This window comes from Pseudomonas sp. PvP100, assembly GCF_017833055.1.
Taxonomy (GTDB): Bacteria; Pseudomonadota; Gammaproteobacteria; order Pseudomonadales; family Pseudomonadaceae; genus Aquipseudomonas; species Aquipseudomonas syringae.
The window spans coordinates 3,738,841-3,922,500 of sequence record NZ_JAFIBO010000001.1 but is presented as its reverse complement, the minus strand read 5'-3'; the positions used below and the strand labels follow the sequence as shown (position 1 = coordinate 3,922,500).

Here is a 183,660-nt window from a genome sequence, read left to right as displayed (position 1 = left end):
AATGTTGATTTCTAGTCTTTGATTAGATCGTTCTTTAAAAATTTGGGTATGTGATAGAAAGAAATATAGACCGGGCACCTCTTTCACTGGTGTGTGTCCGGGCTAAGGTAAAGTTTGTGAAATGCAAACTTTCGGCGAATGTCGTCTTCACAGTATAACCAGATTGCTTGGGGTTATATGGTCAAGTGAAGAAGCGCATACGGTGGATGCCTTGGCAGTCAGAGGCGATGAAAGACGTGGTAGCCTGCGAAAAGCTTCGGGGAGTCGGCAAACAGACTGTGATCCGGAGATGTCTGAATGGGGGAACCCAGCCATCATAAGATGGTTATCTTGTACTGAATACATAGGTGCAAGAGGCGAACCAGGGGAACTGAAACATCTAAGTACCCTGAGGAAAAGAAATCAACCGAGATTCCCTTAGTAGTGGCGAGCGAACGGGGACCAGCCCTTAAGTTGTATTGAGATTAGCGGAACGTTCTGGAAAGGACGGCCATAGTGGGTGATAGCCCCGTACGCGAAAATCCCTTTGCAATGAAATCGAGTAGGACGGGGCACGAGAAACCTTGTCTGAATATGGGGGGACCATCCTCCAAGGCTAAATACTACTGACTGACCGATAGTGAACCAGTACCGTGAGGGAAAGGCGAAAAGAACCGCGGAGAGCGGAGTGAAATAGATCCTGAAACCGTATGCGTACAAGCAGTGGGAGCCCACTTGTTGGGTGACTGCGTACCTTTTGTATAATGGGTCAGCGACTTATTTTCAGTGGCGAGCTTAACCGAATAGGGGAGGCGTAGCGAAAGCGAGTCTTAATAGGGCGTCTAGTCGCTGGGAATAGACCCGAAACCGGGCGATCTATCCATGGGCAGGTTGAAGGTTGGGTAACACTAACTGGAGGACCGAACCGACTACCGTTGAAAAGTTAGCGGATGACCTGTGGATCGGAGTGAAAGGCTAATCAAGCTCGGAGATAGCTGGTTCTCCTCGAAAGCTATTTAGGTAGCGCCTCATGTATCACTGTAGGGGGTAGAGCACTGTTTCGGCTAGGGGGTCATCCCGACTTACCAAACCGATGCAAACTCCGAATACCTACAAGTGCCGAGCATGGGAGACACACGGCGGGTGCTAACGTCCGTCGTGAAAAGGGAAACAACCCAGACCGTCAGCTAAGGTCCCAAAGTCATGGTTAAGTGGGAAACGATGTGGGAAGGCTTAGACAGCTAGGAGGTTGGCTTAGAAGCAGCCACCCTTTAAAGAAAGCGTAATAGCTCACTAGTCGAGTCGGCCTGCGCGGAAGATGTAACGGGGCTCAAACCATGCACCGAAGCTACGGGTATCATCTTTTGATGATGCGGTAGAGGAGCGTTCTGTAAGCCTGTGAAGGTGAGTTGAGAAGCTTGCTGGAGGTATCAGAAGTGCGAATGCTGACATGAGTAACGACAATGGGTGTGAAAAACACCCACGCCGAAAGACCAAGGTTTCCTGCGCAACGTTAATCGACGCAGGGTTAGTCGGTCCCTAAGGCGAGGCTGAAAAGCGTAGTCGATGGAAAACAGGTTAATATTCCTGTACTTCTGGTTATTGCGATGGAGGGACGGAGAAGGCTAGGCCAGCCTGGCGTTGGTTGTCCAGGTTTAAGGTGGTAGGCTGAGATCTTAGGTAAATCCGGGATCTTAAGGCCGAGAGCTGATGACGAGTGTTCTTTTAGAACACGAAGTGGTTGATGCCATGCTTCCAAGAAAAGCTTCTAAGCTTCAGGTAACCAGGAACCGTACCCCAAACCGACACAGGTGGTTGGGTAGAGAATACCAAGGCGCTTGAGAGAACTCGGGTGAAGGAACTAGGCAAAATGGCACCGTAACTTCGGGAGAAGGTGCGCCGGTGGAGGTGAAGCATTTACTGCGTAAGCCCCTGCCGGTCGAAGATACCAGGCCGCTGCGACTGTTTATTAAAAACACAGCACTCTGCAAACACGAAAGTGGACGTATAGGGTGTGACGCCTGCCCGGTGCCGGAAGGTTAATTGATGGGGTTAGCGCAAGCGAAGCTCTTGATCGAAGCCCCGGTAAACGGCGGCCGTAACTATAACGGTCCTAAGGTAGCGAAATTCCTTGTCGGGTAAGTTCCGACCTGCACGAATGGCGTAACGATGGCGGCGCTGTCTCCACCCGAGACTCAGTGAAATTGAAATCGCTGTGAAGATGCAGTGTATCCGCGGCTAGACGGAAAGACCCCGTGAACCTTTACTATAGCTTTGCACTGGACTTTGAATTTGCTTGTGTAGGATAGGTGGGAGGCTTTGAAGCGTGGACGCCAGTCTGCGTGGAGCCAACCTTGAAATACCACCCTGGCAACTTTGAGGTTCTAACTCAGGTCCGTTATCCGGATCGAGGACAGTGTATGGTGGGTAGTTTGACTGGGGCGGTCTCCTCCTAAAGAGTAACGGAGGAGTACGAAGGTGCGCTCAGACCGGTCGGAAATCGGTCGTAGAGTATAAAGGCAAAAGCGCGCTTGACTGCGAGACAGACACGTCGAGCAGGTACGAAAGTAGGTCTTAGTGATCCGGTGGTTCTGTATGGAAGGGCCATCGCTCAACGGATAAAAGGTACTCCGGGGATAACAGGCTGATACCGCCCAAGAGTTCATATCGACGGCGGTGTTTGGCACCTCGATGTCGGCTCATCACATCCTGGGGCTGAAGCCGGTCCCAAGGGTATGGCTGTTCGCCATTTAAAGTGGTACGCGAGCTGGGTTTAGAACGTCGTGAGACAGTTCGGTCCCTATCTGCCGTGGACGTTTGAGATTTGAGAGGGGCTGCTCCTAGTACGAGAGGACCGGAGTGGACGAACCTCTGGTGTTCCGGTTGTCACGCCAGTGGCATTGCCGGGTAGCTATGTTCGGAAAAGATAACCGCTGAAAGCATCTAAGCGGGAAACTTGCCTCAAGATGAGATCTCACTGGAACCTTGAGTTCCCTAAAGGGCCGTCGAAGACTACGACGTTGATAGGTTGGGTGTGTAAGCGCTGTGAGGCGTTGAGCTAACCAATACTAATTGCCCGTGAGGCTTGACCATATAACACCCAAGCAATTTGCGTCGAACGACCAGATTGCGGTGACTGTGAAGATGACACGAACCGAAAGTTTGCGTCACGAACGACACCTGAACCAGCTTGCTATCACATACCCGATTTGCTGAAGCGCGCCGCAGGGCACGATTCGGTACCCGAATTTCTTGACGACCATAGAACATTGGAACCACCTGATCCCATCCCGAACTCAGTAGTGAAACGATGTATCGCCGATGGTAGTGTGGGGTTTCCCCATGTGAGAGTAGGTCATCGTCAAGATTAAATTCCAGAAACCCTCATCGCTTACGCGTTGAGGGTTTTTGTTTGTCTGGTGCCTGCAAAAAACCAGCGTGAAAACACGTTTTCGTTTCTATGCATCATGCTTCTGCGTGGCTATGATGCGTGCCTTATTGCCAGGCGATTCCAAATGCTGACCTTGTTAAAGCTTCTTGCCGATGGTGCGTTTCATTCTGGGCAGGTATTGGGCGATGCTCTCGGCATAAGTCGCAGTGCTGTCTGGAAGCAGCTTCAGCAGCTTGAGGCGGACCTGGGCATAGATGTCCACAAGGTGCGTGGTCGTGGTTACAGACTCGCAGCGCCTATTTCTCTTCTAAGTCCTGCCGGTATCGAGCAGTCAGGCTTTCCTGCCAACTGGTCTGTACGCACTTACGATTCCATCGACTCGACCAACGCTGAGGCCGCACGTCTGATCACTCAAGGCGTTGCCATGCCTGTACTGGTGGTGGCCGAGCAGCAGACCTCCGGAAGAGGGCGGCGTGGTCGAAAGTGGGTAAGTCCATTTGCTGAAAACCTGTATTACAGCCTGGTCCTGCGCATCGATGGCGGGATGCGTCAGCTGGAAGGCCTCAGCTTGCTGGTGGGGCTCGCGGTAATGAATGTGCTGCGTGATATGGGCGTGCAGGGCGCAGGCCTTAAATGGCCAAACGACGTGCTCGTTGGCAGGCAGAAGATCGCCGGCATTTTGCTCGAACTGATTGGCGATCCGGCGGACGTGTGTCATGTGATCATCGGGATAGGGGTGAACGTAAACATGCGCTCCACCAGCGAGGTCGATCAGCTGTGGACGTCGGTCAGACTCGAAACAGGCGGCCTTGTTGATCGCAATCAGGTCGCTGCTCGTATAAGCACACAGCTTGAGGCTCTCATGACGGTTCATCGCAAGGAAGGCTTTGCGGCATTTCAGAAGGAGTGGGAGCGCGGGCATTTGTGGCAGGGGGCTGCAGTCAAGTTGCTCTCGGGAGTAGGTGTCGTGGAGGGAGTGGTGTTAGGGGTCGACTCGCTTGGAGCGCTGCGGTTGGAAGTCAATGGTGTGGAAAAAAGCTTTAGTGGTGGAGAGCTGAGCCTGAGGTTGCGAGATGATTCTTGAGCTCGATTGTGGCAACAGCTTCATTAAGTGGCGTATTACCGCTAAAAGCGATGCAGCAGTGGTCAGCGTTGGTGTCGTTGACTCTGACGCAGCCTTGTTGGAGCACCTGCGTAATTTACCGGACACAACGTTCAGCGACTGCCGTCTGGTAAGTGTCCGAAGTGCCGAAGAAACGGCGCGTCTGGTTTCCGTGCTGGCTGACGCGTTCTCCGTTGCCCCGGTCTGCGCAGTGCCTGCCCGTGAGCTGGGAGGAGTGATTAACGGCTATGACGATTTCGAGCGTCTCGGCCTGGATCGCTGGCTGGCTTTCGTGGGTGCGTACCACCTTGTCAAGCGTGCATGCCTGGTGATTGATCTGGGCACCGCAGTGACATCTGATTTCGTCGACGCCGACGGCGCGCATCTTGGTGGTTTCATCTGTCCAGGGATGCCCTTGATGCGCAATCAGTTGCGCACCCATACCCGTCGCATCAGATATGACGATACAGAGGCGGAAAGGGCTTTGGTTCGTCTCGTTCCCGGGCGTGCAACCGCAGAAGCCGTAGAGCGTGGTTGCTCGCTGATGCTTCGGGGGTTCGCAGTGACTCAGGTCGAGATAGCTCGTGGGTATTGGGGTGAGGACTTTGCTATTTTTGTGACTGGCGGGGACGCTGCCTTGGTTGCGGATGTGCTGCCGGGAGCTCGTATCGTTCCTGATCTGGTCTTCGTGGGGCTGGCTCTCGCCTGCCCTTTGCGCTGAGGTCTCTATGCGTTGGTTATTTCTTCTGCTGTTGATGCTTAATGCCTTTTATTACATCTGGCATCAGCAGGAGGCTCCGCTCAGGGCCAAAGAGGTCATGCCCTTGTCGTTGCACCGTGCTTCTCAGCAGGATATTCGTCTGCTCAGCGAATCGGATGCCGGGCGGGTGTCCCACGATCGTGACGCCCAATGTCTGTACGTCGGTGGCTTTGCCAGGCAAGAGGATGCGCGCTTGGTAGAGCAGCGATTGAACAGTCTGGATATCCAGTCTCAATTTCAGCCCTTGCAAACGAGCGGGGCGACCGCCTACTGGCTGAAAATCGCCCCGGAAAGTCGACGCCTTGTCGAAGCTGGCTTGATCAGTCAGCTGGGTCAGGATTTCCCGCAATTAAAAAATCAAATAATGTCGTGCGAGGGCATTGCAACTGCTGATTAGTTTACATAGAATGGCGCCCGCTTCGCAGTGAGGTGAAAGTCTCACGAACGGAGTGATAGTAGTCAACGCATGTAACCTCAGGTTTTTACTGAGAAAAAGGTTGACAGAAGGGTAGCATGAGTTGAGAATGCTGCCTCGCTTAGGAGGGGTTCCCGAGCGGCCAAAGGGATCAGACTGTAAATCTGACGTCTACGACTTCGAAGGTTCGAATCCTTCCCCCTCCACCAGATTTAGCACGAGCTGCAAGTTGTGCGGGTATAGTTTAGTGGTAGAACCTCAGCCTTCCAAGCTGATGATGCGGGTTCGATTCCCGCTACCCGCTCCAGGCTTGTGGTTCATGCACCGTGTTTTGCTCTTGTAGCTCAGTTGGTAGAGCACACCCTTGGTAAGGGTGAGGTCAGCGGTTCAAATCCGCTCAAGAGCTCCATTGATAAAGGCAGATATGAAAATATCTGCCTTTGTTTTAGGCGGTTCTGCACTGTGTGCGCCGTCTAAATCTTGTTCGGAGTAAGCTGCCTGTTAGGTGCTCTTCGAATAAGGTGTTGAAAAACTCTCGTCAGGTCCGTATAATGGTCGGCCTGATTTTGCTTTTAGGTCAGTAGCTCAATTGGCAGAGCGACGGTCTCCAAAACCGTAGGTTGGGGGTTCGATTCCCTCCTGACCTGCCAGATTCCCTAGATGTAATCTGGCTTTCTTTTCACAGGATCTCCGTAGATGAATCCCAAGGCTGAAGCATCAGACTCTCGCTTTGATATGCTGAAGTGGCTCCTGGTAGTCGTTTTGGTTGTCGTGGGTGTTGTCGGTAATCAGTATTATTCTGCTGAGCCGATCCTGTATCGCGTTCTCGCTCTCCTTGTGATTGCTGCAGCTGCTGCGTTTGTAGCGCTGCAGACAGGCAAAGGTAAGGCCTTCTTCGTTTTGGCGAAAGAAGCGCGTGCCGAGATCCGTAAAGTCGTATGGCCTACTCGCCAAGAAACCACTCAAACCACACTGATCGTTGTGGCTGTTGTGCTGGTTATGGCGTTGCTGTTGTGGGGGCTTGATTCCCTGCTCGGCTGGCTTGTTTCCTTGATAGTTGGCTAAGGGTGTCCCGTGGCTAAGCGTTGGTACGTAGTGCATGCTTACTCGGGTTACGAGAAGCATGTCATGCGCTCGTTGGTCGAGCGTGTGAAGCTGGCAGGCATGGAAGATGGCTTCGGCGAAATTCTGGTTCCCACTGAAGAAGTGGTTGAAATGCGTAATGGCCAGAAGCGCAAAAGCGAGCGCAAGTTCTTCCCTGGTTATGTGCTTGTTCAGATGGACATGAATGAGGGTACTTGGCACTTGGTCAAGGACACCCCGCGTGTCATGGGCTTCATCGGCGGTACCGCTGATAAGCCAGCTCCCATCACTGATAAAGAGGCAGAAGCGATTCTGCGTCGCGTCGCTGACGGTAGCGACAAGCCGAAGCCGAAAACGCTGTTCGAACCAGGTGAGGTTGTTCGCGTCACCGACGGTCCGTTCGCCGATTTCAATGGCACGGTCGAAGAAGTTAACTACGAAAAGAGCCGGATTCAAGTGGCGGTGCTCATTTTCGGACGCTCTACTCCGGTAGAGCTGGAGTTCAGTCAGGTCGAAAAGGCATAACTGAGCTGGAATCCCATACCCCGCAGCCCAAGGCTGTGGGGTTTTTTCGTCACTGGGATATACGCGTAAGTAACCGGGGAGCCTTTGTTGGCGCTTGAACCCGTAATTGGAGTGCCTCATGGCCAAGAAGATAACCGCATACATCAAGCTGCAAGTGAAAGCCGCTCAGGCTAACCCAAGCCCGCCAGTTGGTCCTGCTCTGGGTCAGCACGGTGTGAACATCATGGAATTCTGCAAAGCGTTCAACGCCCGTACTCAGGGTATTGAGCCAGGCTTGCCGACTCCAGTGATCATCACTGTATACAGCGACCGTAGCTTCACTTTCGAAACAAAAAGTACCCCTGCATCGGTTCTGCTGAAGAAAGCTGCAGGCTTGACCAGCGGCTCGGCTCGCCCGAACACCGTTAAAGTTGGCACCGTGACTCGTGCTCAGCTGGAAGATATCGCTAAAGCAAAAAATGCGGATCTGACTGCAGCTGACATGGAAGCGGCCGTGCGTACCATCGCCGGTTCCGCTCGTAGCATGGGCCTTAACGTGGAGGGTGTGTAATGGCTAAGCTGACCAAGCGTCAAAAGGCAATCGCCGAGAAAATCGAAGCTGGCAAGTCTTACAATTTTGTAGACGCCGCTGCTTTGCTCACCGAGCTGTCGACTGTCAAGTTCAGCGAGTCGATCGACGTCGCTGTCAACCTGGGTGTTGATCCTCGTAAATCCGACCAGGTCGTACGTAGCGCTACCGTACTGCCGCACGGCACCGGTAAAACTGTACGCGTTGCAGTGTTCACCCAGGGCCCTGCTGCTGAAGCTGCTCTGGCTGCCGGCGCTGACCGTGTTGGTATGGACGATCTGGCCGCTGAAATGAAAGCTGGCGATCTGAACTACGACGTCGTTATCGCTTCCCCTGACGCAATGCGCGTTGTGGGTCAGCTGGGTCAGGTTCTCGGTCCTCGCGGTCTGATGCCTAACCCGAAAGTCGGCACCGTTACTCCTGACGTCGCTACCGCCGTCAAGAACGCCAAGGCTGGTCAGGTTCGTTATCGCACCGACAAAAACGGCATCATCCACACTTCCGTTGGCAAGGTCGGTTTCGACGCTGTCAAGCTGAAGGAAAACGTTGAAGCCCTGATCGCTGATCTGAAGCGTATCAAGCCTGCTTCTTCGAAAGGTATTTACGTCAAGCGCATCACCCTGAGCACCACTATGGGCCCAGGCCTGGTCATCGACCAGGGTTCGTTGGAAGCGTAAGACAAATGGTACGGTGATCGATTGCCGTACCGTTTGAAAGATTGGGGTCCCTGCCTGGCGGGGGCTATCCAAGACCGTAGGCGACGCAAGTCTTAAACCACAAGCCTACGCAGATGGTGCTCCCGGTTCCTTACCGAATCAGACACCAAAACGACATCTGGCTTCGGTCGGATGAAACGGTAACAAGCAGGAGTTAAACCCGTGGCAATTAAACTCGAAGACAAGAAGGCCATCGTCGCTGAAGTCAACGAGGCTGCCAAAGCTGGTCTGTCCGCTGTCGTGGCTGATGCCCGTGGCGTGACGGTTGGCGCAATGACCGGACTCCGTAAAGAGGCTCGTGAAGCTGGCGTTTACGTACGTGTTGTACGTAACACCCTGCTCAAGCGCGCTGTTGCTGACACTGAATTCAGTGTCCTCAACGACGTGTTCACTGGCCCGACCTTGATCGCGTTCTCCAACGAACATCCTGGCGCTGCTGCCCGTTTGTTCAAGGAATTCGCTAAAGGTCAGGACAAGTTCGAGATCAAGGCAGCTGCGTTCGAGGGCAAGTTCCTCGCAGCTAATCAGATCGATGTACTGGCAAGCCTGCCGACCCGTAACGAAGCAATTTCTCAGCTGATGAGCGTGATTCAAGGCGCTACCAGCAAGTTGGCTCGTACTCTGGCGGCTGTTCGCGACCAAAAAGAAGCAGCTGCAGCCTAAGGCTGAGTCAGATCTTTTCGCGTATTTTTGTTTATTTTGATGGTCGCGTAGGCCGTCCCCCAATTCAGGAAATTGAGTCATGTCCATCTCTCAAGACGATATCCTTAACGCCGTAGCTGAAATGTCCGTTCTGCAAGTTGTAGAGCTGATCAAGGCTTTCGAAGAGAAGTTCGGCGTTACTGCTGCTGCCGGCTCTGCTGGCCCAGCTGCTGCAGCTGCTGTTGTTGAAGAACAAACTGAATTCAACGTCATGCTGCTGGAAGCTGGCGAGAAGAAAGTAAACGTGATCAAGGCAGTTCGTGAACTGACCGGTCTGGGCCTGAAAGAAGCCAAGGCTGTAGTTGACGGCGCTCCTGCCCAGGTTCTGGAAGCAGTGTCGAAAGACGCAGCTGACAAAGCAAAAGCTACCCTGGAAGAAGCAGGCGCTAAAGTCGAGCTGAAATAAGCATCGATTTTGAGTGTCCAGCCCACGCGTTTAGCGAAAGGCTGATGGCTGGTGGCTTTTGCCACCGGCCTTTTTCCGTTATAGACGATTGGCGCTGTCAACGTCTGTAACGTGTGGCATCCACCGATGGCGGTGGCGCAAACCAAGGGGTTTGCAAGATTTTCTGGCTGCTTCCGTCGGGAGGGAGCCAAACAAGCAGGTGACCAAGCTGGGGAACGCTGATGGCTTACTCATATACTGAGAAAAAACGTATCCGCAAGGACTTTAGCAAGTTGCCGGACGTAATGGATGTGCCGTATCTCTTGGCCATCCAGCTGGATTCGTATCGCGAATTCCTGCAGGCGGGAGCGACCAAAGATCAGTTCCGCGACGTCGGTCTGCATGCAGCCTTCAAATCCGTTTTCCCGATCATCAGCTACTCCGGCAATGCTGCGCTGGAGTATGTAGGTTATCGCTTGGGCGAACCGGCATTTGATGTCAAGGAATGCGTGCTGCGCGGTGTGACTTACGCAGTACCTCTGCGAGTCAAGGTCCGTCTGATCATTTTCGACAAAGAATCGTCGAACAAAGCGATCAAGGACATCAAAGAGCAAGAAGTCTACATGGGTGAAATCCCCCTGATGACTGAGAACGGTACCTTTGTAATCAATGGCACCGAGCGCGTTATCGTGTCTCAGCTTCACCGTTCGCCTGGCGTATTCTTCGACCACGACCGTGGCAAGACGCACAGCTCCGGCAAGCTGCTGTACTCCGCTCGTATCATTCCTTACCGCGGTTCGTGGCTGGACTTCGAGTTCGATCCGAAAGACTGCGTATTCGTCCGTATCGACCGTCGTCGCAAGCTGCCTGCGTCCGTACTTCTGCGCGCTCTGGGTTACACCACCGAGCAAGTGCTTGATGCTTTCTACACCACCAACGTATTCCATGTGCGCGGTGAAAACCTGAGCCTGGAGCTGGTGCCTCAGCGCCTGCGTGGTGAAATTGCCGTTCTGGATATCCTGGACGACAAGGGCAAGGTCATTGTCGAGCAGGGTCGTCGTATCACTGCCCGTCACATCAACCAGCTGGAAAAGGCCGGGATCAAAGAGCTGGAAGTGCCTCTGGACTACGTCCTGGGTCGTACTACAGCCAAGGTCATCGTGCATCCGGCAACCGGTGAGATCATTGCCGAGTGCAACACCGAGCTGAACACCGAAATCCTGGCCAAGATCGCCAAGGCTCAGGTTGTTCGTATCGAAACGTTGTACACCAACGACATCGATTGCGGTCCGTTCGTCTCCGACACACTGAAGATCGACTCCACCAGCAACCAACTGGAAGCGCTGGTCGAGATCTATCGCATGATGCGTCCTGGCGAGCCGCCAACCAAGGATGCCGCTGAAACACTGTTCAACAACCTGTTCTTCAGCCCTGAGCGCTACGACCTGTCTGCTGTAGGCCGTATGAAGTTCAACCGTCGTATCGGTCGTACCGAAATCGAAGGCTCGGGCGTGCTGTGCAAGGAAGACATCGTAGCGGTCCTCAAGACCCTCGTTGATATCCGTAACGGCAAAGGCATCGTCGATGACATCGACCACCTCGGTAACCGTCGCGTTCGTTGCGTTGGCGAGATGGCCGAGAACCAGTTCCGTGTTGGTCTGGTCCGTGTCGAGCGCGCTGTTAAAGAACGTCTGTCCATGGCAGAAAGCGAAGGCCTGATGCCTCAGGACCTGATCAACGCCAAACCTGTTGCGGCGGCGGTCAAAGAGTTCTTCGGTTCCAGCCAGCTTTCCCAGTTCATGGACCAGAACAACCCGCTGTCCGAGATCACGCACAAGCGTCGTGTTTCCGCACTCGGCCCTGGCGGTCTGACGCGTGAGCGCGCTGGCTTTGAAGTTCGAGACGTTCACCCGACTCACTACGGCCGTGTGTGCCCGATCGAGACGCCTGAAGGTCCGAACATCGGTCTGATCAACTCCTTGGCAGCCTATGCGCGCACCAACCAGTACGGCTTCCTCGAGAGCCCGTACCGTGTGGTCAAGGAAGGTCTGGTCACCGAAGAGATCGTCTTCCTTTCGGCGATCGAAGAAGCGGACCACGTCATTGCCCAGGCTTCGGCCGCAATGAACGACAAGCAAGAGCTGATCGACGAGCTGGTTGCTGTGCGTCACTTGAACGAATTCACCGTCAAGGCGCCAGCCGATGTCACCCTGATGGACGTTTCGCCCAAGCAGGTTGTCTCGGTAGCCGCATCGCTGATTCCGTTCCTCGAGCACGATGACGCCAACCGTGCGTTGATGGGTTCGAACATGCAGCGTCAGGCTGTTCCTACTCTGCGTGCCGACAAGCCGCTGGTAGGTACTGGCATGGAGCGCAACGTTGCTCGCGACTCCGGCGTTTGCGTCGTGGCTCGTCGTGGTGGTGTGATCGACTCGGTTGACGCCAGCCGTATCGTTGTTCGCGTTGCCGATGATGAAGTTGAAACAGGTGAGGCGGGTGTAGACATCTACAACCTGACCAAATACACCCGTTCGAACCAGAACACCTGCATCAACCAGCGTCCGCTGGTCAGCAAGGGTGACCGTGTTCAGCGTAGCGACATCATGGCCGACGGCCCGTCCACCGATATGGGTGAACTGGCGCTGGGTCAGAACATGCGCATCGCGTTCATGGCCTGGAACGGTTTCAACTTCGAAGACTCCATCTGTCTTTCTGAGCGTGTCGTTCAGGAAGACCGCTTCACCACGATCCACATTCAGGAACTGACCTGTGTGGCGCGTGACACCAAGCTTGGGCCAGAGGAAATCACAGCTGACATCCCTAACGTGGGTGAAGCTGCTCTGAACAAGCTGGACGAAGCGGGTATCGTTTATGTAGGTGCCGAAGTCGGCGCCGGCGACATCCTGGTCGGTAAGGTCACTCCGAAAGGCGAGACCCAGCTGACTCCGGAAGAAAAACTGTTGCGCGCGATCTTCGGTGAGAAGGCCAGCGACGTTAAAGACACCTCCCTGCGTGTACCAACCGGTACCAAAGGTACTGTCATTGACGTTCAGGTCTTCACCCGTGACGGTGTCGAGCGTGATGCGCGTGCCCTGTCCATCGAGAAATCGCAACTCGACGAGATCCGCAAGGATCTGAACGAAGAGTTCCGTATTGTCGAAGGCGCTACTTTCGAACGTCTGCGCTCTGCGCTGGTGGGTCGTGTAGCTGAAGGCGGCGCTGGCCTCAAAAAGGGCCAGGAAATCACCAACGAAGTGCTTGATGGTCTTGAGCATGGTCAGTGGTTCAAGCTGCGCATGGCTGAAGATGCTCTCAACGAGCAGCTCGAAAAGGCTCAGGCCTACATCGTCGATCGTCGCCGTCTTCTGGATGACAAGTTCGAAGACAAGAAACGCAAACTGCAGCAGGGCGATGACCTGGCTCCAGGCGTTCTGAAAATCGTCAAGGTCTACCTGGCAATCCGTCGCCGCATCCAGCCGGGCGACAAGATGGCCGGTCGTCACGGTAACAAGGGTGTGGTCTCTGTGATCATGCCGGTTGAAGACATGCCGCACGATGCCAATGGCACGCCGGTCGATATCGTCCTCAACCCGCTGGGCGTACCTTCGCGTATGAACGTTGGTCAGATTCTCGAAACCCACCTGGGCCTCGCGGCCAAAGGTCTGGGCGAGAAGATCAACCGCATGCTCGAAGAGCAGCGTAAAGTTGCTGAGCTGCGCAAGTTCCTCAACGAGATCTATAACGAAATCGGCGGTCGTCAGGAGTCTCTGGAAGACCTCACCGACAACGAGATTCTGGACCTCGCGAAGAACCTGCGTAACGGCGTACCGATGGCTACCCCGGTTTTCGACGGTGCCAAGGAAAGCGAAATCAAGGCAATGCTCAAGCTGGCAGATATGCCGGAAAGCGGCCAGATGCAGCTGTTCGACGGTCGTACCGGCAACAAGTTTGAACGTGCTGTAACGGTTGGCTACATGTACATGCTGAAGCTGAACCACTTGGTGGACGACAAGATGCACGCGCGTTCCACTGGTTCGTACAGCCTGGTTACCCAGCAGCCGCTGGGTGGTAAGGCACAGTTCGGTGGTCAGCGTTTCGGGGAGATGGAAGTGTGGGCGCTGGAAGCATACGGCGCGGCGTACACTCTGCAGGAAATGCTCACAGTGAAGTCGGACGATGTGAACGGTCGTACCAAGATGTACAAAAACATCGTGGACGGCGATCACCGTATGGAGCCGGGCATGCCCGAGTCTTTCAACGTGTTGATCAAAGAAATCCGTTCGCTCGGTATCGATATCGATCTGGAAACCGAATAACACGTGACGCGAATCGGGGGTAGGGCGGTACTGCCTGCTCCCTGCTCCGCCAGGAGGAAAAGCCTTGAAAGACCTACTGAATTTGCTGAAAAACCAGGGTCAAGTCGAAGAGTTCGACGCAATCCGTATCGGACTTGCATCGCCTGAGATGATCCGCTCTTGGTCGTTCGGTGAAGTTAAAAAGCCGGAAACCATCAACTACCGTACGTTCAAGCCTGAGCGTGACGGTCTGTTCTGCGCCAAGATCTTTGGCCCGGTAAAAGATTACGAGTGCCTGTGCGGTAAGTACAAGCGCCTGAAGCACCGTGGTGTCATCTGCGAAAAGTGCGGTGTTGAAGTAGCACTGGCCAAGGTTCGTCGCGAGCGCATGGCTCACATCGAGCTGGCTTCGCCGGTTGCCCACATCTGGTTCCTGAAATCGCTGCCGTCCCGTATCGGTTTGCTGATGGACATGACCCTGCGTGATATCGAACGTGTTCTCTACTTTGAGAGCTACGTCGTTATCGATCCAGGCATGACCACCCTTGAAAAAGGTCAGCTGCTGAACGACGAGCAGTACTTCGAAGCCCTCGAAGAGTTCGGTGACGACTTCGATGCCCGCATGGGTGCCGAGGCTGTCCGCGAGCTGCTGCACGCTATTGATCTGGAACACGAAATTGGCCGACTGCGCGAAGAAATTCCGCAAACCAATTCCGAGACCAAAATCAAGAAGCTGTCCAAGCGTCTGAAATTGATGGAAGCCTTCCAGGGTTCCGGCAACCTTCCTGAGTGGATGGTGCTGACCGTTCTGCCGGTCCTGCCGCCAGATCTGCGTCCTCTGGTTCCGCTTGACGGTGGCCGTTTCGCGACGTCCGACCTTAACGATCTGTATCGTCGAGTGATCAACCGTAACAACCGTCTGAAGCGTCTGCTGGATCTGTCCGCTCCCGATATCATCGTGCGCAACGAAAAGCGCATGCTGCAGGAAGCGGTCGATGCACTGCTCGACAACGGCCGTCGCGGTCGCGCGATCACTGGTTCGAACAAGCGTCCTCTGAAATCCCTGGCTGACATGATCAAGGGTAAGCAGGGTCGTTTCCGTCAGAACTTGCTCGGTAAGCGTGTTGACTACTCGGGTCGTTCGGTAATTACCGTAGGTCCGACCCTGCGTCTGCACCAGTGCGGTCTGCCGAAGAAGATGGCTCTCGAGCTGTTCAAACCGTTCATTTTTGGCAAGCTGGAAATGCGTGGCCTGGCTACGACCATCAAAGCTGCCAAGAAGATGGTCGAGCGCGAGCTGCCAGAGGTCTGGGACGTTCTTGCTGAAGTGATTCGCGAACACCCGGTGCTTCTGAACCGTGCGCCTACGCTTCACCGTCTGGGCATCCAGGCGTTTGAACCGGTACTGATCGAAGGTAAAGCTATTCAGCTGCACCCGCTGGTCTGTGCTGCGTACAACGCCGACTTCGACGGTGACCAGATGGCCGTTCACGTGCCTCTGACGCTGGAAGCTCAGCTCGAAGCGCGCGCGCTGATGATGTCGACCAACAACATTCTGTCGCCAGCCAACGGTGAGCCAATCATCGTTCCTTCGCAGGACGTTGTACTGGGTCTGTACTACATGACTCGCGAAGCGATCAACGCCAAGGGCGAAGGTCGTGTATTTGCGGATCTGCAGGAAGTCGACCGCGTATTCCGCGCCGGCGAAGCGGCCCTGCACGCCAAGGTCAAGGTTCGTATCCACGAAACGGTCAACGACCGTGATGGTGGCAGCGTCAAGAACACCCGTATCGTCGACACCACTGTCGGCCGTGCGCTGCTGTTCCAGGTGGTTCCGGCCGGCCTGTCATACGACGTCGTCAACCAGCCGATGAAGAAGAAGGCGATCTCCAAGCTAATCAACCAGTGCTATCGCGTGGTTGGCCTGAAAGAGACCGTTATTTTCGCTGACCAGTTGATGTACACCGGTTTTGCCTACTCGACCATTTCGGGTGTTTCCATCGGCGTTAACGACTTCGTTATCCCTGATGAAAAAGCTCGCATCATCGACGCGGCCACCGAAGAAGTTAAAGAGATCGAAAGTCAGTACGCCTCCGGCCTGGTAACCCAGGGCGAGAAGTACAACAAGGTAATCGACCTTTGGTCCAAGGCGAACGACGAAGTCTCGAAAGCGATGATGTCGAACCTGTCCAAAGAACGCGTTATCGACCGTCACGGCGTCGAAGTTGATCAGGAATCCTTCAACTCGATGTACATGATGGCTGACTCCGGGGCGCGTGGTTCTGCTGCCCAGATTCGTCAGCTGGCCGGTATGCGTGGTCTGATGGCCAAGCCTGACGGCTCCATCATCGAAACGCCGATCACTGCGAACTTCCGTGAAGGTTTGAGCGTACTTCAGTACTTCATCTCTACTCACGGTGCTCGTAAGGGTCTTGCGGATACCGCGTTGAAAACCGCTAACTCCGGTTATCTGACTCGTCGTCTGGTAGACGTCGCGCAGGATCTGGTGGTTACCGAGGTTGATTGCGGTACCGAGCACGGTCTGCTGATGACTCCGCACATTGAAGGCGGTGACGTTGTAGAGCCGCTGGGTGAGCGCGTACTGGGTCGAGTCATTGCCCGTGACGTGTTCAAGCCGGGTACAGAAGAGGTCATCGTGCCTGCTGGCACGCTGGTAGACGAGAAGTGGGTCGAGTTCATCGAGCTGAACAGCATCGACGAAGTCATCGTGCGTTCGCCAATCAGCTGTGAAACCCGCTACGGCATCTGCGCCAAGTGCTACGGTCGCGACCTGGCACGCGGTCACCAGGTCAACATCGGTGAAGCTGTCGGCGTAATCGCTGCACAGTCGATCGGTGAGCCGGGTACCCAGCTGACAATGCGTACGTTCCACATCGGTGGCGCGGCAAGCCGGACCTCGGCAGCCGACAGCGTTCAGGTGAAGAATGGCGGTACTGTCCGTCTGCACAACCTGAAGCACGTCGAGCGTGTTGACGGTCACCTGGTTGCGGTATCCCGCTCCGGTGAGCTGGCAATCGCAGATGACTTCGGTCGCGAGCGTGAGCGTTACAAGCTGCCATACGGTGCAGTGATTTCGGTGAAGGAAGGCGACAAGGTCGACGCTGGCTCTATCGTGGCCAAGTGGGATCCGCACACTCACCCAATCGTCACCGAGATGAAAGGTACTGTTACCTACGTAGGCATGGAAGAAGGCATCACGATCAAGCGTCAGACAGACGAATTGACCGGTATGACCAACATTGAAGTGCTCGACGCCAAAGACCGCCCGGCTGCCGGCAAGGACATTCGTCCTGCTGTGAAGATGGTCGGTCTGGATGGCAAGGATCTGCTGCTGCCAGGTACTGACGTACCGGCTCAGTACTTCCTGCCGGCCAACGCACTTGTTGGTGTTGCTGACGGTGCGCAGATCGCGATCGGTGATGTTATCGCTCGTATTCCGCAGGAAACTTCGAAGACTCGTGACATCACCGGTGGTCTGCCGCGTGTTGCCGACCTGTTCGAAGCGCGTCGTCCGAAAGAGGCGTCGATCCTTGCAGAAGTCAGCGGTACCATCGCATTCGGTAAAGAGACCAAAGGCAAGCGCCGTCTGGTCATTACCCCGAACGACGGTAGCGATCCGTACGAGGAGCTGATTCCGAAGTGGCGTCACCTGAACGTCTTCGAAGGCGAGCAAGTGAACCGCGGCGAAGTTATCTCCGACGGCCCGAGCGATCCACACGACATCCTGCGTCTGCTGGGTGTGAGTGCGCTGGCCAAGTACATCGTCAACGAGATTCAGGACGTATACCGTCTGCAAGGCGTGAAGATCAACGACAAGCACATCGAGACGATTCTGCGTCAGATGCTGCGTAAGGTTGAGATTGCCGAGTCTGGCGATTCCAGTTTCATCAAGGGCGACCAGATGGAATTGACTCACGTACTGGTAGAAAACGAGCGTTTGAGCACGGAAGACAAGTTTGTTTCCAAGTTCACTCGCGTGTTGCTGGGTATCACCAAGGCATCGCTGTCCACCGAGTCGTTCATCTCCGCGGCCTCCTTCCAGGAGACAACCCGCGTACTGACCGAAGCGGCTGTGACCGGCAAGCGCGATTACCTGCGCGGCCTGAAGGAAAACGTGGTCGTGGGTCGTCTGATCCCGGCCGGTACCGGTCTGGCTTATCACAGCGAGCGCAAGCGTCGTCGTGAAATGGACAAACCGACCCGTGTCAGCGCGAGCGAAGTAGAAGCGGCTCTGACGGAAGCGTTGAACTCCAGCGGTAATTGAGACCAGAGCCTCGGCATTTTTCATCTGGCAGGCAGCACGTTATCGTGTTGTTTGCCCGGTGAGGACGTCGGGGCTTTGTCTTGACTGGGGGCGGGATCCTCTTTAGACTCTTGTACCCCTAAATTTGGCGGGGCCTGTGCCCTGTCATTTGCTTTTCTTGTAAGACAATAGCGTCGCAAGACAACAGTGGAGCTAGTAGATGGCAACTATCAACCAGCTGGTACGTCAGCCGCGTAAGCGTATCGTCGAGAAATCCGACGTACCTGCGCTGCAGAACTGCCCGCAACGTCGCGGTGTGTGCACTCGTGTGTATACCACCACGCCGAAAAAACCTAACTCGGCATTGCGTAAAGTCTGCCGTGTGCGCCTGACCAACGGTTTCGAGGTTTCCTCGTACATCGGTGGTGAAGGTCACAACCTGCAAGAACACAGCGTGGTACTGATCCGTGGCGGTCGTGTAAAAGACTTGCCAGGTGTTCGTTATCACACCGTTCGTGGTTCTTTGGATACTTCCGGCGTTAAAGGTCGTAACCAGGGTCGCTCGAAATACGGTACCAAGAAGCCTAAGTAGTTTTTGGCTTCTGTTTGAAATTGCAGATTTCTATTTTTCTGAGTCGATAAGAGTAAGGTCGGGCGCATCCCTTGCAGGATGGTGGTCCCGAGCTAACCTGAAGACCGTTTGAGGGCTTATCCATGCCAAGAAGACGCGTAGCAGCCAAGCGCGAAGTGCTTGACGATCCAAAATACGGCAGCCAGATTCTGGCCAAGTTCATGAACCACGTAATGGAAAGCGGCAAGAAAGCCGTTGCCGAGCGTATCGTTTATGGCGCGCTGGAAAAGGTTAAAGAACGTAAGAACAGCGACCCCCTGGAAATCTTCGAGAAAGCTCTCGACGCCATCGCTCCGCTGGTCGAAGTAAAGTCGCGCCGTGTAGGCGGTGCTACTTACCAGGTTCCTGTCGAAGTTCGTCCGTCCCGTCGTAATGCTCTGGCAATGCGTTGGCTGGTAGACTTCGCGCGCAAGCGCGGTGAGAAGTCAATGGCACTGCGTTTGGCTGGCGAACTGCTGGACGCCGCCGAAGGTAAAGGTGCTGCGGTCAAGAAGCGTGAAGACGTGCACCGTATGGCTGAGGCCAACAAGGCTTTCTCGCACTACCGCTTCTAATTTCAGCGTCACTAATTTTGCGAGGGCTTTATGGCTCGTACTACTCCGATTGGCCGCTACCGTAACATTGGTATCGTCGCTCACGTGGATGCTGGTAAAACCACCACCACCGAGCGCGTCCTTTTTTACACCGGCAAAAGCCACAAAATGGGCGAGGTGCATGACGGCGCCGCGACCACGGACTGGATGGTTCAGGAGCAGGAGCGTGGTATTACCATTACTTCTGCTGCTATTACTGCCTTCTGGCAGGGTTCCGAGAAGCAACACAAAGATCAATACCGTTTCAACGTTATTGACACCCCGGGCCACGTTGACTTCACCATTGAAGTTGAGCGTTCCCTGCGTGTACTCGACGGCGCGGTCGTTGTGTTCTGCGGTACTTCTGGCGTAGAGCCGCAGTCCGAAACCGTATGGCGTCAAGCCAACAAGTACGGTGTTCCGCGTATCGTTTACGTGAACAAGATGGACCGTGCTGGTGCGAACTTTCTGCGCGTAATCGCTCAGATCAAGCAGCGTCTGGGTCACACCCCGGTGCCGATCCAGCTGGCCATTGGTGCCGAAGACAACTTCCAGGGTCAGATCGATCTGATGTCCATGGAAGCTGTTTACTGGAACGATGCCGACAAGGGTATGGTTCCACGTCGTGAGCCTATCCCTGCTGAACTGCAGGAACTGGCTGACGAGTGGCGCAGCAACATGGTCGAGGCTGCGGCCGAAGCCAGCGAAGAGCTGATGAACAAGTACCTTGAGGGTGAAGAACTCACCAACGAGGAAATCAAGGCCGCTCTGCGTCAGCGTACTATCGCTGGTGAGATCGTTCTTGCTGTTTGCGGTTCTTCCTTCAAGAACAAGGGTGTTCCCCTGGTTCTCGACGCCGTGATCGACTACCTGCCGGCTCCAATCGATATTCCAGCTATCAAGGGTTCCGATCCTGATAACGAAGAAATCCTGATGGAGCGTCATGCAGACGACAACGAGCCGTTCTCGGCTCTGGCGTTCAAGATCGCTACCGACCCATTCGTGGGTACCTTGACTTTCGTCCGCGTTTACTCGGGCGTGTTGGCATCCGGCGACGGCGTGATCAACTCGGTCAAGGGCAAGAAAGAGCGTGTGGGTCGTATGGTGCAGATGCACGCAAACGCCCGCGAAGAGATCAAGGAAGTGCGCGCTGGTGACATCGCGGCCTTGATCGGCATGAAGGACGTCACCACTGGTGAGACCTTGTGCAACGCTGACAAGCCAATCATCCTGGTTCGTATGGACTTCCCGGAGCCGGTTATTTCGGTTGCCGTTGAGCCTAAAACCAAGGATGACCAGGAAAAAATGGGTATCGCACTGGGCAAACTTGCTCAGGAAGACCCGTCTTTCCGCGTCAAGACTGATGAAGAGACTGGTCAAACGATCATCTCTGGCATGGGCGAGCTGCACCTGGACATCCTGGTTGATCGGATGCGCCGTGAGTTCAACGTCGAAGCCAACATCGGCAAGCCTCAGGTTTCCTATCGTGAGCGCATCACGAAGAACTGTGAAATCGAAGGCAAGTTCGTTCGTCAATCCGGCGGTCGTGGCCAGTTCGGCCACTGCTGGATCCGTTTTGCACCTGCTGACGAAGGTCAGGAAGGTCTGCAATTCGTAAACGAAGTGGTAGGTGGTGTTGTTCCCAAGGAATACATCCCGGCTATCCAGAAGGGTATCGAAGAGCAGATGAAGAACGGCGTTGTTGCCGGTTATCCGCTGATCGGCCTGAAGGCTACCGTGTTTGATGGTTCCTACCATGACGTCGACTCGAACGAGATGGCGTTTAAGGTGGCTGCTTCCATGGCGACCAAGCAACTGGCCCAGAAGGGCGGTGGTGAGCTGCTTGAGCCGATCATGGCGGTAGAGGTTGTTACGCCTGAAGACTATATGGGTGACGTGATGGGCGACCTTAACCGCCGTCGCGGCATGATTCTGGGTATGGAAGATACGGTTTCCGGCAAAGTAATTCGTGCCGAGGTTCCGTTGGGTGAGATGTTCGGTTATGCGACCGACGTTCGCTCCATGTCTCAGGGTCGCGCAAGCTACTCTATGGAATTCAAAAAATACAATACAGCTCCGTCGCACATCGTCGAAACTGTAACCAAAAAACAAGGCTGATTCAGCGCCTTTAGGCTAGGAGTTATTTGTCGTGGCTAAAGAAAAATTTGATCGTTCCCTCCCGCACGTCAACGTTGGCACCATTGGTCACGTTGACCACGGTAAAACCACGCTGACCGCTGCTCTGACTCGCGTCTGCTCCGAAGTTTTCGGTTCGGCTGCTGTTGAATTCGACAAGATCGACAGCGCACCGGAAGAAAAAGCTCGTGGTATTACCATCAATACCGCGCACGTCGAATACAAATCGTTGATCCGTCACTACGCTCACGTTGACTGCCCAGGTCACGCTGACTACGTGAAGAACATGATCACTGGTGCTGCCCAGATGGACGGCGCGATTCTGGTTTGTTCGGCCGCTGATGGTCCGATGCCACAAACCCGTGAGCACATCCTGCTGTCCCGTCAGGTTGGCGTTCCGTACATCGTGGTCTTCCTGAACAAGGCTGACCTGGTAGACGACGCTGAGCTGCTGGAACTGGTTGAGATGGAAGTGCGCGATCTGCTGAGCACTTACGACTTCCCAGGCGACGACACTCCGATCATCATCGGTTCTGCTCGTATGGCTCTGGAAGGTAAAGACGACAACGAAATGGGCACCACTGCCGTTCGTAAACTGGTTGAAACACTGGACTCGTACATTCCAGAACCAGTTCGTGTTACCGACAAGCCGTTCCTGATGCCAATCGAAGACGTGTTCTCGATCTCCGGTCGCGGTACTGTTGTGACTGGTCGTATTGAGCGCGGTATCGTCAAGGTTCAGGATCCACTGGAAATCGTTGGTCTGCGTGACACTACCGTCACCACCTGCACCGGTGTTGAAATGTTCCGCAAACTGCTCGACGAAGGTCGTGCTGGCGAGAACTGCGGCGTGCTGCTGCGCGGCACCAAGCGTGACGACGTTGAGCGTGGCCAGGTTCTGGTCAAGCCAGGCAGCGTCAAGCCGCACACTCAGTTCGAAGCTGAAATCTACGTTCTGAGCAAGGAAGAAGGCGGTCGTCACACTCCGTTCTTCAAAGGCTACCGTCCACAGTTCTACTTCCGTACTACCGACGTAACTGGTAGCTGCGAACTGCCGGAAGGCGTAGAAATGGTCATGCCAGGTGATAACGTTAAAGTTTCCGTTACCCTGATCAAGCCAATCGCAATGGAAGATGGTCTGCGTTTCGCAATCCGTGAAGGCGGTCGTACCGTCGGCGCTGGCGTCGTAGCCAAAATCATCGCTTAAGCGTTGAGTCCCAAAAAGAGCCCCCGCACTGCGGGGGCTTTTTTATTGGGTTGACACCTTGTTAGGTCGTCTATAGAATTGCGCCTCCTTTTAACGGGCGTATTGCGCTCGGTGGGAACAGCAATCTGGAGTCTGAATCCAATGCAAAACCAGCAAATCCGTATCAGGTTGAAGGCTTTTGACCATCGCCTGATCGACCAATCAACCCAGGAAATCGTGGAAACCGCGAAACGTACTGGTGCACAGGTGCGTGGTCCGATTCCACTGCCGACTCGTAAAGAGCGGTTCACCGTTCTGGTTTCTCCGCACGTCAACAAAGACGCGCGCGACCAGTATGAGATCCGTACTCACAAGCGTGTTCTGGACATTGTCCAGCCAACGGAAAAAACCGTTGATGCGCTTATGAAGCTTGATCTTGCGGCCGGTGTGGAAGTTCAGATCAGCCTCGGCTAAGACTTGGGTCTTAGTCGTGTAACGCTCTGAAATGGGCGGCCATAGCGGGTGAAAGCCCCGTACACTCATGAGGTTTACAACATGACTATTGGTGTAGTCGGTCGTAAATGCGGTATGACCCGTATTTTCACCGAAGAAGGTGTCTCCATTCCGGTCACGGTCATTGAGATCGAGCCGAATCGCGTCACTCAGTTCAAAACCGAAGAAACCGATGGCTATCGTGCAGTGCAAGTCACTGTCGGCGAGCGTCGCGCTTCGCGTGTTACAGCCGCTCAGGCTGGCCACTTCGCTAAGGCGAACGTTGCCGCCGGTCGTACCGTCATGGAATTCCGTCTTGAAGAAGGCGACTACCAGGCTGGCGATCAGATCAACGCTGAAATCTTCGCCGCTGGTCAACTGGTTGATGTAACCGGTCAGTCCAAAGGTAAGGGCTTCCAGGGTACGATCAAGCGTTGGAATTTCCGTGGTCAAGACAATACCCACGGTAACTCCGTCTCCCACCGCGTCCCAGGCTCTATCGGCCAGTGCCAGACTCCTGGTCGTGTATTCAAGGGCAAAAAAATGTCCGGTCATATGGGCGCTGAGCGCGTGACCGTGCAGTCCCTGGAAGTAGTGCGCGTGGACGCTGAACGCAATCTGTTGTTGGTCAAGGGTGCTGTTCCTGGCGCTACTGGCGGCAACCTGGTTGTACGTCCGGCAGCCAAGGCTCGCGGTTAAGGGGAAGCTGACATGCAATTAAATGTAAATGACGCTCAGGCAATCGAAGTTTCCGAACTGACATTTGGCGGCGAATTCAACGAGACGCTGGTTCACCAGGCAGTCGTGGCCTACATGGCTGGCGGTCGTCAGGGTAGCAAGCAGCAAAAGACCCGTTCCGACGTTCGTGGTGGCGGTAAGCGCCCTTGGCGTCAGAAAGGTACTGGCCGTGCTCGTGCCGGTACTATCCGTAGCCCAATCTGGCGTGGCGGCGGTACCACTTTCGCAGCTCGTCCTCAGGATCACACTCAGAAGCTCAACAAGAAGATGTATCGCGCTGCTTTGCGCTCCATCCTTGCTGAACTGGTTCGTACTGATCGTTTGGTCGTGGTTCAGGACTTCGCTGTTGAAGCACCGAAAACCAAAGATTTGCTGAACAAGCTGACTGGCATGGGCCTGACTGACGTCCTGATCGTGTCTGACGCTGTTGACCAGAATCTGTACCTGGCTGCTCGTAACCTGCCGCACGTTGATGTACGTGACGTTCAAGGTTCCGATCCAGTTAGTCTGATCGCATACGACAAAGTGTTGATCACTGTGTCGGCCGTGAAGAAATTCGAGGAGCTGCTGGGATGAACCAGGAACGCGTATTTAAAGTTCTGCTTGGCCCGCACGTTTCCGAGAAGGCTACGGTTCTTGCAGACAAAAAAGGTCAGTTCGTTTTCAAGGTTGCTACTGACGCAACCAAGCTGGAAATCAAGAAGGCCGTCGAAAGCCTGTTCAGCGTGAAAGTAGAGCGTGTTACTACCCTGAATGTTCTGGGTAAGAGCAAGCGCACTGCTCGCGGTCTGGGCAAGCGTAATGACTGGAAGAAGGCAGTTATCTCCCTTCAGCCAGGCCAAGATCTCGATTTCAGCAGCAGTGCTGAGTAAGGAAGGGGTGCATCATGGCAATCGTTAAATGCAAACCGACTTCCCCTGGCCGCCGTTTTGTGGTCAAGGTGGTCAACCAGGAGCTGCATAAAGGCGCTCCTCACGCACCGCTGCTCGAGAAAAAATCGAAGTCTGGTGGTCGTAACAACAATGGTCGTATTACTACCCGTCATATCGGTGGTGGCCATAAACAGCATTATCGTCTGGTCGACTTCCGTCGTAACGACAAGGATGGCATCGCTGCCACCGTCGAGCGTATCGAATACGATCCAAACCGTACTGCTCACATTGCTCTGCTGCTTTACGCAGACGGCGAGCGCCGCTACATCATCGCCCCTAAAGGCGTGAGTGCTGGCGACCAGCTGATTGCAGGTGCTCTGGCACCAATCAAGCCGGGCAACGCTCTTCAACTGCGCAACATTCCAGTTGGTAGCACCGTACACGGCATCGAACTGAAGCCAGGTAAAGGCGCACAGATCGCTCGCTCCGCTGGTGCCTCGGCACAGCTGATCGCTCGTGAAGGTGTGTACGTGACCCTGCGTCTTCGCTCCGGTGAAATGCGTAAAGTACTGTCTGAGTGCCGTGCAACGCTGGGCGAAGTCTCGAACTCCGAGCACAGCCTTCGTTCGCTGGGTAAAGCGGGTGCCAAACGCTGGCGTGGCGTTCGCCCAACCGTTCGTGGTGTTGCCATGAACCCGGTTGACCACCCACATGGTGGTGGTGAAGGTCGTACCTCTGGTGGTCGTCATCCGGTATCGCCGTGGGGCTTCCCGACTAAGGGCGCGAAGACTCGTGGTAATAAGCGTACCGACAAAATGATCGTCCGTCGTCGCAAGTAAATAGAGGGATACGACAGTGCCACGTTCTCTGAAAAAAGGTCCTTTTATTGATCTTCACCTACTGAAGAAGATCGAAGTGGCGGCGGAAAAGAACGATCGCAAACCAGTTAAGACCTGGTCGCGTCGTTCGATGATCCTGCCACAAATGGTCGGTTTGACCATTGCAGTGCATAACGGTCGCCAGCATGTTCCAGTTCTCGTGAACGAAGACATGGTCGGCCATAAACTAGGCGAGTTTGCCGGTACCCGCACATATCGTGGGCACGTGGCAGACAAGAAAGCCAAGCGTTAAGGGGTAAGGAACGATGGAAGTAGCCGCTAAGTTGTCGGGCGCTCGAATCTCCGCCCAGAAAGCCCGCTTGGTCGCCGACCAGATCCGCGGGAAGAAGGTGGGCGAAGCGCTCAACCTGTTGGCTTTCAGCAGTAAGAAAGCCGCCGAGATCCTGAAGAAAGTGCTGGAGTCGGCTGTAGCCAACGCCGAGCATAACGAAGGCGCAGACGTTGATGACCTCAAGGTCTCCACCGTTTTCGTCAACGAAGGGCGTTCGCTGAAGCGCATCATGCCACGTGCTAAAGGCCGTGCTGATCGCATCGTCAAGCGGTCTTGCCATATCACTGTCAAGGTTGCTGACAAGTAACGGAGTCGAAGAGATGGGTCAGAAAGTACATCCCATTGGCATTCGCCTGGGAATCGTCAAGGAGCACACCTCCGTCTGGTACGCAGACGGTCGGACTTATGCGGACTATTTGTTCGCTGATCTGAAAGTGCGTGAGTACCTCCAAGACAAATTAAAAAGCGCGTCCGTCAGCCGTATCGATATCCATCGTCCGGCTCAGACAGCACGTATCACCATCCACACCGCTCGTCCAGGTATCGTTATCGGGAAGAAAGGTGAAGATGTTGAGAAACTGCGTCAGGACCTGACCAAGCAAATGGGTGTGCCTGTGCACATCAATATCGAAGAGATCCGTAAGCCGGAGCTCGACGGTATGCTGGTTGCGCAGAGCGTAGCTCAGCAGCTGGAGCGTCGCGTAATGTTCCGTCGCGCTATGAAGCGCGCTGTTCAGAACGCCATGCGCATTGGTGCCAAAGGCATCAAAATCCAAGTGAGCGGTCGTCTCGGCGGTGCTGAAATCGCACGTACTGAATGGTATCGCGAAGGTCGTGTGCCATTGCACACCCTGCGTGCCGACATCGACTATGCCAACTACGAAGCTCACACCACTTACGGTGTGATCGGTGTAAAGGTTTGGATCTTCAAAGGCGAAGTAATTGGTGGTCGCCAAGAAGAACTGAAACCACAAGCACCAGCGCCTCGTAAAAAAGCTGCTAAGTAAGGGGTACGCCAAATGTTGCAACCAAAGCGTACGAAGTTCCGCAAGCAGATGACCGGCCACAACCGTGGTCTGGCACTGCGCGGTAGCAAAGTCAGCTTCGGCGAGTTCGCGCTGAAGTCTGTTGCTCGTGGTCGTCTCACCGCTCGTCAGATCGAGTCAGCGCGTCGTGCTCTGACCCGTCACGTTAAACGTGGCGGCAAGATCTGGATCCGTGTGTTCCCGGACAAGCCTGTAACCAAAAAACCACTCGAAGTTCGGATGGGTAAAGGTAAGGGTAACGTGGAGTACTGGGTTGCCCAGATTCAGCCAGGCAAAGTCCTGTATGAAATCGAGGGTGTTACTGAAGAGCTGGCGCGTGAGGCTTTCGCCCTGGCTGCTGCAAAGCTGCCGCTCGCCACCTCCTTTGTTAAGCGGACGGTGATGTGATGAAAGCGAATGAACTTCGTGAAAAATCAGCACAGCAGCTGAACGAGCAACTGCTCGGCCTGCTGCGCGACCAGTTCAATCTGCGTATGCAGAAAGCAACTGGCCAGTTGGGGCAGTCTCATCTGCTCTCGCAAGTTAAGCGTGACATCGCTCGCGTGAAAACTGTGCTCAACCAGCAGGCAGGTAAGTAATCATGGCTGAAGCCGAAAAAACTGTCCGTACGCTGACTGGCCGTGTTGTCAGCGACAAGATGGACAAGACCATCACCGTTCTGATCGAGCGTCGCGTAAAGCACCCGATCTACGGTAAATACGTTAAGCGTTCGACTAAGCTGCACGCACACGACGAAACCAATCAATGCCATATCGGCGACAAGGTCACTATTCGTGAAACTCGTCCGGTAGCCAAGACCAAGTCTTGGGCGTTGGTTGATATCCTCGAACGCGCTGTGGAAGTCTAAGGGCTAGGGGTCGGAGAAATTATATGATTCAGACTCAATCCATGCTCGATGTGGCCGATAACAGCGGCGCACGCCGCGTTATGTGCATCAAGGTGCTGGGTGGCTCCCATCGTCGTTACGCTGGTATCGGTGACATCATCAAAGTAACCGTCAAGGAAGCAATTCCTCGCGGCAAGGTGAAGAAAGGCCAGGTGATGACTGCAGTTGTAGTCCGCACTCGCCACGGTGTTCGTCGTGCAGACGGCTCCATCATCCGCTTCGATGGCAACGCTGCTGTTCTGTTGAACAACAAGCAAGAGCCGATCGGTACCCGTATCTTTGGGCCAGTGACCCGTGAACTTCGTACTGAGAAGTTCATGAAGATCGTCTCGCTCGCCCCAGAAGTGCTCTAAGGAGATCCGACATGCAAAAGATTCGTCGTGACGACGAGATCATCGTGATCGCCGGCAAAGACAAAGGTAAGCGCGGTAAGGTGCTCAAGGTTCTCGCTGACGACCGTTTGGTCGTTGGTGGGATCAACCTGGTGAAGCGTCATACCAAGCCAAACCCGATGTCGGGCGTACAGGGCGGTATCGTCGAGAAAGAAGCGCCAATGCACGCTTCTAACGTCGCCATTTTCAACGGCGCAACCAACAAGGCTGACCGCGTTGGTTTCAAAGTTGAAGACGGCAAGAAAATTCGTGTCTTCAAGTCGACCCAAAAAGCGGTTGATGCTTGAACACTGCTAGGTAGAAGACCATGGCACGACTAAAAGAGATTTACCGGAAGGAAATCGCTCCGAAACTTAAGGAAGAACTTAAGCTTTCGAACGTGATGGAAGTTCCGCGCGTTACCAAAATCACCCTGAACATGGGTCTGGGCGAAGCGATCGGCGACAAAAAAGTCATCGAGCACGCTGTTGCTGACCTGGAAAAGATCACCGGTCAAAAAGTCGTTGTGACTTACGCTCGGAAATCCATCGCTGGCTTTAAAGTCCGTGAAGGTTGGCCGATCGGCGTCAAAGTGACTCTGCGCCGCGATCGTATGTACGAATTCCTGGATCGTCTGCTGTCGATCTCCCTGCCTCGGGTTCGCGACTTCCGCGGCCTGAATGCCAAGTCCTTCGATGGTCGTGGTAACTACAGCATGGGCGTAAAAGAGCAGATCATCTTCCCGGAAATCGACTACGACAAGATCGATGCTCTCCGCGGTCTGGACATTACCCTGACCACCACTGCCAAGAACGATGATGAAGGTCGCGCATTGCTGCGTGCTTTCAAATTCCCGTTCCGCAACTGATTGGAGTAGGAAAATGGCCAAGAAGAGCATGAAAAACCGTGAGCTGAAGCGTCAGCTCACCGTTGCCAAGTACGCCAAGAAGCGTGCAGAGCTGAAAGCAATCATCGTTGATCTGAACGCAAGTCCAGAAGCACGTTGGGAAGCTACCGTAGCCCTGCAGAAGCAACCACGTGACGCAAGCGCTGCGCGCATGCGTAACCGTTGCCGCATCACAGGTCGTCCACACGGCGTTTACCGCAAGTTCGGCCTTGGCCGTAACAAGCTGCGTGAAGCAGCTATGCGTGGCGACGTTCCAGGTCTGGTCAAAGCCAGCTGGTAAGGCGACACCTCTCGCGCCCTCCCGCCGGCTACGCAAGTCACCGGTCGGGATGGCGCCTGAATTTGAATCAAGCCCCTTTTGGGGCTTGATTCATTTCCGGCGTAGGACTAGAATTGCCGGCTCGCCTGAGCCCGTGTTTTTACTTGCCCGGAAGTTCTCGGCGATCAAGCTGTAGCCGCAAGGCTAATTATTTTGTTTTAGGAGCGTCTAGCCCATGAGTATGCAGGACCCGTTAGCGGACATGCTAACTCGTATCCGTAATGCCCAGATGGCTGAAAAGCCCGTCGTAAGCATGCCATCTTCCACGTTGAAGGTTGCTGTAGCAAAAGTCCTGAAGGACGAAGGCTACATTGCGGGTTATCAGATCAGCAGCGAAGTTAAATCCTCGCTGTCCATCGAGCTTAAGTACTTCGAAGGCCGTCCGGTCATCGAAGAGGTTAAGCGCGTCAGCCGCCCAGGCTTGCGTCAGTACAAGTCCTCCGATGATCTGCCGAAAGTTCGTGGCGGTCTTGGTGTGTCTATCGTCTCCACCAGTAAAGGTGTGATGACGGATCGTGCTGCGCGCGCTGCCGGTGTCGGTGGCGAAGTGCTTTGCACTGTGTTCTAAGGGGGGATAAGCATGTCACGCGTCGCTAAGAACCCCGTTAAGCTGCCATCCGGCGTCGAAGTCAAACTCGTCGGCCAGCTGCTTTCGGTGAAGGGTGCCAAGGGCACTCTAGAACTGAACATCCATTCGTCCGTTGAGATTGTTGAAGAAGCTGGTGAGCTGCGTTTTGCTGCTCGCAATGGCGATCAACAAACCCGCGCAATGGCAGGCACCACTCGTGCACTGGTAAACAACATGGTCCAAGGCGTAAGCCAAGGCTTCGAGCGTAAGCTCCAGCTGGTCGGTGTTGGTTACAAGGCGCAAGCAAAAGGCACGGTACTGAACCTTGCACTTGGCTTCTCGCACCCAGTGGACTACGAATTGCCGAATGGCATCACCGCTGAGACCCCCAGCCAGACCGATATCCTGATTCGCGGTATCGATAAGCAGTTGGTTGGTCAAGTGGCCGCTGAGATCCGCGACTTCCGCCGTCCTGAGCCTTACAAAGGCAAAGGTGTGCGTTACGCAGACGAAGTCGTCCGCCGTAAAGAAGCCAAGAAGAAGTAGGGCATAGCAAATGACCGTCAAAAAAGTTACCCGACTGCGTCGCGCTCGCAAAGCACGCCTGAAAATGCACGAGCTAGAAGTCGTGCGTCTCTGCGTGCACCGCTCTTCGCAGCACATTTATGCCCAGGTCATCTCGGCCGACGGCAGCAAAGTCCTGGCAAGCGCCTCGACTTTGGACAAAGAACTGCGTGATGGCGCCACTGGCAACATCGACGCGGCCACTAAGGTTGGCAAGCTGGTCGCCGAGCGCGCGAAAGCCGCGGGTGTATCGCAAGTCGCTTTCGACCGTTCTGGCTTCAAGTACCACGGCCGTGTCAAAGCGCTGGCTGATGCTGCTCGTGAAGGCGGGCTGGAGTTCTAAGTTATGTCAAATCACGACCAAAAACGCGACGAAGGCTACATCGAGAAGCTGGTTCAAGTTAACCGCGTGGCCAAAACCGTAAAAGGCGGCCGTATCTTCACTTTCACTGCGTTGACCGTAGTGGGTGATGGTAAAGGGCGCGTTGGCTTCGGCCGTGGCAAGTCACGTGAAGTGCCTGCTGCGATCCAGAAAGCGATGGAAGCTGCTCGCCGCAACATGATTCAGGTTGATCTGAACGGCACTACCCTGCAGTACGCAATGAAGTCTGCTCATGGCGCCTCCAAGGTGTACATGCAGCCTGCTTCTGAAGGTACCGGTATCATCGCTGGCGGCGCAATGCGCGCAGTGCTGGAAGTTGCTGGTGTCCAGAACGTATTGGCCAAGTGCTACGGTTCTACTAATCCGGTAAACGTGGTTCACGCTACGTTCAAGGGTTTGAAGGGCATGCAGTCTCCTGAGTCGATCGCTGCCAAACGTGGCAAGCGTGTTGAGGAGATCATCTGATCATGGCTACCGTTAAAGTAACGCTGATCAAAAGCATGACCGGCCGCATCCCTAATCACAGATTGTGCATTAAGGGTTTGGGTCTGCGTCGCATCGGTCACACTGTAGAAGTCCTGGATACTCCCGAAAATCGCGGGATGATCAACAAGGCTTACTACATGCTGCGAGTCGAGGGTTAATCGATGAAACTCAATGATCTGAGTCCAGCGCCGGGTTCCCGTCGCGAAAAGCATCGTCCGGGCCGTGGTATCGGTAGTGGTTTGGGCAAGACCGGTGGCCGTGGCCACAAAGGTCAAAGCTCCCGCTCCGGTGGCACTATTGCTCCGGGCTTTGAGGGCGGCCAACAGCCGCTGCATCGTCGCCTGCCAAAATTCGGTTTCGTTTCCCTGAAGGCCATGGACCGCGCAGAAGTGCGTCTGTCCGAGCTGGCTAAAGTGGAAGGCGACATCGTAACTGTGCAGTCCCTGAAAGATGCCAACGTGATTAACCAGAACGTTCAGCGTGTGAAAATCATGCTGTCGGGCGAAGTTACTCGCGCTGTCACTATCAAGGGTATCGCCGCCACCAAAGGTGCGCGTGCGGCTATCGAAGCAGCTGGCGGCAAGTTCGAGGAATAAATGGCTAAGCAAGGTGCTCTCTCAGCGCTCGGCAAAGGCGGTATGTCTGAACTCTGGGCTCGTCTGCGTTTTCTGTTCCTGGCGATTATCGTCTACCGAATAGGCGCACACATCCCGGTTCCAGGTATCAACCCGGACCGACTCGCAGAACTGTTTCGACAGAATGAGGGGACCATTCTTAGCTTGTTCAACATGTTTTCCGGCGGCGCGCTGGAACGGATGAGCATCTTTGCACTGGGGATCATGCCGTACATTTCGGCATCGATCATCATGCAGTTGATGACCGCCGTCAGCCCGCAGCTGGAGCAGTTGAAGAAGGAAGGTGAAGCTGGCCGTCGCAAGATAAGCCAGTACACCCGCTATGGCACCGTTGTCCTGGCTCTGGTCCAAGCTATCGGCATGTCCGTTGGTCTGGCGAGTCAGGGCGTCGCGTTTTCTGGGGACCTGGGTTTCCACTTTGTGGCCGTAACTACCTTCGTGGCAGGTGCGATGTTCATGATGTGGCTGGGCGAGCAGATCACCGAGCGCGGTGTCGGCAACGGTATCTCGATGTTGATTTTCGCAGGTATCGTCGCTGGTCTTCCGAGAGCAATAGGGCAGTCTTTCGAGTCTGCACGTCAGGGTGATATCAATATCTTCGCTCTGGTTGCAATCGGTTTGCTGGCAGTAGCGATCATCGGTTTTGTGGTGTTCATTGAGCGTGGCCAGCGTCGTATCGCTGTTCACTACGCCAAGCGTCAGCAGGGCCGTAAGGTCTTCGCTGCGCAGACCAGCCACTTGCCGCTGAAAGTGAACATGGCTGGTGTTATACCGGCCATTTTCGCGAGCAGCATTTTGCTGTTCCCGGCTTCGTTGGGGTCCTGGTTCGGTCAGTCTGAAGGTCTGGGCTGGTTGCAGGACATCTCGCAGTCGATCGCTCCTGGTCAGCCGTTGAATATTCTGCTGTTTAGTGCAGGGATTATTTTCTTCTGCTTCTTCTATACGGCGTTGATGTTCAATCCGAAAGACGTAGCGGAAAACCTGAAGAAGTCCGGTGCCTTTATTCCGGGTATTCGTCCAGGCGAGCAGTCGGCACGCTATATTGATGGCGTTTTGACTCGCTTGACCATGTTCGGTGCTCTATATATGACGGCCGTGTGTCTGCTTCCCCAGTTCCTGGTGGTCGCGGCAAACGTACCGTTCTACCTTGGCGGGACCTCGTTGCTGATCGTGGTCGTGGTTGTGATGGACTTTATGTCGCAAGTGCAATCTCACCTCGTTTCGCACCAGTATGAATCCCTGATGAAGAAAGCCAACCTGAAGGGCTACGGTGGCAGCGGCGGTATGCTGCGCTGAAGCACCCCTAAGGTTCGAGGAGTTGGTGATGAAAGTTCGTGCATCGGTGAAAAAGCTGTGCCGTAACTGCAAGATTATCCGCCGCGAAGGTGTGGTTCGAGTAATTTGCAGCGCGGAACCACGTCATAAGCAGCGCCAAGGCTGATTGTGATTTGTGCTTAAGCCCAGCAGCTAGTGCGCTGCTGGGTTGATTATTTGTTACTACAGCGATATTATCTCGCGCCCTATTTCTTGGCTTCCGGGGCGTAGGTAGCTGTCAATTGGAGTCCCACTGAATGGCCCGTATTGCAGGCGTTAACATTCCAGATAACAAGCATACTGTTATCTCGTTGACCTACATCTATGGTGTTGGTCGCACCACCGCACAGAAAATTTGTGCAACCACCGGCGTAAACCCGGCGGTGAAAATCAAAGATCTGAGCGACGAGCAGATTGAACAGCTGCGTGGCGAAGTGGCGAAGTTCACCACTGAAGGTGACCTGCGTCGCGAAATCAACATGAAAATCAAGCGCTTGATGGACCTGGGCTGCTACCGCGGTCTGCGTCATCGTCGTGGTCTTCCAGTGCGCGGTCAGCGTACCAAGACCAACGCGCGTACTCGCAAAGGTCCGCGTAAGCCGATCCGCAAGTAATCGCACCAGCGCAACGACAGGAATTTAGTCATGGCAAAACCTGCTGCTCGTCCTCGTAAAAAAGTTAAAAAGACAGTGGTTGATGGCATCGCCCACATCCACGCGTCGTTTAACAACACAATCGTCACCATTACCGATCGTCAAGGTAACGCTCTTTCGTGGGCTACCTCCGGCGGTTCGGGTTTCCGTGGTTCGCGCAAGTCCACCCCGTTCGCTGCTCAAGTAGCTGCTGAACGTGCTGGTCAAGCTGCGCTGGAGTACGGTCTGAAGAACCTCGACGTCAATGTCAAGGGTCCAGGCCCAGGTCGTGAATCCGCTGTCCGTGCATTGAACGGCTGTGGCTATAAGATCGCCAGCATCACCGACGTGACGCCAATCCCGCACAACGGGTGCCGTCCGCCGAAGAAGCGCCGCGTGTAATCCAGGAGACTGTAAGAAATGGCTCGTTACATTGGTCCAAAATGCAAACTTGCTCGTCGTGAAGGCACCGATCTCTTTCTGAAGAGCGGCGTTCGCGCTATCGAATCCAAGTGCAACATCGAAGCAGCTCCAGGTATCCACGGCCAACGCCGTGGTCGCCAGTCCGATTACGGTACTCAGCTGCGTGAAAAGCAAAAAGTCCGTCGTATCTACGGCGTTCTCGAGCGTCAGTTCAGCGGCTACTACAAAGAAGCCGCCGGCAAGAAAGGTGCAACAGGCGAGAACCTGCTGCAACTGCTCGAATGCCGTCTGGACAACGTTGTATACCGCATGGGCTTCGGCTCGACGCGTGCCGAATCCCGTCAATTGGTTTCGCACAAGTCGGTCAGCGTAAACGGCAAAACCGTTAACGTTCCTTCTTATCAGGTTCGTGCTGGCGACGTTGTTGCTATCCGCGAAAAAGCTAAGAATCAGCTGCGTATTGTCCAGGCTCTCGATCTGTGTGCCCAACGTGGCCGCGTAGAATGGGTAGAAGTAGACACTGAGAAGAAATCGGGCGTTTTCAAGAACGTTCCAGCTCGCAGTGATCTATCCGCCGACATCAACGAAAGCCTGATTGTCGAGCTCTACTCCAAGTAAGGGCTAGAAAATAGGTGCATCCATGCAGATTTCGGTAAATGAGTTCCTGACACCCCGCCACATTGATGTGCAGGTTGTCAGTCCAACCCGCGCCAAAATCACTCTCGAGCCTCTCGAGCGTGGTTTCGGCCATACCCTGGGCAACGCGCTTCGCCGCATTTTGTTGTCCTCCATGCCCGGCTGTGCAGTAGTCGAGGCCGAGATTGACGGTGTACTCCATGAGTACAGCGCCATCGAAGGTGTACAGGAAGACGTCATTGAAATCCTGTTGAACCTTAAAGGTCTGGCTATCAAGCTGCACGGTCGAGACGAAGTTACGCTGACCTTGTCGAAGAAGGGTTCGGGGGTGGTTACCGCTGCCGATATTCAGCTGGATCATGATGTCGAGATCGTTAACCCCGATCACGTAATCGCTAACCTGGCGTCTAACGGCGTCTTGAACATGAAGCTCACCGTAGCTCGTGGTCGTGGTTATGAGCCGGCAGACTCGCGTCAAAGCGATGAAGACGAAAGCCGCAGCATTGGTCGCTTGCAGCTTGACTCTTCGTTCAGCCCGGTTCGCCGTATCGCATACGTGGTGGAAAACGCCCGTGTCGAACAGCGTACTAACCTGGACAAGCTGGTTATTGATCTGGAAACCAACGGTACTCTGGACCCTGAAGAGGCTATCCGTCGCGCTGCAACCATCCTGCAACAGCAGTTGGCTGCGTTCGTGGACCTCAAAGGCGACAGCGAACCAGTGGTAATCGAACAGGAAGACGAGATCGATCCGATCCTGCTTCGTCCGGTTGACGATTTGGAACTGACCGTGCGTTCGGCCAACTGCCTTAAGGCGGAGAACATCTACTACATCGGCGATCTGATTCAGCGCACCGAAGTAGAGCTGTTGAAGACTCCGAACCTGGGCAAGAAATCCTTGACCGAGATCAAGGACGTTCTGGCTTCTCGTGGTCTCTCCCTCGGCATGCGCCTCGACAACTGGCCGCCGGCAAGTCTTAAGAAGGACGACAAGGCTACGGCCTGATCGTCGTAATCACCGAACGCGAGTTTGGTAAGGAATGAACCATGCGTCATCGTAAAAGTGGACGTCACCTGAGCCGTACCAGCTCTCACCGCAAAGCCATGTTTCAAAACATGGCGGTGTCGCTGTTCGAGCACGAGCTGATCAAAACTACCCTGCCGAAAGCCAAGGAACTGCGCCGCGTTGCCGAGCCGCTGATCACCCTGGCCAAGGAAGACAGCGTTGCCAACCGTCGTCTGGCTTTCGACCGTACTCGTTCGAAAGAAATCGTCGGCAAACTGTTCAACGATCTGGGCAAGCGCTATGCAACCCGTCAGGGCGGCTACCTGCGCATCCTCAAGTGCGGTTTCCGCGCTGGCGACAACGCGCCAATGGCGTACGTCGAGCTGGTTGATCGTCCTATCGGTGGCTCTGTAGAAGCTGCTGAATAAGACATCAGTTTGAACATGAAACCGGGCCTAGTGCCCGGTTTTTTGTTGCTCGCGATTCAGGCAGGCTAAACCAGGGTGTTAATCAGCATACGTCGAATTGTCGGGCTGACTCGAAGTGAGAAACAGAACCGCCCTCATTTGGGCGGTTTTTCGCTTCTTAACGGCGTAATTTCGCCACTTTTCGTCGGTTTATTGCGTTTTTCTCAGTGACCTCGCGCGGCGCTTGGTTCAAACTATCGGCTTTGAAGCAGGAGTCTGGTGCGATGCAAGGCCACCCCGAAGTAATCGATTATCTCAACACGTTGCTCACGGGCGAACTGGCAGCTCGTGACCAGTATTTCGTTCACTCACGCATGTACGAAGACTGGGGCTTTTCGAAGCTCTACGAGCGTATCAATCATGAGATGGAGGAAGAGTCGCAACACGCTGATGCGCTGATGCGTCGTATCCTGATGCTGGAAGGCACGCCGCGCATGCGCCCGGACGACCTCGACGTCGGCACCACAGTGCCTGAGATGCTCGCCAGCGATCTGCGTCTCGAATACAAGGTACGTGCTGCTCTTTGCAAGGGTATCGAGCTCTGTGAGCTTCACAGCGACTACGTGACCCGTGAAATCCTGCGCGTACAGTTGGCTGATACGGAAGAAGACCATACCTACTGGCTCGAACAGCAGATGGGGCTGATCAAGTCCATCGGTCTGCAGAACTACCTGCAATCGCAGTTCTGATTCAGCCGCTCATAAAAAAGCTCCTGCACTTGCGTGACAGGAGCTTTTTTGTATCCGGGTTCGACTGATGCCGAACCCGTTTTCATCACACGCGTCAGGCTTTGTCTCTGGTCAACAGAGGCTTCAGGTAATGACCGGTGTAGGACTGTTCCATCTCGGCGACCTGTTCAGGTGTGCCCGTCGCAATGATCTGCCCACCTCGCGAACCGCCTTCCGGACCCAGATCCACCAGCCAGTCGGCCGTCTTGATCACATCCAGGTTGTGCTCGATCACCACCACGGTATTGCCGTGGTCGCGTAGGCGATGCAAGACGTCCAGCAACTGCTGAATATCCGCGAAGTGCAGACCGGTAGTCGGCTCATCGAGGATGTACAGCGTCTTGCCAGTGTCGCGCTTGGACAGCTCACGCGACAGCTTGACCCGCTGCGCTTCACCGCCTGACAAAGTCGTCGCCGATTGCCCCAGCTTGATATAGGAAAGTCCTACATCCATCAGGGTTTGCAGCTTGCGCGCCAGTGCCGGAACGGCGTCGAAGAACTCACGCGCTTCCTCGATGGTCATTTCCAGCACTTCGTGGATGTTCTTGCCCTTGTACTTGACCTCAAGCGTTTCACGGTTGTAACGCTTGCTCTTGCACACATCGCAGGGCACGTAGATGTCCGGCAAAAAGTGCATCTCGACCTTGATCAGCCCGTCACCTTGGCACGCCTCGCAGCGGCCGCCCTTGACGTTGAACGAGAACCGCCCCGGACCGTAGCCCCGCGAGCGTGATTCCGGAACCCCGGCGAACAGCTCGCGAATCGGCGTGAACAGCCCGGTATAGGTCGCTGGATTGGAGCGCGGCGTACGACCGATAGGGCTCTGGTCGATGTCCACCACCTTATCCAGGTGCTGCAGGCCATTGATGCTGTCGTGCGTAGCCGCTTCCAGCGTCGTGGCGCCGTTCAGCGCCGTAGCGCTCAGCGGGAACAGCGTGTTGTTGATCAGCGTCGACTTGCCCGATCCGGACACACCCGTCACGCAGGTCAGCAGACCGATCGGGATTTCCAGGTTGACGTTTTGCAGGTTGTTGCCACGCGCGCCCTTGAGGGTCAGCGAGAGCTTTTTGTTACGCGGGGTGCGCTTGGCAGGAACGGCAATCTTCACGCGCCCCGACAGGTATTTGCCGGTCAGCGAGTCGGGGTGCGACATCACTTCGTCCGGCGTACCTTCGGCAACGATATGACCACCATGCACGCCGGCACCCGGGCCAATGTCGACCACGTAGTCGGCGAGGCGAATCGCATCTTCATCGTGCTCGACCACAATCACCGTATTGCCAATGTCGCGCAGGTGCTTGAGTGTGCCCAGCAAACGATCATTGTCGCGCTGGTGCAGACCGATGGACGGCTCATCGAGGATGTACATCACCCCGACCAGGCCCGCACCGATCTGGCTGGCCAGACGAATACGCTGTGCTTCGCCGCCGGACAGGGTGTCCGCGCTACGGTCCAGGGTCAGGTAGTCCAGGCCCACGTTGACCAGAAACTGCAGACGCTCGCGAATTTCCTTGAGGATCTTGTCGGCGATCTCGCCACGTCGTCCGGTCAGCTTGAGTGTTTCGAAGTAATGCGTCGCGTCGCCAATCGGCAGATTGGTGACTGCGGGCAGAGTCTTTTCACCCACCCACACATGGCGCGCTTCACGACGCAGACGAGTGCCTCGGCAGTCAGGGCAGGGCTGCGTGCCCAGGAACTTGGCGAGCTCTTCGCGGACCGTGGCCGATTCGGTTTCCCGATAGCGACGCTCCAGATTCGGCACGATGCCTTCGAATGGGTGCGCGCGCTTGACGATATCGCCGCGGTCATTCAGGTAGCGGAAGTCGACACTCTGCGAGCCACTGCCGTTGAGCAGGATCTTCTGCATGTCGGCCGGGATCTGCTTGAACGGCATTTCCAGGCTGAAGCCATAGTGCTTGGAGAGCGAGCCGAGCATCTGGAAGTAATAGACGTTACGCCTGTCCCAGCCTCGTATCGCGCCTTCGGCAAGCGTCAGTTCGGCATTCACCAGCCGCTTGATATCGAAGAACTGCTTCACGCCCAGGCCGTCACAGGTCGGGCACGCGCCAGCCGGGTTGTTGAAAGAGAACAGCTTCGGTTCGAGCTCGCTGATCGCATGGCCACAGATAGGGCAGGCGAAGCGGGCGGAGAAAATCACTTCCTCGCCCGGCTCGTCGTCCATCGGCGCAACCAGGGCGATACCGTCGGCCAGCTTCAGGGCGGTTTCAAAGGACTCGGCCAGACGCTGCTGCAGGTCGGCGCGGACCTTGAAACGGTCCACGACCACATCGATCGAGTGCTTCTTCTGCTTGTCCAGCTTCGGCAGCTCATCCAGTTCGCACAGCTTGCCGTTGACTCGCGCCCGGACAAAGCCCTGCGCGCGCAGCTCTTCAAAAACCGAAAGATGCTCACCCTTGCGCTCGCGGATAACCGGCGCAAGCAGCATCAATTTGCTGCCCTCCGGCTGGCTCAGCACCAGGTCGACCATCTGGCTGACCGTCTGGGCTTCCAGCGGGATGTCGTGGTCCGGGCAGCGAGGCTGGCCGACGCGCGCATACAAAAGACGCAGGTAGTCGTAAATTTCGGTGATCGTACCCACGGTCGAGCGCGGGTTATGTGAAGTAGACTTCTGCTCGATGGAAATCGCCGGCGACAGACCTTCGATCGTGTCGACGTCCGGTTTTTCCATCATCGACAGAAACTGGCGGGCATAGGCCGACAGCGATTCGACATAGCGGCGTTGCCCTTCGGCGTACAGCGTATCGAAAGCCAGCGAAGACTTGCCTGAGCCGGAGAGCCCGGTGATAACGATCAGTTTGTCGCGGGGAAGTGTCAGGTCAATATTTTTCAGGTTGTGGGTTCGTGCCCCACGTATCAGGATCTTGTCCACTGCGGCCTCGCTTGGCGGGCATAAACGACGGAGTATACGGCTCCGAGCCATCACGCGGCAAAGCGTCGCGTATGTGCTGTACAACGATGGGACTGGTAGAATCGCCGCCGGTTCACACGAGGTTATTCCATGCACGATACCCACAGCGAGCGTATGAGTAGCGGCGAGACCCGCGCAGCAGGCGGTCTGGCCCTGGTGTTCGCGTTCCGCATGCTTGGCATGTTCATGGTCTTGCCGGTTCTGGCAACCTACGGCATGGACCTGGCAGGCGCGAGCCCTGCACTGATCGGTCTGGCGATTGGCGCCTACGGCCTGACCCAGGCGGTGTTGCAGATACCGTTCGGGATCATTTCCGACCGTATCGGCCGGCGACCGGTCATTTATTTCGGCCTGATCATCTTTGCGATCGGCAGCGTGGTGGCGGCGAACGCGGATTCGATCTGGGGAATCATTGCCGGACGCATCCTGCAGGGGGCTGGCGCTATTTCCGCGGCGGTCATGGCGCTGCTCTCCGACCTGACCCGCGAACAGCACCGCACCAAGGCCATGGCCATGATCGGCATGACCATCGGCCTGTCGTTCGCCATCGCCATGGTCGTCGGCCCGGTGATCACTGGCATGTTCGGTCTTTCCGGATTGTTCCTGGCCACCGGCGGCATGGCCTTGATAGGCGTTCTCATCGTCGCCTACGTGGTGCCCAAGGCCAGCGGGGCGTTAATGCACCGCGAGTCCGGCGTCGCCAAACAGGCGCTGGGGGCGACGTTGCGTCATCCGGACCTGCTGCGCCTGGATTTGGGTATCTTCGTGTTGCATGCGATGCTCATGTCCAGCTTCGTGGCCTTGCCGCTGGCGCTGGTCGAAAAAGCCGGTTTGCCCAAGGAACAACACTGGTGGGTCTACCTGACCGCCTTGCTGGTTTCCTTCTTCGCGATGATCCCGTTCATCATCTATGGCGAGAAGAAACGTCAAATGAAGCGCGTTCTGCTGGGCGCCGTCACAGTTTTGATGCTGGCTGAGCTATTCTTCTGGGCATACGGGGACACGTTGCGGGCACTGGTCATCGGGACAGTGGTATTCTTCACCGCGTTCAACCTGCTGGAAGCGTCGTTGCCGTCGCTGATCAGCAAGGTTTCACCGGCCGGCGGAAAAGGCACGGCAATGGGAGTTTATTCCACCAGCCAGTTTCTTGGATCGGCCGCAGGTGGGATACTGGGCGGCTGGTTGTTCCAGCACGGTGGGCTCGATGTGGTGTTCCTGGGTGGTGCAGCCATGGCCGCCGTCTGGCTCGCCTTCGCAGTGACCATGCGAGAACCGCCTTACGTGACCAGCCTACGTCTGCCGTTGTCGCCGCAGGCGCAGCGTGAAGCAGGCCTGGCAGAGCGTTTGATGTCCGTAGCAGGCGTGACAGATGCAGTGGTGGTTGCGGAAGAGGCAGCCATCTACATAAAACTCGACACAAAATTATTGGATCGTGCCTCTCTCGAAAAGCTGGTCAATCCAGCGTCAGAAGCGTGCGAAGCCTAGGAGAACGTTATGGCCCGTGGGGTTAACAAAGTCATATTGGTCGGTACATGCGGCCAGGATCCCGAAGTTCGCTACTTGCCTAACGGTAACGCCGTGACCAACCTGAGTCTGGCAACCAGCGAACAGTGGACTGACAAGCAGTCCGGTCAGAAAGTCGAAAAGACCGAATGGCACCGTGTATCGATGTTCGGCAAAGTCGCCGAAATCGCTGGCGAATACCTGCGCAAGGGTTCGCAGGTGTACATCGAAGGCAAGCTGCAGACCCGCGAGTGGGAAAAAGACGGCATCAAGCGCTACACCACTGAAATCGTCGTCGACATGCAGGGCACCATGCAACTGCTGGGCGGCCGTCCACAGGGCGACGCTCAACAAGGTCAGGGCGGCGGCAACTACAACCAGTCCGCACCTCGTCCACAGCAGTCGCGCCCACAACAGTCGGCGCCGCAGCAATCTGCACCTCAGCAGAACTACAACCAGCAGCCGCCACAACAGCGCGACTCGCGCCCAGCGCCGCAACAACAAGCGCCGCAGCCCGCTGCTGATTTCGATAGCTTTGATGATGATATTCCGTTCTGAATCTCATAAGGCTAGAATGTAAAGATATTTTTGGTTGATATGGTTAAAGCCTAAGTAATCAAAGAGATTTCTGACATAAATGAAAGCCCCGTCTCTGTAAAGAGGTCGGGGCTTTTTCTTTACACGGAAATAGTAGAATAAATAGTTCGACATAAGAGCCTTATTGCCGCCGCTGCAACTCAACGAGCCAAATCCACTCCAAGGTCCGACCCTAGGCCCTGATTTAGGTATCCCCGTGACACCGAGATAATGAACGAATTGAGCGATTTCAATCCAAACCGGCTAATCCTGGCTAGGCAGCGCCGTAGCTATACCAAGAAATTGCTCGCTGATTATGCAGGTCTCAACAGTAAGCTCATCACGCTCCATGAGACCGGCGCTCAGGATCCGACACCCGAAAGTTTGGGCATGCTTTTTCGCGTCCTGAAATTCCCGGTTAACTTTTTCTTGGGGCGTGACATTGAAGCCCCAACTGATGAAAATGCCAGCTTCCGCTCATTTTCTCGAATGACCGCGGGGAAGCGGGATGCAGCCTTAGCTGCCGGTGGAATTGCCTATCTGCTTGCAGACTGGATGGATCAAAAAATCAATCTGCCATCAGCTGACATCCCTGATTGTTCGGGTATGGATCCGGAAGCCGCTGCAATGGTGGTCAGGACTGAGAGGCCGTTGGGCCAAGTGATGCGCAGCTAGCGACAGACGATATATATTAACAATAACTCAGTTTGTCTAGCAAAGTTGATGTCCGCAAAGTCAGAAGTCGGCCTAGTAAAAGGCCATCCGCTTTGTCCGCCGGGCACTTCACATTCAAATAAAAATTCGATTAAATGCTTGATTGAGATTTCAATAATTTTTGATATAGCTTAGATTCACCAAGCAATTTTAAATGGCTAGCTTGGGAAACAATTTTTCCATCACTCATAAGTAAAATTTCATCAGCATTTTTTATTGAACTGAGCCTGTGAGTAACAAAAATGATTGTGCTATCTTCCATCTTTACTCGGAGCAGCTCAAAGATTTCTTGCTCTAAAACCGAATCTAAGGCTGAGGTAGACTCATCAAGTATTATGATGTTCGGACGCTTTAAAAACATTCGTGCCAATGCGATTCTCTGTCGTTGTCCTCCTGAGAGTGATGCCCCTCTGTCTCCGACTACTGTTTCGTACCCCTCGGGTAGACTGCTAATAAAGTCGTGAACCCGAGCGTCCTTACAGCTCTCAACTATGTTTTCACGAGACACGCCAGGACAAGCTATCTTAAAATTTTCGAGTATGGAAACGCTGAACAAATAGCAATCCTGAGAAACGATTCCAACCAGCTCCGACCTATTGCTATCATTCAGATCCCTTATATTTTTACCATCAATAAACACGTCTCCTGCAGTGGGCGAGTAAAGCCCGCAAAGGATATGGGCCAATGTACTTTTTCCCGACCCGCTTTTTCCAACGATTGCGACCTTGGAACCTAGTTTTATTTCAATGCTACTTTCATGAATTATGAAACCCTTGCGGTCCCCATACGAAAATGAAACATTTTTACAAGTTATAAAGCCAAGGCCTGAGCGATCAATAGTATGAGCTGAGCGCTGTCGAACATTCGAATTTACATAGTTTGAATTTATGGAGCTCACTATTCTTTCCAAAATTGAGCTTGAGCTTTTAAGTTCAATAATCATTTTTAAAAAACCTATAAATGGTCCAAACAATGCATACTGCAAACCTGTTGCCGCAACGATCGTTCCAATACTTATTTGCCCGCTGACCTCGACTTCTATGGCTCCTGCAAACCAATAGGTGAGAGCCGGCGAGCAGGCAAAGAGAAAGTTGATCAGGGACAATTGCCATCGCCCAGCTAATGCGCCTTTTAACTCGACACTAGAGAGCTCATTTGATCGCCTTTCAAATGCCTTCTCTGCATACTGATCACGACCAAAAGTCTTGATAACAGAAATTCCTGACTCCGAAAGAAATTGATTTATGCAGCCACCTAATTCTTCCAAATTTTCAAATTTTTGCTTTGCCAGATTTTTCTTTTTTTCGCCTATTGTTATGTTCACATAAGCCGCCAAAGGCACGATAACAACAGAGATAAGCAGCAGCCTTACGTCGAGCATTCCAAGAGCGATAACATTTGAGATTGTCAGGGCCACGTACGATGCTATAGATGCACTAGAAAGAGTAAAAAAACTCTGAAACGCAGAGACATCACTAATTATTTTAGACTGTAATGCGCCCGCATTGCTGTTGGCAAAGTACTCCAATGGGTAGTGCATGAAACTATTGAATAGCTGAGCTCTTAAATTTGAAGCTATTGACTGTCCGACTTTATTAAAAAGCGATGCTTGAAGTACATTAACGGCATTCACGCAAGCAGCTACAGCTACTAGCCCCATTGCTAATTTCGATGTGTATGAGAAGTCACCTTGCGGTAAGGCCACATCTACTAAATCTCGAATGATGAAGGGCTGCGCCATCCCTACTAAAGCCGCGAAAAATATTAAAAAGAAAGCGCCCATCATCACTGCGCCATGAGGTCGAATAAGCACATCGAAAATTAATTTGCGCTTAGTTAAAATCTGCATAACACGAACCCTTTGTGATAATTTTAAGTACGATCCATTGTTTAAGTATTCTTTCCGGTTCGTGTCAGTAGATTTACATTAACTTTAATATTTCGTGAATTTTTGTAATGGTATTTGACAGCCACAGAAAAAATATTGGAGATTATCAGCGCTGATGATCAGCATTGTAATTTTTAACCCTTCGTTATTGCGAGGTATTAATATGAATAAGCTGATGCGTAAACTCTCAAAATCCCAAAGCCTGAATCCTACGATTAAAATTTTACGTACGCATATCAAGCAGGCAGAACGTTCGCTCAATGTAGACGGACCTGTAGGACCAGGCGGTGGCGGTCCGAGTCCAAAAGCTGACGGTTCCGGTGATTCTGGAAGTTTTCATTACATGTAAATCACAGTGAGTACCCACAGAGTGTTCCGTAATGCACTCTGTGGGCTCTGGCTAAAGCGAAGTTCAAACGGAGATAGACAAGTGTTTGAAATGAAATTTTCTCTCGCGGAATCTCACATACTTCCACAGCTTGTAAATACCGGGCTAGCTTGGAATAGTGGCTACATTAATGTTGTTACACACGGAGCCGTGCGCTGGGATTTTTTGCACACAAAAGATAGCTGGATATTGCTAGTCTATGATGTGTCCACATATTCGGGCGAGGAGTCGATGTTTGAAAAGCCAACTCAAATACCTGTACTTAAGGGCGGAATCAGCACAACCTATCAAGAAATCGAAAATGCTAGAGCAAATATCGTGCGTTGCTTTGAAAATTTTTATGTTATTGAAGGCGTCATAGGTGACATCGCAGGAGGCATAAGCGTATACGCAGGGCGAGCACCAAGCTTACCAGCTTATTTTGAAAAATACGACGATACACTATGTATTTCATGGGACGTAGAAAAGCTTCTATCCAGAGCTCCCCGCGTGCCAAACTTTTTAATTATAGCGCACCGATTGTCATTGCTAACCCCCTACAGCGTCGAGACTATTTTTGAGGGTGTCCAACTGTTAACTGAGCGGTCTTCACTTATATATAGCCCCAATGGTTTAGACTTTCATTACCCGGCTGAAGTAGACTATGAGGCGGACCTAGAAAAAGCGCTTCCAGAAATTGAACTCATCAAAAGGCTGCATTCCTATTTTAATCACACATCACGCCTAGGATTGCGCAGCGCTACGGAAATAAGTGGCGGTATAGACTCTGCGATAGCTGCCTATTTTTCTTCTAAATACAGCGGTGATAATTTTTCTTTAGGACTATTAATTGGTGATGAACTTGGCACTCATCAAATACAAAGGCGAAATCAGCTAATCGATGCATTAGGATTCAAAGACTATTCAATCCATATTGATGAATTCCCTCCATTAATCCCACTTTTAGAAAGACAGAAACCACATTACAGAGACGAATTTTATATCAACGGCTTTAAAAGGCTGTGGTCTGAGGCTAAGTCCAGAGGGTACGATTCAATCATAAACGGACAAGGGGGAGACGAGTTATTTTACATTCAGCGAGGGCAGATGGGACTAAATAGTAAGTTTGACCGCTCGCTGCCAAACTATTTGAGTGCGCGAGCTAACTTGGCAGCCTCAATCGATTCTGTTTTTTTTGCACCTCCGGGCTTGATGGCCCGGACAGTTTATAATGGCTTTGGAGTGCAAACTCGAGAAATTGCTAGGTTGGGTTTATGGCCACTTCAGCCATTTACTATGCCTAGCATTGTCGCGCCCTGCAAAAGGCTAAATATTCGTGATAGTTGCAAAAAGCAAGTGCTAAAGTCTTTTTTGCAAAAACAATTAAATTTCGATTTGTTTCCAGCAGGTTACAGAAAGGAGAACTTCACATCAGCCATGCTAAACTACATTCTAAAAAACGAAAAACAAATAAAGTTTGAATGTAAAGAGTTAGCCCTTATCGAATTGGGCTTGGTAGATGCAGATGCGCTTTCCGACTTCCTACTTAATTTTTTTGAAAAAAAGACCTCTTTCACAATGGATCAACTTGTTTTTTTACTTTCCATAGAAGGCATCGTTCGGGAGTACGGTCATGTCTAGCTCGGCGCCTTACAATGAACAAGTCATTAGGGATATAACGAAAATATTAAATGCAAATTTCAGTTTTCCGACGAGCATTACGAATATAGAACTGCTTGTAAAAGGTATGAATTACACATTGAGAGTCGAATGCAAAAACACAAAATATTATTTAAAGATATTTTCCGCATCAAGAGATAAAATCGACATATCTTTCGAAATGCACGTCATAAATAGGCTATCTGCAAGCGGCATTGGCGTGGCCACTGCTATAAACTCTATTAATGGCGATGCATATATTAATCTAACACTAGCAGGCGAAGACAGGTTGGCTGTTCTGTATGCTCATGTTGGTGGGCGAACTTTAACTAGCGATCCCAGAGATATATTTCTATTTTCTAAAGCGTTAGCAGAAATTCACAGGACACCAACATCTTTTTTCTTACAATATACCTCTCGTATTTTTTCCATTGAAAGCGAATGCTATAGAATCAGGAGCTCAATAGAAAAGCACTCTTACATACCAAAGCCTTTAGCATCAAAGCTCCTCGATAATTGCTACTCGATACAAGCACTGGCCTCGACTGATTGCGCAGTCCTTTCACATGGTGATGCGTGGTTAGGGAACGCAAAATATGTAAATGGCGTTATATACTTTATAGACCTTGAAGATTCTAAGCTGGCAAATCGGAATTTTGACTTAGGTGTTATGGCGTACAACCTCATCGTCAAAAAATATGAAGTTAGAGAAAATATTCAGGCGCTGCTTCGAGGGTATAACGAGCTCAACATCAGCATAACATCAGGTTCAATAAAACCCTATATCCAGTTGCGCTCTCTTTTCGTTCTTTGTTTTTTGCTTGAAAACAAGCTTGTCGATCAATCGCTTTTACAAAAGGTTTTCGAACGAGCTGAATACTTCACTAGTAGCAAGTTTGACAGCGAAATGGCGCACCTTCCATGATTAGTCTCGATAAAGTTACCCATCAGTTCATGATGTATGGTAAAGACGTAGAAGCCATTTATTTATATGGCTCCGCCGCACGAGGTGAGCAAGACGAATTCTCTGATCTGGATTTATTGATAGTATCTGAGTTAGATCCTTTTCACTTGATTTGCCGAGTTAAAGATGATCTTGGAATATGCATTGAGAATGAGGTAGAAATAATATCAAAAAAACAGTTAACGACCATGTTCGAAACAGGCTCTGATTTAGCTTGGACTATCTATCAAGAGGCGAAATTGTTATTTTGCCAGTCTAATCACGTTCAGTGCCCCCAGCCTAATAAGCACATAATAACGAAGGAGTTTCTTGCTTCTCAATACCAAAAATTAAAATCAAGCGCATCTGCACTTAATAATAACGATGCCGTAGGTTTTGAGTGTATACAGATATACAGCGCCATAAGGAGAGTCTACATATCCCTGCACCTGCAACTAAATCTTTATGGTTCAGACAAAGCTGTACGCGGCCTTAATTCGTTTTCAAACTTTGACCATCTTTACCAAGATCTTCGATCATTTGTACGCCAGGGAAAAGCTGGTTTAAGAAAAAAGCTGCCGTCTCGTGAATGGATCTTTAACACTATAAGGATTTCGACCAATTGGATTTCTAATGTCGCGAAGGACTACGGAGTTAGCAATGGCGAGCTACAAAACTTAATCACTTATAACGAGCGAGCTTTTAAAGCGAGGAATCATTATAGGCAAGTCCTAGAATTTTATTCGAAAGAATTTCAGAAATTGCCGCCGCCGTTTACACTTTCCAATACAGCGATAGACGCTTGGTGCAAAGATGCCTATGATGCAGGATACGATAGGAGTATTGAGCTGTATCGTTTCTCAGTGGGTGATTTAATATTCAGGCAGAGCGACACCCTGTCTCGCATTTATGATACGTTATCTGAGTGCGGCATACCGACAGGGTTTGATAGATACATCAATTTGGTTCTTGATTACTAATAATCTCCGCACACCAAATAGATAATTATTTTAATTGCCCCGCACACACAAAAAACACTAGAGATAGTTTTCAGATCTATCTCATTGAAAAACCAACTCTTCCATGCTTGCGAAGGGGGTCTCAATCAGAGATCCATGCCGGCCTCATAAAAATCCGCCGCTTGTATACTAATTCCTGAGTTAATTACAATGTTCGCCATCAGGAGTACCCTTGGTCAGTATTAAAGTGGTTGGGCCGGTTTGGTTGCGGCTGTTCATTGGTACCGACTGCATTCTCAGAATAGTCGGACCGGACAAAATAGACACTATTTGATTCAGGTTTTCGGGAGCCAAATGATGTGGCAATGAATCTACCCGAATTTCGTAGACGTTTCTAACTCCTAAATTTTTGCCTTTGGCTCAAGCGCCTGAAAGACGAGCGCTTCAAAACATCGCCTGATATACGCGACGAGGCGATTGTACTGACGGTTCAGGAACTGAACTGGATGCTCGACGGCTTTGATCTGTGGCGCAACCGTCCTCATCAAGTTCTGACTCCAAGATTCGTCGCCTGACGGGTATAATCCGGGCATGATTTCGATGTCCGATGATCTTCCTGATGACCCTGTTCTACTCAAGCAAATACTGCTTGCGGAACGCCGTGCTCAACACAGTCAGATCCTCGACCTGAAATAGCAAATCAAGTTGCTGCGCGACCGTTTGTTCGGTCGTAAATCCGAGCAAACCGTCGACCCTCAAATCCCGCAGCTTGCACCGTTTAACGAGCCCGAGCGTGTCGCTGTACTCGTCGCTGATAATGCTGACGAAGACCCTGAAGACATCGTCGCACCCGTCAAACGCCGAGGCAACGCAAGCCGCTTTGCGCCGACTTGCCGACGCGGGACTGCCCCACCTCCACATCGGCACAACCCCTGCCCAGGTAATGTTTTTCGAGGAATCGGACTGGGTCAGTGACATCTCGGCATATGGGTCAAATCGGCGTCAGCGTCAACAATATGCTTTACGCAAGAGTTAGGGGGAAGGCGGAGGCAAGCAGTCGCAGTGAGTCCAGTGCGAGTGTTCTCTACGTTTTTCGTAGAGATCACGCTTTCAGTCGGGATATCCTCGAAGAATTAGGGGGTTGGAAGAATTGTTTTTATCTGTTTTCCTGCTTATGTGAACTACCGTTCTAGGATATAGCTGGAACCTGCCATTCAGTTCCAGAACCGGAGCCCCCGTTTATCGGGGGCTTCGTCGTTTTCAGGCGTCAGAAAGCGCTGAACCACGCTGGCTGTACGGCTGACGCGAAGCCGCTGAGCACCTAAATCCGCGCATCCTTCTGCATTTGCGCGTTTTCGAAACAATGCGCGATCACCCAGCTTGCCGGCTTAACCTCACCTCGTGGGCCAAACGCCAATGCCCGTTGTGCCAACGGCCCGTTGCTGGCCGTGGCGCCGGCAACATGCGGGCTGTCCCAAACGCCCCACGTAATAACGGTAGACACCGAGCGCGTGGCAAGCACCACGTCGAGATACCGCTTATAAGTCGCTGCAACTGATCCATCACGATCTGCGATGGACCCAGTCAAGTGGCTGTCGTCGACGTCGAGTTCCGTGATGTGGATCGACAATCCCATATCACGCACTGCCAGAATAAAGCGAGACAGGCCCGGACCAAATGTGTCGCCTGCACGCAGGTGGGACTGAATGCCCAGGCCGTGTATCGGAATGCCCCGCTGCTTGAGCCCGCGCAGCAGGGCGAGCACGGCAGTGCGTCGGCTTTCGCCGTAATGGGTATCCTTTTCCAGGCCGTAATCGTTGTAGCAGAGCAGGGCGTCCGGGTCGGCCTTGTGCGCAGCCTTGAAGGCTATGTCCAGATAGCGAGGCCCGAGCATCTGATACCAGAATGAATTGCGCAGCCCGTCAGGCTGGCCGTCCTCCAGCTGGATGGCTTCGTTGACGACGTCCCATGCGCTGATGAGGCCGCGATAATGGCTGGCGACGGTACTGATGTGCGTCGTCAGCACTGCTTCGGCGTTCATCGGGGTGACGGTGTGGTGAACCCAGTCGGGTAAAGAACGATGCCAGCAGAAGGTGTGCCCGCGCATACGCTGGTCATGCGCTTTGGCAAACGCCGCGATTGCGTCGGCGGGCGCGAAGTTGTAACGCTCTGGTTCGGGGTGGACGGTCTGCCACTTCAAGGCATTTTCTGGCACAACGATGCTGGCCTGTAGGGCGACCAGTTGCCGATAGGCCGCGTCGTCATTCAGCTTTGCCGGATCAACTGCAAAGCCGAACCGTATGCCTTTCTCGGCTGCAGGCTGGCGCAATGCGGTAAAGGTTTCTGCCGCCAGCAGCCTGCTGTTGACGAAGGGCAGGCACGCCAGCAGGCGGACAAACGCAGTCAGAAAACTGCGTCGACTAGCCCGGCGCATCACGCACCAAAAATCCCCATCAACTCCTCACGGCCTACCATCACCGTCATCGAGCCTTGCTTCTGCTCGCCTTCAATCGTGCACAACAACCCGGCCTCCCGGCAGATCACTGCGCCTGCTGCGATGTCCCACAGGCTGGTGAATTTCTCCATGTAGCCGTCTGTCTGCCCCAAAGCGGCGAACGCCAGGCCGATGGTGGCGCAGCGATAACCAGCAAGGCCCCAGCCCTGTCGGCGCAGGCTCAGGTGCAGTTTGCCCATCTCTTCGGCATCCCAGCGGGTGTTTTCACCGACGCCAGCGATGCGCAGGTGCTCGGGTGGTTGAGGGCGGACAAAGGGGACTCCGTTGCGCAGCAAGCCATCGCCTGTGCGGGCTGCCAGGGTGTAGCCCAGTGCCGGATAGGCAACGACGCCGATTTCGGGCTCGCCTGCCGACATGTACGCTACCGCGATTCCCCACAATGGGGTGCCCCGCAGGTAGTTGCCGGTGCCGTCGATGGGATCGATGACCCAGCCATCGGTGATGAATTCGCCGCCCATTTCTTCGCCGAGGATTGTATCGTCGGGGAAGTGTTTGCTCAGTTCTGCACGCAGCAGTTGTTCTACTTCAAAGTCGGCGCGGGAGACGAGGTCTTGCGCGCTTTTGGTGGTGATGTCGAGGGTGTGGCGGTCGTTAAAATACGCCATGGCCAGGCCAGTGGCCTTTTCTACGGCTTGCATCGCGACGCTGAGTCGGTTGTTCATTGCAGGCAGCCTCCGTTCGGCAGGTTCAACAAGTCCGGGTAATCACTGAGAATCGACTGTGCGCCATGTTCCAGCAGGTAGTGCGCACGCTTCGGGCTGTTGATGGTAGCCACGGCGAATTCGACGCCGCTGCTTTTCAGGCGAACAAGGTGATGGTCATCGAGCATATCGTCAAGTACGTGGAGTATCCGGCAGTCATATTCGGCCAACAGCGCGACTGGATCGGCAGGCGCCACCACGGAGGCGATAGCCAGTGGTACGTCGTTCCACAAGCGTCGGGCGGCCGTTAGCGAGCGCACCGAAAAGCTGGAGACGAACAACCGATCGTTGTCGGCGGGCCACAGATTTTTGAGGATCGGCATCACCACTTCCGCCGTCTCGACATCGTCGCCAATGGTCGGCTTGAGTTCGACCTGCAAACCCAGGTTCAGGCGCAGCGCACAGGCCACGATCTCTTCAAAAGTCGGGACCTGCAGGCCGGCGAATTCAGGCGCGAACCAACTGCCCGCGTCCAGCATGCGGATAGCTTTCAGCTCATGCAGCACGACGGCGCCGCGCCCGTTGGTAGTGCGGTCCAGCAAGTCGTCATGAATCACGACCGGCTGGCCATCACGGGTCAGCTTCACGTCGATTTCGACCCACTCGGCGCCGCATGCGGCAGCTTTTTCCAGGGCCAGCAGAGTGTTTTCCGGCACGTAAGCCTTGGCACCGCGATGGGCAATCAGGGACGAGCGGACGAGGGGAGCAGGTTTGAGCATGGCGGGTCACTTGGTGGTGTGGGAGAAAGTCACGAGCTGGCGTTGGCCGGTCTCGATATCGAACAGCAAGGGCGTGGAGTTGATCGCGAGTCGAACCTGGGTGCCGGGTATCTGATGTTGCCGTCCGGCCAGGCTGACAACGCAGCGCGTTCCAGCCAGTTGGCAATACAGCAGCGTGTGGCTGCCCAGATTTTCCGAAGACTCCACTGTGGCAGTCACGCCTTCCTGGTCGAGCATGAAGGTCTCGGGGCGCAGGCCCATCAGCCATTTGCCGGTCCGGTTGCTGGCAATGCCGAGCTTGATGGGCAAACGCTGCCCATCGGCGAGCAGCAAAATCCTGTCGTCGAGGCAATGCACCGGCAGCAGGTTCATCGGCGGCGTGCCGATGAAGCTGGCGACGAATGTGCTGGCGGGTTGATCGTAGATCTCGGCCGGCGTGCCGATCTGCTCGACACGGCCTTTGTCGAGAATTACCACGCGCTCGGCGAGGGTCATGGCTTCGGTCTGATCATGGGTGACATACAGGATCGTCGCGCCGGTCTGCCGGTGCAGGCTGCGAATCAACAGACGCATTTCATGACGCAGCGCGCTGTCCAGATTGCACAGCGGCTCATCGAACAGCAGCACCGGCGGTTTGCGGATCAACGCCCGACCGATGGCGACGCGCTGGCGCTGGCCGCCGGAAAGCTCTCCGGGCTTGCGTTGCAGCAGGTCCTCCAGGCCCAGTGACGCGGCGCACTCGCGTATGCGTTGCTCACGCTCCTTACGTGCAACCCGCGCCAGTTTGAGCGCGTAGCCGATATTGTCGGCCACGCTCATGTGCGGGTAGAGCGCGTAGTTCTGAAACACCATGGCGCAGCCGCGTTCCTTGGGCGGCAGGCGCGTAACGTCGCGGCCGCCCATTAGAATCTGCCCTTGGCTTGCCTCTTCCAGCCCGGCCACCATGCGCAGCAACGTGGACTTGCCACACCCGGACGGACCGAGGATGACGTTGAGTTCGCCCGCCTTGAAAACCAGATCAAGCCCGTGAAGGATGGGTTCTGCGCCATAGGTTTTGTGCAGGCCCTTGAGGACAATATCCGGCGCGCAGGTAATAGGGGTGAGCGCGTTCATTTACCGACTCCAATCAGGCCTTTGACAAACCATCGCTGCATGAGCGCAATGACGAGGATGGGCGGCAGCATGCTGACCACAGCAGCGGCCATCAGCAGGTTCCACTCGGGGACCTGGGTTGCATCGGTTGGCAGGAAGCTGGCGACGCCCAGCACCAGCGTGCGCATGTCCTCGCGATTGGTTGCCACCAACGGCCATAGGTAGTCCTTCCAGGCGCCGATGAACACCAGCGTGCCGAGCGCTGCAAAGTTGGTCTTCGACAGTGGTAGCAGGATGTCGATGAAGAACCGCCAAGGCCCGGCACCGTCCATGCGTGCGGCCTCGACCAGTTCAGCGGGCAGCGTCTGGTAGAACTGCCGGAACAGGAAGGTGCCGGTGGCCGAAGCAATCAGCGGCAGGGCGAGGCCGGGGTAACTGTCCAGCAAATTGATGGTCGGCAGCGGCAGCCATTGAATGCCCAGCCAGTGCAACAGGCTGCGTACGGGGGCGAGCAGATCGCTGGCCACCGAATACGTGGGGATGATCCTTACTTCCAGCGGCAGCAGCAGCGCCCCCAGCACAGCGAAGAAAATCACCGAACTGTAGCGGCTGCGAAAGTACACCACGGCAAAGGCCGTCAGCGCCGAGAGCGTCAGCTTGCCGATCACCACCAGCGTGGCGACCAGCAGGCTGTTGCCCAGCAGGCGCAGCAGATCGAGACGCCGGGTGACCTGCTGCAGGTTTTCCAACAGTTGGTCGCCGGGTATCACTGCAAGGCCGTGGGCGAACAGTTGTGGATTGCTGACGGTCGCCGAGCAGACCGCCATGTACAGCGGGCCCAGCGCGAACAGCAGCCCCAGGATCAGCAACAGGTAAGCGCCTGCGTTGAACAGCCGGTTATGCTCGATCATGCTTTCACCCCGCGGCGCTGGAAGCGCGACAGGAGTTTGAATTGAGCGACGCTCAGCGCCACCACCGCCAGCAGCATGAGCACTGACAGGGTCGATGAGCCGGCCAGATCCAGGCCCATGAAGCCGTCGGTGTAAATCTTGTAGGCCAGCACATTGGTGGTGTCGCCAGGTCCGCCTTGGGTGAGGGTGTCGACCAGCCCGAAACTGTTCGACAGGCTTTCCAGCAGGTCGATGACAAACACGAACAGCAGATAGGGCGCGATCAGGGGCAGTTGTATGTCAAGCATACGCCGCAAGGGACCGGCTCCATCCAGTGCAGCAGCGGCGAGGTAGTCGTCGGGCACCGATTTCAGGCTGGCGACCAGCATCACGAAGTTGAACGGCACCAGGCACCAGGCATACGCCACGATCAGCAACAGCATGCTCTGTATCGGGCTGGAGTAGGGCGCCCAGGTGCCGGGTGCAATCGCGTTGAGCCAGGCGAAGATGCCCATCACCGGATTGGCCAGCACATGAAAGACGATACCGATGGTTGCGCCCGATACCGCGTAGGGCCAGATCAGCAGGTTGCGAAACACGGCGTTGCCGCGCAGTTTCAGTTCCAGGCACAGTGCGAGCACCAGCGCGATGACGATCGAAAGCACGACGCTCGATAAGCTGAACACCAGCGTCGAGCCCAGCGACGCCAGCACGCCGGGGTCTTTCAGCACACGCCAATAGTTGCTCAGGCCAACGAAGATTTCATTACCGCCGAAGGGCGGCACCAGATGAAACGACCACCAGATGGCCTGGACCGCAGGCCAATAGAAGAACAGGCCGAGCGCCAGCAGTTGCGGCAGGGCGAACAGCAGCGCCAGACGTGGCTGAGGGAAATGTGCACGCGGTTTCATGGCGTTGCCTCGTTTGACTCATTGCTGGCCTGGGCCTGGTGCATCTGCTGAAACAGACCCAACAGCTCGTTGGCGCGCAGCGTTGTCTGGCGCATGGCCAGATCGATGCTCTGGCGACCCGCGAGCGCGTTCTCCATTTCCTGTGACCAGATCAGACGCATCAGCGTGATAAAACCGCAGCGCAAAGGTGCGGAGGGCTGACCGTCGATATCGTTCAGCACTGTCAGTCCGACCGTGATCGCCGATGGCTCGCTGGCAGCAGATTGCAAACGTGCAGCGCCAGCCTGAGTGACGGGCAGGTAGCCTGTCCGTGCGCTGAACATCAACTGGTTGTCCGGTTGCAGCACGAAAGCCAGGAATTCCGAGACCAGCCGATAATCCCTCACGGAATGCCCGCGCATCACCCACAGCGAGGAACCTCCGGGGACGTTGGCGCGTCGCTGGGTACCCGCGTAAATTGGCAGTGTCGTGACCTGGATATCGGATCTGAGCGTGCTGTGCACAACATTCCACGCCCCGGTGGAGTCGATCAGCATGGCGCAGTCGTCGGTGGCAAACGCCAGTGCCTGCTGGCCGCTGCGGGTTGAGTCCTCATGGACCACCAGACCTTCATGAGTCCATTGCGCGAGGTCTTTCATAAGGCGCAGATGGGCGCCTTTGTCGAACTGGTAGCGGTCACTGCCTGCGGAGCGAATCGCAACGTCAGTGCCTTGCGCTGCGCTGGCCTGCTCCAGCCAGATCCAGGGTGCAACCGCGCTGACGACCGGGCATTTCTGGCCGCTTTTCTTCAGGGCTCGCAAGGCATCCGCAAACGCTTCCCACGTGGCGGGTGGCGCACTGATCCCGGCAGCGGCCAACGCATTTCTGTGCGTGTAGAGCACGGCTGTGGACGCCGCAAAAGGCTGCGCCGCGAGCGTGCCGTGATCGTCGGCGTAGTAGCGCCGCAAGGCTGGCAGAAAGGTGTCGTCGGGATAGGCCCTGTGATGATCGGCCATGATCGCCTCGACAGGTCGGGTGGCACCGCCCAAGAGCATGTCAGGCGTGGCGACGTCGTAAATCTCCACCAGTGCCGGGCCTATGCCCGCCCGGTAAGCAGCAACGGTTTTCTGCAGCGTCTGCTCATAGCTGCCTTGGGAAACACAGTGCAGGCGATCACTTTCTTCACGTTGTGAATTGAAGTTTCTGCACAGATCCGCGATGGCGCTCCCGGCCGCGCCACTGTGGCTGTACCAGAACTCGGCCGGTGCAGCGAAGGCGTGTGTCGCGAGCGGCAGCAGGGCCAGCGCGGAAAGCATCTTACGGATGGAAGGCATGAGGACACTCACAAGAACTCAATGCCATTTAATACAGGTTGTGTGTAGTATTTGTGACCTGCGTGACTTTTATTAAATTTTCATGATGGAAGCGTGCAATGGATGGTGGGCGATACACTGCTTCACACGCCGACTGTTTTAATCCTCCTACGATTTGAAGATTCCATGCCTCTCGACCTCGACACGCCACTTCATTCGCATCAACCGTTGAGCCTCAATGAACGCAAGTTGCTGGACATCCTTCGTCGTCGAGGCGCGATCACCCGTGCCACGGTTTCAACCGAGATGGACCTGGCTCAGCAGTCGGTGCACCGGCTCATCGAAGAACTGATCAGCCGTGGCCTGCTGCGCAGTGGCGAGCGCGTCAAAAACGGTCGCGGCCAACCCAGCCCGCGCATCGAACTGGTCAACGAAGCGGTGTATGCCATTGGTGTATCGATCAACACCGACTCGGCAGTAGTCTGCGTCGCCGATCTGGGCTGTAATGTGCTGGAACAAGTCACCCTGCGCACGCCGCCGTTAAGCCGCAACAGCACCCTGGATTCGCTGGAAAAGACCATCGAGCGCATGCTTCAGCGCAACGGTATCGAAGCGCAACGCGTCGTCGGCATGGGCTTCGCGATTGCCGGCTTTTTTCTTGAAAACCGCCAGATCAATGCGCCTGAACCGCTGCGCGACTGGTCATTGATGGACCTGCAACCGGTGCTGGAGGAACGCTTCGGCATGCCGGTCTGGCTGGAAAACAACGCCACCACCGCAGCCATCGGCGAAAGCCTGGTCGGCGTGGGCGCCTGGGCCAGCAACTTCATCTACCTGTCGTTCAACTTCGGTTTCGGCGCCGGCGTCGTCATCAACGGCAAACCGTATTTCGGCAGCCACGGCAACGCAGGCGAGATCACCCTCTACAACGACGAAGAATCGATAAACCGCCCGGCTTTGCGTTACTTGCTCGAAGACCTGCATCAGAGCGGCATGCAGGTCGACTCGATCGAAGACCTGCGCCTGCGCTTCGACCCCGACTGGCCCGGTGTGAATACCTGGCTGACACGCGTCAAGCCCACACTGGATCGCCTGATCAACGCGCTGGCCGGGTTGTTCGATCCGCAGGCCGTTGTGTTTGGCGGGCAATTGCCGCCTGAATTGGGAAAACGCCTGATCGCCGCGACGACCTTCTGGGGCACCCATCGCTACAACTCTCCACCGCCTCGGCCGCAGTTATTGCTGAGCGAGACGAATGGGGATGCGGCGGCGCTGGGGGCGGCGCTGGTGCCGTTGAAGGAGCGGTTTTTTGTTTGATTCGTTGGGCGTTGGGTGGACAGGCATTGGCGGTTTTTGGGGGGAATGTTGACTGTTGTTGGGCCAAAGCTGTTGTTTCAAGGGTTGTCGTAATGCTGTACCTCAGTCGCAGACCGGTCGATACGTTTTTCCATGTCGGCAACAAACCCGTTCAATGGCATCAACTCCTCTCCCGCATACCCCGGGTACTGCGCCTGATACGGCGGTTCACTGGACAAATTGCGTAACTGGTCCAGGCTCTGCGCCACATAGGCAACGCTGACAAACTGCGCGCCTGTGCGGTCGTTCACCCAGCGTTCAAACACAATAGTGCCGCCCGGTGCTGCGTCATTCTCGGGGTATTCGGCAATTTTCCAGTCAAAGCCCAGCAGCGTTCGCAACTGCGCGATGTTGCTGTCGTGGCCTACGTACGCCAACCATTTGCTACCCGGCGGCCTGCCCACGGATGTCGGTTGCAGAGCCAGGAGGATTTGTCCGAGCAATTGCGAAGCACCCCGCTGGGCGATGTAAGGTACGTGATTGCTCAGCGCGTATTTGCCCGAACGCAAGGCCATCAAACGCGATACGTCTGCGGCAGTGCGCCCTTCGCCAAACGCCACCTGGTCCAGTGGCAAGCCTTCGGCGTATTGCATGCGGAAGGTTTCGCTCATGGCCGCGCCCACACTCAACGGACCGCTGAGCTTGGTGACGCCTTCCTTCTCTTTCAGCGTCCAGGGTTGCTTGCTCAAGGCACAGGTCTTTTTCCCGCAGGTCGTCGGCACGCCTACCAATTGCTGCATGGCCAGCAGCGGCGCGGCAAAGCGCTCGCGAGCTGCGTCAACGCTGCCACCCATGGCTGCCAGCATTGCCGCCCGGGTGCGCGCCGGGTCCAGCGACGCCAGGCCATTTTCGCCGCCGTGGAACAGCCGGTCTTCACTCTCACGCACATGGTGTATCGCTACGTTGCAGCCCGGGAACATCCCCTTTACCAACGCCGCACTGGTGGCCTGGGTGCGCGCTACCGGGCTGGACCACACGTAGGCATCCCCCGCCTGCGGGCACTGTCCCGCCTTGAACAGGCCGAGCGAATCCAGCGTGCGGCGTTGCCATTGGCCCAGCAGCACGGTGGCGGCGCGGCCATGGTCGGTCAACTGACCGTCGCGGACACCAAACGCTGGCCAGGTCTTGGCCGACCAGCGTTGCAACTCGGCGGTATTGGTAGCCGGACGGATACCGTGGCGCATCACCAGTACCACCTTGTCCAGGCGCAGGCCGGTGGTGTCCAGAGGCGCGGCCACTGATGGAAGCGCCAGGCACACGCCCAGCGCCAACCCCGCATACTTCAACAAAGTCGATTTCATCATCACGGGCCTAGAAGTCATAACGGGTATTGAGGCTTAAAGTACGTGGCGAACCCGGTTGCAGGTAGTTTTCCTGGTAGTAGGTCCAGTACTTTTTGTTGGCCAGGTTGGTGACGTTGGCACCCAGTGTCAGCGCATGGCCATCGCCCAGACGCAGACGATAGCCGCCCCCAGCATCGAACAGGCTGTAGGCCGGGAGGGTATGCACGTTGCCTGAATCCACCGCCATTTCGCCGATACGCTGGGCACCGGTGTGCAGGAACATTCCGGGCATCATGGGCACACGATACGTAACCTGGGTAGCAGCCTGATAGTGCGCCGCACCAGCTGCGCGGTTTCCGTCCACACCGTCCCCCGCATCGTGGTAGGCCGAGTCCAGTGACATGACGCTACCTTCCACTGTCAGGTCCGGCGTGGCATCGACGCTGGCGTTCAGCTCTAGGCCCTGATAGCGGATGGTGCCGCTTTGCACGTAGACGTTGGCGTCATTGGTGTACTCGGCGCCACGGTCGATGCGAAACGCTGCGGCGGTGGCACTCCAGTTACGCTGCTGGGCTTTCACGCCCACCTCGTATTGCTTGCTGAGCAGCGGGCTCAGGGTCTGGTCGGAGTTGACTGCGCTGCTGGGTGCGGTACCGCCGCTTTCCAGAGATTCGACGTAACTGGCATACAGCGTCACGTCCTTGGTCGGCTTGTACATCAAGGCAACGGTTGGGGTTGCCGGCCGGGCCCTGTATGGCGTCACAGCGGAGGTGGCGGAGCCGCGGGTTTGCTCACGGTAATTTTCGTTGCGCAGGCCCGCCAGCAACGACCAGTTTTCGCCCAGACCAATGGTATCGCTGGCGAACACTGCGCTTTCCTTGACGTTGTCGTCGCCGTAGGTACCGCCGCTGTAGTCGATGTTGTACACCGAGAAGATCGTCGGGTTGTACAGATTGCCCTTGCCCACGGTGGTCTTCGGGGTGACCACGGATTTGTCCGAGTTCAGTTGGGAATAGCTGGCGCCCAGTACCACGTCGTGAGTGAACCATCCCGTGGTGAATTTGCCTTCCAGGGTGCCCATGGTGTCGTTGTAGTCGTAGGCGTGATACTCGGACGTAACCTTGTCGGTGTACGCGCCGGCGTCGCTGGAAATCTGGTATTGGTCTTTCACATAACGGCGTGTCGAATCGGAGTAGCGGTAGGCCAGCTTACCGGTCCAGTCGGGAGAAAACTTGTAGGTAGCGCTCACGGTCGACAGGCTGTAGTCGACATCGGTGTAGGAGCCATTGCTGTACAGGCGCTTGCTACTGTCAATAGGGCTGGGCAAGGCGTTCTTGGTGTTGACGATGATGTCGGTGCCACCGCTGGTATTGCGCTTCTGGTACAGAGTGTCCAAGTCAACGCTCAAGTCATCACTGAGCTGCGCGTTCAGGGCCACGCCGACTGCCGTGCGGTTGACCTTGGCGTCACCCGAAGCGGCATCGCCTTCCTCATGCACCACGTTGACCCGGTAGCCGAAACGCGGGTCATCCAGACGCCCTCCGGCATCCAGATGTTCCTTATAGACATTGTCGGACTGGTAGCCGGCATCAACGCTGAGGGTGGTCTTGTCGGTAGGCCGCTTGGTCACGTAGTTGACGATGCCGCCCGGGCTGCCGAAGCCATACATGAAGCCCGACAGGCCTTTAAGCACATCGACCCGCTCGAACATCTCAAGAGGCATTTCCACACCGCGGTTGATGTTGGCCATGCCGTCGACTTTGTAGCCGTTCAGGTCATCCAGGGGCAGGCCGCGAACGGCCAGTGTGGCGGGGTGGGTGCCATAGCTCGAACTGATGGAGGTGACGGAGGCGTCGTACTTGACGGCCTCAGACAGGATGCCCGCCTGACGGGCCTGGATTTCGTCGCTGCCTACGCTCTTGAACGAAAACGGTGTGTCGATCACCGCATGGCTGCCCAAGGCGCCGCTGTTGGTCTGCTGGTGCAGCGCCGGCTTGCGCTTGGTGGCCTTTACAGTGACTTGAGGCAGCGTGGCCAATGTACTGTCGTCGATGGCCGGTGGTACATCGGCAGCAAATGATGGCAAGGCCAGGGAAAACGCTGCGAAACCGAGACCTGCACGCACATACAACGAGGATTTGCGAAACATGACAGCACCTTCGAAAACGGCCGTTCACGGCCTGGTTGATTCCTGTCGCGCGCACTTCGCCGTGGCCGGCTGTAACAGCCGACCGAGGAAGGGGGGTGAAGGCGGCGCGGTTGTTAAGGCGTAACGGTCTTGGTCACGAAGCCGATCTTTTCCAGGCCACCGGACTGCGCCGCGGTCATTACCTGCACCACCTTTTCATACGGGGTGTTGCGTTCGGCACGCAGGTGCAACTCCGGTACCGGCTGACGCGCGGCGGCCTCGGCGATCAGTCCCGGCAAGTCGCTGTCGCTGATGTCGCGGTCGTCCCAATGCAGGTGGCCTTCGTTGTCCAGCGCCAGATCCACGGAGGGCGGCGGTTTGTTGTCCTGCTGCGCGGCGGCCTTGGGCAGGTCAATCTTCACCGAGTGCTGGATGGCCGGCACGGTGATGATGAAGATCACCAACAGCACCAGCATCACATCCACCAGTGGCGTGGTGTTGATCTCGGGGTTAAAGCCGTCCTCTTCCTGTTCATCCCCGCCCAGCAATCCACTGGCCATCAGACGACCTCCGCTTGGGCGTTGAACGTGCTGCGCGCAGGCTGCCCGCCGCGCGGGGTCGCACGGGCGCCGATCACCAGCAGGTCGTGCAGTTCGAAGGCAAACTTGCCCAGTTCAGCGAGGGTCTGCTTGTTACTGCGCACCAGCAGGTTGTAGCCCAGGGTGGCCGGAATGGCCACGGCCAGTCCCAGAGCGGTCATGATCAGCGTTTCGCCGACTGGGCCTGCAACCTTGTCGATGCTCGCGTCGCCGGTCAGGCCGATCTTCATCAAGGCGTGATAGATGCCCCACACGGTGCCGAGCAAACCGACAAAGGGGGCGCTGGAACCCACGGTGGCCAAAATCGCCATGCCGCCTTGCAACTGTCCGCCCACGGTCAGCGTGGCTTGGCGCAAGGCGCGGTTCAGCCATTCGCTGAAGGCCGGCGGATGCATGTCGCCATCCAGCGCATCACGGTGCTGGCGTGCGGCGCTGACGCCGGCCTGAGTGAGTTCGGCGTAGGCACTGTGATGACCCAATTGTTGCACGCCATCCTTGAGCGTCGGTGCGCTCCAGAACGCCTCCAGCAACTTCGGTGAACGCAGGCGATGCAGTGCCAGGCGCACCAGCTTGTCGACCATCACGTACCAGGACGCAATCGACATCACCAACAGCGTCAAGGCCACGCCACGGGTGACAACGTCGGCCTGTTGCCACAAAACATTCAAACCCAGTGTTCCGGTGTCCATGTGTATTTCCTTTCTTTGAGGTGAGCGCTGCCCTGACCGGGAGGCCCGTCGATAAAAGATGGTGGGTTACGCCTGCGTGATTGCTAACTGTCGAGCTGGAATCGCAGCGGCACGATCACATACACCGACACCGCATGCCCTTCCTCCAAATGAGGCTTGAACAGTGCGCCGCGCACAGCCGTCCTGCCCGCCTCGTCGAGGTTGCCAAAGCCCGAGGAGCGTACGATGTCCACCGCGCCGGGCTTGCCGTGCTCGTCCACCAGCACCCGCAGGATCACGGTGCCCTCGTGGCCCTCTTCACGTGCACTGTCGGGATATTCGGGTTGTGGTTCATGCACGTATTCGACGCCCCGGGTGAGGGTCTTGGGCTGAGGCGGTGGTACGGGAATTTGCTTGACTACCGGTGCTGCGGCCGCGGTGCTGATGGTCGCGGGGGCAGACGTTGCGGCGGCCACGACGGGGTGTTGCATCACCTGCGGTTTGGCCGCGGGCTTGGGCCGGGCCACCGGCTTAACGGCCACAGGCGCTGGTGCCGGTGCCGGTGCCGGTGCGACAGGGGCAACGGTAGGCGGTGGCGTGGGCGCGGCACTTGCAGCTGGCGCCGGAGTCGGTTCATTGATGACCGAGGCGTAAATAGTACGAATCACCTGTGGTGCAAGCGCAGGGGGCGATGACCTGGTCACCATGCTCAATACCAAAACATGCACCGCCACGACCAGCGTTACCGCGCATCCCCGGCGCAGCAATCGCGAGGCGCTGCCGGCAGGCAATGGCTGAAGGTGCAGCAGGGGTGTCAGCGTTGCATCCACGATTGATTTCCTCCAGGCCGGTAGGCCGGGTACATCGGGCGCATTCCCTGCGAAAGTTGGGTCCGAGGCCGGTAGAGGAACCTCGTAACAGGTGTCGGAGGAATATAGGAGTGACGAGTGACAGATGCGTGACAGAGAAAAATTATCAAGTAAGCAGTTTGTGACAATTGCATGGGCGCCAACAGGCGTGGCCTTACAAGCGGTCATTACGGGATTCAGAAGCGGTTATCCGGCGAACCATAAGGCCTACGGCTAAAGGACTTTGATGCCGTCAGCCCCCTGTCGCAAGAGTTGCATCAGTTGCCCAGCAACGATGGCTTCAACGGCACCTTCAGTAGCGTCCACCTCAAAAGCAGCGCAGCAAGCCGATGCGCCGCCATCGCCGATGCGATAGACAGCCATGACGCTGCCTGGCCCGCAGCCTGTGTGCCCAGCTAGAGAATGCCCACCGTCAATCGAACCTTGCATCAAGCCGAGGCCATAGCCCGGCGTGATCCATGGGCGCCCTGGAATCGGGCCGCCTAGTGTTCGTACTGTCTGCATTTCCTGAAGCAAGCCTGCGCAGAGGAGCTCTGCACTGAGAAGTCGGTCCAGAAATAGCGCTGCTTGCGAAATCGGCCCGATCAACAAGCCGTGGTAAACCCAGGCGGGGTCATAATTCGAGGTACTTCCCAGATGGGTCGCTTGTAAGTCTGCTCGCGTTTTAGCAAAGCGAACGTTCGAGATGCCCAGAGGGGCAAGCGCACGTTGAATCACTGCATCATCAAGCGTCATATCGGTCAGCCGTTCAATTAGCCTGCCGATGAATAAGTAACCGACGTTCGAGTAACGCCATCCGGTTCCGGGGCTGTATCGAAGTCGAGTACCGTCAAGACATCGCATCATTTCATCTGCCGGCCAGGCGGGCTCACCTTTAGCAACGGCGGTGTGATACTCCGCAAGCTCTCCGTAGTCAGCCAGTCCTGCTTCATGCCGCAGTAGCTGGCGCAAAGTGAAAGGCTGATCAGGAATGGGGTCGTCCAACCCGATCAGTCCATCCTGTACCAACGAGAGGGCTGTCGCAGCCAGGACCGTTTTCGTAAAGCTCCACCAGGGGGCCATCAGCTCCAATCGGTCTGGCGTTTGTGGCTGACCATTTGACACGAGTGAAATGAGCATTGGCTTCTCTGGAATGTTGAGCGGATCTACAGCCCGACAAGATATCTCAATTGCTCTGCTGCGCCGGGATCAAGTCAGCCGTTTGTGCTGTGCTGAGCGACTGTTTTTGACAGAGAGCCGCCTCTGGCGGTGAAAGGCAGGTGTGTGGGCTGGCCATTAACATTTATTCATGCGGTCGGTGCTTAAGATTCAAGCGCCTCGGCCGATTATATTTGATGGCTGAGCTTAAGTTAGCGCTCGTCACCGTTGGCTAAGAAGTTATTATACCTGTGGAGTAAACAAGTGAAGTTACGCCTGAGCTGCAAAGCTATCATGATCGCCGTGTCTTTGGTCTTGTCGAATGTGGTGGCTTCTGAAGAGCTTAAGGTGTACAATTTTTCGCCTGTCAATCAGTACAATCTTAATCTTTCGGCCAGTTTTTGGAATCCAATTATTAAGTATGTGTCTGAAAAAAGCGGCGTGAATCTCACGCTGAAGTTAGGGCGAACCTCCTCTGATACAACCAGTTATGTGCTCGCGCAAGAAGTTGATTTCGCGTTCACCAACCATCTTTTTAGCCCCGAGCGCGACAAAATGGGCTGGAAGGTGTTTGGTCGCCGTGACGCGCCTGCCCTCGAAGGACAAATCGTGGTGCCTGCCGACTCGCCGATTCATAGCCTTTCGGAACTAGAAGGCAAGGAAGTGGTTTATCCAGGGCCCGAAGCGTTCATTGCTTATAAAGTGACAAGTTCGGAATTGGTCAAGAAAAAGATCAATACGTCTACTGTGTTCGCAGGAAACATGGACGGTGCTTTCAGCCAACTCCTTAGCGGCAAGGCCCAAGCGATGGGGGCCAACTCACAGCTTGTAAGCGGCTACACGGAGAGAGAAGGGAAGTCGTTCCGCGTCCTGTGGAGTTCGGCCTCGTTCAACGATTTAGCCCTCATGGCATCCCCTCGGGTTTCTAAAAAAGAACGTGATGCGGTCGCCAACGCATTTTTTAATATGCAAAACGATCCCGACGGTAGCAGGGTTCTTCGTGAGGCGACCGAGCTGGTGCATGCACCGACACCGATTACCTTCATTCCTGCGACGGAAGCGGATTACGCATCCTATCGTGATTTTTATAATAGTTTGCCAGCAAACCTCAAGTAAATAATCTCAATTTTAGCTGGAGAGGCTGCTAATGAATTTCTTTAAAAGCCTGCTGCCCAAATCACTGACGTCGCGAATACTGGCGATGTTATCTGTTCTGATACTGACTTTTTTGACGACGGGCCTGGGCCTGTTTTATAAAAACCAGTTGCTTCAGCATATTGAAGAGATCCAAGACACCGCGAACATGCTGATCGAGGTTGCCGCGCAAGCGGTCGAGGAGAGTGTCGTCATCGGCGATTACGACACCATCAAAAGAACCCTCGAAAAAACCCTGGCTCGCTCGCCGTTCAAGTCGGCCATGTTTATCGACCTGTCGGGTGGCGTCATTCGCCTTGAGGCCGCCAGTGCGCCGCTTGGGCGAGCGCCTGCGTGGATAGAGTCTGAAGTCGCTGCACGATTGTTCGATGTCAATCGTCCGATCACTGTTGGCGGGAAAGATTATGGCGTGATGCGTCTGTCTTTTAATGCCGAGAGAATTGCTGCTGAGCTCTATAGTCTTGTGATCCAGGCGATATTGTTTGCAGTATTTTTTCTGCTGATAAGTTTGGTTTTGATGGGGTTCATGATCAAGCGTTCGCTTGCCCACCTGGGCAAGCTTCACTCTTATGAGGCAGAAATCGCTTCAGGCGCAGTGGCAGCAGAAGCGATGTTGGTCGCTGATGCTCCCATGGAAATACAGGAGGCTATAAAAGCCGTAAACCGTACTGCTGCGAGTATGCGCAATCACTTTGGCCTGCGTATCGAATCGTTGATGAATACCTTGGTGCAGCATAAAAATGCCCTGGATGAGGTGTCGATCGTTTGCGAAGTGTCGGCCTCCGGACGTATCACCTACGTTAACGAACGATTCGTCACAAGCTCACAGCACTCGCGAGCCGAGCTTTTAGAGTTGACGATCGATGAAGTCTGGACCGGCATGTCTTCGGCCAATGAGCCGTGGCAATGGGCACCTGAAAATGAGGTGTGGAACGGTGAGGTCAGGCTTGCTGGTCGTACCGGCAAGGTTGCATGGCATCGACGCACTGTCATACCTATTCTCGATGACCTGGGCGGCGTTGAAAAATATATCTGCATCGATATCGATATCACAGATCGAAAAGAGTTTGAGGTGGCGATTCTGGATAACGCCAGAAGGCAGAACCTTATCGCCTTGTTTGGCCAGCAGGCATTGACCGAGGAAAACGTCAGTGCTCTGGGTGAGCTGGCGGCACTGACTGCGGCGCAAGGATTGAACCTGAGCAAGGCCGCTTTACGGGTCGTTGATCGAGTGAACCATGAGGTCATCGTCACCGCGGAGGTTGGCTTCGCCGGCGTTGAAATCCGCAGTGGTTATCATAATGATTTTTTGAACAGTACTGCTTCTTCTGCCGGGTTTGTCATTAATTCTGATTCGCCTGATAGCCGTTACACGCTGCTTCCTTGTGACACAGTAGTGGCGTGCAGTATTAGAAGTGGCCTGGAGGTTGATATCTCTTGCAGAGAAGTCTTCAAAGGCGTTCTTGGGGTGTATGCCAGCAGGGATTACCGCTTTACGCGTGAAGATGTCAGCTACCTTCAAACACTTGCCAACCTCTTGGCAGCCGCGCTTGAAAGGTATGACGCAAAGAACAAGCTGACCTACCTGGCCGAAAATGATTCGCTCACCCGTCTGCCTAATCGCTGGTTTCTCAGCAATTATCTGCGCGAGATAATCAGCCGGACCACGTCAGCGCCAGATGCAGTAAGCGTCATATTCATAGATTTGGACCGGTTCAAAGCCGTGAATGACACCATGGGGCATTCAGTAGGCGATCAATTGCTTATCCAGGCGGGTCGACGCTTGAGAGACTGCATTGATGAGAACAGTGTGGTTGCGCGGCTGGGAGGCGATGAGTTTTCGATTGTCGTCACCCATTCTGTTTATTCCGAGAGCCTCATCAAATCGCTGGCGACCCAGGTTGTTGATGCGTTGGGGAAACCGTTCAACCTGGGCGGCCAGGATATATTCGTTTCAGCGAGTGTGGGCATCGCTAATTATCCGTTTGACGGGCGTGACACGGGCGTTATCTTGAAGAATGCGGACACCGCCATGTACCACGCGAAGAAAAGTGGCCGCAATAATTTCAAGTTTTACGACGCCAGGATGAACGAAAGTTTAACCAGGCGCTTGCAAACTGAAACGCTACTGCGGGGTGCACTTGAGCGCGATGAGTTTATTCTGCACTTTCAGCCCAAGGTCAGCCTCGTCGATGGCAGGATAAGTGGTCTGGAGGCTTTATTGCGCTGGAATCACCCGGAGCAAGGTATGATTTCTCCGGCCGATTTTATCCCTATTCTGGAGGACTCGGGCCTGATAATTCCTGTCGGCGTGTGGGTTATCCGCAAAGTCTGTGAAACCCTAAAGAGCTGGGAAAAGAATAATATAAGGCTGGTGCCGATCGCCATCAATCTGTCCGTCAGGCAGCTTCAGGTGAAAGGCCTGGCCGAGACCGTCAAGCATATCGTTGAAGCATACGGTATCAACCCCGCTCTTTTAGAGTTCGAACTGACCGAGTCGATGCTGATGATCGATCCCGAGTCGGCAGTTGAAATACTCCGAGATATAAAGTCGTATGGTATAAGCCTTTCGGTCGATGATTTCGGAACGGGCTATTCCAGTTTAGCCTACTTGAAGCGATTCCCTCTTGATGCCCTCAAAATCGACAGGGCGTTTATCAAAGATATCACCAGCAATCATGAGGACGCCGCGATCACCCGGGCGGTAATCGTATTGGCGCACGAATTGGGTCTTAACGTCATCGCAGAAGGTGTCGAAACAGTCGATCAGTTAGAGCTGCTCGTGACGTATGGCTGCGATCAAATGCAGGGTTATCTTTTTAGTAAGCCTGTCATCAGTGAAGAGTGCGCTGCGATGATTAAATCGTCACGCAGTCTGGATATAAGCTTTTCTGAAAGTGGTGTGGCATAACATCGTATTGATCGTGTCTGCGAGAGCGGTCATGGCAGGCCGCTTTACGCAGCGGCTGCTTTTGGCCGAAAGCACGTATTGGCAGGTAGCTGCATTTGATCAACGATACGCATCAGACGAAACATTTCCGACCCACTGCTACCTGAGTCGAAACGAAGCAGTCTTCACAAAAAATCACCCACTCGTTCATGGTATGCACAGCCAGCTATAATTTTTTCCTCGAAAAGCGTGTAAATTATAATTTTCTCGTGACTCGTATAGGAAATTCTCCATGCAGCAACCCATTGAGCGAGCCGGGTATAGCTGGCTGATCAATGCACTGGATCTTCGCTGCGTGGCGCTTGATCATGAGTGTGTCATTGGCTCGCGGCCTGCGCTCTCACTGCCCGCTGGTGGCGTGAAGATAGAGGTCTTCACCAAGGGCTATGCCAGAGAGCATCGCCCCGTTGACCAGATGCTTTTTGCGCTCTCATACGAAGGGGTGAATATAGGCGTTCTGGAGCGCGCCTTTCAGAATCCGGCTGTTCGTAATGACCTGACTGCTGCAATCGTCGAGAAACCAGCCAGCGGCTATCTGCGCCGACTCTGGTACATCTGTGAGCACATTGCAGGCCACCAATTGCCTTTGCCCGACGCGGCTCAAAACATACCCTATGAGCACCTGCTCCCACCGGATAAATATTTCACCGGCCCAGAGCAAATGTCGCGCAGACACCGGGTGCGGATGAATCTGTTGGGGACACCGAAGCTTTCGGCTCTTGTTACACGCCAGAGTTGGGCAGACGACAATCTTCTGAATGCACAAATAGTCGAGCGTATGCATGACCAGATGGTCGACTTCTCAGTCAGCGAGATTGCTAGAGCGGCGCAGTACCTGCTGACGACCGAGACCCGCAGTTCATACGAGATTGAGCACGAACGCCCGGCGCCTGATCGAATCCTGCGCTTTGTGCGAGTGCTGGAACAGGCAGGCCAGCGCTCGCTTGATGAGGAGTTCCTGTTCGACGTCCATCGAATAGCCCTCGCTACGGGGCGCCCTGACCCTTCCATTGGTGCTTACAGGTATATGCAGAACTGGCTTGGCCGCGGGGATCTGATCCACCTCATCCCGCCAGCGCCGGAGAACGTTCCTGAGATGATGAAGGAGTGGTTCCTGATGCGTGAGCGCGTTATGCGCAGTAACGCGCCAGCGCTGGTTAAATTGAATGCGATTGCGCACAGCTTTATCTATATCCACCCTTTCATGGACGGCAACGGCCGTTTGTCCCGCTTCATCATGCAGGACATCCTGGCTAATGAAGGTGTCAAGCTGCAGGGCATTATCATGCCAATATCTGCTGGCCTTCTGGTCAATCTCGAGACTTATATCGGCGCGCTTGATGCCCTGTCACGGCGGATACTCGGTGCTACGCAGTACCACAGGACGGACCTGGCCAGCGACCCTGAACTGGATGAGGCGCACGATCATCTGTTCGCTCATCTGGATTTCACTGATCTGCAGGGCGAGGTCAACGAGAGTGCTGCGCGGGTTCTGGACGGGCTCATGCGTGACGAAGTTAACCATCTCGTTCGCCGTGACAGATTCAAAGAGCAAATGAATCGCGAACTTGATCTGTCCAACCGAGATCTTGAGCTTCTTATCGCGGTGATCTACGAGAACAGCGGACATGTCTCCAAGCGCAAGCGGACAGGGTTGTTCCAGCACCTGACGGATGAAGATATTGCTCTGGCGGAGAGTATTTACGCCGATCTACATGCGCCTCAAGCGACGGGGTCTAAGTGACCCTGGCACCTTGTGGGTCAGAGTGGTCCGTGGCGAGCTTCGACGCTTCAGCCAGCGCTGCGTTAAAATTGGCCTCTGCCGTTGCGGGATCCGCGAGCGTTGCTTCCGATAGCACTGCGTCGATGGCCGGGATGCCCACCATCCGTGCCCAGGTTCTGAGGTACGCGACCTGATGGTCGTAGGCTTCGGTGGGGAAGTCTTCCCCAAGCGCTACCCCACGTGAGGCGAACACCACCACTTTCTTACCTTTGAGCAGACCACGCATGCCTTGGGCATCGAACTCGAACAGCACACCGCGCTGCGATACGGCGTCAATCAAGTGCTTAAGGCGGTAGGGAATACCGAAATTCCACATTGGCACACTGAAGAGGATGACGTCGGCTCGGTGGAAACGCTCGCCCAATGCATGGATCTGCTTCCACACTGCCTGTTGCTCAGCGCTCATTTGCACACCTTGAAGGTCTGCGTACTTGGCGTTCAAGGCAGGACCGTCGAAGGGCAAAAGATCGGTCGTCCACACGTCCAGAGCGTCCACAGTGGATTCCGGATGAAGTGAGGTAAAAGTCTCAAGGTAGCGCGAGGCCAGTTTCAGGGAAACGGAGCGCTCGGCGCGGGGAGAGCTGGCGATATGAAGAATATGCATGGAATCATTCCTGTTGGGTGCACCCGCAGAAGCTATCCAATTTAGTCTATGAGTTGACGCCGATGTTCCTTCTGGCTTATCGGCTTGAGAGCTAAGTCTACATCCTCAGCGCTATAGCCTCTGCCACAAGGCACTCCAGCGCAAACTGCTCGGTATAGGTCATCTGAATCGGCGTGGTCTCGCCCTTGACGGTCCGCTCCCCATCGAGGATGTAGCGAATGCGTTTGTCGGTCACTCCAATGCGCTTGGCGATCCACGAAGGGGTTTGGCCGATGCGCGAGATCAGTTTGTCGGCATATTCGGTGGAGGGGTTATACAGTTCTGCGTTGGGTGTCATGGGGTGTCCAGATAGAGGTCAGGCGCTATAGATGCGGGGGAGTATGCAGCTCCGTGCGCTGTTCGTCGCCGTGGGGCTGGCCACCGACACGTATTATGCAGCGACTGGCAGATTACCTTCGCGAGCAAGCGCGCTCCCGCAGGATACTGTCTCCTGCAGCAAACCGCCCAGCGTCATTCAATGCAAGTGGCGGGTGGGGCGATCCTTCGCCCATCCTCAGTCAGCAACGATCAGAGTTTCACGCCGAGTGTTACGAACGCGCTGCGCGGTGTGCCCACTTGAAGAATCTGCAAGTTGCCCGCCGGGTCGGTGGCTGCGCTGGCGTCGGTGTTGAGGGTGGAGATGTAGCGTTTGTCGAACAGGTTGACCATGTTCAGCGACAGCGTGGTGTCCTTGAGGGCGCCGAGTTTGCCGAAGTCATAGCCGAGGTTGGCGTTTGCCAGCCAGTAGCCGCTGACACTGGAGTCATTGGTGTAGGTGTAATAGCGCTTGCTGATGTAGCTGCCTTGCAAGCCGGCGTTCCAGTGTTCCCAATTCCAGTCCAGATTGCTTGAATACATCAGTTTCGGTGTATCGACGACGGTCTTGCCTTTTACATGAACGGTGTTGCCGCCGCTGGCGTAGTCATCGTCGTAAGTGCTGTGGTTATAGGACATGGAGTTGGACCAGCGCCAGTTCTCATTGGGCGTCAGGCCGAACGACAGTTCCAGGCCTCGACTGGTGACCGAGCCGACGTTGGCGACGCCGTTCTGGCAGATGACGATGCCGGTGCAGTTGGTGATGGCGACCAGGCGGTTATCGAATTTGGTGTTGTAGATCGCCGCCGAGGCCGAATACAGTTTGGTGCTGCGGCGCACACCCAGCTCCACGGTTTTCGAGGTTTCCGGCTTCAGGTCCTTGAAGCCGTTCTGCGCATCGACGGCGCTCTGCGTCGTGAAGAACGGGCTGTAACCGCCACTCGGGAACGCTGCCATGTTTTCCGAGTAAGAGGTGAAGACTTCGTCGTCCTCGTCGAGTTTGTAGGTTGCGCCTACTTGCGGCAGAAACCTGTCCCGCGCTTGCAGCGAACCACTGGCGTAACCGCCGCCTTTGCCCTCGGCTGTCGAGGTTGTCACGGTATTTTTCGCGCCGAACTCAAGTTTGAGGCGGTCATCGAGCAAAGTGTAGGTGTCGCGCAGGTAGAACTGCCGGGTCAGGTCGTTGTAACTCTGATCCAGCACGGTGGCCGCCAGGGGCAGGCCATCGGTTTTGACGATGTGGTTCTGCGGCGTCGCATTGGTGGTATCGAACAGGTAACGCGAGATGTCGTTCTTGTTGGACTGAATCCAGAACCCGCCCTGAATTTCATGCTGGCCGAGGTAGTAGGTCAGTGAACTCTGGAAACCGGTTCGATCGATGCCGTATTTTGTGCTGCGAATCGAATTGCTCGGCACTGTCGTCGAGCCGCTGGTGTAGACGAACGGGTAATACGAATTGCCCCGGCCCGAGTCATGGTGGTGATAGGCGGTCGCGTCCAGAACCAGATCATCGGTCAGCGAGAAGTTGCCGTTGAGGATGTCCAGTTCGTCGTCACGCAGGCTGCTGGCGTTGTAGGTCGCATCGTTCGCACTGGTGACCCCGCCGCTATAAATGCCGTTGGCCGCATTGACCGCGCGGGTCCAGTCCGGCGTGTAGTAGCTCCAGTTGTAGCCCAGACGCTGGATGATGCTTTTGGACATGTTCGGCAGGTTGGCTTCGTCATGGGACGAGGTGCTGTGGAAGAAGCTCACCCGATTGTCGCCGAAGTTGTAGTTGACCTTGGCGTTCACCGCGTCGGACTTTTGCGGGTTGTTGTGGCCTTTCCAGGCGTCGGCGTCGTACTTTTCGCCCGACACGTACGCTGACAGGCCGTTGTATTCGCCGGTATCGACCCGCATGAAAGTGCGTGAGGTGTCGTAGCTGCCCAGGGTTTGCGACAGACGCGCGCCGAACTCTTTATCGGGGTTGGAGCTGGTGAACTGGATGGTGCCGCCCAGATCACTGTTCGATGCCGTGCCCAGTGAGCCGATGCCGGGTGCCACTTCGCTGGAGGCGATGTTTTCCGCGATGATCGCGCGGGTGATGCTCAGCCCGTTGAAGTTGCCAAAGCTCATGTTGCCGAGGGTGACGCCGTCCAGCGTGTAGCCCAGGTGGTGCATATCGAAGCCGCGCAGGCTGATGCGCTGGCTGCCTTCCTCGCGACCCAGCGGGTCACCGGACTGGAAGTTGACCCCCGGCAGGCGTTGCAGAACCTTCATCGGGCTGGTGCCTGCCGAGTAAGCCTTCACATCCTTTTGCGTCACGCGCTGCACCTGGCGAGTCTCGCCCTGACCAATCACCGATACCGTGCCCAGCGTCATGGCGGCGCTGTTGTCGCTGGCGGGCGCCGTTGCCGAGGTGGGCACATCGTCATCGGCCTGAATGAACGGGCTGATCAGGCACAAAGAGTTCAATGAAATCAGCAGCGCGAGGCGCGTTACCGGGAATCGAGGGGTACGCGATATCGATCGATTGTTCATGGAAAGGTTTTCCTGGGGCGTCAGGGTGCCGCGCTTGCGGCGGGTCATGTGGTTAACGACAGGTTTTTGTTTCAGGGGCTTTCGGTAATCACCGACAGGCGACTGATGCCGGCTTTCTGCACATCGGCCAGTACCTGCGCTACGCGGCCGTAACCCGTCGCCTGATCGGCGCGCAGGCTGACGGCGACGTCCGGGTCTTTGCTGTGCAGGGTTTGCAGAGCCTCCGGGAGTTGCTCCAGCGCTACAGCCTGGCTGTCGATGAATACGCTGCCGCTGGCGTCGACACTCACCACCACCGGGTCGGCCTGATCCAGTGAGGTGGTGGCGACGGTCTGCGGCAGGTCCAGCGGTATGGCGTTATTGAGCAGCGGTGCGGTGACGATGAAGGTCACCAGCAGTACCAGCATCACATCCACCAACGGCGTGATGTTGATGTCGCTGATTGCATCGTCATCATTGGACGTGGAGAAGGACATGTCAGCTCACTCCTTTCAGGCTCGGGGCCGTCTTGTCGCGGTGGTCGGGTTGCAGCCGGAAGGCGTTGCGTTGCGAGAGGTTGAGGAAATCCACGGCGAACTCTTCAAGGTCCGCGATCACCAGCTTCAGACGCCGCCCGAAAAAGTTGTAAGCCAGCACCGCAGGCACCGCGACGGCGATGCCGACGCCGGTCGCTACCAGCGCTTCGCCAATCGGCCCGGCGACCACCGCAATGCTCGCCGACTTGGCCTGGCTGATCGCGCTGAGTGCATGAATGATCCCGAACACCGTCCCGAACAGGCCGATGAAGGGCGCGGTGCTGCCGATCGATGCCAGCAGGATCATGCCGCTCTCCAGGCGACGACGTTCCTTGTGGATCTGTTGACGCAGGCTGCGCTCGAGCAAGTCCTGGCGATTCCAGCTATGGCCCAGGTCCGGCGAATCATGCGGCGCGGCTAGGGCCTGCGCGCCGGCATCGGTCAGGCGTGCCAGGCTGCCTTCACTGTTCGGCAGGTGCAGCGCATTTTTCAGGTCACGGGCGGCCCAGAACTGCGTGGCGTAGCGTCGGTTCTGCCGGGTCAGTCGCCAGTGCTGGAAGGTCTTTCCGAGCAACAGCGCCCAGGTCACCAGCGAGAAAATCACCAGCAGGGCCATTGAGGATTGGGTAATGAGTACGGAGTAAGCAGTGTTCATGACGTGAGCCTCAGGGTGCGAGTTTGAAAGCCATGGGGACGTTGACCCAGCCTTCTACCGGGGTGTCGCCGCGTTTGGCGGGAATAAAGGTCCATTGCCGGACGGCGGCCTGCGCGGCTTCGTCCAGCGCCGGGACGCCGCTGCTTTGCAGCACTTGCACCTGGTCGGTACGTCCGTTGGGCAGCACATGCACGCGCAGCATCGTCGTGCCTTCCTGATGGCGGCGCGCGGCGGCGGGCGGGTAGACCGGCGGCGGATTGTTCAGGTAACCGGCCCGGCCTATCGGCGCGGTGGTGGTCTGTGGTGCCGCTGGTGCAGGTCTTGGCGCTGGCGCTGCAGCAGGTGCCGGTGTGGGCGCCGCGACGGAAGGTGCCGGCGCAACAGGTTTGGCGACAGGTTTGCTCGTTGCGGTTCTGGGCTGGGCCTTGGGCTTGGGCAACTCGGCAGGTTTGGGCTCGGGTGGCGCGGGCTTGGGAGCTGGCGCAGGCGGCTCCGGTGCTGGCTGAGGCGTTGGTTCGGGCGGCGTCGGTTGTGCAACCGGCGGCGCCACGGGCGGCGGTACCCACTGCACGGTGATCGGAATCGGCGGGGTCGGCTCGGGCGCTTGCGGGTGATCGGCCATCAGCCACGCGGCCAGCGCGGCATGCAACCCGATCGCCAGTGCAATCGCCAATGCGGCGTGCGGCCATATGCGTGGTGCGTTGTCGCCGTTCTGCTGGACCACAAGCGACGATGGGGCAACGTTGCAGTTACCCACAGGCTGATGTGGCCAGTGGCGTAGCTGACGCGGCGGTAATCGGCGGGACAGTATCAGCGTTGACATGAGTTCAGCTCACCCGTGAAAGAATACGAACCTTGGCGCGTTGGCGAAGGGCTCGTTTCAACTGGAGCCGATATTAATACTCGTTGTGTGTATTAATTATGACCGCCGCCGCGTGATCGTGATTTTCTGTGTTGAAAGTGAACCCGGCTTGCCGCGCAACTGTTCGTAAATTTCATTAGGCGAGGCATCGGCTGCAATGCTATCTGTCCAGACGTGCCACGTTCGTCATTACACGAAAACGTATCGCCGCGCAGGCTGGGCAACAGGGCGTCACCCTCTTGATCCGCGGTTCACACCTTGGACAGAAACGGGAGAACTCGATGAAATTGCTACGTTATGGTGAGAAGGGTCTGGAAAAGCCAGGCTTGCTTGATGCTGCCAACCAGATCCGTGACCTGTCTGCACACGTCAAGGATATCGCTGGCGATGTGTTGAGCCCTGCAGGGCTTGCAAGCCTGGCTGCGCTGGATCCCGAGAGCCTGCCTCTGGTTCCGGGCCAACCACGCATCGGGGCGTGTGTCGGGCAGGTCGGCAAGTTCATCTGCATAGGCTTGAACTACGCTGACCACGCCGCGGAGTCGCAGATGGAAGTACCGAAGGAACCGATCATCTTCAACAAGTGGACCAGTGCTATTTGCGGCCCCAACGATGATGTCCAGATCCCCCGTGGCTCGCTCAAGACTGACTGGGAGGTCGAGTTGGGCGTGATCATCGGCAAGGGCGGACGTTATATCGATGAAGCCGATGCCATGGAGCACGTGGCCGGGTATTGCGTGATCAACGATGTGTCCGAGCGCGAATGGCAGCTAGAGCGCGGCGGGACCTGGGACAAGGGTAAAGGCTTCGATACCTTCGGCCCGTTAGGTCCATGGCTGGTGACCCGCGACGAAGTTGCCGATCCTCGCTCGCTCGACCTGTGGCTGGAAGTGGACGGCCACCGCTATCAGAATGGCAATACGCGCACGATGATTTTCAGCGTGCCGCAACTGATCGCCTACCTGAGCCGTTGCATGAGCCTGCAACCAGGCGATGTCATCTCGACGGGGACGCCACCGGGTGTGGGGCAGGGCGTGAAGCCGCAACCTGTCTTCCTGCGTGCTGGGCAACGCATACGTCTGGGGATCGCAGGGCTGGGCGAGCAGAATCAGTTGACCGTTCCGGCCGACTGACCCGCTGCCAGCAGGGGGCCGGCAATCGGCTCCCTGTCACACAAGCCATCAGCCCTGCAAAAACGCCAGCAGGTCTTTGTTGAGCGTCTCTGCATGGGTCACTGCAAACCCGTGCGGCGCGCCTGGGTAAACCTTCAGTTCGGCCCCCTTGATCATCGCGGCAGCCCGTTTGCCCGAGGCTTCAAACGGCACTACCTGATCGTCGTCACCATGAATCACCAGGGTCGGCACATCGATTTTTGCCATGTCCGGGCGGAAGTCGGTTGCGGAGAACGCCGTCACGCAATCCAGCGTGCCCTTGAGCGAGGCGAGCAGGGCGATGTTCAGCGTTTGCGTCTGTACGCCTTCGGAGACTTTCTGGCCGTGGTTGATGCCATAGAACGTGCTGGCGAAGTCGCTGATGAACTGAGCGCGGTCCTTGAGCAGGCCTGCCGTGATGCCATCGAATACGGACTGCTCGACGCCTTCCGGGTTGTCAGCGGTCTTGAGGAAGAACGGTGTGACCGAGCCCAGCAAGGCCAGTTTGGCCACTCGCTCGCTGCCATAGTTGGCGATGTAGCGCGTAACGTCGCCACCGCCCATGGAGAAGCCCACCAGTGTCACGTCGCGCAGATCGAGGTGTTCGATCAGATCGGCGATGTCGTCAGCGAAGGTGTCATAGTCATAGCCGGTCCACGGCTGGCCGGAACGACCGAAACCGCGGCGGTCGAAGGCGATGGTGCGATAGCCCCGGCTGCTCAGATATTCCATCTGGTATTCCCACATGTCCGCATCCAGCGGCCAGCCGTGGCTCAACAGGACCGGTTTGCCCGTGCCCCAATCCTTGTAATAGATCTCGGTGCCATCTTTGGTGTTGAACGTGCTCATGCAGATTCCTCTTGATGTCAGGTTCTCGATGTCAGGTTGATCGGGCGAACGCCGTGCTGCGCGGGCGGGCGAACGCCTTCGGCAGCCCCCGATAATTCCGGCAGTGGGGGTTTTGCATAGTTCAGTCGAGAAGACTGAGCGTACTGCCCTGACGCGTTTTTTCTGAAACATTGCCTCATCGTATTTGCATGCCAAAACCGAACTTGCCGCGCATACGGGAATCAGTTCATTGGGGTCGGGGCTTGCCTTGCCCTGTCCATGGTTTGACTTGCCCATTGAAGGAGAGAACTGCGTGGCGTCTCAGCTGAAAATCTTGATCCTTTCGGGTCTGCTGTTATTCGCAGGCAGTTTCAATCTCCAGGCGGCCGATGTACCTGCATTACCGATGGGCGCCGCGGTGCCGGCAGACGACAAGGCTGCTGAAAAGGCTGACCCCAAAGCCGACCCCAAGGCCGCTGACAAACCCGCCGCGAAAGCGGATGACAAGGCGGCGGACAAGGACAAGGCCGATGCGAAACCCGCCGATGGCGCAGAGCCTGCGGCCGAGACTCCTGAGTTGCTGGTGCAGGGTGGGTTGCTCGGTGCCATCAGTACCAGCATCGATGACGTCCAGGAAAAGCTCAATCTGGATGACAACCTGTTCGAAGCCTGGCAACTGCGCGCCGATCGCGCAGCCGACGAGCTGGAAACGCTGGTCAACAAACGCACCACACGCTCCCCATGGAGTGTCGCCGGGGACTTCCTCGCCCTGTCTTTTGTCTGGATCGCATCGTTTGCGGTTCTGACCACGCTGGGTCGTTTTCTGGCCGTACGCTTGTGCCGCACACCGTTCATGCGGGTGCGCGCCCGCAGTCAGGCGCTGCTCAAATACGTATTGCCGTTTACCCTGCCAGCCATCGTCTGCCTGCCGTTGACCCTTTACGTCAGCCACTTCATGCCGTCTTCGGTAGGCCGTGCGCTGGCGCTGTGTTTCGCGTATGCAACCAGCAGCGGCATCGTTTCGACCTCGGTACTGCTCTGCGTGATCGTGATGTTCAACTTCGGGCATAAGCGTGCCGGCGTGCGCATGATCCGCCGCTACGCGCCGAGGCCCCTGTTCGTGGTCGGCTTCCTGGCGGCGCTGAGCGATGCGTTGACCAGTCCGCAGATCGCCCGTCAGCTCGGCAGTAACGTCACCACCAGTGTTGCGGTGTTTACCGGGCTGTTCGCCTCGGTGGTGTTCTGCATGCTGATCATCAAGGTGCGTCGCCCGGTAGCCCACCTGATCCGTAACCGCTCATTGAGCAGTCGTCTGCAACGGCCCGCGCTGCAACAATCGTTGAAGATATTCTCCAGGCTGTGGCACCTGCCGATCCTGCTGATGATTCTGGTCTCGGCGATCAACCTGATTGGCGCTGGCGAGGACAGTCAGCAAGCGCTGCGGTGTGCGTTGTTCACCACCATTCTGCTGATTGCCACGGTGTTCCTCAGCACCGTGTTCCAGCACCTGTTCAAACCGACCGAGACCCTGGGCCGCGGCGGGCATGTGTACAAGGCGCGTCTGTTGAGCCTTGTGTACGCGGTGTTGCGTATCGCGCTGGCCATCGGGTTCATCGAGATACTGGGGCGGATCTGGGGCTTCTCGATGTTCGAGTTTGCCCAGCGCAATACCCTGGGCCGAGTGATCAGTGATTCATTGAGCAGCATCGGTCTGATCTTCGTCGTCACCTGGCTGTTGTGGGTAGTGCTCGACACTGCCATTCAGGAAGCCCTGAAACCGCCGGTCAATCATCGTAGTGGTCGCCAGCCGAGCACGCGGATCAAAACCATTCTGCCGCTGCTGCGCAACGCGGTGAAAATCATTCTGGTGGTGATCTGTGCGATCACCACCATGGCCAACCTGGGCATCAACGTGGCACCACTGCTGGCGGGTGCCGGTGTGGTCGGTCTGGCCATCGGTTTCGGTTCGCAACAACTGGTGCAGGACGTGATCACCGGTCTGTTCATCATCATCGAGGACACCTTTTCGGTGGGTGACTGGGTGGTGCTCAGTACCGGGCATTCCGGGTCGGTGGAGAGCCTGACCATTCGCACCGTGCGCCTGCGTGACGGCAAGGGGTTCGTCCACTCGGTGCCGTTCGGGCAGATCAAGGCGGTCACCAACCAGTCGCGGCAATTCGCGTACGCGTTCTTCTCGGTGCAGTTTACTTATGATTCGGACATCGATGACGCGCTGGCGCTGATCCGCGAGACCGGCCAGTCGATCAGCGAAGACATCCTGCTCAAGCACAACCTGCAGGGGCCGCTGGAGGTCTTCGGCGTCGACCGCATGGACCTCAACGGCGTGGTGCTGACCGCGCAATTTCGTACCTCCTCGGGCGGTCAGTACGCGGTGGGACGTGCGTTCAACGAGCGTCTCAAGCGCCTTGTGGATAAGAACCCGAACGTGCGTTTTGCGCAGACTTATCCACAGATGGTCATGGGGCCGGGCTTCAATAACCCGCAGGCTGGCGTCGAAGCCGAAGGGCCGCCCGCGCCCTCGGACCCTGCCATGGCGACACCTTCTGCGCCCGCGCCGGCGCCGCTCAGTCTGTCCAAAGGAAACAGCACTCCGGGCCCGGCAGCTCAGTAACTCAACCGCCGCACGGGGACGCTGCAACGCTTTGTCGCGGCGTCATTAACCCGCCAGGCTGCGCAACTGTTGGGGGTTGGCAGGCAACGTGTTATGTTTGCAGGCGTTTTTCAATTGTTCGTTTGATTACCTGATACCGAGCCTGCTGACTCTATGCGAATGCGCCTTATGCTGTTGGGCGGCGGGAATGCCCTCGGGCAGGCGCTGATTCGTCTGGGTGCCGAGGAAGACATTGGTTTCCTCGCACCACGTCCACCGCAAGACGGCTGGGACGTGGCGAGCCTCACGCAACTGCTTGATGACACCCGCCCCGATGCCCTGATCAACCTTGCTTACTACTTCGACTGGTTTCAGGCGGAGACCGTGAGTGAGGCGCGCCTGACCCATCAAGAGCGCTCTGTCGAGCGTCTTGCCGAATTGTGTCAGCACCACAACATCACGCTGGTTCAGCCGTCCAGCTATCGTGTGTTCGATGGTTCCCGCGCGACGGCCTACAGCGAAAAAGACGAGCCTGTACCCTTGGGCCTGCGCGGTCAGGCCCTGTGGCGTATCGAACAGAGCGTTCGCGCGACCTGCCCGCAACATGTGCTGGTGCGTTTCGGCTGGCTGCTGGATGACAGCACCGATGGTGTGCTGGGGCGCTTTCTCTCGCGTGCGAAGGAACCCGGAGAGCTGCTGCTCGCCGACGATCGCCGCGGCAACCCGACGCCGGTCGATGATGCGGCACGGGTGATCATTTCGGTCATCAAGCAACTCGACTGCGAAGCGCCGCTGTGGGGCACCTACCACTACGCCGGACACGAGGCGACCACGCCGCTGGCGCTGGGGCAGGCAGTACTCACCGAAGCGCGTCTGCTGCACGCGCTGGCCATCGAATCGCCCACTGCGCAGGCTCATGCCGCGCGTCCCGATGCAGCCGAAGAACCGCAGCACGCGGTATTGGCCTGCAAGAAAATTCTCCACACTTTCGGCATCAAGCCCCGCGCCTGGCGGGCCGGCCTGCCAAGCCTGCTGGATCGGTATTATCGACATGTCTGACGCTCCTGTTCTGATCACTGGAGGTGCGGGTTTCATTGGCTCGCATCTGACCGACGCATTGCTTGCCAGCGGGCAGACCGTGCGTATCCTCGACAACCTCTCGGCAGGCAAGCGCAGCAATTTGCCGCTCGATAACCCGCGGGTCGAACTGATCGAAGGGGACGTGGCCGATGCCGACCTGGTCAAGCGCGCGGCGCAGGGCTGCAAGGCCGTCGTGCACCTGGCGGCAGTGGCCTCGGTGCAGGCGTCGGTCGATGACCCGGTGCGTACCCACCAGAGCAACTTCATCGGCACGTTGAATGTCTGCGAGGCCATGCGCGAAGCGGGCATCAAACGGGTGATCTTCGCTTCCAGCGCGGCGGTGTACGGCAACAACGGTGAGGGCGAAGCGATCACCGAGGACACCACCAAGGCACCGCTGACGCCTTACGCCTCGGACAAGCTGGCCAGCGAGTATTACCTGGATTTCTACCGTCGCCAGCATGGCCTGGAACCGGTGATCTTTCGCTTCTTCAACATTTTCGGGCCACGCCAGGACCCATCGTCGCCGTACTCGGGCGTGATCAGCATCTTTGCTGAGCGTATCCGCAAAGGCCTGCCGATCAGCGTGTTTGGCGATGGCGAGCAGACGCGGGATTTCTACTATGTCGGGGATCTGCTCAAGCTACTGCTGCAGGCCTTGTCACGGGAAAGCGCCATCGAAGGCGCGATCAACGTCGGCCTGAACAAGACCACGTCGCTCAACGAACTGCTGGCTGCGCTTGCGCAGGTTGTCGGCAAGCAGCCGGAAGTCACCTATCAGGCACCACGCTCGGGCGACATCAAACACTCCCGCGCCAGCAACCAGCGCCTGCTGGAACACTTCACCCTCGACGAGCCAACGCCACTGGTGCGCGGGCTTGAGTTGTTGATGGGGCAGTGAGCCCTACATCGAATGTAACTGCCTATTCGCGAACAAGTTCGCTCCTACAAAAGCCTGTGAGCACCTGTAGGAGCGAACCTGTTCGCGAAGCCGATATTGCAGACGCAGAAATTACATCGAATGTAACTGCCTATTCGCGAACAAGTTCGCTCCTACAAAAGCCTGTGAGCACCTGTAGGAGCGAACTTGTTCGCGAAGCCGATATTGCAGACGCAGAAATTACATCGAATGTAACTGCCTATTCGCGAACAAGTTCGCTCCTACAAAAGCCTGTGAGCACCTGTAGGAGCGAACTTGTTCGCGAAGCCGCTATTGCAGACGCAGAAATTACATCGAATGTAACTGCCTATTCGCGAACGAGTTCGCTCCTACAAAAGCCTGTGAGCACCTGTAGGAACGAACTTGTTCGCGAAGACGATATTGCAGACGCAGAAATTACATCGAGTGTAACTGCCTATTCGCGAACAAGTTCGCTCCTGCAAAAGCCTGTGAGCACCTGTAGGAGCGAACTTGTTCGCGAAGCTGACATTGCAGGCGCAGAAAGTGCATCGAATGTAACTGCCTTCGGACCAGCCCGTTCCTGCAAAAAGCGCGGCATTACTTCGTCATGGAGTTGGTACGAGATCATCAGGTCTACAAAACACAAAGGCACCCAATAAGGGTGCCTTTGTGTTTGTGGCGCTTGAGACGTTCAGGTCAGAACTTGTAACCCACGCCCACCATGTACACCCACGGGTCGATGTCCACGTCGACCTTGGTCTTGCCGACGGCCAGGGCTGACGGGCCGTCCACGGTTGCTTTGGTATCGATGTCGACGTACCAGACTGAGGCGTTGAGCAGTACGTTGTCGGTGATCATGTAATCCATGCCCAACTGCCCGGCCAGGCCGACCGAGTCCTTGAGCTTGAGGTTGCTGAAACCCTGATTCTTACGGTTGCCGGTCAGGTCGGTATCGAAGAACGTGGTGTAGTTGATGCCCACGCCAGCGTACGGCTGGAATTTCGACGACGGTTCCATCGGGTAGTACTGCAACGACAGCGTCGGCGGCAGTTGTTTGATATCGGCCAGCTTGCCATCCAGGCCAGGCCCGAGGCCTTTGACCGATACGGTGTGGCTGAACGGTGTGGCGGCCAGCAACTCGACGCCGACGTGCTGGGTCAGCATGTAGGCGAAGGTCAGGCCCAGCTGGTTTTCGCCGTCGACAGTCGCTTTGGTGCCGGAAACCTTGGCACCGTCGAGGCGCACTTCGCCGCTGTCTTCATTGGGCTGGACGTGTGCGACACCGGCGCGAACGATGAAGTCGCCGGACTGGTAGGCGTGTGCCGCGACCGGGGCGGTGAGGGTAAGCGCGACAAGGGACGCGCGTAGCAGATGCTTGTGCATGGAGGCTCCAGAGATCAGTCAAAATTTATGGGCGTAATGTTAAAGCGCTGTCGAGCGGCGACTTTGACTCAGCTCAATGAAATCGCTGGGAACCTCGTGATCCTTATGAATCCGGCAACTCGTAGACAAGAATCTTGTCTGCCTGCATCTGATAGCCCGCTTCTGCCAGTTCGCTGGAAGACGACTTGGCCTGCATCGGTCCTTCGATCCAGTACGGCTGATACAGCTCATCGACCTTCACACCCAGCTCGCTCGTGACATGCACGATCTGGTTCGCCGGTGGCGGCGGCACATGAATGCAGGCGCCGAAATACGGCACCAGCAAAAACTCCGTCACCCGGCCTTCCTCACTGACCTCGAGCGGCACGATGTAGCCCGGTAAGCGCACCAGTTTGCCGTCCAGTGCCTTGACCACTGGCGCATGCGGTGCCAGTTGGTGGGCCGCAGGCGCTGCCTCCATGGCCAGTGCATCGGACAGCTTGGACATATCGTGCAGCGGAGCCGTTACCGGCTTCACCACAGGTGCATCGGGTGGAATCATGTCATTCCAGGTCAGCTCACGCGGCTCGGCGGCCCACACTTGAGTGGTAACCGAGAACAGCAGAGTGAGTAGCATGCGCCGCATCATGAAGGTCCTCATAAACGAATCGACAGTCCATCGGCCAGTGACTGCCTGTAGGCTCGCCAGGCTGGCACGGTTCCCATCAACAGCGCGCAGCCGAGAATGGCACCGAGTAATGTCCATTCATATTGGCCAGGTGGCATAGACGACAGGTACAGACCATAGTTGTCGAGCACGTAGTCGCGGGCCACGAAGATGCCGATATAGAGCAGCGCAAGGCCGCTGATGACACCCGCCAGCGCCAGGGCGAAGGCTTCGAGTATAAGCAGACTTGCGATATGCCAGGGGCGCGCGCCGACCGAGCGCAGGATGGCCATTTCCCGGCGGCGCTCGTTGAGGCTGGTAAGAATCGCAGTCAGCATGCCGATCAGTCCGGTCAGCACCACGAACAGCGAAATCACGAACAGCGCCTTTTCAGCCGTGCCCATCAGGCTCCACAGCTCCTGCAGTGCCACGCCGGGCAGAATCGCCAGCATGGGCTCGCCACGGTATTCGTTGATCTCGCGTTGCAGGCTGAAGGTGGAAATCTTGCTGTTCAAGCCCAGCATGAAGGCAGTGATCGCCGTCGGCGTCAGGTCCATATTGCGCGCCTGATCGGCTGAGATGCGCTCGTTGCCGCGTGCCGGGGCGCCGTTGTGCCAGTCGATATGAATGGCTTCCATGCCGCCCAGGCTGATATGCAGCGTGCGGTCCACCGGCGTGCCGGTCGGCTTGAGGATGCCGACCACGGTGAACGGTTTGTCGTCATGCTTGACCAGGCTGATCGCGGCGACACCGTGCGCCAGTACCAGCTTGTCGCCTAGCTTGTAATGCAGCGCCTTGGCGACCTCCGAACCCAGCACCACTTCAAAGGGATCGGTCTTGAACTCACGTCCTTCGGCCATTTCCAGGTGCTGTTGGCGACCGAACTGATAATGCTCGAAATACGCTTCGTTGGTGCCCATCACCCGGTAGCCACGATGGGAGTCGCCCAGCGAAACCGGGATCGCCCACTTGACCTGCTTGCTGTTGGCGAAGTGCTCGAAGCTGTCCCAGCGAATGTTGTTGGTGGCATTGCCGATGCGGAACACCGAGTACAGCAACAGGTTGATCGAGCCGGAGCGCGCACCGACGATCAGGTCTGTGCCGCTGATGGTGCTGGCGAAGCTGGAGCGCGCTTCGGTGCGCACCCGCTCGACGGCCAGCAACAGGCAAACCGACAGCGCAATGGCGAAGGCAGTGAGAAACGCGGTGAAACGGCGATTGGCCAGGCTGGCCATGGCCAGACGAAACAGATACATCTCAAATCTCCACGGCGACGGCGGCGCGATTCAGGTCGCTCAGCGACAGATTGCGATCAAACAGCGGTGCCAGACTCTGGTCATGACTGACAAACAGCAGGCTGGCCCCGGCCTCGCGGCACTCGGCGAACAACAGGCGAATGAACGCCTCGCGCGAATCCGCGTCCAGCGCAGACGTAGGCTCATCGGCAATCACCAACTCCGGTTGACCGATCAGCGCCCGGGCGGCAGCGACTCGCTGTTGTTGGCCGATGGACAGCGAGTCGGCGCGGCGTGTCAGCATCGCCGGGTCTTTCAAACCCAGGTGGGCGAGCAGGGTAGTGGTGGCTTTCTCGACGCTACCGTGGCGTTGCTTGGCACGCTCGGCGCGGACCTTTGAAAAGTGACAGGGCAGTTCGATGTTTTCCCGCACCGACAAAAACGGCAGCAGGTTGAACTGCTGGAAGATGTAGCCAGTGTGATCGACGCGAAAGCGATCACGAGCGGCCGAAGAGAGGGCCGACAGTTCCTGGTTCAACAGGCGAATGCTGCCGCTGACCGGTTTTTGTACACCGCCCAGCAGGCCCAGCAGCGTGGTTTTACCGCTGCCACTCGGGCCTTTGAGGAACAGGGTTTCGCCGCTTTGCAGGCGGAACTCGGGGATGTCCAGCAGTTGCGGATGGCCGGGCCAGTTGAAGCGCAGGTCCGACAGTTCGATCAGTGCTTGGGTCATAGGCTGACTCACGCTCGGTTGGAAATTAAAAGACCGGGCCAGGCCCGGTCGTTGTACTGCAGGGTGCGATCAGAATTTCAGCGTCGGGTTGGCTGCGATCACTTCTGCGCCTGACTGGCCGCCTGGCGAAATCAGTTGTACCTGAAGCTTCTTGGTGTCGGGAAAGGTTATGAAGATTTGCGACAGGTCGAGCTTCTTCAGAATGGCCGGTGCGTCACAGACGAACTTGTAGTGGCCATGGATTTCACTGTGCTCGTGATGCTCGGCCTCGCCAGCATCGGCGTGCTCGTCGTGATCGTCATCCTTGTCACCAAACAGCGGGCTTTCCAGCTTCACCGAAGTGGCCGAGCAATTGGCGGCATCGGCAATGCTGAACAACGCGTTGGGCTTGAGCAGCAATTCGCGCGCCTTGGCGACTTTGGCCTTGTCTTCATCCGAGGTCGCAACGTGTTCGAAACCGACGATGTTCATGGCCGGGCTGTCGAATTCGAATTCCAGCGTCTTGCCTTCCAGCACCACATCCAGACGTCCGACGCCGTGCTCGTGCGCACCCAGGCTGCCATGTTCATCGCCATGATCGTGGTCGTGTTCTTCAGCCGCGTGCGCAGCAACGAGTGGCAACAGGGCAAAAGGCAGGGCGAGTAGCAGACGGCGCATAGCGGGCTCCAGAACAATAATCGAGAAAAACTGTTATGTGATCTTATAACAAGTGACGGCCTGCGTGGACGTGTTTTTATCCAGACGCCGGGTGGCCGCGCTGCAGCAAAGCGCTATTGACGGTCTTGTCGGGCATACCCGGTCCGGTGCTTATGCCTAAGTAGTCTCACACTTCGCGTCATCAAGTCCTACTCTGGAAGATGAAAATCGCTACACCTGCGCCGGATGCGCAGGAAGGTTTTCATCGCCAGTAAGGGCCTGCGCTCGACTTGGGCCGAGTGCGACATCAGGGAAGATACTCATGAACAAGCTCCATTCGAACAGAGAAGTCCTGCGTGCTGTGTACAAGGATATGACACGCATCACCGAATTCGCCGACGCTGACATCGTGCTGCACAAGGCGGATCAAGGCGCTGGCGGTGGCTTGTCCATAGCCATCGGCAGGGAGGCAGTGCTTTCCCACCAGATCAATCTGATCAGGCGTACCCATCAGACCCTGTACATGGATGTCCACGACATCATCGCCAACGATCACTTCGGCTCGGTGTTGGGCGAAATGCGCGCCAGTTGTGAGGGCCGGAAAATCATCATGCCGTTTTGCGACCTGTGGCGGTTTCGCGATGGCCGAATTATCGAGTGCTGGGAAAACGTCTACGACGTGCGGGCGCTTGGCAATTTCATCAACGGCAAGGAACCGGTCCTCAACCAGTGGCGTTACGGTTGATCATGGGAATGCGCGCCAGCCTGTGGGAGCATGTACGCCTGACTGTCAGCAGGTGCACATCATGTTGCGTATTCGTGGAACCGTAGGCCAGTGGCCGGTGGATTTGACCCTTGAACTGGACGAAGGAGACTGGGCACAGCTGGGCGCGCAGCTCAAGGGCGTGGCCCCGGAGGCGCCAGCCGCCGCTACCGAGAACAAGCCGCTCAACCAGGACGACAGGCTCTGGCAAGTCGCTCAGGAATTGCTGCACAAGGCCGAGCAGATGAGTGGGCCGGATCTATTGGGGCAACTGGAAGGGTTGGCGGGCAGTACCGCTGCGGGCAAGCATCTGCTGGTGCGCTTGCGTCACTCGGCGAACGTGAAAGTCGAGAGCGGCGGAGATGCGCCGCTGTACAGCTGGGTCGAAGCGACGTGACCTGACCGCGCTCAGCAACAACAGGCACCCGAGCGGTGCCTGTTGCTTTGTACATTAGTACAGCGCGGCAAACAGCTTGCGACGGTACGCTGTGACCAGCGGGTGATCGTTGCCCAGCAGGTCGAATACTTGCAGCAGGGTCTTGTGCGGCAGCCCCTCGGCGTAATTGCGATTGCGGATGAACAGCTTGAGCAGGCCCTCGAGCGCAGCTTCGTACTGTTGACGCGACAACTGCTGAATCGCCAGTTGCAGTGCTGCTTCATCGTCCTGAGGATTTTGTGCAAGACGGCTTTTCAGTTCGGCAGCGTCCGGCAGGGTCGCGGCCTGCGCGAGGAACGTCAGCTGGGCCTTGGCACCGGCCAGTTCGGCCTTGTGTGCATCACCGGTGACCGCATCCAGCACGGCCTTGGCCTCGCTCAACTCGCCACGTTCAGCCAGGCAGCGCGCATACAGAATCAGCGCCGCGCCATTGGTGTTGTCCTCGCCCAACAGCACCTTGAGCTGTGCTTCGGCTTCGGCGAAACGACTTTCCGCAAACAGCGCCTGTGCCTGCTTGAGCGGGTCGGCGGCTGGCGGTGGCGGCATGACCACGTGCTGGTCGAGAATCTTGCGGATTTCCGACTCGGGCTGGGCACCGGCAAAGCCATCTACCGGCTGGCCGTCCTTGAACAGCACCACGGTCGGCAGGCTGCGAATGCCGAAGCGCGCTACGATGTCCTGCTCGATGTCGCAATTGACCTTGGCCAGCAGCAGCTCGCCCTGATAGCTCTCGGTGATTTGCTGCAGCAGGGGCATCAAGACCTTGCAGGGCGCACACCACTCGGCCCAGAAATCCACCAGCACCGGCTGGTCGAAGGACTTGTCGATCACCAGTTGATCGAAGTTCGCGGCGGTTGCGTCGAAGATGTAAGCAGTTTCCTGGCTCATTGCACGTCTCGAAGAATCTGAATGCTGCCAACTATAAAGCCCGCAGGGCAATGCTGAAAGCGGTGTCGTCTATTGGACATGATCGTGCCCACACTCATTGCTATTGATGCTGGCCGAAGGCCGTGGGAGCGAACCGGGCGACGCTTCGCTTGTTCGCGAAAGGGGTGGAAAGCTCTCTGGAAATTTATCGTTTGAACGACCGTCTTCGCGAACAAGTTCGCTCCTGCAAAAGCCGTTTAGCTGAGCAATCCCGGACTGTTATTTAGCGCTCACCGCGCCGCGTGATAGAGGCTCACGTCGCGAAATTCGTGCGGCTCGGCCAGGTCCGGCAGGGTGTGTGCATGCAGTATCGTCAGACGCTGGTAGGCAGCGTGCTTGAAGTCGCGCACGCGGGAATCGGCCACCAGTGCCTCGCGGCCTCGGGAGAGGAACTGATCCAGCAACGGCAGGTTGGCACGGTCGTAGAGCACGTCGGCGACCAGAATCAGATCGAAGCGGTCCGCCTCGGCAAAGAAATCCGTCGAGTAGCGCAATGGCACCTGATTGAGTTCGGCATTGGCCCGGCAGGCAGCGAGCGCCAGTGGGTCGAGATCACAGGCCACAACCTCAAGCGCCCCGGCCCTGAGCGCGGCAATGCCTGCTACACCCGAGCCCGCACCGAAATCCAGTACCCGTTTGCCAGCCACCCAGTGCGGGTTTTCAGCCAGAAAACGTGCCAGAGCCAGGCCGCTGGCCCAGCAAAAGCACCAGTACGGTGGATCTTCCAGAATGCGCTGCGTTTCATCCGGGCTGAAGGCGCGGTCCATGTTGGCATCGTCGATCAGCCACAGCTTCAACTCTGTGCCCGGCAGCGCAGTGATGGTCAGCCGGGCGTCGCCAAGCAGTTCGCTCAGCGTGCGTTGCAGATGTTGCGGAGCGATCATGGCGCCTTGACGAACTGCAACTGCCCCAGAGCCTGAGTTGCCGGCTGATCGATACGCATCGACGGCAGGTGCAGGATCAACTGCCCGGATTTACTGGCGCGACCGCGCAGCTCGACACGTCCGCCGACCGGAAAGGCTTCCGGGTTGAAGCGCAACTGGAACGGCAATGATTGACCGTTGCCCTTGAGCAGGGTGTTGGTCAGCAGCTTCTGCGGACGTCCGCGCTCGTCGATGACCAGCATTGCCAGCTCGACCTCGGCGCCAGCCGGCACGCCCAGCAATTGCCCGCTGAGCTCACGTTGGTACGGTTGCAGTGGCCCCGGCCCGGCAGGCAGCTTGATCGAAGGTGCGACCGGTGGCGGCGCAGCGGGTTTCGGCGCGTCATTGCTGCTGCACGCGGCCAGCAAGCCGATGAAGCAGAGTAGAAAAGCGGGGCGTAACGTCATCAAGAGCTCCACAAGGCAAAATTCGAAAGGCTGGGTGACGCCAAGCGTGCAGTATTACCGAGCCCGGACAATTTCACACCGCTTTAATGCGCGTCTATATACCGTAAACCCTCAGCCTTGTCTTGCCAGCAGGATGCGCTAACATGGCGCTCCTCATTCTTTTGTTGCCAGCCACCATGCACTGTCCCTTCTGCGGTGCCAATGACACCAAAGTCATCGACTCCCGCCTCGTCGCCGAAGGCGAGCAAGTACGCCGCCGACGCGAGTGCCTGGCCTGCGGCGAGCGCTTCACCACGTTCGAAACTGCCGAGCTGGTCTTGCCGCGTCTGATCAAACAGGACGGCAGCCGCCAGCCTTTCGATGAAGAAAAACTGCGCGCCGGTATGCAGCGCGCGCTTGAAAAGCGTCCGGTGAGTGTCGAACGCCTGGAAGCGGCCCTGGTTCACATCAAACACAAGCTGCGCGCGACCGGCGAACGCGAAGTCAAATCGCTGGTCGTGGGTGAGCTGGTCATGACCGAGCTGCAGAAGCTCGACGAAGTGGCCTACATCCGCTTCGCTTCCGTGTACCGCCGCTTTCAGGACCTCAACGAATTCCGTGAAGAAATCGACCGTCTGGCCCGCGAGCCGGGCAAGGAATAAATGCATTGCTGACTGAACAGGCGGCTCTCGACGTTCATTACATGGCGCGAGCACTCGAGCTGGCGCGCAAGGGGCTCTACTCCACACATCCCAACCCGCGAGTCGGCTGCGTGATCGTGCGTGAAGGCCGGATCGTTGGCGAAGGCTGGCATGCGCGCGCCGGTGAGCCGCATGCCGAAGTGCATGCGTTGCGCCAGGCCGGCGAGCTTGCCAGAGGTGCGACCGCCTACGTCACCCTCGAACCGTGCAGTCACCAGGGGCGCACACCGCCCTGTGCCGATGCACTGATCGAAGCCGGGCTGACGCGGGTGGTCGCGGCGATGCAGGACCCTAACCCCGAAGTCTCCGGCCGTGGCCTGTTGCGCCTCATGAATGCCGGCATTGGCGTTCAATGTGGCGTGCTGGAAAGCGAAGCGCGAGCGCTGAACAAAGGCTTTCTCAAGCGCATGGAGACCGGCCTGCCTTACGTGCGGGTCAAAATGGCCATGAGCCTGGATGGCCGCACAGCGATGGCCAGCGGTGAAAGCCAGTGGATCACCGGCCCTGAGGCACGTTCTGCCGTGCAACGCCTGCGGGCGCAGTCGAGTGTGGTACTCAGCGGCGCCGACACGGTTCTGGCCGACAAGGCTCGTCTCACCGTTCGCCCTGATGAATTGGGGCTCGATGCCGAACTGACCGCGCTGGCCGCTGCACGTGCACCGTTGCGCGTGTTGATCGACGGCCGTTTACGCGTGCCGCTCGATGCACCGTTTTTCCAGGCAGGCAGTGCACTGGTCGTGACCTGCGCCGCTGCGTCGGCGCGAGGTCGTTATCAGGAAGAGGGCCACGAAATGCTCGCCTTGGCCGACAGCGCCGGTCATGTGGACCTGCGCAGGTTGATGGGCGAGCTGGCCGCGCGGGGCGTCAATGAAGTACTGGTCGAGGCCGGTCCGCGACTGGCGGGGGCTTTTGCCCGGCTCGGGCTGGTCGACGAGTTTCAGCTCTTCATTGCCGGCAAGTTTCTCGGCTCATCGGCCCGTCCGCTGCTCGATCTTCCGCTGGCGCAGATGAGCGAGGCACTTGAGCTGAACATTGTGGAAATGCGTGCTGTCGGTAATGACTGGCGAGTCATCGCTCTCCCTGTGCGCACACCCGGCGTATAATTCCCGGCTTTCGCCTTGCGCGCAGCCCTTGTTCTCCCGGAGGACCCATGTTTACCGGCATTATCGAATCCATTGGCAGCATCCGCGCCCTGACTCCCAAAGGCGGCGACGTCCGCGTTTATGTGGAAACCGGCAAGCTTGACCTGACCGACGTCAAACTCGGCGACAGCATTGCCGTCAATGGCGTATGCCTGACCGCTGTCGAATTGCCCGGTGATGGCTTCTGGGCTGACGTCAGCCGGGAAACCCTGACCGTCACCGCCTTTGTCGACCTGAAGAGCGGCAGCCGGGTCAACCTGGAAAAGGCCCTGACCCCGACTACACGTCTGGGCGGCCATCTGGTCAGCGGTCATGTCGACGGCGTCGGCGAAATCGTCGCCCGTGCAGATAACGCCCGCGCCATTCAGTTCACCGTGCGTGCGCCACGTGAGCTGGCCAAATACATCGCCCACAAAGGCTCGATCACGGTCGACGGCACCAGCCTGACCGTCAACTCGGTCAACGGCGCGGAGTTCGAACTGACCATCGTGCCTCATACCTGGAGCGAAACGATCATGGCCGACTACCAGCCCGGCCGTAAGGTCAACCTGGAGGTCGACCTGCTGGCGCGTTATCTGGAGCGCCTGCTGCTGGGTGACAAGGCCGCCGAGCCGGGCCACGGCACGATCACCGAAAGCTTCCTGGCCGAGAACGGCTACCTCAAATCCTGAATTGATTGAAGGGGGTGCCGCGTGGCGCTCAACAGTATCGAAGAACTGGTCGAAGACATTCGCCAGGGCAAGATGGTCATCCTCATGGATGACGAAGACCGCGAAAACGAAGGCGACCTGATCATGGCCGCCGAATGCGTGAAGCCCGAGCACATCAACTTCATGGCGCGTTTCGCCCGTGGTCTGATCTGCATGCCGATGACTCGCGAGCGCTGCGAAACCCTCAAGCTGCCGCTGATGGCCGCGCGCAACGGTTCGGGTTTCGGCACCAAGTTCACCGTTTCCATCGAAGCCGCCGAAGGCGTGACCACCGGTATCTCGGCAGCCGACCGCGCACGTACGGTGCAGGCTGCCGCTGCCAAGGACGCCAAGGCCGAAGACATCGTCAGCCCGGGCCATATCTTCCCGCTCATGGCTCAGGCGGGTGGCACCCTGGCGCGCGCCGGTCATACCGAAGCGGCCTGCGACCTGGCGCGCATGGCCGGTTTCGAGGCGACGGGCCTGATCTGCGAAGTCATGAACGACGACGGCACCATGTCCCGTCGCGCCGAACTCGAAGCATTTGCCCAGCAACATGACATCAAGATCGGCACCATCGCCGACCTGATTCACTACCGGATGATCCACGAACGTACCGTTCAGCGGATTGCCGAGCAGCCGATGGACAGCGAACTGGGCAGTTTCAACCTGGTGACCTACCGCGATTCGGTCGAGGGCGACGTGCATCTGGCGCTGACTCTGGGCACCATCTGCGCCGAAGAGCCCACGCTGGTTCGCGTGCACAACATGGACCCGCTGCGTGACCTGCTGATGGTCAACCAGCCCGGCCGATGGAGCCTGCGCGCCGCCATGCGCGCGGTTAACGAGGCGGGCAGCGGCGTGGTGCTGCTGCTCGGTCACCCGCTGGATGGCGATGTCTTGCTGGCTCATATTCGCGAAACCGCCGGTCAGCAACCGATCAAGACGCCGACCACTTACAGCACGGTCGGTGCCGGTTCGCAGATCCTTCGTGACCTCGGCGTGCGCAAAATGCGCCTGATGAGTTCGCCGATGAAGTTCAATGCGATATCCGGTTTCGATCTGGAAGTTGTAGAATACGTGCCCTCCGAATAAATACCGGCAGGTCGGGGCGTGTGAAAGATGGTTTTTCGCAGGTTTTGGCCTGACAGGCATGATTCGTGGCCTAATATCCCTCAAAGTCCGCCCCAAGGCGGGCTTGCTCTTTAATACGAGACTCACCGAATGACCTTGAAGACCATCGAAGGTACCTTCATCGCCCCCCAAGGCCGCTATGCCTTGGTAGTTGGCCGTTTCAACAGCTTCGTCGTGGAAAGCCTGGTTAGCGGTGCCGTTGATGCGCTGGTACGCCATGGCGTGAGCGAAAGCGACATCACCATCATCCGTGCCCCGGGTGCGTTCGAGATTCCACTGGTTGTGCAGAAAGTTGCCCAACGCAGCGAGTTCGCGGCCATCGTCGCACTGGGTGCAGTGATCCGTGGCGGTACTCCACACTTCGAATACGTGGCAGGCGAGTGCGTCAAGGGCTTGTCTCAGGTGTCCATGGAATTCGGCGTGCCGGTCGCTTTCGGCGTGTTGACCGTCGACTCCATTGAACAGGCCATCGAGCGTTCCGGCACCAAGGCCGGCAACAAGGGTGCTGAAGCTGCCCTGTCTGCTATCGAAATGGTCAGTCTGCTGTCGCAGCTGGAGGCCAAGTGATTTCCGACGATACCGACCAGTTCAACCCGCGCGACGCCAAATCGCCGGAAGCCGCCAAGGGCAAAAGCGCCAAGCGTCGTGAAGCACGTCAGATGGCAACCCAGGCCCTGTATCAGTGGCACATGGCCGGCCATTCGTTGAACGAGATCGAAGCGCAGTTCCGTGTCGACAACGATTTCAGCAACGTCGACGGCACCTACTTCCATGAGCTGCTGCACGGCGTGGCAACCAACAAGACCGAGATCGACACCGCGCTCTCGCCTTGCCTTGACCTGACCATCGAAGAGCTCGACCCGGTTGAACTGGCCGTGCTGCGGCTGTCCACCTTCGAACTGCTCAAGCGCATCGATGTGCCTTATCGCGTGGTGATCAACGAAGGCATCGAGCTGGCGAAAGTCTACGGCTCCACTGACGGCCACAAGTTCGTCAATGGCGTGCTGGACAAGCTGGCGCCGCGCCTGCGTGAAGTCGAAGTGAAGGCCCACAAGCGCTGATTCGCGCCTGACCTTCATGGGAGAGTTCGAGCTGATCCGCAATTACTTCGCCGCCGCGCCCTGTGCGCAGGCGGGCGAGGAAGTTGCCCTGGGGATCGGCGATGACTGCGCGCTGCTGGCGTTAGCGCCCGGCGAGCAGTTGGCGATCTCGACCGATACCCTGGTTGCCGGGGTACATTTTCCTGAAGCCTGCGACCCCTTTCTGCTTGGCCAGCGTGCCTTGGCGGTGTCTGCCAGTGACCTGGCGGCCATGGGCGCCCGGCCTGTCGCGTTCACCCTTGCCCTGACCCTGCCGCAGGTCGATGCCGCCTGGCTGCAGACCTTCGCTCGCGGCCTTGACCAGATGGCGCAAGGCTGTTCGCTGCGTCTGATCGGTGGTGATACCACGCGCGGTCCCTTGAGCCTGACCCTGACAGTGTTCGGCGCTGTGCCGGCCGGATCAGCCCTGACCCGCGCGGGTGCTCAGGCGGGTGACCTGTTGTGTGTCGGCGGCACGCTGGGTGATGGCGCAGGTGCGTTACCGCTGGTATTGAAGCAGCGCAGCGCCGAGCCCTCGATCGCCGAAGCATTGCTGGCCCGCTACTGGTCGCCGCAACCGCAACTGGCGCTTGGGCAGGCCTTGCGCGGCAGGGCGACGTCGGCGCTGGACATCTCCGATGGGCTGTTGGCCGACTGCGGACACATCGCTCGCGCGTCGGGTGTTCGTCTGGTGGTTGAGCGGGACCGGCTGCCGATGTCTGACCAGTTGCTGACCTTGTTCGATCTGCCTTCTGCCCGACAGGCCGCGCTCAGCGGTGGCGACGATTACATCCTGGCCTTCACACTGCCTTCCGAACACTTGCCGACGTTGCTGAAAGAAGGCTGGCCGGTGCATGTGATTGGCCGGGTAGAGCAGGGGCAAGGCGTCATTCTTGTTGACGACACAGGGCAAGACGTCACGCCTGACACGCGTGGCTACCAGCATTTTGGCGGTGAGCAGTGAGCCGATGAGCGCTTCTATCTATCGAACTTTATGATCTAAATGCCCGAGAATTCACCCTGAGCGTCTGCAGGAACCTGCTGTTACAATGCAAATCTTGCGAATTTCCAGTCTTCATACTGATCAGGAGCACACGGTGCCCGTCGTCTTTGTCGCCGCTTCCAAACTGCCCACTCCCTTTGCAGAGTTTGCCATGCACGGCTTTATCGAGTCGGCAACCGGCCGTGAACACGTCGTCCTGAGTCTGGGCGATGTGGCGGACGGTGAGCCGGTTCTGGGTCGCGTACATTCCGAATGCCTGACGGGCGACGCCCTGTTCAGTCAGCGTTGCGATTGCGGTTCTCAACTGGAAGCCGCCCTGCGCGCCATTGCCACCGAAGGGCGGGGCGTACTGTTGTACTTGCGCCAGGAAGGGCGCGGTATCGGTCTGATGAACAAGATCCGCGCCTATGAGCTGCAGGATGGCGGTGCCGATACGGTTGAAGCCAACGAGCGGCTGGGCTTTGCTGCCGATCAGCGTGACTACGCGATCTGCCTGCCGATGCTTCAGCATCTGGGCGTGCAGTCGTTGCGGCTGATGACCAACAACCCGCGCAAGGTGAAGGCCTTGACCGACATGGGCATCACGGTCGCCGAGCGCGTGCCGCTGCACACCGGACAAAACCCGCACAACCGCCTTTATCTGGCAACCAAGGCGGGCAAGCTGGGGCACATGATGGGCAACGAACATCAAAGCGAGGTCGGCCCCGCGTGACACGCAGCGAGGTTCGTCAAAAGCTGGAGATGCAATGGTGGCGTCAACTGGGTCTGACCCTGGCGCCATTGCTGGTGGTCTGTCTATTTTTCGGTGCCAGCGAGCCGCTCATTCCGGTGTTGGCGATCCCGCTGTTCATCGCAGGCATAGGCTCGATGTTCGTCAGCCTGAAACCCTTCGGCGCCTACAAGCGCGCGCTGGCGGTCACCCAGGCTGCACTCAATACACCCGAGGAGCCGGCAGCGTGGCTCAAGCTCGCGGCCATTCGCCGTCTGGCGTTCCTGGCTGCCGGGTTGCCCGCCTGGATCGCCGCCATCGCGGTTCTGTTCGGTCTGCATCCCTTGCCGGTCTGTCTGCTGGCGTTTGCCAGCGCAGTGCTGCTCTACCTGTACCGCATTCCTGCGCCTTCGCGCTGATCATCCCCAACTGACGCGGACACGATCAGCGCGAAACTCGATCAGGGATCAGGCTGCCAGCAACCACACACCCGCTGCCGCAGAGGCTGCACCGGCGATACGCACCAGCGGTGCTGCCGCCTGAGGCAACACGCGAACCATCGCATAACCCAGCGCATGCAAGGCCGCAGTTGCAGCAACGAAACCTGCTGCATACGCCCACGGGCTGGACATCTCCGGCAGTTCAAGGCCATGCGCTACGCCATGGAACAAGGCGAACAGGGCTGTTGCGGCGACCGCCAACGCCAGCGGCGGACGTACTGCCAATGCCACGGCCAGGCCCAGAGCCAGTACCGATGCTGCAATGCCGCTTTCCAGCGCAGGCAGGTTCAGACCTTCAAAGCCCAGCATGCCGCCGATCAGCATGGTGCCGACGAAGGTGCACGGCAGCGCCCAGCGTGCCGACCCTTGTTGCTGCGCAGCCCACAAGCCGACGGCAAGCATGGCCAGCAAATGATCCAGCCCACCGATCGGGTGGCTGATACCGGCGATCAGGCCGTTATCGCCATGACCGGGGTGAGCCAGCGCCAGAGTCGGCACCAGCAACAGCGCGAGGGCGCCAAGGGCTTTTTTGTAGTTCATCGACGGGTTCCTTTTGGTTGTTGAATTCAGGCTGCTGCATTCAGCAGGCCCTGGCGCTCAATGAAGGCGATGATCTGTTCCAGACCCTGACCGGTTTTCTGATTGCTGAACACGAACGGCTTTTCGCCACGCATCCTGCGCGTGTCGCTGTCCATCATTTCCAGTGACGCGCCCACCAACGGGGCGAGGTCGATCTTGTTGATCACCAGCAGGTCGGACTTACAGATGCCCGGACCGCCCTTGCGCGGCAGTTTGTCGCCGGCCGACACGTCGATCACGTAGATGGTCAGGTCGGAAAGCTCCGGGCTGAAGGTCGCGGAAAGGTTATCGCCACCGGACTCGACGATGATCAGGTCCAGGCCTTCGAAGCGGCGATTGAGCTGGTCGACTGCTTCCAGGTTGATCGAAGCGTCCTCGCGAATGGCGGTGTGCGGGCAGCCGCCGGTTTCAACGCCGATGATGCGCTCAGGTGCCAGTGCCTCGTTACGCACCAGAAAGTCAGCGTCTTCTCGGGTATAGATATCGTTGGTCACCACGGCCAGGTTGTAGCGGTCGCGCAATGCCAGGCACAGCGCCAGGGTCAGCGCCGTCTTGCCGGATCCGACCGGGCCACCGATTCCGACGCGCAGAGGTTGGCTGTTCATTGAGTTCTCCATAAGGACTGATCAGGACCGGAATAACCGGCTGTATTGACGTTCGTGCGCCATGCTCGCCAGGGACAGACCGAAGGCTGCGCTACCGGCATGGCAGGGATCTTGTGCGCTCGCACGGACCTGCGCCTGCTGCAATAACGGCAACAGTTCGCTGGTCAGCCGCTGGGCGGCTTGCTGGCCCAGCGGCAGGGTTTTCATCAGTACGGCCAGCTGGTTTTCAAGCCAGCTCCATAGCCAGGCAGCCAGCGCATCCTGCGGGCTGATCTGCCAGGCGCGTGCGGCCAGCGCCCAGCCAAGGGCCAGGTGCGGCTCGGCAGTCTGCTGCAGAAAATGGCGCGCATCACGATCCAGTTCAGGCAGGCCATCGAGCAACTGCTTCAAGGAGTAACCCATCTGCCGGCTTTCCAGATGCAGCTCGCGAGTCTCGCGGCTGGCGCGATGCTGTTCGCTGACTTGCAGCAGCTGACCCCAGTCACCGGCTGCCGCTGCTTCGCAATGAGCCAGCAGCAGGGGCGCCTCGAAACGCGCGAGATTGAGCAGCAGTTGATCGCCGATCCAGCGGCCCGCGGTCTGCGGGTCCACCACAATGGACTGCTCCACTGCCATTTCCAGCCCTTGCGAATAGCTGTAGCCACCGATAGGCAACTGCGGGCTGGCCAGGCGCAACAGCGCCCAGGCGCTGTTCACTTGCGCACGCCAAACTGGTGCATGCGCGGCGGATAGTTGAAATCCTCCTCGCCTGCGCGCGAGTGATGATGCCCGCCGCCGTAGGCGCCATGTTCCGGCTGGAACGGCGCTTCGATGGTGTCGACAGTGGCGCCCAGTTGGTCGAGCATCGCCTTTAGCACGTAGTCGTCGAGCAGGCGTAGCCAGCCATCGCCGACTTGCAGGGCCACGTGACGATTGCCAAGGTGATAGGCCGCGCGGGTCAGTTCGAAGGTGCTGCTGCACGTGACATGCATGAGTTTTTCAGGACGTGCGCAGACACGCACGACACGGCCGTCCTTGGCCTGCAGAAACTCGCCATCGCGCAGGGGCGACTGGCCGCGTTGCAGAAACAGGCCAACGTCTTCGTTTTCCGCACTGAAGCAGCGCAGTCGACTTTTGCTGCGTGCCTCGAAATTCAAATGCAGCTCGGCGGCCCATTCGGCCTGAGGTTCGATTCGGTCGTGAATCACCAGCATCAGATAGCTTCCAGCCAATTACGATGCTTCAAATCAGAGCAAGGGGCTTGCCAACAGTGCAGCTTGCGGGGAAATGGCTGACAGAAGCAGGTGAAGCGAGTATCGACACGCGCCGCATCGCTCTATTTAGGTGCGCAAGCGAGGCGGTGCTTTAATTTGGTGCGAGTCTTTTGGTTGATGGGAGCGTTAATAGTGAGACGTTTTTCTCGGAACGAAGCAGAGCGTGCCGACGCTCAATCGTGACTGCCCAGCCCCCGCCAGTGCCGTGCGCCAATGAAGATGAAGCGCAGTTGCTGGGTGATCTTCGCCTGAGGTGTCAGGTGCGGGGCCAGTGAGGCAGGGGGCGGGTCGATCAGTTCCGGCAGCATCGCGAACACGCTTTTGACCACCAGGTCGGCGATGATCGACAGTGCATCGGCATTCAGGTGCTGCCATTTGGGCATCTTTGCCAGATCGGCGGTGAGGTCGGCGCTGATGCCTTCACGCAGCGCTCCGAGCGCCTGGCGCACCTTTAAGGAGCCGCCGTATTGTTCGCGCGCCAGAAACAGGAACTGCGAGCGGTTGGCCGCCACACGTTCGAGGAATATCTTCACCGACGCACGAATCAGCCCGCCCATGGCGAATTCGTTGTGGCGCACCAGCCGGATGGTCTCGCGAAAGGTCTGGCCGACCTCGCTGACCAGCGCCAGCCCCAACTGGTCCATGTCTTCAAAGTGCCGATAGAAACCGGTCGGTACGATACCTGCCGTGCGCGCCACTTCGCGCAGGCTCAGGCTGCCAAAGCCGCGCCCGCTCTCCATCAGTTGATGGGCAGCATCGAGCAGGGCTCTTCGGGTCTGTTGTTTCTGTTCGGCGCGGGGCAGCATGGCTCAAACGATTCTTGGATTAGGCTGGGTTGCACTTTAGCAAATGCGCTTTACCTGCGTCGAAAGGGTTTTCAGTCAGGCTCCTTGACCAGTAATAGTGCATGAGTGCTGGCCTTCGATGCATTTTCGTATTCAAATCAAACCCTCGGCGCGTTTGTCAGTCGAACATTCATGTCGTATTCAGCGCGCCAGGGTCGGGGCGCTGTTTTCTGGAGAGTGACGCATGACGCGCAGCCGCAAGATTTTCGCCTGGACAGGTGCCACGTTGCTGGTGGTGCTGGCTATATTGGTCATTGTGATCGTCACTTTCGACTGGAATCGCATCAAACCCACCCTCAATGCAAAAGTCAGCGAAGCGCTGCATCGTCCGTTCGCCATCAATGGTGATCTGGATGTGCGCTGGACGCGTGAGCCCGAACTCGGCGGCTGGCGTGCCTGGGTGCCGTCGCCGCACTTTGTCGCCGATGACCTGAGCCTGGGCAACCCTGAATGGTCGAAGACCCCGCAGATGGTGACCCTCAAGCACGTCGAATTTCGTCTCTCGCTGCTGCCGCTGCTGGCGCAGCAAGTGGTTATCCCGCGTATCGATCTGACCGGCCCCGAGGCTAAACTCGAGCGTCTGGCCGATGGTCGCGCCAACTGGGTGTTCGATCTGCCCAAATCCGACCCGAATGCCGAGCCCTCCAAATGGGTGATGGACATCGGCGCGATCAAGTTTGACAAGGGACTGGTGAGCTTCAACGACCAGAAACTCAACGCCAATCTGGACGTGGTGATCGACCTGCTCGGCAAGCCGATCCCGTTCAGTGAAATCGTTGGCAGCAAGGAAGCGAAAAAGGCCCAGGACAAGGGCGCAGTGCCGCAGGATTATGCATTCGGTCTGGCGGTCACCGGCCAGTACCACGGTCAGAAGCTGAGCGGCACCGGCAAGGTCGGCGGTCTGCTCGCGCTCAAGGATGCCAATCAACCGTTTCCGGTACAGGCTGACGTGAAGGTCGGTGATACCCATGCGCTGATCGCCGGGACCCTGACCGATCCACAGAACCTGGGCGCGCTGGACCTGCGCCTCAAGCTTTCCGGCGCGAGCCTGAGCAATCTTTACCCGCTGACCGGCGTGACCCTGCCGGATTCTCCGGCGTACTCCACTGATGGCCGTCTGATCGCCAAACTGCATGATCCGGCCGGCGCCAACTTCCGTTACGAAGGCTTCAACGGCAAGATCGGCAACAGCGATATCCACGGCGATCTGGGCTTCGTCGCCAGTCAGCCCCGCCCCAAGCTGAGTGGCGTGCTGGTCTCCAACCAATTGCTGTTCAGTGACCTCGCGCCGCTGATCGGTGCGGACTCCAATGCTGCGCAGAAAAAGCGCGGTGGCGAGAGCAAGCAGCCTTCGGGCAAGGTTCTGCCTGTCGAGGAGTTTCAGACTGATCGCTGGCGGGCGATGGACGCCGACGTGGAGTTCACCGGCAAGCGCATCGTGCAGAGCCCGGATCTGCCGTTCACTGACCTCTACACCCATCTGGTTCTCGACGATGGCCAGTTGAGCCTCGAGCCGCTGCGCTTTGGTGTGGCAGGCGGCAAGCTGGACGCGGACATTCGCCTGAACGGGCAAAACAAACCGATGCAGGGCAGGGCTAAACTGTCGGCGCGCAATTTCAAGCTCAAGCAGTTGTTCCCGACCTTCGAACCGATGAAAACCAGCTTCGGTGAGCTGAACGGCGACGCCGATATCAGTGGGCGCGGCAACTCGATTGCAGCCTTGCTGGGGTCTGCCAACGGCGAAATGAAGATGCTGGTGAACGACGGCGCGATCAGTCGTGGCCTGATGGAAATTGCCGGGCTCAACGTGGGCAACTACGTAGTCGGCAAGCTGTTCGGCGACAAGGACGTGAAGATCAATTGCGCGGCCTCGAACTTCGGTATCAAAGACGGGTTGGCGACCAGCCGGCTGTTTGTCTTCGATACCGAGAACGCCATCATTTACATCAATGGCACCGCGAACCTGAAGACCGAGCAACTGGACCTGCAGATCAACCCTGAGTCCAAAGGCTTCCGCGTGTTTTCGCTGCGCTCGCCGCTGTACGTCAACGGCCCGTTCGCCAAGCCCAACGCAGGCGTACAGTCCGGTCCGTTGTTGCTGCGTGGAGCCGGCATGGTCCTGCTCGGTGCAACCGTAGGTCCTGTTGCCGGTTTGCTCGCGCTGGTCGCCACTGGCGACAGCGAGCCGAATCAGTGTGGTCCGCTGCTGGAGCAGATGCGCACCGGCAAGGCGCCGAAGACGGTGAAGTAACGCTCCATCTCTCGTGCCAGCGCTGGAGCGTGCGCAACGATGTTCACGCATCTGGCTTGAGAAAATACCGGCCACAAAAAAGCCAGGACACAGGTCCTGGCTTTTCATTTGCTGCTGCGGCTTACAGATCGTTAAGAATGTCTGCCATGTCGTCAGCGTGCTCTTCTTCCTGAGCAAGGATTTCTTCGAAGATGCGGCGTGTAGTCGGGTCGCTGTCGCCTAGGTATTGAATGATCTCGCGATAGCTGTCGACGGCGATGCGCTCGGCAACCAGATCTTCGTAGACCATTTCTTTCAGTGTGTTGCCAGCCACGTACTGCGCGTGGGAGTTCTTCGACAGGGTGTCCGGGTTGAACTCCGGCTCGCCGCCCAGTTGCACGATACGCTCGGCCAGTTTGTCAGCGTGCTGCGCTTCCTGCTCTGCGTGTTCCAGAAACTCGGCTGCCGCGACGCTCGCTTTCAGGCCCGACGCCATGTAGTAGTGGCGCTTGTAGCGCAGCACACAGACCAGCTCGGTAGCCAGCGATTCATTGAGCAGGCGCAGGACCGTTTCGCGGTCAGCGCTGTAACCTTGAGTCACAGCACCATCCTCAACGTTCTGGCGTGCGCGCTGGCGCAGAGTATTTACATCGGAAAGCTGTGATTGCGGTGCAGAATTCATCATTTATCTCCAGGACTCATCAGGTTTTGCTGTCCCGCTCTGTGTATTGCCCGGCAGGATCAGCAAGGGTTGTGAGTGCTGGAGAAGGAAAAAAGTTTTATCGGATTTTCGTCGGTGCGCAAGGTTGTGACTGAATGTAAAAATATAAGAAACGAGTGCTGAGCCCCGCGGTCCCAACCTTGAGACCCAAATAAATCGTGGAGATACACAATGCTCAAGTTCCTGGGAAGCACCGTTGGCATCATCTTTCTGATCGGCCTGGTCGTGGTTATCGCCCTGTTCAAGCTGGTTTTCTAAAAAGCATTCAACAAAAAGCCCGAGGCATCCATGCCTCGGGCTTTTTGTTTGTGCCTGCGTTTTGATTACATCGCTTTTTCGTTCTTCTCGCGTTGTTCGCAAGTCATGAAACCTTTGTTGGTTACACGGCCGTCGCTGTTGAAGCTGACATGGTAAACCTGTTTGTGGCCGTCTTTGTTCATGACGTAGTTATTGCAAGTGCCCGGGTTGACCCGGCGCTCGATGGTGCTCGACGGCTCACCGCCGATGGTCAGGACCTGCTGGCGCGTCATGCCGTTCTCGACCTGCTTGACCAGCGGCTCGTTGCGATAAGTGACGTAGTCCACCGGGTTCTGCACGGTTGTGTTGCTGCAGCCAGCCATCGTCGCCAATACAAAGGTCGCCGCGAAGAGTTTTTTGTACATCGTTATTGCTCCACATGTCAGAGCCGGTTTTGGCCCGGTACGCCTTGGAGCAGAGGAGAGGCCAAGAGTTCGAAAAAAAGATGGCGATGAGGCAGTACCTTGCATCCACCCTGATGCCGGTGCTGAACCCCCCGAACGGCATGACGATCGGGCATGAAAAGCGCTTTGAATATTCCTCGCACGTTCCCGAAAGGCCGAGGTCAATCTGATGGCATGGTTGAGCGTTTTGCTCAGCCTTGGGCTCGGTCATCGGTTGTCGGACCGTAGTTCGTTAATCAGCCGTTCCTCAGTGACGGCCAGGAAGATGCGATGAGCGATAAAGAGCTGTATGAGATCGAGTACACCCTGCTCGGCGAGCACCACGTAGACATTATCGAGAATCTGGACGTGCCCATCATCGAAGTCGTGCACGAACTGGCGCTCAAGCATCACGTAGAGCTGGACGAGCTGCCAATGGGTGAAGCCGGGCTGCCCCTTGCCGCCGGCATCACCGATGTGTCGATTCACAGCCTGGAGGGTAGCGAAGGCAGCGCGACTGTCTAATCCGCCTTTGACCGCAGCGGCGTTGTCCAGCGTTCCGCGAGGATGACGCCGCACAGGGTCAGCGCTCCGCCGAACAGGTGATAGAGCGCCAGTTTCTCGCCCAGTGTCGCCGCGGCAATCAAGGCCGTGGCGATGGGCATCAGGTTGAAGAACAGTGTTGTGCGGCTGGGGCCCAGGCGCATGATCGAGGTCATCCACAGCCACGGCGCGAGCATCGACGTTGGAATCGCGGCATACAGCACCATCGGGATGTTGCTCGCATTCAGGCCGGTTTTCGCCGACAGCATGAACGGCGGCAGTAAAACGATAATCGCCAGCAGGATCTGTACGTAAAGCAACTGCAGGGGCGGCAAACGCAACTGCCACTTCTTCAGCAGTGTGCTGTAGACCGCATACGACGCGGCGGCCACCAGCACCATCGCATCGCCCCGATTGACACCCTGCTCGATCAGGCCGGCCGGATTGCCCGCCGAGACCACGACCACCACACCCGCGAATGACAGCGCCGCCCCCAGCAGCGCACCCGAGGTCAAGCGAGTGCCGAGGCAGGCTATCGACAGCCCCAGCGCCATCATCGGCACCATCGACTGAATGATCCCCATATTGGTGGCAGTTGTCAGGCTGGCCGCGAAATACGCCAGGCTCTGATACAGCGCTGTGCCAAGCACGGCCAGAATGAAGATCTTGCCGATTACCGGTTTGATCGCCGCGCGGTTCGCCCACACAGGCCCGAGCATGAACGGCGTGAACAGCAAGCCGGCCAGCGCCCAGCGATAAAAGCCTATTTCAGCCGGAAAGATCACCCCGGCAGACGCCTTGGTGACGGCTGTGTTGATCGCCCAGATAAGGACGGTGATCAGTGGGAAAGCGTATTGCATAAGGGGATCATCGTTAAAGCGAGGCGTAATTATCCGCCTGTTTGTCGAGAATGCCAGCGGCGATGTCCGGTGTCCCGTCACAGACTGCAGACGCTGACTACACTGAATCTCAGCCTGTGCCGCCCGGCGCAGTGGATCTGGAGAGTGGATCGATGAACAAGCTCGGTATTCCTGTGTTGCTCGTTGGCTTGATGTTGTCTGCCCAGGGTTTCGCTGCGACCGCGCAGCAGAACAAAATGACCACCTGCAATGCCGACGCCAGCGCGAAGTCGCTCAAGGGCGATGAGCGCAAGGCGTTCATGAGCACTTGCCTGAAAGCGGCACCGCCGCCGGCGGCCACCCAGCAGGAGAAGATGAAAACCTGCAACGCGACCGCCAGCACTCAGGCGCTCAAGGGCGATGAGCGCAAGAGTTTCATGAGCGATTGTCTCAAGAAGAAATAATTTTTCAGTCGGCATCTTTACTGCGGGCAACAGGCGCGGGTGCAGTAAACACTGCACTTTCGCGCTGTTCTCGAGCCGATCATCGGGCAGATGATTGCGGCTTGTTTTTTACCGCTTTCGGATCACTGGTTATGGGCCAAGAAGGCTGGCAGACTGCCCACCTTCCTTGTGTTGCCCGTTGAGGGTCTATGCCAACGTTTTCTGCGCGTCAGGTGTTAATAGCCAGCTGGATTCTTGTATTTGGCGGTCTGTTATTGGTGTTGCCATTCAAGTTGTTGCCCAGCCTGCTGGCTGGACTGTTGGTGTTCGAGCTGGTCAACATGTTGACTCCCAAGTTGCAACGTCTGATCTCCGGCGAACGGGCCCGCTGGCTGGCTGTGGCGCTGCTGGGCACGCTGGTGGTCAGCCTGCTGACACTGATTTTTGCCGGTGCCATCAGTTTTGTGCTGCATGAAGCCGAAAATCCCGGTGCCTCGCTCGACAAGTTCATGACCCTGGTCGACCGCGCTCGTGGTCAGTTGCCTCCGTTCATCGATGCTTATCTGCCTGCCAGTGCAGCGGAGTTTCAGGTTTCGCTCGGGCAATGGCTGCAGAAGCACGTGGGCGAATTGCAGTTGATCGGCAAGGGGGCGGCGCACATGTTCGTCACCATGCTGATCGGCATGGTGCTGGGCGCGATCATTGCCTTGCAGCGTATCTCCGATGTGCATGCGCGCAAGCCGCTGGCGGCTGCTCTGTTCGATCGGCTGCACTTGGTCAGCCGGGCGTTTCGCAACATTGTTTTCGCCCAGATCAAGATTTCCCTGCTCAATACGGCGTTTACCTCGGTGTTCCTGGCCATCGTATTGCCGCTGTGCGGGATTCACCTGCCACTGACCAAGACCCTGATCATCATGACCTTCCTGCTCGGCCTGTTGCCGGTGGTGGGTAACCTGATGTCAAACACGCTGATCTTCATCGTCGGCATGTCCATCTCGATCTGGGTCGCGCTGGCGGCGCTGGGCTACCTGATCGTGATCCACAAGGTCGAGTACTTCCTCAATGCGCGCATCGTGGGCGGACAGATCAACGCCAAGTCGTGGGAGCTGCTGCTGGCGATGCTGCTGTTCGAAGCCGCATTCGGTCTGCCGGGCGTGGTCGCAGGGCCGATTTACTATGCCTACCTGAAGAGTGAGTTGCAGAAGGAAGGGTTGGTCTAGTGCGCTTGCGTAGATAGGCGTCCGAAAGAACGCCTATCGTGCCAGTTCACCGCGTTGGCATGCAGTTCTGGACGCTCTGCGTCTGCGGTGCTGCAGAGCATCCACATGGCTCGAAACACTCCCGCCCGTGGGAGTGAGCTTGCTCACGAAGAGGCCCGTGCAGCCGCTGGAAGTCCATTGGTCAGGTAATCCGTCTTCGCGAGCAAGCTCGCTCCCAAAAGATCAGCGATCTGTGACGCGGAGCATCACGAAGGGCATTCCCACGATAGGCGCATGACTAGCCGTAACGCTTCTTCGCTTCGATGGCCAGGCCGCTGCCGATGCTGCCGAAGATGTTGCCTTCAACGTGGCGTGCGTTGGGCAGCATGTTCGAGACGCTGTTGCGCAGGGCAGGGATACCGCTTGAACCGCCGGTGAAGAACACCGTGCTGACCTGTTCGACACTCACTCCCGCATCGTTCAGCAAGTTCGTCACGCTGTTGCGCACGCGCTCAAGCTGGGCGTCGATGGCGGCTTCGAACATCACCCGGCTCAGGTCCACGCTCAGGCCGGCTTCCACTCGATCCATGAGCAGGTGACGGCTGTCGGCGTGAGTCAGCTGGATCTTGGTTTCTTCCACTTCCATGGCCAGCCAGTGCCCGGCGCGCTGTTCGATCAGTTTGAACAGGCGATCGATACCGCCAGTGTCTTCGATGTCGTAGCGCATGCTGCCCAGGGCCAGTTGCGATTTTTGCGAGTACACGGCGTTGATGGTGTGCCAGGTCGCCAGGTTCATGTGGTGGCTGGTCGGCATGTACGCACCGCTTTTCATGCGGCTGCCATAACCGAACAGCGGCATCACGCCTTGCAGGCTCAACTGCTTGTCGAAGTCGGTCCCGCCGATGTGCACGCCACCGGTGGCGAGGATGTCCTGCTGGCGATCATCGTGCTGGCGTCGCTCGGGCGACAGACGCACCAGCGAAAAGTCCGAGGTACCGCCGCCGATGTCGACGATCAGCACCAGTTCTTCGTCCTGGATGGTGGACTCGTAATCGAACGCCGCAGCGATCGGTTCGAACTGGAACGACACGTCCTTGAAGCCGATCTTGCGTGCTACTTCAGCCAGCGTATCTTCGGCTTCCTGATCGGCCTGGGCGTCGTCATCGACAAAATGCACTGGACGACCCAGCACGACTTGCTCGAATTCGCGTCCGGCCGTTTGCTCCGCGCGCTTTTTCAGCTCGCCGATAAACAGGGCCAGCAAATCCTTGAAGGGCATCGCCGTGCCCAGCACGCTGGTGTCATGTTTGATCAGCTTCGAGCCCAGCAGGCTCTTGAGCGAGCGCATCAGGCGGCCTTCGTAGCCTTCCAGATACTCGTGCAGCGCCAGGCGGCCATACACCGGGCGGCGCTCTTCCATATTGAAGAACACCACCGAAGGCAGGGTAATCTTGTCGTCCTCCAGCGCGATCAACGATTCCATGCCGGGTCGTTGCCAGCCGACAGTGGAGTTGGACGTGCCGAAATCGATGCCGCAGGCACGGGCCGGGGATTGGTCATTCATGTCTTTTACGTTCCAGTCAAAAAACGGCCGCGCAGTTTATGTCAGCGCGGGCAAATTGCGTAGCGCGACACGTCGCTTATATTTACCTGGCTGTATTTGCGGCCAAGGCTTGAACTGAAGCCTGTTACCCCCAATCTTGAAGGGATTCCCGGTAGACGCTGTTGTCGGACATTAGGGTGTCGAGCTATCGACCCGCCGACAAAGGCAGCTGGTCTATCTGTATATTTTTCGACGTTAGGTAATCCAGATGCCTCGTGACAGAGGGAGCTGGGCGCGTGACGCCAGCGTATCTGGCTTTGCCGGATAATTCGGATGGGTGATCGTTACATGGATTTCAAAGACTACTACAAGATACTTGACGTGGAGCCGACTGCGGACGACAAGGCGATCAAGACCGCCTATCGCAAACTCGCGCGCAAGTATCACCCGGACGTCAGCAAGGAAGCAGGCGCCGAAGACAAGTTCAAGGAAGCCTCCGAAGCGTATGAGGTACTCAGCAGCCCTGAAAAGCGCGCCGAGTATGACGAGCTACGCAAATACGGTCGTCAGGGCCGTCCGTTCCAGACCCCGCCTGGCTGGCAAAGCCGCGCCGGCGCGGGGGCAGGCGGGTTCGAGGAAACGGCAGACTTTTCGGAGTTTTTCAGCTCCATTTTCGGTGGCCGGCCACAACAGGGCGGGCGTACCCGCAACCCTGGACGCACCGGGCAGGACGTGGAGATGGAACTGGCGGTGTTCCTCGAAGAGACACTTTCGGGGGAATCCAAGCAGGTCAGCTTCAAGGTGCCGCAGCACAGCCCCAACGGGCAGCGCATGAGCGATATCACCAAAACGCTGAATGTGAAGATTCCGGCAGGCGTGGTCGATGGCGAGCGTATTCGCCTGAAGGGGCAGGGCGCACCTGGCGTGGGCGGTGGTGCCAATGGCGACTTGTACCTGATCATTCGCCTGGCCCCGCATCCGCTGTTCGAGGTCGAAGGCCATGATCTGGTCATCACCGTGCCACTGGCCCCCTGGGAAGCCGTGCTGGGTACCAAGGTTGCCGTGCCAACGCTGACCAGCAGGATCAACCTGACCATCCGCCCGGACAGTCAGAACGGGCAGCGTCTGCGGATCAAGGGTAACGGCTTGATGAACAAGAATGGCGAGCGCGGCGATCTTTACGCGCAGTTGAAAGTCGTCGTGCCCAAGCACACCGACGAGGCTACCCGGGCGCTCTGGCAGAAACTGGCAGACAGTTCGTCGTTCGATCCTCGCGCGCAGTGGAAGGGTTGAGCGGAGCGCTCTTGCGATTCTGTCTTTTCTGCCTGGGCTGATGCGGCACCCGCATCAGCAGGCAGTCAGCCTCGGTCAGTTTTTCGGCAGCACCACATTGAAGGTCGTGCCCTCGCCAATGGTCGAGGTCACAGTGATGCTGCCGCCGTGGGCGTTGACCACTTCCTTGACGATGAACAGGCCAAGACCCAGGCTGGTCGACGTGCCGCGTGTTTCGCTGTTTTCCTCGGTGCTGCGCACCAGCGGATCGAAGATCGTCCCGATAGCGTCTTCGGCAATCGGTTTGCCTTCGTTGTGTACCACCAATATCACGGCTTTCTCGGCACCCGTGACAGTCACCGTTATCTCGTGACTGGCGGCACCATGCTGCAGGGCGTTGCCGATCAGGTTCTGTAACATCTGGCTGATCCGCCCGGCGTCCCAGTGACCCTTGGTGTTGCCTTCGATGTTCAGCACCGGAACAGAGTCCGGTCGTCCGGCGCAGGCTTCCTCGATGGCCTCGCGGCAGGCGCTGGCCAGGTCCATGTATTTGCGCTCCACCGGCAGCCCCGCGCCCAGGCGGCTGCGCACGAACTCCAGCAGATCGCTGACCATCGAGCCCATGTGGCGGGTGCTGGTCTGGATACGTGAAACATAGGACTGGGTCTTGTCGTCCAGCGTTATTTTGCGGGCCAGCAACTCGGTGGACATGCTGACGGCCTGCAGTGGCGCGCGCAGGTCGTGACCGAGAATGGCGAGAAAGATATCCCGTGAGCGCCCAACCCGCTCCGCATAGGCCGCGGTGGATTCGGCAAGCGCCTCGTCGATGGCTTCGTTGAAGCGAATCACGTCCTGAAAATCGGCCAGTTGCGGCGCTGCCAGGCTTTCTACCCAGAGGCGGATGACGCTGGCGCGCAGATGGCGAAACTCCGACGTCATCTGCACCAGATCAAAACCGACCTCATGGCGCAACTCGCCATGGCTGCTGGCTGCTTCGTCCAGGCTTGGTGTCTTGTTCAGCTCTTCGCCTCTGGCCTTGGCAATCTCCTCGCTTTTGCTCTGCGCGGTCTTCATGTCCCGTGCTGCGGCGAGCAAAATAGAACTGGCATGATCCCGCAGCTCGGCCCTGGTCATCGTTTCTGCCGCCGGTTTCAGGGTTCTGGCGAAGTCTTCCCATTCATCGACAATGCGATCCACATGAATAACGATGAATTCGGAAAGGCGCATGGCCGGTTACCTTTGGAGGAGCGTGACGAAAGATGGCGCATATTATCGCCTTTACAGAGCACGACAAACAGAGTGTTTACTGTCATTTCTGTCAGTAGACGCTGATTTCTATGGGGCCTATGTTCATTCGGCAGGTTAATCGAACGGAGGCCCTGAGCATGAGTGTCATGACAGTTACTGATTCGACCTTTCAGAAGGATGTCATTGAGGCGAGCAACCAAAAGCTCGTGGTGGTGGAATTCTCGACGAAAGGGAAGGTAAATAAGCGAGGCGAGGAAAACGCCAGCGCCAGAATGGATACCATTTTTAATGCGCTGGAAGAGAAATATGCCGTAAAGGTCAGCTTGGTCAGGGGCGAGATCGAACTGGATTCGGATCTCAAAGACTCTTTGAACCCGGTGACTTCGACTGAATATCAGATAAATCATGGTCCGACGATGGTTTTCTTCAAGGGTGGCGCAATAGCAAGGGAAGACCTTGTCGGCCAGCAAACCAAAGAACGGATGACGCAGATCCTGGATGAATTGCTACCCGCCTCGTAATCGGAGAATGACCATGTCGAACACAGAACTCACAGCCTTTGTTGAAGAGCGTGTAACGCGTGCCCAGCAGACACTGGCCGACGGAAAAGTCAGCAAACTCGACGACGTAGCGACAGGAAAACTGAGCGTTTTTCTCCCATTGCAGCGAGTATTGCAGGGCACCGGCACCCCCAACGATCTGGGGGTGCTGGACGCTATCAACGATACGCTGCAGTCGCTGAAAATATTGGAAGATAAAGAAACACTTCTGAATTACCAGAACAAGGCAGCCCAGGTCCGGGTCGTCAAGAACGATGCGGACTTCAGTTCCCGATGGGCTGCAATCAACCCCTTGGTGGTGTTGGAATTCAGCAGCCCCGGCGTTAATGAACACGACGAGGCGAACAAAAGTAAACGGACTGGGTCAATTCTCGATGAGCTAGCGCCTGAGTTTGCCGGGAGGGTTGTCATGCTTCGTGTGCCTGTTGACACTAGCCCAGCGACAGCCCAAAACTACAATGTCACCGTTACACCAACCGTCATCTTTCTCAAGAGCGGTAAAAAGATTGAGGAAGCCGCTGACTTTCATCTGAAGTCCTGGTTCAGAGCCAAACTCAACGAGTTGCTTAGCCTCAAAGAATAAACCGAGCAATAAATATTGAAGGGCCTTCTGAAAGCGAAGGCCCTTGCTGATTCAAAACAGAAAGTACCGCTGTGCCATCGGCAGCACATCGGCCGGTTCGCACCATAGCAGCACACCGTCGGCCTTGACCTGATAGGTCTGTGGGTCGACTTCGATGTCCGGCAGGTAATCGTTGTGGATCAGGTCTTTTTTCTGCACGGTGCGGCAGCCTTTGACGACACCGATCTGCTTCTTCAGGCCCAGTGACTCCGGTACACCGGCGTCGAACGCTGCCTGGCTGATGAAGGTCAGGCTGGTGGCGTGCAGCGAGCTGCCGAAACTTGCGAACATGGGGCGGTAGTGGACCGGTTGCGGCGTCGGGATGGAAGCGTTGGCGTCGCCCATCAGGCTGGCGGCGATGGCGCCACCTTTGAGGATCAGGGTCGGTTTGACGCCGAAGAACGCCGGGCGCCAGAGCACCAGGTCCGCCCATTTGCCGACTTCAATGGAGCCCACTTCATGGCTGATGCCGTGGGTGATCGCCGGGTTTATGGTGTATTTGGCGATGTAGCGCTTGGCGCGGAAGTTATCGTTGCCTGGGCCATCCTGCGGCAGCGGGCCACGCTGTTTCTTCATCTTGTCGGCGGTTTGCCAGGTGCGCATGATCACCTCGCCAACCCGACCCATGGCCTGGCTGTCGGAGCTGAGCATGGAAAACGCGCCCAGGTCGTGGAGGATGTCCTCGGCGGCAATGGTCTCGCGGCGAATGCGGCTTTCCGCGAAGGCCACATCTTCGGCGATGCTCGGGTCCAGGTGGTGGCAGACCATTAGCATGTCCAGGTGCTCGTCGATGGTGTTGCGGGTGAACGGCCTGGTCGGGTTGGTCGAGCTCGGCAGCACGTTGGGTGAGCCGCAGGCCTTGATGATGTCCGGCGCGTGACCGCCACCGGCACCTTCGGTGTGATAAGTGTGAATCGTGCGGTTCTTGAACGCGGCCAGGGTGGTCTCGACAAAACCCGACTCGTTGAGGGTATCGGTGTGGATCGCCACCTGCACGTCGTATTCGTCGGCCACGCTCAGACAGTTGTCGATGGCCGCAGGCGTGGTGCCCCAGTCCTCGTGCAACTTCAGACCGATGGCGCCTGCCTTGACCTGTTCGATCAGCGGGCCGGGCAGGCTGACGTTGCCCTTGCCGGTGAAACCGATGTTCATCGGGAACGAGTCCGAGGCCTGGAGCATGCGCGCCATGTGCCACGGGCCGGGTGTGACGGTGGTGGCATTGGTGCCTGTGGCCGGGCCGGTGCCGCCGCCGATCATGGTCGTCACACCGCTCATCAGGGCCTCTTCGATCTGCTGCGGGCAGATGAAGTGGATGTGTGTATCGACGCCACCCGCGGTGAGGATCATGCCTTCGCCGGCAATGACCTCGGTGGCGGCGCCGACTGCAATGGTCACGTCCGGCTGGATATCCGGGTTGCCCGCCTTGCCAATGGCCGCGATACGCCCGTTCTTGATGCCGACGTCTGCCTTGACGATGCCCCAGTGATCGATGATCAGGGCATTGGTGATCAGCGTGTCGACCACGTCAGCAGCCAGCAACTGGCCCTGGCCCATGCCGTCACGAATGACCTTGCCACCGCCGAACTTCACTTCTTCACCGTAGGTGGTGAAGTCCTTCTCGACCTCGATCCACAGCTCGGTATCGGCCAGGCGAACCTTGTCGCCGACGGTGGGGCCGAACATGTCTGCGTAGGCTTGTCGGCTTATCTTCATCTCTCGTACCTCGGATTCAGAGCGGCAAGCTGCAGGCCGCACACTGTAATGTGTTCAAAGCGACAAGCTGCAAGCCGCAAGTCTTTAGTCGTCATATGCTTTTCTCTTGAAGCTTGAAGCTTGAAGCTTGAAGCTAAAGCTCCCCCATCACCCGACCGGCAAACCCGTAAACCTTGCGCAAACCGGCCAGGTCCACCAGCTCGACTTCGCGGGACTGGCCCGGTTCGAAGCGCACGGCGGTGCCGGCCGGAATGTTCAGGCGCATGCCCCGGCTGGCGGCGCGGTCGAAGGTCAGTGCGTCGTTGGTTTCGAAAAAGTGGAAATGCGAGCCCACCTGAATCGGCCGGTCGCCGCTGTTGGCGACGGTAAGGCTGAGGGTGCGGCGTCCGGCGTTGAGTTCGATGTCGCCGGGCTGGATCTGGTATTGACCAGGGATCATGTCGGTTGCCCCAAGGTTTTGAAATAAATGGCGGTCGGCCGATAGCGACCGTCCGGTGTCGCGCAATAATCCGGCAGTTCACCGACACGGTGGTAGGCCAGTGAGCGATAGAACGCTTCAGCCGTCGAGCCTGCTTCGGTGTCCAGGTGCAGCAGTCCACGTTTGTGTTTCACGGCCGCCTGCTCAACGGCCTCCATCAATTGCCTGCCCAGGCCACGCCCGCGAGCCGCAGGCAGCACCATCAGTTTCTGTACTTCGGCGCGGTTCAGGCCATTGGGCTTCTGACACAGCGACAGTTGCGCACTGGCCAGAACGTTTTCGTTCTCGACCACCACCCACAGCAGCAGAGTGCCAGCGGCGACGTCGACTCTGAGCCCGTCGCACCAGCCGTAGGCCTGCGCCATGTCGAGGTCGGCCATGAAACCGACCGACGCGCCATCATGAACCGTATCGAACAACAGTTGCGCCAGACCCTGGCGGTAATGCGCGAAGCTTTCGGCGGTGACGCGGCGCAGCTGTGCTGGGTTCATGGCGTGCTCTCTAAAGGGCGGAAGGGGCTTGTGAAACCGGTGGCTGAGCACCGGGCGACAGGTCGAGCTGCATGAACGTCAGGTCCAGCCAGCGACCGAACTTGGTGCCGACCTGGGGCATTTGTCCGGTGGTCTTGAAACCCAGGCGATCATGCAGGGCGATGGACGCCGCGTTACCGCTTTCTATGGCCGCGACCATCATGTGCTTGTCACAGTCGCGGGCGCGCTCGATCAAAGCGGCCATCAGGCGCGGGCCCAGGCGTTTGCCACGCTGGTCGGCGCGCACGTAGACCGAATGCTCGACCGTATGGCGAAAGCCTTCGAACGGCCGCCAGTCGCCAAACGACGAATAGCCAAGCACGTCGCCTGCGTTGTCGACGGCCACCAGAATCGGATACGCCTGGCTCTGGCGAGCTGCGTACCAGGCCTGGCGGTTAGCCAGATCAACCGGCTGCTCGTTCCAGATAGCCGTGGTGTTGAGCACCGCATCGTTGTAGATGTCCAGAATGCCCGGCAGATCGTCCGGCAAGGCGTCGCGAATCGCGTCCTGCATGATCACTCCTTCAGGCAATCGGCTGATGCACGGTGACGAGTTTGGTGCCATCCGGAAAGGTGGCTTCCACCTGGATCTCCGGGATCATTTCCGCGATACCTTCCATGACCTGATCACGAGTCAGCAGGGTCGTGCCGTAGTGCATGAGCTCAGCGACGGTCTGTCCGTCACGCGCACCTTCGAGCAGCGCCGCAGAAATATAGGCCATGGCTTCCGGGTAGTTGAGCTTCACGCCGCGCGCCAGACGCCGTTCGGCGACCAGTCCGGCGGTGAAGATCAGTAGCTTGTCTTTTTCACGTGGTGTCAGGTCCATGGGGCTTCCGTTTGTTCAAATTCGGTGGTTGATCGTTCCCAGGCTGAGCCCTCATTGTTATATATAAGTCTGTTTTGGGTTCTGGCCGAAGGCCGTGGGAGCGAACTTGTTCGCGAAGGGGTCGGTGTAGTCGCCGAACATGCAGCGCCTAAAACATTGTCTTCGCGAACAAGTTCGCTCCCACGACCTGCGGGCAGAAGCGCTAAAAGACCCGATTTTCGGGCTTTTCAGGACTTATGTACCACGCTGAGTGCATCAGCGCCGAGGGTGTAGCCTGGAATGCAGAGCGTCCAGTCATCAATCAGGTATTCCAGATTCTTGGCGTTACCGCCTCGCGTCCCAGCAGGGCAGGGCGCAGTCGTTTCCACAGTTCTATCAGCCAGGCCCGGGCATGCAACGCTTCGTCTGCCAGACAGCGAGCGACCAGCAGACCGGGCAATTGAGTCAGGTCGCCGCGTACCGGGTTGGGCATCGACAGCGAACGGCAGGCCTCGAGCAGCTCGCTGCCCACTTCGCCGGTCATCAGCAGGGTGGCGAACACGGTTCTGCCGTCCAGGCCGATGGGCGAGCCCAGCAGCCCGTCGCCACCGATAATGCGTTGTCGCTCATGCCAGAGCAATGTGCCGTCGCGACGGATATCCAGATGCGATTGAAAATGGCCGTGCTCGAACCGCTCGCCACTGGCCGGCCGGCCCAAAGCCACCACGTCCCAGTAGCATAGCTTTGCATCACCGTGCAGCTCTATCCGAGTGCTCAGTTCTGCCTGGGCATTGCTGAAGACGATGGTTTCCTGCGGCAGCCATTCCAGTGTCGCACCGGGCTGGACGTGCAGTTCCAGTTGCTGGAAGGCCGGGCTGGCGGCGCGATACCATTTGGCCGCGCCGGGGCTGGTCAATTGCGCCCAGGCATCGGCACCGACGGTGGCCGAGATATCCAGCCGGTCACCCCCGGCGATACCGCCCGGTGGATGAACGATGATGTGCTGGCACACCTCCGGGCCTTCGGCGTACAGATGCTTTTGCACCCGCAGCGGTCCTTTGTGGCGCCGCAGTGTCGGGCGTGTGCTGTCATCGAAACGGCCGTAACCCAATTCCAGCTCGGCGTGCCAGCTGGGGGTGAAGAGGGCGGTGTTGGCAGGCAGGTTCATGGTGTCTTCATTGGCTTGTCGAATGCTGCACGATAACGGATTGACTCATCAAATGGTGACCAGACCTCGAACGCCGTCGCTCTCCATGTTCTCGCCACGGCCCTGCTGGACGATCTCGCCCCGCGACATCACCAGGTACTGATCGGCCAGTTCCGCGGCGAAGTCGTAGAACTGCTCGACCAGCAGAATCGCCATGTCGCCACGCTCGGCGAGCTTTTTGATGACGGCGCCGATTTCCTTGATCACCGAGGGCTGAATACCTTCGGTGGGCTCGTCGAGAATCAGCAAGCGCGGACGGCTCGCCAGTGCCCGGCCTATGGCCAGTTGCTGCTGCTGACCACCGGACAGATCGCCGCCGCGGCGGTGCTTCATTTGCAGCAGCACCGGGAACAGCTCGTAGATGAAGGCCGGCACTTCCTTGGCCTCGGAGCCCGGAAAACGGGACAGGCCCATGAGCAGATTTTCCTCGACCGTCAGCCGGCCGAATATTTCCCGGCCTTGCGGCACGTAAGCAATCCCGGCATGTACCCTTTGATGCGTCTTGAACTGGGTGATGGTCTTGCCTTCCCATTGCACCGAGCCTTCCTTCGATGGCAGCAGGCCCATCAGCACGCGCAAGAGCGTGGTCTTGCCCACGCCGTTGCGGCCCAGCAGGCAGGTGACTTCACCGACCTTCACATCAAACGACAGACCGCGAAGAATGTGGCTGCCGCCGTAATATTGGTGGAGCTGGCTAACAGTGAGCATGAGGGCCTCATGAGTTATAAGCTTCAAGCTTCAAGCTTCAAGCTTCAAGCTGCAAGTAAAGAGCAGCACGTTGTTTTTGCTTCTAGCTTGCAGCTTGCAACTTGCAGCTAAAAGCTTGCAGCTGGTCGCGCTAGCGCCCCAAGTAAACTTCGATCACGCGTTCGTCGGCCTGTACGTCGTTCAGCGAGCCTTCAGCCAGCACGCTGCCCTGGTGCAGCACGGTGACATGGTCGGCAATCGAGCCGACGAAACCCATGTCGTGTTCAACCACCATCAGCGAATGCTTGCCGGCGAGGCTTTTGAACAGCTCGGCGGTGAATTCGGTTTCGGCATCGGTCATGCCCGCGACGGGCTCGTCGAGCAGCAGTAATTGCGGGTCCTGAACCAGCAGCATGCCGATCTCCAGAAACTGCTTCTGGCCGTGGGACAGCAAGCCCGCAGGACGGTGCATCGAGCTGGTCAGGCGTATCGTTTCCAGCACCTCACCGATCCGGTCCTGTTGTTCGCCGCTCAACTGCGCACGCAGACTGGCCCACACCGATTTGTCTGTCTTCTGCGCCAGCTCGAGGTTTTCGAACACGCTCAAGGCCTCGAATACCGTGGGTTTCTGGAACTTGCGGCCGATGCCGGCCTGAGCGATCTGCACTTCGGTCATCTTCGTCAGGTCCAGCGTTTCACCGAACCAGGCCTTGCCGTGGCTGGGGCGGGTCTTGCCGGTGATGACGTCCATCAGCGTGGTCTTGCCCGCGCCGTTGGGGCCGATGATGCAGCGCAGTTCGCCTACGCCGATGTATAGATTCAGATCGTTCAGGGCCTTGAAGCCGTCGAAGCTGACGCTGATGTCTTCCAGCGTCAGGATCGTGCCGTGGCGAGTGTTGAGGCCTTTGCCAGCGCTTTTGCCGAATCCCACTGCGTCGCGGCTGGTGCCAGCGTCGGAGTTTGGCGCCAGGATCGGTTCCAGCATGAAAGACGGGGTCGGAGTGGTTTTCATTGCTCGCTCCTTTTCTTCAGCATGCCGATCACGCCCTTGGGCAGATACAGCGTGACGATGATGAACAGCGCGCCAAGGAAGAACAGCCAGTATTCCGGGAAGGCCATGGTGAACCAGCTCTTCATGCCGTTCACCAGACCTGCGCCCAGCAGCGGGCCGATCAGCGTGCCGCGGCCACCCAAGGCTACCCAGACAGCGGCTTCAATCGAGTTGGTCGGCGACATTTCGCTGGGGTTGATAATGCCGACCTGCGGTACATACAAGGCGCCAGCCAGACCGCACAGCACGGCGCTCAGGACCCAGACGAACAGTTTAAAGCCGCGCGGATCGTAACCGCAGAACATCAGACGGTTTTCCGCATCGCGCAGCGCGGTCAGCACGCGGCCGAACTTGCTCTGCGCCAGGCGCCAGCCGATGTACAGACTGGCCACCAGCAATGCGACCGTGGCCAGAAACAGCGCGGCTCTGGTCCCTTGTGAACTGATGCTGAAGCCCAGAATGCTGCGGAAGTTGGTGAACCCGTTGTTGCCGCCAAAGCCGGTCTCGTTGCGAAAGAACAGCAGCATGCCGGCGAAGGTCAGCGCCTGGGTCATGATCGAAAAGTACACGCCCTTGATCCGCGAGCGGAAGGCAAAGAAGCCGAAGACCAGCGCCAGCAGTCCCGGTGCCAATACCACCAGGCACATTGCCCAGAGGAAGTTGTCGGTGCCCGCCCAGTACCACGGCAGCTCGGTCCACGACAGGAAGGTCATGAAGGCCGGCAGACCATCGCCTGCGGCCTGGCGCATCAGGTACATGCCCATGGCGTAACCGCCCAGGGCGAAGAACAGGCCGTGGCCCAGCGACAACAGCCCGGCGTAGCCCCAGACCAGGTCCAGCGCCAGCGCTACAATGGCGTAGCAGAGAATCTTGCCCACCAGGGTCAGGGTGTAGGCCGAGACCTGAAAGCTGTTATCGGCAGGCAGCAGCGACAGCAGCGGCAGTGCCAGCAGCACCGCCAGTATTACGCAGCCTGCGGTCAGCGTGCCTCTGGGCCCGACTTTTTGCGCGGCAGTTACTATCAATGGCTGGCTCATCAGTCAATCACCCGTCCTTTCAGTGCGAAGAGGCCTTGCGGACGTTTCTGGATAAACAGAATGATCAGCGCCAGGATCAGGATCTTGCCCAACACGGCGCCGATTTGCGGTTCGAGAATCTTGTTGGCGATGCCCAGCCCGAAGGCCGCCATCACGCTGCCGGCCAGTTGCCCGACACCGCCGAGCACGACCACCAGGAACGAATCAATGATGTAGCTTTGCCCAAGATCAGGACCCACGTTGCCGATCTGGCTCAGGGCAACACCCCCCAGCCCCGCGATACCTGAGCCCAGACCGAAGGCCATCATGTCGATGCGCCCGGTCGGTACGCCACAGCAGGCGGCCATGTTGCGGTTCTGCGTGACGGCGCGCACGTTCAGGCCCAGGCGGGTCTTGTTCAGCAGCAGCCAGGTCAGCACCACCACGAACAGCGCGAACGCGATGATCACGATGCGGTTGTAAGGCAGCACCAGATTAGGCAGCACCTGGATACCGCCAGACAGCCATTGCGGGTTGGCGACTTCAACATTCTGCGCGCCGAAGGCCAGACGCACGGCCTGAATCAGCATCAGGCTGATGCCCCAGGTGGCCAGCAGGGTTTCCAGTGGCCGGCCATACAGATGACGAATGACCGTGCGCTCCAGGGCCATGCCGATCACGGCGGTGACAAAGAACGCCACCGGCAACGCGATCAGCGGGTAGTACTCGATGGCCCCCGGTGCGTAGCGCTGCAGCATCAGTTGCACGACGTAGGTTGAGTAGGCCCCCAGCATCAGCATCTCGCCGTGGGCCATGTTGATTACGCCCAGCAGGCCGAAGGTAATCGCCAGACCCAGCGCCGCCAGCAGCAGGATCGAGCCCAGCGACATGCCGCTGAACGCCTGGCCGAGGATTTCCCCGATCATCAGCTTGCGCTTGACCTGCGCCAGGCTGGTTTCAGCCGCCACGCGTACCGAAGCGTCGGTTTCCACGCCGGGTGCCAGCAATGATTCAAGGCGGGTACGCGCCAGCGGGTCACCGGTTTCGCCCAGCAGTCGCACGGCAGCCAGACGTACTGTCGGGCTGGTGTCGACCATTTGCAGGTTGGCCAGCGCCAGGGTTAGTGCGCTTTTGACACTGGAATCGGATTCGCTGGCCACGCGTTCGGTCAGCAACTCGAGTTGTGCAGGGCGCGCGCTTTTTTGCAATTGCAGGGCGGCGGCCATGCGCAGTCGTGTATCGGCTGCCAGCAACTGATGGCTGGCCAGCGCCGTTTCAACCAGGCCACGCAGCCGGTTGTTCAAGCGCAATTTACGCGGTTCGTCAGGCGTTGGAGCATCGACGGCGGCAGGGGCCTGTGCATCGACGGCCACGTATTGATCGTTGTTTTCGATCCAGGCGCGCTTGCTGCTGTCGGCACCCACACGGCCATCGCGCAAGGCTTCGAGCAGCTCGACACGTTCCGGCACAGGCTTGGCGGCCCAGGCTTCCAGCAGTTCTGCCTGTTGCGAAGAACTGGCTGCGACAAAGTCACTGGCATCGCCGGCCTGGGCAGCCAAAGGCAGCAGCAGGCTGATGGTGAGGATCAAACGATAAAAATAAGAAGGCATATCAATATGGCCTTGATTCAGTATGGCGTCGTCTACTCTTGAGACGGTCCTTCACGCCCTTCGCCAAGCGTCACATGCGGGGGCTGTTTTTGATTCTGGCCGAAGGCCGTAGGAGCGAACTTGTTCGCGAAAGGGCCGGTACATTCTCCGAAAATGTATCGTTCGAACTACCGTCTTCGCGAACAAGGCGGATCGCCGCCCCGGTCGCTCCTACGCCCTGTGGGCAGAAGCTTTGAAGCCCCGTATTTCGCGGGCTTCAGGACCTGTATATGACGCTTGGCGGCGAGCGTGTGAACGATCAGCAGTCGGCTTTTATCCTTCAGTTGCTCTTCGCCGGGGTGTCCGGCTTCTTGTCGTTGCCAGGGATGTACGGGCTCCATGGCTGGGCGCGGATCGGCTCTTTGGTCTGCCACACGACGTTGAACTGTCCGTCGTCCTGGATTTCGCCGATCATCACGGGCTTGTGCAAGTGGTGGTTGGTCTTGTCCATGGTCAGGGTAAAGCCCGACGGCGCTGCGAACGTTTGGCCGGCCATGGCTTCACGGACCTTGTCCACGTCAGTGGATTTGGCTTTCTCGACCGCCTGCGCCCACATGTGAATGCCGACATACGTGGCTTCCATCGGGTCGTTGGTCACGGCCTTGTCAGCGCCTGGCAGGTTTTTCTTTTTGGCGTAGGCCGTCCAGTCAGCCACGAACTTCTTGTTGACCGGGTTTTCCACCGACTGGAAGTAGTTCCAGGCGGCCAGATGGCCTACCAGTGGCTTGGTGTCGATGCCGCGCAGTTCTTCTTCGCCTACCGAGAAGGCCACAACCGGTACGTCGGTAGCGTTCAGGCCCTGGTTGGCCAGTTCCTTGTAGAACGGCACGTTGGAGTCGCCGTTGACGGTGGAGATAACGGCCGTCTTGCCACCGGCGGAGAACTTCTTGATGTTGGCCACGATGGTTTGATAATCGGAGTGACCGAACGGGGTGTAGACCTCTTCGATATCGGTATCTTTCACGCCTTTGGAATGCAGGAATGCGCGCAGAATCTTGTTGGTAGTACGCGGGTAGACGTAGTCGGTGCCGAGCAGGAAGAAGCGTTTGGCCGAGCCGCCATCTTCACTCATGACATATTCGACGGCAGGGATGGCCTGCTGGTTAGGCGCAGCGCCGGTGTAGAAAACATTGGGCGACATCTCTTCGCCTTCGTACTGCACCGGGTAGAACAGCAGCCCGTTGAGCTCTTCGAAGACCGGCAGCACTGATTTGCGCGACACCGATGTCCAGCAGCCGAATACCACGGCGACCTTGTCCTGGGTCAGCAACTGACGGCCTTTTTCCGCGAACAGCGGCCAGTTGGACGCAGGGTCGACGACGACCGGCTCCAGCATCTTGCCGTTGACGCCGCCTTTGGCGTTGATTTCGTCGATGGTCATCAAGGCCATGTCCTTGAGCGACGTCTCGGAGATGGCCATGGTGCCGGACAACGAATGCAGAATGCCGACCTTGATGGTCTCGGCAGCCTGAACGGTCCAGGCCAGTCCCATGGCGGCGATCGATGCGGACAGGGTAAAGGCTTTGATCAGGCTGCGACGCTTCATTGACTGCTCCCTTAGTACATTATTTGATGGTTTGGCGGCGGTACATTTCATTGCGCTTTCAAGCTTTAGCAAGGTCTGGGCCAACGTAGAAACGTCGCAAAATGAAACGAATGTGTCGCGGTTCGTGGAGGGTGTGCACCAAGGTGGAACCCGGCTTTGCCCCGCGGGCGCTCCGGGCTCTGCAATGGTGCAAGGCTGCTTCGCAGGAGCGCCGGCCAGTTAAGGCCGGCTTCCCGGATCAGCCGCGTGAGGGTTTCAGACCCAGAGTTCCTGTTCTCCGGTATAGAGATCGTAGGTCTGATCAACCAGTTGTTCAGGCGCATCAAACCAGGCAAACAGCTGTCCGTTGACCCGCTTGGTCGCACCCAGTTGCACGTATGTCCCCGGCGCAATGGCCACGTGATCACCAAGAAAACCGGTGAACATGTTCTTCTTGGGCACCGCCGGTGCAAAGATGAAAAACACCGGGTGGTTTTCGGCATTGGCGTTGCGACTCACGAACCCGTCCTGGCTCCATCTGGAGGCATTGGCTCGCGACATTGATGCAGACTGCACGCCATTGTCGGTAAACACTGCACCCACTTCGCGCTCAAGGCAGGCCACCCCGTCGCTGGACACATAGGTGGCGCGAAATGCGGTGCCTTCCCACGCCTTGAGCTTGTGGAACTGACGTAGAAACCTGCGCGTGGTGGCGTTGCGCACACCGCTTCGCAGCAGCGGGTTGATGTCCGTTGAACCACCTTCCACGTAGGCGGTGATTTCGGAAAAGTTTTCTGCGTTGGATGTCTTGGCCAGCGCCAGGTAGTCGGTCTCGAAACTCAAGCGTTCGGTGCTACTTGCTTCCTCCAGAGACGCCGGCCAGAGAGTTGTCAGGCTGGTCAGCCGCGCCTCGGCATTGCGGATTGCGGACTGACTCATACGCGGGATCTGTTTGCCCACGATTTTCCAGACCCCGGTCGTGCTGCGAAGAGCAAACTCCTGCCCGTGCACCAATTGCGTGGTATCCATCGGGTTTACCCGATAAAGGCGTGAGTGGCCGAACACGTTGGCCCGTCGGCTTATGAAGCAGGTCTGGCCTTCTACCTCAATGGCGACGAAGCGTTTGGGGTCCATGGCAGCGATCAATTTCGAGTCTGCGAAACGCGGCGCCTTTGAATGCGACAGGAGGTAGCCGATCTGTGCCTGACCATCGCGACCGACTCTGCGTACCAGGTGCGGACGTCTCACCGTTTTTGCGGCGATTCCTGCCGGTTTCAAGGCCAGCGCCAAGTGGCCGACCAAGGCAATGGCAAGGTAGCTGAGGGCGCTCAGAAACTCCTCGGCGGCGCCTTCCAGGTCGTTTTCATCGATTTTCGAAAAAGCGCTCCAGGTTTTGTAAAGGCCAGCGCCCAGCGAGACAGGCATCATGATCGGGCCAGGCAGAAACAGAATCGCAATGCTCGCGATCAGATCGAATCCCCGACCCGATTGCCCTGTACCGGTGGTCAGGCTCATCTGCCGTTTGGCTTCGTTGATCAGATGGTTGATCTTGGTCTCATGATTTTCCTCGTAAATGTCTTTGCTCTGGCTAACAAACACGACCGGGCGCAGCAGCCTTGACGGGATCGGTAGCAGCGTCAGTTGGGTGAATACTTCGGGCAGACGCCAATGCTTCGCTTCCTTTTCGTACTGCATGGCATGCAGCGTCTCAATACGCCTGGAAACCGGTATTTGTTGAATCAGATACTGCTGGAAGGGTGCCTCTTCCAGAAAACTGGTGGTCAGGTGATACATGCTGTTGAACCAGCGGAAAACGACACCGTCGGCAGCATCCAGCGTGCACAGCACCAGCGGCCCCTTCTCGAATGTTCCGGCTGGAGCAATCAGCATCACGTTGGTCATCTTGAATTGGTTGACGCTGAAAAAACGGACTTCAATGGCTTGCTCGTTGATGGTTCGCCGTCCTTGAATTCCTGGCGAATCCAGCACAGCCTTGATCCATTCGCGGCCGGGGTGTGCAAAAGCCTGTTGTTCGATCTCCAGCAGCGCCATCTTCATCTGAGCTCGCAACATGGCTTTTTCTGACCGCTTGAGCTGCTGTGCATACGCCGATGTTTTCAGGTGCAGGTCAAGGTAATCACTGAGGTGTCGGGGATCTTCCAGCGTGGCAATCAGCTCCGTTACGGCCTGCTTGTCCAAGTGCGCAAGGGAGACGCCTTCAGCGTCGACAGCGCGTAGAAGCACGGCATCCTTGGCCTTGGTGTGCAGGGCTTGGGTATGTGCCAGTTGCCTGAGCGAAACGTTCTCGGTCTTGGTTTCTGGCAATACAGGCGCGCCGGGAATATCGAGCACTTCGATGCCCGCCCTGTAGGTCAGTGAAATATTGATCTGTTGCGCTGTTGCCGTAATGGATAGCCGGTTCAGTAGTTGAGCCAGTTGCTTGTCGATATAGCGGGTCGGATAGGTGCGGCTGTCATTTTCCGCCTGGCCGAAGTGCTCCTTGCTGGCTTTGCGCATGTTCACCACCAACTCGCCAAACCGCTGTGCCTGGCAATGCCATGCCTGACGCTGCGTCAGCGTCATGGTTTTCCACCAATCGGGCATCTGGCTTTTCACCAGATCGCTGTCGAATTCGTCGAGTCGCCAGTGGTTGTCGAAGTAAATCCTGGGTTTCAGCAAATTCGCTATCATTTGCTCGAAACAGACCGCGTCCATCTTCTGAGAGCGGGCCAGCTGTACAGTCTGAGCGAAGACCGACTGCTGCGCGACAACCTGCCGGGCAAGCAGCAGGCTGAGAAAATTGCCGTCCATCAGGGTGTATTGCCATTGCAAGACAGGGGTGGGGTTGGTGGGGCTTGCCTGCCCGGCGGTGACGCCGTCGCCCAAACGTCCTCGGTACTCGGGTTCAGTCACTCGCTGAACAAGCGCGTCGTTCAACTGTTGCAATGAGGCAAATGCTTCCAGCCCGTCATGGGGCGTAAACAGCAGGACATCTTCCAGCTCTTCCAGGTCTGGCTGGACCGGCGCATCACGAAGACGCCGGGCAATGGCAAACGCGCCGTAAAGTGACAGCGAGGGGCCGTCGCCGTCTCGTGCCGACAGGCTGTAAACACTGTGCGGCTGTAAGTCTGCGAAACCCTCTGTCGCATTTGTGGCACAGGGCCCGAGGGCGGCCGAAAGCAGGCTGTAGTGCCCGGTTGTCATCTTTCCCAAGGCGATCAGCACTGCACATTCGGATGTCAGGCACTCGATCTGCTCTGCGACAAACCGGCTGCTCCGGGTTTCGCCATCAAGCGTCGCAGTGCTCCAGTAGTCTGCAAGATTTTGTGTATAGCACTGCTCCAGTTGCTCGCTGACCTCGGTGAAGAACGTTACGGTCGCTGCCCGCCCCAGCGGCTGAATGGCTGGTGGCTTGACGTCAGGTTGCTGTGTGTCAGACGTTGGGGAGGGCGTGTCAAGAGGCGGGTGGAGAGCGACTACATCATTGTCGATCCATTGCAAATGGCCGGTGAAGTATTCGATCAGGCCAGGGATCAGTGGAACCCTGTGTATGTTGCTCCCGTGGTCGAATTCGACCTCGCTGTCACGGTAGGTCAGCCAGGTCGTCTCGACATCCAGCTCGGGTTTGAGGGGGTGAAGCAGGGTACGGGCCAGTTCCTGGGTCGTCTTGCTGAAGTCGGGTGGATAGGTATCGCTGGCAAGCGAGGCGTTTAGAGCCTGGGTTGATGCGGTGCGCGGTAAGGTCATGGTGCCGATTCGTCTGCATGATGGATGATCCGCTAGAGGCATATGCCGGGCGGTTCATTTCATATAGTCAGGCTTGAAGGCACGCAGGTATCGGCCTGCGCAGTCAGAGGACTGCAGCATCGGCTGTCTGATCGGTAGGAAGTCTCGGAAACGCGCAAGATTGAGTTGAGGGCGGGGCCTGAAACCGGGTATGAGGAGGAATTCATCACAACGCCACTCAGTGGTTTCAGGCCCCGCAGTGAGCAATCTAAGCTGTCGCCGCTGTTTTGGCAAAGCGCGAAAGCACTATTCGATAAAGCGCCCGGAGAATCAGCATCGGTCTTGGGTGCCAGGAGTGTCGCCGCGACAGTATCGCTGAAGACATCAGCTCTTGGCCCTGCCCGTGAAAACTACTCAGTGCTGATGTTCCGGAGCCTGTTTTTGTACCACGACCTGCACCTCGACATCCCCCGCCTTTTCGAAATGCAGAGTCATTGGAAAGCGCTGGCCGACGACCAGCTTGGAACGGTCCTTGATGTCCAGCAACATCACGTGCCAGGCCATCGGGGCGAAAGCCACCTTCGCGCCAGCCGGTATGTCGACCGCTTGAACGTGCTGCATTTTCATCAGCCCGTCGGCATGTACATGCTCATGCAATTGCGCCTGCCCGGCGATGGGCGTGTCGACGCTAATCAGGCGGTCAGCGCTGTCACCTTTGTTCTCGAGGGTGAAATACGCCGCCACCGTCGGTGCGTTGGGCGGTAGCTCCATTGACCATGGGTGGCCAATCAGCAACGCCCCGGCCTTGTACTCATGGGCATGGACGACACAGGCTGGCAGCAGCAGTGCGGCCAGCAGCAATGCTTTTTTGAGCATGGGGAGATTCTCCGGGGATTCGATGAAGGAGTGAAAGGTAGCTCAATTGGACATCCGAAACACTTGGGCAAACCTTTGAGCGCTGCTGAGTGAGCCCGTTTCGTACAGTCGTTCCCCGGCATGCAGCCATTGGGTGATGAGGATGAATGAAAGGGCACAGTCACATCGTTTGCGCTTGGGGCGATTCTCCCGTACGGGCCAAATGTATTTAGTCACCGCAAAAACATTCCAGAGAAATCCTGTTTTTTCCGATTGGCGCATGGGCCGTCTGCTGGTTGATGAACTTCGACACGTTGAAGAGCAGCAACTGGCCGATTCATTAGCCTGGGTGGTAATGCCCGACCACATTCACTGGCTGCTGCAGTTGAATAGTCACTCATTATCCAGCGTTGTACAGCGCGTTAAATCGAAAAGTGCGATCGCCATAAACAGAGCCAGAGGCTGCAGTGGACCTTTTTGGCAAAGCGGGTTCCACGACGTCAGCATCCGCACTGAAGAAAGCCTTTTGGATTTTGCCCGTTATATCGTTGCCAATCCTGTTCGAGCCAACCTGGTCAAAAGCGTGCGCGATTATCCCTTATGGGACGCAATTTGGCTGTGAAAACCGGCCTCTTCGTGAGCAAGCTCACTCCCACAGGTCCGAGGTGTTTTCAAGCTATGTGGCTTATTTCCAAAGGCTCGGGGTATTTCGAGCCATGTGGATATTCTGCAGCATCGCTGACCTTGTGGGAGCGAGCTTGCTCGCGAAGGCGTATTAACGGATCAACAGATTTTCAGCGGCTGCACCGGCCTCTTCGTGAGCAAGCTCACTCCCACAGGTCCGAGGTGTTTTCAAGCTATGTGGCTTATTTCCGCAGGCTCGGGGTATTTCGAGCCATGTGGATATTCTGCAGCACCGCTGACCTTGTGGGAGCTAGCTTGCTTGCGAAGGCGCATTAACGGATCAACAGATTTTTAGCGACTGCACTGGCCTCTTCGTGAGCAAGCTCACTCCCACGGGACCGAGGTGTTTTCAAGCTATGTGGCTTATTTCCGCAGGCTCGGGGGTATTTCGAGCCATGTGGATATTCTGCAGCACCGCTGATCTTGTGGGAGCTAGCTTGATTGCGAAGGCACATTAACGGATCAACAGATTTTCAGCGGCTGCACAGGCCTCTTCGTGAGCAAGCTCACTCCCACAGGTCAGAGGGTTTTTCAAGCTATGCGGCTTATTTCCGCAGGCTCGGGGGTATTTCGAGCCATGTGGATATTCTGCAGCACCGCTGATCTTGTGGGAGAGAGCTTGCTCGCGAAGGCGTATTAACGGATCAACAGATTTTCAGCGGCTACACCGGCCTCTTCGTGAGCAAGCTCACTCCCACGGGACCGAGGTGTTTTCAAGCTCTGTGGCTTATTTCCAGAGGTTCGGGGTATTTCGAGCCATGTGGATATTCTGCAGCACCGCTGACCTTGTGGGAGTGAGCTTGCTCGCGAAGGCGTATTAACGGATCAACAGATTTTTAGCGACTGCACTGGCCTCTTCGTGAGCAAGCTCACTTCCACAGGTCCGAGGTGTTTTCAAGCTCTGTGGCTTATTTCCGCAGGCTCGGGGGTATTTCGAGCCATGTGGATATTCTGCAGCACCGCTGACCTTGTGGGAGCTAGCTTGCTTGCGAAGGCGCATTAACGGATCAACAGATTTTTAGCGACTGCACTGGCCTCTTCGTGAGCAAGCTCACTTCCACAGGTCCGAGGTGTTTTCAAGCTATGTGGCTTATTTCCGCAGGCTCGGGGTATTTCGAGCCAAGTGGATATTCTGCAGCACCGCTGACCTTGTGGGAGTGAGCTTGCTCGCGAAGGCGTATTAACGGATCAACAGATTTTTAGCGACTGCACCGGCCTCTTCGTGAGCAAGCTCACTCCCACAGGTCCGAGGTGTTTTCAGGGCTATCAGTGAGGACTAAAGACCGCTCATTAATCCAACCCCAAGGCCTCCAGCACCTCATCCACACCCCAGAACAGCCGGTCGACGTCAGGCAACTGTGGGCGTTTGAGGATCAGGACGGGCAGGCCGTGTTCGCGGGCGACGTCGAGTTTGGGTTCGGTGGAGCTGCTGCCGCTGTTTTTGCTGATCAGTACGTCGATGCGGCGCTGTTCGAACAACTGGCGTTCGTCTTCCAGCATGAATGGGCCGCGTGCGCCGATCACTTCGCAGCGTTCGTTGCCGGGGTAGTCGTCCAGTGCCCGGAGTGTCCAGAACTGGTGCGGCGGTATTTCGTGCAAGTGCTGCAAGGGCTCGCGACCCAGCGTGAACAGCGGGCGCTTGAAAGGAAGCAGGGCAGTGGCCAGTTCTGACCAGTCAGCCACTTCGCGCCAGTCATCTCCCGGACCTGCCTGCCACGCGGTGCGGCGCAAAGCCCAGCAGGGAATGCCAGCCAGTTTGGCCGCACGCGCTGCGTTGTGGCTGATCTGTGCGGCATACGGATGGGTGGCGTCCAGCAGCAAGTCGACGCCCTGTTCGCCCATGTACTGCGCCATGCTCTCGGCGCCGCCATAACCGCCGACCTTCAATTGGCAGGCCAGATCCGACGGCACCCGGCCCACGCCCGCCAGGCTGTAGATGTGCTCAGGCCCGAGCCTTCGCGCAATGGCCAGAGCCTCGGTAATACCGCCCAGCAGCAGTATGCGTTTCATGTCGCTTCTCTCTGTGAGTGAACGCCAGCCTGACCCACCAGCCCGCCCTGACGATCAATGGCGAAAACCTCCACCTGAACGCTCGCAGGCACGATGCTGCGCGCAAAATTCAGCGCATGGCGACACACTTCGTCACCCAGTGGCACACCCGCCGCGGCGCTTATCGCCAGCGCTTGCTGACTGGTGTTGGCTGCAAGGATCTGCTGTTGCAGGCCTGCATCCGCGCCAACATCCCTAGCCCATTGCGCCAGCTGTGGCAGGTCGATGCTGGAATGGCGGCTGTGCAGGTCCATATGGCCGGCGGCCAGCTTGCTGATCTTGCCGAAGCCGCCGCACACGCTCAACTTATCCACAGGCACCTTGCGCAAGTGCTTGAGCACCGCACCGACGAAGTCGCCCATCTCGATCAGGGCGATGTCCGGAATTTTGTAGACGCGGCGCATGGTGTCTTCGCTGGCATTGCCGGTGCAGGCGGCGATATGCCGATAGCCGTTGGTGGTGGCGACGTCGATGCCCTGATGGATCGAGGCGATATAGGCTGCGCAGGAGAACGGCCGGACGATCCCGCTGGTGCCGAGAATCGACAGTCCGCCGAGAATGCCAAGGCGCGGGTTCATGGTCTTGAGCGCCAGCGCCTCGCCGCCCTCGACGCCGATCGTGACTTCGAATCCGCCGCTGTAGCCTTGTTCTTCGGCCAGTTGCAGCAAGTGCTCGGTCATCATGCGCCGAGGCACCGGGTTGATGGCCGGCTCACCCACTGCCAGCACCAGCCCTGGGCGGGTCACAGTGCCGACACCTGCACCCGCGACGAAGCGCACGCCCGCCGCTGTTTGCAGCCTGACCCGGGCAAACACCAGCGCGCCGTGGGTGACATCCGGATCATCGCCGGCATCCTTGAGGGTTGCGGCTTCCGCGAAGTTATCCACAAGCCGGCAGAATTCCAGACGCATCTGCACCTGTTTGCCCTTTGGCAGGACGATACCCACCGCGTCGCTGACCTGCCCGCAGAGCAACAGTCGCGCCGCCGCCAGGCTGGTTGCGGTCGCACAGCTGCCAGTGGTCAGGCCACTGCGCAGTGGCGCAGGCTGTTCGGCGGTTTCTTCGCGCATCAGGGTTTGACTACGTCCAGCAGGGTGATCGGCAACGCCTGACGCCACGTGTCGAATTCGCCGAGGGGCTGCGCGTGGGCGACGTGGATACGGGTCAGCTCGCCGCCATGCCGTTCGCGCCAGGCCATCAAGGCGGTTTCGCTTTGCAGGGTGACCGCATTGGCGACCAGTCGGCCGCCCGGGCGCAGCTGTTCCCAGCAGGTCTCCAGTACGCCGATACGCGTCACGCCACCGCCGATGAAAATCGCATCCGGGCGTTCCAGACCACTCAATGCCTGAGGCGCGCTGCCCCGCACCACTTGCAGGCCAGGCACGCCGAGTGCGTCGCGGTTGAATTCGATCAGTTGCTGGCGGCCTTCATCGGCTTCGATGGCCATCGCCCGGCAGGTCGGGTGCGCGCGCATCCATTCGATGCCGATGGAGCCGCAGCCCGCGCCGACATCCCACAACAGTTCGCCCGGTAGCGGCGCAAGGCGGGCGAGGGTGATGGCGCGTACGTCGCGCTTGGTGAGCTGGCCGTCATGTTCGAAGGCGCTGTCCGGCAGACCTGAAATGGGGCTCAGACGGATGGCGCTGGCGTCGGCGCGACAATCGATGGCAACCAGGTTCAGCGCAGCGATCTCGGGGTTGCCCCACTCGCTGGCCAGCCCCTCGACGCGTCGCTCGGCTTCGCCACCCAGATGTTCCAGGACGGTCATGCGGCTTGGACCAAAGCCGCGCTCGCGCAACAAGCCGGCAATCACGGCGGGGCTGCTGCCGTCGTTGCTCAACACCAGCAGACGCATGCCATGGTGGAAGTGTGCGTTCAGCGCCGCCACCGGCCGGGCAACCACCGACAGGGTGACCACGTCTTGCAGCGGCCAGCCTAGGCGGGCTGCAGCCAGAGAGTAAGAGGAGGGTGCGGGCAGGATGCGCATTTCATCAATGCTGACCACGCGTGCAAGACTGGCGCCGACGCCGAACATCATCGGGTCGCCACTGGCCAGTACGCAGATCTCGGCACCCCGCTGCTCGAGCACAGGGTTCAACGAGAAAGGACTCGGCCACGCACGTCGCTCGGCGCGAATGCACGGTGGCAGCAACGCCAGCTGGCGCGGGCCGCCGAACACCTGATCAGCGTGCAGCAGAGCGTGTCTGGCGTTCTTGCCGAGCCCCTTGTAACCGTCTTCTCCGATTCCCACGACTGTCAGCCACGGTGACATGTACCTACCTCAATCCGAACTTCCGACAGAGCGCCTTTTCATGCCTGCGGACAAAGCAGGCATAATACCGCGCCCGACGGGGTACAAGTGCTCTAATCAACGTCCGTTTCCAGCCAGTTCACATCGGGTGACCCATTGAACGAGCAGCAGTCCGCTCGCACATCCTCTGCAACGCTACGCCCCTCGGCCTGTCCGGGGTTGCTGCGTATCGTCCCGGCACTGGACGGCGGGATCTGCCGGATCAAGCTGGCGGGCGGGGTGATCAGCAGTGCGCAGGCCATGGCCGTCGCCGAGGCCGCGCGCACCTATGCACACGGCGTTATTGAAGCCACCAACCGCGCCAACCTGCAGATTCGCGGCATTGGTGCTGATCATGACGGGTTGATCAGTGCCTTGATGGCGGCAGGGCTCGGCCCCGCCAACCCGGCCAGCGACGATGTGCGCAACCTGATGCTTAGCCCGACGGCCGGGCTGGACCCGCAGATGCTCTTCGATGCCCGGCCGCTGGCGGCGCAGATTCTCGACGCGCTGGAACATCACCCGCGTTTTCATGAGCTGTCCCCCAAGTTCGCCCTGTCGCTGGACGCTGGCGAAGCGCTGGTCATGCTCGAACACCCGCACGACGTGTGGCTGTCGGCGCTGAAATTCGATAACGAAGTGTTGCTGGCGTTCGGGTTGGCCGGCTGTCCGGCCCGTGATCGACCGCTGGCCGCTGTTCCTGTGGCCGAGGGGAAGACGCTGGTTGTCGCACTGCTGGAACTGTTTCTCGACCTGGCCCGCCCCGAGCACACCCGGATGCGGCACCTGCTGGCCGAGGTATCGACCGCCGATCTGCTGCGCGAGCTGTCGACTCGGTCCGGCTGCACAGTGCGGACCGATAAGGCGATCACCGATTGGCAGCGTCCGGCCATTCAGGGCACTCGGCATATCGGTGTTTATCCACAGGCCCAGCCTGACCAGGTTGCGGTGGGCGCTGCAGTACCGTTGGGGCGTCTCGATGCGGCGATGCTTTCCAGCGTGGCGCAACTGGCTGCGGATCAGGGCGATGGCACTCTGCGTCTGACGCCCTGGCAAAGCCTGTTATTGCCCAACGTGCCGGTCGAGCGCGCGACGGCGGTGCTGGGCGCGTTGCAGGCATCGGGCTTCGTCGGGGCGGCCGGGCAACCGCTGGCGCAAATGCTCGCCTGTACCGGTTCTGCCGGGTGCGCCAAGGGGCTGGCCGACACCAAGGCCGACGCCCTGCAACTGGCTGCCGTGCTGGCTACCGGCCAGGCTGTTCACTTGAGCGGCTGCACGCGTTCCTGCGCCGCCGCCCACGTAGCGCCAGTAACCTTGCTGGCTGTCGCGCCGGGCCGTTACGATCTTTATTTTCGCGATACAGCGCATGCCGGTTTCGGCGTGCTGCGCGCGCGCAACCTTACTATTGAAGCAGTCGGTGCGCAGTTGAACGCCGGCTCACGGAGCAACATGCATGATTGATTACATCCGCGATGGTCAGGAGATATATCGCAACTCTTTCTCGATCATTCGCGCCGAAGCGCGTCTTGACACGATCCCTGCCGACCTGGAAAAACTCGCCGTGCGCGTGATCCATGCCTGCGGGATGGTCGAAGTCATCGAAGACCTGCGCTTCTCGCCGGGTGCCGGTGCTGCCGGGCGCAACGCTCTGGCCGCCGGAGCGCCGATCCTGTGCGATGCGCGGATGGTCTCCGAAGGCATCACCCGCACCCGTCTGCCCGCCAATAACCCGATCATCTGCACCTTGCATGATGAAGGCGTACGGGAAATGGCCCTGGAGCTGGGCAATACGCGTTCTGCGGTGGCGCTCGAGTTGTGGCGTCCGCACCTGGAAGGCAGCGTGGTGGTCATCGGCAACGCGCCGACCGCGCTGTTCTACCTGTTGGAAATGCTCGATGCCGGTGCGCCGAAGCCTGCGCTGATTCTCGGTTTTCCGGTCGGTTTTGTCGGCGCCGCCGAGTCCAAGGCGATGCTCGCCGCCGACAGCCGCGGCGTGCCGTTCGTGATCATGCAGGGCCGTCGTGGCGGCAGCGCCATGGCCGTGGCCGCTGTCAACGCACTGGCCACGGAGATCGAATGATGCAGGCACGCGGTCGATTGATTGGCCTGGGCGTCGGTCCCGGCGACCCGGAGCTGATCACCGTCAAGGCCCTGCGCCTGCTGCGCGAGTCGCCGGTGGTGGCGTATTTCGTGGCCAAGGGTAAAAAGGGCAACGCATTCGGCATCATCGAAGCGCATCTGCAGGACGTTCAGACCCTGATGCCGCTGGTCTACCCGGTTACCACCGAGGCATTGCCGGCAACACTGTCCTACGAAAAGCTCATCAGCGACTTCTACGACGAATCCAGCCGGCACATTGCCGCGCACCTGGACGCCGGACGCGATGTGGCGGTGATCTGCGAAGGCGATCCGTTTTTCTATGGCTCCTACATGTACCTGCACGATCGTCTGGCCGAGCACTACGACGCTGAAGTGATTCCGGGCGTGTGCTCGATGCTCGGCGGTGCTTCGGTGCTGGGCGCGCCGCTGGTGTATCGCAATCAGAGCCTGTCGGTGCTGTCCGGTGTGCTGTCCCACGATGACCTGAAACGCAAGCTGGCCGATGCCGACGCGGCGGTGATCATGAAACTGGGGCGCAACTTCCACAAGGTCCGCGAAGTGCTGATCGAACTGGGGATGGCCGGGCGTGCGCTGTATGTCGAGCGCGCCACGATGAGCAACCAGAAAATCGTTCCGCTGGATCAGGTCGACCCGACGTCGTCTCCCTATTTTTCGTTGATTATCGTCCCTGGCGACAGGTGGCAAGGCTAATGACCTCCATGACTCCGGCCATCGTCATTCTCGGCAATGGCAGCCTTGCTACCGCGCGGCGCATTCAACAGCTGTTTCCCGATGCGCTGATTCATGGCCTGGCCGAGCGCGTGCAGGGTGCCGACCGTACTTACAGTGAGTTCGGCGCGACGCTGCGCCAGTTGTATCAACAGAACACGCCGATCATCGCCCTTTGTGCGGCCGGTATCGTTATTCGCACTCTGGCCGCCGTGCTGCTGGAGAAGGGCGCCGAACCGCCGGTGCTCGCTGTGGCCGAAGACGGCAGCGCCGTGGTGCCGCTGCTCGGCGGCCTTGGCGGGGTGAATGTTCTGGCGCGCAGCATCGCCAGCGGGCTTGGCGTTGCGCCGGCGATCACTACCAGCGGCGAGCTGCGTTTCGGCACCTGCCTGCTCAATCCACCAAGCGGCTATGCGCTGGGCGATCTGGAGCTGGGCAAGCGTTTCGTTTCCGACCTGCTATCCGGTGAATCCGTGCGCATCGAGGGCCAAGCCCCGTGGCTGGCTCAGGCGCAACTGCCCGAAGATCCACAGGCGGCGCTGGCCATCCATGTCGGCAGTGCCCTGCGCGAGCCTTCACCCCATGAATTGCTGATCTACCCGCGTAATGTGCTGGTTGCGCTGACTGACCTCACTGACCAACTGGTTGAGCACGTGCGCTCGGCCCTGCGCGAAGCACGTATCGCCGGGCAGTCTCTGGCCTGTCTGTTGGCTGCCGAGGAGCAGATGGCCAATCCGCACCTGCACAAGGCTGCCGCCGAGCTGGACGTTGCGGTGCGATTCGTCAGCGCCGCTGCGGCCAGCGAGATGGCCATGAAGGCTGTGCCGCAGCTGTTGCCACCGCTTTGCGTCGACGCCCACACAGCGATTGCTGTCGCGGCGCAACCGCTGGAGGTGCAGAGCATCGGTCGCGGACGTGGCCGCGTTGCAGTCATTGGCCTGGGCCCTGGCGCAGCAGATCTGATGGTGCCTGCGGTCAAGGCCGAACTGGCACGTGCCAACGATGTGCTGGGCTATGAGACCTATGTGCGCATGGCGGGGCCGTTTCGTGCAGACCAAGTGCTGCACTGCACTGACAATCGCGAAGAAATGCAGCGTGCCCGACATGCCTTCGAGCTGGCTGCTCAAGGCCGCTCGGTGGTCGTGGTGTCGTCCGGTGATCCGGGAGTGTTCGCCATGGCGTCAGCGGTGCTTGAAGCGTTGCATGAGTCGGATAATCCTCACTGGCATGCGGTCGAGCTGGAGATTCTGCCCGGTGTCTCGGCCTCTCTGGCCACCGCAGCCCAGGCCGGTGCGCCGCTGGGGCATGATTTCTGTGTGCTGTCGCTGTCCGACAACCTCAAGCCCTGGGAGATCATCGAAAAGCGTCTGGACCTCGCCTGCCAGGCCGATCTGGCTCTGGCGTTCTACAACCCGATATCGCGCTCCCGACCTTGGCAACTGGGGCGCGCGCTGGAGATTGTCCGCCAGCATCGCATCCCTGCAACGCCCGTGACGCTGGGGCGCGACATCGGCCGTCCTGGCCAGACTCTGAGGGTTATCACGCTCGGCGAGTTGACCCCGGAGCAGGTGGACATGCGCACCATGGTCTTGATCGGCTCTTCCCTGACGTGCACCTTTGCGCGCCACGAAGGCGGCAACTGGGTCTATACGCCGCGTTGGTACGGCAACAAGCCTACAGCGTGAGCTCGCACCCGTGTAATACCAACTGCTACCTATTGTGGGAAAGTGCTGAAGTGGTGATCTCACTTCAAGCCTGTGAGCCGGTGTTTCGGCTCACAGGCTTGAGCGAATCGGCTCTCTTCAATCTGCGTAGTCTGTAGTCCGACGCCAGAAATCTCACCGGAATGTTCGCTCACCCGCAGTAAACCGGGAGGCAGATGGCGCGTCGAATTTCGCTCTGCGTGTCACGTTCGGCAGCCTGGTGCGCGAAAGCCATCATGGGGCAAACGGGAAGCACCGAAAAAACTGCCTGATTTATTTCGTTAGTCTCGATTCAGTCCACCAGGACTCATGAATTAAAGGACTAATGAAATGACACAGGAAAAAACCATGAACAGCACTGACAACCTTGATTACATCGCCGCCTGTGAGCTGGCTGAATGCCCAACTTCGTTCGGCGCGTACGCGGCGGCGGCCAATCCAGGCTTACCCAAGGCGCGTGACGTAACCGACGCGAAACCCGGCAATGAGGCGGCGGTGGTCGCAGGCAGTCTGCTGGCATTTGCCGCCGGGATGTCGGCGCAGAGCAAGCAGGACGTAATAAATTCCTTTCTGTTTGCCACCCTGGTGGCCAACAAGGCGTTCAGCGCTCAAACCCAGGGTGATCAGTGGTATGACAAGTTCAACGAAGTGCTTTCGAAGCTGGGCTGGCTTTCCACGCAGTGGAACTATGCGCATTATCGTGCCACCCATCAGCGTTTCACGATGGACGAATTGGGTCTGGAGATCCTTGGTTCGGCCATTGCAGCTGCCGCGTTACCTGGGCCTGCATCGCTGCTGATGCTCAAGGTGGCTGGAGATGCAATCGCCGCATTGAGGGCCAAAAAAGAACCCCTGCGCCTGTTCGAGAGCCAGACCAAGGCACATCGTGGCGGTAGCTTCCGTATCGCCTCCTGTATCGAATCCGAGGACAGCATCGTCAGTCTGGCCATGGCAGCGGTCAGTTTTCAGGCTGACAGTGACGTCACCAACGTACTGTTCTGGGAGTGGCAGGACACCAGTGTCCAGACCTGGAAGGGTGAGGACAGCCTGTTGCTCAATACGGCGCTGTATGCGCGCCATCGCGACATGATCCAGCAACGGCTGGACGATAATGCCAGACGTGCGATTGCAGATTTCGAAATCTGACCGGAGTGTTGGCGGAGGCATGGACTGCCTCCGCCTTCGGGATAAAAGGAATTTTCCCATGAAACAGGAATTGGATGCCGTAGTCGTCAATGCGGGCTGTTTGATGTTTTTCCCCGAACCGCAGCGGGTATCCCTGAAAAACGATGTGCTGGATTCGATGCTGTACGTGCAGTTGGCCGCATCGAAGCAACACTCGAAGTTTGCCGAACCCGAAAAATGGAATGAAACCCGTCTCGCCGCAGCGCAGCGTTTCGGTTGGTTGCCGAGTGCCAACGAACGCACCAGCCAGCCTTTGCCGGAAGAGTCTGTCGAAACGGTGTGGAGTTGCATGACGCGTGCGCTCGCCCCCTTCGTGCCAGCCGAGACGCTCCGGCATGCGGAGGCGTTCATGCGTAAGGTGGGCAATCAGTCCTTCACGAACGAAGCGCTTCATCTGCTGCGCAGCCAGACCATACAGAGCGGTTTGAATCACGCGGGCAAGTTGCAGGTCAGCGTGCTTCTGCAACTGGCGTTCGTCGACACCCGGCAGAACCTGAAACTGGCGCAGTTTCAGTTCGCCACACGTCAGCCGTTGTCATCCGGGTTTCTTTTCGAGGTCATCGAGCCGACAAGTGTCTACGGCAACATCGCTGTGACTGTCTATGCAATGCAGCTGTTCGAACAGGTCTATTCGCAGTTTCGCGATGGCATCGACACCGCGCTGTCGAGCAAGCGCGCGGGTCTGATCATGTCGCTTGGGGGCAGTTCAGATGTCTGATCCGGATGAAGCCCTGCTGACGGACGCCGGCCTGCTGTCCTTCGCCCGCAACGTTGAACCTGATTTGCGCCAGAACATAATCGATTGTCTGCGCCATGCCCGACTGGTCGCAGATGATCACCATTCTTCCAGGATGAACTGGCGTGCATGGCTGGAGGCTTACCAGCGCTCGATTGCCGCCACTGGCGGTTTGCGGAGCGCCGGGATCAACGATGCCCGATTGAAAATCCACAGTTTCAGGGATATCGGAAAACTGCAGCTACCCGTGGTCGATAATGCCGGCGAGCTTCGCCAGTTGTACCGCAGTTCGTTCGACAAGTTATTGAGCAGTGATCATGCGGCGAGTTTTTTCAGCAGTTGGTTCACGTCCGGGCGTTCTGAAAGCTTTCAGCTCATGCCATGTGCAATGCGCAGTAAGGACGAAGTGTCGATCCTCCTGTGCAGCTTGCAGATGACCACCCTGGCGCTGCGGCCCGCGCGTTATTTCTGGCAGATAGTGGGCGGCGAAATGCAGGTGCATGCCGTCGCTACTGCGTTCCGCTTCAGTCGCCAGAGCTTCGAGCCGTTTCGCCAGACTGTGCAGGACGCGCTGGCTGATCGTGCCGCAGCCGAAATCATCAGTCTTTAATAACCTGGAAAAGCCCATGGAAGGGAGTAATGCAAATGAGTGCAGATACAGAGAATGCGGCCTATCTGGGCAATATCCCCAGTATGGTCGCGTTTCTGCCCGGACTTGCGAGCGAGGAGCGCACGGATATTCAGAACGTGCTTCTGGACGCTCAGTTGTTCGCGGGCAGGCAGTTTGATTTCAAGACCCAGTGGGGCAGCTGGATGCATTACTACCGCAGCCGCCTCAAGACGCGCGGCATACAGCAAAAGGGCCTGGTCTTGGGTGACTCACTGGTGGTGAGCAGTGTCGACGATTTATTAGAGGCGACGTTCAAGGTCAGTCATCCCGCGGATCGCAAGCGTCTTAGCGACATGGTGCAGCGTGCGGTTGCTGCAATGGGGGTCAATCAGGCAGCGGAGTCGTACTTTCAAAACGGCTTGGATCAGGGACGTCTGGGCAGTTTTCAGGTCGTACCCTGCGAAAAGTATGAGTCTGGCAGGATGCTCCTCTTGCTTTGCAGTCTGCACCTGAGCGTTGACGACCATGCGCCAGGAAGACGAAGACTGCTGTTTCACTTCAAGGGCGGCAGTTACATCTTTGACAGCAAGGTGTATGCAACTCACCGTGACGAGGTTATGCGTTATCTGGACGGCAGGGCGCTGGGGCTGGTGCGGTCTGCAAGTATCTGAACCCTGTCTAGGGCAGCAGGTAGCCCCTGATGCCAGTGAAAATGATTTGCGCGGCCAGCGCACAGACAAACAATCCCATCAAGCGGCTGACAATCTGCAAACCCTGATCACCGAGGATTCGTTCGATACGGTTGGAGAGGTAAAGCACGACGCCGACGGTGAGGCTGGCCAGCGCAATACTCAGGATGGCGGTAAGTTTGTCGTCCCAGTGGGGCTGGCTGACGCCCATGACCAGCAACGCACCGATCGTGCCGGGGCCGACGGTAAGCGGGATGGTCAAAGGAACGATAGTCACATCCTGCTGGATATTATCGGTCTGCACCGCTGACTTGCCCTGTGCCATGCCCAGTGCCGATATGAACAGCACACTGCCGGCACCAATTCTGAACGCATCCACCGTGATGCCGAATACATCGAAAATAACCCGTCCGAACAGGTAAAGCAGCACGCTGGAAACCAGTGTCGCCAGTGCCACCTTCCAGGCCAGGCGCCGCTGCTCCTTGCGCGAGTGACCTCGCGTGAGGCTGATGAAGCATGAAAGAACGAAAAACGGGCTGTAAAGCACCAGCATTTTCAGATAGACGCTGAACAACACGTGAAGCATGGCTTCGACTCACAGCAGCAGGTGGATGGCAGCGCCAGTCTATCAGGCCATAGGCCTTTCCCGTTGCTGTCAGTTTTGCCGATAGCGCTCGTCGTCAGCCGTCAGCCCGCGGGCCTTGTCACGGTGCGCTACCCAGTGCTCGACCAGTTCGCGCAACTGGGACAGCTCGATGGGCTTGGCCATGTGGCCGTCCATGCCAGCCTGGCGTGCCCGGTCCTTGTGCTCGGTGAGAATATGCGCGGTCAGTGCAACAACCGGGGTGCGTACGCGCTGATTGCCGACTTCCCAGGCGCGCAATTGCTCGGTGGCCGAGAAACCGTCGAGTATCGGCATCTCGCAGTCCATCAACACCAGGTCATAACGCTGCGCCTTCATGGCACGTAATGCTTCCTCACCATTGCTCGCGGTATCGGGGTTGAGGTTGAGCTTGCCGAGCATGCCGCGGATGACCTTGGTCGAAATGCTGTTGTCTTCGGCCACCAGAATCCGGAAGTCGCCAGGGACGTTGACCGGCGGAGTCACGACCGGGCCGGGCTTGTTCGACACGACACCCTTGTTCAACTGGGTCAGTTCATCTGCCAACGTGGTCTTGAGCGTGTAGCCTGCTACCGGTTTGGCCAGAATCCGCTTGATGCCGGAGTTGCGCGCGATGATCTTGCTGGGCGCATTGCTGATGCCGGTCAGCATGATCAACAGAATGTCGTGGTTCAGGCTTGGATCTTCCTTGATCTTGGCGGCCAGTTGCATGCCGGTCATGCCCGGCATGTTCTGATCGAGCAGGACCACATCGAAATAGTCGCGCAGGTGCGCCTTGGTTCTGAGCAGGGCCAGGGCCTCCTTGCCGGACGCCACGGCGCTGACATTCAGGCCCCAGGCGCTGCATTGCTGGACCAGCACTTTGCGGCATGTATCGTTGTCATCGACCACCAGCACCCTGGCATCTTTCAGCGGGCTGTCCAGATCGATGGTCGGCTGTTCAAGCAGCTTTGCGTCCAGCGGCAGGTTCAGCCACAGCGTATTGCCTTGCGCACCAGTGTTCTGAATGCCGAACTCGCCGTCCATCAGTACGATCAACTGACGAGCGATCACCAGCCCGAGATGGCCGCCGAGCCGGCTGCTGGCCAGGAAGTTACGGCTGTGCAGTTCGGCGTGCAGCAGCTCTTCGCGCTCTTCATCGGAAAGCGATTCGCCGCTGTCCTGAACCGAAATGCGCAACCGCGTATTGCCGCTTTTCGAGGACTCGAGGGCGACGGCCAGAAGAATTTCACCTTCGTCGGTCTTCTTCAGGGCGTTTTCCAGCAGGCTCAGCAGCGTCTGGCGCAGGCGAGTCGGATCACCATTGATGACACGCGGCACCTGAGGCTGAATCTGGCTGATCAGCTCGACCTGTTGCTGCTCGGCCTTGGCGCGGAAGATATTCAGGCAGTCCTCGACCAGCGCACCGATGTCGAACTGCACGTCGTCCAGTTCGATCTGCCCAGACTCAAGCTTGGTGATGTCGAGAATCTCGTTGATCAGCGTCAGCAGTTCGTTACCAGCACTGTGAATGGTCTGCACGTAGTCGCGTTGTTTGACCGACAGCGGGGTGCCGAGCAGCAGTTCGGTCATGCCCAGCACGCCATTCATCGGGGTGCGAATCTCGTGGCTGATCTTCGCCAGGAACTCGGCCTTGGCGTTGATTTCGGCGGTGCTGGCTGCCTGATCGCGGCTGATGCTGAACCGGTCTTCGGTGATGCTGCGATGCCGTTCGCTGAGCGCCAGGCTCATCAGCAGTCCGCTGATGCAAAACACGCTGAGCAGCGCCAGTATCAGCCATTGCGGCGGCACCAGGCTCAGCCACAGCAGGCCGGGCAGGACCACCATGTAGCCGATATTGAAGGTGATCATCCCGAGGACAAACAGGCGCGCCGAGCGATAGCCCTTCTGCCAGTGCCACATCGACACCGCGAGAATGCTCAGGGTGGTCAACGAGACCAGGCCGAACGTCAGGATATTGATCGGCAACTGCTCGTCGAACAGCACCAGCGAGGCGCCGATCCCCATGAGCACCGCGTTGCCCAGCAACAGACGGTCGAGCTTGCGGGCATTGCGGTGGACGAAGAAATAGTAGGTGTAGATCAGTCCTGCGACAGCGGCCAGCAGCAGTGCCAAGTGCGCGCTAGGGGTTTGCGCGATATTCCACGGGTCGATCGGGCGCAGCAGGTTGAGCAGCAGCAGGGCACTGAGCCCGAGTAACGATTCGCAGGCGGCCAGCCACAGATTGCTGCGCGACCGGGTGTGCCCGTAACGCGTCAGGTTCTGCACGATCAGCATGGACAGCGCGCCAAAAAGCAGCCCGAACAGCAACGGCTGGGTCTCGTTGGCGGCGCTTTTTATCGCCGGTTCGAGGGTGATGCTGGGGCGCATTTTCTGTGCAGAGACGAGCTTCAGGTAGATATCCAGAGGGGCCGAGCTTTGCGGAACCGGTAGCAGGAAATCGTTGGACGGCAGTCGCTGATCTTCAATCGGCACGTCATTGCCGGTGCGCACGTGGTCAATCTGTTGATCGCCGTCCATGACATACAGGTCGGCGCTGGACAGATCCGGGGCGAAGATGCGCAGGAGTTGTTCGTGCTGGGTCGGTTGCAGGCGGTAATGCAGCCACACGGCACCGCCGCGATCCGCAGCCGTGACACGTTCCAGTTCGGTGGGGCTGAATTGATTCTGATAGCGCGCCGAGCGGATTTCATCCAGCGTCAGGTGGGCCTTTTCGTCGAGCAGCGTCGACCAGCCTGCACCATGCTCGGCCTGCGCCGAAAGCATGAACAGCAGGGTCAGCAGTCCGACGGTTGAGGCTATGGCAATCCTGAGCCCGCGCACAATGAAATCCCTTCGTGAGTGAATGCCTGGTAAAACCGCGAATACCGGACCAACCGGCCAGCCTCTGGTTGAAGAGGCTGGTCCGATCGATTACTCCTGGTCTTCGCCACGCTCACGGGCAATGGCACGGTAGCCAATGTCCTTGCGGTAAAAACACCCTTGCCAGTCGACTTTTGCGGCCAGCGCGTAGGCATTTTCCTGCGCGTTGCCGACGCTGTCACCCAGCGCTGTGGCACACAGTACACGACCACCGCTGGTCACGACACGCTCATCCTGCAAGGCCGTGCCTGCATGGAAAATCTTGCCTTCGAGCTGTGCTGCTGCGTCCAGACCCTCGATGACTGCGCCCTTGGCGTAGTCGCCAGGATAGCCTCCGGCGGCCAGCACGATACCCAGGCTCGGGCGCGGGTCCCACTGTGCTTCGATCTTGTCCAGCGCTTGCGCCAGCGCAGCTTCGACCAGCAGTACCAGACTCGATTGCAGGCGCAGCATGACCGGCTGGGTTTCCGGGTCGCCGAAGCGGCAATTGAACTCGATGACTTTCGGGTTACCCGCTTTATCAATCATCAGACCAGCATAGAGGAAGCCGGTGTAAACGTTGCCTTCATCGGCCATGCCCCTGACGGTCGGCCAGATCACCAGGTCCATGACACGTTGATGAACCTCGGCGGTGACCACCGGGGCAGGGGAGTATGCGCCCATGCCGCCGGTATTCGGCCCGCTGTCGCCGTCGCCGACGCGCTTGTGGTCCTGGCTGGTGGCCATGGGCAATACATTCTTGCCGTCGACCATGACAATAAAGCTGGCCTCTTCGCCGTCGAGAAACTCTTCGATGACAACGCGTGAACCGGCGTCGCCAAAGGCGTTGCCAGCCAGCATGTCACGTACGGCGTCTTCGGCTTCTGCCAGGGTCATGGCGACGATCACGCCCTTGCCTGCGGCCAGGCCGTCGGCCTTGATGACAATCGGCGCGCCTTTTTCACGCAGATAGGCCAGGGCAGGCTCGATTTCGGTGAAGTTCTGGTAGTCGGCAGTAGGAATCTTGTGACGCGCCAGGAAGTCCTTGGTAAACGCCTTGGAACCTTCAAGCTGCGCAGCACCGGCGGTCGGGCCGAAGCAGTCCAGGCCACGGCTGCGGAACAGGTCGACGACGCCTGCAACCAAAGGCACTTCAGGGCCGACGATGGTCAGCGCAACGTTTTTTTCAGCAAAATCCGCCAGTTGCTCCAGTGCCAGAACGTCGATGGCCACGTTTTCGCATTTGGCTTCGATCGCCGTGCCCGCATTGCCCGGTGCAACAAACACCGTCTGCACGCGTGGGTCCTGGGCGACTTTCCATGCCAGGGCGTGTTCACGACCGCCGCTGCCAATGATCAAAATATTCAAAACAGACTCCTTTGGAGTAGCTACAAGCTGTTAGCTACAAGCTGCAAGTAGAAGCGGGGGCAGCTTGCGTGCAGCTCATGGCGTTGAATGGTTAGTGCGTTAGGCTTTAGCTTGAAGCTTGAAGCTTGCCGCTGCCCTTAGTGCCTGAAATGACGCATGCCGGTAAACACCATCGCGATGCCGGCTTCGTCGGCCGCAGCGATTACTTCATTGTCACGCATCGAGCCGCCTGGCTGGATGACAGCGGTGATGCCGACCTTGGCCGCGTTGTCGATGCCGTCACGGAACGGGAAGAAGGCATCGGAGGCCATGACCGCGCCCTGAACCTGCAGGCCGGCATGCTCAGCCTTGATGGCAGCGATGCGCGCCGAGTTCACGCGGCTCATCTGGCCAGCGCCGACGCCGACGGTCTGGCGGTTGCGGGCGTAGACGATGGCGTTGGACTTGACGTACTTGGCGACTTTCCAGGCGAAGATCAGGTCATGCATTTCCTGTTCGGTCGGCGCACGCTGGGTCACGACCTTGAGGTCGGCCTCGGTGATCATGCCGATGTCACGGCTCTGTACCAGCAGGCCGCCATTGACGCGTTTGTAATCCCAGGCAGGTAGGCGCTCGCTCCACTGGCCGCTGGTCAGCAGGCGCACGTTGGCTTTGCTGGCGACGATGGCGCGGGCTTCGGCGCTGACGCTCGGTGCGATGATCACTTCGACGAACTGGCGCTCGACGATGGCCTTGGCGGTTGCAGCGTCCAGCTCGCGGTTGAAGGCGATGATGCCGCCAAATGCCGACTCGGAGTCGGTGGCATAGGCCAGTTCATAAGCCTGACGAATGCCGCCTTCATCGTCCGGGCAGACCGCGACACCGCACGGGTTGGCGTGCTTGACGATCACGCAGGCCGGTTTGACGAAGCTCTTGACGCATTCCAGGGCGGCATCGGTATCGGCCACGTTGTTGAACGACAGCTCCTTGCCCTGCAACTGGGTGACGGTAGCGATACCAACCTCGGCAGGTTTGGCTTCGACATAGAACGCCGCGCTCTGGTGCGGGTTCTCGCCATAGCGCATTTCCTGAGCCTTGACGAACTGGGTGTTGAAGGTGCGCGGGAACTGGCTGCGGCCTTCGGTACTCAGGGTTTCGGCGGTCTGGTCGACGCCGCCCAGGTAGTTGGCGATCATGCCGTCGTAGGCGGCGGTGTGCTCGAATGCCTTGAGCATCAGGTCGAAGCGCTGAGCGTAGGTCAGGCCGCCGGCCTTGAGGCTTTCCAGGACCTGGCCGTAATCGCTGGCATTGACCACGATGGCGACGTCCTTGTGGTTCTTCGCCGCGGAGCGGACCATGGTCGGGCCGCCGATGTCGATGTTTTCGATGGCGGTCGGCAGGTCGCAGCCCGGCTTGGAAACAGTGGCTTCAAACGGGTACAGATTGACCGCAACCAGATCGATCGGCTTGATGCCGTGCTCGGTCATGATGGCGTCGTCTATGCCGCGACGACCCAGAATCCCGCCATGGATCATGGGGTGCAGGGTCTTGACCCGGCCGTCCATCATTTCAGCGAAGCCGGTGTAATCGGCCACTTCGACTGCCGCGACGCCGTTGTCCTTGAGCAGCTTGAACGTACCGCCAGTGGAAAGAATCTCGACGCCCAGCGCTTCAAGCTCGCGGGCAAACTCAAGGATTCCTGTCTTGTCGGATACGCTGATCAGAGCGCGGCGGATCGGCAGGCGGGTAGTCTGGTCGGTCATCTCGATTTCCATCAAAAGCAAAAGAAGTCAGCAAAAAAAAGCGACCGCGGTGCAAGGTCGCCTTTTCTGTTTTGAATGCTTTAAAGCAGATCGTACTGTTTGAGTTTCTTGCGCAGCGTACCGCGATTCAGTCCCAGCAGCTCGGAGGCCTTCGTCTGGTTGCCCTTGACGTAGTTCATCACGCTTTCCAGAAGCGGAGCCTCGACTTCCGACAACACCAGGTTGTAGACGTCAGTGACGGATGCGCCTTCGAGGTGGGCGAAATAATTGTGCAGCGCCTTCTCGACACTTCCGCGCAGGGTCTGACCCTCTTCGCTCGGCGTGTTGAGGTGCTGTTTCAAATTGACGTTGTCGCTCACGGGTGTTGTTCCACTCACTAAAGTCTCGGTCATCATCGTCATGCGGCCACCTCTTTATCATTCTCGTTATCCGGGCCCTTGCAGCCTTGGCTGAAGAACTCCCGGACGTTGGCGCACTGTGCTTCCGTATCTTCCAAACGATTGAAGTGGGCGCGAAACTCTCTGGCGCCCGGCAGGGTTGCGAGATACCAACTGACGTGTTTGCGTGCAATGCGCACGCCCATCACGTCTCCATAGAAAACGTGGAGCGCTGCCAGATGCTCAAGCAGAATGCGTTCCACTTCACTCGACTGCGGCGCCGGCAGTGTTTCTCCGGTCCGCAGGAAGTGTTCTATCTCGCGAAAAATCCAGGGACGCCCCTGTGCGGCCCTGCCAATCAGTAATCCGTCTGCACCGGTGGCCTTCAGCACGTGCCGGGCCTTTTGCGGTGAATCGATGTCGCCATTGGCAAAGACCGGTATCGACACGGCCTGTTTAATCTGGGCGATGGTGTCGTACTCGGCCTCGCCGGTGTACAGGTCGGCACGGGTTCGCCCGTGTACCGCCAGTGCCGTGATGCCCGCCTGCTCGGCAATTTTCGCCACTGTCAGGCCATTTCGGTTGTCACGATCCCATCCGGTGCGGATCTTCAGCGTGACCGGTACATCGACTGCCGCCACGACGGCCTGCAGGATGTCGTTGACCAGTTGCTCATCCTTCAACAGCGCCGAGCCTGCTGCCTTGTTACAGACTTTCTTGGCCGGGCAACCCATGTTGATGTCGATGATCTGGGCGCCCAGTTCGACATTGGCACGTGCTGCGTCTGCCAGCATCTGCGGATCACCACCGGCGATCTGTACCGAGCGCGGCTCGGGATCACCTTCGTGGATCATGCGCAGACGCGATTTGCGGCTGTTCCACAGGCTCATGTCACTGGTGACCATCTCCGAAACCACCAGGCCGGCGCCGAGTCTTCGGCACAGCTGACGGAAAGGCTGGTCGGTGACGCCCGCCATCGGGGCGAGAATCAAGCCGTTTTGCACTGTATATGGGCCGATGCGTACTGCCGACATAGCCTTACCTGTTGTGGAGGCCAAATCATCCGCAGGCCGTGTAAAAAACTGTTTCACCCGGTCTGCAACGGCTCATCCCGCCAGCCGCATGCGCCACCGCCAGATCGAACCGAGAGTTTGAAAAAGGGTTGGCATGATACCCGCTCTCGATGACTGGATAAAGGCTGAATTGGATAAAATCTGAACAGTTATTGCCGGGGCTCGACCACCTCGATAAGAGGGTATTTTGCCGCGAAATTTCTGCGATCGTGCAGCGTTCTTTGATGAAATTTACGTGTAAAGAAGCAGTCTTGACCGACGCTTCGGCGTCGGGCGTGTCATTCCGGCGAGCGGAAGTTCAGGCTGTAGTTCACGGCCTTGGCACCTGGATCAAGGATATCCAGCGCGATATGGATCGGCGTCTGCGGCGGCATCTCTTCCTTGCCGGCCATTTCGCCGCTCAGGTATTCACTGGGCTTGAACCGACGACTGGCAATCAACTGACCGCCGGTATCGGAAAAGCGCAGCTCCAGCAGGGGAAACGGCTGGGAAAAAGAGGCGCGGTTGTAGATGATCGCGTCGACCACCAAAGCCCCCTGAAACTCCGGGTGACTGCGCACGACCAGGTTGCTGCTCTTGAGCTGGGAAATGTCGACTTTGCTCGGCACCTTGCAGCCAACCTGTGGGCAAATCTGCTGAAACAACGGGCGGTACTGGTCCTGGCGTGCCAGCTGATCGAAGTGATACCAGACGTACTGTCCTGCCAGGCCCGCCAGCGCCAGCATGATCAACAGCCCCCAGGCCAGGCGTCGGCCCCAGCGCGGTTTGGGCCGTTGCCAGTCCAGCTGTAAAGGGTCGTCGGTCAGGTCAAGGAGTGTCTGGTCGCGCACTGCCGGTTCGTTGCGGCTGCGCTTGCCCCGCGGTTCAGGCTCCGGCTCATGGTCGTCGTCTTCATCATCGTCATCCACCGCAGACCAGCGCTCGACCTTCTCGGCAGGCGGCGCCTTGCGCTGGATGATGACTGGCATCGGTGGCTCGTCATCGTCCAGATCCTTGTCCAGTGACAGCGACGGCTCTGTGCGTTTGTCGTCCTCCGGCAGATCCTGAGCTTCTGCAGTGTCTGCATCCGGGATAACTTCTGCATGCAACTCGGGCAACTGCTCGACATCGTCGTTATGCAGCGTATCGACCCAGGCAGCCTCATCGCTCTGCCGACTGTCACGCTTCGCCGTCAGGCTCACAGCGTCGTTGTCGATGTCGCTGACCGGGCGGGCAAAGGTGTCAGGCCTGCGCGTCTCGCGTTGTTCGAGGCGGGCCAGTTCTTCGTCCAGATTGAGATTGTCCAGATCCAGTTCGCTGACCTGCCAGGGATCGTCCTCTTCGGGCGCCTTTTCCGGCTCCGGCTCCGGCTTCTGCTCGGGCTCCGGCACTGGCGTCGGCAGGGGCTCCGGTTCGGGCAGGGCTGCGACCACCGGCGAGGCTGGCAGCGCCTCTTTTTCGGAGTCATCGCTTGCGCGTTGCTCGAGCAACTGCCGCGCTGCGTTGAACACCTGCAGGCAGGCTCCGCACCGCACCACGCCACGGGCCACGCTCAGTTGAGCGTGACTGACTCTGAAACTGGTCTGGCAGTGCGGGCACTGGGTGACGAAACTGTCGGTCATGCGGCTGTCCGGTTGAAGCGGCGGTTAACGGCGGCGACCCGTGATGCGTACCCAGCCATCTCGGTTAGCGATCGGGTCCAGATCAAAACTGTCAGCATAGGCTGCCGCAACTTCCTCACCCTGTTCGGCAAGGATGCCTGACAGTGCCAGGCGTCCGCCGGCTCTGATCAGGGTAGCCAGTTGCGTCGCCAGGGAAACCAGCGGGCCAGCCAGAATGTTGGCGACCAGCACGTCGGCCTGCTGGTGTGGCAGATCCTCGGGCAGGTACAGCGGGAAGCGTTCGGCGGCGATATTGTTGCGTCCGGCATTGTCACGAGAGGCTTCCAGTGCCTGCACGTCGATATCGGTGCCAACGGCCTGTTCGGCACCCAGCAGCAGTGCGGCGATGGCCAGAATGCCCGATCCGCAGCCGAAATCCAGCACGTTGCAGCCTTCGAGGTCCTGGCCGTCCAGCCACTCGAGGCACAGCGCGGTGGTCGGGTGGGTCCCGGTGCCGAAGGCCAGGCCTGGATCGAGCAACAGATTTACGGCGTCCGGTTGCGGCGCGGCATGCCAGCTCGGCACGATCCACAGGCGCTTGCCGAAACACATCGGCTGGAAGTTATCCATCCAGCTGCGTTCCCAGTCCTGATCTTCGATGACTTCGGCGCTGTGTTCGGGCAATTCTTCGCCGGTCAGCAGGCTCAGGTGCGCCAGGGCCATCTCGGCGTTGGTGTCGGCTTCGAACAGCGCCAGCAGGTGGGTATGTGCCCACAGCGGCGTGGTATTGAGTTCGGGCTCGAAAATCGGCTGGTCTTCAGCGTCCATGAAGGTCACGGACACGGCGCCGACTTCAAGAAGGGCGTCTTCGTAGGTTTCGGCTTGTTCTGGGCTGATGGCGAGACGGACTTGCAGCCAAGGCATGGCGGATTACCTTCGATTTGGAAATAAGTGCGGCTAGTAAGGCCAGTGCTGCCGCAGGAAGCGGGCAAGTTTACTGCTATGCGCTGCAAACAACAAAGCCGCATCACTGCGGCTTTGTCGTTGTGAAGCAGACTGGCTTATTGATTGGCCAGTTTGTGCTCCAGGTAGTGGATGTTGACTCCGCCTTCGCAGAAGCCTTCATCGCGGGTCAGGTCGCGGTGCAGCGGGATGTTGGTCTTGATCCCGTCGACCACGATTTCGTCCAGGGCGTTGCGCATGCGTGCCATGGCCTCTTCGCGGGTCGCGCCCCAAGTGATCACTTTACCGATCAGCGAGTCATAGTTGGACGGTACCTTGTAGCCGCTGTACAGGTGCGAATCGACCCGTACGCCGTTGCCGCCCGGTGCGTGGAAATGCTTGACCAGACCAGGGCTTGGTACAAAGGTCTTCGGGTCTTCGGCGTTGATCCGGCATTCCAGCGCATGACCCTTGATGACCACGTCATCCTGGGTGTACGACAGTTTGTTGCCGGCGGCGATGCTCAGCATCTCCTTGACGATGTCGATGCCGGTGACCATTTCCGAAACCGGGTGCTCCACCTGAACACGGGTGTTCATTTCGATGAAGTAGAAACGACCGTTCTCGTACAGGAACTCGAACGTACCCGCACCGCGATAACCGATATCGATACACGCCTTGACGCAGGCAGCCAGAACATCCTCGCGCGCCTTTTCGTCGATGAACGGTGCCGGCGCTTCTTCCAGGACCTTCTGGTGACGGCGCTGCAGCGAGCAGTCGCGATCGCCCAGATGGATAGCCTGGCCCTGGCCGTCGGAAATCACCTGGACTTCCACGTGACGTGGGTTGGTCAGGTATTTTTCCAGGTAGACCATCGGGTTGCTGAACCAGGCGGCTGCTTCGGCGCGGGTCTGCGACGCGGCTTCGATCAGGTCTTCTTCGCGATGAACCACACGCATGCCGCGACCACCACCGCCACCGGCGGCCTTGATGATCACCGGGTAACCGACTTCACGGCCAATGCGCAGAGCGGTGTCTTCGTCTTCCGGCAGCGGGCCGTCGGAACCGGGAACGGTCGGTACATTGGCCAGCTTCATGGCGTCCTTGGCAGAAACCTTGTCGCCCATCAGGCGAATGGTGTCTGCTTTTGGACCGATGAAAGCGAAGCCCGATTTTTCAACCTGTTCGGCGAAGTCGGCGTTCTCGGCGAGAAACCCGTAACCCGGGTGGATCGCCGTGGCGCCGGTCACTTCGGCAGCCGAAATGATCGCCGGAATGTTCAGGTAGGACAGATTGGCCGGTGCCGGACCGATGCAGACGGTTTCGTCTGCCAGGCCCAGGTGCATCAGCTCGCGATCTGCGGTGGAGTGTACAGCGACGGTCTTGATGCCCAGTTCTTTACAGGCACGCAAGATGCGCAAGGCAATTTCGCCGCGGTTGGCGATCAGAACTTTTTCCAACATCGCAGGCTCTCCCCGGGTCAAACGATTGTGAACAGCGGCTGGTCAAACTCAACCGGCTGACCGTTTTCTACCAGGATGGATTCGATCACACCGCTGGCTTCTGCCTGGATGTGGTTCATCATTTTCATCGCTTCGACGATGCAGATGGTGTCGCCTTTCTTGACGGTCTGGCCGACTTCGACGAATGCAGGCGAAGTAGGTGCCGGGGTACGGTAGAACGTACCGACCATTGGCGACTTGACCACAAAACCGTTCAGTTTCGGAGCCGACGGTACTTCTGGCGCAGCCGGAGCGGCGGCAGGTGCGGGTGCGGCTACCGGCGCTGCAACCGGAGCGGGCGCGTAGTAAGGCTGCGCAGGGGTCTTGCTGTGGCGGCTGATCCGTACGGATTCTTCGCCTTCACGAATTTCCAGCTCGTCGATGCCGGACTCTTCCAGCAATTCGATCAGTTTCTTGACTTTGCGAATATCCATTAATCAACTCCCAAGGTTCTGTAAGGGCAATGTGTCGGCCGGCTCAAGCCATACGGTCAGCTTCAGGCTGGACTCGTCATGGCTTGGCACTGGCGGCCAGTTGTTCCAGGGCGGCTTCCAGGGCCAGTCGATATCCACTGGCACCCAGGCCACAGATCACTCCTACAGCGACATCTGAAAAGTAGGAGTGATGGCGGAAAGGTTCGCGTTTGTGCACGTTTGATAAATGCACTTCGATGAATGGGATGCTCACTCCCATCAGCGCGTCACGTATTGCAACGCTGGTGTGCGTAAAAGCGGCCGGATTGATCAAAATAAAATCCACACCCTCACCGCGGGCGGCGTGAATGCGGTCGATCAGTTCGTACTCGGCGTTGCTTTGCAGATACATCAGATGGTGGCCGGCATCGCGAGCGCGCTGCTCCAGGTCCTGATTGATCTGAGGCAGAGTGACGGTGCCGTAGACCCCGGGTTCCCGAGTGCCCAGCAGGTTCAGGTTGGGTCCGTGAAGGACCAGGATGGTCGCCATTGCGTGTTCCTTTTATTGTCTGCGAGCGGTTTACGCCCGGCGACTATGCCGGAAGGGCAATAGACTGTCCAGTTAACAACAGTAGCCAGCACAATGAGCGATATTCGCGCAAAGTTTGTGACTAAGGTATCAGTTTTGGTCATTGGCGCTGTTCAGGCGCTCTATCAGGCCTGCTGCGTCGATTTCGCCGACGACCCGGACAGTTTGCCGTTCTTCGCCGTTTTTATCGAAAAAAAGCAGCGCTGGCGGGCCAAACAGCTTGTATCGGTCGAGCAGGGCGCGCTGCTCTGCGTTGCTGTCGGTCATGTCGAAACGCACCTGTTTGTAACCCGACAAGCGGGCGACCACGCCCGGGTCAGGCAGGACTTCGTGTTCGATGACCTTGCAACTGATGCACCAGTCGGCATACCAGTCGAGCACCAGCGGTTTGCCCTCGCTTTGGGCTTCCTGCATCACACGGTCCAGTTCGGCAGGGGTGGTGATCGTTTGCCACTGTGATGCGGCCGAAGCTGCCGCCCCGCTATTCGCCGTGGCGTACTCGCGGCCCAGCGGGCGCATGGGGTCGGTCTGCCCGGACAGCGCGCCGTACCAGCAGGCCAGCGCATAGACCAGCAACGCCAGCCCCAGCAACTGGGCGAGTTTCTGCCGTGTGGTTTTGACGTTGAATTCCAGCGCGCCGAGAAACAGGGCGACACCGGCCGACAATAGGCCCACCAGCAACAGCGTGACCTGCCCTGGCAGCACACGGCTCAGCAGGCCGATTGCCAGCCCCAGTAGCAGCACGCCGATGGCGTTTTTCACCGTTACCAGCCAAGGGCCGCTTTTCGGCAGCCACGTAGCACCGCCGGTGGCGATCAGCAACAGCGGCGCGCCCATACCCAGCCCCAGCGCAAACAGTTTCAGAGCACCGCCGAGCGCATCGCCGCTGGCGCTGATATACAACAGCGCACCGGCCAGAGGCGCCGATACGCAAGGTGATACCAACAGGCTGGAGACCACGCCCAGCACCGCTGCACCCCACAATGAACCGCCTTGGGTCTTGCCGGCGATACGGTCCAGGCGAGAGCTGATCGATTGCGGCAGGCGCAGTTCGAAAGCGCCGAACATGGCAATGGCGAAGATCACGAAGAATGCCGAGAACGGCACCAGCACCCAGGCCGATTGCAAGCGCGCCTGCAGGTTAAGGCCTGCACCGAACACGCCCATCAGCGCGCCCAACAGGGCAAAGCACGCCGCCATTGGCAGTACGTAAGCCAGAGACAGGCTCAGCCCGCGCAACCCGCCAACCTGACCGCGCAGTACCACGCCGGACAGGATCGGTAGCATCGGCAGTACACACGGTGTGAAGGTCAGGCCTACGCCGGCGAGAAAAAACAGCGCCAGTTCTTTCCAGCTCCAGCCTGCCGTGGCGGCGGGTGGGGTGGCAGAGGCCTGATTGGCCGGGCTGGCGGCCACATCACCGATGCTCAAACGTTCGGTTTCAGGTGGGTAGCACAAGCCCTTGTCGGCGCAGCCCTGGTAGGTGACGGCGAGGGTGAAGGGGCGTTGTTCGCCGGGTTTGCGTGGCAGGTCGATATCGAGAATGCCGTGGTAGACCTCGACATCGCCAAAGTACTCGTCGTGTTTCTGCTCGCCCTTGGGCAGTTGCGCTTCGCCAAGGCCGATGTCGGCAGGCTCGGTGCGGAACTGGAAGCGGTGGCGATACAGGTAGTAGCCATCGGTGGCGACCAGCCTCAGCTTGATCGACTCCGGCGTTGTTTCGATCAGGCTCAACTGAAAGGCCTGACGCACAGGCAGGAAGTCCTTGCTGTTATCCAGCGAGCCGCCGCCCAGGGTGGATGAAGGTCGGCTATCCAGCAGGCCGGCGCCGGAGGCGGGCAGGGCCAGGATCAATAACAGCAGGCATAACAAACGGCGCATGGCAGTCTCGAATATCGAAAGTCCGCGCATGATAACGGAGTGCCCGGCGGCGTGCCGAGGGCAGGTTGTAAGAGTGGGTGTCAGCAGGCCCACGACCGTGCCGGAATTATTTCTTGCCCGAGGAAAAGCTGCCACCAGCCTCCTGATCGTAAAAATCCGGGATCTTGTACTTATACGTGTCCAGCCAGCGTTGCAGGCTGAGGTCGCGCTCTGCCGCGGTATTGACCTGTGGCGTCGGCGAAGCAGCCTTGCCGCTGGCCTGAAGCTGCAGCCAGGTCTCGGTCTGCCGGGTTTCAGAAGTCGCAGTTTCAGTGTTGTCTGCCCAGGCATCACCTGCGCTCAACAGCAGTACACACCCGGTGAGTATGATGCGTTTCATGGTCGTACCTCCTGGGACTGACGATCATTTTGCCCTGTCAGGCTCGCAATGGGCCGTGCAGATGCTCGAGGAGCGGCAGGGCGCTTTCGCAATTGCTCGGCGCGCGCCTGGGCATCGGTCACCTGTTCAGGCGTCAGCCCGGCCCGTGACGCCAGTTCGGCGGCTTGCGTCCAGTTGTTCTGATAGATCAGCAGCGTGGCCAGGTTCACCGCCGCCAGCGAGTCCGACTGTTTGAGTTCCATGGCCGTCAGGAACTGAAAGCGTGCCTGTTCCAGTTTCAGCTGGTTGAGGTAGACGACGCCCAGGTCATTGCGGATCTTTTCATCGGTCGGTTGCAGCTTGCTGGCCATCAGCAGGTGTTGCTGTGCCAGCGCGTTGTCACCACGCGCTGCGGCCAGTTGCCCGAGGCCATGCTCACCCTCGGCTGCCCGGCAGGTGCCCAGCAGGCTGCGGTACAGAGGCTCGGCCTCGTTACTGCCCAAAAGCCGCAACACCCGGGCCTTGCGCAGGCGAACCTCGCCCAGGCTGTCGGGCAGGCTTTCCAGGTTGGCAAGACTGGCATGCAGGCGGCCTTCATCGGCCATGTTCTGAGCCAGATTCAGGGAGAACTCCTGATCCGAGGTCAGCTTGGGGCACTGGCCCGGCTGAGCCGTGGTCTGCGTCCAGAGGGGGCGACCATCACTGGCGCAGCCGCCCAGCAACAGCAGCCCGAATAGTATGATCACTGGTTTCATTGCAATGCGTCCTTTCGTGCACGGGTAACACCGGGTCAACTGCCCAGTGCGCGGCTGATTGCCATAAATCCTGGCCCGGCCAGCACAATCAGCAGGGCGGGGAACAGAAACACCATCATGACCACCGACATCTTTGCCGAGAGTTTGGAAATGTATTCTTGCAGGCGGGTCAGGCGTCGGTCATCGATCAGTTGCTTGAGCGTGAGCAGAGACTTCAATGCGCCGCCGCCCTGATGAATCAGTTGATTGAGGATCACACAGGTGTCGCTCAACTCGTCGACGTCCAGCAGGGCGGCGGTTTTTCTCAGTTCTTCGCCCAGTTCCAGACCGGAATCGACACGCATCAACACCACGCGGATTTCCTCGGACAGCACCGGCAACAGGTCTTTGCCTTCGTTGCTGAGTACCCGAAGCGCCTGTTCGACCGCCATGCCGGACTCGAACAGGATGCGCAGCAACGGGATGAAGGTGGAGATTTCCACCACCACTTGTTTTTGACGGCGCCGAGCCACGGTCGCCAGAATCCGCTTGGGCAGCAGATAGCCGGCGCCCAGGGCAAAGATCGGCGCGATCAGCGGTTGCTGGATGCCTTTGAAAAACAGCAGTTGGCCGAGGATGACAATGACCATCAGGCCTACCGGGACGCCGACCTGGCAGGCCGCGAATAACGAGCGTTTGCTGGCGCGCCGCCAGCCGATGCGGTTGAGCAGTATCTGGGTTTCCGAATCCAGGCTGATGCTGCGTTGACCTATGCGGGTGTCACCGAGCAACCGCAACAGGCTGCCGATGCGGCTCTCACGGATCACCTGGCCCCTTAAGCGTCTGGCCACCAGACGTTCATTACTACGTTGACGGGCTATGCCTGACAACAGCACAAATGCGGCAGCGGCAAGCATCATGGCGGCGAATAACAGTTCCATCTCAAATGCTCCTCAACATGCGCCACAACACCACGCACCCCGTGGCCTGCAGGGCGAAGGCCGCGCTCAGCATGATCTTGCCGCTTTCGTCGTCCCACATATGCAGCAGATAGTTGGGGTTCACCGCCAGAAAGTAACCGGCCATGCTGATCGGCAGCAGGGCCAGCACCACGGCAGTCATTCGGGTTTCGCCGGTCATTGCGCGCAATTGGCGACCGGCCTGTTCCCGATCACGAATCAGCTTGATCAGGTTTTCCATCAGCTCGCTGGCATTGCCGCCGTAGCGGTGATTGACCCGCAAGCCGATGGCGAACAGGTGAAATTCGTCGCGCTCATACAGTTCGGCAAAGTCCCTTGCCGCATCCGGCAGGCTGACCCCCAGTTGTACGTTGCGCTCGATCCGGCTCATGCCGTCCTTGAGAGGCTGGTCGGTGGCGTCGATGCCGTGCAGCACCGCGTCGGCCAGGGTTCTGCCGGACTTGAGGCTGCGCACGGTATGGTCGAGCAATTGCGGCAGTTGCTGGATCATGCGGCGCACGCGCACCTCATAGCGCCATGAAACGAACACACGCAGTGTCAGAGGCACCGCCAGCAGCACGCTGAGCGCGCCGACGACGCCGGCCGTTGCGTAGCCGCTCAGTATCAGCAGCGCATACAGCGACAAGGCCAGGCCCATGCGCTTGGTCGGCTGTCCCAGCCCGGCGCGCAAAAAGGCCCGATCCAGGTAGCTCCAGCCGGTCTTTTCGGCCACGGGCCGTACTTGTCCGGCCATCAGCCGCTGCCTGACCCGTTCACTGGCTCCCTGATTGAGCGCCAGGTAGAACATGCGAATGGACGCAATAAACAGCAGCAAGGAGATCAGGCCCAGTACCAGAGACGCACTCATGCCGACTCCTTGAGCATGTCAGTAGCCGGGCCGCAGCTTGTCGCCAGCGGCGTGGGCCGCTTCGCGCATGAAGCCGACCCCGGTGCGGCGATCAACACGGAACAGGGTATTGGTGACGTAGATGTCATCGCGGATGCCGACCACTTCCACCACTTCACTGACACAGCGGCGCCCGTCAGGCAGGCGCGTCAGCTGGATAATCACATCCAGCGCCGCGCAGACCATCTGGCGCAGGGTCTTTTCCGGGATCAGCCGCCCGGTCAGGCCCACCAGCGTTTCCAGACGCAGCAGGGCATCCTGTGCATTGTTGGCGTGCACGGTACTCATCGAGCCATCGTGGCCGGTGTTCATTGCGGTCAATACGTCCAGCACTTCGACGCCGCGAATCTCACCGAGGATGATGCGGTCCGGGCGCATCCGCAGCGAGTTGCGGATCAGGTCGCTGGCGCGCACCTCGCCATGCCCTTCGGCGTTGGGTGGGCGGGTTTCCAGGCGCACCACATGCGGGTGACTGAGCTGCAGCTCGGCAACGTCCTCGATGGTCACCAGACGCTGATTGCTGTCGATCAACTGGCTCAGCACGTTGAGCATGGTGGTCTTGCCCGTGCCGGTGCCGCCGCTGACCAGAATGTTGCAGCGCTTGCCGACGGCCTCCTGGAAGAACTCGAAAATCGACTGATCGATGGTCTGCATGGCCACCAGGTCGGCGCTCTTGAGCATGTCCTTGCGGAATTTCCGGATCGACAGACACGGGCCGTCCAGCGCGATGGGCGGAATGATCGCGTTGACCCGGCTGCCATCGGGCAGGCGTGCGTCAACCATCGGTGAAGACTCGTCCAGGCGGCGCCCGAGTGGTGCCAGGATGCGTTGCATCACGCGCTCGACGTGGTGCGAATCGATAAAGCGCAGGTCGGTGTGGTGCAGCACGCCATCGCGCTCGACAAAGACCTTGCCTGGCCCGTTGACCAGAATTTCCGTCACCGAGGTGTCGCGCAGCAGCACTTCCAGCGGGCCGAAGCCGGTCAGTTCGTCGACCAGTTCTTCAGCCAGGCGCTCCATTTCGTAACGCGAGATGGCCAGCCGTAGCCGTGCGACGTATTCGGCCACCTTGTCGATGACGAATTGCGCCAGGGCCGGTCGTGAGCCTTCGAGCAGACTTTTGCCGCTTTCTTCCATGCCGTCGATGATGTAGCGGTGCAGCACCAGTTTCAGGCCTTGCCCGTCATCAGGCTTGCCTTGCGTGCGCGATGAGACGCCAAACAGTTTCTCCGCCATTACCGGTTCCCCCGCAGTCGAGCGAGCCAGCCCTGATCGGGTTTCTCGCGTGCCTCGGCATGCCGTGCCAGATGCTCGCCAAGCCGCCGCAGCCCGGAGCACAGCGCGTCGCGTGACGCCAGTTCGAACAGCGTCACGCCCTGATTTTTGGCGTTCAGGCGCAACTCCGGCGCAAGCGGCAATACCGCCAGCACCGGCAGGCCGAAGGTTTTGCTCACGGTTTCGGAGTTGGGCGCGACCGAGCGCTGATAACGATCGACCAGCAGGCCGGCGTGCTGCATTTTCATGCCTTTTTCGCGCCAGTTGTTGAGCACTGTCAGGTTGCGTCGACAGCCCAGTACGCTCTGGTCGGTGTACCACAGCAACTGATCGCAATGGCTGACCAGCGAGCGCAAGGCTTCGCTGTCGGGCTGCCCCACCAGATTCACGACCACATGCTGAAAATGCTGGCGCAGCGCGCTGAGCAGCATATAAAGCTCGGCGGCACTGGACTGTTCCAGATGATCGTCTGCTTCGCTGTAAGCCAGAATGCGCAGGCCGCTTTCGCTGGTGGTGAAGGCGCTGTCGATCAGCGTTGCATCGAGCCTGCGCAAGTGGCGCAGGGCGTCACCGAAGCTGAAGGTCGATTCAAGACCGAGCATCAACAGGCTGTCGCCGCGTGGCAGGCCGAGGTCCAGCAGCAGCGTGCGCTGCCCGCTCTTGTGCACGACCATCGCCAGGTGCGTCGCGATCAAGGCCCCGTCGTCATCGCTTTGTACGCCATACAGCACCGACAGGCCGCTCATGTTCGGGTTGGGCGTCACGGCGGGCAGGCGCTTACTCAGACGTCTGACCAGGCCGGCGACCTCACTGGAGCGAGAGCCATAGGCAACGAAATCCCTGGCTCCGGCGCGCATGGCATTGAGCACCAGCTGGTTATCCATGCCATCGCCGAGCGCAACGATGGCCAGCATCGGTTTGGCTTCCAGCGCACTTTCGATCAGGGCGCTCTGGGTCATCAAATGCTCACGGTCCAGGCCGACGAACACCACGCTGGCGAACGTCACGTCCACCAGCGCCAGCAGGTCGTCGAGGCTGCCCGTACCGGCACTGACCACCTGGCCCAACGAACCCAGAGCACTTTGCAGCCACTCCAGGTCGGTGTTGTTACGGGTGATTGCCAGGAAGGTCTGGCTCAGGCTCTGGCTCATTTGGATAACCCGTCGCGGCGGTCGAAATCGCCGTTTTCCAGAAAATACAGACGCGGGAAGCTCGGGTCATAGGTGCGCAGCCCCTCACCCGGCACCGACGGCAGCCGGGCGTTGGCGGCCAGTGGCTGGACCAGATGCGGAGTGACGATCATCAGCAGTTCGCGCTCGTCGCGCTGGATTTGCGAGCTGCGAAAAAATGCACCGAGAATCGGGATGTCGCCGAGACCGGGAAACTTGTCCACCGAACCGCTGTTGCTGGAACTGATCAAGCCGCTGACCACGAAGCTCTCGCCGTCGGCAAGCGCAATGCTGGTGTCGGTACGGCGGATGTTCAGCGCTGGCACGGTGGTCCCGGCGATGGTGATACCGGCCGAGAAATCCAGCTCGCTGACTTCCGGCGCGACCTTCAGCAGAATCCGGTCCCGGCCGACGACAGTCGGGGTCAGGGTCAGGCGCACGCCGAACTCCTTGTACTCGATGGAGATACCGTTGCCTTCACCGTTGGGCACCGGCACCGGGAATTCGCCGCCGGCCAGGAAGCTCGCGCTTTGCCCGTTGAGGGCGACCAGGCTGGGGCGTGCCAGGGTGTAGGCGTAGCCGCTGTTTTCCATGGCATTGATCATGCCCAGCACCTTGCTGCTGCCACCGCCCCAGACGATATTGAAATTGCTGTTGTTCAGCGGAATGCTCGGCGTTATGCCGCCCACAGCGCCAGGTGTGACGTTGACGCCCGGCACCGTGCCGGGCGCGCCGAACAGAAAGTTGCTCGAGCCTTTGCCGAAGATCGAGGTGCTGGCCTCCTTGAGCTTGGTGCGGCTGACTTCGATAAAGCGGATGTCAGTCTGCACCTGGCTGGGTAACTGCGCATCGGCAGACGGCGCGGTGACACTCTCGACCATGGCGGTCGTCGCCCGGCCACGCACGAAGACCATGCTCTGGCGCGGCGCACTTGCGCAGGCCGTCCAGACCATCAGGCTGGTCGTCCCCTGCGCGACGCCAGTCAACAGAAAACCGTCGGTGCCGTTGACATGCACATCGGCGATTTTCGGATCACCCACGGCGATGCGGGTGATGGGCACCGCAGAGCGGACCTCCTGTTGAATGCCTTGGTCGATTTCCACGGCTGCCGGCATCGCGGCTAGGCCGGCACAACTGCCCGAAGCGGCCCACGCGCCTGGCGCGCACAGTGCTGCGATGACTAACGCCAGCAAACGGGGTTTTATAACTGGCACGGAACAACAGCTCATCAAATGCAATCCTTGCTCAATCAGGGAGTTTGTTGCGTGATCTGGTTACCGCGTATGACCTCGACAGCACGAGACGTACGCGGGGTTGCGCCTGCTGTTGGCGCGCTGGCCGGCCCCAGGCTCAGTTGTCTGAAGCTGACCAGTTGGCGGTTGGCTGAATCGAGTCGCTCGGCAGCCTCTGGGCCGCCGGCTTCGTTGGCCCAGTAATCCTGCAGGTTGCCCTCGTCGGCGCTGCGCACGGCCAGACGCAGCACACCGGTTTGCGACGCCAGCATCAGGCGCGCCACCAGGGCTTGCGGCACCGCGACCGTGACGGTTCGCGCGTTGATCCGCTGCTGCTCCTGTTTGAGGCGTTCGTCAGCGTTGATGTCCTGCACCGGCTTGCCGTTGCGGTCCGGACCGAGCAGCGCGCCAACGCCGAGAATGCGCAGGGCAGGCACCACGACCTGGCTCGACCGATTCGGATTGCTCACGTCTTCAGGCAGATAAAGCAGTACATCCACGTAGTCGCCGGGGCTGAGTTGCCCGGAGGCGCCCGTCACTTCATCGACTTGTAACGCCAGGGCCCGCTCGTGCGGCCGGATCATCCGCGCGAGGGTGCCGCCTGCTTCGAAGTTGCTCTCCGTAAGCCAGCTTCCGGCGGTCAGCGTGCGCCAGCTGCTGCGCCCGACAATCTTGTCGATGGCTTCAAAGCTGCCAGGTGGGGCGACCTTGAGGCGCTCGATGGTCAGGTCATCGGCCGTGATTGCGGTGTAGGCAGGGATATCCCTGGCCAATACCACGACGTTGTGACGCAGAGCTTCCTCGACGTGAGGAGTCGGAGGTGTCTGGATCGCTGTTTCGGTGGTGACAGGTTCGCTGGGCGGAATGACAACTGCAGGTGCCTCGGCTGGTTTGCTGACGGCGATCCCCAGATACGCGGCAATCAACGCCCCCAACAGAAACAGGACAGCAAGCACCAGGGTAATGCGACTGCTCATGGCAACTTTTCCCTTTGTCATCGCAGGACAACTTCAACACACGCGGTGCGGCAATTTCACCAGCAGGTAATAGAGGACGAGGTCAAATGTCCGTTATGTGAAGGTAGCTCATGGCAATCAAAGCGCCATTCTGCTTTGGTATAAAAATGCTTTCGGATGAATGGCATAGCCGTGTCGGCAGTCTGCGCAAAGGGCTGGGCAGACCTATAACTTTCCGGTTAATGCTTTGTTGAGATTGTGGGTTTTTTGATTGAAGGCAATGCTGATATTGCGAGGAGATACATGCGCACGAAGGTTTATTGTCGCCATTGAAGGCGCAAGGAGAAATGAGATGTTCCTTACCCAGTTGTACGTCAGTGTCTACACTCGAATTCAGTCTTTTCTGAAGGACAAGGAGGCGGCATCGGCGATTGAGTACGCCGTGATTGTAGCCATGGTGGCGCTGGTGCTGTTTGCTATGGTGACGCCAATGGGCGACGCTGTGAAAGCTCAATTCAACAAAATTATCCTCGCCTTGGGTGGCACGGTGGCGAGTTAGTTTACTATTGTGACTTGAGTTCACCCTGTTGAGAGAACCACATGGCTGTCCACCCCATCCGCCAACAACTGCTTCTGGTTGATGACGAAGAGGACGCAAACGAGGAATTGGCAGAACTGCTCGAAGGTGAGGGGTTCTGCTGTTTCACGGCGTCTTCCGTCAAGATGGCCTTGCACCAGTTGACCCTCCATCCGGATATCGCGCTGGTGATCACTGACCTGCGGATGCCGGAGGAAAGCGGCATCCAGCTGATTCGTCACCTGCGCGATCACACCTCACGTCAGCATTTGCCCGTTATCGTCACTTCCGGCCATGCCGATATGGATGACGTCAGCGACTTGCTGCGTTTGCACGTGCTCGACCTGTTCCGCAAGCCGATCTATCACGTCCGTTTGCTGGAAACCCTCAACAACCTGTTTCCCGAACCGAAGGTTTTTCAGGTTCAGTGACGACAGGCTCGCGCCCTGCAGCATGCTCACGCTGGAGTATGGGCACGAAGTCAAAGGCCTGTCGTTCCTCACGCTCCAGTGGGAATGCCTTTCTTGACGCTCTGCGTCACACCCGTCTGCGTTCACTCCACCACGCTGAATTCAACCCGCGCCGTCTGGCCACTCTCGTCCAGCACGCTTAACTGATAACGCCCCGGTTTACTCAGGGTGGGAGTGAAGTCTTGCCGGGTGTCGGTGTCTGCCAGAGGTTTGCCATCGATAAACCACCAGCGGTGGCCACTGCCGCCGAGTGCCGAGAGTGTGAGGCGTAAAGCCTGACGACTGGCGGCAGGCAGGCGCAGGTTGTCGCCTTCGCGCACACCGACAATGCTCAGCGGGGGCGCCAGGTTCAGGTTCTGCGGTGGGCAATCCGGGTCAGCGGGTGGCAGGCGTGCATCACGCCGCTCTGCTCTGGGTAGCCAGGGCTCCAGAGGCGCAGGCCACAGCGCGATGTCCTGCGCTTGGGCGTCCGGGCAATTGGCCGCGACGCGCAGCCCCTTGGCATTGACCCATACACGCTCCTGCAAACCCAGCCCAAGCGGTTGGTCGGCCGCTTGCAGGGTGGGCGGCGTGGTGCCGTCCAGCGTCCAGGCGAAACGTTGGCGACGGCAATTGGGGTCGCTTTTGCTCATTGGTTGACCCAGCGGCCAGCAGATGGCTGCCACACCGACGTTCAGCGGCACGGGTTGCAGCGGTGCGGCGATCCCGCGCTGACTGTCGCGATTGACCAACACATCGTGCACCTGAAGCATCAGCGGCGCCGCCGAAGCCAGCCCGAACTGCCCTGGCACAGGTGTGCCATCCGGCCGGCCGATCCAGACACCAACCAGGAAACGCGGCCCGACGCCAATCGCCCAGGCATCGCGGAAGCCATAGCTGGTGCCGGTTTTCCAGGCCAGTTGCGGGCGCTGTACCAGCTCGGCGCGCGGGTCGATGTCCGGGCGCGACTGACCACTGAGGATGCGTCGAATGATCCACGCAGCGCCCGGTGACATCATCCGCCGTTCACGCAGTCGGTCCTGCGGTTGCAGTCGAACATCGGCACTGCGCCCGCCGCGCGCGAAGGCGCTGTAGCCTGTCACCAAGTCCTCTAACCGACTGCCTGCGCCGCCAAGAATCAGCGCCAGACTCGGCTCAGCCAGCGGCGGCAGGGTCAGGGGGACGCCGCCATTGCGCAGTTCAGCGGCGAAGCGCTTCGGCCCGTAGACCTCCAGCAACTGTACGGCAGGCAGGTTGAGGGACATCGACAGCGCCGAGCTGGCCGCCACCGGCCCGCCGAAACCGCTCGAAAAGTTGCCTGGTCGATAGTCGCCATAGCGCCGCGGTACATCCTGCATCAGGGATTCGGAGTGGATCAGCCCGGCGTCCATGGCCATGCCGTACAGGAACGGCTTGAGCGTCGAGCCCGGCGAACGCAGGGCAGTGACCATGTCCACATGGCCGAAACGCTTGGCGTCATTGATATCCACCGAGCCAACGTACGCGCGCACGGCCATGCTTTCCGCCTCGACCACCAGAATCGCTGCCGACGTTCGCTCCGGGAGTCGTGCGCGCCAGCCCATCAGCAGGTCTTCCATGCGCCGTTGCAGTGAGGCGTCCAGCGTGGTGCGGATCAGTGGCGGGCTGTGGGGGCGATTCAGGCGTCGGGCCAGCAACGGCGCCAGACTCGGTTCCTGTCGCGGTGCCAGCCATAGAGGCTCTTCCAGGGCTTCGTTCACGCTTGCCTGCGGCCACACCTGAAACTCTGCCAGACGCCTCAGCACCTTGTCGCGGGCCTGTTGCGCGCGCTGCGGGTGGCGATCAGGACGCAGGCGGCTAGGCGCCTGTGGCAGCACCGCCAGCAATGCCGCCTCGGCGCGGGTCAGGTTTTGCGGCGACTTGCCCAGATAGGCCCAACTGGCGGCTGCGACCCCTTGCAATGTGCCGCCGAACGGGGCGCGATTGAGGTACAGACTGAGGATCTGATCCTTGGACAGGTGCCACTCCAACTGCAGCGTGCGCCACAGCTGACGAAACTTGCCGGACAGCGTACGTGAATGCGGATCGAGCAACCGCGCCACTTGCATCGACAGTGTGCTGCCGCCCGAGACTACACGGGCACCGCTGAGGTTTTGCCAGGTGGCGCGTAACAACGCCAGCGGGTTCACCCCGGGGTGGCTGTAGAACCAGCGGTCCTCGTAGGTCAGCAGGGCTTCGAGGTAGTAGGGCGAGACCTGCTCGTTGCTGATCGGGTAGCGCCACACGCCGTTGGCGTCGGCAAAGCGCCACAACGGTGTGCCGTCCTCGGCCAGGACGACGCGAGCCAGATCGTCCCTGGGCAGTGGCAGCGGCCAGAGTCGGTCAGCCAGCCAGAGGAGGGCGATCAGCAGCATGATCGCGCCCGCCAGCCACTTGAATGTTCGCGGCAGGCGCAGAAGAAATTCAGGTTTCAACGCAAAGAGCCTTTATGATCCACGGAACCTGACACGCATTGCGACAGCCAAAGCGGACAGACCATTTTCTTCACGACCCCAATCAGGACGCACATATGCAGGTAGAAGGCTTTTTTGAATGGCTCGGGCAGGCCATCGGCGCGATCATTCGCTTCTTTGTCGACGGTCTGGCGTGGTTGTTCAACGGGTTTACCCATGCTGGGGGAAATTTTGTCGATGGCTTGTCCCGCACGCTGGGCATGGACACCTCGCTGATCAGCATCATCGCACTGGTCATCGGCCTGATGCTGCTGTACTCGGCGGTCCGCGCCTTCATGCGCGCTTCGATCATCCTTGGCATCATCTGGCTGGCGCTGGGCCTCTGGTTGCTGAGCTGGATCATTCATTGATGCGTTGAAGGCTAACCCGCCGCCATGGTGGGTGAACGGGGCGACGCCTTCGCGAGCAAGCTCGCTCCCACTGGATCTGCGGTGTGTCGGGGCAGTTGTGTAGGGTGCCTCGATCGTTTCTGTGGCGCACATCTGAGACACTTTTTACTTTTGTAGGAGCGAACCGGGCGACGCTTCGCTTGTTCGCGAAGGCTCTGGTACGGGCGATACATCTTCAGCGGATGTACCGGCCCTTTCGCGAACAATGCGGATCGCCGCCCCGGTCGCTCCTACTGGAGCTGTGGTGTGTCGGTCCGTTTGCGAGCGAGCTTGCCCTAACTGTCACGCATTCCAGTCAGTAATCGATCACTTTCCCTTCACCACCATCTGCGCTGGCGCTTCGCCCAGGGCTTGCCAGTTCGGGCGGTACATGGATTCGACCTGCGGCGGCGGTACGCGGTAGGTGCCCGGGGTGACGGCTCGCGCCAGGTAGAGCAGGTGCACGGTGCTGCTGCCCTCGATGTCCAAGGCTGCCACGTAGCGGTCGCCACGATATTCCTGATGTTTGATCCCGGCGTTTTCCATCGACTCACGGATGGTTTTCACGTCTTCGCTGGCGTCTTCCAGACTCGCCGCGCTTTGCGCCAGATTCTGGTTTTCCAGCTCCAGGCCTGCAGGCAGCAAGTCCACCACCAGCGCATCCGGCACGCGCTGTTTGGCACCGATTTCCAGGTGCACCAGCACCAGTTGCCCGGTTTTCAAGGCGCCGATGTTCAGCGGTGCGCCGCTCAGGTTCAGGTACTCGCGGCGAATGCTCAGGTTTTCGCCACCCGCTGCAGGCGTCTGGGTTGGATAACCGGAGACGGTCAGTTGCTGGTAAAGCGCTTCGCTGCTCTGGTTGTGCACCGAAAGCGGCGAGGCCAGCAGCGAACCGTCCAGCTTGAGGCCCGGCTGCCGGTTGCTCAGTTCGCGGGTTTGAGTGCCGCTGGCAATGCTGGCGGTCCAGTCCTTTTCCGGTTTGCCCAGCAGGTTACGGCCAGCCATGAACAGTGAATTGCTTTCCTGCGTGGACAGGTAACGATTGGCGGCCACCTCATCGGCCAGGGCGAACAGGCGCTCATCACGCTTGTCTTTGGCGAGGTCGTTTTCTTCCAGCAATGCCAGTATCAACGCCTGATCACGCAGCGAGCTGCCGTAGTCGGCCAGCCATTCATTCTTGCGGCTGGCGGCCAGACCCGCCATCAGGACCTGGTCGGCGCGGGGTTTGTCGCCCATCTTCTCCAGCGCGACTGCCAATTGCACCAACGGCAGGCCGGAGCGCGCATCACTGCGGCGGTCGAACAGGCTGCGCAAGGCCGCGAGCGGTGCCTGCTGACTGCGCGACAGCACCAGCCCGGCATAGGCCTGCACTGCGAAGCGCGTATGTTCGGCGTTCTGGCTGTAATTGACCTGAATCTGGCCGGCATCCTGTAGATAACGCAGCAAGCGTTCACTGGCTTTCTTCAGCGCATCCGGCGGTACGGCAAAGCCCTGATCGCGGGCGCGCAGCAGGAAGTCGGTGACATACGCAGTCAGCCAGTATTCCTCGTCGCTGTCCGAGCCCCACAGGCCAAAACTGCCGTTGTAACGTTGCATGCCCAGTAGCCGCTCGATGCCGATCTCGACCTTGCGCTTGCGTTCGGCATCCGTTTCGCCGGTCAGACCCAGGCGTTTGAGGGTTGCGGCATCCGCATACAGCGACGGGAACAGGCCGCTGGCGGTCTGTTCCAGGCAGCCGTAGGGGTAGGCTTTCAATGCGCGAATCTGTTCGCCGAGGTTCAAGGGCGGACGGTTCGACAATGACAGCAGCGCCTCACGACCGGCCGGTTCGAACGCTTCCAGCGCGCCCTCCGGCAGGCTCCAGGGCTGATCATTGAGGGTGGCGCGATAATGCTTGAGCATCGCCGGGTAGGCAGGGCGCACACCGACGGTCCATTCGCGAGTAAAGGCCGGCAGGTTTTCGCCCGGCAGGTCCAGACCTTCGACCAGCACCTTGATTTTGCCCTGACCCAGGCCGCCTTGCGCCAGCACCGGAACCTTCAGGGTGACGCGCTGGCCCTCCTTGAGCTGCAGGGGCTTGCTCTGGTCGCCGCCCGGAACGCTCAACTGGCCCTCAGCGCTGATTTTCACGTCCAGCTTCTGTGCCTTGCCCGACAGGTTGGAGACGTCCAGCGCCACGCTGGTCTGGTCGCCACCGGCAAGAAAGCGCGGCGTCGACAGTTCGGCGATGATCGGCGCAGCAACCACGGTTTTCGCCTCGGCCATGCCATAGCGGTCGTCGGTCCAGGCTTGGGCCATGATTCGTAGCTCGCCGTTGAAGTCCGGGATATCGACGCTGACTTCACCTTCACCGGCGTCATTGAGCGTCACCGGCGCACTTTGCAACGCCACGATGGTGACGCTGGTGTCCGGACGTTTGCCGCCCTTCGCCAGTGCATCGCCACCGAACGCCATGCTTGCCAGTCGCCCCTGGCCGGCTTCGATCAGTTGACCGTAGATGTCCAGTTGGTCTGCTCCGTACTGCTTGCGGCCAAACAGGCTGGCAAACGGATCGGGCGTTGCGTAACTCGTGATATTGAGGATGCCGACGTCCACCGCCGACACCAGCACGTGGACTTGTTTGGGGACGCTGCCGTCAGCATTTTTGGCGGCGACCTTGAGGGTCAGCGGTTGTCTGGGGCGCATTTTCTCCGGCCCGGTGACCGTCAGCGCCAGCTTGCGCTGCGCCCGGTCCAGCGGCAGGTGCAGAACACCCACGGCGCGCTTGGGTGTGACATTGGCCTTGCGCTCGCCGGGACGTATCACCAGAGCGGTGACGTACAGGTCGTGGCGCGCCCATTTTTTGTCCAGCGGGATGTCATACGATTTGCCTTCGGCAGGCACATCGATTTCCTGCCACCACAGCGGCCCTTCACTGGACTCGACCAGCAGATAACCCTTGCCCGCAGCCGGCGGGGTGACAGTGACTTTCGCGGTGTCGCCATCGTTGTAGGCTGGTTTGTCCAGCGCCAGCTTGACCTGATCCGGCCTGACCGCGCCGCCGTCAGTGTTGTCCTGCCAGCGATAACCGGCCCAGAAGCGCAGGCTGCTGACCATTCCGGTGGACGGATCTTCCACCTCGACACGGTAAGGACCCCATTCGACCGGGAAGCTGACCTTGGCGGTGGCGTCCTTGGAGATGCTGACGGTCTCTTCGTTGAGGTTGAGGAATTTCTCGTTGAAGTGGTAACTCCAGCCGTCGTCGGCCGAGTAGTTCCAGTAGTAATCGCGACGCTCGCGGATCAGCCGGACTTTCACGTTGTCAGCGGCCAGCTTGTTGCCAGCCGCGTCGGCCATGACGATTTCAAAATCGGCCGGGCCGTCGCCGTTGGTCTGCGCCTCGCCCTTGGCCTCGTTGTCGTAGTCGTCACTGCCAGTGCTGCTGCCGAACAGTGCACGCACGCCGGGCAGGTGTTCGGCAGGCCAGATCGGCTGCACCAGACGACGGGTGATCGGACGCCCGCCAGACTCTTGCAGGCTGGCTTGCAGAATCAGCTGTAGCGGCGATTTGGCCTGCGCCCATGCGCTCTGCACGGCGATGGTCGAATGGCCTTCGGCATCGAGGGTGACGGGTTCAAGCTCCAGATCATGCTTGAGGTCTTCTTCGGTGATCGAACCGAACTGATAACCCGGCAGCTTCGGCACCGCCTCGCGCAACGGGCGGACATAGACCTGACCGGTCAGCGTATTGCCCGAAGCGGGCGCGCCATACAGGTAGCGGCCCGTGATATCGAATTGCGGGTCGTCAGCAGGTGCCACCGGCGTGTCGCTGCCCTTGAGCTCCAGCGCCAGACGCTCGGGCAGGAAGTCCTCTACCTTGAACTCGTAGAGCTGCGGTTTGCCGTCGCCCAGGTCGAACACCAGTTGCCAGCGTCCGGTGGGGGCTTCGTCGGCAAGCGGCAATTGATACTGGTAGAAACCGTTGCTGTCGGCTTCCCAGACGAATTTGCGGCTGACCTGATCATCGGGACGGCGCACTTCGACGGTGACGGGCTGCGGCTTGACGGTGTTGCCGTCGCTGTCGCGCAGCAAGCCGTTGAGCAGCACGGTTTCGCCAGGGCGATACAGGTCGCGCGGGCCGAAGATGAAGAATTGCAGCGGGTGAGCCTGCGGGCCGGAGATATCGAACTCGGCCAGGTCCAGCGCCGAGCTGTTGAGGCGCAGCATGCTGGTCTGTTCGTCCTTGTGCGCCAGCACCACGGCAGCCTTGGCCGGCAATGGCAGTTGCGCGTGACCGTCGCTGTCGGTCTTGCCCTGGGCGACGACCTTGCCGTTGTCGTCATACACATCGACGCTGATATCACCCAGCGCCTTGCCACCCTCGAGCGCTTGAGTGAAGACGTCCAGACGGTTGCTGTAGCGGTGCACCGACAGGCCGATGTCACTGAGCGTCAACAGGGTGGCCGGCTGCGAGTAACTGTAGGTGCCCGAGGCGCGCATCACCGCCAGATACACACCTGGCTGTTGCAGGGGCTTGATACCGGCAATCGGCAGCAGCAAGGTTTCACGGGTGTTGCGCGCAGGCTTGAGGTCGAAGCGGCCGCTGTAGACCAGGTCGGCCATGGGCAGCAGTTCTTCGGAGCTGTAGCTGGACAGGCTCGACGCACCGTCCCATTGGGCGAGGAAGTTCGGCATCGAGTCGGGTTTGATGCGGAAGAACTCGACATCCACCTTGTCGACGTTCAGCGCGATCACCGGCAGGCCCTCGGCCAGACGGGTCGGCAACAGGCTGCCACGGCTGGCGAAACCGACGGAGGCCTGCAGGTCGCGGGTTTCCAGACGGCTGATGTATTCGGCGGCAAGTTTGGCCTTGTTGACGGCCAGCAGACCGGCATCGACGGTCAGGACCAGTTTGCGCTGCGGCTCCAGGTGGCGAAGGCGCAATTCCATGAGGTTGTCAGATAGCTCCCAGGCACCGTCGACCTTGCCGCTCTTGCTGTCCACCAGGTGAAGTTTTTCGTCGAATTTCTGCTCGGGGTCGAGCGGTACCGAGAAGCTCACCGACAGGGTGCTTGCGCCGTCGACCTGGATTTCCGACACATCGATGACCGTCAGTTCGCGGCCTGCGTAGCGCTTGCTCAGCGCGGCGAGGTCGACTGCGGGTTTGGGCTTTGTGTCGGTGACCGTTGCCTGGGTCGTGGGGGCCGTAGCGGGCGCGGGTTTATCCGTGGAAGAAGAATCACAGGCGCTCAGCAGCGCAAGCGCGCAAGCCAGAAACAATCCTTTGTTTAACATGGGGGCACTCATCGGCAACGGTAGAGAGGATGCGACTATATAACAGTCGTGATGACAAGTATTACTGTCAGATTGACCAGTAAGGTCACATATCGAACGGACTGACTATCCGTGCCATTGCGCGTTGGCATGCAGCGGGTGACGCCGAGCTTCACGAAATGCATTCCCACTGGAGCGTGCGCAACGATAACGCCGCCGCTTTCGAGGCATGAGTACCGTTTCCGGACGTATCGAAACGCTGGGACACCCTGCGTTTGATCTGGCTACAATGCCCGCCTTGCCGGGGGTTCTCATGTCTACGTTGCTCACTGACTGGCGTCATCGCTCAACCCATCGTCGCGTCTGGGCGCTGGCGACGCCGATGATTCTGTCGAATATTTCCGTGCCGTTGGTGGCGCTGGTCGACAGCGCGGTGATCGGTCATTTGCCCCACGCCCATCAACTGGGCGCCGTGGCGGTGGGCGCCACGCTGTATACCTTTCTCGCCTGGGCCATGGGCTTTCTGCGCATGGGCACTACCGGTTTTGCCGCGCAGGCGGCAGGGCGCAGTGACAGCGCTGCGTTGCGACGGATTCTCTTGCAGGGGCTGCTGCTGGCTGTCGGGTTGGCGTTGCTGCTGGGTGTGATCGCCTTGCCGTTCAGCCATCTGGCGCTGACGATGATGCAGCCGTCTGCCGATCTGCAGCAAATGACCCTGGATTTCTTCCATACCCGACTGTTCGGCCTGCCTGCGGCGCTGGCCAGTTATGCGTTGGTCGGCTGGTTTCTGGGCGCACAGAACGCTCGGGCGCCACTGGCGATTTTGCTGGTGACCAATGCCGTCAACATCGTGCTCAATCTGTGGTTCGTCATGGGGCTGGACTGGGGCGTGGTCGGCTCTGCACGTGCTTCGGTACTCGCGGAGTGGACGGGCGTGGTGCTCGGTCTGCTGCTGGCGCGCAACACCTTGCGCGCCTGGCCTGGGCGGATCGTCTGGTCGGCCTTGCGGCTATGGAGCAACTGGCGGCCCTTGCTGGCAGTCAACCGGGACATCTTTCTGCGCACGCTGGCGCTGCAATCGGTGATGTTCCTGATCACCGTGCAGGGCGCTCGCCTGGGGGATGCGACGGTCGCCGCTAATGCCTTGCTGCTCAATGGCCTGCTGTTGACTGCCCATGCTCTGGATGGGCTGGCGCATGCGGTCGAAGCGCTGTGCGGGCATGCCATCGGCGCGCGGGACCGGGATACGTTGCGCCGCTCCCTGGTGGTCGCTGGGGGCTGGTCACTGATTTCCAGCGTAGTGTTCGCGCTGTTCTTTCTGGTGGCTGGGCATGGCTTCGTCAGCCTGCAGACCGATATTCCGGAAGTGCGCGCCACCGCGATGATGTATCTGCCGTATCTCGCGCTGATGCCGTTGCTGGCCGTCTGGAGCTATTTGCTGGACGGCCTGTTCATCGGTGCCACGCGTGCGCGGGAAATGCGTAACGCGATGCTCTTCAGCGCAGCGTGCATCGCGCCGCTGGCCTATCTGGCTTCCAGCCACGGCAACCACGCCCTATGGCTGACGTTCCTGGCCTTTACCCTGCTGCGCGGCCTTAGTCTGGGGACCATTGCCTGGCGGCTGACACGCAGTGACGGCTGGTTCGTTCACTGAGCTTTCGACCCGGTTGCTGCGTTCTTTTCAGACGCCGTTTGCGGCGTGTGCTTGACGAAAATGTCCACCTCGTCGACCACTGGTGCCAGACCGCTTAGCAATTTGGCGAATGCGCCGACCAGCGTGCCGTGGTTGGTGCGCGAGAAGTACAGGTCGCGCACCGGCACGCCGGCTTCCCGCAACGACCTGGCCAGGCCGCCCGTGTTGCGCTTGGGGTTGACCAGTGAGTCGGTGTTCGAGGCCATCAGCAATGCCGGTGGTGCGCTGGACGTGACGTGATTGATGGGTTGCGAGTCGGGCGGTGAATTGGGGAAGAAGAACACCGGCTTCACGTCCGGGTTCTCGATGGGCAGGAAGTCGTAAGGCCCGGCCAACCCGATCCAGCCGCTGAGGATGGAGGGCGACAACCCTTCGCGAGCCAGCCAGCGCGGGTCGAGCGCGAGCATTGCGGCGTTGTAGGCACCCGCGCTGTGGCCCATCACGTACAGGCGGCTCGGATCGCCACCGTAGGTGTTCGCATGCTTGTGCGCCCAGGCCAGCGCCTTGGCCGAGTCTTCCAGAAAGCTTGGGTAACGTACCTGTGGATACAGCCTGTAGTCGGCGATAACCACCACCATGCCTCGTGCGGCCAGCGCTTCGCCGACGAACGCGTAATTGGCCTTCGAGCCGCTGTTCCAGCTGCCACCATAGAAAAACACCACGACCGGTGCCTTGGCCGGTTTTGCCTTGGGCGTGTAGACATCCAGCGTATTGCGTGGATCTGGCCCGTAAGCCAGATTGTAGACATGATCGACAGGGCCACTGGGGTTCAACGTATTGAGCAGCTTCAAAGGCGAGCAGCCGGACAAGGCTGCCAGTACGGCACCGGTCATCAGTGTCAGGAAAATCACTCGGATCATAGCGGAGGGGCTCTGGAAGGTAAGTCGGATATGCCTGAGACCGTCACGCTTCGTCCCAGTGCCGCACAGTTGCTGCTACGTCATTCAGTGGCGTGCGGATCACTTGGTGGGCTGGCGAAGCTGATGCGCGGGCTGCTCAGCGTAAGACCGCTGTCATCGATCTGTACCGTGCTTGCCCCGGCATCGACGGTCAGTGTGCTGCCTTCAGCCAGTTCTACGCGGGTCCCGTCCGCCAGTTGCAGTTGCCGGTCTGGCCCGGTGATCAGCTGCCAGTCGAGGTGCATCTCGACGTTATCGGCAGGTGCCTGATCACATCTGTGGCCGCCATCGTCTGCCAGCGCTGACAGGCAGCCGGTGATCTGCGGCGGGCGTTTGTCGTCTGCGCAAAAGCTCACTATCACTGCCATGCCACCCCGACACTCAACATCCAGCCCCGCAGCCAGATGCAGCCAACAGCCCGCGTCGGGGCCCTCCGGACGTTGCCAGTCCCATTCGAGGCGCACGTGCACCCGACCTGACGCATCGGTCCTTGCCGGTTCGCCGTCGCTGCCGATGATCCAGCCACGCTGCAGTGGCGCGATGGCAGGGCGCAGTGCCGGGGCAGGTGCTGTGAACCCGGTCTCCCAAGGGCTGGCGCCAAATACCAGCAGGTGGCGGCGACGCGAGTGGACGAAATGGTAGTGAATGCCTTCTGCTGCACACAGCCGCTGGACCAGTTGCAGGTCGGATTCCTGATACTGCACGCAGCTTTCGCGCTCTATGCATTCTGTCTGCAGGTCAAAGCGGAAGGCGTTCTTCAAACCATGTTCTTCCAGCACCTGGGCGATGATCTGCGTGGCAGTCATGTGCTGAAAGATACGTGAGTGCTGACGCAGTCCGAGGCAGGCCAGTCGAGGCCCCATCAGCAGCGTGTAACAGGCCGGGCCGGGGTGGTAGTGCTTGCGGGTCGCGCCGTGGATCTGACCGTGAAAGCCTTGTCCTTGAAAACTCTGCCCCGGAAAACCCTGCTCGCCACCGCAGCTCAGCCAGGCAGGCTTGTACATCAGGCTGGTCAGGTCCAGATCGAAGCCGTCGCCGAGGATTTCCAGCTCGATGGCATACGGCTGGCTGATCGCTTCGGTTGCGCTGAACGATAAGACGGTGAAACGGCGCTGCAGGCGGGCAATCTCCAGATAAAAGAACGGCGCGCTGTCGGGGTCGGGCATGGAGGGCTTCTCTACCGGGAATGCGACCGCGTATTCTCGCGCAGAAGCCGGGCAGGGTAGAGGTCTGCAGGTAGAACAGGACGTTGCCTACAGCAAGTGTTGGTGGGGGATTACGTCGAGTGGGTGGGTTGTATGAGCACGGAGCATGGGCGGCGATGGTTACGGACGCCTCTCATGCCAATGCGGAGCATTGGCACGATAAGCAGTCAGAGTTGGCTCCGCGCAAGGATCAGGACGACAGGTACGACGAGCGGGTCAGTCCCAGGCGCAAGGCATCGAGGAAGTAGGTGCGCTCGCGTGGGGTGATCTTGGCGCTGGCGACCTTGTCCCGGTAATGGGTCATCAGTTCTTCCGGCGACAGGTGCACGTAGCGCAGCATGTCTTCGATGGTGTCGTGGGTTTCGATGCCGGCGTGGTAAACGCTGCCATCCGGGTTCTGGTAGATGTTCACCGAGTCGGTATCACCGAACAGGTTGTGCATGTCGCCGAGAATTTCCTGGTAGGCACCCACCAGGAAGATCCCCAGCAGGTAGTCTTCGCCTTCGTTCAGCGAATGCACCGGCATGCTGGTCTCGATGCTCTGCTCATCGACGTACTGCTTGATCTTGCCGTCCGAATCGCAGGTCAGGTCCTGAAGCACGGCGCGGCGCACCGGCTCTTCATTCAGGCGGTGCAGGGGCAGAATCGGCAGTACCTGGCCAATGGCCCAGGTGTCTGGCAGGCTCTGGAACACCGAGAAGTTGCAGATGTACTTGTCGGCCAGCTTGTCGTTGAGCTCGTCCAGCACCTGACGATGGGAGCGTTGACGGGCTTTCAGCGAGTTGTACAGGCGGCGGCAGACGGCGAAGTAGCATTGCTCGCCCAGTGCCTTTTCCGACAGGCTGATCTTGCCATCGGCGTACTGGGCGGCGATGTCGCTCATGTAGTGCGTGGCGCGCCAGTAGGTTTCGGTGACCATCTCGATGTCGGTCGGGCCGAGCAGGTCGACCAGCCATTGCACGGTTTCCGGCAGGCTGGCCTTGTCGGCGATTTCCGGGACTTCGTCATTGTGTTTTTCGACGTCGGTCACCTGCACCACCAGCATGGCGTGGTGGGCGGTCAGCGAGCGGCCGCTCTCCGAGAAGATATGCGGGTGCGGCAGGCTTTGCGCGTCGCAGAATTCCTTGAGCATGCCGACCACTACGCCAGCGTAGTCGTCCATGTCATAGTTGATGGAGCTGGCGTTGCGCGAGTGCGTGCCGTCGTAATCGACACCCAGACCACCCCCCACATCGATGTAATCCACCGGCAGGCCAAGCTTGCGCAGCTCGCCGTAGTAACGGATCGCTTCCTTGAAACCGTGCTGATAGTCGGCCAGGTTGGCGATCTGCGAGCCCATGTGGAAGTGCAGCAGGCGGATGCCCTGATCCAGGCCGGCCTTGCGGAAACGCTCGACCACCGACAGCAATTGCGCAGCCGACAGGCCGAACTTGGATTTCTCGCCACCGGTATCCGCCCATTTGCTCGACGCCAGGGAAGACAGGCGCACGCGCAGACCGACCTGGGGGGCGACTTTCAGCTCAGCGGCTTCTTCGATCACCAGTTCGACTTCGGACTCTTTCTCGATGACGATGAACACGTTATGGCCCAGCTTCTGGCCCATCAGCGCCAGACGGATGAACTCACGGTCCTTGTAACCGTTGCAGACGATGGTGCCGCCTTTGGGCGCCAGTGCCAGCACGGCCATCAGTTCAGGCTTGGAGCCCGCTTCCAGGCCGATGGAGACGTTCTGCGTGGCGATGATGTTTTCCACCACCGCTTCCTGCTGGTTGACCTTGATCGGATACAGCGCGGTGTATTGGCTCTGGTATTCCAGGCGCGCGATGTTGCTGTCGAACGCGCCGGTCAGCTGGCGCACGCGGTCCTGCAGGATGTCGGGGAAGCGCACCAGCAGCGGCAGCGACAGGCCGCTCTTGCGCAGGTTGTCGACCTGTTCGTAAAGATCGATGGGCGAGCTGTCCGGCCCGTTGGGACGGACTTCAACGCGTCCCGCTTCGTTGATTGCAAAATAACCCGCGCCCCAATGGCGAATGCCATAAACGCTGCGGCTGTCCGCAACGGTCCATTGGCTGCCATCGTCTTTGCGTGTGCGTCGTACGGACATCGAAGTCCCCTATAAAGAAGTCGTAGCGCCAGCCAGTAGCCAGCTGGGCGCATTGTAATGAGTGGAAATGACGATTTGATTCGCGGGTTCAGCCGCCGGACTTTTTAGCCTTGAAGCCTTTTTTGATCAGCTCTGCCACCAGCAGTTCTACGTGATCACCCTGAATCTCGATCACGCCTTCCTTGAGCGATCCGCCGGTGCCGCAGCGCTGCTTGAGGGCCTTGGCCAGCTCTTTGAGCGGTTCTTCGGCCAGCGGGACGCCGCTGATGGTGGTGACGGTCTTGCCGCCCCGGCCCTTGCTTTCGCGACGTACACGGGCAATGCCGTCCCCTTCGGGGATGGCCGTCTGTTTGCAGGTGCACTCGGCAACGGGTTGACGACAATCGGGGCAGTGGCGCCCAGCGTCGGTTGAAAATACCAGGCCACCCAGGGCGGCGAGAGAAGCGGCTTTTTTAGCCACGCAAACATCCTCTTGTTGAGGACTGAAGATGGGTCGGGCTCGTACGAGCCATCGACCGCGAAGCCCCACTCTGGCAGGGGCAGCGCTACTGGAACGGCAGGGCCGGTCCAGTTTGAAAAGGTCGCGCAGTGTAACGGCAAACCGGCCGGTTGCTAAGGGGCTGGATGCGCCAATTTCTGAACACTCGCTTACTGCTCGTTCTCTATCTGTTTGAGGTAGCGTTTCAGCGCCGCCAGGGAGTCAGGGCACCAGGGATTGTGCTCAGCCTCTTGCAGCACTTCGGCGATGGGCATGAAGCGCGCCTCCAGGACCTCTTCAGGTTGCAGTTTCAACGGTCCGTCCCACACGGCTGAAAACACTGCACACCAGAGCCGGTTGCCCGGCTGATCGAAGAAAAACTGTTCGTGGGCCTGCAGCGGCACGCCACTGACCCCCAGCTCTTCTTCCAGTTCTCGCGCGGCAGAGGCCGCATAGCTTTCATCCGCCTGGACCATGCCGCCTGCGGCTACATCCCAGTAGCCGGGATAAATAGCTTTGCTCAAGGTGCGTCGATGCACACACAGCTCACCCTGGCTGTTGAACAGCAGAATATAAGTGCCACGTCCGATCAGCCCGCGTTCACGCAAATCGGCGCGGACCAGCGAACCGAGCAGTCGATCCTGTTCGTCGACCCAGGCGATCTGCTCGGCATCCGAGGCGGCGCGATGTGCGGCCTCGTTGGCAGGTATGGACATCAGCCCTGATTCAGCAGTTGGCGCAAGTCAATGACTGCGGCGTTGGCACGCGAGATGTAGTTGGCCATGACCAGCGAGTGGTTGGCGAATACGCCGAACGGGCTGCCGTTGAGAATCATCGGGCTCCACATCGGCTCTTGCGAGGCTTCCAGCTCACGAATGATCTGGCGCACGCTGACCGTCGCGTTCTTCTTCGCCAGTACATCGGCAAAATCAACCTCGATGGCGCGCAGCAGGTGCGACAGCGCCCAAGCCTGACCACGTGCTTCGTAGAACACGTTGTCGATTTCCAGCCATGGCGTTTCGACGATTTCCTCATCGACCTGCGGCACTTCACCGGGCTTGACCGACACAGCGGCTTCGGTTTTCAGCGTGCTGTTGAGTTTGACCCGGCCAACGCTGGCCGACAGGCGTTGCGACAGCGAACCCAAGCGGGTGCCGACATCGCCCAGCCAGTTGTTCAGGTTGTCGGCGCGGGCGTAAAACAGCGCGCCTTTCTGGTTGGGATCGGACAGGCGTGCCTGGTAGCGGCTCAGGGAGTTGATCCCCTCGGCGTACTGCGACTCGCTGGAAGGCAGCAACCAGCTGCGATTGTTGAAGTTGAACAACGGCTCGGCACGCGCCAGATCGCCGTCTTCAGCCGATTGCGACTGGGAGCGGGCGAAGTCTTTGCGCAGCGCACGACTCAGGTCACGCACCTGAACCAGCACGCCGTATTCCCAGCTCGGGATGTTGTCCAGCCACAGGCCTGGTGGCATGCGGTCGTTGGACAGGTAGCCACCGGGCTTGCTAAGCAACGTGCCTGCTACGGTCTTGAGTGTTTCAACCGTCGTGTAGCCGATGACCATCTGTTTGCCTTCGCGCTCGGCGGCGGCTTGCGCATTCTGTTGCACCGGGAACAGGGCAGGCTCCTTGCTCCAGTACCAGCCGACTGCCAGTGCGACGAGCAGGTAGATCAAGATCAGGGCGCCCAGCGCGCGACTGTAGAACAGGTTACCCAGGTAACCGCGGCGTTTGGTCGATGAAGTGTCTGCGGTGCGCGCACCCGCGCTGCCTGCGCGGTTCTTCCAATCCAGCATGGTAGGGTCCTTTCGATCTTGAGTTGAATGCTTCACGAGGCGTTCGACCGCAACCTTACCTCAAGGTGCGGTTGACAGACATTATCTTGAGATTTGAACTGTAACGATCATAGGCGCAGTCTATGCATCGATTGATTTTGCATACTGGCTATGCGCCATCAAAATGTTGTCAAATAAGTGACTTACGACGCTGTTCTGTTGTAACGGAGGTGCTAGCATAGCGCCATCAGCCGTATCGCTCAGCAAAACCACAGTAGTCTGAATATGACCTACCCTGAAGACCCTAGCCGAGATCGCCTGAAGCACCACTTTGCCCAGCGGGTCATTCACCAGGCGCGCCAGATTCTAGAGACGTGGCAACGTCTGCAGAAGGCCGAATGGTCGGTCGGCGATATGGCCGAGCTCAAGGAGTCCACGCAGCGTCTTTCGCGCTTTGCCGAGCGCTTCGAGCAGGTTGAACACAGCGCTCTGGCACAGGAGATCAGTCAGGCCCTGGATGTGGTGGAAGCCAATCGCGGTCGTCTCAACAGCCGTGTCATCACCGATCTCAATCGCCTGATGCAGCGCCTTTCCCGAACCGGGCTGCGCCATGGCGATCGTTTCGAGCAAACGGCGCTGCCACCGTTGCGCAAGCCCGTCTATATAGTGCTTCAGGATCACGAGCGGGCCGAGCGCCTGGCCAAGCAGCTGGAGTTCTTCGGTCTGGCAGCGCTGTCGCTGCACAATGTCGCCGAGTTTCAGCGGGCAATGGCACAGCGGCACCCGGCAGCGATTGTCATGGACGTCGATTTCAGCGGACCCGGCAAGGGGCTTGAACTGGCCTCCCAAGCTCAGGAAGGGCTGGAGCAGAAGCTTCCGCTGCTGTTTTTCAGTGTCAATGAAACCGATACGCCCACCCGCCTGGCCGCGGTCAGGGCCGGTGGCGAAGAGTTTCTGACCGGCGCGCTGGAAGCGTCGAGTCTGCTGGAAAAGATAGAAGTCCTGACCTGCGTGGCTCAATACGAGCCTTATAAAGTGCTGATCATCGACGACTCGCGTGCGCAGGCGCTGCACACCGAGCGTGTTCTGAACGCTGCCGGAATCGTGACGCGGGTGTTGCTTGATCCGATTCAGGCGATGTCCGAACTGGCCGAGTTTCAGCCTGACCTGATCATCCTCGATATGTACATGCCGGGCTGTACCGGCACTGAGCTGGCCAAGGTCATCCGCCATAACGACCGTTACGTCAGCGTGCCGATCATTTATCTGTCGGCCGAAGACGATCAGGACAAGCAGCTCGATGCCATGAGCGAAGGCGGCGACGACTTCCTGACCAAGCCGATCAAACCCCGTCACCTAATCACCACCGTGCGCAACCGCGCTGCCAGGGCGCGAAACCTCAAGGCGCGCATGGTCCGTGACAGCCTGACCGGGCTTTACAATCACACGCATATTTTGCAACTGCTGGAAGATTGCAGCTTTCGTTCGCGACGTGAAGGCAAGCCGCTGTGCTTTGCCATGCTCGATATCGACCACTTCAAGAGAGTCAACGACAGCCACGGGCACCCGATGGGGGACCGTGTGATCAAGAGCCTTGCGCTGTTTCTCAAACAACGCCTGCGCAAAACCGACTTCATCGGTCGTTACGGTGGTGAAGAATTCGCTATTGTCATGCCGGACACTGATATCCAGAGCGCCCACGGGGTACTGGATGACATTCGCCATCGTTTTGCAGAGATCCATTATCCGGCGCAGCCCGCCGATCTGTTCTGCACCTTCAGCGCCGGCGTGGTTGCCCTCGGTGCCCATGACGACAGCCTGAGCCTTGCCTCGCAGGCGGATACTGCGTTGTATTGCGCCAAGCATGCGGGCCGCAATCGCGTGCACTCGGTGCTGGTCGACGTGCCTTATCACGTCGTGCGGACCGAAATCGAAGCCTGATTCCTGCTCAGTCCTGGCTTTCGATCTGTCTGTGCCGCTCCGCCGATTTGCCCGGTGAAAATGCCAGCGCCAGTTGTGTGCGGTTGTGCATGTGCGTCAGGCGCAGTACTTGCGACACATAGAGTTTTACAGTGTTTTCAGTTATGCCCAGTTCGCAGGCGATCTGGTAATTGGTCAGCCCGGTACTGACCAGGCGAGCCACGTCCAGTTGGCGAGGTGACAACTTGGCCAGTGCCACCGGCATCTGCCCATCACGTTCCTGGCGGTCACGCGCTTTGCGCGCGGGTTGGGGGTTGTTCTGGACGCTGTCCAGATTCTTGTAAAGGTCGTCGATGGAGGCGGCCAGGAACTGGAGCTTCTCGTTGAGCAGGCCCAGTTGCTGACGGTTTTTCTGCCGCTCGTGCAGGGCTTGTACTTGCAACTGCACACCTTCGAGCAATTCTTCCAGATCAACCGGCTTCTGGTAGTAATCGGCGATGCCGGCCCGAAGCGCCTTGATGACGTCTTTCTTCTCGGCCTGGCCGGTCAGCATGATGGCCTCGAACAGGTGCGTCTTACCGCCAGTCATCTTCATCGCTTCGACCATCTCGATGCCGTTCATGCCGGGCATTTCCAGGTCACAGAGTACGATGCCGATGGTGCTGTCGGCGCTGAAACGCTCGATGG

General features: G+C 58.3%; 177 protein-coding genes, 4 tRNA genes, 2 rRNA genes and 2 pseudogenes (1 of these 185 only partly in view). 100 read left to right on the top strand and 85 right to left on the bottom strand.

Annotated elements, in window-relative coordinates:
- Positions 1-179 precede the first annotated feature (179 nt).
- The 50 genes from JOE39_RS16805 to bfr all read left to right on the top strand — a co-directional run bounded on the left by JOE39_RS16805 (position 180) and on the right by bfr (position 37,313).
- Positions 180-3,072: ribosomal RNA gene (locus JOE39_RS16805) — 23S ribosomal RNA — on the top strand.
- A 158-nt stretch (positions 3,073-3,230) separates the two neighbouring features.
- A 5S ribosomal RNA gene (rrf, locus tag JOE39_RS16800) occupies positions 3,231-3,346 on the top strand.
- A gap of 148 nt (positions 3,347-3,494) precedes the next feature.
- A complete protein-coding gene (gene birA / locus JOE39_RS16795; RefSeq protein ID WP_003317116.1) occupies positions 3,495-4,454 on the top strand; it encodes a bifunctional biotin--[acetyl-CoA-carboxylase] ligase/biotin operon repressor BirA in 960 nt (319 codons plus the stop codon).
- Positions 4,444-5,193, top strand: coding sequence for a pantothenate kinase (locus tag JOE39_RS16790; RefSeq protein WP_003426583.1), 750 nt, complete (start codon positions 4,444-4,446; stop codon positions 5,191-5,193). The genes birA and JOE39_RS16790 overlap by 11 nt, the downstream gene beginning before the upstream one ends.
- Positions 5,194-5,200: 7 nt before the next feature.
- Positions 5,201-5,629, top strand: coding sequence for a hypothetical protein (locus JOE39_RS16785; RefSeq protein ID WP_003391762.1), 429 nt, complete (start codon positions 5,201-5,203; stop codon positions 5,627-5,629).
- Positions 5,630-5,771: 142 nt separating this feature from the next.
- Positions 5,772-5,856 (top strand) — tRNA-Tyr (locus tag JOE39_RS16780).
- Positions 5,857-5,880: 24 nt separating this feature from the next.
- Positions 5,881-5,954, top strand: a tRNA-Gly gene (locus tag JOE39_RS16775).
- Between the two features lie 26 nt (positions 5,955-5,980).
- Positions 5,981-6,056: transfer RNA gene (locus JOE39_RS16770), tRNA-Thr, on the top strand.
- Between the two features lie 165 nt (positions 6,057-6,221).
- Positions 6,222-6,297 (top strand) — tRNA-Trp (locus tag JOE39_RS16765).
- Positions 6,298-6,343: 46 nt separating this feature from the next.
- A complete protein-coding gene (secE, locus tag JOE39_RS16760) occupies positions 6,344-6,712 on the top strand; it encodes a preprotein translocase subunit SecE (RefSeq protein ID WP_002555502.1) in 369 nt (122 codons plus the stop codon).
- 9 nt (positions 6,713-6,721) lie between these two features.
- Positions 6,722-7,255 (top strand): transcription termination/antitermination protein NusG, encoded by a 534-nt coding sequence (nusG, locus tag JOE39_RS16755; RefSeq protein WP_003317113.1) that lies wholly within the window; start codon positions 6,722-6,724, stop codon positions 7,253-7,255.
- 118 nt (positions 7,256-7,373) lie between these two features.
- Positions 7,374-7,805: a 50S ribosomal protein L11 gene (rplK, locus tag JOE39_RS16750; protein WP_002555500.1), complete on the top strand. Its 432-nt coding sequence runs from the start codon at positions 7,374-7,376 to the stop codon at positions 7,803-7,805.
- Positions 7,805-8,500 carry a 50S ribosomal protein L1 gene (rplA, locus tag JOE39_RS16745; RefSeq protein WP_003317112.1) on the top strand — a complete coding sequence of 232 codons (696 nt, stop codon included), beginning with the start codon at positions 7,805-7,807 and terminating at the stop codon, positions 8,498-8,500. Before rplK ends, rplA begins: the two co-directional genes overlap by 1 nt.
- A gap of 201 nt (positions 8,501-8,701) precedes the next feature.
- Positions 8,702-9,202: a 50S ribosomal protein L10 gene (rplJ, locus tag JOE39_RS16740; RefSeq protein WP_002555498.1), complete on the top strand. Its 501-nt coding sequence runs from the start codon at positions 8,702-8,704 to the stop codon at positions 9,200-9,202.
- Between the two features lie 79 nt (positions 9,203-9,281).
- Positions 9,282-9,647: a 50S ribosomal protein L7/L12 gene (gene rplL, locus JOE39_RS16735; protein WP_003317111.1), complete on the top strand. Its 366-nt coding sequence runs from the start codon at positions 9,282-9,284 to the stop codon at positions 9,645-9,647.
- A gap of 221 nt (positions 9,648-9,868) precedes the next feature.
- Positions 9,869-13,942: a DNA-directed RNA polymerase subunit beta gene (gene rpoB, locus JOE39_RS16730; protein ID WP_003317110.1), complete on the top strand. Its 4,074-nt coding sequence runs from the start codon at positions 9,869-9,871 to the stop codon at positions 13,940-13,942.
- Positions 13,943-14,006: 64 nt separating this feature from the next.
- Complete coding sequence (gene rpoC, locus JOE39_RS16725; protein WP_003391781.1) at positions 14,007-18,206, top strand: DNA-directed RNA polymerase subunit beta'; 4,200 nt, start codon at positions 14,007-14,009, stop codon at positions 18,204-18,206.
- A 199-nt stretch (positions 18,207-18,405) separates the two neighbouring features.
- On the top strand, positions 18,406-18,777 hold the full coding sequence (gene rpsL / locus JOE39_RS16720) for a 30S ribosomal protein S12 (protein WP_002555494.1): 372 nt from the start codon (positions 18,406-18,408) through the stop codon (positions 18,775-18,777).
- A 122-nt stretch (positions 18,778-18,899) separates the two neighbouring features.
- A complete protein-coding gene (gene rpsG, locus JOE39_RS16715) occupies positions 18,900-19,370 on the top strand; it encodes a 30S ribosomal protein S7 (RefSeq protein WP_002555493.1) in 471 nt (156 codons plus the stop codon).
- A 30-nt stretch (positions 19,371-19,400) separates the two neighbouring features.
- On the top strand, positions 19,401-21,506 hold the full coding sequence (gene fusA / locus JOE39_RS16710; RefSeq protein WP_003317109.1) for an elongation factor G: 2,106 nt from the start codon (positions 19,401-19,403) through the stop codon (positions 21,504-21,506).
- A 31-nt stretch (positions 21,507-21,537) separates the two neighbouring features.
- The gene (gene tuf / locus JOE39_RS16705; protein WP_003344210.1) at positions 21,538-22,731 is read left to right on the top strand and encodes an elongation factor Tu; all 1,194 of its coding nucleotides are present in this window, start codon (positions 21,538-21,540) and stop codon (positions 22,729-22,731) included.
- Positions 22,732-22,872: 141 nt separating this feature from the next.
- Positions 22,873-23,184 (top strand): 30S ribosomal protein S10, encoded by a 312-nt coding sequence (rpsJ, locus tag JOE39_RS16700; protein ID WP_002555491.1) that lies wholly within the window; start codon positions 22,873-22,875, stop codon positions 23,182-23,184.
- 81 nt (positions 23,185-23,265) lie between these two features.
- Entirely contained in the window at positions 23,266-23,901 is a 636-nt protein-coding gene (gene rplC, locus JOE39_RS16695) for a 50S ribosomal protein L3 (protein WP_002555490.1), read from the top strand.
- A 12-nt stretch (positions 23,902-23,913) separates the two neighbouring features.
- Positions 23,914-24,516, top strand: a complete 603-nt coding sequence (gene rplD / locus JOE39_RS16690) for a 50S ribosomal protein L4 (protein ID WP_002555489.1) — start codon at positions 23,914-23,916, stop codon at positions 24,514-24,516.
- Positions 24,513-24,812 carry a 50S ribosomal protein L23 gene (gene rplW / locus JOE39_RS16685; RefSeq protein WP_002555488.1) on the top strand — a complete coding sequence of 100 codons (300 nt, stop codon included), beginning with the start codon at positions 24,513-24,515 and terminating at the stop codon, positions 24,810-24,812. The genes rplD and rplW overlap by 4 nt, the downstream gene beginning before the upstream one ends.
- Before the next feature lie 14 nt (positions 24,813-24,826).
- Positions 24,827-25,651, top strand: a complete 825-nt coding sequence (gene rplB / locus JOE39_RS16680; protein ID WP_003317104.1) for a 50S ribosomal protein L2 — start codon at positions 24,827-24,829, stop codon at positions 25,649-25,651.
- A 16-nt stretch (positions 25,652-25,667) separates the two neighbouring features.
- Complete coding sequence (gene rpsS, locus JOE39_RS16675; protein WP_002555486.1) at positions 25,668-25,943, top strand: 30S ribosomal protein S19; 276 nt, start codon at positions 25,668-25,670, stop codon at positions 25,941-25,943.
- Between the two features lie 13 nt (positions 25,944-25,956).
- Positions 25,957-26,289 (top strand): 50S ribosomal protein L22, encoded by a 333-nt coding sequence (gene rplV, locus JOE39_RS16670; protein WP_002555485.1) that lies wholly within the window; start codon positions 25,957-25,959, stop codon positions 26,287-26,289.
- 13 nt (positions 26,290-26,302) lie between these two features.
- Positions 26,303-26,989 carry a 30S ribosomal protein S3 gene (gene rpsC / locus JOE39_RS16665; protein ID WP_003176422.1) on the top strand — a complete coding sequence of 229 codons (687 nt, stop codon included), beginning with the start codon at positions 26,303-26,305 and terminating at the stop codon, positions 26,987-26,989.
- Positions 26,990-27,001: 12 nt separating this feature from the next.
- The gene (gene rplP / locus JOE39_RS16660; RefSeq protein ID WP_002555482.1) at positions 27,002-27,415 is read left to right on the top strand and encodes a 50S ribosomal protein L16; all 414 of its coding nucleotides are present in this window, start codon (positions 27,002-27,004) and stop codon (positions 27,413-27,415) included.
- Entirely contained in the window at positions 27,415-27,606 is a 192-nt protein-coding gene (gene rpmC, locus JOE39_RS16655) for a 50S ribosomal protein L29 (protein WP_002555481.1), read from the top strand. Before rplP ends, rpmC begins: the two co-directional genes overlap by 1 nt.
- A gap of 2 nt (positions 27,607-27,608) precedes the next feature.
- Positions 27,609-27,875 carry a 30S ribosomal protein S17 gene (rpsQ, locus tag JOE39_RS16650; protein WP_002555480.1) on the top strand — a complete coding sequence of 89 codons (267 nt, stop codon included), beginning with the start codon at positions 27,609-27,611 and terminating at the stop codon, positions 27,873-27,875.
- Between the two features lie 23 nt (positions 27,876-27,898).
- Positions 27,899-28,267 (top strand): 50S ribosomal protein L14, encoded by a 369-nt coding sequence (gene rplN, locus JOE39_RS16645; RefSeq protein ID WP_002555479.1) that lies wholly within the window; start codon positions 27,899-27,901, stop codon positions 28,265-28,267.
- An 11-nt stretch (positions 28,268-28,278) separates the two neighbouring features.
- Complete coding sequence (gene rplX, locus JOE39_RS16640; RefSeq protein WP_003317102.1) at positions 28,279-28,593, top strand: 50S ribosomal protein L24; 315 nt, start codon at positions 28,279-28,281, stop codon at positions 28,591-28,593.
- Positions 28,594-28,613: 20 nt separating this feature from the next.
- Positions 28,614-29,153 (top strand): 50S ribosomal protein L5, encoded by a 540-nt coding sequence (gene rplE, locus JOE39_RS16635; RefSeq protein WP_002555477.1) that lies wholly within the window; start codon positions 28,614-28,616, stop codon positions 29,151-29,153.
- A gap of 13 nt (positions 29,154-29,166) precedes the next feature.
- Positions 29,167-29,472, top strand: a complete 306-nt coding sequence (rpsN, locus tag JOE39_RS16630; protein ID WP_002555476.1) for a 30S ribosomal protein S14 — start codon at positions 29,167-29,169, stop codon at positions 29,470-29,472.
- A 214-nt stretch (positions 29,473-29,686) separates the two neighbouring features.
- The gene (gene rpsH, locus JOE39_RS16625; RefSeq protein ID WP_002555475.1) at positions 29,687-30,079 is read left to right on the top strand and encodes a 30S ribosomal protein S8; all 393 of its coding nucleotides are present in this window, start codon (positions 29,687-29,689) and stop codon (positions 30,077-30,079) included.
- Between the two features lie 12 nt (positions 30,080-30,091).
- Positions 30,092-30,625 (top strand): 50S ribosomal protein L6, encoded by a 534-nt coding sequence (rplF, locus tag JOE39_RS16620; RefSeq protein WP_002555474.1) that lies wholly within the window; start codon positions 30,092-30,094, stop codon positions 30,623-30,625.
- 10 nt (positions 30,626-30,635) lie between these two features.
- Entirely contained in the window at positions 30,636-30,986 is a 351-nt protein-coding gene (gene rplR / locus JOE39_RS16615; protein ID WP_002555473.1) for a 50S ribosomal protein L18, read from the top strand.
- Positions 30,987-30,989: 3 nt separating this feature from the next.
- Complete coding sequence (gene rpsE, locus JOE39_RS16610; RefSeq protein ID WP_003317099.1) at positions 30,990-31,490, top strand: 30S ribosomal protein S5; 501 nt, start codon at positions 30,990-30,992, stop codon at positions 31,488-31,490.
- A gap of 2 nt (positions 31,491-31,492) precedes the next feature.
- Entirely contained in the window at positions 31,493-31,669 is a 177-nt protein-coding gene (gene rpmD, locus JOE39_RS16605; protein ID WP_002555471.1) for a 50S ribosomal protein L30, read from the top strand.
- Positions 31,670-31,672: 3 nt separating this feature from the next.
- Positions 31,673-32,107, top strand: coding sequence for a 50S ribosomal protein L15 (rplO, locus tag JOE39_RS16600; protein ID WP_002555470.1), 435 nt, complete (start codon positions 31,673-31,675; stop codon positions 32,105-32,107).
- A complete protein-coding gene (secY, locus tag JOE39_RS16595; RefSeq protein ID WP_002555469.1) occupies positions 32,108-33,442 on the top strand; it encodes a preprotein translocase subunit SecY in 1,335 nt (444 codons plus the stop codon).
- A gap of 28 nt (positions 33,443-33,470) precedes the next feature.
- Positions 33,471-33,587 (top strand): 50S ribosomal protein L36, encoded by a 117-nt coding sequence (gene rpmJ, locus JOE39_RS16590; protein ID WP_002555468.1) that lies wholly within the window; start codon positions 33,471-33,473, stop codon positions 33,585-33,587.
- Between the two features lie 130 nt (positions 33,588-33,717).
- Positions 33,718-34,074, top strand: a complete 357-nt coding sequence (rpsM, locus tag JOE39_RS16585; protein ID WP_002555467.1) for a 30S ribosomal protein S13 — start codon at positions 33,718-33,720, stop codon at positions 34,072-34,074.
- A gap of 30 nt (positions 34,075-34,104) precedes the next feature.
- The gene (gene rpsK, locus JOE39_RS16580; protein ID WP_002555466.1) at positions 34,105-34,494 is read left to right on the top strand and encodes a 30S ribosomal protein S11; all 390 of its coding nucleotides are present in this window, start codon (positions 34,105-34,107) and stop codon (positions 34,492-34,494) included.
- An 18-nt stretch (positions 34,495-34,512) separates the two neighbouring features.
- Positions 34,513-35,133, top strand: a complete 621-nt coding sequence (gene rpsD, locus JOE39_RS16575) for a 30S ribosomal protein S4 (RefSeq protein ID WP_002555465.1) — start codon at positions 34,513-34,515, stop codon at positions 35,131-35,133.
- 22 nt (positions 35,134-35,155) lie between these two features.
- Positions 35,156-36,157, top strand: coding sequence for a DNA-directed RNA polymerase subunit alpha (gene rpoA, locus JOE39_RS16570; RefSeq protein ID WP_002555464.1), 1,002 nt, complete (start codon positions 35,156-35,158; stop codon positions 36,155-36,157).
- 41 nt (positions 36,158-36,198) lie between these two features.
- Positions 36,199-36,585 carry a 50S ribosomal protein L17 gene (rplQ, locus tag JOE39_RS16565; RefSeq protein WP_003317096.1) on the top strand — a complete coding sequence of 129 codons (387 nt, stop codon included), beginning with the start codon at positions 36,199-36,201 and terminating at the stop codon, positions 36,583-36,585.
- 263 nt (positions 36,586-36,848) lie between these two features.
- Entirely contained in the window at positions 36,849-37,313 is a 465-nt protein-coding gene (bfr, locus tag JOE39_RS16560; RefSeq protein WP_210078555.1) for a bacterioferritin, read from the top strand.
- 94 nt (positions 37,314-37,407) lie between these two features.
- Here the strand turns inward: bfr and uvrA are convergent, their stop codons facing one another.
- The gene (uvrA, locus tag JOE39_RS16555; protein WP_210078556.1) at positions 37,408-40,242 is read right to left on the bottom strand and encodes an excinuclease ABC subunit UvrA; all 2,835 of its coding nucleotides are present in this window, start codon (positions 40,240-40,242) and stop codon (positions 37,408-37,410) included.
- A gap of 129 nt (positions 40,243-40,371) precedes the next feature.
- Between uvrA and JOE39_RS16550 the strand changes: the two genes are divergently transcribed.
- The 3 genes from JOE39_RS16550 (at position 40,372) to JOE39_RS16540 (ending at position 43,035) form a co-directional block, all read left to right on the top strand.
- On the top strand, positions 40,372-41,766 hold the full coding sequence (locus JOE39_RS16550; protein ID WP_003426593.1) for an MFS transporter: 1,395 nt from the start codon (positions 40,372-40,374) through the stop codon (positions 41,764-41,766).
- Between the two features lie 9 nt (positions 41,767-41,775).
- Complete coding sequence (locus JOE39_RS16545; RefSeq protein WP_003317093.1) at positions 41,776-42,342, top strand: single-stranded DNA-binding protein; 567 nt, start codon at positions 41,776-41,778, stop codon at positions 42,340-42,342.
- 249 nt (positions 42,343-42,591) lie between these two features.
- Entirely contained in the window at positions 42,592-43,035 is a 444-nt protein-coding gene (locus JOE39_RS16540; RefSeq protein ID WP_017278731.1) for a hypothetical protein, read from the top strand.
- Between the two features lie 130 nt (positions 43,036-43,165).
- Here the strand turns inward: JOE39_RS16540 and JOE39_RS16535 are convergent, their stop codons facing one another.
- The gene (locus JOE39_RS16535; protein ID WP_016569108.1) at positions 43,166-44,923 is read right to left on the bottom strand and encodes an ABC transporter ATP-binding protein; all 1,758 of its coding nucleotides are present in this window, start codon (positions 44,921-44,923) and stop codon (positions 43,166-43,168) included.
- Positions 44,924-45,125: 202 nt separating this feature from the next.
- On the opposite strand from JOE39_RS16535, the gene JOE39_RS16530 reads away from it, so the two are divergent.
- The 6 genes and pseudogenes from JOE39_RS16530 to JOE39_RS16505 all read left to right on the top strand — a co-directional run.
- Positions 45,126-45,311, top strand: coding sequence for a hypothetical protein (locus JOE39_RS16530; protein WP_139218885.1), 186 nt, complete (start codon positions 45,126-45,128; stop codon positions 45,309-45,311).
- Positions 45,312-45,401: 90 nt separating this feature from the next.
- Complete coding sequence (locus tag JOE39_RS16525) at positions 45,402-46,970, top strand: asparagine synthase-related protein (RefSeq protein WP_141251820.1); 1,569 nt, start codon at positions 45,402-45,404, stop codon at positions 46,968-46,970.
- Positions 46,963-47,913 (top strand): phosphotransferase, encoded by a 951-nt coding sequence (locus tag JOE39_RS16520; RefSeq protein ID WP_017278728.1) that lies wholly within the window; start codon positions 46,963-46,965, stop codon positions 47,911-47,913. Before JOE39_RS16525 ends, JOE39_RS16520 begins: the two co-directional genes overlap by 8 nt.
- Entirely contained in the window at positions 47,910-48,911 is a 1,002-nt protein-coding gene (locus tag JOE39_RS16515) for a nucleotidyltransferase domain-containing protein (RefSeq protein WP_016569105.1), read from the top strand. Before JOE39_RS16520 ends, JOE39_RS16515 begins: the two co-directional genes overlap by 4 nt.
- Before the next feature lie 407 nt (positions 48,912-49,318).
- Positions 49,319-49,465, top strand: coding sequence for a hypothetical protein (locus JOE39_RS16510; RefSeq protein WP_210078673.1), 147 nt, complete (start codon positions 49,319-49,321; stop codon positions 49,463-49,465).
- A 16-nt stretch (positions 49,466-49,481) separates the two neighbouring features.
- Positions 49,482-49,786, top strand: a pseudogene (locus JOE39_RS16505) (transposase); the annotation flags it as partial.
- Between the two features lie 425 nt (positions 49,787-50,211).
- On the opposite strand, the gene JOE39_RS16500 reads toward JOE39_RS16505, so the two are convergent.
- Genes JOE39_RS16500 through JOE39_RS16470 form a run of 7 tightly spaced genes read right to left on the bottom strand, consistent with a single transcriptional unit; the run spans position 50,212 to position 57,031 of the window.
- Entirely contained in the window at positions 50,212-51,324 is a 1,113-nt protein-coding gene (locus JOE39_RS16500) for an endo-1,4-beta-xylanase (RefSeq protein WP_057445417.1), read from the bottom strand.
- The gene (locus JOE39_RS16495; protein ID WP_003317091.1) at positions 51,324-52,067 is read right to left on the bottom strand and encodes an inositol monophosphatase family protein; all 744 of its coding nucleotides are present in this window, start codon (positions 52,065-52,067) and stop codon (positions 51,324-51,326) included. The genes JOE39_RS16500 and JOE39_RS16495 overlap by 1 nt, the downstream gene beginning before the upstream one ends.
- Complete coding sequence (locus JOE39_RS16490) at positions 52,064-52,825, bottom strand: glycerophosphoryl diester phosphodiesterase (RefSeq protein ID WP_003317090.1); 762 nt, start codon at positions 52,823-52,825, stop codon at positions 52,064-52,066. The genes JOE39_RS16495 and JOE39_RS16490 overlap by 4 nt, the downstream gene beginning before the upstream one ends.
- A gap of 6 nt (positions 52,826-52,831) precedes the next feature.
- On the bottom strand, positions 52,832-53,938 hold the full coding sequence (gene ugpC, locus JOE39_RS16485; RefSeq protein ID WP_004394159.1) for a sn-glycerol-3-phosphate ABC transporter ATP-binding protein UgpC: 1,107 nt from the start codon (positions 53,936-53,938) through the stop codon (positions 52,832-52,834).
- Entirely contained in the window at positions 53,935-54,828 is an 894-nt protein-coding gene (locus tag JOE39_RS16480; RefSeq protein ID WP_057406092.1) for an ABC transporter permease subunit, read from the bottom strand. The genes ugpC and JOE39_RS16480 overlap by 4 nt, the downstream gene beginning before the upstream one ends.
- Positions 54,825-55,718: a sugar ABC transporter permease gene (locus JOE39_RS16475; RefSeq protein ID WP_003391815.1), complete on the bottom strand. Its 894-nt coding sequence runs from the start codon at positions 55,716-55,718 to the stop codon at positions 54,825-54,827. Before JOE39_RS16475 ends, JOE39_RS16480 begins: the two co-directional genes overlap by 4 nt.
- Entirely contained in the window at positions 55,715-57,031 is a 1,317-nt protein-coding gene (locus tag JOE39_RS16470; protein ID WP_210078557.1) for an extracellular solute-binding protein, read from the bottom strand. Before JOE39_RS16470 ends, JOE39_RS16475 begins: the two co-directional genes overlap by 4 nt.
- Positions 57,032-57,196: 165 nt before the next feature.
- On the opposite strand from JOE39_RS16470, the gene JOE39_RS16465 reads away from it, so the two are divergent.
- Positions 57,197-58,327 (top strand): ROK family transcriptional regulator, encoded by a 1,131-nt coding sequence (locus JOE39_RS16465; RefSeq protein WP_003391817.1) that lies wholly within the window; start codon positions 57,197-57,199, stop codon positions 58,325-58,327.
- A 77-nt stretch (positions 58,328-58,404) separates the two neighbouring features.
- On the opposite strand, the gene JOE39_RS16460 is transcribed toward JOE39_RS16465, so the two are convergent.
- The 6 genes from JOE39_RS16460 to JOE39_RS16435 all read right to left on the bottom strand — a co-directional run bounded on the left by JOE39_RS16460 (position 58,405) and on the right by JOE39_RS16435 (position 65,032).
- Positions 58,405-59,670: a histidine-type phosphatase gene (locus JOE39_RS16460; RefSeq protein ID WP_210078558.1), complete on the bottom strand. Its 1,266-nt coding sequence runs from the start codon at positions 59,668-59,670 to the stop codon at positions 58,405-58,407.
- Between the two features lie 7 nt (positions 59,671-59,677).
- The gene (locus JOE39_RS16455) at positions 59,678-61,798 is read right to left on the bottom strand and encodes a TonB-dependent siderophore receptor (protein ID WP_161421412.1); all 2,121 of its coding nucleotides are present in this window, start codon (positions 61,796-61,798) and stop codon (positions 59,678-59,680) included.
- A gap of 113 nt (positions 61,799-61,911) precedes the next feature.
- On the bottom strand, positions 61,912-62,337 hold the full coding sequence (locus JOE39_RS16450; RefSeq protein WP_024682577.1) for a biopolymer transporter ExbD: 426 nt from the start codon (positions 62,335-62,337) through the stop codon (positions 61,912-61,914).
- Positions 62,337-63,065: a MotA/TolQ/ExbB proton channel family protein gene (locus JOE39_RS16445; protein WP_024692404.1), complete on the bottom strand. Its 729-nt coding sequence runs from the start codon at positions 63,063-63,065 to the stop codon at positions 62,337-62,339. The genes JOE39_RS16450 and JOE39_RS16445 overlap by 1 nt, the downstream gene beginning before the upstream one ends.
- An 83-nt stretch (positions 63,066-63,148) precedes the next feature.
- Positions 63,149-63,874: an energy transducer TonB gene (locus JOE39_RS16440; RefSeq protein WP_210078559.1), complete on the bottom strand. Its 726-nt coding sequence runs from the start codon at positions 63,872-63,874 to the stop codon at positions 63,149-63,151.
- A gap of 252 nt (positions 63,875-64,126) precedes the next feature.
- Positions 64,127-65,032 carry a serine hydrolase domain-containing protein gene (locus tag JOE39_RS16435; protein WP_017278716.1) on the bottom strand — a complete coding sequence of 302 codons (906 nt, stop codon included), beginning with the start codon at positions 65,030-65,032 and terminating at the stop codon, positions 64,127-64,129.
- A 312-nt stretch (positions 65,033-65,344) separates the two neighbouring features.
- On the opposite strand from JOE39_RS16435, the gene JOE39_RS16430 reads away from it, so the two are divergent.
- From JOE39_RS16430 to JOE39_RS16420, 3 genes are all read left to right on the top strand, one after another.
- Positions 65,345-66,166, top strand: a complete 822-nt coding sequence (locus tag JOE39_RS16430) for a phosphate/phosphite/phosphonate ABC transporter substrate-binding protein (protein ID WP_032623304.1) — start codon at positions 65,345-65,347, stop codon at positions 66,164-66,166.
- A gap of 31 nt (positions 66,167-66,197) precedes the next feature.
- Entirely contained in the window at positions 66,198-69,116 is a 2,919-nt protein-coding gene (locus tag JOE39_RS16425; RefSeq protein WP_024664062.1) for an EAL domain-containing protein, read from the top strand.
- A 271-nt stretch (positions 69,117-69,387) separates the two neighbouring features.
- Positions 69,388-70,899: a Fic family protein gene (locus tag JOE39_RS16420; protein ID WP_024664063.1), complete on the top strand. Its 1,512-nt coding sequence runs from the start codon at positions 69,388-69,390 to the stop codon at positions 70,897-70,899.
- Here JOE39_RS16420 and JOE39_RS16415 read toward each other — a convergent pair.
- From JOE39_RS16415 to JOE39_RS16390, 6 genes are all read right to left on the bottom strand, one after another.
- Entirely contained in the window at positions 70,892-71,542 is a 651-nt protein-coding gene (locus JOE39_RS16415) for an NAD(P)H-dependent oxidoreductase (protein ID WP_010417412.1), read from the bottom strand. The genes JOE39_RS16420 and JOE39_RS16415 overlap by 8 nt on opposite strands.
- A gap of 97 nt (positions 71,543-71,639) precedes the next feature.
- The gene (locus tag JOE39_RS16410) at positions 71,640-71,879 is read right to left on the bottom strand and encodes a hypothetical protein (RefSeq protein WP_003317071.1); all 240 of its coding nucleotides are present in this window, start codon (positions 71,877-71,879) and stop codon (positions 71,640-71,642) included.
- Between the two features lie 230 nt (positions 71,880-72,109).
- On the bottom strand, positions 72,110-74,416 hold the full coding sequence (locus JOE39_RS16405) for a TonB-dependent receptor (RefSeq protein ID WP_198705503.1): 2,307 nt from the start codon (positions 74,414-74,416) through the stop codon (positions 72,110-72,112).
- 71 nt (positions 74,417-74,487) lie between these two features.
- Positions 74,488-74,892, bottom strand: a complete 405-nt coding sequence (locus JOE39_RS16400) for a biopolymer transporter ExbD (protein WP_044312259.1) — start codon at positions 74,890-74,892, stop codon at positions 74,488-74,490.
- A 1-nt stretch (position 74,893) separates the two neighbouring features.
- Positions 74,894-75,586, bottom strand: a complete 693-nt coding sequence (locus JOE39_RS16395; RefSeq protein ID WP_003317067.1) for a MotA/TolQ/ExbB proton channel family protein — start codon at positions 75,584-75,586, stop codon at positions 74,894-74,896.
- A gap of 10 nt (positions 75,587-75,596) precedes the next feature.
- A complete protein-coding gene (locus JOE39_RS16390; RefSeq protein WP_032662518.1) occupies positions 75,597-76,409 on the bottom strand; it encodes an energy transducer TonB in 813 nt (270 codons plus the stop codon).
- A 320-nt stretch (positions 76,410-76,729) separates the two neighbouring features.
- On the opposite strand from JOE39_RS16390, the gene JOE39_RS16385 reads away from it, so the two are divergent.
- Positions 76,730-77,578 (top strand): ureidoglycolate lyase, encoded by an 849-nt coding sequence (locus tag JOE39_RS16385; protein ID WP_003317065.1) that lies wholly within the window; start codon positions 76,730-76,732, stop codon positions 77,576-77,578.
- A gap of 48 nt (positions 77,579-77,626) precedes the next feature.
- On the opposite strand, the gene JOE39_RS16380 is transcribed toward JOE39_RS16385, so the two are convergent.
- Positions 77,627-78,445 (bottom strand): alpha/beta hydrolase, encoded by an 819-nt coding sequence (locus JOE39_RS16380; protein WP_010417453.1) that lies wholly within the window; start codon positions 78,443-78,445, stop codon positions 77,627-77,629.
- Between the two features lie 292 nt (positions 78,446-78,737).
- Between JOE39_RS16380 and JOE39_RS16375 the strand changes: the two genes are divergently transcribed.
- The 3 genes from JOE39_RS16375 to JOE39_RS16365 all read left to right on the top strand — a co-directional run bounded on the left by JOE39_RS16375 (position 78,738) and on the right by JOE39_RS16365 (position 83,016).
- A complete protein-coding gene (locus JOE39_RS16375) occupies positions 78,738-81,056 on the top strand; it encodes a mechanosensitive ion channel domain-containing protein (protein ID WP_003317063.1) in 2,319 nt (772 codons plus the stop codon).
- A 153-nt stretch (positions 81,057-81,209) separates the two neighbouring features.
- Positions 81,210-82,094, top strand: coding sequence for a sugar nucleotide-binding protein (locus JOE39_RS16370; RefSeq protein ID WP_003426665.1), 885 nt, complete (start codon positions 81,210-81,212; stop codon positions 82,092-82,094).
- On the top strand, positions 82,087-83,016 hold the full coding sequence (locus JOE39_RS16365) for an NAD-dependent epimerase/dehydratase family protein (RefSeq protein ID WP_003391839.1): 930 nt from the start codon (positions 82,087-82,089) through the stop codon (positions 83,014-83,016). The genes JOE39_RS16370 and JOE39_RS16365 overlap by 8 nt, the downstream gene beginning before the upstream one ends.
- Before the next feature lie 696 nt (positions 83,017-83,712).
- On the opposite strand, the gene JOE39_RS16360 is transcribed toward JOE39_RS16365, so the two are convergent.
- From JOE39_RS16360 to JOE39_RS16340, 5 genes are all read right to left on the bottom strand, one after another.
- Positions 83,713-84,399 (bottom strand): OmpW family outer membrane protein, encoded by a 687-nt coding sequence (locus JOE39_RS16360; RefSeq protein ID WP_003317060.1) that lies wholly within the window; start codon positions 84,397-84,399, stop codon positions 83,713-83,715.
- 103 nt (positions 84,400-84,502) lie between these two features.
- On the bottom strand, positions 84,503-85,027 hold the full coding sequence (locus tag JOE39_RS16355) for a DUF3299 domain-containing protein (RefSeq protein WP_004412093.1): 525 nt from the start codon (positions 85,025-85,027) through the stop codon (positions 84,503-84,505).
- Between the two features lie 8 nt (positions 85,028-85,035).
- The gene (locus tag JOE39_RS16350) at positions 85,036-86,301 is read right to left on the bottom strand and encodes an ABC transporter permease (RefSeq protein ID WP_003317058.1); all 1,266 of its coding nucleotides are present in this window, start codon (positions 86,299-86,301) and stop codon (positions 85,036-85,038) included.
- A 1-nt stretch (position 86,302) separates the two neighbouring features.
- Complete coding sequence (locus tag JOE39_RS16345) at positions 86,303-87,013, bottom strand: ABC transporter ATP-binding protein (protein WP_003391842.1); 711 nt, start codon at positions 87,011-87,013, stop codon at positions 86,303-86,305.
- 69 nt (positions 87,014-87,082) lie between these two features.
- On the bottom strand, positions 87,083-87,670 hold the full coding sequence (locus JOE39_RS16340; RefSeq protein WP_122335534.1) for a DUF2796 domain-containing protein: 588 nt from the start codon (positions 87,668-87,670) through the stop codon (positions 87,083-87,085).
- A 301-nt stretch (positions 87,671-87,971) separates the two neighbouring features.
- Here JOE39_RS16340 and JOE39_RS16335 point away from each other — a divergent pair, with 301 nt between their 5' ends.
- Complete coding sequence (locus tag JOE39_RS16335; RefSeq protein ID WP_003317055.1) at positions 87,972-88,394, top strand: nuclear transport factor 2 family protein; 423 nt, start codon at positions 87,972-87,974, stop codon at positions 88,392-88,394.
- Between the two features lie 61 nt (positions 88,395-88,455).
- Entirely contained in the window at positions 88,456-88,809 is a 354-nt protein-coding gene (locus JOE39_RS16330; protein WP_003391845.1) for a hypothetical protein, read from the top strand.
- 54 nt (positions 88,810-88,863) lie between these two features.
- Here JOE39_RS16330 and trxA read toward each other — a convergent pair whose 3' ends face one another.
- The 3 genes from trxA to JOE39_RS16315 form a co-directional block, all read right to left on the bottom strand.
- On the bottom strand, positions 88,864-89,736 hold the full coding sequence (gene trxA / locus JOE39_RS16325; protein WP_003349508.1) for a thioredoxin: 873 nt from the start codon (positions 89,734-89,736) through the stop codon (positions 88,864-88,866).
- A 269-nt stretch (positions 89,737-90,005) separates the two neighbouring features.
- The gene (locus JOE39_RS16320; RefSeq protein WP_010417473.1) at positions 90,006-90,659 is read right to left on the bottom strand and encodes a 50S ribosomal protein L11 methyltransferase; all 654 of its coding nucleotides are present in this window, start codon (positions 90,657-90,659) and stop codon (positions 90,006-90,008) included.
- The gene (locus tag JOE39_RS16315) at positions 90,656-91,105 is read right to left on the bottom strand and encodes a hypothetical protein (protein ID WP_003317052.1); all 450 of its coding nucleotides are present in this window, start codon (positions 91,103-91,105) and stop codon (positions 90,656-90,658) included. The genes JOE39_RS16320 and JOE39_RS16315 overlap by 4 nt, the downstream gene beginning before the upstream one ends.
- Before the next feature lie 176 nt (positions 91,106-91,281).
- Here JOE39_RS16315 and nrdR point away from each other — a divergent pair, with 176 nt between their 5' ends.
- From nrdR to JOE39_RS16270, 9 genes are all read left to right on the top strand, one after another.
- Positions 91,282-91,746: a transcriptional regulator NrdR gene (gene nrdR, locus JOE39_RS16310; protein ID WP_003317051.1), complete on the top strand. Its 465-nt coding sequence runs from the start codon at positions 91,282-91,284 to the stop codon at positions 91,744-91,746.
- A 41-nt stretch (positions 91,747-91,787) separates the two neighbouring features.
- The gene (gene ribD, locus JOE39_RS16305; RefSeq protein WP_153222310.1) at positions 91,788-92,888 is read left to right on the top strand and encodes a bifunctional diaminohydroxyphosphoribosylaminopyrimidine deaminase/5-amino-6-(5-phosphoribosylamino)uracil reductase RibD; all 1,101 of its coding nucleotides are present in this window, start codon (positions 91,788-91,790) and stop codon (positions 92,886-92,888) included.
- 47 nt (positions 92,889-92,935) lie between these two features.
- Positions 92,936-93,598, top strand: coding sequence for a riboflavin synthase (locus tag JOE39_RS16300; protein ID WP_003317049.1), 663 nt, complete (start codon positions 92,936-92,938; stop codon positions 93,596-93,598).
- Positions 93,599-93,619: 21 nt separating this feature from the next.
- Positions 93,620-94,711, top strand: coding sequence for a bifunctional 3,4-dihydroxy-2-butanone-4-phosphate synthase/GTP cyclohydrolase II (gene ribBA, locus JOE39_RS16295; protein ID WP_003421165.1), 1,092 nt, complete (start codon positions 93,620-93,622; stop codon positions 94,709-94,711).
- Positions 94,712-94,840: 129 nt separating this feature from the next.
- A complete protein-coding gene (gene ribE, locus JOE39_RS16290; protein ID WP_002555427.1) occupies positions 94,841-95,317 on the top strand; it encodes a 6,7-dimethyl-8-ribityllumazine synthase in 477 nt (158 codons plus the stop codon).
- Entirely contained in the window at positions 95,314-95,811 is a 498-nt protein-coding gene (gene nusB / locus JOE39_RS16285; protein WP_003317045.1) for a transcription antitermination factor NusB, read from the top strand. The genes ribE and nusB overlap by 4 nt, the downstream gene beginning before the upstream one ends.
- Positions 95,812-95,827: 16 nt before the next feature.
- A complete protein-coding gene (gene thiL / locus JOE39_RS16280) occupies positions 95,828-96,793 on the top strand; it encodes a thiamine-phosphate kinase (protein ID WP_032662529.1) in 966 nt (321 codons plus the stop codon).
- A 133-nt stretch (positions 96,794-96,926) separates the two neighbouring features.
- Positions 96,927-97,544, top strand: a complete 618-nt coding sequence (gene ribA, locus JOE39_RS16275; RefSeq protein ID WP_003317043.1) for a GTP cyclohydrolase II — start codon at positions 96,927-96,929, stop codon at positions 97,542-97,544.
- The gene (locus JOE39_RS16270) at positions 97,541-97,960 is read left to right on the top strand and encodes a hypothetical protein (protein ID WP_046718941.1); all 420 of its coding nucleotides are present in this window, start codon (positions 97,541-97,543) and stop codon (positions 97,958-97,960) included. The genes ribA and JOE39_RS16270 overlap by 4 nt, the downstream gene beginning before the upstream one ends.
- A 48-nt stretch (positions 97,961-98,008) precedes the next feature.
- Here JOE39_RS16270 and JOE39_RS16265 read toward each other — a convergent pair whose 3' ends face one another.
- The 5 genes from JOE39_RS16265 to JOE39_RS16245 all read right to left on the bottom strand — a co-directional run bounded on the left by JOE39_RS16265 (position 98,009) and on the right by JOE39_RS16245 (position 101,284).
- Entirely contained in the window at positions 98,009-98,581 is a 573-nt protein-coding gene (locus JOE39_RS16265) for a HupE/UreJ family protein (protein ID WP_024648029.1), read from the bottom strand.
- A 26-nt stretch (positions 98,582-98,607) separates the two neighbouring features.
- Positions 98,608-99,225: an urease accessory protein UreG gene (gene ureG / locus JOE39_RS16260; RefSeq protein ID WP_003347890.1), complete on the bottom strand. Its 618-nt coding sequence runs from the start codon at positions 99,223-99,225 to the stop codon at positions 98,608-98,610.
- Between the two features lie 21 nt (positions 99,226-99,246).
- Complete coding sequence (locus JOE39_RS16255; protein WP_024663240.1) at positions 99,247-99,921, bottom strand: urease accessory protein UreF; 675 nt, start codon at positions 99,919-99,921, stop codon at positions 99,247-99,249.
- Complete coding sequence (gene ureE, locus JOE39_RS16250) at positions 99,918-100,418, bottom strand: urease accessory protein UreE (RefSeq protein ID WP_003347894.1); 501 nt, start codon at positions 100,416-100,418, stop codon at positions 99,918-99,920. The genes JOE39_RS16255 and ureE overlap by 4 nt, the downstream gene beginning before the upstream one ends.
- Before the next feature lie 233 nt (positions 100,419-100,651).
- Positions 100,652-101,284, bottom strand: coding sequence for a TetR family transcriptional regulator (locus JOE39_RS16245; protein WP_002555418.1), 633 nt, complete (start codon positions 101,282-101,284; stop codon positions 100,652-100,654).
- Between the two features lie 223 nt (positions 101,285-101,507).
- Here JOE39_RS16245 and JOE39_RS16240 point away from each other — a divergent pair, with 223 nt between their 5' ends.
- Positions 101,508-103,574 carry an AsmA family protein gene (locus JOE39_RS16240; protein ID WP_024648031.1) on the top strand — a complete coding sequence of 689 codons (2,067 nt, stop codon included), beginning with the start codon at positions 101,508-101,510 and terminating at the stop codon, positions 103,572-103,574.
- A gap of 121 nt (positions 103,575-103,695) precedes the next feature.
- Here the strand turns inward: JOE39_RS16240 and JOE39_RS16235 are convergent, their stop codons facing one another.
- Together JOE39_RS16235 and osmE are read right to left on the bottom strand one after the other, a co-directional pair.
- Positions 103,696-104,235, bottom strand: coding sequence for a ferritin-like domain-containing protein (locus tag JOE39_RS16235; protein WP_003317037.1), 540 nt, complete (start codon positions 104,233-104,235; stop codon positions 103,696-103,698).
- Positions 104,236-104,597: 362 nt separating this feature from the next.
- The gene (gene osmE / locus JOE39_RS16230) at positions 104,598-104,936 is read right to left on the bottom strand and encodes an osmotically-inducible lipoprotein OsmE (protein WP_003317036.1); all 339 of its coding nucleotides are present in this window, start codon (positions 104,934-104,936) and stop codon (positions 104,598-104,600) included.
- A 309-nt stretch (positions 104,937-105,245) separates the two neighbouring features.
- Between osmE and JOE39_RS16225 the strand changes: the two genes are divergently transcribed.
- Positions 105,246-105,479, top strand: a complete 234-nt coding sequence (locus JOE39_RS16225; RefSeq protein ID WP_003317034.1) for a hypothetical protein — start codon at positions 105,246-105,248, stop codon at positions 105,477-105,479.
- Here the strand turns inward: JOE39_RS16225 and JOE39_RS16220 are convergent.
- Positions 105,476-106,357, bottom strand: coding sequence for a DMT family transporter (locus tag JOE39_RS16220; protein WP_024648033.1), 882 nt, complete (start codon positions 106,355-106,357; stop codon positions 105,476-105,478). The genes JOE39_RS16225 and JOE39_RS16220 overlap by 4 nt on opposite strands.
- 152 nt (positions 106,358-106,509) lie before the next feature.
- Between JOE39_RS16220 and JOE39_RS16215 the strand changes: the two genes are divergently transcribed.
- Entirely contained in the window at positions 106,510-106,800 is a 291-nt protein-coding gene (locus JOE39_RS16215; protein ID WP_003305605.1) for a PsiF family protein, read from the top strand.
- Positions 106,801-106,988: 188 nt separating this feature from the next.
- Complete coding sequence (locus tag JOE39_RS16210; RefSeq protein WP_003347907.1) at positions 106,989-107,999, top strand: AI-2E family transporter; 1,011 nt, start codon at positions 106,989-106,991, stop codon at positions 107,997-107,999.
- Positions 108,000-108,276: 277 nt separating this feature from the next.
- Here the strand turns inward: JOE39_RS16210 and JOE39_RS16205 are convergent, their stop codons facing one another.
- Positions 108,277-109,542: an Hsp70 family protein gene (locus JOE39_RS16205; RefSeq protein ID WP_003347909.1), complete on the bottom strand. Its 1,266-nt coding sequence runs from the start codon at positions 109,540-109,542 to the stop codon at positions 108,277-108,279.
- Positions 109,543-109,869: 327 nt separating this feature from the next.
- On the opposite strand from JOE39_RS16205, the gene cbpA reads away from it, so the two are divergent.
- Entirely contained in the window at positions 109,870-110,814 is a 945-nt protein-coding gene (cbpA, locus tag JOE39_RS16200) for a curved DNA-binding protein (protein ID WP_003391862.1), read from the top strand.
- Positions 110,815-110,889: 75 nt separating this feature from the next.
- On the opposite strand, the gene JOE39_RS16195 is transcribed toward cbpA, so the two are convergent.
- Positions 110,890-112,020, bottom strand: a complete 1,131-nt coding sequence (locus tag JOE39_RS16195; protein ID WP_003317030.1) for a HAMP domain-containing sensor histidine kinase — start codon at positions 112,018-112,020, stop codon at positions 110,890-110,892.
- Between the two features lie 158 nt (positions 112,021-112,178).
- Here JOE39_RS16195 and JOE39_RS16190 point away from each other — a divergent pair, with 158 nt between their 5' ends.
- The 3 genes and pseudogenes from JOE39_RS16190 to JOE39_RS26560 all read left to right on the top strand — a co-directional run bounded on the left by JOE39_RS16190 (position 112,179) and on the right by JOE39_RS26560 (position 113,184).
- On the top strand, positions 112,179-112,562 hold the full coding sequence (locus tag JOE39_RS16190; RefSeq protein WP_046266966.1) for a thioredoxin: 384 nt from the start codon (positions 112,179-112,181) through the stop codon (positions 112,560-112,562).
- Between the two features lie 13 nt (positions 112,563-112,575).
- Positions 112,576-112,812 (top strand): annotated as a pseudogene (locus JOE39_RS26565) (thioredoxin); the annotation flags it as partial.
- Positions 112,813-112,896: 84 nt separating this feature from the next.
- Positions 112,897-113,184 carry a thioredoxin family protein gene (locus tag JOE39_RS26560; protein ID WP_347257210.1) on the top strand — a complete coding sequence of 96 codons (288 nt, stop codon included), beginning with the start codon at positions 112,897-112,899 and terminating at the stop codon, positions 113,182-113,184.
- A gap of 51 nt (positions 113,185-113,235) precedes the next feature.
- On the opposite strand, the gene ureC is transcribed toward JOE39_RS26560, so the two are convergent.
- The 13 genes from ureC to JOE39_RS16120 all read right to left on the bottom strand — a co-directional run bounded on the left by ureC (position 113,236) and on the right by JOE39_RS16120 (position 128,487).
- Entirely contained in the window at positions 113,236-114,936 is a 1,701-nt protein-coding gene (gene ureC / locus JOE39_RS16180; protein ID WP_003317027.1) for an urease subunit alpha, read from the bottom strand.
- A gap of 133 nt (positions 114,937-115,069) precedes the next feature.
- The gene (locus tag JOE39_RS16175; RefSeq protein ID WP_003391866.1) at positions 115,070-115,375 is read right to left on the bottom strand and encodes an urease subunit beta; all 306 of its coding nucleotides are present in this window, start codon (positions 115,373-115,375) and stop codon (positions 115,070-115,072) included.
- Positions 115,372-115,905, bottom strand: a complete 534-nt coding sequence (locus JOE39_RS16170) for a GNAT family N-acetyltransferase (RefSeq protein ID WP_003347923.1) — start codon at positions 115,903-115,905, stop codon at positions 115,372-115,374. Before JOE39_RS16170 ends, JOE39_RS16175 begins: the two co-directional genes overlap by 4 nt.
- Positions 115,906-115,915: 10 nt before the next feature.
- The gene (locus JOE39_RS16165) at positions 115,916-116,458 is read right to left on the bottom strand and encodes a GNAT family N-acetyltransferase (RefSeq protein ID WP_003347925.1); all 543 of its coding nucleotides are present in this window, start codon (positions 116,456-116,458) and stop codon (positions 115,916-115,918) included.
- Between the two features lie 10 nt (positions 116,459-116,468).
- Positions 116,469-116,771, bottom strand: a complete 303-nt coding sequence (gene ureA, locus JOE39_RS16160) for an urease subunit gamma (RefSeq protein WP_003347927.1) — start codon at positions 116,769-116,771, stop codon at positions 116,469-116,471.
- Between the two features lie 301 nt (positions 116,772-117,072).
- A complete protein-coding gene (locus tag JOE39_RS16155) occupies positions 117,073-117,918 on the bottom strand; it encodes an urease accessory protein UreD (RefSeq protein WP_046267012.1) in 846 nt (281 codons plus the stop codon).
- Between the two features lie 48 nt (positions 117,919-117,966).
- Positions 117,967-118,665, bottom strand: a complete 699-nt coding sequence (gene urtE / locus JOE39_RS16150) for an urea ABC transporter ATP-binding subunit UrtE (RefSeq protein ID WP_003391872.1) — start codon at positions 118,663-118,665, stop codon at positions 117,967-117,969.
- Between the two features lie 130 nt (positions 118,666-118,795).
- Positions 118,796-119,656: an urea ABC transporter ATP-binding protein UrtD gene (urtD, locus tag JOE39_RS16145; RefSeq protein WP_003391874.1), complete on the bottom strand. Its 861-nt coding sequence runs from the start codon at positions 119,654-119,656 to the stop codon at positions 118,796-118,798.
- Positions 119,653-120,732, bottom strand: coding sequence for an urea ABC transporter permease subunit UrtC (gene urtC / locus JOE39_RS16140; protein ID WP_003419454.1), 1,080 nt, complete (start codon positions 120,730-120,732; stop codon positions 119,653-119,655). The genes urtD and urtC overlap by 4 nt, the downstream gene beginning before the upstream one ends.
- Positions 120,732-122,321: an urea ABC transporter permease subunit UrtB gene (gene urtB / locus JOE39_RS16135; RefSeq protein WP_032662544.1), complete on the bottom strand. Its 1,590-nt coding sequence runs from the start codon at positions 122,319-122,321 to the stop codon at positions 120,732-120,734. The genes urtC and urtB overlap by 1 nt, the downstream gene beginning before the upstream one ends.
- Before the next feature lie 319 nt (positions 122,322-122,640).
- Positions 122,641-123,906 carry an urea ABC transporter substrate-binding protein gene (urtA, locus tag JOE39_RS16130; RefSeq protein ID WP_010417642.1) on the bottom strand — a complete coding sequence of 422 codons (1,266 nt, stop codon included), beginning with the start codon at positions 123,904-123,906 and terminating at the stop codon, positions 122,641-122,643.
- Positions 123,907-124,161: 255 nt separating this feature from the next.
- Entirely contained in the window at positions 124,162-127,632 is a 3,471-nt protein-coding gene (locus tag JOE39_RS16125) for a DUF6543 domain-containing protein (RefSeq protein ID WP_210078560.1), read from the bottom strand.
- A 393-nt stretch (positions 127,633-128,025) separates the two neighbouring features.
- A complete protein-coding gene (locus JOE39_RS16120) occupies positions 128,026-128,487 on the bottom strand; it encodes a copper chaperone PCu(A)C (RefSeq protein ID WP_010417648.1) in 462 nt (153 codons plus the stop codon).
- A gap of 142 nt (positions 128,488-128,629) precedes the next feature.
- Here JOE39_RS16120 and JOE39_RS16115 point away from each other — a divergent pair, with 142 nt between their 5' ends.
- Positions 128,630-129,088: a transposase gene (locus tag JOE39_RS16115; RefSeq protein ID WP_198700225.1), complete on the top strand. Its 459-nt coding sequence runs from the start codon at positions 128,630-128,632 to the stop codon at positions 129,086-129,088.
- A 1,352-nt stretch (positions 129,089-130,440) separates the two neighbouring features.
- Here the strand turns inward: JOE39_RS16115 and JOE39_RS16110 are convergent.
- From JOE39_RS16110 to JOE39_RS16100, 3 genes are read right to left on the bottom strand one after another with little or no spacing between them, the layout of a single operon-like run.
- Positions 130,441-131,160: a cobalt-precorrin-6A reductase gene (locus JOE39_RS16110; protein WP_046266346.1), complete on the bottom strand. Its 720-nt coding sequence runs from the start codon at positions 131,158-131,160 to the stop codon at positions 130,441-130,443.
- Positions 131,157-132,269, bottom strand: a complete 1,113-nt coding sequence (locus JOE39_RS16105; RefSeq protein ID WP_024662973.1) for a cobalt-precorrin-5B (C(1))-methyltransferase — start codon at positions 132,267-132,269, stop codon at positions 131,157-131,159. The genes JOE39_RS16110 and JOE39_RS16105 overlap by 4 nt, the downstream gene beginning before the upstream one ends.
- Complete coding sequence (locus JOE39_RS16100) at positions 132,269-133,471, bottom strand: bifunctional cobalt-precorrin-7 (C(5))-methyltransferase/cobalt-precorrin-6B (C(15))-methyltransferase (RefSeq protein WP_024650486.1); 1,203 nt, start codon at positions 133,469-133,471, stop codon at positions 132,269-132,271. Before JOE39_RS16100 ends, JOE39_RS16105 begins: the two co-directional genes overlap by 1 nt.
- Before the next feature lie 135 nt (positions 133,472-133,606).
- Between JOE39_RS16100 and cobG the strand changes: the two genes are divergently transcribed.
- The 8 genes from cobG (at position 133,607) to JOE39_RS16060 (ending at position 141,223) form a co-directional block, all read left to right on the top strand.
- Positions 133,607-134,950, top strand: coding sequence for a precorrin-3B synthase (gene cobG, locus JOE39_RS16095; protein ID WP_096112894.1), 1,344 nt, complete (start codon positions 133,607-133,609; stop codon positions 134,948-134,950).
- Positions 134,943-135,569 carry a precorrin-8X methylmutase gene (locus JOE39_RS16090; RefSeq protein WP_003313953.1) on the top strand — a complete coding sequence of 209 codons (627 nt, stop codon included), beginning with the start codon at positions 134,943-134,945 and terminating at the stop codon, positions 135,567-135,569. Before cobG ends, JOE39_RS16090 begins: the two co-directional genes overlap by 8 nt.
- Entirely contained in the window at positions 135,569-136,300 is a 732-nt protein-coding gene (locus JOE39_RS16085; RefSeq protein WP_003313952.1) for a precorrin-2 C(20)-methyltransferase, read from the top strand. Before JOE39_RS16090 ends, JOE39_RS16085 begins: the two co-directional genes overlap by 1 nt.
- A complete protein-coding gene (gene cobJ / locus JOE39_RS16080; protein ID WP_210078561.1) occupies positions 136,300-138,003 on the top strand; it encodes a precorrin-3B C(17)-methyltransferase in 1,704 nt (567 codons plus the stop codon). The genes JOE39_RS16085 and cobJ overlap by 1 nt, the downstream gene beginning before the upstream one ends.
- A gap of 348 nt (positions 138,004-138,351) precedes the next feature.
- Positions 138,352-139,167: a hypothetical protein gene (locus JOE39_RS16075; RefSeq protein ID WP_210078562.1), complete on the top strand. Its 816-nt coding sequence runs from the start codon at positions 138,352-138,354 to the stop codon at positions 139,165-139,167.
- Positions 139,168-139,225: 58 nt separating this feature from the next.
- The gene (locus JOE39_RS16070; protein WP_032662558.1) at positions 139,226-139,924 is read left to right on the top strand and encodes a hypothetical protein; all 699 of its coding nucleotides are present in this window, start codon (positions 139,226-139,228) and stop codon (positions 139,922-139,924) included.
- Positions 139,917-140,552 carry a hypothetical protein gene (locus tag JOE39_RS16065; protein WP_032662561.1) on the top strand — a complete coding sequence of 212 codons (636 nt, stop codon included), beginning with the start codon at positions 139,917-139,919 and terminating at the stop codon, positions 140,550-140,552. Before JOE39_RS16070 ends, JOE39_RS16065 begins: the two co-directional genes overlap by 8 nt.
- Positions 140,553-140,587: 35 nt before the next feature.
- A complete protein-coding gene (locus JOE39_RS16060) occupies positions 140,588-141,223 on the top strand; it encodes a hypothetical protein (RefSeq protein WP_096133131.1) in 636 nt (211 codons plus the stop codon).
- Between the two features lie 7 nt (positions 141,224-141,230).
- Here JOE39_RS16060 and JOE39_RS16055 read toward each other — a convergent pair whose 3' ends face one another.
- The 20 genes from JOE39_RS16055 to cpaB form a co-directional block, all read right to left on the bottom strand.
- On the bottom strand, positions 141,231-141,827 hold the full coding sequence (locus JOE39_RS16055; protein WP_003313945.1) for a MarC family protein: 597 nt from the start codon (positions 141,825-141,827) through the stop codon (positions 141,231-141,233).
- 69 nt (positions 141,828-141,896) lie between these two features.
- A complete protein-coding gene (gene retS / locus JOE39_RS16050; RefSeq protein ID WP_016569066.1) occupies positions 141,897-144,686 on the bottom strand; it encodes a hybrid sensor histidine kinase/response regulator RetS in 2,790 nt (929 codons plus the stop codon).
- A gap of 90 nt (positions 144,687-144,776) precedes the next feature.
- Positions 144,777-146,072: a phosphoribosylamine--glycine ligase gene (purD, locus tag JOE39_RS16045; protein WP_024650493.1), complete on the bottom strand. Its 1,296-nt coding sequence runs from the start codon at positions 146,070-146,072 to the stop codon at positions 144,777-144,779.
- A gap of 137 nt (positions 146,073-146,209) precedes the next feature.
- Positions 146,210-147,814 carry a bifunctional phosphoribosylaminoimidazolecarboxamide formyltransferase/IMP cyclohydrolase gene (gene purH / locus JOE39_RS16040; RefSeq protein WP_210078563.1) on the bottom strand — a complete coding sequence of 535 codons (1,605 nt, stop codon included), beginning with the start codon at positions 147,812-147,814 and terminating at the stop codon, positions 146,210-146,212.
- Positions 147,815-147,894: 80 nt separating this feature from the next.
- Positions 147,895-148,215: a DNA-binding transcriptional regulator Fis gene (fis, locus tag JOE39_RS16035; RefSeq protein ID WP_002555375.1), complete on the bottom strand. Its 321-nt coding sequence runs from the start codon at positions 148,213-148,215 to the stop codon at positions 147,895-147,897.
- Positions 148,212-149,225, bottom strand: coding sequence for a tRNA dihydrouridine synthase DusB (gene dusB, locus JOE39_RS16030; protein WP_024693336.1), 1,014 nt, complete (start codon positions 149,223-149,225; stop codon positions 148,212-148,214). The genes fis and dusB overlap by 4 nt, the downstream gene beginning before the upstream one ends.
- A 317-nt stretch (positions 149,226-149,542) precedes the next feature.
- Positions 149,543-150,865 carry a DUF3426 domain-containing protein gene (locus tag JOE39_RS16025; RefSeq protein ID WP_210078564.1) on the bottom strand — a complete coding sequence of 441 codons (1,323 nt, stop codon included), beginning with the start codon at positions 150,863-150,865 and terminating at the stop codon, positions 149,543-149,545.
- A 24-nt stretch (positions 150,866-150,889) separates the two neighbouring features.
- On the bottom strand, positions 150,890-151,768 hold the full coding sequence (gene prmA / locus JOE39_RS16020; RefSeq protein ID WP_210078565.1) for a 50S ribosomal protein L11 methyltransferase: 879 nt from the start codon (positions 151,766-151,768) through the stop codon (positions 150,890-150,892).
- Between the two features lie 137 nt (positions 151,769-151,905).
- A complete protein-coding gene (gene accC, locus JOE39_RS16015) occupies positions 151,906-153,249 on the bottom strand; it encodes an acetyl-CoA carboxylase biotin carboxylase subunit (RefSeq protein WP_003313936.1) in 1,344 nt (447 codons plus the stop codon).
- A 17-nt stretch (positions 153,250-153,266) separates the two neighbouring features.
- The gene (accB, locus tag JOE39_RS16010) at positions 153,267-153,722 is read right to left on the bottom strand and encodes an acetyl-CoA carboxylase biotin carboxyl carrier protein (RefSeq protein WP_003313935.1); all 456 of its coding nucleotides are present in this window, start codon (positions 153,720-153,722) and stop codon (positions 153,267-153,269) included.
- A gap of 76 nt (positions 153,723-153,798) precedes the next feature.
- Positions 153,799-154,251: a type II 3-dehydroquinate dehydratase gene (gene aroQ / locus JOE39_RS16005; RefSeq protein WP_003313934.1), complete on the bottom strand. Its 453-nt coding sequence runs from the start codon at positions 154,249-154,251 to the stop codon at positions 153,799-153,801.
- A 129-nt stretch (positions 154,252-154,380) separates the two neighbouring features.
- Positions 154,381-156,171 (bottom strand): protein-disulfide reductase DsbD, encoded by a 1,791-nt coding sequence (locus JOE39_RS16000; RefSeq protein ID WP_280922647.1) that lies wholly within the window; start codon positions 156,169-156,171, stop codon positions 154,381-154,383.
- 106 nt (positions 156,172-156,277) lie between these two features.
- Complete coding sequence (locus JOE39_RS15995) at positions 156,278-156,550, bottom strand: DUF3613 domain-containing protein (protein ID WP_003421100.1); 273 nt, start codon at positions 156,548-156,550, stop codon at positions 156,278-156,280.
- Positions 156,547-157,284 (bottom strand): hypothetical protein, encoded by a 738-nt coding sequence (locus tag JOE39_RS15990; RefSeq protein ID WP_024650497.1) that lies wholly within the window; start codon positions 157,282-157,284, stop codon positions 156,547-156,549. Before JOE39_RS15990 ends, JOE39_RS15995 begins: the two co-directional genes overlap by 4 nt.
- Positions 157,285-157,319: 35 nt before the next feature.
- Entirely contained in the window at positions 157,320-158,204 is an 885-nt protein-coding gene (locus JOE39_RS15985) for a type II secretion system F family protein (RefSeq protein ID WP_003391913.1), read from the bottom strand.
- Between the two features lies 1 nt (position 158,205).
- Positions 158,206-159,090 carry a type II secretion system F family protein gene (locus tag JOE39_RS15980; RefSeq protein WP_065088835.1) on the bottom strand — a complete coding sequence of 295 codons (885 nt, stop codon included), beginning with the start codon at positions 159,088-159,090 and terminating at the stop codon, positions 158,206-158,208.
- 18 nt (positions 159,091-159,108) lie between these two features.
- Positions 159,109-160,365, bottom strand: coding sequence for a CpaF family protein (locus JOE39_RS15975; protein WP_003313926.1), 1,257 nt, complete (start codon positions 160,363-160,365; stop codon positions 159,109-159,111).
- Complete coding sequence (locus JOE39_RS15970; RefSeq protein ID WP_198705863.1) at positions 160,365-161,555, bottom strand: pilus assembly protein; 1,191 nt, start codon at positions 161,553-161,555, stop codon at positions 160,365-160,367. Before JOE39_RS15970 ends, JOE39_RS15975 begins: the two co-directional genes overlap by 1 nt.
- Positions 161,552-162,802, bottom strand: coding sequence for a type II and III secretion system protein family protein (locus tag JOE39_RS15965; RefSeq protein WP_210078567.1), 1,251 nt, complete (start codon positions 162,800-162,802; stop codon positions 161,552-161,554). The genes JOE39_RS15970 and JOE39_RS15965 overlap by 4 nt, the downstream gene beginning before the upstream one ends.
- A 20-nt stretch (positions 162,803-162,822) precedes the next feature.
- The gene (cpaB, locus tag JOE39_RS15960) at positions 162,823-163,782 is read right to left on the bottom strand and encodes a Flp pilus assembly protein CpaB (protein ID WP_210078568.1); all 960 of its coding nucleotides are present in this window, start codon (positions 163,780-163,782) and stop codon (positions 162,823-162,825) included.
- Positions 163,783-164,113: 331 nt separating this feature from the next.
- Here cpaB and JOE39_RS15955 point away from each other — a divergent pair, with 331 nt between their 5' ends.
- Together JOE39_RS15955 and JOE39_RS15950 are read left to right on the top strand one after the other, a co-directional pair.
- Positions 164,114-164,320, top strand: coding sequence for a Flp family type IVb pilin (locus JOE39_RS15955; protein WP_004416006.1), 207 nt, complete (start codon positions 164,114-164,116; stop codon positions 164,318-164,320).
- A gap of 41 nt (positions 164,321-164,361) precedes the next feature.
- Positions 164,362-164,769: a response regulator gene (locus JOE39_RS15950; protein ID WP_003340978.1), complete on the top strand. Its 408-nt coding sequence runs from the start codon at positions 164,362-164,364 to the stop codon at positions 164,767-164,769.
- 122 nt (positions 164,770-164,891) lie between these two features.
- On the opposite strand, the gene pbpC is transcribed toward JOE39_RS15950, so the two are convergent.
- Entirely contained in the window at positions 164,892-167,240 is a 2,349-nt protein-coding gene (gene pbpC, locus JOE39_RS15945) for a peptidoglycan glycosyltransferase PbpC (RefSeq protein WP_057445774.1), read from the bottom strand.
- 95 nt (positions 167,241-167,335) lie between these two features.
- Here pbpC and JOE39_RS15940 point away from each other — a divergent pair, with 95 nt between their 5' ends.
- Positions 167,336-167,629, top strand: a complete 294-nt coding sequence (locus JOE39_RS15940) for a hypothetical protein (protein WP_003307908.1) — start codon at positions 167,336-167,338, stop codon at positions 167,627-167,629.
- A gap of 345 nt (positions 167,630-167,974) precedes the next feature.
- Here the strand turns inward: JOE39_RS15940 and JOE39_RS15935 are convergent, their stop codons facing one another.
- Positions 167,975-172,921 carry an alpha-2-macroglobulin gene (locus JOE39_RS15935; protein WP_057445773.1) on the bottom strand — a complete coding sequence of 1,649 codons (4,947 nt, stop codon included), beginning with the start codon at positions 172,919-172,921 and terminating at the stop codon, positions 167,975-167,977.
- Positions 172,922-173,213: 292 nt separating this feature from the next.
- Here JOE39_RS15935 and JOE39_RS15930 point away from each other — a divergent pair, with 292 nt between their 5' ends.
- Positions 173,214-174,554 (top strand): MATE family efflux transporter, encoded by a 1,341-nt coding sequence (locus tag JOE39_RS15930; protein WP_057445783.1) that lies wholly within the window; start codon positions 173,214-173,216, stop codon positions 174,552-174,554.
- Here the strand turns inward: JOE39_RS15930 and JOE39_RS15925 are convergent.
- The 6 genes from JOE39_RS15925 to JOE39_RS15900 form a co-directional block, all read right to left on the bottom strand.
- A complete protein-coding gene (locus JOE39_RS15925) occupies positions 174,548-175,453 on the bottom strand; it encodes an alpha/beta hydrolase (protein ID WP_210078569.1) in 906 nt (301 codons plus the stop codon). The two genes, JOE39_RS15930 and JOE39_RS15925, sit on opposite strands and share 7 nt — an antisense overlap.
- 80 nt (positions 175,454-175,533) lie before the next feature.
- Positions 175,534-176,658 carry a contractile injection system protein, VgrG/Pvc8 family gene (locus JOE39_RS15920; protein ID WP_096116600.1) on the bottom strand — a complete coding sequence of 375 codons (1,125 nt, stop codon included), beginning with the start codon at positions 176,656-176,658 and terminating at the stop codon, positions 175,534-175,536.
- A 229-nt stretch (positions 176,659-176,887) separates the two neighbouring features.
- Positions 176,888-178,801 (bottom strand): arginine decarboxylase, encoded by a 1,914-nt coding sequence (speA, locus tag JOE39_RS15915; protein WP_003340965.1) that lies wholly within the window; start codon positions 178,799-178,801, stop codon positions 176,888-176,890.
- Between the two features lie 88 nt (positions 178,802-178,889).
- Positions 178,890-179,261 carry a translation initiation factor Sui1 gene (locus JOE39_RS15910; protein ID WP_003340951.1) on the bottom strand — a complete coding sequence of 124 codons (372 nt, stop codon included), beginning with the start codon at positions 179,259-179,261 and terminating at the stop codon, positions 178,890-178,892.
- A gap of 188 nt (positions 179,262-179,449) precedes the next feature.
- The gene (locus tag JOE39_RS15905; protein WP_096116599.1) at positions 179,450-179,995 is read right to left on the bottom strand and encodes an NUDIX hydrolase; all 546 of its coding nucleotides are present in this window, start codon (positions 179,993-179,995) and stop codon (positions 179,450-179,452) included.
- On the bottom strand, positions 179,995-181,074 hold the full coding sequence (locus JOE39_RS15900) for a DUF2333 family protein (protein WP_003313910.1): 1,080 nt from the start codon (positions 181,072-181,074) through the stop codon (positions 179,995-179,997). Before JOE39_RS15900 ends, JOE39_RS15905 begins: the two co-directional genes overlap by 1 nt.
- A gap of 264 nt (positions 181,075-181,338) precedes the next feature.
- Here JOE39_RS15900 and JOE39_RS15895 point away from each other — a divergent pair, with 264 nt between their 5' ends.
- The gene (locus JOE39_RS15895) at positions 181,339-182,994 is read left to right on the top strand and encodes a PleD family two-component system response regulator (protein WP_003391944.1); all 1,656 of its coding nucleotides are present in this window, start codon (positions 181,339-181,341) and stop codon (positions 182,992-182,994) included.
- 7 nt (positions 182,995-183,001) lie between these two features.
- On the opposite strand, the gene JOE39_RS15890 is transcribed toward JOE39_RS15895, so the two are convergent.
- Positions 183,002-183,660: the 3' portion of a response regulator transcription factor gene (locus JOE39_RS15890; protein WP_161632647.1), read on the bottom strand. The gene runs 136 nt beyond the window's last position; only the last 659 of its 795 coding nucleotides appear in the window; its start codon lies off the right edge, out of view — the gene reads right to left on this strand; the stop codon is at positions 183,002-183,004.

Excerpts from the sequence above, each read along its gene's own strand:
- rpsN (WP_002555476.1), top strand. The coding sequence starts at position 29,167 with ATGGCCAAGAAGAGCATGAAAAACCGTGAGCTGAAGCGTCAGCTCACC.
- JOE39_RS15955 (WP_004416006.1), top strand. The coding sequence starts at position 164,114 with ATGTTCCTTACCCAGTTGTACGTCAGTGTCTACACTCGAATTCAGTCT.
- JOE39_RS16125 (WP_210078560.1), bottom strand. The coding sequence starts at position 127,632 with ATGACCTTACCGCGCACCGCATCAACCCAGGCTCTAAACGCCTCGCTT.
- JOE39_RS16450 (WP_024682577.1), bottom strand. The coding sequence starts at position 62,337 with ATGGCCAGTGGATTGCTGGGCGGGGATGAACAGGAAGAGGACGGCTTT.
- accB (WP_003313935.1), bottom strand. The coding sequence starts at position 153,722 with ATGGATATTCGCAAAGTCAAGAAACTGATCGAATTGCTGGAAGAGTCC.
- rpsK (WP_002555466.1), top strand. The coding sequence starts at position 34,105 with ATGGCAAAACCTGCTGCTCGTCCTCGTAAAAAAGTTAAAAAGACAGTG.
- JOE39_RS16075 (WP_210078562.1), top strand. The coding sequence starts at position 138,352 with ATGACACAGGAAAAAACCATGAACAGCACTGACAACCTTGATTACATC.
- JOE39_RS16320 (WP_010417473.1), bottom strand. The coding sequence starts at position 90,659 with ATGATCGCTCCGCAACATCTGCAACGCACGCTGAGCGAACTGCTTGGC.
- JOE39_RS16785 (WP_003391762.1), top strand. The coding sequence starts at position 5,201 with ATGCGTTGGTTATTTCTTCTGCTGTTGATGCTTAATGCCTTTTATTAC.
- JOE39_RS16500 (WP_057445417.1), bottom strand. The coding sequence starts at position 51,324 with ATGCGCCGGGCTAGTCGACGCAGTTTTCTGACTGCGTTTGTCCGCCTG.
- rplR (WP_002555473.1), top strand. The coding sequence starts at position 30,636 with ATGACCGTCAAAAAAGTTACCCGACTGCGTCGCGCTCGCAAAGCACGC.
- cpaB (WP_210078568.1), bottom strand. The coding sequence starts at position 163,782 with ATGAGCAGTCGCATTACCCTGGTGCTTGCTGTCCTGTTTCTGTTGGGG.
- JOE39_RS15975 (WP_003313926.1), bottom strand. The coding sequence starts at position 160,365 with ATGGCGGAGAAACTGTTTGGCGTCTCATCGCGCACGCAAGGCAAGCCT.
- JOE39_RS16365 (WP_003391839.1), top strand. The coding sequence starts at position 82,087 with ATGTCTGACGCTCCTGTTCTGATCACTGGAGGTGCGGGTTTCATTGGC.
- JOE39_RS16455 (WP_161421412.1), bottom strand. The coding sequence starts at position 61,798 with ATGTTTCGCAAATCCTCGTTGTATGTGCGTGCAGGTCTCGGTTTCGCA.
- urtC (WP_003419454.1), bottom strand. The coding sequence starts at position 120,732 with ATGAGCCAGCCATTGATAGTAACTGCCGCGCAAAAAGTCGGGCCCAGA.
- JOE39_RS16225 (WP_003317034.1), top strand. The coding sequence starts at position 105,246 with ATGAGCGATAAAGAGCTGTATGAGATCGAGTACACCCTGCTCGGCGAG.
- JOE39_RS16415 (WP_010417412.1), bottom strand. The coding sequence starts at position 71,542 with ATGCATATTCTTCATATCGCCAGCTCTCCCCGCGCCGAGCGCTCCGTT.
- JOE39_RS16245 (WP_002555418.1), bottom strand. The coding sequence starts at position 101,284 with ATGCTGCCCCGCGCCGAACAGAAACAACAGACCCGAAGAGCCCTGCTC.
- JOE39_RS16410 (WP_003317071.1), bottom strand. The coding sequence starts at position 71,879 with ATGACACCCAACGCAGAACTGTATAACCCCTCCACCGAATATGCCGAC.
- JOE39_RS16545 (WP_003317093.1), top strand. The coding sequence starts at position 41,776 with ATGGCCCGTGGGGTTAACAAAGTCATATTGGTCGGTACATGCGGCCAG.
- JOE39_RS16495 (WP_003317091.1), bottom strand. The coding sequence starts at position 52,067 with ATGAACAACCGACTCAGCGTCGCGATGCAAGCCGTAGAAAAGGCCACT.
- JOE39_RS15970 (WP_198705863.1), bottom strand. The coding sequence starts at position 161,555 with ATGAGCCAGAGCCTGAGCCAGACCTTCCTGGCAATCACCCGTAACAAC.
- JOE39_RS16345 (WP_003391842.1), bottom strand. The coding sequence starts at position 87,013 with ATGACCCAAGCACTGATCGAACTGTCGGACCTGCGCTTCAACTGGCCC.
- JOE39_RS16100 (WP_024650486.1), bottom strand. The coding sequence starts at position 133,471 with ATGTCACCGTGGCTGACAGTCGTGGGAATCGGAGAAGACGGTTACAAG.
- JOE39_RS16420 (WP_024664063.1), top strand. The coding sequence starts at position 69,388 with ATGCAGCAACCCATTGAGCGAGCCGGGTATAGCTGGCTGATCAATGCA.
- ureG (WP_003347890.1), bottom strand. The coding sequence starts at position 99,225 with ATGAACAGCCAACCTCTGCGCGTCGGAATCGGTGGCCCGGTCGGATCC.
- JOE39_RS16790 (WP_003426583.1), top strand. The coding sequence starts at position 4,444 with ATGATTCTTGAGCTCGATTGTGGCAACAGCTTCATTAAGTGGCGTATT.
- JOE39_RS16220 (WP_024648033.1), bottom strand. The coding sequence starts at position 106,357 with ATGCAATACGCTTTCCCACTGATCACCGTCCTTATCTGGGCGATCAAC.
- rpsL (WP_002555494.1), top strand. The coding sequence starts at position 18,406 with ATGGCAACTATCAACCAGCTGGTACGTCAGCCGCGTAAGCGTATCGTC.
- JOE39_RS16170 (WP_003347923.1), bottom strand. The coding sequence starts at position 115,905 with ATGAACCCAGCACAGCTGCGCCGCGTCACCGCCGAAAGCTTCGCGCAT.
- JOE39_RS15940 (WP_003307908.1), top strand. The coding sequence starts at position 167,336 with ATGCAGGTAGAAGGCTTTTTTGAATGGCTCGGGCAGGCCATCGGCGCG.
- JOE39_RS16460 (WP_210078558.1), bottom strand. The coding sequence starts at position 59,670 with ATGATGAAATCGACTTTGTTGAAGTATGCGGGGTTGGCGCTGGGCGTG.
- JOE39_RS16355 (WP_004412093.1), bottom strand. The coding sequence starts at position 85,027 with ATGATGCGGCGCATGCTACTCACTCTGCTGTTCTCGGTTACCACTCAA.
- JOE39_RS16115 (WP_198700225.1), top strand. The coding sequence starts at position 128,630 with ATGAATGAAAGGGCACAGTCACATCGTTTGCGCTTGGGGCGATTCTCC.
- JOE39_RS16395 (WP_003317067.1), bottom strand. The coding sequence starts at position 75,586 with ATGAACACTGCTTACTCCGTACTCATTACCCAATCCTCAATGGCCCTG.
- JOE39_RS16195 (WP_003317030.1), bottom strand. The coding sequence starts at position 112,020 with ATGCGCCTTTCCGAATTCATCGTTATTCATGTGGATCGCATTGTCGAT.
- JOE39_RS16475 (WP_003391815.1), bottom strand. The coding sequence starts at position 55,718 with ATGAAACCGCGTGCACATTTCCCTCAGCCACGTCTGGCGCTGCTGTTC.
- ugpC (WP_004394159.1), bottom strand. The coding sequence starts at position 53,938 with ATGAACGCGCTCACCCCTATTACCTGCGCGCCGGATATTGTCCTCAAG.
- JOE39_RS15900 (WP_003313910.1), bottom strand. The coding sequence starts at position 181,074 with ATGCTGGATTGGAAGAACCGCGCAGGCAGCGCGGGTGCGCGCACCGCA.
- rpsQ (WP_002555480.1), top strand. The coding sequence starts at position 27,609 with ATGGCTGAAGCCGAAAAAACTGTCCGTACGCTGACTGGCCGTGTTGTC.
- rplD (WP_002555489.1), top strand. The coding sequence starts at position 23,914 with ATGCAATTAAATGTAAATGACGCTCAGGCAATCGAAGTTTCCGAACTG.
- JOE39_RS16065 (WP_032662561.1), top strand. The coding sequence starts at position 139,917 with ATGTCTGATCCGGATGAAGCCCTGCTGACGGACGCCGGCCTGCTGTCC.
- rplV (WP_002555485.1), top strand. The coding sequence starts at position 25,957 with ATGGAAGTAGCCGCTAAGTTGTCGGGCGCTCGAATCTCCGCCCAGAAA.
- JOE39_RS16535 (WP_016569108.1), bottom strand. The coding sequence starts at position 44,923 with ATGCAGATTTTAACTAAGCGCAAATTAATTTTCGATGTGCTTATTCGA.
- JOE39_RS16215 (WP_003305605.1), top strand. The coding sequence starts at position 106,510 with ATGAACAAGCTCGGTATTCCTGTGTTGCTCGTTGGCTTGATGTTGTCT.
- JOE39_RS16515 (WP_016569105.1), top strand. The coding sequence starts at position 47,910 with ATGATTAGTCTCGATAAAGTTACCCATCAGTTCATGATGTATGGTAAA.
- JOE39_RS16175 (WP_003391866.1), bottom strand. The coding sequence starts at position 115,375 with ATGATCCCTGGTCAATACCAGATCCAGCCCGGCGACATCGAACTCAAC.
- JOE39_RS15930 (WP_057445783.1), top strand. The coding sequence starts at position 173,214 with ATGTCTACGTTGCTCACTGACTGGCGTCATCGCTCAACCCATCGTCGC.
- JOE39_RS16540 (WP_017278731.1), top strand. The coding sequence starts at position 42,592 with ATGAACGAATTGAGCGATTTCAATCCAAACCGGCTAATCCTGGCTAGG.
- JOE39_RS16155 (WP_046267012.1), bottom strand. The coding sequence starts at position 117,918 with ATGAACCTGCCTGCCAACACCGCCCTCTTCACCCCCAGCTGGCACGCC.
- JOE39_RS16335 (WP_003317055.1), top strand. The coding sequence starts at position 87,972 with ATGAACAAGCTCCATTCGAACAGAGAAGTCCTGCGTGCTGTGTACAAG.
- urtD (WP_003391874.1), bottom strand. The coding sequence starts at position 119,656 with ATGAAAACCACTCCGACCCCGTCTTTCATGCTGGAACCGATCCTGGCG.
- JOE39_RS16055 (WP_003313945.1), bottom strand. The coding sequence starts at position 141,827 with ATGCTTCACGTGTTGTTCAGCGTCTATCTGAAAATGCTGGTGCTTTAC.
- cobJ (WP_210078561.1), top strand. The coding sequence starts at position 136,300 with ATGACCTCCATGACTCCGGCCATCGTCATTCTCGGCAATGGCAGCCTT.
- JOE39_RS16105 (WP_024662973.1), bottom strand. The coding sequence starts at position 132,269 with ATGCGCGAAGAAACCGCCGAACAGCCTGCGCCACTGCGCAGTGGCCTG.
- rpsJ (WP_002555491.1), top strand. The coding sequence starts at position 22,873 with ATGCAAAACCAGCAAATCCGTATCAGGTTGAAGGCTTTTGACCATCGC.
- JOE39_RS16265 (WP_024648029.1), bottom strand. The coding sequence starts at position 98,581 with ATGAACTACAAAAAAGCCCTTGGCGCCCTCGCGCTGTTGCTGGTGCCG.
- urtA (WP_010417642.1), bottom strand. The coding sequence starts at position 123,906 with ATGAAGCGTCGCAGCCTGATCAAAGCCTTTACCCTGTCCGCATCGATC.
- JOE39_RS16525 (WP_141251820.1), top strand. The coding sequence starts at position 45,402 with ATGAAATTTTCTCTCGCGGAATCTCACATACTTCCACAGCTTGTAAAT.
- JOE39_RS16385 (WP_003317065.1), top strand. The coding sequence starts at position 76,730 with ATGAAATTGCTACGTTATGGTGAGAAGGGTCTGGAAAAGCCAGGCTTG.
- JOE39_RS16425 (WP_024664062.1), top strand. The coding sequence starts at position 66,198 with ATGAATTTCTTTAAAAGCCTGCTGCCCAAATCACTGACGTCGCGAATA.
- JOE39_RS16110 (WP_046266346.1), bottom strand. The coding sequence starts at position 131,160 with ATGAAACGCATACTGCTGCTGGGCGGTATTACCGAGGCTCTGGCCATT.
- speA (WP_003340965.1), bottom strand. The coding sequence starts at position 178,801 with ATGTCCGTACGACGCACACGCAAAGACGATGGCAGCCAATGGACCGTT.
- secY (WP_002555469.1), top strand. The coding sequence starts at position 32,108 with ATGGCTAAGCAAGGTGCTCTCTCAGCGCTCGGCAAAGGCGGTATGTCT.
- JOE39_RS15965 (WP_210078567.1), bottom strand. The coding sequence starts at position 162,802 with ATGAGCTGTTGTTCCGTGCCAGTTATAAAACCCCGTTTGCTGGCGTTA.
- rpmJ (WP_002555468.1), top strand. The coding sequence starts at position 33,471 with ATGAAAGTTCGTGCATCGGTGAAAAAGCTGTGCCGTAACTGCAAGATT.
- birA (WP_003317116.1), top strand. The coding sequence starts at position 3,495 with ATGCTGACCTTGTTAAAGCTTCTTGCCGATGGTGCGTTTCATTCTGGG.
- JOE39_RS16465 (WP_003391817.1), top strand. The coding sequence starts at position 57,197 with ATGCCTCTCGACCTCGACACGCCACTTCATTCGCATCAACCGTTGAGC.
- rplA (WP_003317112.1), top strand. The coding sequence starts at position 7,805 with ATGGCTAAGCTGACCAAGCGTCAAAAGGCAATCGCCGAGAAAATCGAA.
- purH (WP_210078563.1), bottom strand. The coding sequence starts at position 147,814 with ATGACCGACCAGACTACCCGCCTGCCGATCCGCCGCGCTCTGATCAGC.
- osmE (WP_003317036.1), bottom strand. The coding sequence starts at position 104,936 with ATGTACAAAAAACTCTTCGCGGCGACCTTTGTATTGGCGACGATGGCT.
- JOE39_RS16315 (WP_003317052.1), bottom strand. The coding sequence starts at position 91,105 with ATGACGTTACGCCCCGCTTTTCTACTCTGCTTCATCGGCTTGCTGGCC.
- rplB (WP_003317104.1), top strand. The coding sequence starts at position 24,827 with ATGGCAATCGTTAAATGCAAACCGACTTCCCCTGGCCGCCGTTTTGTG.
- accC (WP_003313936.1), bottom strand. The coding sequence starts at position 153,249 with ATGTTGGAAAAAGTTCTGATCGCCAACCGCGGCGAAATTGCCTTGCGC.
- JOE39_RS16405 (WP_198705503.1), bottom strand. The coding sequence starts at position 74,416 with ATGAACAATCGATCGATATCGCGTACCCCTCGATTCCCGGTAACGCGC.
- rplO (WP_002555470.1), top strand. The coding sequence starts at position 31,673 with ATGAAACTCAATGATCTGAGTCCAGCGCCGGGTTCCCGTCGCGAAAAG.
- JOE39_RS16550 (WP_003426593.1), top strand. The coding sequence starts at position 40,372 with ATGCACGATACCCACAGCGAGCGTATGAGTAGCGGCGAGACCCGCGCA.
- rpsD (WP_002555465.1), top strand. The coding sequence starts at position 34,513 with ATGGCTCGTTACATTGGTCCAAAATGCAAACTTGCTCGTCGTGAAGGC.
- JOE39_RS16205 (WP_003347909.1), bottom strand. The coding sequence starts at position 109,542 with ATGAATGACCAATCCCCGGCCCGTGCCTGCGGCATCGATTTCGGCACG.
- ureC (WP_003317027.1), bottom strand. The coding sequence starts at position 114,936 with ATGAAGATAAGCCGACAAGCCTACGCAGACATGTTCGGCCCCACCGTC.
- JOE39_RS16370 (WP_003426665.1), top strand. The coding sequence starts at position 81,210 with ATGCGAATGCGCCTTATGCTGTTGGGCGGCGGGAATGCCCTCGGGCAG.
- JOE39_RS16380 (WP_010417453.1), bottom strand. The coding sequence starts at position 78,445 with ATGAGCACGTTCAACACCAAAGATGGCACCGAGATCTATTACAAGGAT.
- JOE39_RS15985 (WP_003391913.1), bottom strand. The coding sequence starts at position 158,204 with ATGGAACTGTTATTCGCCGCCATGATGCTTGCCGCTGCCGCATTTGTG.
- JOE39_RS16070 (WP_032662558.1), top strand. The coding sequence starts at position 139,226 with ATGAAACAGGAATTGGATGCCGTAGTCGTCAATGCGGGCTGTTTGATG.
- JOE39_RS16435 (WP_017278716.1), bottom strand. The coding sequence starts at position 65,032 with ATGCTCATTTCACTCGTGTCAAATGGTCAGCCACAAACGCCAGACCGA.
- rplN (WP_002555479.1), top strand. The coding sequence starts at position 27,899 with ATGATTCAGACTCAATCCATGCTCGATGTGGCCGATAACAGCGGCGCA.
- JOE39_RS16390 (WP_032662518.1), bottom strand. The coding sequence starts at position 76,409 with ATGTCAACGCTGATACTGTCCCGCCGATTACCGCCGCGTCAGCTACGC.
- prmA (WP_210078565.1), bottom strand. The coding sequence starts at position 151,768 with ATGCCTTGGCTGCAAGTCCGTCTCGCCATCAGCCCAGAACAAGCCGAA.
- JOE39_RS16090 (WP_003313953.1), top strand. The coding sequence starts at position 134,943 with ATGATTGATTACATCCGCGATGGTCAGGAGATATATCGCAACTCTTTC.
- ureA (WP_003347927.1), bottom strand. The coding sequence starts at position 116,771 with ATGGACCTGACACCACGTGAAAAAGACAAGCTACTGATCTTCACCGCC.
- ribE (WP_002555427.1), top strand. The coding sequence starts at position 94,841 with ATGACCTTGAAGACCATCGAAGGTACCTTCATCGCCCCCCAAGGCCGC.
- rpsH (WP_002555475.1), top strand. The coding sequence starts at position 29,687 with ATGAGTATGCAGGACCCGTTAGCGGACATGCTAACTCGTATCCGTAAT.
- JOE39_RS16190 (WP_046266966.1), top strand. The coding sequence starts at position 112,179 with ATGAGTGTCATGACAGTTACTGATTCGACCTTTCAGAAGGATGTCATT.
- urtE (WP_003391872.1), bottom strand. The coding sequence starts at position 118,665 with ATGCTCACTGTTAGCCAGCTCCACCAATATTACGGCGGCAGCCACATT.
- thiL (WP_032662529.1), top strand. The coding sequence starts at position 95,828 with ATGGGAGAGTTCGAGCTGATCCGCAATTACTTCGCCGCCGCGCCCTGT.
- JOE39_RS15995 (WP_003421100.1), bottom strand. The coding sequence starts at position 156,550 with ATGAAACGCATCATACTCACCGGGTGTGTACTGCTGTTGAGCGCAGGT.
- rpmC (WP_002555481.1), top strand. The coding sequence starts at position 27,415 with ATGAAAGCGAATGAACTTCGTGAAAAATCAGCACAGCAGCTGAACGAG.
- bfr (WP_210078555.1), top strand. The coding sequence starts at position 36,849 with ATGCAAGGCCACCCCGAAGTAATCGATTATCTCAACACGTTGCTCACG.
- JOE39_RS16340 (WP_122335534.1), bottom strand. The coding sequence starts at position 87,670 with ATGCGCCGTCTGCTACTCGCCCTGCCTTTTGCCCTGTTGCCACTCGTT.
- nrdR (WP_003317051.1), top strand. The coding sequence starts at position 91,282 with ATGCACTGTCCCTTCTGCGGTGCCAATGACACCAAAGTCATCGACTCC.
- JOE39_RS16025 (WP_210078564.1), bottom strand. The coding sequence starts at position 150,865 with ATGACCGACAGTTTCGTCACCCAGTGCCCGCACTGCCAGACCAGTTTC.
- trxA (WP_003349508.1), bottom strand. The coding sequence starts at position 89,736 with ATGAGCCAGGAAACTGCTTACATCTTCGACGCAACCGCCGCGAACTTC.
- JOE39_RS16120 (WP_010417648.1), bottom strand. The coding sequence starts at position 128,487 with ATGCTCAAAAAAGCATTGCTGCTGGCCGCACTGCTGCTGCCAGCCTGT.
- fis (WP_002555375.1), bottom strand. The coding sequence starts at position 148,215 with ATGACGATGATGACCGAGACTTTAGTGAGTGGAACAACACCCGTGAGC.
- rpoA (WP_002555464.1), top strand. The coding sequence starts at position 35,156 with ATGCAGATTTCGGTAAATGAGTTCCTGACACCCCGCCACATTGATGTG.
- ribD (WP_153222310.1), top strand. The coding sequence starts at position 91,788 with ATGGCGCGAGCACTCGAGCTGGCGCGCAAGGGGCTCTACTCCACACAT.
- JOE39_RS15980 (WP_065088835.1), bottom strand. The coding sequence starts at position 159,090 with ATGAGTGCGTCTCTGGTACTGGGCCTGATCTCCTTGCTGCTGTTTATT.
- JOE39_RS16240 (WP_024648031.1), top strand. The coding sequence starts at position 101,508 with ATGACGCGCAGCCGCAAGATTTTCGCCTGGACAGGTGCCACGTTGCTG.
- JOE39_RS16060 (WP_096133131.1), top strand. The coding sequence starts at position 140,588 with ATGAGTGCAGATACAGAGAATGCGGCCTATCTGGGCAATATCCCCAGT.
- JOE39_RS15925 (WP_210078569.1), bottom strand. The coding sequence starts at position 175,453 with ATGATCCGAGTGATTTTCCTGACACTGATGACCGGTGCCGTACTGGCA.
- JOE39_RS16165 (WP_003347925.1), bottom strand. The coding sequence starts at position 116,458 with ATGCAGGACGCGATTCGCGACGCCTTGCCGGACGATCTGCCGGGCATT.
- JOE39_RS16360 (WP_003317060.1), bottom strand. The coding sequence starts at position 84,399 with ATGCACAAGCATCTGCTACGCGCGTCCCTTGTCGCGCTTACCCTCACC.
- rpsE (WP_003317099.1), top strand. The coding sequence starts at position 30,990 with ATGTCAAATCACGACCAAAAACGCGACGAAGGCTACATCGAGAAGCTG.
- JOE39_RS16430 (WP_032623304.1), top strand. The coding sequence starts at position 65,345 with ATGATCGCCGTGTCTTTGGTCTTGTCGAATGTGGTGGCTTCTGAAGAG.
- JOE39_RS15920 (WP_096116600.1), bottom strand. The coding sequence starts at position 176,658 with ATGCCCGACCCCGACAGCGCGCCGTTCTTTTATCTGGAGATTGCCCGC.
- JOE39_RS15895 (WP_003391944.1), top strand. The coding sequence starts at position 181,339 with ATGACCTACCCTGAAGACCCTAGCCGAGATCGCCTGAAGCACCACTTT.
- rplQ (WP_003317096.1), top strand. The coding sequence starts at position 36,199 with ATGCGTCATCGTAAAAGTGGACGTCACCTGAGCCGTACCAGCTCTCAC.
- cbpA (WP_003391862.1), top strand. The coding sequence starts at position 109,870 with ATGGATTTCAAAGACTACTACAAGATACTTGACGTGGAGCCGACTGCG.
- JOE39_RS16480 (WP_057406092.1), bottom strand. The coding sequence starts at position 54,828 with ATGATCGAGCATAACCGGCTGTTCAACGCAGGCGCTTACCTGTTGCTG.
- JOE39_RS16445 (WP_024692404.1), bottom strand. The coding sequence starts at position 63,065 with ATGGACACCGGAACACTGGGTTTGAATGTTTTGTGGCAACAGGCCGAC.
- rplW (WP_002555488.1), top strand. The coding sequence starts at position 24,513 with ATGAACCAGGAACGCGTATTTAAAGTTCTGCTTGGCCCGCACGTTTCC.
- JOE39_RS15935 (WP_057445773.1), bottom strand. The coding sequence starts at position 172,921 with ATGTTAAACAAAGGATTGTTTCTGGCTTGCGCGCTTGCGCTGCTGAGC.
- rpoB (WP_003317110.1), top strand. The coding sequence starts at position 9,869 with ATGGCTTACTCATATACTGAGAAAAAACGTATCCGCAAGGACTTTAGC.
- rplC (WP_002555490.1), top strand. The coding sequence starts at position 23,266 with ATGACTATTGGTGTAGTCGGTCGTAAATGCGGTATGACCCGTATTTTC.
- rplX (WP_003317102.1), top strand. The coding sequence starts at position 28,279 with ATGCAAAAGATTCGTCGTGACGACGAGATCATCGTGATCGCCGGCAAA.
- rplF (WP_002555474.1), top strand. The coding sequence starts at position 30,092 with ATGTCACGCGTCGCTAAGAACCCCGTTAAGCTGCCATCCGGCGTCGAA.
- JOE39_RS16330 (WP_003391845.1), top strand. The coding sequence starts at position 88,456 with ATGTTGCGTATTCGTGGAACCGTAGGCCAGTGGCCGGTGGATTTGACC.
- JOE39_RS16300 (WP_003317049.1), top strand. The coding sequence starts at position 92,936 with ATGTTTACCGGCATTATCGAATCCATTGGCAGCATCCGCGCCCTGACT.
- JOE39_RS16530 (WP_139218885.1), top strand. The coding sequence starts at position 45,126 with ATGAATAAGCTGATGCGTAAACTCTCAAAATCCCAAAGCCTGAATCCT.
- JOE39_RS16085 (WP_003313952.1), top strand. The coding sequence starts at position 135,569 with ATGCAGGCACGCGGTCGATTGATTGGCCTGGGCGTCGGTCCCGGCGAC.
- JOE39_RS16350 (WP_003317058.1), bottom strand. The coding sequence starts at position 86,301 with ATGTATCTGTTTCGTCTGGCCATGGCCAGCCTGGCCAATCGCCGTTTC.
- JOE39_RS15905 (WP_096116599.1), bottom strand. The coding sequence starts at position 179,995 with ATGTCCATACCTGCCAACGAGGCCGCACATCGCGCCGCCTCGGATGCC.
- JOE39_RS16490 (WP_003317090.1), bottom strand. The coding sequence starts at position 52,825 with ATGCTCAAACCTGCTCCCCTCGTCCGCTCGTCCCTGATTGCCCATCGC.
- JOE39_RS16470 (WP_210078557.1), bottom strand. The coding sequence starts at position 57,031 with ATGCCTTCCATCCGTAAGATGCTTTCCGCGCTGGCCCTGCTGCCGCTC.
- JOE39_RS16000 (WP_280922647.1), bottom strand. The coding sequence starts at position 156,171 with ATGCGCCGTTTGTTATGCCTGCTGTTATTGATCCTGGCCCTGCCCGCC.
- fusA (WP_003317109.1), top strand. The coding sequence starts at position 19,401 with ATGGCTCGTACTACTCCGATTGGCCGCTACCGTAACATTGGTATCGTC.
- rplE (WP_002555477.1), top strand. The coding sequence starts at position 28,614 with ATGGCACGACTAAAAGAGATTTACCGGAAGGAAATCGCTCCGAAACTT.
- rpsG (WP_002555493.1), top strand. The coding sequence starts at position 18,900 with ATGCCAAGAAGACGCGTAGCAGCCAAGCGCGAAGTGCTTGACGATCCA.
- JOE39_RS15950 (WP_003340978.1), top strand. The coding sequence starts at position 164,362 with ATGGCTGTCCACCCCATCCGCCAACAACTGCTTCTGGTTGATGACGAA.
- rplP (WP_002555482.1), top strand. The coding sequence starts at position 27,002 with ATGTTGCAACCAAAGCGTACGAAGTTCCGCAAGCAGATGACCGGCCAC.
- JOE39_RS16210 (WP_003347907.1), top strand. The coding sequence starts at position 106,989 with ATGCCAACGTTTTCTGCGCGTCAGGTGTTAATAGCCAGCTGGATTCTT.
- rpsC (WP_003176422.1), top strand. The coding sequence starts at position 26,303 with ATGGGTCAGAAAGTACATCCCATTGGCATTCGCCTGGGAATCGTCAAG.
- aroQ (WP_003313934.1), bottom strand. The coding sequence starts at position 154,251 with ATGGCGACCATCCTGGTCCTTCACGGACCCAACCTGAACCTGCTGGGC.
- rpmD (WP_002555471.1), top strand. The coding sequence starts at position 31,493 with ATGGCTACCGTTAAAGTAACGCTGATCAAAAGCATGACCGGCCGCATC.
- secE (WP_002555502.1), top strand. The coding sequence starts at position 6,344 with ATGAATCCCAAGGCTGAAGCATCAGACTCTCGCTTTGATATGCTGAAG.
- JOE39_RS16400 (WP_044312259.1), bottom strand. The coding sequence starts at position 74,892 with ATGTCCTTCTCCACGTCCAATGATGACGATGCAATCAGCGACATCAAC.
- JOE39_RS16520 (WP_017278728.1), top strand. The coding sequence starts at position 46,963 with ATGTCTAGCTCGGCGCCTTACAATGAACAAGTCATTAGGGATATAACG.
- rplL (WP_003317111.1), top strand. The coding sequence starts at position 9,282 with ATGTCCATCTCTCAAGACGATATCCTTAACGCCGTAGCTGAAATGTCC.
- rpsM (WP_002555467.1), top strand. The coding sequence starts at position 33,718 with ATGGCCCGTATTGCAGGCGTTAACATTCCAGATAACAAGCATACTGTT.
- JOE39_RS16235 (WP_003317037.1), bottom strand. The coding sequence starts at position 104,235 with ATGAATTCTGCACCGCAATCACAGCTTTCCGATGTAAATACTCTGCGC.
- rplK (WP_002555500.1), top strand. The coding sequence starts at position 7,374 with ATGGCCAAGAAGATAACCGCATACATCAAGCTGCAAGTGAAAGCCGCT.
- urtB (WP_032662544.1), bottom strand. The coding sequence starts at position 122,321 with ATGCCTTCTTATTTTTATCGTTTGATCCTCACCATCAGCCTGCTGCTG.
- dusB (WP_024693336.1), bottom strand. The coding sequence starts at position 149,225 with ATGTCGGCAGTACGCATCGGCCCATATACAGTGCAAAACGGCTTGATT.
- ureE (WP_003347894.1), bottom strand. The coding sequence starts at position 100,418 with ATGCTGGTGATTCACGACCGAATCGAACCTCAGGCCGAATGGGCCGCC.
- JOE39_RS15990 (WP_024650497.1), bottom strand. The coding sequence starts at position 157,284 with ATGAAACCAGTGATCATACTATTCGGGCTGCTGTTGCTGGGCGGCTGC.